General features: G+C 70.7%; 183 protein-coding genes and 2 riboswitches (1 of these 185 cut by a window edge). Of the genes, 83 read left to right on the plus strand and 100 right to left on the minus strand.

Translation table 11 applies throughout. The features are described 5' to 3' along the window. The first annotated feature begins 243 nt into the window (after window positions 1-243). Entirely contained in the window at window positions 244-987 is a 744-nt protein-coding gene (locus AC07PU_RS10550) for a tRNA-uridine aminocarboxypropyltransferase (protein WP_495317296.1), read from the plus strand. On the opposite strand, the gene AC07PU_RS10555 is transcribed toward AC07PU_RS10550, so the two are convergent. From AC07PU_RS10555 to AC07PU_RS10620, 14 genes are all read right to left on the minus strand, one after another. After that, entirely contained in the window at window positions 890-1,804 is a 915-nt protein-coding gene (locus tag AC07PU_RS10555) for an ABC transporter permease (protein ID WP_495317298.1), read from the minus strand. The two genes, AC07PU_RS10550 and AC07PU_RS10555, sit on opposite strands and share 98 nt — an antisense overlap. A gap of 3 nt (window positions 1,805-1,807) precedes the next feature. After that, on the minus strand, window positions 1,808-2,842 hold the full coding sequence (locus tag AC07PU_RS10560) for an extracellular solute-binding protein (RefSeq protein WP_495317300.1): 1,035 nt from the start codon (window positions 2,840-2,842) through the stop codon (window positions 1,808-1,810). A gap of 37 nt (window positions 2,843-2,879) precedes the next feature. Beyond that, the gene (locus tag AC07PU_RS10565; RefSeq protein WP_398496847.1) at window positions 2,880-3,944 is read right to left on the minus strand and encodes an ABC transporter ATP-binding protein; all 1,065 of its coding nucleotides are present in this window, start codon (window positions 3,942-3,944) and stop codon (window positions 2,880-2,882) included. Then, on the minus strand, window positions 3,941-4,744 hold the full coding sequence (locus tag AC07PU_RS10570; RefSeq protein ID WP_057593600.1) for an ABC transporter permease: 804 nt from the start codon (window positions 4,742-4,744) through the stop codon (window positions 3,941-3,943). The genes AC07PU_RS10565 and AC07PU_RS10570 overlap by 4 nt, the downstream gene beginning before the upstream one ends. Beyond that, window positions 4,741-5,775, minus strand: coding sequence for a CobW family GTP-binding protein (locus AC07PU_RS10575; RefSeq protein ID WP_495317303.1), 1,035 nt, complete (start codon window positions 5,773-5,775; stop codon window positions 4,741-4,743). Before AC07PU_RS10575 ends, AC07PU_RS10570 begins: the two co-directional genes overlap by 4 nt. Then, window positions 5,772-7,376, minus strand: coding sequence for an amidohydrolase family protein (locus AC07PU_RS10580; RefSeq protein ID WP_495317305.1), 1,605 nt, complete (start codon window positions 7,374-7,376; stop codon window positions 5,772-5,774). The genes AC07PU_RS10575 and AC07PU_RS10580 overlap by 4 nt, the downstream gene beginning before the upstream one ends. Window positions 7,377-7,522: 146 nt before the next feature. Further along, window positions 7,523-8,416 (minus strand): helix-turn-helix domain-containing protein, encoded by an 894-nt coding sequence (locus AC07PU_RS10585; RefSeq protein WP_177239591.1) that lies wholly within the window; start codon window positions 8,414-8,416, stop codon window positions 7,523-7,525. Window positions 8,417-8,562: 146 nt separating this feature from the next. After that, complete coding sequence (locus AC07PU_RS10590) at window positions 8,563-9,588, minus strand: Bug family tripartite tricarboxylate transporter substrate binding protein (protein WP_495317308.1); 1,026 nt, start codon at window positions 9,586-9,588, stop codon at window positions 8,563-8,565. Between the two features lie 70 nt (window positions 9,589-9,658). Further along, complete coding sequence (locus AC07PU_RS10595; RefSeq protein WP_495317310.1) at window positions 9,659-10,570, minus strand: HpcH/HpaI aldolase/citrate lyase family protein; 912 nt, start codon at window positions 10,568-10,570, stop codon at window positions 9,659-9,661. A gap of 27 nt (window positions 10,571-10,597) precedes the next feature. After that, window positions 10,598-11,848, minus strand: coding sequence for a CaiB/BaiF CoA transferase family protein (locus tag AC07PU_RS10600; protein ID WP_495317311.1), 1,251 nt, complete (start codon window positions 11,846-11,848; stop codon window positions 10,598-10,600). Continuing rightward, window positions 11,845-12,336 (minus strand): MaoC family dehydratase, encoded by a 492-nt coding sequence (locus tag AC07PU_RS10605; protein ID WP_495317313.1) that lies wholly within the window; start codon window positions 12,334-12,336, stop codon window positions 11,845-11,847. The genes AC07PU_RS10600 and AC07PU_RS10605 overlap by 4 nt, the downstream gene beginning before the upstream one ends. Further along, window positions 12,333-13,568 carry an acyl-CoA dehydrogenase family protein gene (locus AC07PU_RS10610; RefSeq protein WP_495317315.1) on the minus strand — a complete coding sequence of 412 codons (1,236 nt, stop codon included), beginning with the start codon at window positions 13,566-13,568 and terminating at the stop codon, window positions 12,333-12,335. The genes AC07PU_RS10605 and AC07PU_RS10610 overlap by 4 nt, the downstream gene beginning before the upstream one ends. Window positions 13,569-13,572: 4 nt before the next feature. Beyond that, window positions 13,573-14,073, minus strand: a complete 501-nt coding sequence (locus tag AC07PU_RS10615; RefSeq protein WP_495317317.1) for a MaoC family dehydratase — start codon at window positions 14,071-14,073, stop codon at window positions 13,573-13,575. Then, entirely contained in the window at window positions 14,070-15,440 is a 1,371-nt protein-coding gene (locus tag AC07PU_RS10620) for an MmgE/PrpD family protein (protein ID WP_495317319.1), read from the minus strand. The genes AC07PU_RS10615 and AC07PU_RS10620 overlap by 4 nt, the downstream gene beginning before the upstream one ends. A 148-nt stretch (window positions 15,441-15,588) precedes the next feature. On the opposite strand from AC07PU_RS10620, the gene AC07PU_RS10625 reads away from it, so the two are divergent. Further along, window positions 15,589-16,485 carry an HpcH/HpaI aldolase/citrate lyase family protein gene (locus AC07PU_RS10625; RefSeq protein WP_495317321.1) on the plus strand — a complete coding sequence of 299 codons (897 nt, stop codon included), beginning with the start codon at window positions 15,589-15,591 and terminating at the stop codon, window positions 16,483-16,485. 9 nt (window positions 16,486-16,494) lie between these two features. On the opposite strand, the gene AC07PU_RS10630 is transcribed toward AC07PU_RS10625, so the two are convergent. The 9 genes from AC07PU_RS10630 to AC07PU_RS10670 all read right to left on the minus strand — a co-directional run bounded on the left by AC07PU_RS10630 (window position 16,495) and on the right by AC07PU_RS10670 (window position 23,249). Further along, the gene (locus AC07PU_RS10630) at window positions 16,495-17,232 is read right to left on the minus strand and encodes an IclR family transcriptional regulator (RefSeq protein ID WP_398496869.1); all 738 of its coding nucleotides are present in this window, start codon (window positions 17,230-17,232) and stop codon (window positions 16,495-16,497) included. Window positions 17,233-17,240: 8 nt separating this feature from the next. Continuing rightward, window positions 17,241-17,702 carry a YiiD C-terminal domain-containing protein gene (locus AC07PU_RS10635; RefSeq protein ID WP_495317324.1) on the minus strand — a complete coding sequence of 154 codons (462 nt, stop codon included), beginning with the start codon at window positions 17,700-17,702 and terminating at the stop codon, window positions 17,241-17,243. A 32-nt stretch (window positions 17,703-17,734) separates the two neighbouring features. Beyond that, entirely contained in the window at window positions 17,735-17,920 is a 186-nt protein-coding gene (locus AC07PU_RS10640; RefSeq protein WP_495317325.1) for a hypothetical protein, read from the minus strand. A gap of 13 nt (window positions 17,921-17,933) precedes the next feature. Next, complete coding sequence (locus tag AC07PU_RS10645) at window positions 17,934-18,119, minus strand: hypothetical protein (RefSeq protein ID WP_057593617.1); 186 nt, start codon at window positions 18,117-18,119, stop codon at window positions 17,934-17,936. A 31-nt stretch (window positions 18,120-18,150) separates the two neighbouring features. Further along, a complete protein-coding gene (locus AC07PU_RS10650; protein WP_495317327.1) occupies window positions 18,151-19,185 on the minus strand; it encodes a tripartite tricarboxylate transporter substrate-binding protein in 1,035 nt (344 codons plus the stop codon). A gap of 38 nt (window positions 19,186-19,223) precedes the next feature. Beyond that, window positions 19,224-20,657 (minus strand): sensor histidine kinase, encoded by a 1,434-nt coding sequence (locus AC07PU_RS10655; RefSeq protein WP_495317330.1) that lies wholly within the window; start codon window positions 20,655-20,657, stop codon window positions 19,224-19,226. 7 nt (window positions 20,658-20,664) lie between these two features. Beyond that, complete coding sequence (locus AC07PU_RS10660) at window positions 20,665-21,330, minus strand: response regulator (protein WP_296739584.1); 666 nt, start codon at window positions 21,328-21,330, stop codon at window positions 20,665-20,667. Between the two features lie 59 nt (window positions 21,331-21,389). Then, a complete protein-coding gene (locus AC07PU_RS10665) occupies window positions 21,390-22,409 on the minus strand; it encodes a Bug family tripartite tricarboxylate transporter substrate binding protein (RefSeq protein WP_495317332.1) in 1,020 nt (339 codons plus the stop codon). Window positions 22,410-22,517: 108 nt separating this feature from the next. Further along, complete coding sequence (locus tag AC07PU_RS10670) at window positions 22,518-23,249, minus strand: GntR family transcriptional regulator (RefSeq protein ID WP_495317334.1); 732 nt, start codon at window positions 23,247-23,249, stop codon at window positions 22,518-22,520. 93 nt (window positions 23,250-23,342) lie between these two features. Between AC07PU_RS10670 and AC07PU_RS10675 the strand changes: the two genes are divergently transcribed. From AC07PU_RS10675 to AC07PU_RS10700, 6 genes are all read left to right on the plus strand, one after another. Beyond that, window positions 23,343-24,719 (plus strand): class-II fumarase/aspartase family protein, encoded by a 1,377-nt coding sequence (locus AC07PU_RS10675; protein ID WP_495317336.1) that lies wholly within the window; start codon window positions 23,343-23,345, stop codon window positions 24,717-24,719. Window positions 24,720-24,743: 24 nt separating this feature from the next. After that, window positions 24,744-26,099 (plus strand): cation:dicarboxylate symporter family transporter, encoded by a 1,356-nt coding sequence (locus AC07PU_RS10680; protein WP_296789374.1) that lies wholly within the window; start codon window positions 24,744-24,746, stop codon window positions 26,097-26,099. Window positions 26,100-26,112: 13 nt separating this feature from the next. Then, entirely contained in the window at window positions 26,113-27,519 is a 1,407-nt protein-coding gene (locus tag AC07PU_RS10685) for a class II fumarate hydratase (protein WP_495317340.1), read from the plus strand. Window positions 27,520-27,795: 276 nt separating this feature from the next. Then, on the plus strand, window positions 27,796-29,937 hold the full coding sequence (locus tag AC07PU_RS10690; protein ID WP_495317342.1) for a sensor histidine kinase: 2,142 nt from the start codon (window positions 27,796-27,798) through the stop codon (window positions 29,935-29,937). Beyond that, window positions 29,934-30,671, plus strand: coding sequence for a response regulator transcription factor (locus AC07PU_RS10695; RefSeq protein WP_208510620.1), 738 nt, complete (start codon window positions 29,934-29,936; stop codon window positions 30,669-30,671). The genes AC07PU_RS10690 and AC07PU_RS10695 overlap by 4 nt, the downstream gene beginning before the upstream one ends. A gap of 288 nt (window positions 30,672-30,959) precedes the next feature. Then, entirely contained in the window at window positions 30,960-45,809 is a 14,850-nt protein-coding gene (locus tag AC07PU_RS10700) for an autotransporter-associated beta strand repeat-containing protein (protein ID WP_495317344.1), read from the plus strand. 4 nt (window positions 45,810-45,813) lie between these two features. On the opposite strand, the gene AC07PU_RS10705 is transcribed toward AC07PU_RS10700, so the two are convergent. Further along, on the minus strand, window positions 45,814-46,665 hold the full coding sequence (locus AC07PU_RS10705; RefSeq protein ID WP_495317346.1) for a nucleotidyltransferase: 852 nt from the start codon (window positions 46,663-46,665) through the stop codon (window positions 45,814-45,816). Window positions 46,666-46,798: 133 nt separating this feature from the next. Between AC07PU_RS10705 and AC07PU_RS10710 the strand changes: the two genes are divergently transcribed. Next, window positions 46,799-47,575, plus strand: coding sequence for a metallophosphoesterase family protein (locus AC07PU_RS10710; protein ID WP_093344992.1), 777 nt, complete (start codon window positions 46,799-46,801; stop codon window positions 47,573-47,575). Between the two features lie 100 nt (window positions 47,576-47,675). On the opposite strand, the gene AC07PU_RS10715 is transcribed toward AC07PU_RS10710, so the two are convergent. Next, window positions 47,676-48,380: a glutathione binding-like protein gene (locus tag AC07PU_RS10715; protein WP_093344989.1), complete on the minus strand. Its 705-nt coding sequence runs from the start codon at window positions 48,378-48,380 to the stop codon at window positions 47,676-47,678. Window positions 48,381-48,594: 214 nt separating this feature from the next. On the opposite strand from AC07PU_RS10715, the gene AC07PU_RS10720 reads away from it, so the two are divergent. From AC07PU_RS10720 to AC07PU_RS10740, 5 genes are all read left to right on the plus strand, one after another. Continuing rightward, window positions 48,595-49,323, plus strand: a complete 729-nt coding sequence (locus AC07PU_RS10720; RefSeq protein WP_495317349.1) for a secretin and TonB N-terminal domain-containing protein — start codon at window positions 48,595-48,597, stop codon at window positions 49,321-49,323. Next, complete coding sequence (locus tag AC07PU_RS10725; protein ID WP_495317351.1) at window positions 49,320-49,832, plus strand: RNA polymerase sigma factor; 513 nt, start codon at window positions 49,320-49,322, stop codon at window positions 49,830-49,832. Before AC07PU_RS10720 ends, AC07PU_RS10725 begins: the two co-directional genes overlap by 4 nt. Before the next feature lie 90 nt (window positions 49,833-49,922). Next, window positions 49,923-50,918 carry a FecR family protein gene (locus AC07PU_RS10730; RefSeq protein ID WP_495317353.1) on the plus strand — a complete coding sequence of 332 codons (996 nt, stop codon included), beginning with the start codon at window positions 49,923-49,925 and terminating at the stop codon, window positions 50,916-50,918. 124 nt (window positions 50,919-51,042) lie between these two features. Beyond that, window positions 51,043-62,424: a filamentous hemagglutinin family protein gene (locus AC07PU_RS10735; protein WP_495317355.1), complete on the plus strand. Its 11,382-nt coding sequence runs from the start codon at window positions 51,043-51,045 to the stop codon at window positions 62,422-62,424. A gap of 103 nt (window positions 62,425-62,527) precedes the next feature. Further along, window positions 62,528-63,157, plus strand: a complete 630-nt coding sequence (locus tag AC07PU_RS10740; protein WP_495317357.1) for an RNA polymerase sigma factor — start codon at window positions 62,528-62,530, stop codon at window positions 63,155-63,157. Here the strand turns inward: AC07PU_RS10740 and AC07PU_RS10745 are convergent. Then, a complete protein-coding gene (locus AC07PU_RS10745) occupies window positions 63,154-63,939 on the minus strand; it encodes an IclR family transcriptional regulator domain-containing protein (RefSeq protein ID WP_495317359.1) in 786 nt (261 codons plus the stop codon). The two genes, AC07PU_RS10740 and AC07PU_RS10745, sit on opposite strands and share 4 nt — an antisense overlap. Before the next feature lie 200 nt (window positions 63,940-64,139). Between AC07PU_RS10745 and AC07PU_RS10750 the strand changes: the two genes are divergently transcribed. From AC07PU_RS10750 to AC07PU_RS10800, 11 genes are all read left to right on the plus strand, one after another. Next, window positions 64,140-65,054, plus strand: coding sequence for a shikimate dehydrogenase family protein (locus AC07PU_RS10750; protein WP_431509400.1), 915 nt, complete (start codon window positions 64,140-64,142; stop codon window positions 65,052-65,054). A 27-nt stretch (window positions 65,055-65,081) separates the two neighbouring features. Next, complete coding sequence (locus tag AC07PU_RS10755) at window positions 65,082-65,915, plus strand: shikimate dehydrogenase family protein (protein WP_495317362.1); 834 nt, start codon at window positions 65,082-65,084, stop codon at window positions 65,913-65,915. A gap of 21 nt (window positions 65,916-65,936) precedes the next feature. Then, window positions 65,937-67,139 (plus strand): 3-carboxy-cis,cis-muconate cycloisomerase, encoded by a 1,203-nt coding sequence (gene pcaB / locus AC07PU_RS10760; protein ID WP_495317364.1) that lies wholly within the window; start codon window positions 65,937-65,939, stop codon window positions 67,137-67,139. Window positions 67,140-67,300: 161 nt separating this feature from the next. Then, complete coding sequence (locus tag AC07PU_RS10765; protein WP_495317366.1) at window positions 67,301-67,729, plus strand: carboxymuconolactone decarboxylase family protein; 429 nt, start codon at window positions 67,301-67,303, stop codon at window positions 67,727-67,729. Beyond that, window positions 67,726-68,955 carry an MFS transporter gene (locus tag AC07PU_RS10770; RefSeq protein WP_495317369.1) on the plus strand — a complete coding sequence of 410 codons (1,230 nt, stop codon included), beginning with the start codon at window positions 67,726-67,728 and terminating at the stop codon, window positions 68,953-68,955. Before AC07PU_RS10765 ends, AC07PU_RS10770 begins: the two co-directional genes overlap by 4 nt. Continuing rightward, window positions 68,952-69,716, plus strand: a complete 765-nt coding sequence (locus AC07PU_RS10775; RefSeq protein WP_398500964.1) for an alpha/beta fold hydrolase — start codon at window positions 68,952-68,954, stop codon at window positions 69,714-69,716. The genes AC07PU_RS10770 and AC07PU_RS10775 overlap by 4 nt, the downstream gene beginning before the upstream one ends. A 140-nt stretch (window positions 69,717-69,856) precedes the next feature. After that, entirely contained in the window at window positions 69,857-71,779 is a 1,923-nt protein-coding gene (locus AC07PU_RS10780; protein WP_495317371.1) for a bifunctional sugar phosphate isomerase/epimerase/4-hydroxyphenylpyruvate dioxygenase family protein, read from the plus strand. A gap of 59 nt (window positions 71,780-71,838) precedes the next feature. Beyond that, window positions 71,839-73,251, plus strand: coding sequence for an MFS transporter (locus tag AC07PU_RS10785; RefSeq protein WP_093344958.1), 1,413 nt, complete (start codon window positions 71,839-71,841; stop codon window positions 73,249-73,251). Between the two features lie 70 nt (window positions 73,252-73,321). Then, on the plus strand, window positions 73,322-74,008 hold the full coding sequence (locus AC07PU_RS10790) for a DsbA family oxidoreductase (RefSeq protein ID WP_495317373.1): 687 nt from the start codon (window positions 73,322-73,324) through the stop codon (window positions 74,006-74,008). 121 nt (window positions 74,009-74,129) lie between these two features. Continuing rightward, on the plus strand, window positions 74,130-75,713 hold the full coding sequence (locus AC07PU_RS10795; protein WP_495317375.1) for a DUF1800 domain-containing protein: 1,584 nt from the start codon (window positions 74,130-74,132) through the stop codon (window positions 75,711-75,713). A gap of 25 nt (window positions 75,714-75,738) precedes the next feature. After that, on the plus strand, window positions 75,739-76,950 hold the full coding sequence (locus AC07PU_RS10800; protein ID WP_495317377.1) for a DUF1501 domain-containing protein: 1,212 nt from the start codon (window positions 75,739-75,741) through the stop codon (window positions 76,948-76,950). Between the two features lie 3 nt (window positions 76,951-76,953). Here the strand turns inward: AC07PU_RS10800 and AC07PU_RS10805 are convergent, their stop codons facing one another. Both AC07PU_RS10805 and AC07PU_RS10810 read right to left on the minus strand, forming a co-directional pair. Beyond that, window positions 76,954-77,580 (minus strand): hypothetical protein, encoded by a 627-nt coding sequence (locus AC07PU_RS10805; protein WP_093344946.1) that lies wholly within the window; start codon window positions 77,578-77,580, stop codon window positions 76,954-76,956. A gap of 15 nt (window positions 77,581-77,595) precedes the next feature. Beyond that, window positions 77,596-78,603 carry a hypothetical protein gene (locus tag AC07PU_RS10810; RefSeq protein ID WP_495317379.1) on the minus strand — a complete coding sequence of 336 codons (1,008 nt, stop codon included), beginning with the start codon at window positions 78,601-78,603 and terminating at the stop codon, window positions 77,596-77,598. A gap of 140 nt (window positions 78,604-78,743) precedes the next feature. Between AC07PU_RS10810 and AC07PU_RS10815 the strand changes: the two genes are divergently transcribed. From AC07PU_RS10815 to AC07PU_RS10825, 3 genes are all read left to right on the plus strand, one after another. Continuing rightward, window positions 78,744-79,805: an NAD(P)H-dependent flavin oxidoreductase gene (locus tag AC07PU_RS10815; RefSeq protein WP_495317381.1), complete on the plus strand. Its 1,062-nt coding sequence runs from the start codon at window positions 78,744-78,746 to the stop codon at window positions 79,803-79,805. A gap of 30 nt (window positions 79,806-79,835) precedes the next feature. Continuing rightward, on the plus strand, window positions 79,836-80,504 hold the full coding sequence (locus AC07PU_RS10820) for an alpha/beta hydrolase (RefSeq protein ID WP_495317383.1): 669 nt from the start codon (window positions 79,836-79,838) through the stop codon (window positions 80,502-80,504). Window positions 80,505-80,682: 178 nt separating this feature from the next. Next, on the plus strand, window positions 80,683-81,615 hold the full coding sequence (locus AC07PU_RS10825) for a DUF3014 domain-containing protein (RefSeq protein ID WP_490877653.1): 933 nt from the start codon (window positions 80,683-80,685) through the stop codon (window positions 81,613-81,615). Here the strand turns inward: AC07PU_RS10825 and AC07PU_RS10830 are convergent. From AC07PU_RS10830 to AC07PU_RS10850, 5 genes are all read right to left on the minus strand, one after another. Then, window positions 81,612-82,208, minus strand: coding sequence for a glycerol-3-phosphate responsive antiterminator (locus tag AC07PU_RS10830; RefSeq protein ID WP_057596439.1), 597 nt, complete (start codon window positions 82,206-82,208; stop codon window positions 81,612-81,614). The two genes, AC07PU_RS10825 and AC07PU_RS10830, sit on opposite strands and share 4 nt — an antisense overlap. Before the next feature lie 10 nt (window positions 82,209-82,218). After that, a complete protein-coding gene (locus AC07PU_RS10835; protein ID WP_208510385.1) occupies window positions 82,219-83,769 on the minus strand; it encodes an FAD-binding oxidoreductase in 1,551 nt (516 codons plus the stop codon). Beyond that, on the minus strand, window positions 83,766-85,445 hold the full coding sequence (locus AC07PU_RS10840) for a glycerol-3-phosphate dehydrogenase/oxidase (RefSeq protein WP_208510386.1): 1,680 nt from the start codon (window positions 85,443-85,445) through the stop codon (window positions 83,766-83,768). The genes AC07PU_RS10835 and AC07PU_RS10840 overlap by 4 nt, the downstream gene beginning before the upstream one ends. Further along, on the minus strand, window positions 85,442-87,001 hold the full coding sequence (locus AC07PU_RS10845; protein ID WP_495317387.1) for an FGGY family carbohydrate kinase: 1,560 nt from the start codon (window positions 86,999-87,001) through the stop codon (window positions 85,442-85,444). The genes AC07PU_RS10840 and AC07PU_RS10845 overlap by 4 nt, the downstream gene beginning before the upstream one ends. Window positions 87,002-87,279: 278 nt before the next feature. Further along, complete coding sequence (locus AC07PU_RS10850; RefSeq protein WP_495317389.1) at window positions 87,280-88,731, minus strand: MFS transporter; 1,452 nt, start codon at window positions 88,729-88,731, stop codon at window positions 87,280-87,282. A 270-nt stretch (window positions 88,732-89,001) separates the two neighbouring features. On the opposite strand from AC07PU_RS10850, the gene AC07PU_RS10855 reads away from it, so the two are divergent. After that, entirely contained in the window at window positions 89,002-90,567 is a 1,566-nt protein-coding gene (locus AC07PU_RS10855) for an alpha/beta fold hydrolase (RefSeq protein ID WP_495317391.1), read from the plus strand. Here AC07PU_RS10855 and AC07PU_RS10860 read toward each other — a convergent pair. The 9 genes from AC07PU_RS10860 to AC07PU_RS10900 form a co-directional block, all read right to left on the minus strand. Then, entirely contained in the window at window positions 90,510-91,241 is a 732-nt protein-coding gene (locus AC07PU_RS10860; RefSeq protein WP_296724845.1) for a Crp/Fnr family transcriptional regulator, read from the minus strand. The genes AC07PU_RS10855 and AC07PU_RS10860 overlap by 58 nt on opposite strands. A 25-nt stretch (window positions 91,242-91,266) precedes the next feature. Then, window positions 91,267-94,179, minus strand: a complete 2,913-nt coding sequence (gene gcvP / locus AC07PU_RS10865) for an aminomethyl-transferring glycine dehydrogenase (protein ID WP_495317394.1) — start codon at window positions 94,177-94,179, stop codon at window positions 91,267-91,269. Between the two features lie 75 nt (window positions 94,180-94,254). Further along, window positions 94,255-94,626, minus strand: coding sequence for a glycine cleavage system protein GcvH (gene gcvH, locus AC07PU_RS10870; protein WP_495317396.1), 372 nt, complete (start codon window positions 94,624-94,626; stop codon window positions 94,255-94,257). An 83-nt stretch (window positions 94,627-94,709) separates the two neighbouring features. Further along, entirely contained in the window at window positions 94,710-95,909 is a 1,200-nt protein-coding gene (gene gcvT / locus AC07PU_RS10875) for a glycine cleavage system aminomethyltransferase GcvT (protein WP_495317398.1), read from the minus strand. A 15-nt stretch (window positions 95,910-95,924) separates the two neighbouring features. After that, a riboswitch (glycine riboswitch) is annotated at window positions 95,925-96,031 on the minus strand. A 20-nt stretch (window positions 96,032-96,051) separates the two neighbouring features. Further along, a riboswitch (glycine riboswitch) is annotated at window positions 96,052-96,135 on the minus strand. Between the two features lie 22 nt (window positions 96,136-96,157). Continuing rightward, on the minus strand, window positions 96,158-97,117 hold the full coding sequence (locus tag AC07PU_RS10880) for an alpha/beta hydrolase (protein WP_495317400.1): 960 nt from the start codon (window positions 97,115-97,117) through the stop codon (window positions 96,158-96,160). Continuing rightward, window positions 97,114-98,457: an amidohydrolase family protein gene (locus tag AC07PU_RS10885; protein WP_495317402.1), complete on the minus strand. Its 1,344-nt coding sequence runs from the start codon at window positions 98,455-98,457 to the stop codon at window positions 97,114-97,116. The genes AC07PU_RS10880 and AC07PU_RS10885 overlap by 4 nt, the downstream gene beginning before the upstream one ends. Window positions 98,458-98,461: 4 nt before the next feature. Next, window positions 98,462-99,985, minus strand: a complete 1,524-nt coding sequence (locus AC07PU_RS10890) for an FAD-dependent monooxygenase (RefSeq protein WP_495317404.1) — start codon at window positions 99,983-99,985, stop codon at window positions 98,462-98,464. 24 nt (window positions 99,986-100,009) lie between these two features. Further along, window positions 100,010-101,083, minus strand: a complete 1,074-nt coding sequence (locus AC07PU_RS10895) for a porin (protein WP_495317406.1) — start codon at window positions 101,081-101,083, stop codon at window positions 100,010-100,012. 32 nt (window positions 101,084-101,115) lie between these two features. Continuing rightward, complete coding sequence (locus AC07PU_RS10900; protein ID WP_495317407.1) at window positions 101,116-102,438, minus strand: MFS transporter; 1,323 nt, start codon at window positions 102,436-102,438, stop codon at window positions 101,116-101,118. 158 nt (window positions 102,439-102,596) lie between these two features. On the opposite strand from AC07PU_RS10900, the gene AC07PU_RS10905 reads away from it, so the two are divergent. Continuing rightward, the gene (locus AC07PU_RS10905; RefSeq protein WP_093344912.1) at window positions 102,597-103,556 is read left to right on the plus strand and encodes a LysR family transcriptional regulator; all 960 of its coding nucleotides are present in this window, start codon (window positions 102,597-102,599) and stop codon (window positions 103,554-103,556) included. Window positions 103,557-103,558: 2 nt separating this feature from the next. Here AC07PU_RS10905 and AC07PU_RS10910 read toward each other — a convergent pair whose 3' ends face one another. Next, on the minus strand, window positions 103,559-104,107 hold the full coding sequence (locus AC07PU_RS10910; RefSeq protein ID WP_495317410.1) for a hypothetical protein: 549 nt from the start codon (window positions 104,105-104,107) through the stop codon (window positions 103,559-103,561). 183 nt (window positions 104,108-104,290) lie between these two features. On the opposite strand from AC07PU_RS10910, the gene AC07PU_RS10915 reads away from it, so the two are divergent. Then, window positions 104,291-105,280 (plus strand): LysR family transcriptional regulator, encoded by a 990-nt coding sequence (locus AC07PU_RS10915; protein WP_495317412.1) that lies wholly within the window; start codon window positions 104,291-104,293, stop codon window positions 105,278-105,280. 21 nt (window positions 105,281-105,301) lie between these two features. On the opposite strand, the gene AC07PU_RS10920 is transcribed toward AC07PU_RS10915, so the two are convergent. The 10 genes from AC07PU_RS10920 to AC07PU_RS10965 all read right to left on the minus strand — a co-directional run bounded on the left by AC07PU_RS10920 (window position 105,302) and on the right by AC07PU_RS10965 (window position 115,474). Further along, window positions 105,302-106,270, minus strand: coding sequence for a PDR/VanB family oxidoreductase (locus tag AC07PU_RS10920; protein WP_495317414.1), 969 nt, complete (start codon window positions 106,268-106,270; stop codon window positions 105,302-105,304). A 7-nt stretch (window positions 106,271-106,277) separates the two neighbouring features. Beyond that, the gene (locus AC07PU_RS10925; RefSeq protein WP_495317416.1) at window positions 106,278-107,336 is read right to left on the minus strand and encodes an amidohydrolase family protein; all 1,059 of its coding nucleotides are present in this window, start codon (window positions 107,334-107,336) and stop codon (window positions 106,278-106,280) included. Then, window positions 107,333-107,791: a VOC family protein gene (locus tag AC07PU_RS10930; RefSeq protein ID WP_093344899.1), complete on the minus strand. Its 459-nt coding sequence runs from the start codon at window positions 107,789-107,791 to the stop codon at window positions 107,333-107,335. Before AC07PU_RS10930 ends, AC07PU_RS10925 begins: the two co-directional genes overlap by 4 nt. Continuing rightward, a complete protein-coding gene (locus AC07PU_RS10935; protein WP_495317419.1) occupies window positions 107,788-108,738 on the minus strand; it encodes a fumarylacetoacetate hydrolase family protein in 951 nt (316 codons plus the stop codon). Before AC07PU_RS10935 ends, AC07PU_RS10930 begins: the two co-directional genes overlap by 4 nt. Before the next feature lie 35 nt (window positions 108,739-108,773). After that, window positions 108,774-109,985 carry an MFS transporter gene (locus AC07PU_RS10940; protein ID WP_495317421.1) on the minus strand — a complete coding sequence of 404 codons (1,212 nt, stop codon included), beginning with the start codon at window positions 109,983-109,985 and terminating at the stop codon, window positions 108,774-108,776. Beyond that, complete coding sequence (locus AC07PU_RS10945) at window positions 109,975-110,589, minus strand: cupin domain-containing protein (protein WP_093344892.1); 615 nt, start codon at window positions 110,587-110,589, stop codon at window positions 109,975-109,977. Before AC07PU_RS10945 ends, AC07PU_RS10940 begins: the two co-directional genes overlap by 11 nt. 29 nt (window positions 110,590-110,618) lie before the next feature. Continuing rightward, window positions 110,619-111,758 (minus strand): porin, encoded by a 1,140-nt coding sequence (locus AC07PU_RS10950; protein WP_093344889.1) that lies wholly within the window; start codon window positions 111,756-111,758, stop codon window positions 110,619-110,621. 96 nt (window positions 111,759-111,854) lie between these two features. Further along, window positions 111,855-113,354, minus strand: coding sequence for an FAD-dependent monooxygenase (locus tag AC07PU_RS10955; protein WP_495317424.1), 1,500 nt, complete (start codon window positions 113,352-113,354; stop codon window positions 111,855-111,857). A gap of 202 nt (window positions 113,355-113,556) precedes the next feature. Further along, entirely contained in the window at window positions 113,557-114,120 is a 564-nt protein-coding gene (locus tag AC07PU_RS10960; RefSeq protein ID WP_395351619.1) for a L,D-transpeptidase Cds6 family protein, read from the minus strand. A gap of 148 nt (window positions 114,121-114,268) precedes the next feature. After that, entirely contained in the window at window positions 114,269-115,474 is a 1,206-nt protein-coding gene (locus tag AC07PU_RS10965; protein WP_495317426.1) for an MFS transporter, read from the minus strand. 139 nt (window positions 115,475-115,613) lie between these two features. On the opposite strand from AC07PU_RS10965, the gene AC07PU_RS10970 reads away from it, so the two are divergent. Beyond that, window positions 115,614-116,429: an AraC family transcriptional regulator gene (locus tag AC07PU_RS10970; RefSeq protein WP_495317429.1), complete on the plus strand. Its 816-nt coding sequence runs from the start codon at window positions 115,614-115,616 to the stop codon at window positions 116,427-116,429. A gap of 10 nt (window positions 116,430-116,439) precedes the next feature. Here the strand turns inward: AC07PU_RS10970 and AC07PU_RS10975 are convergent, their stop codons facing one another. The 4 genes from AC07PU_RS10975 to denD all read right to left on the minus strand — a co-directional run bounded on the left by AC07PU_RS10975 (window position 116,440) and on the right by denD (window position 120,386). Continuing rightward, on the minus strand, window positions 116,440-117,717 hold the full coding sequence (locus AC07PU_RS10975) for a TRAP transporter large permease (protein WP_093344876.1): 1,278 nt from the start codon (window positions 117,715-117,717) through the stop codon (window positions 116,440-116,442). After that, complete coding sequence (locus AC07PU_RS10980) at window positions 117,714-118,208, minus strand: TRAP transporter small permease (RefSeq protein WP_093344873.1); 495 nt, start codon at window positions 118,206-118,208, stop codon at window positions 117,714-117,716. Before AC07PU_RS10980 ends, AC07PU_RS10975 begins: the two co-directional genes overlap by 4 nt. A 122-nt stretch (window positions 118,209-118,330) precedes the next feature. Next, complete coding sequence (locus AC07PU_RS10985; protein ID WP_495317432.1) at window positions 118,331-119,302, minus strand: TRAP transporter substrate-binding protein; 972 nt, start codon at window positions 119,300-119,302, stop codon at window positions 118,331-118,333. Between the two features lie 64 nt (window positions 119,303-119,366). Next, window positions 119,367-120,386, minus strand: coding sequence for a D-erythronate dehydrogenase (gene denD / locus AC07PU_RS10990; protein WP_495317434.1), 1,020 nt, complete (start codon window positions 120,384-120,386; stop codon window positions 119,367-119,369). Window positions 120,387-120,473: 87 nt separating this feature from the next. On the opposite strand from denD, the gene AC07PU_RS10995 reads away from it, so the two are divergent. The 6 genes from AC07PU_RS10995 (at window position 120,474) to AC07PU_RS11020 (ending at window position 129,692) form a co-directional block, all read left to right on the plus strand. Further along, a complete protein-coding gene (locus tag AC07PU_RS10995) occupies window positions 120,474-121,379 on the plus strand; it encodes a LysR family transcriptional regulator (RefSeq protein WP_495317436.1) in 906 nt (301 codons plus the stop codon). A gap of 88 nt (window positions 121,380-121,467) precedes the next feature. Further along, window positions 121,468-122,283, plus strand: a complete 816-nt coding sequence (locus AC07PU_RS11000; RefSeq protein WP_495317438.1) for a putative hydro-lyase — start codon at window positions 121,468-121,470, stop codon at window positions 122,281-122,283. A gap of 138 nt (window positions 122,284-122,421) precedes the next feature. Continuing rightward, window positions 122,422-123,681: an MFS transporter gene (locus tag AC07PU_RS11005; protein ID WP_495318278.1), complete on the plus strand. Its 1,260-nt coding sequence runs from the start codon at window positions 122,422-122,424 to the stop codon at window positions 123,679-123,681. A 44-nt stretch (window positions 123,682-123,725) separates the two neighbouring features. Further along, window positions 123,726-127,379 carry a hydantoinase B/oxoprolinase family protein gene (locus tag AC07PU_RS11010; RefSeq protein ID WP_495317440.1) on the plus strand — a complete coding sequence of 1,218 codons (3,654 nt, stop codon included), beginning with the start codon at window positions 123,726-123,728 and terminating at the stop codon, window positions 127,377-127,379. A gap of 349 nt (window positions 127,380-127,728) precedes the next feature. Further along, window positions 127,729-128,616 (plus strand): 6-bladed beta-propeller, encoded by an 888-nt coding sequence (locus AC07PU_RS11015; protein WP_495317442.1) that lies wholly within the window; start codon window positions 127,729-127,731, stop codon window positions 128,614-128,616. Then, window positions 128,613-129,692, plus strand: coding sequence for a hypothetical protein (locus AC07PU_RS11020; protein WP_296782083.1), 1,080 nt, complete (start codon window positions 128,613-128,615; stop codon window positions 129,690-129,692). Before AC07PU_RS11015 ends, AC07PU_RS11020 begins: the two co-directional genes overlap by 4 nt. A gap of 169 nt (window positions 129,693-129,861) precedes the next feature. Here the strand turns inward: AC07PU_RS11020 and AC07PU_RS11025 are convergent, their stop codons facing one another. After that, window positions 129,862-131,565: an electron transfer flavoprotein-ubiquinone oxidoreductase gene (locus tag AC07PU_RS11025; RefSeq protein ID WP_495317445.1), complete on the minus strand. Its 1,704-nt coding sequence runs from the start codon at window positions 131,563-131,565 to the stop codon at window positions 129,862-129,864. 139 nt (window positions 131,566-131,704) lie between these two features. On the opposite strand from AC07PU_RS11025, the gene AC07PU_RS11030 reads away from it, so the two are divergent. The 3 genes from AC07PU_RS11030 to AC07PU_RS11040 all read left to right on the plus strand — a co-directional run bounded on the left by AC07PU_RS11030 (window position 131,705) and on the right by AC07PU_RS11040 (window position 133,817). Further along, a complete protein-coding gene (locus AC07PU_RS11030) occupies window positions 131,705-132,487 on the plus strand; it encodes an SDR family oxidoreductase (RefSeq protein ID WP_490878697.1) in 783 nt (260 codons plus the stop codon). A 77-nt stretch (window positions 132,488-132,564) separates the two neighbouring features. Beyond that, complete coding sequence (locus AC07PU_RS11035) at window positions 132,565-133,395, plus strand: DMT family transporter (RefSeq protein ID WP_495318280.1); 831 nt, start codon at window positions 132,565-132,567, stop codon at window positions 133,393-133,395. Then, window positions 133,392-133,817, plus strand: coding sequence for an acyl-CoA thioesterase (locus AC07PU_RS11040; RefSeq protein WP_093344850.1), 426 nt, complete (start codon window positions 133,392-133,394; stop codon window positions 133,815-133,817). Before AC07PU_RS11035 ends, AC07PU_RS11040 begins: the two co-directional genes overlap by 4 nt. Before the next feature lie 16 nt (window positions 133,818-133,833). On the opposite strand, the gene AC07PU_RS11045 is transcribed toward AC07PU_RS11040, so the two are convergent. Both AC07PU_RS11045 and AC07PU_RS11050 read right to left on the minus strand, forming a co-directional pair. Continuing rightward, window positions 133,834-135,198 carry a sensor histidine kinase gene (locus AC07PU_RS11045; protein WP_495317448.1) on the minus strand — a complete coding sequence of 455 codons (1,365 nt, stop codon included), beginning with the start codon at window positions 135,196-135,198 and terminating at the stop codon, window positions 133,834-133,836. Between the two features lie 3 nt (window positions 135,199-135,201). Further along, a complete protein-coding gene (locus AC07PU_RS11050; protein ID WP_093344845.1) occupies window positions 135,202-135,870 on the minus strand; it encodes a winged helix-turn-helix domain-containing protein in 669 nt (222 codons plus the stop codon). Window positions 135,871-136,034: 164 nt separating this feature from the next. Between AC07PU_RS11050 and AC07PU_RS11055 the strand changes: the two genes are divergently transcribed. Together AC07PU_RS11055 and AC07PU_RS11060 are read left to right on the plus strand one after the other, a co-directional pair. Continuing rightward, the gene (locus AC07PU_RS11055) at window positions 136,035-136,733 is read left to right on the plus strand and encodes a phosphatase PAP2 family protein (RefSeq protein ID WP_495317450.1); all 699 of its coding nucleotides are present in this window, start codon (window positions 136,035-136,037) and stop codon (window positions 136,731-136,733) included. A 57-nt stretch (window positions 136,734-136,790) separates the two neighbouring features. Next, window positions 136,791-138,548: a phosphoethanolamine transferase gene (locus AC07PU_RS11060; RefSeq protein WP_495317452.1), complete on the plus strand. Its 1,758-nt coding sequence runs from the start codon at window positions 136,791-136,793 to the stop codon at window positions 138,546-138,548. Window positions 138,549-138,564: 16 nt separating this feature from the next. Here the strand turns inward: AC07PU_RS11060 and AC07PU_RS11065 are convergent, their stop codons facing one another. The 6 genes from AC07PU_RS11065 to eat form a co-directional block, all read right to left on the minus strand. Then, window positions 138,565-139,143 carry a peroxidase-related enzyme gene (locus AC07PU_RS11065; protein ID WP_495317454.1) on the minus strand — a complete coding sequence of 193 codons (579 nt, stop codon included), beginning with the start codon at window positions 139,141-139,143 and terminating at the stop codon, window positions 138,565-138,567. A gap of 62 nt (window positions 139,144-139,205) precedes the next feature. Then, complete coding sequence (locus AC07PU_RS11070) at window positions 139,206-140,462, minus strand: type II toxin-antitoxin system HipA family toxin (protein ID WP_495317456.1); 1,257 nt, start codon at window positions 140,460-140,462, stop codon at window positions 139,206-139,208. Then, entirely contained in the window at window positions 140,452-140,811 is a 360-nt protein-coding gene (locus AC07PU_RS11075; RefSeq protein ID WP_495317458.1) for a helix-turn-helix domain-containing protein, read from the minus strand. The genes AC07PU_RS11070 and AC07PU_RS11075 overlap by 11 nt, the downstream gene beginning before the upstream one ends. Window positions 140,812-140,843: 32 nt before the next feature. Continuing rightward, window positions 140,844-141,635, minus strand: coding sequence for an ethanolamine ammonia-lyase subunit EutC (gene eutC / locus AC07PU_RS11080; protein ID WP_495317460.1), 792 nt, complete (start codon window positions 141,633-141,635; stop codon window positions 140,844-140,846). Next, window positions 141,632-143,026, minus strand: coding sequence for an ethanolamine ammonia-lyase subunit EutB (locus AC07PU_RS11085; RefSeq protein WP_495317462.1), 1,395 nt, complete (start codon window positions 143,024-143,026; stop codon window positions 141,632-141,634). Before AC07PU_RS11085 ends, eutC begins: the two co-directional genes overlap by 4 nt. A 7-nt stretch (window positions 143,027-143,033) precedes the next feature. Then, complete coding sequence (gene eat / locus AC07PU_RS11090; RefSeq protein ID WP_296782076.1) at window positions 143,034-144,461, minus strand: ethanolamine permease; 1,428 nt, start codon at window positions 144,459-144,461, stop codon at window positions 143,034-143,036. 130 nt (window positions 144,462-144,591) lie between these two features. Here eat and AC07PU_RS11095 point away from each other — a divergent pair, with 130 nt between their 5' ends. Then, complete coding sequence (locus AC07PU_RS11095) at window positions 144,592-145,002, plus strand: FKBP-type peptidyl-prolyl cis-trans isomerase (protein WP_057597061.1); 411 nt, start codon at window positions 144,592-144,594, stop codon at window positions 145,000-145,002. A 3-nt stretch (window positions 145,003-145,005) separates the two neighbouring features. Here the strand turns inward: AC07PU_RS11095 and AC07PU_RS11100 are convergent, their stop codons facing one another. Further along, window positions 145,006-145,767 (minus strand): glucose 1-dehydrogenase, encoded by a 762-nt coding sequence (locus tag AC07PU_RS11100; protein WP_093344831.1) that lies wholly within the window; start codon window positions 145,765-145,767, stop codon window positions 145,006-145,008. A 125-nt stretch (window positions 145,768-145,892) separates the two neighbouring features. On the opposite strand from AC07PU_RS11100, the gene AC07PU_RS11105 reads away from it, so the two are divergent. Next, window positions 145,893-146,813, plus strand: coding sequence for a LysR family transcriptional regulator (locus AC07PU_RS11105; protein ID WP_490878478.1), 921 nt, complete (start codon window positions 145,893-145,895; stop codon window positions 146,811-146,813). 16 nt (window positions 146,814-146,829) lie between these two features. On the opposite strand, the gene AC07PU_RS11110 is transcribed toward AC07PU_RS11105, so the two are convergent. Together AC07PU_RS11110 and AC07PU_RS11115 are read right to left on the minus strand one after the other, a co-directional pair. Continuing rightward, window positions 146,830-148,428: an OpgD/OpgG family glucan biosynthesis protein gene (locus tag AC07PU_RS11110; protein WP_208512779.1), complete on the minus strand. Its 1,599-nt coding sequence runs from the start codon at window positions 148,426-148,428 to the stop codon at window positions 146,830-146,832. Between the two features lie 302 nt (window positions 148,429-148,730). After that, a complete protein-coding gene (locus AC07PU_RS11115) occupies window positions 148,731-149,564 on the minus strand; it encodes a class I SAM-dependent methyltransferase (RefSeq protein WP_495317465.1) in 834 nt (277 codons plus the stop codon). Window positions 149,565-149,772: 208 nt separating this feature from the next. On the opposite strand from AC07PU_RS11115, the gene AC07PU_RS11120 reads away from it, so the two are divergent. Next, window positions 149,773-150,807, plus strand: coding sequence for a molybdopterin-binding oxidoreductase (locus AC07PU_RS11120; protein WP_495317467.1), 1,035 nt, complete (start codon window positions 149,773-149,775; stop codon window positions 150,805-150,807). A 24-nt stretch (window positions 150,808-150,831) separates the two neighbouring features. On the opposite strand, the gene AC07PU_RS11125 is transcribed toward AC07PU_RS11120, so the two are convergent. The 3 genes from AC07PU_RS11125 to AC07PU_RS11135 all read right to left on the minus strand — a co-directional run bounded on the left by AC07PU_RS11125 (window position 150,832) and on the right by AC07PU_RS11135 (window position 154,099). Next, window positions 150,832-151,200 (minus strand): gamma-glutamylcyclotransferase family protein, encoded by a 369-nt coding sequence (locus tag AC07PU_RS11125; RefSeq protein WP_495317469.1) that lies wholly within the window; start codon window positions 151,198-151,200, stop codon window positions 150,832-150,834. After that, window positions 151,197-152,099, minus strand: coding sequence for a nitroreductase family protein (locus AC07PU_RS11130; protein WP_495317471.1), 903 nt, complete (start codon window positions 152,097-152,099; stop codon window positions 151,197-151,199). Before AC07PU_RS11130 ends, AC07PU_RS11125 begins: the two co-directional genes overlap by 4 nt. A 101-nt stretch (window positions 152,100-152,200) precedes the next feature. Then, a complete protein-coding gene (locus AC07PU_RS11135) occupies window positions 152,201-154,099 on the minus strand; it encodes a sigma-54-dependent Fis family transcriptional regulator (protein WP_495317473.1) in 1,899 nt (632 codons plus the stop codon). A gap of 234 nt (window positions 154,100-154,333) precedes the next feature. Between AC07PU_RS11135 and adh the strand changes: the two genes are divergently transcribed. From adh to AC07PU_RS11155, 4 genes are all read left to right on the plus strand, one after another. After that, window positions 154,334-155,854, plus strand: a complete 1,521-nt coding sequence (adh, locus tag AC07PU_RS11140) for an aldehyde dehydrogenase (protein WP_093344814.1) — start codon at window positions 154,334-154,336, stop codon at window positions 155,852-155,854. Window positions 155,855-155,935: 81 nt separating this feature from the next. Beyond that, a complete protein-coding gene (locus AC07PU_RS11145) occupies window positions 155,936-156,325 on the plus strand; it encodes a DUF779 domain-containing protein (protein WP_296782067.1) in 390 nt (129 codons plus the stop codon). Between the two features lie 117 nt (window positions 156,326-156,442). Further along, a complete protein-coding gene (locus AC07PU_RS11150; RefSeq protein WP_495317476.1) occupies window positions 156,443-157,789 on the plus strand; it encodes a DUF2325 domain-containing protein in 1,347 nt (448 codons plus the stop codon). A gap of 22 nt (window positions 157,790-157,811) precedes the next feature. Further along, window positions 157,812-158,741, plus strand: coding sequence for a LysR family transcriptional regulator (locus tag AC07PU_RS11155; protein ID WP_431509354.1), 930 nt, complete (start codon window positions 157,812-157,814; stop codon window positions 158,739-158,741). Here AC07PU_RS11155 and AC07PU_RS11160 read toward each other — a convergent pair. Beyond that, window positions 158,731-159,930: an NAD-dependent formate dehydrogenase gene (locus tag AC07PU_RS11160; RefSeq protein WP_495317478.1), complete on the minus strand. Its 1,200-nt coding sequence runs from the start codon at window positions 159,928-159,930 to the stop codon at window positions 158,731-158,733. The genes AC07PU_RS11155 and AC07PU_RS11160 overlap by 11 nt on opposite strands. 197 nt (window positions 159,931-160,127) lie before the next feature. Between AC07PU_RS11160 and AC07PU_RS11165 the strand changes: the two genes are divergently transcribed. Further along, window positions 160,128-160,337 (plus strand): TOBE domain-containing protein, encoded by a 210-nt coding sequence (locus AC07PU_RS11165; protein WP_093344803.1) that lies wholly within the window; start codon window positions 160,128-160,130, stop codon window positions 160,335-160,337. 11 nt (window positions 160,338-160,348) lie between these two features. On the opposite strand, the gene AC07PU_RS11170 is transcribed toward AC07PU_RS11165, so the two are convergent. Continuing rightward, window positions 160,349-161,560 carry a hypothetical protein gene (locus tag AC07PU_RS11170; RefSeq protein ID WP_495317480.1) on the minus strand — a complete coding sequence of 404 codons (1,212 nt, stop codon included), beginning with the start codon at window positions 161,558-161,560 and terminating at the stop codon, window positions 160,349-160,351. A gap of 139 nt (window positions 161,561-161,699) precedes the next feature. Here AC07PU_RS11170 and AC07PU_RS11175 point away from each other — a divergent pair, with 139 nt between their 5' ends. Genes AC07PU_RS11175 through AC07PU_RS11210 form a run of 8 tightly spaced genes read left to right on the plus strand, consistent with a single transcriptional unit; the run spans window position 161,700 to window position 173,003 of the window. Next, the gene (locus AC07PU_RS11175; protein ID WP_093344797.1) at window positions 161,700-162,116 is read left to right on the plus strand and encodes a YjfI family protein; all 417 of its coding nucleotides are present in this window, start codon (window positions 161,700-161,702) and stop codon (window positions 162,114-162,116) included. A gap of 11 nt (window positions 162,117-162,127) precedes the next feature. Continuing rightward, window positions 162,128-162,856: a PspA/IM30 family protein gene (locus tag AC07PU_RS11180; protein WP_093344793.1), complete on the plus strand. Its 729-nt coding sequence runs from the start codon at window positions 162,128-162,130 to the stop codon at window positions 162,854-162,856. Next, complete coding sequence (locus tag AC07PU_RS11185) at window positions 162,853-163,293, plus strand: hypothetical protein (protein WP_495317482.1); 441 nt, start codon at window positions 162,853-162,855, stop codon at window positions 163,291-163,293. The genes AC07PU_RS11180 and AC07PU_RS11185 overlap by 4 nt, the downstream gene beginning before the upstream one ends. A 52-nt stretch (window positions 163,294-163,345) precedes the next feature. Further along, a complete protein-coding gene (locus AC07PU_RS11190) occupies window positions 163,346-163,978 on the plus strand; it encodes a ubiquinone biosynthesis protein (protein ID WP_256222622.1) in 633 nt (210 codons plus the stop codon). 52 nt (window positions 163,979-164,030) lie between these two features. After that, complete coding sequence (locus AC07PU_RS11195) at window positions 164,031-166,199, plus strand: flotillin family protein (protein ID WP_296782059.1); 2,169 nt, start codon at window positions 164,031-164,033, stop codon at window positions 166,197-166,199. 29 nt (window positions 166,200-166,228) lie between these two features. Then, window positions 166,229-171,484: a DNA repair ATPase gene (locus tag AC07PU_RS11200; RefSeq protein ID WP_495317485.1), complete on the plus strand. Its 5,256-nt coding sequence runs from the start codon at window positions 166,229-166,231 to the stop codon at window positions 171,482-171,484. Next, window positions 171,481-172,215, plus strand: a complete 735-nt coding sequence (locus AC07PU_RS11205; RefSeq protein WP_208512793.1) for a phospholipase D-like domain-containing protein — start codon at window positions 171,481-171,483, stop codon at window positions 172,213-172,215. The genes AC07PU_RS11200 and AC07PU_RS11205 overlap by 4 nt, the downstream gene beginning before the upstream one ends. After that, the gene (locus AC07PU_RS11210) at window positions 172,212-173,003 is read left to right on the plus strand and encodes a hypothetical protein (protein WP_495317487.1); all 792 of its coding nucleotides are present in this window, start codon (window positions 172,212-172,214) and stop codon (window positions 173,001-173,003) included. Before AC07PU_RS11205 ends, AC07PU_RS11210 begins: the two co-directional genes overlap by 4 nt. A 12-nt stretch (window positions 173,004-173,015) precedes the next feature. Here AC07PU_RS11210 and AC07PU_RS11215 read toward each other — a convergent pair whose 3' ends face one another. The 3 genes from AC07PU_RS11215 to AC07PU_RS11225 form a co-directional block, all read right to left on the minus strand. Further along, window positions 173,016-173,483, minus strand: a complete 468-nt coding sequence (locus tag AC07PU_RS11215; protein ID WP_495317489.1) for an ASCH domain-containing protein — start codon at window positions 173,481-173,483, stop codon at window positions 173,016-173,018. A 124-nt stretch (window positions 173,484-173,607) separates the two neighbouring features. Next, window positions 173,608-173,748 carry a hypothetical protein gene (locus tag AC07PU_RS11220; protein ID WP_172705439.1) on the minus strand — a complete coding sequence of 47 codons (141 nt, stop codon included), beginning with the start codon at window positions 173,746-173,748 and terminating at the stop codon, window positions 173,608-173,610. Between the two features lie 164 nt (window positions 173,749-173,912). Continuing rightward, a complete protein-coding gene (locus AC07PU_RS11225; RefSeq protein ID WP_203201593.1) occupies window positions 173,913-174,515 on the minus strand; it encodes a LuxR C-terminal-related transcriptional regulator in 603 nt (200 codons plus the stop codon). Window positions 174,516-174,610: 95 nt separating this feature from the next. Here AC07PU_RS11225 and AC07PU_RS11230 point away from each other — a divergent pair, with 95 nt between their 5' ends. The 3 genes from AC07PU_RS11230 (at window position 174,611) to AC07PU_RS11240 (ending at window position 177,510) form a co-directional block, all read left to right on the plus strand. Then, window positions 174,611-175,411, plus strand: a complete 801-nt coding sequence (locus tag AC07PU_RS11230; protein WP_495317492.1) for a CoA transferase subunit A — start codon at window positions 174,611-174,613, stop codon at window positions 175,409-175,411. Between the two features lies 1 nt (window position 175,412). Then, on the plus strand, window positions 175,413-176,051 hold the full coding sequence (locus AC07PU_RS11235; protein WP_057595049.1) for a 3-oxoacid CoA-transferase subunit B: 639 nt from the start codon (window positions 175,413-175,415) through the stop codon (window positions 176,049-176,051). A gap of 79 nt (window positions 176,052-176,130) precedes the next feature. After that, window positions 176,131-177,510 (plus strand): CoA transferase, encoded by a 1,380-nt coding sequence (locus AC07PU_RS11240; protein WP_495317494.1) that lies wholly within the window; start codon window positions 176,131-176,133, stop codon window positions 177,508-177,510. On the opposite strand, the gene AC07PU_RS11245 is transcribed toward AC07PU_RS11240, so the two are convergent. The 5 genes from AC07PU_RS11245 to AC07PU_RS11265 are packed head-to-tail and all read right to left on the minus strand — an operon-like array spanning window position 177,507 to window position 183,122. After that, window positions 177,507-178,673, minus strand: coding sequence for a pyridoxal phosphate-dependent aminotransferase (locus AC07PU_RS11245; protein WP_495317497.1), 1,167 nt, complete (start codon window positions 178,671-178,673; stop codon window positions 177,507-177,509). The two genes, AC07PU_RS11240 and AC07PU_RS11245, sit on opposite strands and share 4 nt — an antisense overlap. A 55-nt stretch (window positions 178,674-178,728) precedes the next feature. Continuing rightward, the gene (locus AC07PU_RS11250) at window positions 178,729-179,910 is read right to left on the minus strand and encodes an enolase C-terminal domain-like protein (protein ID WP_495317499.1); all 1,182 of its coding nucleotides are present in this window, start codon (window positions 179,908-179,910) and stop codon (window positions 178,729-178,731) included. Window positions 179,911-179,923: 13 nt separating this feature from the next. After that, entirely contained in the window at window positions 179,924-180,913 is a 990-nt protein-coding gene (locus tag AC07PU_RS11255) for a Bug family tripartite tricarboxylate transporter substrate binding protein (RefSeq protein ID WP_495317501.1), read from the minus strand. A gap of 33 nt (window positions 180,914-180,946) precedes the next feature. Continuing rightward, on the minus strand, window positions 180,947-182,194 hold the full coding sequence (locus AC07PU_RS11260; protein ID WP_495317503.1) for an aminotransferase class V-fold PLP-dependent enzyme: 1,248 nt from the start codon (window positions 182,192-182,194) through the stop codon (window positions 180,947-180,949). After that, window positions 182,175-183,122, minus strand: a complete 948-nt coding sequence (locus AC07PU_RS11265; protein WP_495317505.1) for a dihydrodipicolinate synthase family protein — start codon at window positions 183,120-183,122, stop codon at window positions 182,175-182,177. Before AC07PU_RS11265 ends, AC07PU_RS11260 begins: the two co-directional genes overlap by 20 nt. A 176-nt stretch (window positions 183,123-183,298) precedes the next feature. Here AC07PU_RS11265 and AC07PU_RS11270 point away from each other — a divergent pair, with 176 nt between their 5' ends. Next, window positions 183,299-184,267 carry a LysR substrate-binding domain-containing protein gene (locus AC07PU_RS11270; protein ID WP_495317507.1) on the plus strand — a complete coding sequence of 323 codons (969 nt, stop codon included), beginning with the start codon at window positions 183,299-183,301 and terminating at the stop codon, window positions 184,265-184,267. On the opposite strand, the gene AC07PU_RS11275 is transcribed toward AC07PU_RS11270, so the two are convergent. Next, on the minus strand, window positions 184,264-185,163 hold the full coding sequence (locus AC07PU_RS11275; protein WP_208510961.1) for a LysR family transcriptional regulator: 900 nt from the start codon (window positions 185,161-185,163) through the stop codon (window positions 184,264-184,266). The two genes, AC07PU_RS11270 and AC07PU_RS11275, sit on opposite strands and share 4 nt — an antisense overlap. A 147-nt stretch (window positions 185,164-185,310) precedes the next feature. Here AC07PU_RS11275 and AC07PU_RS11280 point away from each other — a divergent pair, with 147 nt between their 5' ends. The 5 genes from AC07PU_RS11280 to mmsB are packed head-to-tail and all read left to right on the plus strand — an operon-like array spanning window position 185,311 to window position 190,467. Further along, the gene (locus AC07PU_RS11280; protein ID WP_208510962.1) at window positions 185,311-186,834 is read left to right on the plus strand and encodes a CoA-acylating methylmalonate-semialdehyde dehydrogenase; all 1,524 of its coding nucleotides are present in this window, start codon (window positions 185,311-185,313) and stop codon (window positions 186,832-186,834) included. A gap of 29 nt (window positions 186,835-186,863) precedes the next feature. Further along, the gene (locus AC07PU_RS11285) at window positions 186,864-187,229 is read left to right on the plus strand and encodes a lysozyme inhibitor LprI family protein (protein WP_495317510.1); all 366 of its coding nucleotides are present in this window, start codon (window positions 186,864-186,866) and stop codon (window positions 187,227-187,229) included. Next, entirely contained in the window at window positions 187,226-188,380 is a 1,155-nt protein-coding gene (locus AC07PU_RS11290; protein ID WP_495317512.1) for an acyl-CoA dehydrogenase family protein, read from the plus strand. The genes AC07PU_RS11285 and AC07PU_RS11290 overlap by 4 nt, the downstream gene beginning before the upstream one ends. A gap of 28 nt (window positions 188,381-188,408) precedes the next feature. Then, window positions 188,409-189,524, plus strand: coding sequence for an enoyl-CoA hydratase/isomerase family protein (locus AC07PU_RS11295; RefSeq protein ID WP_495317514.1), 1,116 nt, complete (start codon window positions 188,409-188,411; stop codon window positions 189,522-189,524). Window positions 189,525-189,573: 49 nt separating this feature from the next. Continuing rightward, window positions 189,574-190,467 carry a 3-hydroxyisobutyrate dehydrogenase gene (mmsB, locus tag AC07PU_RS11300; RefSeq protein WP_495317516.1) on the plus strand — a complete coding sequence of 298 codons (894 nt, stop codon included), beginning with the start codon at window positions 189,574-189,576 and terminating at the stop codon, window positions 190,465-190,467. Window positions 190,468-190,496: 29 nt separating this feature from the next. Here the strand turns inward: mmsB and AC07PU_RS11305 are convergent, their stop codons facing one another. Further along, window positions 190,497-190,667 carry a hypothetical protein gene (locus tag AC07PU_RS11305; RefSeq protein ID WP_208511154.1) on the minus strand — a complete coding sequence of 57 codons (171 nt, stop codon included), beginning with the start codon at window positions 190,665-190,667 and terminating at the stop codon, window positions 190,497-190,499. A gap of 151 nt (window positions 190,668-190,818) precedes the next feature. On the opposite strand from AC07PU_RS11305, the gene AC07PU_RS11310 reads away from it, so the two are divergent. Next, a complete protein-coding gene (locus tag AC07PU_RS11310; RefSeq protein WP_495317518.1) occupies window positions 190,819-192,138 on the plus strand; it encodes a lytic murein transglycosylase in 1,320 nt (439 codons plus the stop codon). Between the two features lie 13 nt (window positions 192,139-192,151). Here AC07PU_RS11310 and AC07PU_RS11315 read toward each other — a convergent pair whose 3' ends face one another. After that, complete coding sequence (locus tag AC07PU_RS11315) at window positions 192,152-193,234, minus strand: S1C family serine protease (protein ID WP_495317520.1); 1,083 nt, start codon at window positions 193,232-193,234, stop codon at window positions 192,152-192,154. 173 nt (window positions 193,235-193,407) lie between these two features. Here AC07PU_RS11315 and AC07PU_RS11320 point away from each other — a divergent pair, with 173 nt between their 5' ends. From AC07PU_RS11320 to AC07PU_RS11360, 9 genes are all read left to right on the plus strand, one after another. Then, entirely contained in the window at window positions 193,408-194,268 is an 861-nt protein-coding gene (locus tag AC07PU_RS11320) for a hypothetical protein (protein WP_495317522.1), read from the plus strand. A 199-nt stretch (window positions 194,269-194,467) separates the two neighbouring features. Next, window positions 194,468-194,809: a hypothetical protein gene (locus AC07PU_RS11325; protein WP_057595065.1), complete on the plus strand. Its 342-nt coding sequence runs from the start codon at window positions 194,468-194,470 to the stop codon at window positions 194,807-194,809. 181 nt (window positions 194,810-194,990) lie between these two features. Then, window positions 194,991-195,518, plus strand: coding sequence for a sigma-70 family RNA polymerase sigma factor (locus AC07PU_RS11330; RefSeq protein WP_093345067.1), 528 nt, complete (start codon window positions 194,991-194,993; stop codon window positions 195,516-195,518). Beyond that, on the plus strand, window positions 195,515-196,549 hold the full coding sequence (locus tag AC07PU_RS11335) for a FecR domain-containing protein (RefSeq protein ID WP_495317523.1): 1,035 nt from the start codon (window positions 195,515-195,517) through the stop codon (window positions 196,547-196,549). Before AC07PU_RS11330 ends, AC07PU_RS11335 begins: the two co-directional genes overlap by 4 nt. A gap of 109 nt (window positions 196,550-196,658) precedes the next feature. Further along, window positions 196,659-199,097 carry a TonB-dependent siderophore receptor gene (locus tag AC07PU_RS11340; RefSeq protein ID WP_495317525.1) on the plus strand — a complete coding sequence of 813 codons (2,439 nt, stop codon included), beginning with the start codon at window positions 196,659-196,661 and terminating at the stop codon, window positions 199,095-199,097. Window positions 199,098-199,151: 54 nt separating this feature from the next. Beyond that, entirely contained in the window at window positions 199,152-200,897 is a 1,746-nt protein-coding gene (locus tag AC07PU_RS11345; protein ID WP_495317527.1) for a dipeptidase, read from the plus strand. A gap of 248 nt (window positions 200,898-201,145) precedes the next feature. Continuing rightward, on the plus strand, window positions 201,146-202,324 hold the full coding sequence (locus AC07PU_RS11350; RefSeq protein WP_495317529.1) for a hypothetical protein: 1,179 nt from the start codon (window positions 201,146-201,148) through the stop codon (window positions 202,322-202,324). Continuing rightward, window positions 202,314-204,317 (plus strand): hypothetical protein, encoded by a 2,004-nt coding sequence (locus tag AC07PU_RS11355; protein ID WP_495317531.1) that lies wholly within the window; start codon window positions 202,314-202,316, stop codon window positions 204,315-204,317. The genes AC07PU_RS11350 and AC07PU_RS11355 overlap by 11 nt, the downstream gene beginning before the upstream one ends. Continuing rightward, on the plus strand, window positions 204,314-206,971 hold the full coding sequence (locus AC07PU_RS11360) for a helicase-related protein (protein WP_490877485.1): 2,658 nt from the start codon (window positions 204,314-204,316) through the stop codon (window positions 206,969-206,971). Before AC07PU_RS11355 ends, AC07PU_RS11360 begins: the two co-directional genes overlap by 4 nt. Here the strand turns inward: AC07PU_RS11360 and AC07PU_RS11365 are convergent. From AC07PU_RS11365 to AC07PU_RS11380, 4 genes are all read right to left on the minus strand, one after another. Continuing rightward, on the minus strand, window positions 206,919-207,434 hold the full coding sequence (locus AC07PU_RS11365) for a MerR family DNA-binding protein (protein WP_490877486.1): 516 nt from the start codon (window positions 207,432-207,434) through the stop codon (window positions 206,919-206,921). The genes AC07PU_RS11360 and AC07PU_RS11365 overlap by 53 nt on opposite strands. Window positions 207,435-207,524: 90 nt before the next feature. Then, complete coding sequence (locus AC07PU_RS11370; protein ID WP_057595067.1) at window positions 207,525-207,839, minus strand: chaperone modulator CbpM; 315 nt, start codon at window positions 207,837-207,839, stop codon at window positions 207,525-207,527. A 1-nt stretch (window position 207,840) separates the two neighbouring features. After that, window positions 207,841-208,803, minus strand: a complete 963-nt coding sequence (locus AC07PU_RS11375) for a DnaJ C-terminal domain-containing protein (RefSeq protein ID WP_495317534.1) — start codon at window positions 208,801-208,803, stop codon at window positions 207,841-207,843. A 50-nt stretch (window positions 208,804-208,853) separates the two neighbouring features. After that, complete coding sequence (locus AC07PU_RS11380; protein WP_495317536.1) at window positions 208,854-209,510, minus strand: histidine phosphatase family protein; 657 nt, start codon at window positions 209,508-209,510, stop codon at window positions 208,854-208,856. A gap of 120 nt (window positions 209,511-209,630) precedes the next feature. Here AC07PU_RS11380 and AC07PU_RS11385 point away from each other — a divergent pair, with 120 nt between their 5' ends. Further along, window positions 209,631-211,718 carry an ATP-dependent DNA helicase gene (locus tag AC07PU_RS11385; protein WP_495317538.1) on the plus strand — a complete coding sequence of 696 codons (2,088 nt, stop codon included), beginning with the start codon at window positions 209,631-209,633 and terminating at the stop codon, window positions 211,716-211,718. Next, window positions 211,715-213,112, plus strand: coding sequence for a DUF7017 domain-containing protein (locus AC07PU_RS11390; RefSeq protein WP_495317540.1), 1,398 nt, complete (start codon window positions 211,715-211,717; stop codon window positions 213,110-213,112). Before AC07PU_RS11385 ends, AC07PU_RS11390 begins: the two co-directional genes overlap by 4 nt. A 12-nt stretch (window positions 213,113-213,124) precedes the next feature. On the opposite strand, the gene AC07PU_RS11395 is transcribed toward AC07PU_RS11390, so the two are convergent. From AC07PU_RS11395 to AC07PU_RS11410, 4 genes are all read right to left on the minus strand, one after another. Further along, a complete protein-coding gene (locus AC07PU_RS11395; protein ID WP_495317542.1) occupies window positions 213,125-215,512 on the minus strand; it encodes a penicillin acylase family protein in 2,388 nt (795 codons plus the stop codon). A gap of 110 nt (window positions 215,513-215,622) precedes the next feature. Continuing rightward, a complete protein-coding gene (locus tag AC07PU_RS11400; RefSeq protein WP_208510429.1) occupies window positions 215,623-216,204 on the minus strand; it encodes a glutathione S-transferase family protein in 582 nt (193 codons plus the stop codon). A 29-nt stretch (window positions 216,205-216,233) separates the two neighbouring features. Beyond that, window positions 216,234-216,866, minus strand: a complete 633-nt coding sequence (locus tag AC07PU_RS11405; protein ID WP_093344709.1) for a CDP-alcohol phosphatidyltransferase family protein — start codon at window positions 216,864-216,866, stop codon at window positions 216,234-216,236. Window positions 216,867-216,959: 93 nt separating this feature from the next. Beyond that, window positions 216,960-217,949 carry a helix-turn-helix transcriptional regulator gene (locus AC07PU_RS11410; RefSeq protein WP_495317545.1) on the minus strand — a complete coding sequence of 330 codons (990 nt, stop codon included), beginning with the start codon at window positions 217,947-217,949 and terminating at the stop codon, window positions 216,960-216,962. 88 nt (window positions 217,950-218,037) lie between these two features. Between AC07PU_RS11410 and fauA the strand changes: the two genes are divergently transcribed. After that, window positions 218,038-220,230, plus strand: coding sequence for a TonB-dependent alcaligin siderophore receptor FauA (gene fauA, locus AC07PU_RS11415; RefSeq protein ID WP_495317547.1), 2,193 nt, complete (start codon window positions 218,038-218,040; stop codon window positions 220,228-220,230). 13 nt (window positions 220,231-220,243) lie between these two features. Here fauA and AC07PU_RS11420 read toward each other — a convergent pair whose 3' ends face one another. The 7 genes from AC07PU_RS11420 to AC07PU_RS11450 form a co-directional block, all read right to left on the minus strand. Continuing rightward, complete coding sequence (locus AC07PU_RS11420) at window positions 220,244-220,981, minus strand: glutamine amidotransferase (RefSeq protein WP_495317549.1); 738 nt, start codon at window positions 220,979-220,981, stop codon at window positions 220,244-220,246. Between the two features lie 20 nt (window positions 220,982-221,001). Beyond that, a complete protein-coding gene (locus AC07PU_RS11425) occupies window positions 221,002-221,778 on the minus strand; it encodes a DeoR/GlpR family DNA-binding transcription regulator (RefSeq protein WP_203201563.1) in 777 nt (258 codons plus the stop codon). Between the two features lie 83 nt (window positions 221,779-221,861). Then, on the minus strand, window positions 221,862-223,976 hold the full coding sequence (locus AC07PU_RS11430) for a phosphocholine-specific phospholipase C (protein ID WP_495317551.1): 2,115 nt from the start codon (window positions 223,974-223,976) through the stop codon (window positions 221,862-221,864). Between the two features lie 11 nt (window positions 223,977-223,987). Further along, entirely contained in the window at window positions 223,988-224,230 is a 243-nt protein-coding gene (locus tag AC07PU_RS11435) for a hypothetical protein (RefSeq protein WP_495317553.1), read from the minus strand. Between the two features lie 12 nt (window positions 224,231-224,242). Then, window positions 224,243-226,303: a LamG-like jellyroll fold domain-containing protein gene (locus tag AC07PU_RS11440; RefSeq protein ID WP_495317555.1), complete on the minus strand. Its 2,061-nt coding sequence runs from the start codon at window positions 226,301-226,303 to the stop codon at window positions 224,243-224,245. A gap of 257 nt (window positions 226,304-226,560) precedes the next feature. Next, window positions 226,561-227,097, minus strand: a complete 537-nt coding sequence (locus AC07PU_RS11445; RefSeq protein ID WP_495317557.1) for an SRPBCC family protein — start codon at window positions 227,095-227,097, stop codon at window positions 226,561-226,563. Window positions 227,098-227,131: 34 nt separating this feature from the next. Beyond that, window positions 227,132-227,482, minus strand: a complete 351-nt coding sequence (locus AC07PU_RS11450; protein WP_495317559.1) for an ArsR/SmtB family transcription factor — start codon at window positions 227,480-227,482, stop codon at window positions 227,132-227,134. A 179-nt stretch (window positions 227,483-227,661) separates the two neighbouring features. On the opposite strand from AC07PU_RS11450, the gene bla reads away from it, so the two are divergent. After that, window positions 227,662-228,549: a class A beta-lactamase gene (gene bla / locus AC07PU_RS11455; RefSeq protein WP_495317561.1), complete on the plus strand. Its 888-nt coding sequence runs from the start codon at window positions 227,662-227,664 to the stop codon at window positions 228,547-228,549. A gap of 146 nt (window positions 228,550-228,695) precedes the next feature. Then, window positions 228,696-229,492 carry the 5' portion of an MFS transporter gene (locus AC07PU_RS11460; protein ID WP_208510735.1) on the plus strand. It continues 433 nt past the right edge of the window, so the window shows 797 of its 1,230 coding nt (coding positions 1-797); its start codon is at window positions 228,696-228,698; its stop codon lies beyond the right edge, outside the window.

Raw genomic sequence — 229,492 nt, forward strand, 5'->3', positions numbered from 1 at the left:
ACTCGTCACCTCCTGCGTTGCAGCATTGCGTATGGGACGAGGATAACGTGTGATTGTTTATTTCAAATACACCCTCTGAGAAGGCGTGAATGAACCTGCTGCGCGCCCCGATCTCGCATCTGCGGTCCTCGCCGTACGTCAGTACGGCTCCGGTCCTCGACGCGACCTCGGGGCGCTCGCGACGGTTCCTTCACACCTTCTGAGGGCTCCGGCCGGCATGCGGGCATGCCCGAGAATCGGCGCATGCCCCACGCCGTCTCCCTGCTGCGCGCCGAACGCCTCGCGCGCAGCGTCAAACCCTTCCTGGCCCGTGGCGGCTTCAAGCGCGAGCGCTGCGCCGGTTGCCGGCTCGCGCCCAGCCATTGCCTGTGCGCGCTGCGGCCCTCGATGGCCACGCGCGCGGGCGTCTGCCTGATCATGGGCGACATCGAGGCGCTCAAGCCCAGCAACACCGGCTGGCTGATCGCCGACGTGGTCGAGGACACCTTCGCCTTCGGCTGGTCGCGCACCGAGGCCGATCCCGCGCTGCTGGCCCTGCTGGCCGATCCGCAATGGCAGCCGTACGTGGTGTTTCCGGGGCAGTACGCCGCGCCCGGGCGGGTGGTGGAGACCGTCGCGCCGCCCGAGGCTTCGCAGGGCCGCCCCGCGAAGCGCCCGCTGTTCGTGCTGCTCGACGGCACCTGGGCCGAGGGGCGCAAGATGTTCCGGCGCAGCGCCTACCTCGCGCAGCTGCCTGTGCTGAGCCCGGTGCTCGCGCGCAGCACGCAGTACCGGCTGCGCCAGTCGGGCCGCGACGACCACCTCTGCACCAGCGAGGTCGCGAGCCTGTGCATGGAACTGGCCGGCGACGCGCTGGCCGCGCAGATCCTCGACGCCTACCTCGCGGTCTTCACCCACCACTACCTGCAGGCGAAGAACCAGTCGCCGATCGATGCGCAGGGCGAGGCGCATCGGCGCCTGCGGGCGCTGTCGGACTTGCGGGCCTGAGGCCGGCCTGCAGCGCCATCCCGATCCCGAGCACCGCGACCAGCGTCACCGCCAGCAGCATGAAGGCCAGCGCCGCGCCGAAGGGCCAGTTGTTGAGCCCGACGAACTGCTGGTAGATCTCGGGCGTCATCATGCGAAAGCGCGGCCCGCCGATCAGCACCGGCGTGGCATAGGCGTTCATGCAGAGGATGAACACCAGCGACATGCCCGCGATCACGCCCGGCATGGCCTGCGGCAGCACCACGCGGCGAAAGGCGGTGAAGGGCCGCGCGCCGAGGTTGGCCGCGGCCTCCTCGACGTTGCGCGGAATGCCCTCGATCACGCTGGCCAGCGTCATCACCATCAGCGGCAGCACGATCGTGACCATCACGCCCACCACCGCGGGCTGGTGGAACATCAGCTGCAGCGGCTCGCGCGCCAGCCCGCTCCATTGCGCCAGCGCATTGAACAGCCCGCTGTTGCCCAGCAGCGCCATCCAGCCGGCCGAGCGCACCACGTTGCCCACCATCAGCGGCAGGATGGTGGCCAGCGTGAGCCACATCTTCCAGCGCCGCGGCATGCGCGCCAGCGTGTAGCCCGCGGGCAGGCCGAGTAGCAGGGCGATGCCCGTGGTCAGCGCGGCCACCTTCAGCGTCACCCCCAGCACCTCGCGAAAGTACGGGTCGGCGAACAGCTGCACGTAGTTGCGCGCCGTGAAGGCCTCGACCATCAGCTCGGTCGGCGTGTAGAGGTTGAGCGAGTAGCGCAGCAGCATCGCCATCGGCGCCACCATCAGCGCCAGCACGATCGCGATGGCGGGCAGGGTCAAAAGGCGCATCGCTCAGGCCGCCTTGAAGTCGCGCGACCAGTACTGCTGCAGCGCCGGCATCGCCTGCGCGAAGTAGCCGAAATCGGGCACCTTGAAGCGCGATTGCTCCTCGGGCGTGAAGGCGATCTGCGCGGCCAGCTCGGGCGGCAGCCTGGCATTGGTGACGGTGGGCACGTAGCCCATGCGCTCGGCGAAGGCCGACTGCGCGCCGGCATCGAGCATGGCGTTCAAGTAGGCGAAGGCGTTGTCCTTCTGCTGGCTGTTCTTGGGCACCGAGGCGGTGAAGGTGGTCGGCACGATGCCCTCGGCCGGCACGGCCGCCGCCACGCTCACGCCGGCGCGCCGCCACTGGTGGACGCGGGCGCGCCAGGCCAGGGTGATCCAGATGTCCTCGGCCTTGAGCGCCTGCGCCACCGCCTCGTTGGTGGCGAAGATCTTGGGCGCCAGCGCCTTCATCTCGCCGAGCTTGGCCATGCCGGGCGCGAGGTCGCCCAGCGTGCCGCCGGCCGCGAGCGAGGCCGCGGCGATGTTGTAGGGGAACAGGATGTCGGCGAAGCCGACGCGGCCCTTGTACTTCGGGTCCCAGAGGTCGGCGAGCGACTTCGGCGCCACCTTGATCTTCGCGGGGTTGTAGGCGATGACCAGGCCCGAGTAGATGTGCGGCAGCGCCTGCGGCTGGCGCAGCGCGGCGATGGCGTTCCTCGCGTTCGGCACGTTGGCCTCGGTCAGCGTCTCGAACAGGCCCAGTTGCGCGAGGCCGCTGGCCTCGAAGTCGACCATCGACACCACGTCGAGGCTGCCGCGGCGGCCGTTGCGCTCGGCCAGCAGCTTGGCCTTGCGCGGCGGGCCGTCGTCCACGCTCTGCACCGCCTCGATGCCCAGCGGCTTGAGCAGCGGCTGCTCGACATGCTTGCCGAGCAGGTCGCCGTAGTCGCCGCCCCAGGTGGCGACGACGACGCGGCCGCCGACGGCGGCCAGGGCGGGGCGGGCCGTGGCCAGCGGCAGCGAGGCTGCGGCCAGCAGCAGGGAACGGCGTGTGGAATGCATGGACAGGATCGGAGTGGAGAGAGAGGGAAAAGGAAGCTCAGGAAGCCGTGGCATCCGCGGGCAGGGGCAGCGCGTGTTCCGCCGACCACTGCAGGCTCACGCGCTCGCCGATCGCGGGAGCGCCCCGCGCCGGCACGCTGGGCTGCGCGACCGAGACCGGGCCGACCTCGGTCTCGAAGTGCCACTCAGTCGTGCCGCCCAGGTAGGTGCCGAGCTTCACGCGCGCGGGCAGGCCGGGCGCGCCGGCTTCGGCGATGCGGATGCGGTCGGGCCGCACCATCAGCGCGAGCTCGCCGGTCGCGCGCGGCGGCGTCGCCGACGGGGCGCAGGGCAGCAACTGCGCGCCCGCGCGGAAAGCACCGGGCGCCTCGAGCCGTCCCGGCACCAGGTTGCAGCGCCCGATGAAGTTGGCGACGAACTGGTCGACCGGCTGCTCGTACACCTGCTGCGGCGTGCCGACCTGCCGCACCCGGCCATGGTCCATCACGGCCAGCCGGTCGGCGGTGGTGAGCGCCTCTTCCTGGTCGTGCGTCACCAGCAGCGTGGTGAGGCCCAGGCGCTGCTGCAGCGCGCGGATCTCGAGCCGCACCTCGGTGCGCAGCCGCGCGTCGAGGTTCGACATCGGCTCGTCGAGCAGGAACACCGCGGGCCGCACCACCAGTGCGCGCGCCAGCGCCACGCGCTGCTGCTGGCCGCCCGAGAGCGCGGCGGGCCGGCGCTCGGCCAGGTGCTCGAGCTGCACCAGCCGCAGCGCTTCCTTCACGCGCGCGGCCTGCTCGGCGCGCGGCACCTTGCGCATCTGCAGCCCGAAGGCCACGTTCTCGGCCACGCTCATGTGCATGAACAGCGCATAGCCCTGGAACACCATGCCGGTGTCGCGCGCATGCGGCGGTGCATGCGTCACGTCGCGTTCGCCGAACAGGATGCGGCCCGCGCTCGGCGGCACGAAGCCGGCCACCATGCGCAGCGTGGTGCTCTTGCCGCAGCCCGAGGGGCCGAGCAGCGCGAGCAGTTCGCCCTGGGCCACGCGCAGGTCGAGATGGCGCACCGCGACCGTGCGGTCGTAGGTGCACTGGAGGTTGTCGAGATGGAGATGGCTCAAGAGGTCACCCGGGACAGACTGACGAAACGATCGGCGACCAGCAGCAGCACGGCGATCAGCACGGTCTGCACCGTGCCGACCGCGGCCAGCGTCGGGTCCATGTTGAAGTTGAGGTAGCTCAGCATTTCCACCGGCAGGGTGGCGTACCCGGGGCCCGTGAGCATCATCGTCATCTCGAGGTTCTCGAAGCTGGCGATGAAGCTGAACACCGCCGCGGCCACGATGCCGGCGCGCATCGAGGGCAGCGTGACGCGCAGGAACACCGTGAGCGGGCGCGCGCCCAGGTTGGCCGCGGCTTCCTCGGGCGCGCGGCCCAGGCCCTGCAGGCTGGCCGAGACCAGGCGCACCGTCCACGGAATCGCCAGCAGCGCATGCGCGGCGATCAGGCCCGGCAGCGTGGCGACGATCTGCAGGTCGATGGCGTTGTCCACGCGCACGAAGAACACGTAGATGCCGGTGCCCAGCACCACGCCCGGAAAGGCCAGCGGCGACAGCAGCAGCGCCGACAGCGCGCGCCGGCCGCGGAACCGGCCGCGCTCGATCGCATAGGCCGCCGCCGTGCCGGTGCCCACGCCGAGCAGCGCCGAGATCGCCGCCAGCTGCAGCGACAGCACGAAGCTGCTCGCGAACTGCGGCTTGCTCCAGGCATTGGCGTACCAGTGCAGCGAATAGCCCTCGGGCGGGAAGCTCATGATCGGCTGCGCGAACACGCTGAGCCAGGCCACGGTGACCAGCGGCAGCAGCATCGCGGCATAGGTGGCGCCCACCAGCAGCCGGCGCGCGACGGTGGTGGGCCTCATGCGCAGCTTTCCTCGAGCACGGCCGACAGCGGCCGGCCGATCGCATTCGGCCGCGTGGCCGCGTGCACGGCGATTGGCAGCGGCGGCTGCAGCTCGCGCAGTTCGTCGAGCCGCATGCCGCGCACGATCACGACCAGGAAGGAGCCGTTCGCCGTGCCCGCGAACGGCAGCAGCGGGGCGAACAGCGTGCCCACGCACTGCACCAGCAGCGGCAGCCGCTCGCCGCGCACCACGACCACGCCCTTGACGCGCAGCAGCCGCTCGCCGCACAGGCCCGCGAGGTTGTCGAGCCATTCGGCGAGGGCGTCGCGTTCCACCGGCGCGGCGAAGCGGCACAGCGCGGTGCGGATGTCGCTGTGCGCGGGCGCGTCGTCCGACACGGCCAGTTCGGGCATCGGCGAGCGCGCGGCCGGCGCTGCGAGCGCGGCCAGTGCGCGCGCTGCCGGCGTCGGCTCGGCCACCAGTTCGGCCAGCGGATTGACCCGCGCGAGCAGCGCGCGCGCCGCCTCGGTGGCACCCGCGGGCGCGAGGTCCTGCCGCGTCAGCACGATGCGCTGCGCGCCCGCGATCTGCGCGGCCGCCTCGGGCAGCGCCAGCAGGGACTCGCCGCGCACGCAGTCGAAGGTGGCGACCACCTGCGCGCGCAGGTGCGCGGCCACCGGACCGAGGCTGCGCAGCACGGGGCCGGGCCGCGCGAGGCCGGTGGTCTCGAGCACGATGCGCGCGAGCGGCGGCAGGCCGCGCGTCTCGCGTTCCTCGATCAGCGCCGCGATGGTGCCGGGCAGGTCGCCGCCCATCGCGCAGCACACGCAGCCGTTGCTCAGCAAGGCCATCGGCACCTTGGCGGCGGTGGCGGCGAGCACCGCGCCGTCGAGGTCGACCTCGCCGATCTCGTTGACGATCACGGCCGTGTCGGCCGCCTGCGGCAGCCGCAGGTAGCTCGACAGCAGCGTGGTCTTGCCGCTGCCGAGGAAGCCGGTGAGCACGGTCAGTTCGATCGGCACCGGATGGAAGTCGTTCGCCGGATTCATGCCGTGGCCGCCTCGGTGCGGTTGGCCGCGACCATCGCGCGCACGTCGGCCAGCAGCTCGGCCGTGTCGTAGCAGATGCCGCCCGCGATGGTGCGGCTCAGGCCGCGCTGCCACTCCACGCGCCGGCTGTCGTCGTTCAGGCGCATCGCGCCGGTGCCGTAGAGCAGCTTGAAGTCCTCGAGCGGATTCTGGTCGTGCACCAGCAGGTCGGCGCGCTTGCCGACCTCGAGGCTGCCGCAGTCGGCCTCGATGCCCAGCAGGTGCGCGCCCTCGAGCGAGGCGGCGCGGATCACCTCGAGCGGATGGAAGCCGGCCTCCTGCAGCATCTCGAGCTCGCGCACGAAGCCGAAGCCGAACAGCTGGAAGATGAAGCCCGAATCGCTGCCCGCGCAGACGCGGCCGCCGCGGTTCTTGTACTCGTTGATGAAGCGCATCCAGAGCCGGTAGTTCTCCTTCCACTCGATCTCGTTCTTGGTCGACCAGCGGTACCAGTACGAGCCGTGGCCGCCGCGGTAGGGCTGGAAGTTGTCCCAGTAGGCCTGCCAGGTGTAGTCGTCGTGCCAGTCGGCGCGGCGCGTGCGCATCAGGTCGCGGTTGGCGTCGTAGATGCCGAAGGTGGGCACGAAGGCGAAGCCGAGTTCGAGGAAGCGGTCCATCGCGTTGCGCCAGGTGGCGCTGCCGGGCTGCGCGGCCTGGCCGAAGGTCTGGCCCGCGACCGAGAAGCGGAAGTACTCGTCGCCGTAGTCGTAGTCGGCCGGGTAGTTCTGCACCACGCGCTCCTCGAACAGCGCCTCGGGCAGGCCGTAGTAGTGCTCGGCGCTGGTCAGGCCCCACTGCGCGGTGGTCAGCGCGTTCATGCGCGTCACGGCCATCTGCGCATGGTGGCAGCCGCTGCGCAGGCCCAGGCTCGCGCACTCGGCCAACGCGGCCTGCATGAGGGCCGGCGGCGCGCCGAAGAACTTCACGCCGTCGGCGCCGCGCGCCTTGAGCCGGCCCAGCCAGTCGCGCGCCTGCGCCGGCGTGTGCAGGGTCTTGAGGATGTCGTTGACGGCCGGGAAGTAGGCGTGCGCGAGGATGCGCGGCGCCGCGATGGTGCCGGCGGCCGCGCGCTCGCGCTGGTCCAGGGTCCAGCCCAGGCCGTTGAAGCAGCCCATCTCGCGCACCGTGGTCACGCCATGCGCCAGCCACAGCTTGTAGACGTAGTCGGCCGGCGGCGCATCGCGGCTGACGAAGGGCGAGCCGATGTGGGCATGGGCATCGACGAAGCCCGGCGTGACGAACTTGCCGTGGCAGTCGATCTCGTGTTGGCCCGCGGCCGGCCGCCCGGCCGGATCGATGGCGAGGCGCGGCGCGCCCACGCTGCGCATCTCGACGATGCGGTCGCGCTCGATCACGATGTCCACCGGCCCCCAGGGCGGCGCGCCGGTGCCGTCGATCACGGTGGCGCCGCGCAGCACCAGGCGCTCGAACGGCCCTTCGCCGCGGTCGCGCCGCGTGGCGCGCGCCTTCTCGGTGCCGCCGCGCAGCCGGAGTCTGGCCGCGATCTCGTCGCCGGCCTCGACGCCCGGCGTGCTGTCCTGCATCGCAGTTGCTGCTGTCACTCGAATCTCCTCGAACATCATCCGGAGAAGCCGGATGGCGAGGGCGATTCTTTCGAGCGAGGGGGCAGGCCGTCTCGGTCAATCCTGCGCGGCGGACAGCATGTTCTTGCTGCCGGGCCGGCGGAAGCGCGCGGTGGTGCGGTCCGCTACTGGCGCCGGGCCTGCCGGTAGACCTGCGGCGTCATGCCTTCGGTGCGGCGAAACAGCCGCGCGAGATGGCTGGAGTCGGAGAAGCCGCAGTCCATGGCGATCTGCAGGATGTTCTTGTCCGAGAAGGCCAGGTCGGCCTTGGCCAGCCGCAGCCGCGCCGCCACCAGGTGCGCGTGCGGCGTGAGCCCGTAGCGCTGCTTGAAGCGGCGCGCGAAATGGAATTCGCTCATCTCGGCCAGGCGCGCGAGCCGCGCCACGCTCAGCGGCTCGTGCGGATGGCGCTCCACGTGGTCGAAGGCCGCCTGCAGGCCTTCATGCGCCGGCGGCGCCTCGGCATGGACCACGCGCCCGTAGCTGCGCAGCAGGTGCGCCACCAGCGACTGCGCGATGCCGTCGGCATACATGCGCCCGGCCGCGCCGTCGGCGTCGAGCGCCGCCACGAGTTGCGCGCCGAGCAGGCGGCCCACGCGGTCGTCGCGGTACAGCGGGCCGTCGCGCGGCTCGAAGTCCTCGAAGTCGATGCCGAAGCGGCGCGCGGTCGCGCGCAGCTCGCCGAGCGAGAAATGGATGTGCAGCAGGTCGAAGGGGCTGGGCGATTCGAAGCCCGTGCGCTCGATGGTGCGCGAGTCGATCAGCCGCACGCTGCCGCCTTCGATCGGGCCGTCCCAGATCACCGTGTCGTCCACGCGCGAGCAGGCGTCCATCGGCAGCAGCACCATCGAGAACATCATGAAGTCCTGCGAGGTCTCGATGTCGAACTGGAAGGGCCCGGCCGTCTTGCGCGTCCAGCGCAGCACCGACACCCCGGTGGACGGCAGGTTCATCAGCGCACCGGCGCTGCGCAGGCCCCACAGGTCTTCCATGTCGTTGAGGTCGCGCAGGGGCAGCATGAGGTGCGTTCGGGAAGAGGCGGCGAGCGCCGAGGCAGTCGAAAGTGCGCGAATTCTCATGCATTTTCCGGGCCAGTCACCGGGGGGTAATCCCGGTCCGGCCGCCGCCCGCGGCGTTCCCTCCGCTTCCCGCGCGGCGCGCGCGGCTACTGCGCCTGCAGCCCGAGCTCCCTCGTCATCGCCTGGTAGGTGGGCCAGGTGCGCTGGATGAAGCGCTGCAGCTCGGCGCCCGTGAGCGGCGCTTCCTCCACGCCGAGCTGCGCCAGCACATTCTTGACGGCCTCCGACCTGGATGCCGATTCGCGGCAGGCATCGGCGACGCGGCGCACCACGTCGGCCGGAAGGCCCGTGGGGCCCAGGATCATGTTGCACTCGGTGAGGTTCTCGAACGCGGCCCCGGTGAAGCCCTCGTCGGCCCAGGTCGGAATGCCGGGCAGCAGCTTCTCCGAGCGCCCGCCCGAGATGACCAGCACCGGCCGGAAGCTGCCTTTCTGGATCCCGGGGCCCAGGCCCGCCAGCGAGCCCGCGCCGATGTCGATGTTGCCCGCCATCAGGTCGAACACCATCGGGCCCGTGCCCTTGTAGTTCACGATGTCGAACCTGGCGCCGGTCTGCTTGGCGAGCTGGGTCATCATGATCTGCCAGCCCGAGCCGATGCCGTAGTTTCCCACCGACACCGGCCGCTGGCGCGCGAGCGCGAGCAGTTCCTTGAAGTTCTTCACCGGCAGGTCCTTCTTCACCACCATCGGCGACACGCCGGTGCTGAAGGCCGCGATCGGCACCAGGTCCTTCGAGGTGTCGAGCGGCACCTTCTTGAGCATCACCGGTGCCTGCGCGAGCTGGCTGTGCAGCGTGATGAGCAGGGTGTAGCCGTCGGCGGGGGAGCGCGCCACGTTGTCCGCCGCGATCATGCCGATGCCGCCGGGCTTGTTCTCCACCACCACCGCCTGGCCCAGGCTCGAGGTCATGTACTCGGCCACCGCGCGCGCGGTGGCGTCGTTGGACGAGCCGGGCGCCTGCGCGGCCACCAGCCGCACCGGCTTGGTGGGCCAGTCCTGCGCGAAGGCCAGCCGCGGCAGTGCGCCTGTGCCCAGCGCCAGGCCGGCCGCGAGCAGCTGCCGCCGGCGGGCGGCGTCCAGGGGCAGGGACGGTTCGATCTTGTCTCGTTGCATTGCTTTGTCTCCTTCGGGTCGCTTCAGGTGACGCGGCTGCCGGCGGCAGCGCGTCCACGGGCACGCGCGCCTACATGCCGATGCGGTCGGCCCGCTCGACCAGGTTGCGCACGATGCGCACCGACGCGATGTCGATCATCTTTCCGTCGTACTGCACGGCGCCGAGGCCCTGCGCGAGGGCCTGGTCGTAGGCCTGGATCATGTCGCGCGCGCGCGCCACGTCGGCGGCCGGCGGCGAGAAGGCTTCCTGCGCGAGCGCGACCTGCGAGGGGTGGATGGCCCACTTGCCGACCATGCCGAGGATCATCGAGCGCCGGCATTCCTCGCGGAAGGCGTCGGGGTCCCTGAAGTCGGCGAAGGGACCGTCGACGGCATCGATGCGGTGCGCGCGCGCGGCAATGGTCAGCTTGTGGCGCTGGTAGTGCCAGATGTCGCCGGGGTAGCCGCTGGCGCCGCCGATGTCGCGCAGCGAGATGCCCTGGCTCGCCGAGTAGTCGCCCATGCCGAAGATCAGGCACTCGAGCCGCGGCGTGGAGGCCGCGATCTCCTCGACCCGCATCATGGCCTCGACCTCCTCGATCAGCACGTCGATGCCGATGCGCTTCTTCAAGCCGAGCTTCTTCTCCATCATCGACAGCAGCTTGTCGACGAACTGCACGTCGGCCGCGCTCATCGCCTTGGGCAGCATGATCAGGTCGAGGTTCTCGCGCGCGCCCTCGACCACCTCGATGATGTCCTCGTAGGCGTACTCGGTCGTCAGGTCGTTGATGCGCACGCAGCGCGTGGTGCGGCCCCAGTCGAGGCCGTTGAGCGCGTGCACGATCTTCGCGCGCGCGGGGCGTTTCTCCGACGGCGCGACCGCATCCTCGAGATCGAGGAAGACGAAGTCGACGTCCATTCCCGCGGCTTTCTGCATCATCTTCTCGCTCGAGCCGGGCACGGACAGCTGGCAGCGGCGCAGTCTCTGGGGTCGTTCTTGCATGGAACTCGTTTCCTTCAGGCAGTGGTTTCAGTGGATGACGTGGTCGGCGCGCAGCGCCGCGATCTCGGCCGGCGCGAAGCCGAAGCCCTGGAGCACCGCGTCGCTGTGCTCGCCGGTGAGCGGCGCGCGCCGGTGAACGCCGCCGGGCGTGTCGCTCATGTGGACCGGTGTGCCGGCCACGGTCAGCGCGCGCGCGGCGCCCGGCTGCTCGGTCTCCACCAGCATCCCGCGCGCGCGGAAATGCGCGTCCTCGAAGATGTCCTGCGCATCGAACACCGGGCCGAACGGAATCTCGGCGCCGAGCAGCGACGACAGCTCGGCCTTGGTGTGGCGCGCGGTCCATTCGCCGACCAGGGCCTCGACCTCGGCGCGGTGCGCCATGCGCGCCTCGTTGCTCGCGTAGCGCGGATCGCTCGCGAGCTCGGGCCGGCCCATGCGCTGCACCAGCGGCACCCAGAAGCGGTCGTTGGGAACGCCGAGGCTCACGTGGCCGTCCTTCGCGGGGAACAGTCCGAAGGGGCACAGCAGCGGGTGGCCGTTGCCCTCGGGACCCGGCGACTCGTGCGAGGCGCTGTACTGGTAGACCAGCCGCTCGCAGATCGCCAGCACCGCATCGACCATCGACACGTCGACGAACTGGCCGCGCCCGGTGCGCTGCGCGCGCCAGCAGGCCGAGGCGATGCCGAAGGCGAGGAAGGTCGCGGGCACCAGGTCGCCGACGCCCGGGCCGATCTTGGTCGGCGCACCCGCGGGCACCGGGCCGGTGATGCCCATGATGCCGCCCATCGCCTGCGCGACCGGGTCGTAGGCCGGCCAGTCGGCGTAGGGGCTGCGGCCGCTGCGCGGGTCGCCGAAGCCGCGCATCGCGGCATACACCAGCCGCGGGTTCTCGGCGATCAGCGCCTCGTAGCCCAGGCCCAGCCGTTCCATCACGCCGCAGCGGTAGTTCTCGACCAGCACGTCGGCACCGCGCACCATGCGCAGCAGCGCGGCCTTGCCGGCGGGCTGCTTGAGGTCGAGCGCGATCGACTGCTTGTTGCGGTTGATCGAGGCGAAGTAGCCGCCGAAGCCGCCTTCGGCGATGGTCAGCGCGCCGGGCAGGTGCGGGCCGGTCCGGCGCGTGGGGTCGCCGCCGGGCGGCTCGATCTTCACCACGCGCGCGCCCTGGTCGGCCAGCATCATGGTGGCGTAGGGACCGGCCAGCATGCGCGTGAGGTCGAGCACGACCAGGCCGTCGAGCGCGCCGGCGGCGGCGGCGGCGGGGGCAGCCTGCGTCACCGGCCGGCCCAATGGCTCTTGCGCTTGAGCAGCACGGTGCGCTCGGCCTCGACGCAGAGCTTGTCGTCCTGGTTCAGGCCGTAGTGCCGGAAACGCACGATGCCGGCGTCGGCGCGGTCGGCCGGGCGCGCTTCCAGCACCTCGCTGTAGGCATAGAGCGTGTCGCCATGGAACACCGGGTGCGACAGGCGGATCCTGTCGAGCGCCAGTTCCTGCAGGCATTGCTCGGCCGTGTCCTGGGCCGCGAGCCCGAGCACCATCGACAGGTTGATGCCGCCGAACACCACGCGCTGCGCGAAGATGCCGCGCGCATCCTGCTTCTTCATCGCGTCCTCGTTGAAATGGCCCTCGGCGGTGTTCATCACCAGGTTGGTGAGCAGCACGTTGTCCATCTCGGTCACGGTCTTGCCGCGGTGGTGGCGCAGCAGCAGGCCGACCTCGAAGTCCTCGAAGTAGTTGTCGGCGCTGGTGAGTTCGGCGCTTCTCATGCCGCGCCGCCTTTCTGCGCCACGGCCGCGAAGGCGCGCCCGGCGATCATGGCCTCGACCTCCGACTTGCCCAGCAGGCTGGTCGCGATGATGCGCTGCTGGATCTCCGAGGTGCCCTCGAAGATCTTCGTGAGCCGCGCGTCGCGCCAGTAGCGTTCGACCGGGAACAGCTTGGTGTAGCCCGCGCCGCCGAAGATCTGCATCGCCTCGGAGGTCACGCGCTCGGCCATCTCGGAGGCGAAGTACTTCGCCATCGAGGCTTCCTTGTCGCAGCGCCGGCCGCTGTCGATCTCGCTGCAGACGAAGTGCATGAGCTGGCGCGCCGCCTCGATCTCGGTCGCCATGGTGGCGATCTTGAAGCGGATCGCCTGGTACTCGGCGATCGGCATGCCGAACTGCTTGCGTTCGCCGGCATAGGCGATGGCGTCCTCGAGCGCACCCTGGGCCAGCCCGATGGCACGCGCGGCCGTGTGGGCGCGCGCGCCTTCCAGGCCCTTGGTCATCAGGTGGAAGGCCTTGCCCTCCTCGCCGATCAGGCAATCCGCCGGCACGCGCAGGCCGTCGAGCGCGAGCTCGAAGGTCTTCCAGCCGAAGTAGCCGATCTTGGGGATCGGCGCGCCGGTCATGCCCTTCGGAAAGCTGCCGCGCTCCTTCTCGATCAGGAAACAGGAGATGCCGAGCCAGCGCTTGTCGGCGTTGGGCGGCGGCGCGGTGCGCGCGAACAGCGTGATGTAGTCGGCGCCGTCCGCGAAGGTGCACCAGTACTTGTTGCCGGTGATCACCCACTCGTCGCCGTCGCGCACCGCGCGGCACGAGATCGAGGCCAGGTCGGAGCCGGTGTCGGGCTCGGACAGCGCGCTGGCGTTGAGGAACTCGCCGCGCACCACGCGCGGCAAGTACCTGGCGCGCATCTCCTCGGGCATGGCGGCCTTGATCCAGCCGCCCTGGGCGCGCGCGACGATCGAGGCGACCGACATCCAGCCGCGAGCGAGTTCCTCGCAGATCAGGCAGTACTCGAAATAGCCGAGACCGAGGCCGCCGTACTGCTCGGGAATCATGATCCCGAAGTAGCCCATGTCGGCGATCTTCTGGCGCAGTTCCATCGGGATCTCGCCCTCCGGGCCGTCGAGCCTGTTGGCGACCGGCAGCACCTCCTTCATCGTGAATTCGCGCGCCGCGTCGCGGATCATGCGACGCTCTTGCGTCATGTAGCCCAGACCATCTTCCGACATCGTTTCAGTTCCTCGTTTTGACCAGGTTCGTGCGCTTGAAGGCGATGACCTCCTCGCCGCGTTGGTTGCTGCCGCGCGTGTGCCAGGTGACGATGCCGTAGCCCGGGCGGTTGCTCGCCAGGCGCGCGGCCACCACTTCGGAGCGGGCCTGGAGCGTGTCGCCCGGATAGACGGGCCGCAGGTAGCTGAGCTCGTCCACGCCGAGGAAGGGGCCGCCGCCCTCGGACAGGTCTTCCACCGACAGGCCGAACACCGTGTTGAACACCAGCAGCGGATTGACCGGCGTGGTCGGGTGGCCATGGGCCTGGGCGAAGGCCTCGTTGGTGTAGTGCGGGTTGTAGTGCAGCGTCAGCGCGGAGAACAGCGTGTTGTCCGCGGCCGTGACCGTGCGGCCCCAGTGGTGCGCGAAGCGGCGGCCGATGTCGAAATCCTCGTACCGGTTGCCGCGTGTCCTGGGCCTGGCCTCGGCCTTCAGGCGTTGGACCGTGATGTCGTTGGGCGTCATTGAATCGCTTCGATCAGGGAGTGGAGGTGGGGGGAGGTGGGGAGTGCCGCGACCGCGTGCACCAACTGCTCGAAGCGCGCGGCGCCGATCACCGGCTCGGCGATCGCGCGCGCCTTGGCGTGCAGGCGTTGCCATTGCGCATCGAGGTCGGTGGCGGGAATGGCGACATTGGCCTGCGCGCTCAGCACGCGGCCATCGCGCGTGCGCAGGGTGGCGGTCGCGGTGTCGCGCTGCTGCGTGTCGGCGACCTCGAGCGCCACGCGTTCGCGCGCCCGGCGCCAGCGCGGATCGCTTGCCGTCTGGTCGGTGTAGAGACCGAGCGCGGCGGTGTCGGCGCCGTCCAAAGCCAGCGCGGCCAGGTGGCGGATCGAGAACTTGACTTCGAGCCCGGTCGCCGGGGCCTCGATGTCGCAGACGCCACGATGGTTGCCTTCGCCCGAGACCGTCAGCGTCAGCGTTTCCAGGTCGTCGAGACCGACGCCGTGGCGCGCGCGCAGTTCGCGGATAGCCTCGATCGACGAGTGCGTGAGGTAGCAGGCGGCGTGGTACTTGAACAGCGTGCGCTCGATCGCGAAGCCGGACATGGTGTCGATGGTGGCGGGGAAGGGGTTGAGCTCCGGTGCCAGCGTGCGCGCGAAACCCTGCGCGCCCTCGATCGCCTGCTCGTTCGCGGTGAAGCCGCGCGCCGCGAGCTGCGCGGCCATCAGCCCGTTCATCGCGGCCTTGCCCGCGTGCAGCGGCTTGGCCATGGTGCCGAACATCGACTTGAGCCCGGCAGCCTGGGTGGCCGCGAGGCCCAGTGCATGCGCGGTCCGCGACGGGTCGAGCCCTTGCAGGTGGGCACAGGCCGCCGCGGCGCCCAGCGTGCCGACGGTGCCGGTCGCATGGAAGCCGTGGCGGTAGTGGCTCGGACCCACCATCTCGCCGACGCGGCTCTCGATCTCGTGGCCGACCACCACGGCGCGCAGCAGCGCGAGGCCGGAAGCGCCGCGCGCCTGTGCCAGTGCCAGCGCCGCGGGCACCACCGGCACGCTGGGATGGCCGAACATGCGCGAGGCCACATCGTCGAAGTCGAGCGCATGGCCGGCGGCGCCGTTGATCAGTGCCGCATCGACCGGCCGCGCACGGCGGCCGCTCGCGATCAGCGAGGAGGCTTCGCCGCCGCTGCCGCCGTATTCCTCCGCGAGCATCCGCACCAGCGGTTCGCTGCTGCCGGCGATGGTCACGGCGAGCCAGTCGAGCATCACGTGCCGCGCCCATTCGAGCGCCAGCGGCGTGATCGCTTGCTGCGCGCCGCCGCCGATCCATTCGGCCAGCAGCCGGGTGGCCTCCACGTCCTTCGTCACGCCGGTGTGCGCTTCGCTCATCTTTTTTCCTGCCGTCTGGTTGTCTCGTTCGCTGAAGTATCCGGGCGTGCGTCGGCGAAAAGAATCATGGATGTGATGGTTGAAGACGCGCCAGAACCATCACATATGCGATGGAGCGCACGCAAGCGAAGCGGCAGACTGCACGCCCATGAATGCACTTCAGCACCCACCGCGCCGTTCGGCGCTCTACGTTCCGGCCTCCAATCCACGCGCCCTCGCCAAGGTCGGCGGCCTCGATGCCGATGCCGTCGTCTTCGACCTCGAAGATGCCGTCGCTCCCGAGATGAAGGAGGCGGCGCGCAGCCACCTGCTGCAGGTCTTCGAAGCCAGACGGCCCGGGCCGCACTACAGGGTGGTGCGCATCAACGCCATCGGCGGCGCGGACTTCGATGCCGACATGCGCACCGTGGCGCGCTGCCGGCCCGATGCGCTGCTGGTGCCCAAGATCGGCAGCGCGAACGACGTGCGCTTCCTGTCGGAGGCGGCGCTGCGCCATGGCCTGGGCGCTGAATTGCGGCTATGGCTGATGGTCGAGACGGCCGACGCGCTCGCGACGCTCGACGACATCGTGCGCGCCGGCCTTGGCGCGCGGCCGCGGCTCGAGGCCCTCGTGGTCGGCACCAACGACCTCGCGAAGGAAACCGGCGTGTTCGCGGGCGATGGGCGGTGCTACCTGGTGCCGTGGCTCATGGGTGTCGTGCTGAGCGCGAAGCGGCATGGCGTCTGCGTGCTCGACGGCGTCTGGAACGACTTCGCCGACACAGCGGGCTTCGATGCGGAAGCCCTGCAGTCGTCGCGCATGGCCTTCGACGGCAAGACGCTGATCCATCCGTCGCAGATCGCGCCGGCGAACGCGGCCTTCTCTCCCTCGGCGGCGGCGCTCGAGGAGGCGCGTGCGATCGTCGCGGCCTTCGAGCTGCCCCGGCATGCCGGCGCGGGCGTCATCAACCTCGAAGGCCGGATGGTCGAGCGGCTGCATTTCGCGCAGGCGCAGCGCCTGCTGGCGATGCAGGCGGCGATCGAGGCGCGCGACCAAGGCCGCTGAGCGCCGCGCTCAGCAATTGCCCGCGGCGGCCAGCAGCGCGGGCAGCAGTTGCTTGCGCCGCTGGTGCAGCCGATCGACCGGCGCACCGATCCCGATCGCCAGCCGCTGGCTGCGGATCTTGGTGGGAATCAGGGTGGCGATCACGCCCGCGCCCGAGGTCGCGAGATTGGCCGATTCGTACCAGCCCTGTTCGCGTGCCTGCTCGACCGCGCGCAGGGTCTGTGCGATCCGCGCGATCGGGCCGCTCTTGCCGCGCTCCGCGTTGTAGCGTCGCAGCAGCAGCTCGATCTGCTCGTCCTTCATCTCGCTCAGCAGCATGATGCCGATGGCGGCGTGGTGCATGGGCCGCTTCACGCCCGGCGAGGGCGAGAAGCGCAGCGCGTGCTGCGACTGGATCACCGAGATGTACTGCATCGAGAGGCCGCTCTTGCGCCCGAGCAGCACCGACTCGCCGGTCTCGCTGGCCAGGCGGCGCAGCGTGTCGTGGATGGTTTCGCGCTGGCCCGGCATGTGCGTGGCCCATTCGCAGAGGAACGCGACCCGCACCGACGGGCAGTAGCTGCGCGTCGCGCGCTCGTACTCCATGTAGCCCTGGCTGGCCAGGGTCTTGAGCAGCATCGAGACGCTCGATTGCGGCGCGCCCAGCTTCTGCACGATCTCCGCCACGCGCAGCGGCCGCTGCTCGGCCTCGAACAGCTCGAGCAGTTCGAAGACCCGCACCGCGGATTTCACGAGGGTGTTCTGCATGGCGGGTGCTACGCGGCTTGCTCCGGCGGCGGCCGAAGCGCCACGAATTCGCCCGTCAGCCGCCCCACGACCTGCCCGCCGTATTCGAGCTGCGACGACACCGAGATCCGCGCCTTGCCCTTGCGCGCCAGCATGCGCGCGAACTGCGGCCATTGCGCGGGTTCGTCGAAGGCCGAGCGCGCGATGAAGTCGCCCTCGATCGGCAGCTCGTAGGCCATGGTGTTGCGCTGGATCACGAGCCGGCTGGCCAGGCCCTCGGCCGTCAGCCGCGTGTTGAGCAGCGACCAGGCCGCGAGGATCGCGACCGCCGAGGCGCTGCCGCCGAACACGGTGTCGCGGTGGTTGATGTTGGGCGCGAGCGGTGCGCGCAGCACCACTTCATGCGGCGCCACCGAGGCGACGGACACGGCCATGGCCTTCGAGAGCGGGATGTGGTCGTGGAGGTAGTGCTCCAGGTCTGCGGGGTTCAATGCGGTGATCTCTTTGGGATGTGGGCGTCGTGCTACTTGGGCCGGTGCGTGTCCATGAGGTCCCACGCCAGGCCCGCGGCCCAGCCGATGCCCACGAGCCAGGCGCCGAGCTGCACGGTGTCGATGTCGGCCGGCGCGAACCAGTGGACCGCGAGGCCGACGAGCAGGCCTGCCGCTGCACCGACGCAGGAGGTGGGAGAGATCAGGGCTTCGAGCATATCGGCCGGCGGTCTACTTGCGCACCCGCCCCCGCTTGAATCGCAGGAACACCCCGATCGCCAGCGCCGCCAGGATCCCGCCGAGGATGAATTGCCCCAGGGCCGCGGCCACCGCGGCGCCGGACACCAGGCCGAAGCCGATGAGCGTTTCGAGCAGCTGCAAGGCCGCGTCGAGCTTCGAATGAAAGTAGCGCTTCATCTCGTGTTGCCGTTGCCGTTCGCGATCCGTCTCAAGGATTCCACCGCCGCAGCCCCAGTGCTTCCGCCTGCTGCCGATACGCCTGGATGCGTTCCCGCACATAGGCATCGAGCGCGGCCCCCGTGAGCGCGAAGGGATAGAGCCCATGCCGCTCGCGCAGCGCAGCATAGCCGGGCGCGGCCATGGCTTCCTCGAAGGCGGTGGTCCAGGCGCGCAGCGCGGTGTCGGGCACGTCGGCGCTGATGTAGAGGCCGCGTACGGTGGGCCAAACGAGGTCCACGCCCTGTTCGCGCGCGGTCGGCACGCCCGCGAGCGCGCCGTCGAGCCGCGCTTCCGACAGCACCGCGAGCAGGCGCACGGCGGTGCCGGCGGCCATGGCCTGCAGCGCCTCGGCGGCGTCGCCCGCGAACACGTCGACATGCCGGCCCTGCAGCGCGCCGAGCGCATCGCCGCCGCCTTCGAAGGAGACGAAGCGCATCGCGCGGTGGTCGCCGCCGGCGGCGCGCACCAGCAGCGCGGCCTTCACCCAGTCCTGGCTGCCGACGGTGCCGCCGGCGCCGAACACGATGCGCGACGGCGACTGGCGCAGCGCGGCCATCAGCTCGCGCAGGCTGCGGTAGGGCGAATCGCGGTGCACCACGACCACGCCGTAGTCGGTGCCGAGCGCGGCGACCCAGCGCACGGCGCTGGTCGGATGCGGGCCGAAGCGGCCCTGCGCGAGGTTGAGCAGCGAGCCGCTCGAGAACGCGACCAGCGTGCCCGGGCCGCCGAGCCGGCCGGTGGCGATGCGGTCGAAGGCGACGGCGCCGATGCCGCCCGGCAGGAAGCGCTGCGCGAGCGGCGCGCGCGCGGGACGCACGGCCTGCAGCGCGTCGCGCGCGAGCGCGCAGGTGAGGGCGAAGCCGCCGCCGGCCTTGGCGGGGATGATGCATTCAGCCGCGGCCTGCGATGGATCGGCCGGATCGAGCTGCGGCGCCGCGAAGGCGCGCATCGCGCCGCCGGGCAGCAGCAGCGCCGAGAGCGCGCGCAGCGCGTGGCGTCGAGAGTGATCGATGCGGATCGGCATGGCGGGGATTCTGGCCGCGAAACGAGGCGCGACGGCGCTCAGGCCGTGCCCGGCTTCGGCCACCAGATGATGGCATGCAGCCCGCTGCCGCCCTCGCGTGCCTCGAGCCGCAGCTCGCCGCCATGGCGCTGCGCGATCGAGCGCGCGATGGCCAGGCCGAGCCCGAAGCCGCCCTTGCCGGCGCGCGCGCCGCGCCGGAAGCGCTGGCCGAGCTGGGCGCGTTCCTCCTCGCCGAGGCCGGGGCCGTCGTCCTCGACATTGAGGCTCCAGCCGGCCGCATCGCCGGCCGCGAACACGGTGATGGTGCCCTCGGCCGGCGTGTAGGCGATGGCGTTGGCGACGAGGTTGGTGAGCGCCTCGCGCAGCAGCGCGCGGTCGGCCACCGCAACGAGTTCGACGTGCGCATGCCCCGCGGCATCGTCGGGTGCCTGGATGCCGAGGTCGATGCGCTTGGCGCGCGCCTGCGGCAGCAGGTCGACGGCCACCTCGCGCAGCAGGCCGGCGAGTTCGAACGCGGCCGGCGCCACGGCCACGGTGTCGCTGCGGCCCAGCGCCAGCAGCTGCTGCGCGCTGCGCGTGGCGCGGCCGATCTCGGTGCCGAGCGCGTCGAGCGCGGCGCGCACCTGCAGCGGATCGTGCTGGCGCTGCGCGTAGTCGGCCTGCATCTGCAAGGTGGTGAGGTGGGTGCGCAGCTGGTGCGAGGCATCGTCGAGGAACTGCCGCTGCTGCGCCACCAGGTCCTGCGTGCGCGACATCTGGCGATTGACCGCGGCCACCAGCGGCCGCACGTCGGCGGGCAGGTCGGTGTCGGCGATGCGCGTGAGGTCGTCGGGCTTGCGCGCCTCGACCTCGCGCGCGACGCGCGACAGCGGCCGCAGCGCCGCCGCCAGCGCGGCACCGGTGCCGAACACCAGCAGCGCGAGCACCAGCGCGTCGCGCAGGGCCGCGCTGCGCACGAAGCGGGTGCTGAATTCCTGGCGCGAGCGCGTGCTCTCGCCGACCTGGATCAGCACGCTGCGCCCGGCGCTGCCCGCGGGCGCGCGGTCGAGCTCGCGCCGGTAGGCCGCGAGCCGCACGGCCTCGCCGAAATACTCGGCGTCGTAGAAGGCCGGCACGCCGAGCGCGAGCGAAGCGGGCGGCGCGGGCAGGTCGGCGCTGCCGAGTTCCACCAGCCCGTCGGAGGTGGCGACGCGAAAGAACACCTGGCCGCTGGCCGTGAGCTCGAAGAACTCGAACATGGTGTAGGGCAGCTCGACCGAGAGCCCGCCCGAGGCGGTCGAGATGTTGGCGTCGATGGACTTGAGCGCGCCGAGCAGCGAGCGGTCGTAGGCCGCGTTGGCCGACGCGAGCGCATCGTGCCGCGTGCGCCACAGCTCGATGCCGGTGACCGCGATCAGCGCGGGCAGCAGCAGCAGCGCGAGCCGCTGCCAGAGGCTGGCGCGGCGCAGCCAGGCGACCGAGGCACGCACCATGCCGTCTTCAGTCCGCCTCGAGCACATAGCCCAGGCCGCGCAGCGTGACGATGCGCACGCCGCTGCCGTCCAGGCGCTTGCGCAGCCGGTAGACCAGCACCTCGACGGCCTCGGGATGCACCTCCTCGTCGTCGGAGAACACGCGCTCGAGGATCTGCTGCTTCGACAGCGGCTCGCCGCTGCGCTGCACCAGCACGCGCAGCACCGCGAGCTCGCGCGGCGACAGCGCGAGCGCCTCGCCGGCCAGCGTGAACTGGCGCCGCGCGCCGTCGTACACCAGCGGCCCGCAGGCCAGCCGCGGATGCTCGACGCCGCGCGCGCGGCGCACCAGCGCATGCAGCCGGGCCTCGAGCTCGGCCAGCGCGAAGGGCTTGGCGAGGAAGTCGTCGGCGCCGGCATTGAGCGCGCTCACGCGCTCGTCGAGCGAGTCGCGCGCCGTGAGGATCAGCGCGGGCAGCCGCTGGTCGCGTTCGCGCAGTCGTTGCAGCACCGCGTGGCCGTCGAGCCCGGGCAGGCCGAGGTCGAGCACCAGCGCATCGTGGTCGCGCTGCTGCAGCGCGCGGTCGGCCAGCCGGCCGTCGTCCACCCATTCGACCTGGATGCCCGCATGCTCGAGCGCCTTGCTGAGCCAGGTGCCCAGGGTGTGTTCGTCTTCGGCCAGCAGGATGCGCATGGGGCGACTGTAGGGCGCGGCGGTGCCGCCGCCCAGGCGGCTTTCCCGCAGGTCCGCGCTCAATCGGGCTTGATGCCCGCCCGCGCGATCACCTTCTGCCAGCGCGCCTGCTCGCTCGCGATGAACTGCGCGAACTGCTCGGGCGTGCCGCCCACGGCCTCGGCCGCGTCGCCGGTCAGGCGGCGCATCGACTCGGGCGACTTCACGGCGCTCATGGTCTCGGTCGAGAGCTTGGCGAGCTGGGCCGGCGTGATGTTGGCCGGCGCGAGCATGCCGTACCACTGCGTCATCTCGAAGCCCGGGAAGCCCTGCTCGGCCACGGTCGGCACGTCGGGCAGCTGGGCCAGGCGCTTGGCCGAGCCGGTGGCGATGCAGCGCACCTTGCCGGCCTTGATGAAGGGGATGACCGCCGCCGCGCCGATGGCCGAGGCATCGAGCCGGCCCGAGAGCAGGTCGGTCACCATCGGGCCGGTGCCGCGGTAGGGCACGTGCAGCATGAAGACCTCGGAGGTCATCTTCAGGTATTCGAAGGCGAGGTGGCCCGCGCTGCCGTTGCCGGCCGAGCCGTAGCTGAGCTTGCCGGGCTTGCTCTTGGCATAGGCGATGAACTCCTTGAGGTTCTTCGCGGGCACGTCGGGGTGCACCACGTAGAGGCTGGGCACCTTGGCCAGCAGGCTCACGGGCTTGAAGTCCTTGTTCGCGTCGTAGGGCAGCTTGGCGAAGATGTAGGGGTTGACCGCCAGCGTGCCGATGTGGCCGAGGATCAGCGTGTGCTGGTCGGTGCTGCGCGCCACCTCGCTCATCGCGATGTTGCCGGCCGCGCCGGGCTTGTTGTCGACGAACACGCTCTGGCCCAAGGTGCGCGACAGCTCGACCGCGGTCGAGCGCGCCACGATCTCCGAGCTGCCGCCCGGTGCGAAGGGCACGACGAAGCGCACCGACTTGTTGGGCCAGGTGTCGTCGGCGCGCGCGAGGCCGGCGAAGCCCGGCAGCAGGCCGCCGAGGGCGAGGGCGCCGCCCGATTGCAACCATTGGCGGCGGGTGGGCGAACCCAGGTCATGGGGAAGGTCGAGGCGCATCGGTCTTGTCTCCGTGGTTTTTCGGGAAGGCCGCATGGTGCCTGGGGTTGGCTGTCGGAATGCTGTCAGTGCCGCCGCCGGCCGCGCAGCAGGTTCATTCACACCTTCTCAACCCTTCGCGCGCTGCAGGTGCGTGGTGATGAAGAAGCGTTCGCCCGGGTGCGTGGCGACCGAACTCACGAGCACCTCGCCCTCGGCATCGAGATAGCGCCGCAGGATCTGCAGCGTCGCGCTGCCGGCTTCGATGCGCAGCTTGCGCGCCATGGCCGCCGAGGCGTCGACCGCGCGCACCTGCTGCACGATCTCGGCCACGCGCAGGCCGTAGTGCTGCTCGAGCAGCGCGCTGACCAGCGTGTCGGGCGCGGCGCGCACCAGCGCCTCGAGCGCCGCGTACTGGGTGTCGACGTAGATGTCGGTCCAGCCCAGCGGCAGGCCCTGCGGGCCTTCCTCCATGCGCAGGCTCGAGATGCGCAGCCAGCGCGTGCCTTCCTCGCAACCGAGCAGGCGCGACAGCGCGGCATTGCTCGCGATGGTGTCGATCTCGGGCGCCAGGCGCAGGTGGGCGGCGCCGTACTGCATCAGGTCCTCCACCGAGGCCAGCGACTGCTGGAAACCCATGCGCGCCACCGTCGATTCCACGCGCGTGCCCACGTTCTTGCGCCGCGACACCAGGCCCGCGTCCTGCAGCTCCTGCAGCGCCATGCGCACCGTGTGGCGGCTGATCCCGTAGTGGTCGCGCAGCTCGAGTTCGGTCGGCAGCAGCGAGCCCAGCGGGAAGCGGCCCGAGGCGATGCCTTCCTTCAGTTCCTGGGCGATGTCGGTGAAGCGCGGCTTGTTCATGGTGGTCCCGATTTTGACCTAAGGGTAAACCCCATTCATGCATATGTCCGAACATATTAAATTAAATATGTCCGAACATATCAAGGCCCGTCCATGTCCTCCGCCTCCCTCCCGATGGCCAGCACCGTCGTCGATTCGATCCTTTTCCGCGACGCCTTCGGCACCGCGCCGATGCGCGCGCTGTTCTCCGACGTGGCGCTGATCCAGCGCTACATCGATGCCGAGATCGCGCTGGCGCGCGCCGAATCCAAGGTGGGCGTGATCCCGGCCGACGCGGCCGAGGTCATCGCGCGCGAGTCGCGCATCGAGCGCATCGACTTCGACCACATGCGCCACGAGACCGACATCGTGGGCTACCCGATCCTGCCGCTGGTGCACCAGCTGGTCGCCATGTGCGGCGACGCGGGCCGCTACGTGCACTGGGGCGCGACCACGCAGGACATCATGGACACGGCCGTCGCGCTGCAGGTGCGCGACGCGCTCGACCTGGTCGACGCCGAGATCCGCGAGCTGCGCGGCATCCTGGCCGACCTCGCGCGCAAGCACCGCGACACGCCGATGGCCGGACGCACGCACCTGCAGCAGGCGCTGCCCGTGACCTTCGGCTACAAGGTCGCGATCTGGCTCGCCATGTTCGACCGCCACCAGCAGCGCCTGGCCGAGCTGCGCCCGCGCGTGGCCGTGGTCGAGTTCGCGGGCGCGGCCGGCACGCTGGCCTCGCTGGGCGACAAGGGCTTCGAGGTGCAGGCGGCGATGGCCGAGGAACTGAAGCTCGGCGTGCCCGCGACCACCTGGCACGTGGCGCGCGACGGCTTCGCCGAGGCGGTGAACCTGCTGGCGCTCATCACCGGTTCGCTCGGCAAGATCGCGCTCGACATCATGATCATGGCCTCGACCGAGTTCGCCGAGGTCTACGAGCCCTTCGTCAAGGGACGCGGCGCGAGCAGCACCATGCCGCAGAAGCGCAACCCGATCTCGAGCGAGCTGATGCTCGCGGCCTCGAAGGCGGTGCGCCAGCATGCGGGCCTGATGGTCGATGCGATGGTGCAGGACTTCGAGCGCGCCACCGGCCCCTGGCATGCCGAGTGGATCGCGATCCCCGAGAGCTTCATCCTCACGGCCGGTGCGTTGCACCAGGCCAAGTTCGCGCTCGGCGGGCTGATCGTCGACGAGGCGCGCATGAAGCACAACCTCGGCATCAGCCGCGGCCTGATCGTGGCCGAGGCCGTGATGATGGGCATGGCGCCGCACATCGGCCGCCAGCAGGCGCACGACGTGGTCTACGACGCCTGCCGCACCGTCAACGAGAAGGGCGGCACGCTGGCCGAGGCGCTGGCGGCCTTGCCCGAGGTCACGGCGCATTTCGACCGCGCGGCCATCGATCGGCTGACCGACCCCGCCAACTACCTGGGCCTCGCGCCCCGGATGGTGGACCGCGCGCTGGCGCTGTCCGCCCAGGCCCGGGGCTGAGCCCGGGCACCCAAGGAGACAACCATGCTCAACGATTCCACCCTGGTCGCGCCGCCGAAGAAGCTGCCCTGGTACCGCAAGCTCGGCATGCAGGTGCTGGTCGCGCTGCTGCTGGGCATCGCGGTCGGCTTCGTCTTTCCGAAGTTCGCGGGCCAGCTCAAGCTGCTCGGCGACATGTTCCTGTCGCTCATCAAGGCGGGCGTGGCGCCGCTGGTGTTCCTCACCATCGTGCACGGCATCGCCTCGGCCGGCGACGTGCGCAGCGCGGGGCGCGTGGGCTGGCGCTCGCTGGTGTACTTCGAGGTGATCTCGACCATCGCGCTGGTCATCGGCCTGCTCGCGGGCAACCTGCTGCAGACCGGCAAGGGCATGGCCTCGGTGGCCGGCGCGGCCGCGGCGCCGGCGGTGAAGGCCGCCGCGCCGCAGGGCTTCCTGGAGTTCATGGCGCACATCGTGCCCGACAACTTCGTCGGCGCCTTCGCCAAGGGCGAGCTGCTGCAGGTGGTGGTGCTGGCGGTGATGGTGGGCATCGGCATCCTCGCGATCCCCGAGAGCCGGCGCGAGAAGATCAACGGCGGCCTCGACATCATCTCGGAGGTGCTGTTCTCGTTCATCAACCTGGTGATGAAGCTCGCGCCCATCGGCACCTTCGGCGCGGTGGCCTATTCGGTGGGCAGCAACGGCTCCGCGGTGCTGGTGGCGCTGGCGCAGCTGGTGCTGAGCTTCTATGCGGTGATCGTGCTGTTCATCGCGGTGGTGCTGGGGCTGGTCGCGAAGTTCGCGGGCTTCAGCCTGTGGCGCTTCCTGCGCTACATCAAGGACGAGATCCTGATCGTGCTGGGCACCGCCTCCTCGGAGAGCGCGCTGCCGCGCCTGCTCGTGAAGCTCGAGCGCCTGGGCTGCGCCAAGCAGACCGTGGGCCTGGTGCTGCCCACGGGCTATGCCTTCAACCTCGACGGCACCTCGATCTTCATGGCCATGGGCGTGATGTTCATCGCGCATGCCTACGGCGTGCCGCTCACGCTTGACCACCAGATCGGCATCCTGCTGCTGATGCTGCTGACCTCGAAGGGCGCGGCCACGGTCTCGGGCGGCTCGTTCGTGGTGTTCGCGGCCACCGTCACCTCGACCGGGCTGCTGCCGGTCGAGGGCCTGGCGGTGATCTTCGGCGTCTACCGCTTCCTGTCGATGGCCATCTCGACCTGCAACGTGATCGGCAACAGCGTGGCCACGGTGGTGGTCGCCAAGTGGTCGGGCACCTTCGACGCACAGCAGGCCGAGCGCCACCTCTACCCCGAGCGCTACCCCGACACCGCACGGGCCGACCAGGACCTCGACGACGGCGTGGCGCCCGTCGACGCCCATGCCGCGCGGGCCTGACGCCATGACTGCCATGACCGCCATGCGCATCGAACACGACGCCTTCGGCCCCGTCGAGATTCCGGCCGACCGCTACTGGGGCGCGCAGACGCAGCGCGCGCTGGGGGTCTTCGAGATCGGCGAGGAGCGTTTTCCCGCGGGCCTGATCCACGCCTTCGGCCTGCAGAAGATGGCCGCGGCGCGCGCCAACCTGCGCTGCGGCGCGCTCGACGCGGCCAAGGCGGCGCCGATCCTCGAGGCCGCCGCCGAGCTGCGCGACGGCCGCTTCGACGACCACTTTCCGCTCACCGTGTGGCAGACGGGCTCGGGCACGCAGACCAACATGAACGCGAACGAGGTCATCGCCAACCGCGCGAACGAACTGCTGGGGCAGCCGCTGGGCACCAAGTCGCCGGTGCATCCCAACGACCACGTCAACGCCTCGCAGTCGTCGAACGACAGCTTTCCGACCGTGATGCACATCGCGACCGCGCTCGAGCTGCGCGAGCGCCTGCGGCCCGCGCTGCAGTTGCTGCAGCAGCGCCTGCACGAGCGCAGCGAAGCCTTCGCGGACGTGCTGAAGATCGCGCGCACCCACCTGATGGACGCGGTGCCGATGACGCTGGGCCAGAGCTTCGACGCCTTCGCGCGCCAGGTCGGCCATGGCATCGACCGCATCGACGCCACCTTCGCGCGGCTGCAACTGCTGGCCCAGGGCGGCACCGCGGCGGGCACCGGGCTCAACGCGCCGCCGGGCTTCGATGCCGCCTTCTGCGAGGAACTGGGCGCGCTCAGCGGCATCGCCTTCGCGCCGAACCCCAGCAAGTTCGAAGGCATGGCCTCGCACGACGCGCTGGTGGAGGTGTCGGGCGCGCTCAACGTGCTCGCGACCTCGCTCGTGAAGATGGCCAACGACCTGCGGCTGCTGGGCTCGGGCCCGCGCTGCGGCCTGGGCGAGCTGCGCATTCCGGACGACGGGCTCACGAGCTCGATCATGCCGGGCAAGCGCAACCCGACCATTGCCGAGGTGGTGGTGCAGGCCGGGCTGCAGGCCATGGGCAACCACCTCACCATCACCATGGCGGGCGCCTCGGGCAACTTCGAGCTCAACGTGGCCAAGCCGCTGATCATCCAGAACCTGCTGCAATCGATCCGCGTGCTGGCCGATGCCTCGCGCGTGTTCGCCGAGCGGCTGGTGAAGGACATCGAGCCCGAGCGCGCGCGGCTCGCGGCGAACGTCGACAACGCCTTGCTGGCGGTGACGGCGCTGAACCCGGTGCTGGGCTACGACCGCGTGGCGCGCATCACGCACGAGGCGCTCGCGCGCGGCATCACGCCGCGGGCGGCGGCCATCGCCTTGCAGCTCATCGACGGCGACGCGTACGACCGGCTCGTCGATCCGGCGGCGATGGCCAGGCCCGCGGGCACCGCTGCGGCCTGAGGGACCCGGACGCGGGCCGGGGGTCCGCGAAACAGCAGGGTGAAAGAAAAAGTAAGGTGCAAACTCCGCAGCCGCGCCCCAGAATCCGGGGCGAAACGGCGGCGGAGTCCGCGCGGCGATGGCGCCCGGCCTCCATCCATTCCGAGGGCGGCGAGCAGGCGCCACGGATGCCGGTAGTTCCAGAACCCCTGACGGACGAGCACACCCATTCCCGCGAAGCCCCGCATGAATTCGAGGACCCGGACGGCCACTTCATTCATGGCGCCATGCCGGACGATGTTCGGGTTGCGGTGCGCCGCGATCCGCGCGGCGCTGGGATTCGCCTGGTTGCTGCTCGCGTGCCTGGCGCTGCCGAGCCATGCGCAGCCGGGGCCGCTGCGGCTCGATGCCGGCCTGAGCATGTTCGAGCGCAACCTCGACGGGCGTTCGCAGGCCTACTACGACGCCACCGGCCAGCTGACGCGCGAGCAGGTGGCGGCGTCGCCCTACCAGGAGCGATTCGAGACGCTGCCGGGCGCCCTCAACGGCGGCTACGCCCGGGGCGCGTGGTGGGTGCGCTTCCAGGTCCAGGCTTCGCCCGCGGAGGTCGAGCGCCCGCTCGAGAGCGGCTGGTGGTTGCGGCTCAATGCACCGTATGTCGACTACCTCGACGTGTGGTGGCCCGATGCCGGCGCCGGCGCGAGCGGTGGCTTCGCGCACCGCGCGCTGGGCGGGATGCGTGCCAGCGCCCAGCGCGAGATGCCCTGGTCGATCTCGGCCGTGCGCCTGCCCGCGCTGCCCGATACCGAGCCACGCTGGGTCTGGGTGCGCCTGGCGGGCGACCGCACCCTGAGCCTCGCCGGCGGTGTCTCGCCGCTGCGGGAACTGGCCACGGTGCAGCAGCGGCTCAACTACGCCGACGCGGCGGTCGTCGGCATGGCCCTGTTGATGGCGGTGGTCAGCCTGATGATGGGCATCGCGCTGCCGGACCGCCGCTTCATTGCCTATGCGGGCTACCTCGTCACGCTCGGCCTGCTGTTCGGGAGTTCGGAGGGCATGCCGGCATTCCTGTGGCTGCAGAACAGCCCCGTGGCCGCCGTTCGGCTGCACAACTTCTCGGTCTGCCTGCACACGGCGGCGGCGTTCGGCTTCGCCCGCGTGCTGCTCGACATGGAGCGGCAGTTCCCGCGCATGAACCGCGTGTTCCAGGTCATGACGCTGGTCTGCCTCGCGGCGTGCGCGGTGGCCATCGCCGGCGGCTACGGGCATGTCGCGCGGCCGCTGAACCTGGCGTGGGTGGTCTTCGCGGCCTGCGTGGTGCCGATGTGCGTCATGGCGCTGCGCCGGAACATCCAGGCCTGGCCGGGGCTGATCGGCTATGCGATCTACTTCCTGATGGGCTCGGTGCACTTCGCCAAGAACCTGCAGTGGCTGCCCTACACGCAGCTCACGCAGTACAGCTACGTGTTCGGCAGCATCCTGCACATCATGGCCTTCTTCTTCGCGCTGGGCTGGCGCGTGCGCCATCGCGAGCGGCGGGCGCTGTCGCTGTCGCTGCGGCATCGCGCGCGGCTCGCGCGGCGCGTGAACGAGCGCACGCGCGACCTGCGCCAGGAGATCGCCGAGCACCATCGCACCCACGACCAGCTGGCGCTGGCGTTGCGCGAGCAGCGCGGCCTGCTGGCCATGGTGTCGCACGAGTTCCGCACGCCGCTCGGCACCATCGGCGGCTCGGCGCAGATCCTCTCGGACGACCGGCTCGGGCTGGCGCGCGAGGAGGTCAAGAAGGAGGCCGAGAAGATCAGCCGCACGGTCTTTCGCATGCGCGACCTGGTCGACACCCTGCTGGCCGACGAATGGCTCGATGCCTCGAGCAACAACCTGAGCCTGGCGCCGATCGAGCTCGCGGTCTTCCTGCGCGAGAAGATCGAGGAACACAACGAGGGCGTCGCCGGCGGGCGCATCTCGCTGCAGCTCGACGCGCGCGAGCTGCCGGTGCTGGCGGACGAGACGTTGATGCACATCGCGATGGACAACCTGCTGACCAACGCCATCAAGTACGCGCCGCCGCATTCGCCGGTGCGCGTGCGCGCCGGCATCCGGCGCTGCCGTTCCGATGATTTTCCCGAGGGCGACGCGATACCGGGCGTCTGCATCCAGGTGTGCGATGAAGGCCCGGGCTTCATGCCGCAGGACCTGACGCACGTGTTCGAGCGCTTCTATCGCGCGGCCGGCGTGCGGCGCATTCCGGGCATCGGGCTGGGCCTGCACATGGTGCACCGCATCGCCACGGTTCACGGTGGCAGCGTGGTCGCATCCAACGGGCCCGGCGAGGGCGCCGTGCTGACGCTGACGCTGCCGCTGCTGGGCAGCGCCGAGCCGCCGGAAACCCGCCGTGCGATCGCGATGTCGATGGCCGACCCCGGAGGCGGCCGATGACCGCCGCCACCCGTGTGCTGGTCATCGAGGACGACGAGGACCTGCGCGACACGGTGCTGCGCTACCTGCGCGGCGTGGGCATGCTGGCCCATGGCGTGGACAGCGCCGAGAAGCTCGACGCGGAACTGGAGCGGCAGGATTTCGATGCCGTGGTGTGCGACGTCAACCTGCCGGGCGAGGACGGATTCAGCGTGCTGGCGCGGCTGCGATCGCGCAGCGCCATGCGCATCGTGATGCTGACCGCGCGCGGCATGCTGAACGACCGCCTGCATGGACTGGGACTGGGCGCCGACTACTACCTGGTCAAGCCGGTGAACCTGCGCGAGCTCGAGATGGTGCTCAACAACCTGCTGCAGCGCAGCCAGGAAACGCCGGGGCAGGGGACGCGCGAGCCCGGTGTCGCGGAGGCCGGCGAACTCGCCGTGCACGCGCCCTGGCGCTATCACTACACCACCTGGCTACTGCTGTCGCCCACCGGCCAGCGCGTGCAGTTGTCGAACGCGGAAGCGCGGCTGCTGCAATGCCTGATCGAGCAGCCGCGCGAAGTGGTGGACCGCGGCACGCTACTCGCGGCGATGGGGCGGCCCGGCCTCGAAGCCTACGAGCGCAACCTCGATGTCACGGTCTCGCGCCTGCGGCGCAAGGCCGAGCAGGCCAGCGGCGAGAAGCTGCCGATCGTCGCGGTGCGCGGCGAGGGCTACAGCTTCCAGGGGGATGCGCGCATCGAGCCTTGAGCCAGGCGAGTACCAAGGCATTCCTTTGTCGGCGAGGCCACGGTTTTCCGGAGGGATTTGCGGGCGCATTGCAAGAAAAAGTAAGGTGCAAATCGAATAGCGGAACTTGAGAATTTCGCTCGAAGCGGCAGCGCAGTGATGCCGCACATGCCATGCGCCTCCTCGCGACTGCATGGCAGGAGGAGACCCCATGAACAGCCATTCGACAGCCATCGCCCACGCGGCATCGGCTGCATTCGCTTCTGTCCGAAGCGCCTTCCGCACGCCGACCACGGAAGCGAGCCGTTCATGAACAGCGCCTACAAGACGATCTGGAATGCCGCCATCGGCGCCTGGGTGGCCGTCTCGGAAACCACGCGCGCGCGCGGCAAGCGCAGCACCAGCCAGCGTGCGGGCCGCGCGACACGTCTCGTGGGGCTGACCAGGATCGGCATGCTTCCGGCACTCGGGGTGTTCGGTGCGCTGCAGCTCGCGGGCGGTGCGGCCTGGGCCGCCTGCACGCCGGCCGCGCCGGGAGACGGCGCCTTCGTCAGCTGCACCGGCGCGCCGATCCTGCTGCCGCCCAATCCCAACAGCTTCCTGAGCAACGCGAACGGTCTCAACGTCACGGTGCAGGCCGGCACGGTCATGAGCACGCTGCCCGGCGGCACGGCGTTGAACTTGGGCGGCACCGGCATCACGCTCACCAACCTGGGTGCGATCGATGCCAATGCGGCGGGCTCGCTGGTGCTGGCGCGCGCGCTGTCGATCGGCAACCTGATCGCGCCCGGCAGCGGCGCGCTGGCGGTGAACAACCAGGGCAGCATCGAAGGCACCTACAACGGTACCTTCGGGCTGTCGGGCATCGCCATGCTGATCGCCAACGCCGGCCAGAGCACGATCGCCAACGCGGGCACGATCGGACTCGCCGCGCAGGGAGCCTTCGACCCGATCAATGGCATCGCGGTCGGCATCTACGGCGGCGGCAACGTCAACTTCACGAACACCGGCACCATCACGGGCCGGGTCGCGTTCCAGAGCCCGACCGCCGGCGGCAACCGCTTCGTCAATGCGGGCACCATCAATGGCAGCGTCGCGCTCGGCAGCGGCGAACGCGACGACACCTTCATCGCGGTCACCGGTTCGAGCATCAACGGGGGGCTGGGGCCGCTGCCCGGCGTCACGGTCCCGACGGCGGCGAACAGCTTGCTGGCCTACGCGGCCGCCGGCACGGTCGATGCGGGCGTGGGCGGCACCGACACGCTGGTGCTGCAGAACACCGTCAGCGGCCCGGGCTCGGGCAGCGGGGGCAGCGGCACGATCTCGTCGACCCAGTACCTCAACTTCGAGAACCTCCTGGTCAACAGCGGAACCTGGACCCTGCAGGGCCCGGTCGTCAGCGGCAGCGCCGTGCTCAACGGCGGTATCGCGATCTTCGACAGCGCGCTGTCCTTCGGCACCGGCACGCTGACCGGCAGCGGCGGCGCGATGCAGGCCTCGGTGGATGGCCTCGCGTTGGCGCAGAACGTGAACCTCACCAGCGGCCTGATCGTGCAGGGCGCCAACAGCTTCACGCTGGGCGGCACCGTCAGCGGCGGCGCCGGCCTCATCAAGAACGGCACCGGCACGCTCACGCTGAACGGCGTCAACACCTTCAGCGGCGGTTTCGCACTCAACGGCGGCGGCCTGACGCTGGGCAACGCGAGTGCGCTCGGCTCGGGCCTGTTCCTGGTGGGCGGCAATGTCGCTCTCAACACCTTCTTCACCGGCACGCTCAACAACCAGGTGCAGCTCAGCGGCGCGCTGACGCTCGACGGGACGGGCACGCTGACCTTCGGCGCGCCCATCTCGGGGGCCGGCAGCCTGAGGTCGAACGGCAACCTTGCACTGGCCGCCAGCAACACCTATGGCGGCGGCACGACGATGGGCGGCGGCAGGCTGGACGTGGGCAGCAACACGGCGCTCGGCACCGGCGACCTCACCATCGACGGCGCCTCCGTGCTGACCGGCGCGGCCGGCGTGACGCTCGCCAACAACGTGGTGCTCAACAACACGCTGAACTTCGGCGCGGCCGGCAGCGGCGGCGCGCTCACGCTCAATGGCACGATCAGCGGCGCCGGCGGCATCAGCCTGGCCGGCGCGCCGGGCGTCACGCTCAACGGTGCCAACACCTTCACCGGTGGCTTCAACCTCGGCGCCGGCACGCTCACCGTGGGCAACGACACGGCGCTGGGCCAGGCCGGCGTCACGGTCAGCGGCCCGAGCTCGCTCGAGGCGAACCAGGCGGTGAGCCTCGCCAACGACTTCCGCCTCAATGCGGCGCTCACCGTCGGCGGCAGCAACGACCTCGCGCTCAACGGTGCGATCACCGGCCTGCGCGCATTGACGAAGAACGGCACGGGCCGCCTCACGCTGGGCGGCGCGAACAACTTCTCGGGCGGCGTGAACCTGGAATCCGGCGCGCTGCGCGTGGGCACCGACACCTCGCTCGGCGGGGGCGACCTGACGGTGAGCGGCACGGCCGCGCTCGACGCGAGCGCGGCCGTGAACCTCGCGAACGACGTGGTGCTCAATGCGAACCTGAACGTCGATGGCGCGAACGACATCGCGCTGGGCGGTCAGATCACGGGCACCGGCGGCATCATCTACAGCGGCACCGGCACCTTGACGCTCGGCAAGGCCAACGGCTTCACCGGCGGCACCACGCTCAACAGCGGCACGCTGAGCCTCGGCGACGGCCTCGCGCTGGGGGGCGGCAAGCTCTCGGTGGCCGGCAACGCGAACCTGCGCAGCGGCGTGGCGAACATCGGGGTGAACAACGGCGTGACGCTGGGTGCCGGCGCCACGCTCGGCGTGGACGGCAGCAACCCGCTGACGCTGACCGGCACCATCGACGGCGACGGCGCGCTCGCGTTGTCCGGCACGGGCGCGGTGGGGCTGACCGGTGCCAACACCTACGGCGGCGGCACGACCGTCACGGGCACCACGCTGATCGTCGCCAACACCAGCGGCAGCGCCACCGGCAGCGGCGCGGTGCAGGTGCAGGGCGGCGGCACGCTCGGCGGCAGCGGCAGCATCGCGGGCACGGTGAACGTCGGCGAAGGCATCCTGTCGCCCGGTGCCGGTGCCGGCGGCGCGGGCACGCTGACCGTCGGCGGGCTGAACCTCGCGGCCGGCTCGACGCTGAACTACGAGCTCGGCCAGGCCGGCGTGGCGGGCGGGGCGCTCAACGACCTGATCAGCGTCAACGGCAACCTGCAGCTCGACGGCACGCTCAACGTGACGCAGTCGCAGGGCGGCAAGTTCGGCGCCGGCCTCTACCGGCTCATCGACTACACCGGCACGCTGACCGACAACGGCCTGGAGATCGGCACCGCGCCGACCGACGCGAAGAACCTGCAGGTGCAGACCGCGGTGGCGAACCAGATCAACCTGGTCAACAGCGAAGGCGTGGCGCTCACCTTGTGGGACGGCGGCGATCCGGCGAACTTCAACGACGGCAAGATCGCGGGCGGCAGCGGCACCTGGCGGTCGGGCGGCTCGACCTCGAGCTGGACCGGCGTCGACGGCAAGCTCAACGCCGGCTGGCAGCAGGATGGCGTGGCCATCTTCAGCGGCCAGGCCGGCATCGTCACGGTCGACACCCAGGGCGGGGCGAAGCCGGTGGGCATCGGCGGCGCGCAGTTCGCGGTCGACGGCTACACAGTCAACGGCGATGCGCTCACGATCGGCGCGCCGGCCACGGTGGTGCGCGTGGGCGACGGCACCGCGGCGGGTGCGGGCATGACCGCGACCATCGCTTCCGAGATCGCCGGCGCGGGCGGCCTGGTCAAGGACGACCTGGGCACGCTGGTGCTGGACGGCAGCAACAGCTACAGCGGCGGCACCACCGTCAAGGGCGGCATCCTGCAGATCGCATCGGACGCCAACCTCGGCGCGGTCGGGGGCGGCCTCGCGCTCGAAGGCGCCACCTTGCACGTGACGGGCGACACGGCCAGCAAGCGCGCCGTGAGCCTGGGCACGGGGGTCAACAGCTTCGACATCGACCAGACCGTCGCGCTGGACGGCACGGTCAGCGGCGCGGGCAGCCTGCGCAAGATCGGCACGGGCACCTTGCAGCTCGGTGCAGCCAATGCATACGCGGGCGGCACCGACGTGGCCGCGGGCGCGGTCGAGGCACTGGTCACGGGCGCGCTCGGCAGCGGCCCGGTGTCCGTGGCGGACAACGCCTCGCTGGCCTTCACCAACACGGCCGAAGCGGGCGCGCTCGCGATCACCGTGGCCGCGCGCGGTGGCGCGCCGGGCGACAACGGCGGCTTCGTCGCGTTCCGCGACAGCAGCTCGGCCGGCAACGCGAGCATCACGGTGAACCAGGGCGCCTCGGTCGAGTTCCGCGACAGCTCGAGCGCGGGCAATGCGGTGATCGAGAACCGCGGCGGCTCGACCACGCTGTGGTTCAACGCGAATGGCGGCAAGGCGCAGATCACGAACTTCGCCGGCGGGCTGGTCAACCTGCTCGACGACGCGAGTGCCGGGCAGGCGCGCCTGGTCAATGGGAACGGCGGTGTGATCGACATCGCCGACCGTGCGAGCGCGGACCAGGCGACGGTGGTGAACGACGCGGGGGCGCTGCTGCGCATCAGCAAGCTCACTACGGCGGGTGTGGGCATCGGCTCGCTCGAGGGCGCGGGTGACGTGCAGCTGGGGGCCAAGGCGTTGACCACCGGCGGGTTGAACACGAGCACCACGCTGTCGGGCACGATCAGCGGCAACGGTGGGTCGGTCGTGAAGGTCGGCAGCGGCACGCTCGGCTTGAACGGTGCCAATACCTACACCGGTGGCACGACGGTGGCGGGCGGCACGCTGGCCGCGAACAACGCGAGCGGCAGCGCCACCGGCACCGGCGGCGTGCAGGTGCAGTCGGGCGCCACGCTCGCGGGCTCCGGCAGCATCGCGGGCACGGTCACGGTCGCCGACGGCGGCGTGCTGTCGGCCGGTAATGCGGGTGTGGCGGGCGGCGTCGGCACACTCACGCTCGGTGGCCTGAACCTCGCGGCCGGCTCCGTGCTGAACTACGAGCTCGGCCAGGCCGGCGTGGCGGGCGGCGCGCTCAACGACCTGATCAGCGTCAACGGCAACCTGCAGCTCGACGGCACGCTCAACATCGCGCAGTCCGCGGGCGGCAAGTTCGGCGCCGGCCTCTATCGCCTCATCGACTACACCGGCACGCTGATCGACAACGGGCTGGAGATCGGCACGGCGCCGACCGACGCGAAGAACCTGCAGGTGCAGACCGCGGTGGCGAACCAGGTCAACCTGGTTAACAGCGAAGGCGTGACGCTCACCTTGTGGGACGGCAGCACGCCCGCGAACTTCAACGACGGCAAGGTCGCGGGCGGCAGCGGCACCTGGCGCGCGGGTGGCTCCAGCTCGAGCTGGACCGGCATCGACGGCAAGCTCAACGGCGGCTGGCAGCAGGACGGCGTGGCCGTCTTCAGCGGCCAGGCCGGCACCGTCACGGTCGACACGCAGGTCGGTGCGAATCCGGTGCGCCTCGGCGGCGCGCAGTTCGCGGTGAGCGGCTACACGATCAACGGCGATGCGCTCACGATCACCGCACCCCAGACGGTGGTGCGCGTGGGCGACGGCACCAACGCGGGCGCGGGCATGACGGCGACCATCGCGTCCGCGCTGACCGGCACTGGCGGCCTGGTGAAGGAAGACCTCGGCACGCTGGTGCTCGACAGCGTCAACAGCTACAGCGGCGGCACCACCATCAAGGGCGGCGTGCTGCAGATCGCTTCCGACGGCAACCTCGGCGCGGAGACGGGCGGCCTCGCGCTCGAGGACGGCGCCACGCTGCACGTGACCGGCGGCGCTTCGGGCACGCGGGCCGTGAGCCTGGGCGCGGGTGTGGCCACCTTCGAGGTGGTCCCGGTCGAGACCCTGAGCCTCGGGGGCAAGGTCAGCGGCGCGGGCCGCCTGCGCAAGACCGGCGCGGGGCTGCTGCAGCTCATCGCGGCCAACGACTACACGGGTGGCACCGAGATCGCGCAGGGCAGGATCAATGCGACGGGGACGGGCGCGCTCGGCAGCGGGCCGGTGTCGGTGGCGGGCAATGCCATGCTGGTCTTCGCCAACACGGCCGAGGCGGGCAAGCTCGCGATCACCGCGGCCGCGAGTGGCGGCGCGCCGGCCGACAAGGGCGGCTTCGTGCAGTTCATCAACGGCAGCTCGGCCGGCGAAGCGACCCTGGTGGCGAACCAGGGCGCCTCGATCGAATTTCGCAACACCTCGAGCGCGGGCAAGGCCGTGATCGAGAACCGCGGTGGCTCGACCGACTTCCGGCTCAATGCCAGCGCGGGCCAGGCGCAGATCACCAACCTCGCGGGTGGCCGCATCCGCCTGTTCGACGACGCGAGCGCGGGGCAGGCACGGCTGGTCAACGAAAGCGGCGGGCTGATCGACTTCTTCGACCGCGCGAGCGCCGACCAGGCCACGGTGGTCAACAACGCGGGCGCGAAGCTCGATATCGGCAGCCTCGTCAATGCGGGCACCAGCGTCGGTGCGCTCGACGGCGCGGGCGACGTGCTGCTGGGCGCGAAGGCGCTGACCACGGGTGGGCTCAACACCAGCACCACCCTGTCGGGCACGATCAGCGGAACCGGTGGCTCGGTCGTCAAGGTGGGCAGCGGAACGCTGGCGCTCACCGGGGCCAGCAGCTACACCGGTGGCACCACGGTGGCGGCCGGCACGCTGGCCGCGAACAACGCGAGCGGCAGCGCGACCGGCACGGGCGCCGTGCAGGTGCAGGGCGGCGCCACGCTCGCGGGCACCGGCAGCATCGCGGGCGCGGTCACGGTGGCCAAGGGCGGCACCCTGTCGGCGGGCAATGGCGGCGTCGGCACCCTGAGCGTCGGCGCGCTGAGCCTGGATGCCGGCTCGACGCTCAACTACGAGCTGGGCCAGGCCGGCGTGGCCGGCGGCTCGCTCAACGACCTGATCAACGTCAACGGCAACCTGCAGCTCGACGGCACGCTCAACGTGGCCGAGAGCGCGGGCGGCAAGTTCGGCGCGGGGCTGTACCGCCTGATCAACTACACGGGCACGCTGACCGACAACGGGCTGGACATCGGCACGGCGCCGACGGGCAAGCTCTCGGTGCAGACCTCGGTGGCGAACCAGGTCAACCTGCTCAACAGCGACGGCCTGGTGCTGAACCTCTGGGACGGCGGCAACAGCGCCAACTTCAACGACGGCAAGATCGCGGGCGGCGCGGGCACCTGGCGCGCGGGCGCGCCCGGTGACAACTGGACCGATGCCAACGGGCTGGCCAACGGCACCTGGGTGCAGGACGGCTTCGCGATCTTCGGCGGCCAGGCCGGCACCGTCACGGTGGACAACAAGGGCGCGGGCGGTGCGGTGCGCCTGGGCGGCGCGCAGTTCGCGGTCGACGGCTACACGATCAACGGCGACCCGCTCACCATCAGCGCCCCGCAGACGGTGGTGCGCGTGGGCGACGGCTCCAGCGCGAGCGCGGGCATGACCGCGACCATCGCGGCGTCGATCGGCGGCGCGGGCGGCCTCGTGAAGGACGACGGCGGCACGCTGGTGCTGACCGGCAACAACAGCTATGCGGGCGGCACCACGGTCAAGGGCGGCATCCTGCAGATCTCGGCCGACAACAACCTCGGTGCGTTCGGCAAGGGCCTGGCGCTCGATGGCGGCACCTTGCGCATCGCGACCGGCTCCGCGCCGTTCTTCGCCTCGCGCGCGCTCGCGCTCGGCGCGGGCGGCGGCACCATCGACCTGGGCAACAGCGTCTTCGGCGTGGGCGGTCTCATCAGCGGCAACGGGCTGCTCACCGTGACCGGCAAGGGCGGCACCCTGGGCCTGGTGGCGGCCAACAGCTACAGCGGCGGCACGCTGCTGCAGGACGGCGCGAGCATCACCACCACCGCCAGCGGCGTGCTCGGCAGCGGCGCGGTGCGCCAGCAGGGCAATAGCACCACGCTGCTCTACACCGACAAGGCGAGCGCGGGCGGCAACGACTACACCGTGGGCCGCGCCGCGAGCGCGGACAGCGGCAACATGCTGGCCTTCGCGCAGAACGCCACGGCCGCGAGCTCGAAGATCACGCTCAACGGCGCGGGCTGGCAGACAGCGGGCGTGAACTCGGTGCAGTTCAGCGGCAACACCAGCGCGGGCACGTCGACCATCGCCAACGCGGGCGGGTCGGTCTACTTCTTCCAGGATGCCAGCGCCGGCAGCGCGACCATCGCCAACGGCGGCAAGAGCCAGCTGAGCTTCGGCGGCAACGCCACGGCCGGCGGCGCGCAGATCGGCAATGCATCGGGCGGCCTGGTGCGCTTCGCCGACAACAGCTCGGGCACGGGTGCCACGGTCGCCAATGCCGCGGGCGGCGTGGTCGATGTCTCGGGCTCGACCGCCAAGACCGGTGTCGAACTCGGTTCGCTCTCGGGCGCGGGCGCTGTCGTTCTCGGCGCCACGCGGCTCACCGTGGGCGGGCTGAACACCAGCGACACGCTGTCGGGAACCGTCGGCGACAAGGGCAGTGTCTTCGTGCAGCCGGGTTCGGGCACGGGCGGTTCGATCGTCAAGGTCGGCAGCGGCACGCTCACGCTGAGTGGCGCGAACAGCTATACCGGCGGCACGACGGTGGCGGGTGGCACGCTCGCCGTGAACAACGCCAGCGGCAGCGCCACGGGCACGGGCGCCGTGCTGGTGCAAGGCGGCGCGACGCTCGCGGGCAGCGGCGGCATCGCGGGCGCGGTGAGCATTGCCAAGGGCGGCGTGCTGTCGGCGGGCAATGGGGGCCCCGGCACCTTGACGCTCGGCAGCCTGAGCCTGGCCGATGGCGCGGCGCTGAACTACCAGCTCGGCCAGGCCAACACCGTCGGCGGTCCGCTCAACGACCTCGTCAACGTCAACGGCAACCTGCAGCTCGACGGCACGCTCAACGTGGCGCAGTCCGCGGGCGGCAGCTTCGGCGCGGGCCTGTACCGGCTCATCAGCTACACGGGCAGCCTGACCGACAACGGCCTGGACATCGGCACCGCACCCGGCGCCAAGACCGACCTGCAGGTACAGACCTCGGTGGCGCAGCAGGTCAACCTGATCAACCGCGCGGGGCTGTCGCTGAACTTCTGGGATGGCGGCGACGCGAGCAAGTACAACGACGGCCAGGTGGCCGGCGGCTCGGGCACCTGGCGTGTCGGGATTCCGGGCGACGGCTGGACCGGTGTCGACGGCAAGATCAATGCGGCCTGGGCGCAAGGCCAGTTCGCGGTGTTCGGCGGCACTGCCGGCACTGTCACGGTCAATGACGCGGGCGGCACGGTGCGCATTACCGGCGCGCAGTTCGCCACCGACGGCTACCGCGTGCAGGGCGATGCGATCGAGCTCGGCAATGCCGCGACCAGCGTGCGCGTGGGCGACGGCACCGCGGCCGGCGCGGGCATGACGGCGACCATCGCGTCCTCGCTGACCGGCACGGGCGGCCTGGTCAAGGAAGACCAGGGCACCCTGGTGCTCGATGGCAGCAACAGCTACAGCGGCGGCACCACCGTCAAGGGTGGCATTCTGCAGATCGCTTCGGACGCCAACCTCGGCGCGGCCACGGGTGGCCTCGCGCTCGAGGGCACCACCCTGCACGTGACCGGCGACAGCACCGGGACGCGCGCCGTGAGCCTGGGGGCGGGTGTCAACAGCTTCGACATCGACCGGACCGTCGCGCTCAACGGCACCGTGAGCGGCGCGGGCAGCCTGCGCAAGATCGGCGCGGGCATCTTGCAGCTCGGTGCGGCCAATGCATACGCCGGCGGCACCGACGTTGCCGCGGGCGCGGTCGAGGCACTGGTCACGGGCGCACTGGGCAGCGGCCCGGTGTCCGTGGCGGACAACGCCTCGCTGGCCTTCACCCACACGGCCGAAGCGGGCGCGCTCGCGATCACGGTGGCCGCACGCGGCAAGGCACAGACCGACAACGGCGGCTTCGTCGCGTTCCGCGACAGCAGCTCGGCCGGCAACGCGAGCATCACGGTGAACCAGGGCGCCTCGGTCGAGTTCCGCGACAGCTCGAGCGCGGGCAATGCGGTGATCGAGAACCGCGGCGGCTCGACCACGCTGTGGTTCAACGCGAATGGCGGCAAGGCACAGATCACGAACTTCGCCGGTGGACAGGTCAACCTGCTCGACGACGCGAGCGCCGGGCAGGCGCGCCTGGTCAACGAGAGCGGTGGGGTGATCGATTTCGCCGACCGCGCGAGTGCGGACCAGGCGACGGTGGTGAACAACGCGGGGGCGCTGCTGCGCATCAGCAAGCTCACTACGGCGGGTGTGAGCATCGGCTCGCTCGAGGGCGCGGGTGACGTGCAGCTGGGCGCGAAGGCGCTGACCACGGGTGGCCTGAACACGAGCACCACGCTGTCGGGCACGATCAGCGGCAACGGTGGGGCGGTCGTGAAGGTCGGCAGCGGCACGCTCGGCCTGAACGGTGCCAATACCTACACCGGTGGCACCACGGTGGCGGGCGGCACGCTGGCCGTGACCAACATGAGTGGCAGCGCGACCGGCACCGGCGCCGTGCAAGTGCAGGGCGGCGCAACGCTCGCAGGCAATGGCAGCGTGGGGGGGGCGGTGAGCATCGCCAAGGGCGGTGTGCTGTCGGCTGGCAATGCAGGCGTCGGCACGCTCACGCTCGGCAGCCTGAGCCTCGCCGATGGTGCGGTGCTCAACTACGACCTCGGTCAAGCGAACACCGTGGGCGGCGCGCTCAACGACCGCGTCCAGGTCAACGGCAATCTGCAGCTCGACGGCACGCTCAACGTGGCGCAATCGAAGGGCGGCGTGTTCGGCGCGGGCATCTACCGCTTGATCGACTACACCGGCAGCCTGACGGACAACGGCCTGGACATCGGCAGTGCGCCGATCGCGGCGAAGGATCTGCAGGTGCAGACCTCGGTGGCGCAGCAAGTCAATCTCGTGAATCGCACGGGCCTGTCGCTGAACTTCTGGGACGGCGGCGACAACACGAAGTACAACGACGGCAAGGTCGCGGGCGGCACGGGCACCTGGCGTGTGGGCGTGCCCGGAGACGGCTGGACTGGTGCCGACGGCAAGATCAACGCGGCCTGGGCGCAGGACCAGTTCGCGGTGTTCAGCGGCACGGGTGGCACGGTCACGGTCAGCAACGCGGGCGGCACGGTGCGCATCAACGGCGCGCAGTTCGCGGCCGATGGCTATGTGCTGCAAGGCGATGCGATCGAGCTCGGTGCTTCGGGGTCGGTGGTGCGCGTGGGCGATGGGTCGGGCAATGACGTCGATCGCACGGCCACGGTCAACGTCGCGCTGACCGGCGCGGGCGGTCTGGTGAAGGACGACGTGGGTCGCCTGATCCTCGGAGGCACCAACACCTACACGGGCGGCACGACCGTGAAGGCCGGCGTTCTGCAAGGCAACACGGCGAGCCTGCAAGGCGGCATCGTCAACGACGCCGAAGTCGTGTTCGATCAAGCCAAGACCGGCAGCTACGCGGGCACGATGAGCGGCAGCGGCAAGCTGCGCAAGATCGGCACGGGCACGTTGACCCTGACCAGCGCGAACAGCTACGCGGGCGGCACCTTCGTCGACGCGGGCACGCTGGCCACCGACGTGACCGGCGCCCTCGGCAGCGGAGCGGCGAGCGTGGCTTCGGGCGCCACCCTGCAGTTCGGCGGCAAGGCGGACCTGGGAAGCCTGTCGGTCGCCAACAGCGGCACGGTACGCCTGCAAGGCAACGCGAGCGCGGGCAGCGCCAGCCTCGTCAACGCCCCGGGCGCCGTGCTGGCCTTCGCGGACGGCGCGACGGCCGACAAGGCCACGGTGAGCAACGCGGCCGGTGCGCAGGTGCGCATCGACCAGGCCACGACGGGCGTGAGCATCGGCACCCTCGGTGGTGCGGGCGACATCGCGCTGGGCGCGAAGGCGCTCACGCTCGGTGGATTGAATGCCAACAGCACGCTGTCGGGCACGATCGGCGGTACGGGTGGCTCGCTCGTCAAGGTGGGGACTGGCACGCTGACGGTCACGGGCGCCAACACCTACACCGGCGGCACCACCGTCGGTGCGGGCACGCTGAGCGTGAACAACAAGAGCGGCAGTGCGACGGGTACGGGTGCCGTGCAGGTGCAAGCGGGCGCGACGCTCGCTGGCAGCGGCAGCATCGCGGGCGCGGTGACCATCGACAAGGGCGGCATCCTTGCGGCGGGTAACAGCCCCGGCACGTTGACCCTGGGAGCACTGACCCTGGCTGGCGGCTCCACGCTCAACTACGAACTTGGCCAGGCCGGCGTTCCCGGCGGCGCGCTCAACGACCTGATCAACGTGACGGGCAACCTGAACCTCGACGGCACGCTGAACATCGCGCAGTCCGCAGGCGGCAGCTTCGGGCCCGGCTTGTATCGCTTGATGAGCTACGGCGGCAGCTTCACCGACAACGGCCTGGACATCGGCACCGTGCCGGGCTCGGCCAAGACGGTCGACCTGCAGGTGCAGACCTCGGTGGCGAACCAGGTCAACCTGGTGAACCGCGCGGGCCTGTCGCTGAACTTCTGGGATGGCGGCGACAGCACCAAGTACAACGACGGCCAGGTGGCCGGCGGCAGCGGCACCTGGCGCGTGGGCAACCCGCAGCCCTCGATGGATGCCTGGACCGACATGGACGGCAAGCTCAACGCCAACTGGGCACAGAACCAGTTCGCGGTGTTCGGTGGCAAGGCCGGCACCGTGACGGTCGATGCAGCAGGCGGTGCTGTGCGCATCGCCGGTGCGCAGTTCGCCACCGATGGCTACGTGGTGCAGGGCGACGGCATCGTGGTGGACAACGCGAACTCGGTGATCCGTGTGGGCGACGGCACCGCTGCCGGTGCGACCATGACCGCGACCCTCAATGTGGCGCTCAGCGGCACGGGCGGCATCTCGAAGGAGGACGCCGGCCGGTTGATCCTGGGCGGTGCGAACACCTACACGGGTGGCACGACGGTGAAGGGTGGCGTGCTGCAGGGCAGTGCGACGAGTCTGCAGGGCAATATCGTCAACAACGCGGAGGTCGCGTTCGACCAAAGCAAGACTGCCGGGACCTATGCGGGCGTGATGAGCGGTACGGGCAAGCTGCGCAAGATCGGCACGGGCACGCTGACCTTGAGCAGCGCCAACAGCTACAGCGGCGGCACGCTGGTGGATGCGGGCACGCTGACGACCGACACTACGGGTGCGTTGGGAACTGGTCCTGCCAGCATTGCTTCGGGTGCCACGCTGCAGTTCGGTGGCAAGGCTGATGCGGGCAAGCTCGCGATCGCCAACGCGGGCACCTTGCGTCTGCAGGACACCGCGAGTGCCGCGGGCGCCACGGTGACCAATGCAGCGGGCGGCCAGGTGCGCATCGATCTGACGACCACTGGGACGAGCATCGGCTCGCTTGGCGGCGCAGGCGATGTGGTGCTCGGTACCAAGGCGCTGACCACGGGTGCCATCGGCGGCGACAGCACGATCTCGGGTGCCATCACAGGTACGACGGGCTCACTTGTGAAGGTCGGCGCGGGAACGCTCACGTTCGCAGGCACTGCCAACTATGCAGGCGAGACCCGCGTGACCGGCGGCACCTTGAAGGCCGGCGCCACCAACGCCTTCAGCGCAGCATCGAGCGCTGTAGTGGCCAGCGGCGCCACCCTCGACCTCGGCGGCTTCAGCCAGAAGATGGCCGGCCTGACCAATGCCGGCACGGTCTCCCTGCTCGGCACGGTCCCCGGCACCACGCTCACCTTGACCGGCCCCTACGTCGGCAACAACGGCGTGCTGCGCCTCGGTGCGAAGCTCGACAACCCAGGCATCGCCGACCGCCTCGTGCTCGACGGCGCATCGGCCAGCGCGAGCGGCAAGACCACGGTGCAGGTCACCAACCTCGGCGGCCTGGGCGCACGCACCAGCGGCGCGGGCATCGAGCTGATCAGCGCCAAGAACGGTGCGATCACCACCGCGCAAAGCAGCAAGGATGCCTTCGTGCTCTCGGGCGGCCGTGTCGACGCCGGTGCCTACGAGTACCGCCTGTACGCGGGCGATGCGGGCGGCGAGGGCGAGAACTGGTACCTGCGCACCGAAGCCGAACCGGGCGCCTCGCTGCCAACTTACCGCGCCGAAGCTTCTCTCTTCGCGGCACTTCCGAACCAGCTTCGCCAAAGCAACCTCGGCATGCTCGCCAGCCTGAGCCAGCGCATCGGCGACGACGACGTGCGCGGCAGCGGCGGCGCGAGCACGAGCGTGGATGGCAGCAACCGTCGCGCCTGGGGCCGGTTGATCTCCACCGACATGGACATCCGCCAGGGCGGCACCGTCTCGCCGCATGCCGAGGGCCGCGTGAGCGGGCTGCAGGCCGGCACCGACCTGTGGGCCAACCCGAACTGGCGCGCCGGCATCTACGTGGGCCAGCTCGAGGGCGATACGCGTGTCAGCGGCTTCAGCAGCGGCCTCCTGAACGGCGCAGCAGGCCGCAACGACCTGCGCAGCCAGTACCTGGGCCTGTACGGCACGTTCACGAGCGACGACGGCTTCTATGCAGACACGGTGCTGCAGGCCGGCCGTCATCGCTACACGGTGCAACCGCAACTGAGCGCGGGCGTCACGGGCAAGGGCAACAGCTTCCTGGCCTCGATCGAGGTCGGCAAGGCCTTCGCGCTCGGCACGGGTGGCTGGTCGGTGGAGCCGCAACTGCAGCTGATCCATCAGCGCCTGCGGCTGGACGACGTGGCGATCCCCGGTGCGCTGGTGCAGCAGGACGCGGACAGCAGCTGGACCGCGCGTGCGGGCGTGCGCATCAAGGGCAGCTTCGCAACGAGTGCCGGCACGCTGCAGCCCTATGCGCGCCTGAACGTCTACCGCAGCTCGAAGGGCAACGACGTCGCCCGCTTCGTGAACCCGGCGGCGATCACGCCGGTGGGTGCGCCGATCGGCGGCACGAGCACCGAGCTGGCCGCGGGCTTCACGCTGGCGCTGAGCCAGCGCACGAGCCTGTATGGCGAACTGGGCAAGCAGTGGGCCTCGGGCGGTGTGGCACGCGTGGGCAGTTCGGTCAATGCAGGGGTAGGCGTTCGCGTGAAGTGGTGAGATTTCAGTCCGTAGGCTTCCCGCCCTGGGCCTCGGCCCGTGCGGGAATCGCCTCGGTCCACACCGCGATGTCCTCGGGCGTCATCGTGCTCGCGGGCGTGAGGCGCCCGTCGACATAGCCGAGCCGCTCGATGTCGTGCAGGAACTGCTCGCGCGAGAGCAGGGTGCCGGCGCACACGTTGTCCCCCGGGGCCTCCGTCGCGCGCAGCTCGCCGGCCAGGCGGCCCATCAGCATCGTCATCACCCAGCCGGGCACGTGGTCGCGCTCGGCGGGATAGATGTAGCCGAACAGCGTCAGGTGCGCGAGCAGCACGCGCCAGTGCGCGCCGAAGCGCTCCAGCAGCCCGGGCCAGTCGAGCCGCTGCGCGTTGACCTGCAGCAGGTGCGCGATGTCGCCGCCGTCGTAACGCTCGCGCTCCATGATGAAGGCCTTCGACACCAGGCAGTCCTCCACGTTGGCGACGCAGACGGAAACGCCGAGCACGTCGGCGCGGCAGTTGCCATGGAACCAGCGCGCGTCCACCGGCATGAGGCCGTTGCCCGAATTGAAGATCAGGTCGATGAACTCCTGGCCGTCGTAGACCTTGCCGAGCCAGTGCGGAAAGGTCATTTCGGTGCGCCAGCCATGCGCGAGCGCGACCTGCGCGATGCGCTCGTAGTCCTCGCGGCGGATGAAGAGGTCGAGGTCCTTGGTCGAGCGGCGGATGCCGGTGTAGCAGGCCTGCGCGAACGCGCCGCCGACGAGGAACGGAATGCCGGCCTCGTCGAGCGCGCGCAGCGCGCGCCGGTAGAAATCGGCCACCCGCGGCTCGACTTCGTCTTCGAGCGAGGGCGCGAGCATGGTGGAGGGCGTCATGCACGCAGTGAATGCCGCCGCGCCGACGACGGGGCAGGGGCAAAGGGCCCCATCGAATGTCAGACGGGCGCCTACAAGCGCAGCGGGATGAGGCCGATGACGGCGCGCGGCGGCGGGGTGCACGGTGGGTTGCATGCCTACTCCCAAATCATCCACCCACGTCCGCTTCGCCGCCGTCGGCGACATCCATGTGCAGAAGGACTCCGCGGGTTCGCTGCGCGACTTCTTCGCCCAGGCCGCCGACGAGGCCGACGCGCTGCTGCTGTGCGGCGACCTGACCGACTACGGCACGGCGGAGGAGGCGCGGGTGCTGGCCGAGGAGCTCGGCGGCCTTTCGATCCCGATCGTTGCCGTGCTGGGCAACCACGACTTCGAGTCGGGCACGCCCGAGGTGGTGAACGAGGCGCTGACGCGGATCGGCGTGCGCATGCTCGACGGCTCGGCCTGCGAGATAGAGGGCGTGGGCATCGCGGGCGTCAAGGGCTTCGCGGGCGGTTTCGGCCGCGCCTCGCTCGGCGCGTGGGGCGAGCCCGCGATCAAGATGTTCGTGCAGGAGGCGCTCAACGAGGCGATGAAGCTCGAGTCGGCGCTGGCCAAGCTGCGCACCCGGCGCCGCATCGCGATGCTGCACTACGCGCCGATCGTGGGCACGGTGCAGGGCGAGCCGAGCGAGATCTTCGCCTTCCTCGGCAGCAGCAGGCTCGAGGAGCCGCTGCTGCGCTACCCGATCGATGCCGTGTTCCACGGCCATGCGCACCGCGGCACGCTCGAGGGCCGCACCATCAACGGCACGCCGGTCTACAACGTCGCCAAGCCGCTGCTGCAGCGCAGCCGGCCCGACGTGCCGCCGTTCCATCTCTACGAAGTGCCGCGCGAGTCCGCTTCGGAACCCGAGCTGGCCGCGCACTGAGCCGCGGAGGGCGGCCGCTCGACCCTTCAGGCGCGTCGTGATGAAGAAGCGCCGGCCCGGGTGCGTGGCGACCGAACGCGCGAGCACCTCGCCCTCGGCATCACGCCGCCTTCGGAATCGTCAGCCCCGCGATCACCGCGGGCCGCGCCACGAAGCGCTCGAGCACGCGCGCCACGTTCGGGAAGCTGTCGAAGCCGACCAGCTCGCGCGCCTCGTAGAAGCCGATCAGGTTGCGGATCCACGGGAAGCTCGCGATGTCGGCGATGCTGTAGTCGTCGCCCATGATCCATTCGCGGCCGGCCAGGTGCTTGTCGAGCACGCCGAGCAGGCGCTTCGATTCGGCCACGTAGCGGTCGCGCGGGCGCTTGTCCTCGAACTCCTTGCCGGCGAACTTGTGGAAGAAACCGAGCTGGCCGAACATCGGGCCGATGCCGCCCATCTGGAACATCACCCACTGCAGGGTCTCGTAGCGCTTCGCGGGGTCGGCGCTCAGCAGCTTGCCGGTCTTCTCGGCCAGGTAGAACAGGATCGCGCCCGACTCGAACAGCGGCAGCGGCTTTCCGCCCGGGCCGTCGGGATCGATGATCGCGGGGATCTTGTTGTTGGGGTTCAGCGAGAGGAAGGCCTCCGACATCTGGTCGTTGCTGCCGAAGCTCACGAGGTGCGGCTCGTAGGGCAGGCCGATCTCCTCCAGCATGATCGAGACCTTCACGCCGTTGGGCGTGGGCAGCGAGTAGAGCTGCAGCCGCTCGGGGTGCTGGGCGGGCCACTTCTGGGTGATCGGGAAGTCGGCGAGGGAGGTCATGGCGTGAGCCTTTCTTTCTTGGAATGACGGAAGAGGGCGCTTCGGCCCGGCGGCCGGCCCTCCGGGGCGAGCCGGCGATATTGCCCGATCCGCGCATCCGCTGCCGGGCACCAGGAATGCTTTGGTGTAGCACCGACGTCATATTCGGGCGCGAGGATGGCGGGCTTCCAGAATGGCGCACCCACCTTGCCGGCTCGATTCGTCTCCTCGCAGGGTGCGCCCGCTCGCCGCCCGTGGGCAGCGCCATGCCCTGGCGCTGTCGCTGCTGTGTGGGCTCTGGATGCCCGCGCCGGCCGCGGCCGGCGACAGCGACGCGGCGCGCGTGGATGACGCGCCCGCCCTGCCCGAGGCCGCCGCGCCCGGCGTCGATTTCGACATCGCGGCGCAGCCCCTGGCCGCGGCGCTGCAGCGCTATGCGCTGCAGTCGGGCCGCCCGGCGCTGTTCGACAGCGCGGCCGTGAGCGGCCGCACCTCGGCCGCCGTGCGCGGCCACCACGCACCCGAAACCGCGCTGCGCCTGCTGCTCGAGGGCACGGGCCTGGCCGCCGAAAGCATGCGCGACGGTCCGGCCGATGCCTTCGTGCTGAAGCCGGTCGACGCGCGCGCGCTGGCGGCGCGAACGGCCACGGATGGCGTGGACACCGACTACGGCGCCTGGGTGCAGGCGCGCGTCTGGCAGGCCCTGTGCGCCGATGCGCGCACCGCGCCTGGCGGCTACCGCACCCTGCTGCGCTTCGAGGTCGATGCCACCGGTGCGCTGCAGAAGCCGCGCCTGCTGACCTCGACCGGCAATGCGCGCCGCGACGCCGCGGTGCGCGAGGCCCTGCAGCGCGTGCGCGTGGACCGCGCGCCGCCGCCCGCGATGGCGCAGCCGCTGACCCTGGTGCTGCTGCCGCGCGACCCGGCCGACCCCGACGCGCCGCGCTGCGAGAACCGGCCATGACCGAGGACGCGCGCCCGATCCTGTCGGACTACCTGTCGCGGCACTACGCCAGCCTCAAGCGGCGCGTGACGCGGCTGCTGGGCAACAGCGACCTGGCCGGCGACGCGCTGCAGGACACCTGGCTGCGGCTGCAGAGCCGCGAGGAGGAGGACGCGATCCAGAGTCCGGGCAGCTACCTGGTGCGCGTGGCCGTCAACATCGCGATGGACATCCAGCGCCGCCAGAGCCGCTCGCTGTCGATCGACGAAGTGCAGTCGCTGACGGAGCTGTCGGACCCGGCGCCCGGGCCCGCGCGCACCGCCGAGCTGCGCTCCGAGGTGACGAGCCTGCTGAAGTTCATCGACCGCATGCCCGAGCGCCGCCGCACGATCCTGATGCTGGTGCGCTGGGAAGGGCTGCAGCAGAAGGACGTGGCGGCGCGGCTGGGCCTCTCCATACGCGTGGTCGAGCACGAACTCAAGCGCGCCCACGACTACCTCGACGCACAGATGAACCATGGCAAAAAATAGTTGGGGGTTTGGCGTGGCGCCGTTCGTCTGGGTGGGTGAAGCACTTTTCCATCGTTTCTTCGGCGCACCGGGGCTGTCCGGCATGAAGCCATGACGGCATCGGCCGACGACCGCGACGCACCGGGCGACGCGCTGCCGGCGCAGGCGCGCGTCTGGCTGCGCCTGCTCGCTTCGGGCGAGGTCAAGGCCTCGGACGCCGAGGCCTTCCAGCGCTGGCTCCACACCAGCGAGGCGCACCGCGCGGCCTTCCACGAGGTCAAGCAGCGCTGGGCGGCGCTGCGGCCCGTGAGCGGCGAGTACCTGCGCACCCGCCCGGCGGCGGCCGCGGCGCACGAGCGCGCGCTGCAGGGGCGGAACTTCGGGCGCCGCGCCTTCCTGGGCGCGGCCGTGAGCGCCGCCGCGGTGGCCGGCGTGGCGGTGGTGGCCTACCCACAGAGCGGACTCTGGCCCGCGGCAGGCGAGGGCACGGCCGACGAGCGCACGGCCGTCGGCGAGCAGCGCACGCTGGCGCTGGCCTCGCGCGTGCAGGTGACGCTCAACACCCAGACCCGGATCCGCCGCGAACGCGCGGCCGGCCAGCTCACGGGCATCGACCTGCTGTCGGGCGAGGCCGCGATCGACCTGCTGGCCGAGGGCGGCCCGTTCGGCGTGGTGGCCGGCGCCGGGCGCAGCCTCGCGCACGCGGGGCGCTTCGAGGTGCGGCACCTCGACGGCAAGGTCTGCGTGACCTGCATCGAGGGCGCGCTGCGCATCGAGCATCCGGCCGGCGTGCGCGCGCTGCAGGCCGGCCAGCAGGCGGTGTACGACGCGCAGTCGCTCAGCGGCATCGCGCGCGTCGCGCTCGAGAACGTGTCGGCCTGGCGGCGCGGCGAGCTGGTGTTCGACCAGACGCGGCTGGCCGAGGTGCTGGCCGAGATCAACCGCTACCGCGCGGGCCGCGTGCTGCTGGTGAACGGCGCTGCAGGCGAGAAGCGGGTCAGCGGCCGCTTCCGGCTGGCTTCGCTCGATTCGGCGCTGGCGCAGCTCGAGCACACCTTCGGGCTGCGTGCGCGATCGCTGCCCGGCGGGCTGCTGCTGCTGAGCTGAGACAGCGGCTCAAAAAAAGTTGGGGGTTTGCGCACGGCCCGTTCGTCTTAGCGCACCGGAAATTCAGCGCACCACCCACGGTGCGCGGAACTCCACGACCTTCACTTTCGGGCAAGCACTTCTCATGAGCACACGCGGATCCCTGGGCACTCCCCACCCATCGACCAACCAGCCGGCCCGGCGGCGCTTCCGCATGGCACCGATCGCGCGCGCCATCGCGGTGACGCTGGTCGCCAACGGCGCGCTCGTCGACGCGCAGGCGCAGCGTGCCTTCAGCGGCGCCTGGTTCGCCAACAAGACCACGGTGCAGGGCGCGGCCGCGGCCACGGGCCGGCTGCCCAACGGCATGCCCGCGTCGATGCTGACGAACCCCGCCGGGCAGCAGCGCGCCAGCGACGAACTGCGGCGCTCGATCGGCAACCTCGACATGGCGGCGCGCACCATCGCCGCCCAGCAGGCGGCGCAGGCGGCCGCGCGCCAGGCGGCGCAGAACGACGGCAGCGACATCCCCGACGGCCTCGCGCCCGGCGGGCTCGCGGTAGACACCAACAGCCTGACCGCGGGCTGGCTCAACGCCAATGCGCCGGTGCAGACGGCCGCGGGCGGACGCACGCAGGTCAATATCCAGCAGACCGCGGACAAGGCGATCCTCAACTGGGAGAGCTTCAACGTGGGCCGCAACACCACGGTGCAGTTCGACCAGAAGGGCGGAGCGAAGCCCGATGGCACCAATGCATGGATCGCTTTGAACCGCATCAACGATCCGAGCGGCCGGCCGAGCCAGATCGCGGGCCAGATCAAGGCCGACGGCTCGGTCTACCTGATCAACCGCAACGGCATCGTCTTCAACGGCACCAGCCAGGTCAACACGCGCTCGCTGATCGCCTCGAGCCTCGCGCTGTCGGACAAGCAGTTCAACCTCGGCATCAACAACCAGCAGAAGTTCGACGGCCAGGGCAACGACTTCGCGATTCCCCAGTTCGGCCTGTTCACGTCGATCAAGCCCGAGGTCTTCGGCCCGTCGGGCTTCGTGCCCGGCGAGGGCGGCGCGCCCGACCGCATGGGCGGCGTGGACCGCTTCGATCCCGGCGCGGCGCCGGGCGAGGTGCGCGTGGACGCCGGCGCGCGGCTGGCGGTCGAGTCGGGCGGCAAGGTCATGCTGTTCGCGCCCAAGGTGCGCAACGCGGGCCACATCACGGCGCCCGACGGCCAGGTGATCCTCGCGGCCGGCGAGAACGTCTACCTGAAGACGCCCTCGACCCAGGACCCGAACGCGCCACGCGGCCTCGACGTGGCCGTGTCGGCCGTGCCGGGCTGGGCCTTCACCGGCGGGCAGGTGCAGGGTGCGCTGAAGCTGGTGCCGGTGTATGGCGACGCGAACTTCGTCAACAGCCTGCGCGACGTGGTGATGCCCGAGATGGCGGCGCGCGCCAAGTCGGTGGGCTACGAGGTGGTGAACACCGGCACCGTGCAGTCCGACCGCGGCAACATCACGCTGCAGGCGCAGGACGTGCGGCAGTCGGGCGTGCTGGCCTCGACCACGGCACTCAACAATCGCAACGGTTCGATCCTGCTGCGCGCCTGGGGCCTGGGCACGCACATGTACTCGGACGGCGTCAACGACCTGATCAACTGGTCGGCCGGCACGCTCACGCTGGGCGAGGGCAGCATCACGCAGGTGCTGCCCGACGCGGGCGACCGCAGCGAGATCGAGGCCTCGGCGCTGGTCACGCGCTACCAGCCGGGCCGCGTGGCCCTGTACGGCCAGCTGATCGACGTGCGGCCGAAGGCGGGCGTGCTGGTGCCCGCGGGCAGCATCGTGGCCGAGTCGGCGGTCAACCCGCTGTTCACGCAGCTGCCGTACTTCAAGCCCGGCAGCCTCGGCGACACCAGCCGCATCTACATCGACAGCGAGGCCTTCCTGAGCGTGGCCGGGCTGCAGGGCATGCAGGTCGACATGTCGCGCAACTTCGTCGAGGCCGAGCTGCGCATCAACGAGCTGCGCGATTCGCCGCTGCTGCTCGACTCCTGGCTGCGCGGCAAGAAGGTGATCGTCGACCGGCGCGCCAACGGCCTGTTCGACGCCGGCCCGATGTCGGGCGTGCAGTGGGTGACCGGGCCGGACGGCAAGACGCTGGTGCCGGGCGCCTGGGTCGGCACGCCGCTGGCCGACGTGTCGGGCTGGGTCGGTGTCGGCAAGACCGACCTCGCCGAGCTGTCGGCCAGCGCGGGCAGCATCAACCTGCGCGCGGGCGGCGCGGTGATCACGCGCGCGGGCTCGGTGCTCGACGTGTCGGGCGGCTCGGTGCGCTATTCCGACGGCATGAACACCGCCACCAAGCTCATGGGCGCCGACGGCCGCGTGCACACCATGGACAAGGCGCTGCCCGACATCACCTACACCGGCATCGCCGGCGAGTTCGCGAGCGAGCATGCGCGCTGGGGCGTGAAGGAGAACTGGCGCTCGCCGCTGATCGGCGCCAACTACAAGGAAGCGGGCTACACCGAGGGCCGCAAGGCCGGCGACCTGCGCATCTACGCGGGCGACGCGATGGTGCTCGAGGGCGACATGCTCGGCGGCGTGGTGGCGGGCGACCGGCCGCAGGCCAAGGCCGCCGCCAGCCTCGGCGGCCGGGTCGAGCTCGGCGAGAACACGCCCGACGGCCGGCCCTGGTCGCCGGGCACGATCATCGTGAGCCACGATCCGAAGCGGCTGGCCAAGGACTTCGGCGCGCTCACCACGCTCGGCGACGATTTCTACGTGCAACTCAAGCCGGACGAACAGGGCTCGCGCAAGCTGAGCTTCCTGTCGGACGACATGCTCAGCAATTCGGGCATGGGCAGCATCGTGCTGAACACCATCAACGGTGACTTCGAGCTCGCGGCCGGCGCGAAGCTGCAGCTGACGCCGGGCGCCTCGCTGACGGTGGCGGGCACCGAGGGCTCGACCCGGGACATCCGCATCTTCGGCCAGATCCGCACGCCGGGCGGGCGCATCGGCCTGTCGTCGAGCAACGGCGCGCTCGAGATCGGCGCGCAGGGCCGGCTCGATGCCAGCGGCCAGTGGCTCAACACCTGGCGCGAAGGCCCGGGCAGCGGCGCCTGGGCCATCGATGGCGGCGCGATCTCGATCAGCGTGGGGAAGATCGCGGCCGACCCGGCGGCGGTCCTCGACGTCTCGGGCGGCGGCCGCGTCGATGTCGCGAAGAACGGCCTGCCCGCGTTGCGCGCGGGCAATGCGGGTTCGGTCACGCTGGTGGGCGTGACGCCCGAGCTGGACCTGGGTGCGCTGAACCTGCGCGCCTTCGCGGCCGGTTCCGCGGGCAGCCTGGTGCTCGACGTGTTCTCGCCGGTGCAGATCGGCGGCAGCGCGGCCACCGATCCCGAGACCGGCAAGCCGCTCGTGACGCTGCTGCCGCCCACGCTCTACGGCGAACGCGGCTTCGGCCGCGTCACGGTCTCGGTGCGCGGCGAGGGCGGCATCGTGGTGCCCGAGGGCGTGACGGTGTCGCAGCAGGCGTCGAGCCTCGATCTCGCGAACTTCGACTGGCGCCACCTGCCCGGCGGTGCCAGCCTGGCCGATGCCGCGCCGATCGGCGTGCTGCGGCCCGAGGAGCGCGCGGCGCGCAAGCCCACCGCGCTGTCGCTGGGCACCACCAACGGCCCGATCTCGATCGGGGCGGGCGCGGTGGTGCGCACCGACATCGGCGGCAACCTGTCGCTCGGTGCCGGCGGCGAGCTGGGCACCATCAACGTGGCCGGCCGGCTCGACGCGCCGGCCGGCAGCATCTCGCTGTCGGGCGGCAAGGTCACGTTGCAGGCCGGCGGCGAACTGCTGGCGCGCGGCGTGCCGCTGACCTACCTCGACAACCGCGGCCGCCAGGTGGGCGAGGTGCGCGACGGCGGCTCGGTCGACATCCAGGCCGGCGAGGTGCAGCTCGAGAAGGGCGCGCTGATCGACGTGTCGGGCGCCACCGGCGAGATCGACGGCGTGGCCGACACCGGCCGCACCGGCACGCAGCTGCCGAAGGCGACCCCGAAGATCCGGCTCGACAGCGACGGCGGCCTGATCCAGGTCAAGGGCCAGGGCCTGATCGAGAGCACGCTGGTGGGCAACGCGGGCGGCCCCGGCGGCATCGGCGGGCGCATCCGGATCAACATGGACGTGCCCGCCGCGCCCGGCGGCTCGCCGCTGGAGCGCCTGAGCCAGACGCTGCAGGACCCGGACTGCTTCGGCTTCTTCGTCGACGGCGCCTGCAACAACTGGCGCCAGGGCCTGGACTACGACTGGGCGCCGGGCCTGCGCAGCTTCGGCTACGAGGTCGACGGCACGATGATCATTCCGTCGAGCCTGCTGGCGCACCTGGCGGAGAGCAAGGAGCTGGTGCTGTCCGACCGCCTGCCGGCGCCCGGCCCGGTCGGGGCGCTCGATCCGGCGCAGTTCGGGCTGACGCCGGCCACGCTCGACCTGTTCCGCGACACCCTGTTCGGCGGCGAGCTGCTGCGCGAGATCCTGCAGAAGCCGGGCCAGGCCTTCGCGCTGACGCTGCGCCCGCAGTCCTTCGCGAACGGCGGCTTCGCCGACCTCGCGCTGGTGAACTCCTCGCAGGGGCCGATCCGCCTCGACGACGCGCACATCAGGATGGGCCGCGCCATCTCGCTGCAGGGCCGGATCCTCGGGCACGCCGACACCTCGTCGTCGCTGAGCGCGCCGCACCTCACGCTGCTGACCGTGCCGGGGCCGGCCTCGGCCTCGCTCGTGGCCGAGGTGCCCGATGCCAAGGGCGAACTGAAGCTCGCGGGCCAGTTGATCGAGATCGTTTCGGGCAACGAGGCGGGCGTGTCGCCCGAAGGCACCGTGCGCATCGGCGGTTTCGGCCGCACGCGGCTCGAGGCCGGCGAGATCCGCATCGGCGGCGCGCTGCCCGATCAGATCAACGACGACACCCGGTTGCAGTTGAACCTCGACGTCGACGGACAGCTGGTGCTCGCGGCCGGCCAGGCCTATCCGAGCACGGCCATGACCGGCGTGATCCGCGCCACCGGTTCGATCGCGGTCGAGCGGCTCGGCGAGCCGGGCGACGCGCCGCTGTCGGCCGGCGGCACCCTGCGGCTGGAGGCACCGACGATCGCGCAGAACGGCGTGCTGCGCGCGCCGCATGGCCAGATCGAACTGGCCGCGAGCGAGCGCCTCGCGCTGGGCGCCAACAGCCTCACTTCGGTGTCGGGCGCCGGCGTGGTCGTGCCCTACGGCACCTTGCTCAACGACGAGCACTGGCACGATCCCACCAAGGCGGTGGACGCGGCCAATCCCTCGGGCGGCTCGCTGAGCGCGCCGCCCGAGAAGCGGATCACGCTCAAGTCGCCCGACGTGGCGCTGGCGCGCGGCGCGACGGTGGACATCACGGGCGGCGGCGACCTCTATGCCTGGGAGTTCGTGCCCGGCCCCGGCGGCTCGCACGACGTGCTGAACCGGTCGGGCACCTACGCGATCCTGCCGGGGCAGACCGCCGCCGCGCCGGCGAGCGCAGCCGAAGCGGGCCAGCGGGTCTGGCTCGCGGGCGGGCCGGGCCTGGCGGCCGGCTGGTACACCCTGCTGCCGGCGCGCTATGCGCTCTTGCCCGGCGCCTTCGCGGTGCAGGCCACCGGCAAGGCCTGGGGCGGCGCGCTGGCACCGGCCACGCTGGCCTCGGACGGCAGCCTGGTGATGCAGGGCCGCGGCGGCAATGCCTACAGCGGCCAGCAGGACGCGCAGGCCTCGGCCTGGCGCGTGATGTCGGGCGACACGCTGCGCAAGTACACCGAATACAACGAGGCCACGGCCAACGACTTCTTCTCGTCCGAGGCCTTCAAGCTCACGCAGTACCGGCTGACCGGCCAGAACGTCGTCACGCCGCGGCTGCCGCGCGACGGCGGCGCCGTGGTGTTCGATGCCGGCAAGCGGCTCACGCTCGACGGCACGCTGCGCTCGGCGCCCGATGCGGGCGGCCGCGGCGGGCTGGTCGACATCGCGGGCGGCAAGATCGCGATCGTCGGCGCCGGCCTGGATGCGGCCAGCCTGCAGGCCGACGGCTACCTCGTGATCGATTCGACGAGCCTGTCGAACTTCGGCGCCGGCAGCCTGCTGGTGGGCGGCAAGCGCCAGGGCAATGCGCTCGGCCTCGAGATCGACGTGACGGCCACCGACATCGTGGTGCGCAACGGCGAGGGCTCCGAGTTCAGCGGGCCCGAGATCATCCTCGCGGCCAGCGAGCAGGTGGCGATCGAGGGCGGCAGCCGGGTGCGCGCCAAGGGCGCGGGCGGCCGCGGCTCGGGCAACCTGGTGATGAAGCCGAAGGCGCCGGCGGTCTACACCGACCCCGACGGCAACCTCGACGACAACGGCGACGGCGTGATCGACGCCAGGGATGCGGCCGACGACGTGCTCACCTCGCCGACGAAGGACTGGGGCGCGCTGGTGCGCCTGGCCACCGGCGACGCGGTGCAGGTGCTGCGCCAGAACGTGGACACCACGCGCGGCGGCCTGGTGACGATCGGCGCGGGCGCGCTGGTCGACGGCGGCGCCGCGCTGCTGATCGACGCGACGCGCACCACCGAGCTCGCGAGCTCGGCGCGGATCGCCGGCGCCGACCTGTCGGTGTCGGCCGGCCGCATCGGCTTCGGCGGCGGCACCGAGGGCATGGTGCTCGACAGCGGCGCGCTGGCGCAACTCGCCAACTCGCAGCGCCTGACCCTGCGCAGCTACTCGGACTTCGACTTCTACGGTTCGCTCGACCTCGGCGCGGCCGGCCTGCATTCGCTGACCTTCGACGGCGCCGCCTTCGTCGGCCGCGGCACGGGCGACGTGACGATCCGCGGCGATGCGGTCACGCTGATCAACAGCGGCGGCGGCACCGGCGGTAGCGGCACCGGCAACGGCGCCTTCACGCTCGATGCCGGCACGCTGGTGCTGGGCGCGGGCCGCAAGGACTTCGCCGGCTTCGGGTCGGTCACGCTGGCGGGGCGCGACCAGATCGTCGGCGAGGGTGCGGGCGCGGTGGACACCGGCGCCGCGGCGCTGACCCTGGCCACGCCGCTCTTGACCGGCCGCGGCGGCGCGGCCCAGACCATCGCCACCCAGGGTGCGCTGCGCGTGACGGGCGGCGGCGCGGGGACGGCCACGCCTTCGGACCTGCAGGACAGCCTGGGCGCGCGCCTGACGCTCAGCGGCAGGACCATCGACTTCGGCGGCCGCGCGGTCGCGCTCGGCGGCAGCATCGGCATGACGGCGACCGGCGGCCACCTGGTGGTGGGCGAGGGCGCGCTGATCGACGTGGGCGGTTTCGCCAAGCGCTTCTTCGACCTGGCCGAGTACGCCGATGCGGGCCGTATCGACCTGTCGGCCGTGGGCGGCGACGTCCGGCTCGAGGCCGGCAGCCGGCTCGGCCTCGCGGCGCACCCGGGCGGCGGCAGCGCCGGCACCCTGGGCCTGGCCGCATCGAACGGCGGCACCGTGGTGCTCGACGGCACCATCGCCGCGCAGGCCGGTGCCGGCGGCAAGGCCGGCAGCTTCTCGCTCGACATCGAGGCGCTGCCCGACTTCGCGGGCTTCAGCCAGCGGCTCAACGACGCCGGCTTCAACCGCTCGCGCCAGTTCCGCATCCGCCAGGGCGACGTGGTGCTCGGCGGGCTCACGACGGTCGAGGACTTCGGCCTCACCGCCGACCGCGGCAGCATCGACATCGCCGGCACCGTGGATGCGCGCTCGGCCTATGGCGGCACGATCCGCATCACCGGCGGCAACGGCGTGGCGATGCGCGACGGCGCGAAGCTGCTGGCCGGCGCGACCGGCGAACTCGGCAGCGGCCGCGTCACGCTCGAGGCGGCCGGCGGCCGGCTCGAGCTGCGCGGCGGCCAGATCGACGTGGCGGGCAACGAGGGCGGCAAGGTGCGCCTGCGCGCGCGGCAGAACGCGGGCCACGACGAGATCGAGGTCGGCGCGCTAAACGTCGCGGTCACGGGCGCGCGCTCCGCGGTGCTCGAGGGCACCAGCCGCTACGAGGCGCAGGACGGCACGGTCGATGCGGTCAAGGCCGAGGCGATCGCCGATGCGCGCCGCTTCAGCGCCGCCGCCGGCGCGATCGCCGGGCGCCTGGGCACCGGGCTCGCGGTCATGCCGGGCATCGAGATCCGCAGCGCCGGCGACCTGGCGCTCAACGGCGACTGGAACCTGTTCGCCGATCTGCCGGGCGCGCGCGACGGCACGCTGACCCTGCGCGCCGGTGGCAACCTGCTGATCAACGGCCACCTGAGCGACGGCTTCGACGCGGCGGACCGCAGCGGCGTGCTGCAGCCCGGCGCCTCGTGGAACCTGCGGCTGGTGGCCGGCGGCGACCTGGACTCGGCCAATGCGCTGGCATTGCGGCCGCTGGCCGCGCAGGCCGCGGGCAAGGGCTCGATCGTGATCGGCACCGCCAACACGGCGCAGCCGAGCGACAGCGACCCCACGCCCGACAACGGCGCCGGCAAGCTGGTGCGCACCGGCACCGGCGACCTCGAGGTGCGTGCCGGACGCGACCTCACGCTGGCGCACAAGGAGTCGGCGATCTACACCGCGGGCCGCAAGGACACGACGGTGTGGAGCGACTTCACCACCGCCAACCCGAAGGCCAGCTACGGCATCGACGGCGGCAACCTCGACATCGGCGTGCAGGGCAGCATCGACGCCGCACCCGCGGGGCAGCGCTTCACCGAGTGGCTCAACCGCCAGGGCACGCTGAACGCGCAGCGCTATTTCGGCGAGTACGAGAACGGCGAGCTGGGCATGCGGCCCGATGGCAGCTTCGGCCCCCTGATCCATCCGACCGAGCAGCCGAGCTGGTGGATCGACTACGGCCGCTTCCAGCAGGGCGTGGGCGCGCTCGGCGGCGGCAACGTGGCGGTCCATGCCGGCGGCGACCTGCGCAACCTGCTGGTCGCGCTGCCCACCAACATGCGCGTGCGCGGCGGACTCTCGGCGGGCGAGGCGATGACCGTCGAGATGCGCAACGGCGGCGCCATGCAGGTCGAGGCCGGCGGCGCGATCCGCGGCGGCCAGTACTACGTCGCGCGCGGCGCGGGCGAGATCCGCGCGGGCGAGACCGCGGTCGGCCGCACCGTGACCCTGAGCCGCGACGACAGCATGGGCGGCATCACGCGCACCAGCTACGGCGTGGCGCCGGTGCTCGCGCTCGGCGATGCCACGCTGAGCCTGCGCACCGCGGGCGACCTGGTGCTGCAGACGGTGGTCGATCCGCTGCTGGTCACCTACGGCGAGGGCCTGCGCCCCGACGGGCAGCAGCTCAACTACGGCGCCTACATGAGCGGCTACACCGACCGCAGCGCGCTGAAGCTGGTCTCCACCGGCGGCGACATCCACTTCGTCAACCGCGCGGAGTTCATCTTCCGCGACGTGCAACTGCGCAGCTTCGACCACGACACGCTGGTGGGCTTCGGCGGCAACCGCTATCCGGCGCGGCTGTCGGCGGTCGCGCTCAATGGCGGGCTGTCGATCGAGGGGCCGCTGTACGTGCTGCCGGGTACCACCAACGACGTCTCGCTGGCCGCGAAGAACGACATCCGCTTCGCCGCGCCGCTCGCGATGGCCTATGCCACGCCGGCGATGATGCCCTCGCCGACCATGCCCGCCGGTGCCGGCTCGCCCTTCAGCCAGATGAACATGGAGGACATGCTCGACAACTGGATCAACTGGTCGGGCGCTTCCTTCATCAAGGACCCGTACCTGCGCAGCGTGAGCAATCCCTCGGTGCTGCCGCTGGCCGGCGACTACGAGCCCAGCCGCATCTACGCCGCCGAGGGCTCGATCTTCGGGCTCGACCTCAAGGCCAACGAACAGACCTGGGTGCGCGCGGGCAAGGACATCCGCGGCGTGCGCGTGGCGGGGCGCAACCTGCGCGCCTCCGACACCACGCTGCTGGAGGCGGGCAACGACATCCTGGCCACGGTGCGGGTCGATCCGATCGAGCGCGAGAACGCCATCAGCAACAGCCTGACCGGCAACATCGAGATGCAGGGGCCGGGCACGCTGACGCTGGCCGCCGGTCGCGACGTGTACGCCGACAACCTGCAGGTGCGCACGGTGGGCAACCAGCGCTACGACCGGAACAACCGGCCGCAGCCCGATACGCAGATCAACGGCCTGCCGGCCAACAGCGCCGCGATCACCGTCATGGCCGGACTGAACGGCGCCGTGGGCTACGACGCCTTCGCCGCCGCCTACCTCGATCCGGCCCGCGTGGCCTCGATGCCCGACTACCTCAAGACCCGCGCGCCCGATGGCACGCAGGTGCCGATCTACCTGGTGGACCAGGTCGAGACGCGCCCCGGCGGGCAGGAGAAGACCGTGCGCCGCGGCCTCGTGTCGTACATGTTGGACATGACCGGCGAGACGCTTGCGCCGCTCGATGCCTGGACGCGCTTCCAGGCCCTGCCCGAGCCGGCACGCCAGCAGTTCCTGCGCCAGGCCTTCCTGCTCGAGCTGCGCGAGGCCGGCCGCGACCAGAACGAACCGGGCACGGGCGGCCTGCCGCGCAACGGCGGCTACAACCGCGGCTACGCGGCGATCGACACCTTGTTCCCGGGCAAGGACTGGAAGGGCGACGTGGCGGCCAACACCTTGATGCTGCGCACCATGGCCGGCGGCGACATCAACGTGCTCACGCCCGGCGGCGGATTGCAGGTGGCGGCGCTCGGTGCCACCGTGCCGGCCGGCTACGGCCTGGTCACGCTGGCCTCGGGCCACATCGACATCTTTGCCAAGGACGACGTCACGGTGAACCAGTCGCGCATCTTGTCCTTCGTGCCCGAGGTGACGAAGCAGGGCAGCGACCAGATCATCTGGTCCACGGTAGGCAACATCGACGCCGGCCGCGGCGCGAAGACCCTGCGCGTGCCCTCGGCGCCCGAGGTCGTCACCGACCTCGACGGCGTGACCGTGGTGCGCGAGAAGTCCGACATGAGCGGCAGCGGCATCGGCACCGTGGGCGACGGCGACGTCGACCTGGTTGCGCCCAACGGCACCGTGAATGCCGGCGATGCCGGTTTGCGCGTGGCGGGCAACCTCAACATCGCCGCGCTGCAGGTGCTCAACGCCGACAACATCCAGGTCAAGGGCGAGACCAAGGGCCTGCCGGTGGTCGCGGCCGTGAACGTCGGCGCGCTGACCAATGCCAGCGCGGCCGCGGCCCAGGCCGCGGTGGCCGCGCAGGAGAGCCTGCAGCGCGACCGCGCCGCGGCGCGCCAGGCATTGCCCTCGGTGTTCACCGTGCGCGTGCTCGGCTTCGGCAACGAGCCGGCCGAGGGCGGCAGCCGCAACCCGTCGCCGCCCGCGGCCGGACGCGCTGGGGACAGCGCGGTGCGCTACGACCCCGCGAACCCCGTGCAGCTCGTGGGCAACGGCCGGCAGTTCGATGCTCGGCAGGTGGCACGGCTGACCGACGAGGAACGCCGCGCCTTGCAGGGCCGCTAGGCCTCACGCCCTCCGGCGCCTGCGTCCCGCCTCCCGCGAACCGGGAGGCGGGGCGGCAGCGTGCCTCTTTTCGCCCGCCGATGCACACCGAGACGGATCCGCCATGAGCCTGAACATCCCGTGCCGCACTGCAGACCATTCCTTGGACGACGCTTCATGCGGCGAGCCGCCCGATCTGGCGCCGCGGTGCGCCGCCTTGCAGGCCATCCTGGTCGCGAACTACGAGCACCTGCGGCGCCGGCTGCTGCGCCACCTGGGCTGCCCCGACCTCGCGAGCGAATGCCTGCACGAGGCCTGGCTGCGGCTCGGCGACCTGGGTCTGGCGCACGACGTGCAGAACCCGCTGGCCTACATCCACCGCATGGCGAGCAACCTCGCCGTGGACCGGCTGCGCAGCCATCGGCCGTGGCAGTACGCGGGGGAGGAGCAGGTCGTGCTCGATGAATTGGTGGACCGGGCGCCGGGGCCCGAGTCGATTGCACAGGCGCGTTCCGATGTGGCGGCGGTGGAGCGTGCGATCGAGCGGTTGCCGCGTCGCCATCGGTCGGTGCTGATCGCGCTGCGTATCAATGAGATGACACGGCAGGAGGCGGCGGCGCGCTTCGATCTGTCGTTGCGCAGCGTGGATACGGCGTTGCGGCAGGCGCTGGATTACTGCGCGGAGAGTGTGGGGCAGGAGGTGTGGGTGGGGGTGAATGGGGGGAGGAGGGCGGTGCGGGTGGTCTCTGCCTAGATCAAATTCCGCATCGCCTGCGCCGTCTCCCGCAACACCGGCAACACCCGCGCCACCGCATCCTCCGAGCTTTCGTGCCCCATCGGCATCGTGATGTTGAGCGCGCCCACCAGCGTGCCGTGGCGGTCGCGCAGCGGCACCGCGATGCCGCGCGAGTTGAGGTCGAGCTGTTGCTCGGACAGCGCCCAGCCCTGGGCGCGGATGCGCGCGAGCTCGAGTTTCATGCGCTCCATGCTGGCGATGGTGTGCGAGGTGAAGACGGTGAGCTGGCGCGTGGCGAGCCATTCGTTGAGTTCGGTGTCGCCGCGCAGCGCGAGCATCAGCATGCCCGAGGCCGTGACCTGCGCGGGCACGCGCGCGCCGAGCACGTAGCCGGTGCTCATGCTGCGGTTGGGGCCGTTGCGCGCGATGTAGACCACCTCGTCGCCGTCCATCACGCTGAGGTAGGCGATCTCGTTGGTGCCGGCGGCCACGCGCTGCAGAAAGGGCTGCACCACGCGCGGTAGCCGCGCCGATTCGAGGTACGACTGGCCCAGCCGCAGCACGCGCGGCGTGAGCCAGAACAGCTTGCCGTCGCTCGCCACGTAGCCCATGTGCTGCAGGGTCAGCAGGTAGCGGCGCGCAGCCGTGCGCGTCATGTTCGTGCGCTGGCCGGCCTGGCTCGCCGTGAGGCGCGGGTTGGCGTCGTCGAAGGCCTCGATGATGCTCACGCCGCGCTCCAGGCCGGCGATCCAGTCGCGCTTGTCGAGGCCGGGCGGTGTGGGTGGGTCGTCGTTGCTCATGACCGGGGAGTGTGCCTGCGCCGCTGGCCGGTGGGATCGCCGCATCGATGGGCAAAAACCCTAGGTTTGAACGATTGACGATCTTGAAAGATCGATGATCGAACGAAATGGTGGTTTGGAGCCAGCAAACTCGGGACGAAAGGACTATAAAGCCGGGCATCCAGCCTCCAAACGAGCGATTGACGAACGGAAAGACGCCCATGAGCCTCCCCATCAGCGGCAGCACCCAGGCCTACCTGATTCCCGGCGACCCGGTGCGCAACGTGCGGCTGCCGCGCATGTTCAACGCCGCCTTCGAGCGCTTCGGCATCGACGCGGTGCTGCTGCCGATGCAGGTGCCGGTGCGCGACTTCGCGGTGTTCTTCAAGTCGGCCTTCCTCGCACGCAATGTGCGCGGCATGGTGATCGCGCCGCCGCACAAGCCACTGGTGGTCGACCTGCTCGAGGGCGCGGGCCTGTTCGGCCGCGTGGCCGGGTCGGTCAACGTGGTGCGCCGCACCGAGGCCGGCCAGCTCGAGGGTGACCTGTTCGATGGCGAGGGCCTGATCGGCGCGCTCGACCGCTTCGCGATTCCGTTTCGCGGCAAGCGCGTGCTGATCCTCGGCGCGGGCGTGAGCGCGGCTGCCATCGGCGTGGCGCTGGCCGAGGGCGGCACGGTCGATGGCGCCGAGTACATCGCCTTCTACGACAGCTCCGCGGGCAAGGCCGCGGGCGTGGCCGCCAAGCTCGATGCCTTCTTCGACGCCCGCGTGGTGGCGGTGGACAGCAACGCGCCCGAGGGCTACGACCTGGTCGTCAATGCCACGCCGCTGGGCCTGACCGACGACGATGCAGCGCCGGTCGACGTGGCGCGCATGGATGGCCACGCGGCGCTGTTCGACATCCTGCTGCGCAACCAGCCCACGGCGCTGGTGCGCGCGGCCCGTGCACGCGGCCTCAACGCGCAGGCCGGCTTCGAGATGCTGATCCAGCAGATGCCGCATTACTTCGACTACTTCGGCCATGCCGATGCGGCCGCGGCGCTGCGTGCTGACTCGGACTTCCTGCGCGAGATCGTCTATCCCGACGCGATGCGCGCCGAGATCGCCACGCCGTTGCGTTACGGCGCGGCCTAAACCTCTTTTTCCCCTTTGGCTACGCGCATGATTTCCGGCAAGACCACGCTCATCGCCCACCTGGGCTATCCCACCGAGGCCTTCAAGGCCCCGATGATCTACAACCCCTGGTTCGAGCAGCAGGGCATCGACGCGGTGGTGGTGCCGATGGGCGTGAAGCCCGAGGACTACGCGGCCTCGCTCGCGCAAATCTTCCGCTTCAGCAACCTGCGCGGCGCGCTGGTGACGATGCCGCACAAGGTCACGACGATGTCGCTGGTCGACGAGGTCACGCCCACCGCGCGCATCGCGGGCGCCTGCAACGCGATCCTCAAGCGGCCCGACGGCACGCTGCTGGGCGACCAGTTCGACGGCGCGGGCTTCGTGCGCGGCGTGGAGCGCAAGGGCCGGCCTTTCCGGGGCACACGCGTGCTGGTGTCGGGCGCGGGCGGCGTGGGCTCGGCCATCGCCGCGTCGATCGCGGCGGCCGGCGCGGCCGAGCTGATGCTGTTCGATGCGCATGCGGCTTCGGCCGAGGCGCTCGCAGGGCGGCTGCGTGAACACTATCCGCAATTGAAGGTGACCACCGGCTCGAAGGACCCGGCGGGCTTCGACGTGATCGTCAATGCCACGCCGCTGGGCATGAAGGCCGACGATCCGCTGCCCTTCGACATCGACCGCATCGATGCCGGCACCTTCGTCGGCGAGGTCGTGATGAAGACCGAGTACACGCCGCTGCTCGAGGCGGCGCGCGCCAAGGGCTGCGCGGTGCAGGTCGGCACCGACATGCTGTTCGAGATGATCCCGGCCTACCTCGAGTTCTTCGGCTTCGGCAGCGCCACGGCCGACGAGCTGCGCGCCAGCGCGAAGCTTCAGTACTGACATTCCCACGACAAGAACACCATGAGCATCTTCGAAGGCTTCCTCTCCACTTCCGAAACCCTGGGCGCCTTCAGCGACCGTGCCTTCGTCGACGCGATGCTGCGCTTCGAGGCCGCGCTCGCGCGCGCGCAGGCGGCCGAGGGGCTGATCCCCGAGAGCGCGGCGCACTCGATCGTCGGAAGCTGCAAGGTCGAGCTGTTCGACGTCGCCAAGATCGTGCGCGAAAGCGGCCGCGCGGGCAGCGTGGCGATCCCGCTGGTGAAGGCGCTGCGCGAGGCGGTCGGGCTCTTCAATGCCGAGGCCGCGCCCTTCGTGCATTTCGGCAGCACCAGCCAGGACGTGATCGACAGCGCGATGTCGCTGGTCACGCGCGAGGCAGTGGCGCTGATCGAGACCGACCTTGCCAAGGCGGCCGAGGCGCTGCTGCAGCTCGCGGTGCAGCACGCCGCCACGCCGATGCTCGCGCGCACGCTGATGCAGCCGGCCTCGGTCACCAGCTTCGGCTTCAAGTGCGCGGGCTGGGCCGCGCCGCTGGTACGCAGCCGCCTGCGGCTGCGCGAGGCCGCGCGCCATGCGCTGCAGTTGCAGCTCGGCGGCGCGGTCGGCACGCTGGCGCAGATGGGGCCGCAGGCGAGCGCGGTGCGCGCGCGCATGGCGAAGGAACTGGGGCTGGCCGATCCCGGCGCGACCTGGCACACGCAGCGCGACGAATGGGTGGCGCTGGGTTGCGAGCTCGGCCTGCTGACGGGGAGCCTCGGCAAGATCGCGGTCGACGTGTCGCTGCTGGGCCAGTACGAGGTGGCCGAGGTGGCCGAGCCCAGCGAGCCCGGGCGTGGCGGCTCATCGGCCATGCCGCACAAGCGCAACCCGGTGGCGTCGATGGTGGCGATCGCCGCCGCGCATCGCGCGCCGCAGCGCGTGGCGGCCTTGCTCGGCGCCATGCCGCAGCAGCACGAGCGTGCGCTCGGCGCCTGGCAGGCCGAGCTCGGCGAATGGCCGCAGCTGCTGATGTCGGCGCACGGCAGCGTGCGCGCCATGGCCGCGGCCTTGCCGGGCCTGCAGGTGGATGCCGCGCGCATGCGCGCCAACATCGACCGGCTGCGCGCCGAGCTGCCGCGCGACGCGGCCGACGAATGGTTCGATCCCGCGCTGGCCGCGCGTGCCGGCGAGATCGCGCTGGCCGAGGTGAAGGCGCTGCGCGCGCGGCTCGTATCGGCGCAATGACGCAAGCTTTTCATGCCTGCATATTCCGAACAACCAGAGTCCGTTCACGCTGAGCTTGTCGAAGCGCGGCACGAGGCTTCGACAAGCTCAGCCCGAACGGGTGGGAGATTTCATGTCGAACGAATCGCCACGGACGCCATCTCTCCAGAGGACTCCATCCAATGACTGACACCACCCACACTTCCCCCGCCGATGACTACGAATCGGGCCTGCTCAACCGCCGCCGCGTGCTCGGCGACGCCTGGGTCGACCGCTCGCTGGCCAACCGCAACAGCTTCAATGCCGAGTTCCAGGAACTGATCACGCGCCACGCGTGGAACGACATCTGGGGCCGCCCCGCGCTGGGCGACAAGACGCGCCGCTACATGGTGCTGTCGATGATGCTCGGCATCCACGCGTACGAGGAATTCGCGATGCACGTGCGCGCGGCGCTCGACGGTCCGCCCGAGTCGCGGCTCACGCCCGAGGACATCAAGGAAGTGATCATGATGGCCGCCATCTACTGCGGCGTGCCGGTCGCCAACCACGCCTTCGGCATCGCCACCGGCATCCTCCGCGAGAAGGGCCTGCTGCCTGCGGCGGCGCAGTGAGCGCGCAGCAAGGACCACCAGGAAACCTGAAGGGCCGCTGGCATGCCGGCTTCGCGCTGCTGCTGCCGTTGCTGCTCGCGGCCCAGCCGGTGGCCACCGACAGCTACCTGCCGGCACTGCCCGCGATCGCCAAGGAACTCGGTTCGGCCAGCACCAGCCTCACGCTGTTCGTGCTGGCCTTCGGCTTCGCGCAACTGCTGTGCGGACCGCTGGCCGATCGCTTCGGGCGCCGGCCGGTGCTGCTGGCGGGCCTGGGCTGCTATGCGTTGGCCGCGCTCGGCGGCGCCTTCGCGGGCAGCGTGTTCATGCTGGCCGGTTGGCGCACCTTGCAGGGCTTCTCGATGGCGGCGATCCTGGTCTGCGCGCGCGCCGCGGTGCGCGATCTCTATCCGGCCCATGAGGGCCCGCACGTGATGGCGCGCGGGCTCACGGGGCTGGGCGTGGTCGGGCTGGTGGCACCGCTGCTCGGCGCCTGGCTGGTGCAGGGCGCGGGCTGGCGCTGGGTGATGGGCGCGATGGCGCTCTATGCGCTGGTGCTGTTCGCGCTGTGCTGGCGCTCCTTCGGCGAGACCCGGCCGACCTTCGTCGACACGCCCTCGGCGCCGCGCGGCAGCACGCGCGTGGTGTTCGCGAGCCGCGCCTTCCGCGCCTGGGCCTCGGTGGCGGCCTCGACCTATGGCGGGCTGTTCTGCTTCCTGCTGCTGTCGCCGATGGTCTATATCGGCTACCTCGGCTGGTCGCCGGCCTGGTACGGCTGGATCCCGGCCGGCGGTTCGCTGGTCTACATCTTCAGCACCACCATGTGCCGACGGCTGCTGCGCCGCCATGGGCCGGTGCGCACGGTGCAACTGGGCGCCTCGCTGAGCATGGCGGGCGCCACGATCCAGGCGCTGGGCTGCTGGCTCGCGCCGCTGAGCGCCGTGCCGCTGCTCGCGGGCCACGCGGTCTATTGCCTGGGCCACGGCATCCACCAGCCCTGCGGCCAGGCCGGCGCGGTGGGCGACCTGCCGCAGCTCGCGGGCCGCGCCGTCTCGTGGTCGGGCTTCGGCATGATGATGGTCGCCTTCTGCGTCGGGCAGTTCGCCGCGCTGTTCGTCGATGCCGAGTATTCGAACGGCGCCTGGCCGATGGTGATCCCCATGGTCGCCGCCGCCTGCTCGCTGCTGGCCATCGCCTTCTTCTGGCTTCCCCGTCTTCATCCTCTTTCGAAGGAATCCGCACCATGACCCGTCTGAACCTCGTCCGCGAAGGCAATGGCCCGATCGTCGTGCTGAGCCATGCGCTCGGCTGCGACCTCCGCATGTGGGACGGCGTGGCCGCGCAGCTCGCGCGTGCCCACACCGTGCTGCGCTACGACCACCGCAACCATGGCGCCTCCGAGCGCGTGCCGGGCGCTTTGCGCATCGAGACGCTGGCGCAGGACGCGGCCGAGCTGATCCAGCGCGAGGCCGGCGGCGAGCCGGTGCATTTCGTCGGCCTGTCGATGGGCGGCATGACGGCGCAGGCGCTGGCCGTGCGCCATCCCGAGCTGCTGCGCACCGTGACCATCGCGAACTCCTCGGCCCACTATCCCGACCAGGCGCCCTGGCGCGCACGCGCCGAGACCGTGGCCGCGCGCGGCGTGGCCGCGATCGCGCCGGGCGCGGTGTCGCGCTGGCTCACGCCGGCCTTCGCCGCCACGCCAGAGGGCCAGGTGGCGGCCGAGCAGCTGCAGGCGGTGCTGCTGGCCAACGATCCGCAGGCCTACATCGAGAGCTGCAACGCGGTGGCGGCCATCGATTTCCGCGACAGCAACCGCCGCATCGCGGTGCCCACGCTGGTGATCGGCGGGCTGCAGGACGAGGCCACGCCGTTCGCGATGTCGGAAGCCATCGCCGCGGCGATCCCCCACGCGCGGCTTGCCAGCATCGATGCCGCGCATGTGAGCGCGGTCGAGCGGCCGGTCGAATTCGCGCAGCTGCTGATCGATTACTGGCGCAGTCTCTGATTCGGCGCGGTCATCGACGGTCCTTCGGACCTAGGTGTAACCCCTGATTCGTGCGAAATTCGCACGATAGCGTTCGATCATCGATCAAAGGCGACGCTAAATGGTTGTGGGCACGGGCCGGCGTTCCTAAAGTCGCTCCCGTGAACACGCTCCAGCCCTCCGCCGACCTTCCGCAACGCGCCGCACGGCGCACGCACCGCTCGATCGCCACCGTCTCGCTCAGCGGCACCTTGCGCCAGAAGCTCGAGGCGATCGCGGCCGCGGGCTTCGACGGCATCGAGCTGTTCGAGAGCGACTTCGTCAACTTCAAGGGCACGGCCGCCGAGCTGCGCGGCCTCGCGGCCGACCTGGGCCTCGCGATCGACCTCTACCAGCCGTTCCGCGATTTCGAAGGCATGCCCGAGCCGCAGTTCCGCCGCGGCCTGGAGCGCGCCGAGCGCAAGTTCGAGCTGATGGCCGCGCTGGGCGTGCCGCTGATGCTGTGCTGCTCGAACACCTCGCCGCTCGCGCTCGACGATCCCGCGCGCGCCGCCGCGCAACTGCATGCGCTGGCCGAACGCGCCGCGGCCCATGGCCTGCGCGTGGGCTTCGAGGCGCTGGCCTGGGGCCGCTTCACCTCGCGCTATGGCCAGGCCTGGGACATCGTGCGGCGCGCCGGCCATCCCGCGCTGGGCCTGATCCTCGACAGCTTCCACACGCTGTCGCTGCGCGACGACCCGGCCGGCATCGCTGACATCCCGGGCGAGAAGATCTTCTTCCTGCAGATGGCCGATGCGCCGCAGCTCTCGATGGACGTGCTGCAGTGGGCGCGCCACCACCGCGTGTTTCCGGGGCAGGGCGACTTCGACGTGGCGGGCTTCTATGCGCAGGTGCTGCGTGCCGGCTACACCGGACCGCTGTCGCTCGAGATCTTCAACGACCTGTTCCGCGAGACGCCGAACCGCCGCACCGCGGTCGATGCGATGCGCTCGCTGCTGTATCTCGAGAGCCAGGTGCGCGAGCACGTGGCCACTGCGCCGGCGCAGCCGCTGCTGTTCGCTCCGCCGCAGGCGCCGGCCTTTCGCGGGCTGTCCTTCATCGAATTCGCGGCCGACGAGTCTTCGGCCGGCGCGCTCGGCACGCTGCTGCAGCAACTGGGCTTTCGCCGCGCGGGCCGCCATCGCTCGAAGGCTGTCACGCTCTACCGCCAGGGCGACATCCACATGGTCGTGAATGCGCAGCCCGGCAGCTTCGCGCGCACGCGCTTCGAGGCGTACGGCACCTCGGTCTGCGCGCTGGGCGTGCGCACCGACGATCCGCAAGCGGCCGTGGCGCGCGCCACCGCGCTGTGCTCGCAGCGGCACGACAGCCCGGTCGGCCCCGGCGAGCAGGCCGTGCCCGCGATCGTGGTGCCGGGCGGCAACCTGCTGCATTTCATTCCGTCCTCGCTCGGCGCCACGGGACTCTACGAGGCTGACTTCATCCTCGAGCCCAGCGAAGTGCAGGGCGAGGATGCCGGCCTGCGCGCCATCGACCATGTCGCGCTCGGCCTCGCGCTCGACCAGCTCGACACCTGGGTGCTGTTCTCGCGCGCCGTGCTCGGGCTCGAGGTCGGAGAGAGCCTCGAGCTGGCCGATCCCTTCGGCCTGATCAAGAGCCGCGGCGTGGCCGATGCCGCGCGCAGCCTGCGCCTGGTGCTCAACGTGTCGCTGAGCCAGCGCACGCGCACCGCGCGCACCGTGCATGCGCAGGGCGGCGGCGCGGTGCACCACGTGGCGCTGCGCAGCGACGACATCTTCGCGTCGGTGGCGCGGCTGCGCGCCAACGGCGTGCGCTTCGTGCCGATCTCGGACAACTACTACGACGACCTCGCCACGCGCATCGCGCTCGATGCTGTGCTGCTCGAACGCATGCGCGCTGCGGGCGTGCTGTTCGACCGCTCGCCGGCCGGCGACTACCTGCACATCTACACCGAGAGCTTCGAAGACGGCCTGTTCTTCGAGGTGGCGCAGCGCATCGGCGGCTACGACGCCTATGGCGCGCTCAATGCGCCGGCGCGCATGGCATCGCAGGCCCAGGACTGATTTCCTTTTTTTCGTTCATTCATTCACCCGCTCATCCTCGTCCACACCGGAGACAACCCATGGCGAACACCACGGCTCACGAGCCCCAAGGCAAGCACCAGTCGAAGAAGGCCGCCGCCAGCGGCTGGATCGGCTCGGCGCTCGAGTACTACGACTTCTTCATCTACGCCACCGCCGCGGCGCTGATCTTTCCGCAGATCTTCTTTCCCAAGGGCGACCCGACCACGGCCATCATCGCCTCGCTCGCGACCTACGGCGTGGGCTATGTCGCGCGGCCCATCGGCGCCTTCGTGCTCGGCCACTGGGGCGACACGCACGGGCGCAAGCAGGTGCTGATCCTGTGCATGTTCCTCATGGGCTTCTCGACCGTGGCCGTGGGCCTGCTGCCCACCTACGACCAGATCGGCCTGGCCGCGCCCGTGCTGCTGGTGATCCTGCGGCTGATCCAGGGCTTCGCGGTGGCCGGCGAGATCTCGGGCGCGAGCTCGATGATCCTCGAGCACGCGCCCTTCGGCCGGCGCGGCTTCTTCGCGAGCTTTACTTTGCAGGGCGTGCAGGCCGGCCAGATCATGGCGGCCGCCGTGTTCCTGCCGCTCGCGCACTACATGCCGGAAGAGGCCTTCAATTCGTGGGGCTGGCGCATCCCGTTCCTGCTGAGCTTCGTTGTCATCATCGCGGGCTACATCATCCGCCGCGAGGTCGACGAGACCCCGGCCTTCGCCGAGGCCGACAAGAAGGGCGAGGTGCCGCGCTCGCCGATCGTGCAGGCCTTCACCGACAGCTGGGCCGACATGCTGCGCGTGGTCTGCATGGCGCTGATGAACGTGATCCCGGTGGTCGCCACCATCTTCGGCGCCGCCTACGCGGTGCAGTCGGCCTACGGCATCGGCTTCCAGAAGGACGTCTACCTGTGGATCCCGGTGCTCGGCAACATCCTCGCGGTGCTGGTGATCCCGTTCGTGGGCAACCTCTCGGACCGCATCGGCCGCAAGCCGCCGATCATCGTCGGCGCGCTGGCCTCGGGTCTGCTCTCGTTCGCCTACCTCTATGCCATCAGCGTGCGCAACGTGCCGCTCGCGATCTGCATGTCGCTGCTGATGTGGGGCATCGTCTACCAGGGCTACAACGCCACCTTCCCGAGCTTCTATCCCGAGCTGTTCCGCACCCGCAACCGGGTGTCGGCGATGGCCATCTCGCAGAATATCGGCACCACCTTCACGGCCCTGCTGCCCGCGCTGTTCGCGACCGTGGCGCCTCCCGGCTCGGCCAACATCTGGCTCACCGTGGGCAGCATCACCTTCGCCGTGACCGTGCTGGCCGCGCTGGCCGCGATCAGCGCGCGCGAGACCTACCGCGTGCACATGAACGACCTCGGCGACCCCGATGCCGTGCCGGTCGACAAGGCCGAGTACGACCGCCTGCGGGCCCAGACCCTGGGCGCGAGCCCGGTGGCGGCGCGCGCCACGGCCTGACGCCACGGAGGTGGGGCGGCGGAAGACCTTGCACCTGACAAGGCCGCCGCCGCGCGGAAGAATGGCGGCCATGACGACCCCATCCTCCTCCCACCTCAAGATCGATTTCGTCTCGGACGTCTCCTGCCCCTGGTGCGCCGTCGGCCTGGGTTCGCTCGAGGCCGCGATCGCCCGCGTGGCGCCCGGGGTGACGGCCGAGCTGCACTTCCAGCCCTTCGAGCTCAACCCGCAGATGCCGCCCGAGGGCCAGGACACCTTCGAGCACCTGAACCAGAAATACGGTTCCACGCGCGAACAGCAGGCCCAGATGCGCGAGGCCATCCGCCAGCGCGGCGAGGCCGTCGGCTTCGTGTTCAACCCCGAGGGCCGGCCGCGCATCTACAACACTTTCGACGCGCACCGGCTGCTGCACTGGGCCGAGCTCGAGGACGCGGCCAAGCAGGTCGCGCTGAAGAAGTCGCTGCTCAAGGCCTACTTCACCGATGCCGAGAATCCTTCCGACCCCGAGGTGCTGGTGCGGCTCGCGGCAGCGGCGGGCCTCGATACGGCACGGGCACGCGAGATCCTCTCGAGCGACGAATACGCGGCCGAGACCCGCGCGCGCGAACGCATGTACACCGACGCGGGCATCCACTCGGTGCCCGCGATCATCATCAACGACCAGCACCTGATCTCGGGCGGCCAGCCGGTGGAGGTGTTCGAGCGCGCGCTGCGGCAGATCGCTGGGGCGCAGCCCAGCGGGGTGGTGTCGGCCTGAGGCCGTCAAGCCGTCTTGGGCCGCGGGGGCGTTTCGCCTTGAAACGAAGCTGACTCGCGGCTTTACACGGCGCTGGCATGCTGGGGTCAACCGCGCATCGACGGCGCGGGTTGAACCCACCATGCACACGTTTCCGATCCGGTCGCGCCTCGCGAAGGGCGCATGGATGGCGGCCGCCACGCTGTGGCTTGCGGGCTGCGCGCTCGGCACACGGCCCGATGCGCCGCCGCTCGCATTGCGCGGCGCACCGCCAGATGCATTGACCCAGCTGCGCTGGCTCGACCGCGTGAGCTGGGGCGCGAATGCGAGCGGCCAGGCCGAGGTCGCGACGCAGGGCTTGGCGGTGTGGATGGGGCGGCAACTGGAGCCCGTACCGCAGCCGCTGCCGCCCGAGGCCCAGGCGCAGATCGACGCGATGGAGATCGCGCGCGCGCCCGTGGACACGCTCGCGGTCGCGCTCGATGCCGAGCGCAAGGCGGCCGACGCGCTGCCCGACGAAGACCAGAAGAAGGCCGCGCGCCAGGCCTACCAGCAGCACCTGAACCGGCTCGCGCGCGAGGCGCAGCAGCGCTTCGTGCTGCGCGCGCTCTATTCGCCGAACCAGCTGCAGGAGCAGATGACCTGGTTCTGGATGAACCACTTCAACATCAGCTCGCGCAAGGGCGGCAACATGCGCGCGCTGATCGGCGACTACGAAGAGAACGCGATCCGCCCGCATGCATTGGGCCGCTTCCGCGACCTGCTTGGCGCCACGCTGCGCCATCCCGCGATGCTGCGCTACCTCGACAACGCGCAGAACGCCGCCAACCGCGTCAACGAGAACTACGCGCGCGAGCTGATGGAGCTGCACACGCTGGGCGTGGGCAGCGGCTACTCGCAGGCCGACGTGCAGGAACTCGCGCGCGTGCTCACCGGCGTGGGCGTGAGCCTGCAGCCGGCCGATGCACCGCCGCCCAAGCTCAGGCCCGCGATCGCCGCCGACTATCGGCGCCAGGGCCTGTTCGAGTTCAATCCCAACCGCCACGACTACGGCCCCAAGACGCTGCTCGGCGAGCCGATCCGCGGCCGCGGCCTGGCCGAGGTCGACGAGGCGCTCGACCGCCTCGCGCGCGCGCCGGCCACCGCGCGCTTCGTCTCGCGCAAGCTCGCCGTCTACTTCGTGGCCGACGATCCATCGAACGCGCTGGTCGAGCGCATGGCCGCGAGCTTCACGCGCAGCGATGGCGACATCGCCGCCACCTTGCGCACGCTGTTCGAGTCGCCCGAATTCACGGCCTCGCTGGGCCGCAAGTTCCGCGACCCGGTGCACTACGCAGTGGCCGGCGTGCGGCTGGCCTACGACGGCCGCGTGGTGGCGAACGTGGGGCCGATGCTCAACTGGATCGACCGCATGGGCCAGCCGCTCTATGGCCACGAGACGCCCGACGGCTATCCGCTGCACGAGGCTGCGTGGGCCAGCGCGGGGCAGATGAACACGCGCTTCGAGATTGCGCGCACGCTGGGTGCGAACGGTGCCGTGCTGTTTCGCACCGATGCCAAGGCGCCGCTCGAGAGCCCGGCCTTCCCGCCGCTGGCCGAGTCGCCCGCGGTGCGCGAGATGCAGACCGGCTTCGGCGCCGGCACGCGCGAGGTGCTCGCGCAGGCGAAGAACCCGCCCGAATGGAACACGCTGCTGCTGGCCGCGCCCGAGCTGATGCGCCGCTAGCGCCCCCTCGAAAAAGGACAAGTCCATGCAACGCCGAGAACTGCTCCGTTTCGCCGCCGCCGTGCCACTGGCCGGCGCCGCCGCCCGCCTGATCGCCGCGCCGGCCGCCGAGGGCGCCAAGCTGCTGGTCGTGTTCCTGCGCGGTGCCTACGACAGCACCAGCCTGCTGGTGCCCACCTCGAGCGACTTCTACTACGCCTCGCGGCCCGGCATCGCGATCGGACGACCGGGCACCAGCGGCGGCGCCTTGCCGCTCGATGCTGACTGGGGCCTGCATCCATCGCTGGCGCAGAGCGTGATGCCCCTGTTCCAGCAGAAGCAGGCCGCGTTCATCGCCTTCGCCGGCACCGACGACCTCACGCGCAGCCACTTCGAGACGCAGGACGGCATCGAGCTGGGCCAGGCGCTCGATCGCCGGCGCGACTACCGCTCGGGCTTCCTCAACCGCCTCGCGGGGGTGCTCGGCGCGGGACCGCTCACTGATGTCTCGCCGATGGCCTTCACCGACCAGTTGCCGATCTCGCTGCGCGGCGATGCGAGGGCCGCCAACATGGCGCTCGCGGGCAATGCGCGGCCCACGCTCGATGCGCGCCAGAGCCAGCTCATCGCCTCGATGTACCGCGACACGCCGCTCGCGCAGACCGTGGCCGAAGGCTTCCAGGTGCGCGACGAGGTGCGGCGCGCCATGCAAGCCGAGATGGACGCCGCGAGCCGCAACGCCATGACCTCCAGGGGCTTCGAACTCGTGGCCCGCCGCATGGCCGCGCTGATGCGCGAGCGCTACGACCTCGGCTTCGTCGACGTCGGCGGCTGGGACACCCACGTGGGGCAGGGCGCGGCCACCGGCTACCTCGCGAACCGCTTCGAGGAACTGGGCCGCGGCCTCGCGGCCTTCGCGCAGGAGATGGAGCCCGAGAACTGGCGCCAGACCGTGGTGGTGGTCATCAGCGAGTTCGGCCGCACCTTCCGCGAGAACGGCAACAAGGGCACCGACCATGGCCATGGCACGGTCTACTGGGTGCTCGGCGGCGGCCTCTCGGCGCAGGCCGGTGGCCGCGTGGTCGGCGAGCAGCAGGCGCTGACGGCGGCCACGCTGTTCCAGAACCGCGACTATCCGGTGCTCAACGAGTACCGCGCGGTGCTCGGCGGTCTGTTCCAGCGTATGTACGGGCTCTCGCCCGCGCAGGTCGCGAAGGTGTTCGACGGCGTGACGCCGAAGGACCTGAAGCTGGTGTGAGGCTCACCAGAACTTCCACCAGGGCCGGCGCACCGGAGCGGGCGCGGCCGAGGTCGCGGGCCGCTTCGCGCGCCCGGGCGCGCCGCCCATCGCATTCGCGCTGAAGCGCACGCTCGGCGAGCCCTTCGCGGTGGCCGCGGCGCGCGCGCGGCCGTAGTTCATCGTCGGCGGCGCGAAGTTCGACGGCATGCCGTCGTCGTGCACGGCCAGGGTGCCGCCCGCGCGTTCCACCAGCAGCTGGTAGTAGTGCCAGACGTTGTCCTCGGGGCCGTTGACGATGCGGTTGTAGGCGCGGCGCCAGGGCCAGAACAGCTGCTCGCGGTGGGTGCTGCGCATGCCGGGGTAGCTGTCGTCGCCGAGCGCGACCACGCCCCATTCGGCGCCATGGTTGCGGCGGAACACCTCGCCCACGTAGCTGCCGAGGCCCTTGGCGTAGTCGAAGACCTGCGCGTCGCTGGGCTTGTCGTTGCGCGCGCGCAGGTGCAGCTGCTGTAGCAGCGCCTCGACCTTGCGGATGCTGGCATCGGTGAAGTCGAGCGCCACGTCGAAGTTGCGGCGCGCGCGCTCGATCATCTCGGTCGCGGCCTCGGTGGCCTCGGCTTCGATGCGGCGGTCGGGGATGAAGCCCATCGCTCGGCGCCCGTCTCAGAACGAGGGCACGGGATTGCGGCCCTGCACCAGCGTATAGGCGCCGTTGCGCAGGCTGTAGACCAGCTGTTCGTCGACGGTCTCGACGCGCAGGTTGTTCGCATCGCGCGTGCGCGCGCCCTTGAAGACGATCTGCAGCTCGCCCGGATCGTCCTGCGTGCCGAGCGCGAACTCGGGCTTGCCGTCGATGCGGTAGCAGGCGCCACGCGGCGCTTCCTCGGGGCGCGTGGCCTGCAGCACCGGCTCGCAGGCGCCATCGGCACCGCCGTTGTCGGCGCCCAGCGGCACGCCCTCGATCAGCTGGCGCACTTCGGCGGCGCCGATCTCGTAGACCGAGAGCCAGCTGCCGCAGTAGCCCTGCCAGCAGCTGCCGCTCGTGACGGTCAGCACGAAGCGCTGCGGCGCGATGCGCTCGACGCGCGTGAGGCCGATGTTGCCCGAGAAGCCGAGGTAGTCGACGCCGTCGTTGCGGCCCGCGAGCTTCCAGCCCGCGTCGCCATGCTCGAAGAAATAGGCGCCGAGCCATGCACCCGCCACGTGGGCGTCCATCGGCTGGCCGCGGTCGTCGACCGGCACGGTCTCGGTGAGCAGCACGGCATGCGTGTCGTCGAGCCGGACCACCTCGCGCGGCGAGACCTGGGCACGGGTCGGCGAGAAGCCCTCGGTCATCGGCTTGCCGTCGTTGCCGATCTCGGGCAGTTGCACGTCGTCGGTGCGGCTCGCGGTCTCGCCGGCGGGCGGCGGCTCGAACAGCAGCGCCATCAGCGCATCGCGCTGCAGCGTGGCCGAGAACTCGGGCCGGGGCGTGGCGGGCGGCGCCGGGTCCGCGGCGGCGGGCGTGGCCTCCACGGCGGCCGTGTCCTGCGCCGATGTCGCACTTTCGGATTCGTTCTTCGTGCAGGCCGTGAGCAGCATGAACATCACGGTACTAACGGCGAGCGATGCGAGCGATGCAAGGGGCCGGCGGTGCGGAGCAGGGCGGTTCGACGGGGTCGGTGTGCGCATGCGGGCATTGTTGCTCAAGCCGCGCCGATGACCCCGCACGGGCGGCCCGACCGCGCTTCCCTTCAGAATCGGGGCGTGCGGCGCGCGCATCGGCATGCCGCGCCTTCCGAAGAATCCCCGTTCGCACTGGAGCATCTTTCATGACCACCACCTCGACGCTGTTGCAACTGCTGGGCACCGAACTGCCGCTGATCCAGGCCCCCATGGCGGGCGTGCAGGGCAGTGCAATGGCGATCGCCGCGAGCAACGCTGGCGCGCTGGGCTCGCTGCCCTGCGCGATGCTCTCGAACGACGCGATCCGCAGCGAGGTTGCGGCGATCCGCGCGGGCACGACGAAGCCCTACAACCTCAACTTCTTCTGCCACCAGCCGCCGGTGCCGAGCGCCGAGCGCGAAGCCACCTGGCGCGCCGCGCTCGGTCCCTACTACGCCGAGTTCGGCATCGATCCCGCGGGCATCGCGGCCGGCCCGGGCCGCAACCCGTTCAGCGCCGAGATCGCCGAGCTGCTGGCCGAATTCCGCCCGCCGATGGTGAGCTTCCATTTCGGGTTGCCGTCGGCCGAGCTGCTCGCGCGCGTGAAGGGCTGGGGCGCGAAGGTGCTGGCCTCGGCCACCACGGTCGAGGAGGGCCGCTGGCTCGCGGCGAACGGCGCCGACGCGGTGATCGCGCAGGGCCTCGAGGCCGGCGGGCACCGCGGCCATTTCCTGTCGCACGACCTCACGGCGCAGCTGGGCACCTTCGCGCTGCTGCCACAACTGGCGCAGACCTTGCGCGTGCCGGTGATCGCCGCGGGCGGCATCGCCGATGCGCAGGGCGTGGCGGCCGCGATGGCGCTGGGCGCGGCAGGCGTGCAGGTGGGCACGGCCTACCTGCTGGCCAACGAGGCCACCACCAGCGCCATGCACCGCGGCGCGCTCAAGAGCGAGGCCGCGCGCCACACGGCCCTGACCAACCTGTTCACCGGCCGGCCCGCGCGCGGCATCGTCAACCGCGTGATCCGCGAGCTGGGCCCGATCGGCCCCGCGCCCGAGTTCCCGCTCGCCACCTCGGCGATCGCGCCGCTGCGCGCCAAGGCCGAGGCCCAGGGCAGCGGCGACTTCTCGCCGCTGTGGTCGGGCCAGAACGCGAGCGGCTGCCGCGAACAGCCCACCGCCGAGATCACGCGCTCGCTGGCCGAAGGCTTCAAGGCCTTGGTGCGCTGACAGGACCTTCCGCTTTCTTCTTCCATCGACATGACCACGCTCCAACTGCCGCTCCAATTCCTCGAACAACCGACCGCCGCCGGCACGCGCGATCCCTGGCTGCTGGTGCTGATGCATGGCGTGGGCAGCAACGAGCAGGACCTGTTCGGCCTCGCGCGCCTGATGCCGCCGCAGTTCCACGTGCTGAGCCTGCGCGCGCCCTACGTGCTCACGCCGGGCTCCTATGCCTGGTTCGAGTTCGAGGTGCTGGCCGATGGCCAGCGCCGCATCGACGAGGACCAGGAGCGCGAGAGCCGCTTCTTGGTCGGCGAGATGCTGGCCTCGGCCTCGGCGCAGCTTGGCATTCCGCCCGAGCGCGTGGTGGTCGGCGGCTTCAGCCAGGGCGGGATCATGGCGCTGTCGCTGCTGCTGACCAAGCCCGCGTCGATGCGCGCCGCGATGGTCTGGCACAGCCGGCTGCTGCCGCAGGTGCTGTCCCAGGTGGCCGCGCCCGAGGCCTTCGAGGGCAAGTCGCTGTGGGTGAGCCATGGCAGCGCCGACAACGTGATTCCGCCCGCGGCCGCGCAGGCCACGCGCGAACTGACGCGCGGCCTGCCGCTCGCGCTCGCGGGCAGCGATTTCCCCGGCGGCCACGAGATCCGGCCGGCCGAGCTGCAGGGCACGCTGGCCTGGCTGCAGTCGCTCACGGCCGCGCACTGAGCATCTCCCGCGCGCCCCGGAAACCGGTGGCGCCGCCTGCGTGTCGAGGGCGGGGCTGAACTTCCGTGTGGCGAGGGCGTCACACGGGGTTACGAGGCCCCGGGCTCCCGGGGCCCTTGTTGGTGCAACATGACGGTTCGTCATCACGCACCGCACGCCACAGGAAAGACACGCCGACATGCCCGAGAACGACAACAACGAACTCCGTGCCGAACGCGACATGAGCACCGCGGGCGAGACCCGCGACTACGCACCGCGCCGCGAGCGCTCCATGCTGCCGTGGGCGCTGCTCGTGCTGGTGCTGCTGGTGGCCGGCTACTTCGGCTGGCGCTGGTACCAGCAGCAGCAACAGCCCGTGGCGCCGCCGGTGGCCGCCACCACGCCCGAAGACGCACCGCCCGCGCCCGCGCCGGCCCCCGTGGCCTCGGGGCCGCAGAACCCGGTCGACGCGCTCGCGCCGCCCGACGCCGCGCTGCCCTCGCTGGCCGATTCCGACTCGCGCGTGCTGAAGGCGCTGGCCGAACTGCTCGGCGGCAAGAACGCCAACACCTTCCTGCGCCCCGACGGCGTGGTGCGGCGCTTCGTCGCCACGGTCGACAACCTCGCGCGCGAGCAGGCGCCCGCCAGCGCCTGGCCGGTGCAGCCCACGGGCCAGCGCTTCATCACCGAGGGGCAGGGCGCCAACCAGACCATCGCGGCCAACAATGCGGCGCGCTACAACGGCTTCGTGCTGCTTGCCGAATCGGTCGACCCGGCCAAGGCCGCGGGCGTGTACGCGCGGCTCTATCCGCTGTTCCAGCAAGCCTATGAAGAGCTCGGCTATCCGGGCCGCTATTTCAACGACCGGTTGATCGCGGTCATCGACCACCTGCTGGCCGCGCCCGAGCCCAAGGGCCCGGTGCAGGTGCGGCTGGTCGAGGTCAAGGGCGACTATCCCTCGCAGCGCCCGTGGACGCGTTACGAGTACGTCGATCCCCAGCTCGAGTCGCTCAGCGCGGGCCAGAAGATCATGGTGCGCATGGGCCCGGAGAACGAGCGGAAGCTCAAGGCCAGCCTGCGCGCGCTGCGCCAGCAGATCGCCACCGGCGAGGTCGCGAAGAAGAAGTCCTAGCCCGCCGCGCCGGTCTTCGGCGCCTGGATGTCGAGGCTCCACATCGCGGTGTCGCTGGTCGACACCGCCACCGCGCCGGCCGCGAGCGCGCTGCGCACGTCGTTGGTGGTGATCACGAAGCCCGAGGCGACGATCGGCGGCAGCGCGTTGCGCTCCTTGATCGAGATGTGCGGCAGCATCGGCGCGGGCATCAGCTGGACCAGGTTCGGGTCGCTCTGCTCGAGCGCCTTCACGCTGCGCGGCCAGGTCGAGCGGTCGGTCACGAACACCTTCTGCATGGTCAGCAGGCCGGCGCGGTTGGCGCGCTGGATGGTCGCCACGCGCGTGGACACCAGGCTGGTCGCGCCGATCTCGGCCAGGTACTCCACGCCGCCCTTGTCGGGCGAGATGCCCTCGCAGCTGTCGATGTTGACGATGGCGATCTTGTCCGCGCGCGTGATGGTCGCTACCACGGCCTGCAGCCGGCGCAGCTCCACGTTCGCGACGATGGCGATCTCGCTCGCGCTGTCGACGAAGCTGTCGATCTGCTCCGCGCCGTAGAGCGTCGCGATGATCGGGTGCCGCGCGAGGCGCGCGCCGAGGGAACGGTCCATTCGATGGGGCTCAGTCTGCGGAAGGGGGCAGCTCGTCGGTGAGGCCGAGCTTGCCCGGGTTCAGGATGTTCTTCGGGTCCAGCGTGCGCTTGATCGCCTGCAGCACCGGGAAGGCGCTGCCCAGCGAGTCGGCCATGTAGGGCGCACGCAGCAGCCCGACGCCATGGTGGTGGCTCAACGCGGCATTGTGGCGCACCAGCACCGCGTTGGCCGCGTCCCAGGCCGCGCGGTACCAGCGCGCGCGGTCCGCCACCTCGACCTCGCCGCGCAGCGAGAAGTAGAGGCAGGCACCGTCCACGTAGGCGTGCGACTGGTGGGCCGAGCCGGCCAGCGTGCCGGGGACGGCGTTGATCGCGGCCACCACCTCGTCGTAGATCGCGGGCAGGTCGCTCCAGCGGCCGCTCATCTCGAGCGTGTCGGCCACGAAGCCCGGGCTGCGCTTGAAGCCCTCGGCGCTCTTGCCCGTGAGGTAGCGGGTGTCGAGCCAGCGCTCGAAGATCACCGGCCCGTCGAGCTCGCGGCCCAGCTCGCGGCAGGCGCGCTCGCTGATCGCCATGACGGCATCGACCATCTCGGGCGCGCCCTCGTCGGCGATCAGCAGCACGTGCGTGTCGGCCAGCTCGAACTGCACCTTGCTCTCGAGCGCGTCGTACAGCCGCAGCGCGGCCGGGTTGGCGCCGCGCTGCATGATCTGGCGGCAGGCCTCGAGGCCGGTGGCGAAGCTGTCGAAGCCGAAGGCGATGGCGCGGCCGTAATCGGGCAGGCGGTGCAGCTTGAGCCGCACGCGCACGATCACGCCGAGCGTGCCCTCGGAGCCGATGAACAGCTGCTGCAGGTCGGCGCCGACCGCGGCGCGCGAGTAGCCGCCCACGGTGACGAGGCTGCCGTCGGCCAGCACCACGTCCATGCCGAACACCATGTCCTCGATCTTGCCGTAGCGCGTGGAGAGCTGGCCCGCGCCGCGGCAGGCGACCCAGCCGCCGACCGTGCTGATGCCGAAGGACGAGGGCCAGTGGCCCATGGTCATCCGGTGGTCGCGCTGGATGGTCTCCTCGAACACGTCGCCGAACATGCCGGCCTCGACCTCGACGATCTGGCTCTCGGCATCGAAGCCGATGAATTTGTTGAGCTCGCAGACGTCGAGCACGATGCCGCCGCGCACCGGCAGCGCCGCGCCGGTCACGTTGCTGCGGCCGGCCGACACGGTGACGGGAATCGATGCCGCGTGCGCGATGCGCATCACGGCCTGGATCTGCTCGACGCTCGACACGCGCACGATCGCGGCCTGCGGCGTGGCGGGCCGTCCGCCGGTCTCGCTGACCATGGAGCCGGCCCACCAGTCGCGCGTCCAGGCCACCACGTCGGCGGTGGCGGTGAGCACCTCGTCGGCGGCCTGGCGCAGCGCCTCGAGCTGCGCGGGCGGCACCGCGATCGGCGCGCGCTGCAGGCCCGCCGGGCCGTCGGTGGCCGCGATGGTCTTGGCATAGGCCGGTGGCGTGTGCGCACCGACGATGTAGTTGCGGCGGTTGTAGCCGCGCTGGATGGCGTCCTTGCTGATCATCTGCTTTCTCCCATGAGGATGGATTTTTCGTGTGCGAGGGCGGCGCGGTAGCTGGTGACCTGCTGCGCCGTCTCGGCGGGGGACAGGCCGAGTTCGGCCTGGAGGATTTCGCCCACGCGGTCCGCGGCGCGGCCCGAGGCGTCGCGCGCCATCAGGCGCGCGCGGATGCGCCGCGACAGCACGTCGTCGACGGTGCGGGCGAGTTCGTGGCGCACCGCGTAGACGATCTCGGCCTCGCTGTAGGGCAGGCCTTCGACGATCGGCTTCTGCAGGCCGGGGTCGTCCTGCAGGATGTCGCTGACGAAGCGCGCCTCGGTGCCGTAGCGCTCGCCCAGGTGGGCCGAGAGCCCGCCCGAGGCGGTGATCGCCTGAGCGTCGTAGCCGGCCGCGCCGAGCAGGAAGGCCGACTTGGTCTTGCAGCCGGCGCGCCGGCCCAGCACCTTCTGCGCGGCATCGATGGTCTGCTCGGCCATGTGGCGCGAGGTGGTGAGCTTGCCGCCGACGATGGTCAGCAGTCCGTCGGAGGCGGTGCGGATCTCGTGGTTGCGCTTGATCTCGAGCGTCTTGCCGCCGGGCGGCGCCACCAGCGGACGGCAGCCGGCGATGCTGCCGACCACGTCCTCGGCGCGCAGGTCGGTCTTGAGCGCCGAGCGCGCGCCCTCGAGCAGGAAGTCGAGCTCCTCGCGCGTGCAGCAGACGTCGTCGAGGTTGCCCTCGTAGTCCTCGTCGGTGGTGCCGAGGTATGAGACGTTGCCCCAGCGCGTGATGGTCGCGCGCCGGTTGCGGCCCGGCACCGGAATGGTCACGGTGCAGTCGTTGCGGATCTTGAGCCAGGGGATCGCCACGTGCACGCCCTTGGCCGGGCGCACGTTGAGCGTCTTCTCCTCGTTCTTGCGCCGGCCGTCCCAGTCGCGCAGCCAGACGCCGGTGGCCATCACCACGACGCGGGCGCGCGCGCGGATCTCGCGGCCGTCGGCCTGCACGATCGCGCCGTCGACCTTGCCGTGCGCGTCGCGCGTGATCTCGATCGCCTTCGCGTGATTGAGCACCGCGGCGCCGTGGAAGGCGGCGGTGCGCGCCACGTTGAGCGTGAGGCGCGCGTCGTCCACGCGCGCGTCGAAGTACATGAAGCCGCCGGTCAGGTGCTCCTCGCGGAAGGTGGGGCAGTGCGACAGCACCTCGGCCTTGCTGAGCTTCTGGTGCAGGATGCCCTCGCGCCAGCCGCCCGCGATGTCGTAGGTCCACAGCAGGCTCTCGAAGGCCTTGGCCAGGCGCTTGTCGAACACCCCCTCGCGCTCCATCACAGGGAACAGGAAGGGCAGGCGCTGCACCAGGTGGCGCGCGTTGCGGCGCAGGCGCTGGCGCTCGAGCAGCGAGTGCCGCACCAGGCCCAGGTTGCCCTGCTCGATATAGCGCAGGCCGCCGTGCACCATCTTCGAGGACTTCGACGAGGTGCCGAAGGCGAAGTCGTCCTTCTCGACCAGCGCGACGCGGTAGCCGCGCAGGCTGGCATCGAGCGCGGCATAGGCGCCGGTGATGCCGCCGCCGACGATCAGCATGTCGAAGTGCTCGTCGCCCAGGCGCGCGAGCAGGTCGGGGCGGTGCAGGCGCAGGGGCTCGGTGGCCGTCATCTCGGCGCGGTCCCTGGCCGGTCGAAGGGATGGCAGGACCCTCATCGTGGAAGTTCTCCTGGCGTGGTGGAAAGTGGTGGGTTCTTGAAGCGCTGCGCATGCGCGAGCTCGGAGTCGACCCGTGCCTGCCATTGCGCGCGCCGGGCCTCGCGCTCGTCGGCGCCGATCGCGGGTTCGAACACCGCGTCGGTGGCCAGCGTGACGCGGGCCTCCTGCAGCGAGGGCCACAGCAGGCCCGAGGCACCGGCGAGGAAGGCGGCACCGCGCAGGCTCGCGCGCTCGGTCTCGGCCATGCGGCGCACCGGCATGCCGCTGAGGTCGGCCTGGATCTGCAGCAGGGTCGAGCTGCCCGACAGGCCGCCGCCGACCACCAGCTCGGACACTTGCAGGCCCGAGACCTGCTCGTTGGCCGCGATGCACGCGGCCACCGAATGCGCGATGCCCTCGAGCACCGCGCGCGCCACCTCGGCGCGCGTGGTCGCCATCGAGATGCCGGTGAGCGAGGCGCGCGCGGCCGGCTCCATCGCGGGCACGCGCAGGCCCGTGAGGGCGGGAACGAAGCTGACGCCGTTCGCGCTCGCGGCCTCGGCCGCCAGCGCGCCGATCTGCGCCGCGTTCTCGAACCACTGCAGCTTCTCGCAGACCCAGTTGAGCGCGGAGCCGGTGGTGGCCACGTAGGTCTCGACCGCGAAGTGCGAGACGCCGCACGAGCGCCGCGCCGTCATGGCGAGCGTGCCCGGATGCAGGCCCGCGTCGAGGGGCGGCACGGTGCCGGTGATCACGTCGACGAAGCTGCCGGTGCCGTGCACGCACATGGCCTGCGCTCGGTCGAGGCAGCCCAGGCCGACGGCGCCCGCATGCTGGTCGCCCGCGCAGGCGAGGATCGGTACCGCGATGCCGAGCAGATCGGCGCGCGTGCGGCCCAGGTCTCCGGCATCCTCGCGCAGCGCGGGCAGCAGCGCGCGTGGAAAGCCCAGGGTGTCGATCCACTCGAGCTGGTAGCGGTGCTCGGCCAGCACGTAGGCATTGCCCGAGGTCACGTTGGTCGGCGTGGTCACGCATTCGCGCCGCTCCGACAGGTGCCACAGCAGCCAGCTGTCGATGGTGCCGAAGCCGAGCCGGCCCTGCTCGAAGGCACGCGCCACGGCCGGCGTGTCGCGCAGGTGGTGCGTGGCCCAGAGGTAGGGCGAGCGCACGCCGACCGGGCGGCCGAGCTGGCGCATCATCAGCGCGTCCCATTCGGGCGCGAGGCGTGCCAGTTCGTCGACATGGCGCGTGTCCTGCCAGACCATCACGGGCACCAGCGCGCGGCCGGTGCGGGTGTCCCACAGCACGGCCGAACAGCGCTGGGTGGCGATGGCGAGCGCGGCGATGCGCTTGCCCTCGGCCTGCGCGCGCGCCACGCTGGCGCGGCACACGGCCAGGGTCTTCGCGAGGATCGCGTCGGCGTCCTGCTCGACCACGCCGGGGCGCGGCGTGTCGACCGAAAGGGGCGCGTATTCGAGGCAGGAGACGTGGCCGTCGTGGCCGACGACCGCGGCGCGCGTGCCCGAGGTGCCTTCGTCGATGGAGAGGATCACGTCCTCGGTGGTGGAGCTCATCGGTTCATTTTTCCCACGGCGGGTGAGGGCCTGTTAACACTATGCAAGGGGTCGCGTTGCCCCGCAAAGGGGCTGGATGCAAGGCGCCCACGCGCAGCAAGGCTGGCGCCTTGCAAGCGCGGGCAACGCCGCAGACGGCCCCTTTGCGGGGCAACCCGGAGGGAAGCTCGCCAAAGCCCGCCCCTCGGCGTTGCGCTCCTAGCGTGTGCGGACGCACACGCGTCGTCGCGCGCCTTGATGGGCGGGCTTTGGCGAGCTTCGCGACCCCTTGCATAGTGTTAACAGGCCCTACGCGAATCGGAAGGGATGCCGGTGCGCGCGTCGCCCTTGAACTGCGGCGCGCCGGCTTCGTTGTCGGGATTGATTCCGGTACGGGTCGGGTCCCAGCGGATCGCGAAGCAGATCGCGCTCGCGATCAGCGGCACCACCGAGAGGATCAGGAAGGTGTGCTCGAGCCCGTACTTCTCGCGGAACAGCGGGAACACCAGCAGGCCCAGTGCCGCGCCGATGGAGCCGAGCGCTCCGATGATGCCGTTGGCGCCCGCGCGCAGTTCGCTGCGGAAGGACAGCGAGGACAGGCTCTTGCCGTTGGCGCCCGGTCCGCCCGAATGGAACAGGATGAACAGCGAGGGCACCGCCACCGCCAGCCACAAGGGCATGCGGCCATGGAACAGGCCCAGCGTCAGCAGCATGAGGAACACCATCGCGAAGCCGAAGGCCGAGGCGCGGCGCAGGCCGAGCTTGCGGCCGATCCACGGCGAAAGGAAGCCGCCGAAGATGCCGAACACGTTGAAGGCCAGCGCGCCGATGGTGGCCTGCGCGAAGTCCTTGCCGAACAGCGTGGCGCTGATCAGCGGCAGGTACCAGCCGACCGCGAAGTACTGGATCGACTGGCCGATCTGCACCGTGGCCGCGAGGATGGTGCGCGGCAGGTAGACGCCGCGGAAGATCAGCAGCACGTTGGCCGCGCCGCGGCGCGCCTGGTTCGTGACCGGCACGCGCTCGTGGCGCGGCGCGGCGGCGAAGCGCTCGGCATAGATGCGGCTCATGGCGGCGGCGGCCTCGTCGAGCCGCTCCTTGCGCGCGAGCCAGACCGGGCTCTCGACCAGCAGCGCGAACTGCAGCAGCAGGATCGCGAGGCCGAACACCGCGGTGGCGGCCACCGAGTAGCGCCAGATCGAGTCGCCCACGTTCCACGAATAGAACATCAGCGCCAGCAGCAGGTTGCTGCACACGGCCAGGTACCACATGCCCTGCCAGGTGTTGAGCCGGCTCTTGAAGCGCGCCGGCGTGAACTCCGCCAGCACCGCCATCGCGATCGCGAAGTCGATGCCGTAGGCGGCGCCCACGAAGAAGCGGCCGACCAGGATCGTCTCGAAGCCCGGCGCGAACACCACGATCACCGCGCCCGTCACGGCCAGCACCTTGGCGAGGATCAGCGGCCGGATGCGGCCCCAGCGGTCGGCCATCCAGCCGCCGATGGGATTGAAGGCGATCGCGACCCACGAGGCCATCGAGGTCATCAGCGCGACCTGCGCGGCGCTCAGCGAGAGGTTGCGCGTCATGGGCCCGAGGCCCGCGCTCAGTGCGGAATTGGAAAAGGCGTCGAGGAACAGTCCGCCGAGTGCGAGCCACCAGATGACGGCGGCCCGGCCCTTGATGCCCTGGCGTGAATCCAGGTAGGCGATGACATCGTCGATGCCGCGGATCTTGAGCGCGTTGGGTTGCACAGTTGTCTCCATTGGAATAATCCGCAAGAAGACGATGCAAACCATGCAGGCGCGACAAAGCCATCTCACAGATGGTCTTTAAATCTGAACCTGCGCCGAAATTCTAAGTGCGAAGTTTTCAATCCGTCAATGAATGTGATGCGAGGCGGTGTTAACCACTAGAACCGCCAGAAGCCACCGTGTTGCATCTGTTCCCGCGGGGACAAACAGCGGCGGCCCGCGTTCCTAGAGTCGCGTGCTTCGAAAGACACGACGAGGAGCGAACGAGACATGAAGACCCTGATCCACGCCATCGCGCTGTGCGCCGCCGCCTGCCTGGCCTTGCCGGCGGCGCACGCGGCCACGGTGCAGCAGCATGCGCTGCAATCGACGGTGCCCGATCCGCTCGCGGGCGCCGATGCGGCCAGGGGCACCAAGGTCGCGTTCACGCTGTTCCTGCCCGATGCGAAACCCGAGGGCGGCTATCCGCTGGTGCTGCATGCGAGCGGCTTCGGCCTCGGCCGGCTGCGCGAACTGCCGCCGCGCGACACCGATCCGGGCGCGAGCTACTGGTCGCGCGTCGACCGCCTCGTGCCCACGCTGGTCGAGCGCGGCTATGCGGTGATCAGCTTCGACCACCGCGGCCATGGCGACAGCGGCGGCGACAGCCGCATCATGGATCCGCAGGCCGAGATCGCCGACATTCGCAGCCTGATCGACTGGGCCGAGCGCGAGCTGCCGCTGCGCAAGGGCGCCGACGGCAGGCCGCGCATCGGCAGCATCGGCGGCTCGTACGGCGGCGGCTACCAGATGCAGCTCGCGCAACTCGAGCCGCGCATCGCGACCGCGATCCCGTCGATGACCTGGTACGACCTGCAGCATTCGCTCGCGCCCCAGGGCGTGCTCAAGCAGGGCTTCGTGCAGTTCGAATGCTTCATGGCGCAGCGCGGCAAGGTGCGCGACGGCGGCCTGCTGCGGCCGCTGTGCGAGACGGCGCCGAAGCCCGGAGCCTGGGCCTGGAACGACATGGGCGCCGATGCGCAGCGGCTGCGCGATGCCTACCAGGCGCACGGGCCCTCGGGCCTGAGCTGGGCCGGGCAGCCGTCGCGCCGCGTCGATGCGCTGGTGGTGCAGGCCAGCGAGGACGTGCTGTTCGACATGGACGAGGGCCTGCGCAACTGGCGCCAGCTGAAGGCCGGCGGCGGCGACGTGCGGCTCATGGTGCTGCGCTCGGGCCATGTGAATCCGCGCGCGGGGCAGCGCGACAAGCCCGCGCGCTGCGGCGGCGTCGATGCCATGGACGCGATGCTCGGCTGGCTCGATGCCAAGCTGCGCGACATCGAGCCGGCCGCGCCTTCGGTGCCCCAGCTGTGCATCGCGCTCGACGACGGCTCGGCCTTCGAGGGCACGGCGCCGATCGCGGCGCAGTTCGGCGCGGCCCTCGCGCTCACCGAGGTGCGCGCCGGTTCGCCGGCGCCGGTCTTCGTTCCCTTACTCACCGATGCGCCACGCGGCGCGGTGCTGGCCGGCGTGCCCGAGGCCGAGCTCGACGTGCGGGCGGCCGGCGGACCCGGCGTGGCCCTGGTGGGGCTCGCGCTGCGCCGCAACGGCGAGCTGATGCTGCTGTCGGACCAGGTGGTGCCCGCGCCGCCGGGGCGGCAGCGCATCGCGCTCGGCGGTGTGGCCGCGCGCCTGCGGCCCGGCGACGAGCTCGGCGTGGCGCTGTTCGCCACCCATGCGCAGTACGTCTGGGCGCCCGCGTCGGGCGCGCCGGTGGCCGGCATCGCCGGCGACAACGCCTATGCGGTCTCGGGCCGCGTGTGGCTGCCGCTCGCGGCCGAGGGCGCGGCGCGGTAGGCGCGCAGCGCATCGAGGTCGCGCAAGGTCACGACCTGGTAGCCCAACGTGAGCAGGCCCTCGGCCTCGAGCCGCCGCAGCGCCGCGTTGAGCCGCGGGCGCGACATATTGCAGTAGAGCGCGAGCTCGGCCTGCGACACCTGCAGCTCGAGCGAGCGCGGCGGAAAGCCCGCCGGGCTGAACAGCGAGGCCAGGCTCTGCGCGACCTTGGCGACCGGGTCGAGCGTGCGGTCCGACAGCGTGACGGCCATCGACTGCGTGAGCCGCTCGCTCAGCAGCTGCAGCACGAAGCGGTTGAAGGCGCGGTTGCCGTCGAGCAGGTGGAAGAAGGCCGCCTTCGGCATCTTGATGACCACCGCGTCGGACAGCGCCACCGCGTCGCAGAAGCGCGGCTCGTTGCGGATCAGCTCGACCTCGCCGACCCAGCTGAAGGCCTGGCCCATGAAGGTGACCGGCTTGCCCGAGGCCGAGGTGGTGCACAGCTTCATGCTGCCGCGCCCCATGCCGACCCAGTGCTCGGCCGGATCGCCGCGGTGCCAGATGGCCTGGCCAGCGGCGAGTTCGACGAAGCGCAGCTGCGGCAGCAGCACCTCGGCCTCGTCGTCGCTCAGCGTGTGGGCCCAGACGCAGCCGCGCCAGCGCGACTTGAGCGAGGCGATCTCGCCGGGGTCCATGCGGCGTCGGCCGGCCCGTCGCGGATCAGGCCGCTTCGGTTTCCTGGTACTCGCCCACGGGCACGCAGCTGCAGAACAGGTTGCGGTCGCCGTAGACGTTGTCGACGCGGCCGATCGGCGGCCAGTACTTGGCGTCCTTGAGCCCGGCCAGCGGGAAGGCGCCGAGTTCGCGCGCATAGGGGTGGCCCCATTCGCTGCCGAGCAGGCTCGCGGCCGTGTGCGGCGCGTGCTTGAGCGGGTTGTCGTCCTTCGGCCAGACGCCTTCCTCGATGCGGCGGATCTCGCCACGGATGGCGATCATCGCCTCGATGAAGCGGTCGAGCTCGGCCAGCGGCTCGCTCTCGGTCGGTTCCACCATCAGCGTTCCCGGCACCGGGAAGCTCAGCGTGGGCGCATGGAAGCCGTAGTCGATCAGGCGCTTGGCGACGTCCTCGGCGGTGACGCCGCTGGTGTCCTTGAGCGGACGCAGGTCGAGGATGCACTCGTGCGCGACGTGGCCGTTGGGGCTCGCGTACAGCGTGGGGTAGTGGTCCTTGAGCCGCGCGCTGATGTAGTTGGCACTGAGGATCGCGGTCTCGGTCGCGGCCTGCAGGCCCTTCGCGCCCATCATGCGGCAGTACATCCAGCTGATCGGCAGCACGGCCGCATTGCCCAGCGGCGCCGCCGACACGGCACCCACGCCATGGCCCGACACGCCCGCGGTCGCATGGCCCGGCAGGTAGGGCACGAGGTCCTCGACCACGCAGACCGGGCCCACGCCCGGGCCGCCGCCGCCATGCGGGATGCAGAAGGTCTTGTGCAGGTTCAGGTGGCTCACGTCGCCGCCGAACTCGCCCGGCGCGGCCACGCCCACCAGCGCGTTCATGTTGGCGCCGTCCACATACACGCGGCCGCCGTGCGCGTGGACCAGCTCGCACAGCTCCTTCACGCGGGTCTCGAACACGCCGTGCGTGCTCGGGTAGGTGATCATCACCGCGGCCAGGTTCTTGCCGTGCTTCTCGCAGGCGCGCTTGAGGTCGTCGAGGTCCACGTTGCCCTGCGCGTCGCAGGCCGTCACCACCACCTGCAGGCCCACCATCTGCGCGCTCGCGGGATTGGTGCCGTGCGCCGACGAGGGAATCAGGCAGATGTTGCGGTGACCCTCGCCCTTGGCCTCGTGGAAGGCGCGGATCGCCAGCAGGCCCGCGTACTCGCCCTGCGAGCCGGCATTGGGTTGCAGGCTGATGCCCGCGTAGCCGGTGGCCTCGCAGAGCCAGGCGCGCAGCTGGGCGTCGAGCTGGGCATAGCCCTGCAGCTGCTCGGCCGGCGCGAAGGGATGGATGTTCGCGAACTCGGGCCAGGTGATCGGGATCATCTCGCTGGTCGCGTTGAGCTTCATGGTGCAGCTGCCCAGCGGGATCATGCTGCGGTCGAGCGCGAGGTCCTTGTCCGACAGGCTGCGGATGTAGCGCAGCATCGCGGTCTCGCTCTTGTGGGTGTTGAACACCGGGTGCGAAAGGAAAGCGCTCGCGCGGCGCAGCGCCTGCGGAATGCGCGGCGCGGTGTTGGCGGCCAGCTCCTCGAAGCGCGGCATCGGCGTGCCGGCGGGCACGAACAGCGCCCACAGGGTCTCGACGTCGGCGCGCGTGCTGGTCTCGTCGAGCGAGATGCCCAGGTGCTGCTGCAGCCGCTGGCGCAGGTTCACGTTGGCGGCCTGCGCGCGCTCGAGGATCTTCGCGGTGTCGTCGCCGGTGCGGATGGTCAGCGAATCGAAGGCGGTCTCGTTGACCGGCTCGCGGCCCATCTGGGCCAGGCCGCGCGCGAGGATGGCGGTGAGCGCGGCCACGCGCTGCGCGATGCGCGTGAGGCCGTCGGGGCCGTGGTAGACCGCGTACATGCTCGCGACCACCGCGGGCAGCACCTGCGCGGTGCAGATGTTCGAGGTCGCCTTCTCGCGCCGGATGTGCTGCTCGCGCGTCTGCAGCGCGAGGCGGTAGGCGGGGCGGCCATGGGTGTCGACGCTCACGCCGACCAGGCGGCCCGGCAGCGAGCGCTTGAAGTCGTCGCGGCAGGCCAGGTAGGCCGCGTGCGGGCCGCCGTTGCACAGCGGCATGCCGAAGCGCTGGGTGGTGCCGCAGACGATGTCGGCATCCCATTCGCCGGGCGGCGTGAGCAGGGTCAGCGCCAGCAGGTCGGCCGCGACGCAGAAGGCCGCGCCGTACTGGTGGGCGTGGCCCGCGAGCGGGCGCAGGTCGTGCACGTGGCCGGTGGTGGCCGGGTACTGCGCCAGCACGCCGAAGAATTCGCCGCTGGCCATCAGGTGCGGCAGGGTTTCGGAAGCGGTGCTGACCTTGACCTCGATGCCCAGCGGCGCGGCGCGCGTCTTCACCACTTCGATGGTCTGCGGATGGCAGTCGCCCGAGACCAGGAACACGTTGCTCTTGCTCTTCACGCTGCGCTTGGCCAGCGTCATCGCCTCGGCGGCCGCTGTGGCCTCGTCGAGCATCGAGGCATTGGCGATCGCCATGCCCGTGAGGTCGCAGACCATGGTCTGGAAGTTGACCAGCGCCTCCATGCGGCCCTGCGAGATCTCGGCCTGGTAGGGCGTGTAGGCCGTGTACCAGGCCGGGTTCTCGAGGACGTTGCGCAGGATCACGCCCGGCGTGTGGGTGCCGTAGTAGCCCTGCCCGATGAAGTTGCGGAACACCTTGTTCTTCGACGCGATCGCCTTGAGCTCGGCCAGCGCGTCGGCCTCGGTGGCCGGTGCCGGCAGCCGCATCGGCTTGCTGCGCCGGATCGCCGCGGGCACGATGCCATCGATGAGTTCGGCGCGCGTGGCCGACCCGATCACGGGCAGCATGCGCGCCTCGTCGTCGGCATCGATGCCGATGTGGCGGGCGATGAATTCCTCGGCGTTCTCGAGTTCTTGCAGGGTGGGCAGGGCGGCGGGGGTGGGCATGGCGGGCGGGGGAAGAGAAGGGGGAGCGGACTTCCGGACGCGAGCCTTCGCGTCCGGCCATCCGGTTTCAGGAGCTCAGGATTCCTCGGCGAACTTGCCGTAGGCGGTTTCGTCCATCAGCGCGTCGAGCTGCGCCGGTTCGGACAGCTTGACCTTGAAGAACCAGCCTTCGGCCAGCGGCGCGCTGTTGGCGAGCGAGGGATCGGCGCGCAGGGCTTCGTTGACTTCGGTGATCTCGCCCGAGACGGGCATGAACACGTCGGCCGCGGCCTTCACCGATTCGACGACGCCGGCGACCTCGCCCTGGGCGAAGCTCTTGCCGACCTCGGGCAGGTCGACGAAGACCACGTCGCCCAGCGCGTCCTGCGCATGGACGGTGATGCCGACCGTGGCGTTGCCGCCCTCGGCCTGCACCCATTCGTGGTCCTTGGTGTACTTGATGCTCATGTTGAAAAACTCCTCGTGGATAAAAAGTGGCCGATGCCGGGGCGTAGGTTAGCCGCGACGGCGGTCCGCCGGATGTCCGGTCGTCAGCCGCGGTAGTAGCGCGTCTGCACGAAGGGCAGGGTCGAGACCTCCATCGGCACCGGCTTGCCGCGCACGATGGCCTGCACCCGGGTGCCGGGCTCGGCGAAGGCGGTGGCCACGTAGCCCATGGCGACCGGCCGGTCGGCCGTCGGGCCCAGCAGGCCGCTGGTGACCTGGCCGATGTCCTGGCCCTCGAAGGACTGCAGCGGCGTGCCGTCGCGCACCGGGATGCGCTCGAGCGCGACCAGGCCAACGCGGCGGCGCTTCAGCGTGTCGTGGTCGAGATGGCCGGCCGCGCCGGTGGCGGCCACGAGCTGCGCCAGAATCTTCTCGGCGCCGGGGAAGCCGCCCGCGCGCGCGCCGCCCGTGCGGCGCACCTTCTGGATCGCCCAGTTGAGCGAAGCCTCGACCGGCGTGGTGCCGGTGTCGATGTCGCTGCCGTAGAGGCACAGGCCGGCCTCGAGCCGCAGCGAGTTGCGCGCGCCCAGGCCGATGGGCTTGACCTCGGGCTGGGCCAGCAGCAGCCGCGCCAGCGCGTCGGCCTCCTTCGCGGCGACCGAGATCTCGAAGCCGTCCTCGCCGGTGTAGCCGCTGCGCGTGACGAAGGCTTCGATGCCGCCGATCTGCACGGCGCCGCCGGTCATGAACACGAAGCGCTCGATGCCGGGCGACAGCCGCGCCAGCGTGGCCGCGGCCTGCGGGCCCTGCAGCGCGAGCAGCGCCTGCTCGGGCAGCGGCTGCACCTGGCAGCGCTGGCCGATCTTCTGCTGGATGTGGGCGATGTCGGCCACCTTGCAGGCGCCGTTGACGATCACGAACAGCGAGCCGTTGCCTTCGTTGAAGAACATCAGGTCGTCGAGGATGCCGCCCTGGTCGTCGAGCAGCAGGCCGTAGCGCTGCTTGCCCGCGGGCAGGTCGATCACGTCGACCGGCATCAGGGTCTCGAAGGCGGCCGCGGCATCGGGGCCGGACAGGCGCAGCTGGCCCATGTGGGAGATGTCGAACAGGCCCGCGGCCTCGCGCGTGTGCCTGTGCTCGGCCATCAGGCCGGCCGGGTACTGGACCGGCATCGAGTAGCCGGCGAAGGGCACCATGCGGGCGCCGAGTTCCAGGTGCAGCGCGTACAGCGGGGTCTTGAGCAGTTCGGATTCGGGGGCGGAAGCAGCCACGGGGCACTCCTGGGGGCAGCAATCGAATGCCATGGCTCGCGCCATGGGGCCACCCCTGCTGTCCGCTTTACCTGAGAGATTCGCCCCACGATCGGGGTTTGCTCCTTCGGTGGACCGGGCGCCTGCGGCACCGGCCTCTCTCCAGCAAGGAAACGCCGTCCCGCGAAGGCCGGCGCTGTGTCAGTCCTTTTGCCTGAGCGTTCGGGGGTTCCCTGCGCCTTCGGCGGCCCCGTGCGGGGCTCTCTCCTGACCCCGGCGAGTGTAGTGGATTGCGGGCCGCTTCAGCCGCGGCCGCGCAGCCGGTCCGACAGCGCCCGGCAGATGGCGTCGTGGGCCCGGCCGGCGGCGGCCGAGTGGGCGAAGAAGCCGAAGAAGGGGTGGAACATGTCGTCGAAGGCCAGCAGCCGGGTCGGCACGCCGGCCGCCTCGAGCCGGTGCGCGTAGGCCAGGCCTTCCTCGCGCAGCGGGTCATGGCCGGCGACGGCGATCAGGGTCGGCGGCAGGCCCGCGAGCTCCGCCGCGCGCAGCGGCGAGGGCGGCACCTCGGTGGCGCGGTGGGCCGAGGCGCCCATGCAGAGCCGGGCGATCTCGCGCAAGTCGGCGGGCGCGAGCATCGGATAGTCGATGCCGCGGGCCTCGATCGCGGCCACGTCGCGCGCCATGTCCAGGCCCGGCACCACCAGCAGCTGGGCCGCCAGCGGCTGTGCATGGCCGCGCAGCGCCAGCGCGGCGCAGGCGGCGAGGTTGGCGCCCGCGCTTTCGCCGGCCAGGGCGACCCGGGACGGATCGCCGCCGAGCATTTCCGCATGGTCCAGCGCCCAGCGGGTCGCGGCCAGTGCATCGTCGTGCGCGGCCGGGAACGGGTGCTCGGGCGCCAGCCTGTAGTCCACCGAGACCACCACGGCCTCGACGTCGCGGCAGAGCTTGCGCGCGATGTCGTCCATCAGCTCGACGCTGCCGAGCACGAAGCCGCCGCCGTGCAGGAACACCACGGTCGGCAGCACGGCCTCGGCCGAGACGGGCCGGTAGACCCGCACCGGCACGCGCAGGCCCTGGTGTTCGGCGACGCGGTCCTCGGTGGAAGCCACGACCGGCAGCGTCGTGCGCTCGCGCGCCGCCATCACCGCGCGGCGCATGCGTTCGCGCGCCTCGGCGGGCGTGCCCGAGAACGGTGGTGGGGCCCCGTGGGCGCGCATGGCCGCGACGATCGTCGCGAGCTGGGGATCGAGCGCGGCGCTCATGCCAGCCCCAGCACATAAGCCTGCGAATCCGCCGCGCGCTGCCGCAGCCGATCGAGGTCCACATCGAGCAGCCGGCCGTCGCGCTTCACCGGCCGGCCCGCGACGAACACGCTGTCGACATTGCCCGGATGGGCCGCCAGCACCACCGCGCCGACCGCGTCCGAGACCGGCGCCAGGTTCAGGTCGTCGGCGCGGATCAGCACCACGTCGGCCTGCTTGCCCGGCGTGAGCGAGCCCACCTTGTGCGCGAGTCCGTTCGCCTGCGCGCCGGCCAGGGTGGCGAAACCGAGCACGTCGCGCAGGCCCAGCGTCGCCGGGGCGTTCTTCGTCTTCGAATGGCCCCCGCCCATCCACGAGCGGTAATAGGCCAGGGCATGGCGCATCTGCGTGAACATGTCGCCCGCGCACTTGGTCTCGGTGTCGCCGCTGAGGCTGGGCCGGATGCCCACGGCCAGCAGCCGGTCGAACGGGATGTCGCCCATGCCCTGCGCATTGAGTTCGCAGTGCACGCCGAGCGAGGCGCTGACCCCGGCGTCGGCCATCATCGAGAACTCGTCGTGGTGCGAGCAGCAGCAGTGCACGAAGGTCAGGTCGTCGCCGAGCACGCCGGCCTCGTGCATTTGCGCGATGCCGCGCACGGCGGCGTTGCGCGCGTAGGCGCCCATGTGGATGCTCGAGCGGATGCCGAGTTCGCGCGCCAGCCGCAGGTCGCCGAGCCAGGTCTCGCGCTGCGCCATCTCGGGGCCGCGCGCGGCCATCGCGAGCGTGAGCAGCTGGTTGTCGCTCGAGAAGTAGCGCTCGCGCAGCCGCCGGATGTCCTGCGGATGGCCGCGCTCGCTGCCGAACATCCACGAGGCGCCGTCGACCAGTGGCCAGCCGTGCGCGAACACGCCGCGGATACCGGCGTCGCGCAGCGCCGCGATCGCCGCGTCGGAATGCTCGGGGCTGTTCTGCACGTGCGACCAGTCGAGCATCGTGGTGATGCCGCTGTCGAGCGCCGCGACCGCGCCCAGCAAGGTGCCGGTGTAGACGTCCTCGGGCCGATAGGCCGCGCCCTTGGCGCCCAGCATCTCGGCGAAGTAGATCTGCGAATCGATGTCGGCATAGCGATGCCGCACGCAGCTCTGCCAGGTGTGGCGATGCGTGTCGACGAAGCCGGGCAGCACGATCATGCGGTCGGCCTCGATCCGTTCAGCATCGGGAGCATCGATGCTCGGCGCGATCGCGACGATGCGCTCGCCCTCGATCAGCACGTCGCCACGGCGCAGCTCGCCGATGGCCGGGTCCATGCTCAGCACCCAGCCGCCCGCGATCAGCAGTGGCCTGTGGTCGTTCTTCATCACATCACCTCTTCATCCAGCGCCAGAGTTCGGTCTCGACCTCGGCGGCGCGCGCCACGTCCGCGCTCGCCCAGGCCACATAGGCATCGGGCCGCACCAGCATCGCCTGCACGCCGCGCATGGCGGGCGGCACGCGCGCCACGCGGGCCGGCACCAGGGTCACGGGCAGGCCCTGCAAGTCCAGCGATTCGAACTGCCGCGAATTGCCCTCGAGATCGAGCAGCAGGAAGCGCCGCTCGCGCAGCAGCTCGGCGACGCGCACCGAGCGGCCGTCGCGCGTGACGAGGTCGAAGTCGGGCAGCCGCTGGCCGGCCAGCGGGTGGCGGTCGGCCTCCCGGGCGCGACCTGGATAGGGCTGCTCGAGCCCGCACAACTCGAGCACCAACTGGCGCTGCACTTCGGGCAGCGGAATGATGTGCCGCGCGAGCCGGCGCTTGAGCGCCACCGCGTCGGGTTCGAAATTGAACTGCAGCACGCACTGCGCCTTCACGCTCTCGAGCAGCGCATGCATCACCGGCAGGCGCTCGGCGTCGTAGCTGTCCAGCGTGGCCTCGCCGGCTACGCCCGTGACGACGTTCGCGAGCTTCCAGCCCAGGTTGAAGGCATCCTGCAGGCAGAAGTTCATGCCGACGCCGCTGGCCGGGTAGTGGATGCGCGCCGACTCGCCGACCAGGAACACGCGCCCCTGGCGCAGGCGTGGCACGGCGCGCATCTGGTCGTCGAAGCGAGAGGCCCAGCGGAAGCCCTCGATGCCGTAGTCGCTGCCGAGCACGTCGCGCAGGCACTGCTTCGCTTCCTCGAGCGTCACCGGCTCGTCCTTGGTCGCATGGCGGCGGTCGCGGTGCACGATGTTGAAGCGCGTGATGCCCTCGCCGAAGGCATAGCCGCGCACCCAGCCCATCTCGTTGTCGGCGCCGGTGCGCCCGCCGGGCCAGGGCGCGCTGAGCTCGGCGTCGATCACGATGCCGCGGAAGGTGCCCGAGTGGCCCTCGAAGGGCAGGCCGCACTGGGTTCGCACGGTGCTGCGGCCGCCGTCGGCGCCCACCAGGTACCTGGCGCGCAGCGTCGACACTGCGCCCGACGGGTCGGCCACCTCGATCTCCACGCTCTCCGTATCCTGCCGCACGGCGTGCACTTCGGCACCACGGCGAAGCTCGGCGCCGCTGTCGGCCGCCCAGTCCCAGAGGATCTCCTCGGTCATGTTCTGCGGCAGTCCGAGCGTGAAGCCGAAGCGGGTGTCGAGGTGCTCCCACTCGATCGACTGGAAGCCGGCCCAGATGTGGCTCGAACGGAAGGGGTAGTCGAGGATCCGCCTCGTGCGCTCGATGAAGCGGTCGGCGATGCCGCGCGCGTCGAACAGCTCGAGCACGCGCGGCAGCAGCGTGCCCGCGCGCGACTGCACGCCCTCGATGCGCCGCTCCAGCACCAGCGTGCGCGCGCCCGAACCCGCCAACTCGGCCGCCATGGTCAGGCCCGAGGGGCCGCCACCGACGACGATCACGTCCCACTGCATTGAATCTCCGGTCACTCGATCTCCTTGGAAGAAAACTTTTTAGAAGGCGTGCGTCATGCCGACTTCGAACGCCGACTGGCGGCGGCCGCCCGCGACGGCCTGGCTGCGCAGCACCGCCTTCTGCCCGGGCCCCGCCTTCTGCAGCACGCCGAGCAGGTACAGGCTGGTGCGCTTGGACAGCGCGTAGTCGACATGGCCATGGACCTGATCCCAGCGGTAGCTCGCGAGCTTCGTGAGCGAATAGCCGCCGCCGATGCGCAACTGGTTCGTGAGGTACTTGTAGGCACCGACGTCGAGGGTTCGCGCCGTCTCCGTCTGCTGCAGTCCGGCCGCCGACAGGCGCGTGTGGCTGTAGTTGCCCATCCAGCGCCAGCCGTCGCTGGTGTAGGCCAGCCCGACCGTGGCCGTGTCCTGCGTCTGCGACAGGGTCGTGCCCGGGGCCTTGGAGAAGTCGACGCCGTAGAGGCTGGGCACGCCGAGCCGGGTCGCGGGGGCGTACGGGATGCCCCGGACCGACTCCCAGATCGCGAGCGCCTGCAGCGGACCGCTGGCATAGCTGAGTTCCGCGCCGACGGCGCGCCCGACGTTGGTGGTCGAATCCGGCTCCGCGAAGCCGTACATGGCGCCGAACTGGAAGCCGCCGAACACCGGCGACTTGTACTTGACGAGGTTGCTCAGCGAGTTGCCGACCGTGCGGTCCAGGTTGCCGGGATGCGTGGCGAGCAGCGAGGTGTAGCGCTCCGAGGTGAAGGGCGTCGCGTCGGCGAGCAGGTCGTACATCGCGCCCAGCGTGAGCGTGCCCCAGGTGCCCGAGCTCAGGCCCATGTAGCTCTCGAGCGGCGCGAGCGTTCCGCTGTCGACGAAGACCGAGTTGCTCCAGCGGAAGATCGCGCGCAGGTCGCCGCCCAGCGATTCGCTGCCGGTCAGCGCCAGGAAGGGCGCGGCATGCGTCGAGGTCATCTGCAGTTGGCTGCGGCCGCCCGAGTCGCGGGTGTAGAGCACGCCGCTGCCGAGCAGGCCCGACAGCTTGAGTTCCGATTGCGCCTGCGCGCCCTGCGCCAGCGAGAGTCCCGACAGGGCGAGCAGCAGGGCCTGGGTGTTGCGTTGGATCATGAGGGTGTGGCTCCCGGAAGGCTGCTGCGGGATCACGACGACATCCGCCGCTCGAGGGCCGCGCCCGAGGTCTCGCGCCGCGCGAGCCGGCCGCCGAGCAGCAGCGCCGCGCCGATCGCGATGCAGCCCGACAGCGCGAACACCGTGGCCATCGCCGAGGGCAGGGCCAGGGCCTGGCCGTCGTAGAGATGGCGCGCCACCAGTGCGATCAGCGTGGGCGAGCCCGACTGGGCGATCAGCCCGTTGAGCACCAGTACGATCGCCATCACCATGCCGATGCCGCCGGCCGGCACGGTGCGCGCCACGAAGGTCGAGGCGACCGCCATGAAGCTCCACGAGCACAGCACCACCAGCGCATCGAGCAGCCAGAAGGCCGTGAGATCGCCGGTCAGGCACATCGACACGCTGAACAGCGTGGTGGCCGCGGCCACCACCGCGCCGATGCGCGCGACCGCCGCGAGCCCGGTGGCGCGGTCGAGCGCCACGCCGACCAGCCACAGCCCGAGCGGGCCCATCGTCAGCAGCAGGCCGCCCTGCATCAGGCCGATGTCGCGCAGCTCGAGACCGTAGCGGCGCGCGATCATGGTGGGTATCCAGGCCGCCATGCCGAAGCCGATCATCGAGCTGCCGACCGCGAAGGCGAACAGCGGCACGAACAGCCGCCGCTGGCCGGCCAGCCAGCGCAGCACGGTGCGCAGGCTCTCCTGCGGACGAGCGGCCGCATCGCGCTGCGAGCGCGGATCCTTGAAGCAGAAGATCAGCAGGCTCAGCGGCAGGCCGGCCACGCCGATCATGAACAGCGTCAGCTGCCAGGCCGAGACCTCGCCGACGAAGGGCAGCGCATGGATGCCCGAGGCCTGCACCAGGTGCAGCAGCGGCCCGCCGAGCACCAGCGACAGGCCGGTGCCCAGCATCATCGACATGGTGTAGACCGAGAGCGCGCGGGCGCGGCGCCGGTCGTCCACGCCGTCGCGGATCAGCGAATAGGAAGAGGGGGGCGTCAGCGCCTCGGCCGCACCGACGACGGCGCGCGCGATCACCAGCGCGATGAAGGCGGTGGCCGCCGCGTTGGCCGCCACCGCCGCCGACCAGACCAGCACGCCGGTGGCGATCACGAGGCGGCGGTCGAAGCGGTCGGCCAGCCAGCCGGCCGGCAGGCCGACCAGGATGTTGGCGACCGCGAAGGCGGTGCCGATCAGGAAGCTGATCTGGATGTCGCTGACGCCGAAGTCGCGCTGGATCGGACCGACCATCAGAACCAGGATGTTCTTGTCGATCTGGGCCAGCATGTTCAGCAGGGTCAGGCAGGCCACCAGGGCCCACTGCGCGCGTGCGCGCTTGCGTTGGTCTTGCATCTTGTCTTGTCTCCGGTTGCTTGTTCTGCGAGCTCGCGATGGCTCGTTGGAGGCGGATGATCCGGGCCGGCGATGCATATGCAAAATTCATTCTTTAAATTCGATGCATTTGCCGCGCAAATTCCTGGAAGATCCCGCGCGAATCAAGGAGACGACCCATGCGCTTCAACAAACTCGACCTCAACCTGCTGGTGGTGCTCGATGCGGTGCTGACCACGCGCAGCGTGAGCCGCGCCGCCGAGCGGCTGTACCTGAGCCAGCCGGCGACCAGCCTGTCGCTGAGCCGGCTGCGCGAGTACTTCGAAGACGAGCTGCTGGTGCCGGTCGGCAAGACGCAGGTGCCGACCGCGCTCGCCAACGAGCTGATGAAGCCGGTGCGCGACGTGCTGCTGCAGCTGCAGACCATCACGCGTGCGCGGCCCGGCTTCGACCCAGCCACCTCGACCCGGCGCTTCACCATCGAGTCCTCGGACTACGTGATCAGCGTGCTGCTGTCCGAGGTGGTGCGGCGTGCCGCGACGCTCGCGCCGCTGATGCAGTTCGACCTGCGCGCCATGAGCCCGCAGATGCGCGAGCACCTCGACAGCGGCGAGATCGAGCTGCTGATCTCGCCCGATTTCGCGATCGTGCCCGGGCATCCGTCCGAGCCGCTGTTCGAGGACACCTTCTCCTGCCTGCTGTGCCTCGACCAGGCCGTCAAGGGCAAGCGGCTCGGCGCCGAGCAGTACTTCGAGTCCGCCCATGTCGGCATCGAATGGGCCGGCGGCCGGCGCGTGACCTTCGACGCGCGGCTCATCTCCACGGGCCGGCGCACGCGCCGCCAGGACGTGATCGCGCCCAACTTCACGCTGGTGCCCGAGCTGCTGCTGGGCACCGCGCGCATCGCCACCCTGCCGACGCGGCTCGCGCACCAGATGGCGCGGCGCTTTCCGCTGCAGGTGCAGCCCTGTCCGGTCGAGATTCCGGGCTTCACCGAGAAGCTGCAGTGGCACAAGCACCAGGACCGCGACCCGGCGATCGTCTGGCTGCGCTCGCTGCTGCGCGAGACCGCGCAGGGGCTGCCCGAATTGAAGAGCTTGAAGGCCGCGCGTTCAGCGGCGCCGCGGCGACGCGCCTGAGCTCAGTGCACCACTTCGGCCGGCGGCAGCAGCCGGTCGATGCGCTCGCGCAATGACTCGGCGCGCTCGGTGCCGGCCGTCTTCTCGACCTCGGTCAGCATCAGCGCGGCGATGGTCAGCATGGCCTCGCGGTCGCGCGCCTCGCGCAGCGCGTCGCGCATCTGCAGCGCGAAGCGCGGATCGCGGCGCACGAACATGCGTTCGCAGATGTCGAACAGGAACATGCGCGTGGTGGCCAGCGAGCGCTTGCCGTCGAAGGTGTCGGCGGCAGTCGAGACGTGGATGGGTTCGACGGCCGGCGCAGGCTGCGGTGCCGTCGCTGCTTCGGCCACGGCCGCGGCTTGCGCCGCTTTCGGATCGTGCAGGTAGCCGCGCTCCACCAGCGTCATCAGCGCCTGCTCGGCTTCGCCGCGGCTCGCGAACAGCGGGCTGAAGTCGGTCAGCGAACGGCGGCCGTCGGCCATCAGCAGCAACGCCCGTTCGCGCTGGCTCAGGGTGCGCTGTCCGCCCTGGAGTTCGTCGCGCGCCTTGTCGGTCTTGGTGGGAAACATGCGGTGCCGCCGGGTCCGGGATGGAGCCCGAGCTTCAGGGATGCGCGTGACACCTTCATGAAGCGCCGAAAACCAAAGGCCTCAAGGAATGTCGATCCGCCAAAGGGTTGTACCGCTGCCATGGCTGCCGGGCTCCGTGCTTCAATTTCTGCGCCTCGCGAAAATCAACAAAGGGAGTCAGCCATGCGTTTCCACAAGCTCGATCTGAACCAGCTCGTGATCCTCGATGCCCTGCTGTCCGAACGCAGCGTCGGGCGTGCCGCCAGGCGGCTCTACCTGAGCCAGCCCGCCACCAGTTGCGCCTTGAGCCGCCTGAGAGAGTACTTCGAGGACGACCTGCTGGTCATGGTCGGAAAGGCCCAGGCGCTGACGCCGCTGGCCTGCGAACTGCAGCAGCCGATCCGCGACGTGCTGCTGCAGGTGCAGACCATCACGCGCATCCGGCCCTCGTTCGATCCGACGACTTCCGCGCGGCATTTCACGCTCGAATCGTCGGACAACGTCATCCTGGTGTTCCTGCAGGAAGCGGTGCGTCAGGCCGCGCTGCGCGCGCCGCTGATGGAGTTCGACCTGCGCCTGCTCGGCGCGCGTTCCAAGGAGCACCTGGACAGCGGCGAGATGGAGCTGCTGATCTGCCCCGATTTCGCGGCCGTGCCGGGCCATCCGATGGAGCCGCTGTACGAGGAGTCCTTCTCCTGCGCGGTATGGACCGGCCATCCGACGGTGCGCGACCGGCTGGACGTGGCGCAGTACTTCGACTGCGGGCACGTGGGCCTGGCCTGGCCCGACGGACGGCGCGTGACGGTGGACGCCCACGTGGTAGAGATCGGGCGGCACAAGCGGCGCCAGGAGGTCATCGCGCCGAACTTCGCGCTGATGGCGGAGATGGTGCTCGGCACTTCGCGCATCGCGACCCTGCCCACCCGGGTGGCGTTGAAGATGGCCGAACGCTTGCCGCTGCGCGTGCTGCCCTGCCCGATCGAGCTGCCGCACTTTCACCAGGTGCTGCAATGGCACAAGTTCCTCGAGCGGGACCCGGCGCTGGCGTGGCTGCGTGCGCTGCTGCTGGAGATCGGGCGGGCGATGCCGGCGCTGGCCGCGCTCGAGGGTGGGAGCGTTGCGGCGCCGGGCCGGCGCCGTGCCGCGAAGCCGGCCGCAACCGCGGCCGCCTGAACCTGCCGGCCGAAGAGCCGTTCAGAGATCGAGCACCAGCCGCGTGCCGGTGCAGCGCGAGACGCAGATCAACATCGTCTTGCCCGACTGCTGTTCCTCGCGCGAGAGGATGCCGTCGTTGTGCTCGAGCGCGCCATCGAAGTCCAGCACCGGGGTTTCGCAGGCACCGCACACGCCGCCCTTGCAGCTGTGCGCGGGGTCGAGACCGGCCTCGAGCAGCGCATCGAGCACCGACTGTCCCGCGGCGACCCGCACCGACCGGTTGCTCCTGCGGCACAGCACCTCGAAGCCATCGCCCGTTGCCGCGGCGGCGGGCTGGAGCGCGGTGAAGCGTTCGATGTGGGCGTGCGGATATCGATGCCGCTCGCAGGCTTGCAGGAAGGCTTCGAGCATCGGCGCCGGGCCGCAGCCGTAGTAGTGGCTGTCGCTGCCCCGGCCCGCGAGCAGGCGGGTCAGGTCGGGCGGTCCGCCTTGCTCGTCGTCGAAATGCCAGGCGACCCGCAGGTGCGGGCCGAAGGCCGCGATCGCTTCCCCGAAGGCCGCTTCCCTCGCGCTGCGCGCGCAGTAGATCAGCTCCACCGGCCGCCCCTGCGCGACCAGGTGCTGGAGCATGCAGAAGATCGGCGTGATGCCGATGCCGCCGGCGACCAGCACGCTGCGCGGCGCGTCGGCGTGCAGTGCGAAATGGTTGCGCGGGGGCGAGATCGCAAGGCGGTCTCCCACGCGCAGCTGCCGATGCACGCAGTGCGAGCCGCCGCGGCCGTTGCGCTCGTCGAGCACCGCCACCACATAGCGGTGGCGTTCGCCGGGCGCATTGCACAGCGAGTAGCTGCGCACCATGCCGTTGGGCAGGTGCAGGTCGATGTGCGCGCCCGCCTCGAAGGGCGGGAACGCGATGCCCGCGGCGGCGGGCCGCAACTCCACGCCGAGGATGCCCTCGGCTTCGTGGCGCAAGGTGTGCACCATGGCGTCGAGTGTCGAAGCGGTCATGGCGGGCTCACAGCTTGAACAGCGATCGGGCATTGGTCTCGAACAGCTGCGCCATCTGCTGCGCGCTGCAGGCCGTGGCCTCGGTTTCATGGACTTCGTCGGCCACGTACTCGAAGGGATAGTCCATGGCGTAGAGCACGCGCTCGGCGCCCAGCTGGGCTTGGCAGAACGCGATGACCGGCGCGGACGCCATGCCGCTGGTGGTGACGAAGATGTTCTGGCGCAGGTAGTCGCTGGGCTTGCGCTCCAGCTTGGCCCAGGAGCCATAGCGGCCGGTGGCGGCGCCGGCCCGGTACATGAAGTCGAGCCGGCTGAGCCAGAACGGCAGGCCCTCGCCGAGGTGTCCCAGCACCAGCTTGAGCCGCGGATAGCGGTCGAACACGCCCGAGACGATCAGCGCCAGCGCATGCATGCCGGTCTCGACCGCGAAGCCGAAGATCGCGCCGTCGAGGCCGCGCGCCAGCAGCGGCGCGATCAGGCCGCGCGAGGGCGAGGTCGGATGCAGGTAGATCGGCACGTCGAGCGCCTGCGCCGCCTCGAAGATCGGCCAGCAGCGCGGGTCGTCGAGGTAGCTGTCGTGCGTGTGGGAATTGACGATGGCGCCCTTCAGGCCGAGCGTGCGGACCGCGCGCTCCAGCTCCCGCGCGGCGCGTTCCGGGTCGTGCGGCGCGATCGCCGCCAGGCCGGCATAGCGGTCGGGATGGCGCGCGATGTTCTCGGCCAACGCGTCGTTGAACGAGACCGCGAGCGAGCTGGCCGTGGGCGCGTCGAACACCTGGATGCCCGGGGAGGCCAGCGACAGCAGCTGCATGTCGATGCCCGCGGCATCCATGTCGCGCAGGCGCCCCTCGCCCAGGTCCTGCAGCTTGGCAATGATGGACTGCGTGCGCGGCGAGGGATTGTTCAGGAAGTAGCGCCACGAACTGGTGAAGCCGGGGTCGTCGCTGTGGCCGCCGTCGATCAGCCGGCGGTAGGCCTGGATCAGTTCGGGCGGGGCATAGGCCTCCTCGGTGGCGATGCGGCGATAGGCGCGCGCGGGCGGCATGTCGAGTCGGTGGTCGTTCATGGCCGGGGACCTTCCGGCGCACGGACCTGGTCGCCCGCGCGGAAGATGTCGTCGTAGTCGCGCCCGCCCAGGCACTGGAATTCCCACCAGTTGCCGTCGCGGTCCTCGAGGTAGAAGCCGTAGTCGCCGTGCAGTTCGCGCGCCGGCAGCACGCGCCGTATGCCGTAGTCCTCCTGGTGCTGCAGCGCGAGCGCGCGCGCGATGTCGACCGCGGCGCGCGATTCGAGGTCGAGGCCCCAGTGGTTGTGCACGTCGAGTTTCTGTTCGCGCGGCGAGGGCAGGCAGACCACGGTCCAGTAGCCGCCGAGGCGGATCATCATGGCCCGTCCGGCGACATGCTCGACGCAGTCGAGACCGAGGAATTCCTCGTAGAAGCGGCGCGAGGCCGCGAGATCGCGGCAGCTCAGCGTGCCGTGGGACAGGCGCAGCGGGCGGTTCAACTTGAGGGTGCTCATGGCTGGGGGCTCCTGGGGGAATGAAGAGGGTGGGCGACGACCGGATTGACGAGCGGGCCGATGCCCAGGCCTTCGATCTCGACGCGCACCACGTCGCCGGGTTGGAGGAAGACGTTCCGGGGCATGCCGACGCCGGCCGGCGTGCCGGTGGCGATGAGGTCGCCGGGGCGCAGCGTCACGCGGCGGCTGAGGTAGGCGATCTGCTCGGCGATGCTGAAGATCATCTGGTCGGTCGACGCCTCTTGCTGCAGCACGTCGTTGACCCAGAGCCGTAGCGTCAGGTCGTAGGGATCGGCGACCTGGTGCGCGGGCACGATGGCCGGTCCCAGCGGTGCGGAGCCCTCGAAGCCCTTGCAGCTGAGCCAATCGAGCCAGCCTGGCCATTCCTCGCGGCGGAACAGGTCGCGCGCCGACAGGTCGTTGAGGATGGAGTAGCCGAACACATGGTCCATCGCGCGTTCCACCGGCACGTCGCGCGCGGGCCGGCCGATGACGACGGCGAGTTCGGCCTCCCAGTCGAGCTTGTGCGAGCCGGCGGGCAGCACGATCGGCGCGCCGGGACCGATGATGGAATGGGCCGCGGGTTTCGAGAAGAAGAAGGGGGCGGCGATCTTCTTGTCGATGTCGCTGCGCTGGCCGCCGGTCATCTCTCTCAGATGGCAGCGGTAGTTCGGGCCGCTGCAGAACAGGCCGCCGCCGACGACGGGCGGCGCCGGCCGCAGCTGCGCCAGGTCGCGCGGCGCGGCGAGCGATCCGTCCTCGACCGCGGCGAGCCGCGGTTCGAGTATCGGCCAGGCCGCGATGAGTTCGGGCATCGTGGCCTCGGCCAGCGGCAGACCGTGCGCGGTGGCGAGGTCGCTCCAGGCGACCATCGTGTCGCCGAGCGCGAGGCCCGGTCGGCTGCGATCGTTGGCGTCCAGGTAAGAGACCAGGGTGAAGGGGCGCATGGGGTGTTCCTTGTCGAGCCAGGGTTGGGGGCCGGTCACGAAGACGCGGGCGATGAAGGGAAACGGGGTGCCAGCAGGAACAGCGCGGCCGCGAGGGCCAGCATGGCCGCCGACAGGACGAGCGGTGCGTCGTAGCTGCCGGTGCGCGCATGCAGCTGGGCGATCAGCAGGGCGCTGCAGGCGCCGCCGGCCATGAGGGCACCGTAGAAGACGCCGTAGGTACGACCGAAGCGTGCGATCGGGAAGTAGCGCGAGACCAGGTAGGCCAGCACGTCGAGTTCGGCGCCCATCGCGAAGCCGATCGTGAACGCCGCGGGCAGCGCCAGCATCGGGTGGCCGGTCGTCAGCAGCAGCAGGCCGCCCGCGAACAGCAGCATGACGACGGCGATGACCCGCGGCGCGAACAGGTGGTCGATCAGCAGCCCGGTGACCAGGCGCCCCAGCAGCACCGCCACCCCGATCAGCGCCGCCATCGTGCCCGCCTCGGTGGCGCTCAGGCCGCGGTCGCGCATCATCGCGATGAAGTGGACGATGTAGCCCGAGCCGAACAGCATCGGCAGCACGAAGGCGGCGATCAGCAGCCAGAACAGCGGGCGCCGGTGCAGCGGCAGATCGTGCGTGGCCTGGGCCGGCGCGGCCGCAGCCCGCACGGGCGCGCGGTCCACCTCGGGCCCGAGCAGCCACATCGCGGGCGCGCCGAGCAGCACGACGAAGGCCGACAGCGAGAGGTAGCCGCCGCGCCAGCCCACCGCTTCCACGATCCGCGGCAGCACGAGCGGCGCGAGGATCGCCACCACGCCGAGGCCGCTCATGGCCAGCCCGAGCGCGAGGCCGCGCTTGGCATCGAAGCGCGCGCTGATGGCGCGCGAGTAGCCCACCGGCGTCGCGGCCACGCCGAGCAGCGACAGCAGGGCCTGCAGGCTCAGGAACAGCGGCAGCGTGGCCGGCAGCAGCGCGATCGCGGCATAGCAGGCCGCCTGCGCGCACAGCGAGAACACGATCGGTGCGCGGATGCCGTGCCGGTCCATGAACCGGCCCGCGAACGGGGACAGCAGCGCGATGGCCGCGGTGTGCACGACGTTGGCCAGCGCCAGTTCGCTGCGCGACCAGCCCAGCGCATGGTTCAGCTCGGCGAAGAAGACCGAGCTCGTGTAATAGAACAGGGCCGACGAGCTGACGCAGATGCCCAGCGTCGAGCCCAGCAGCAGGCGCCAGTGGCGCGCGAGTTCGGCGTTGTCAGCGCGCATCGCGGTCTCCGTCCGGCGCGGCCGTGGCCAAGGTCGCGGCGATGCCGGGATCGAGCGCGCCGTCGATGAGCACGAACAGCATGCGGCAGGGCCGCTGCGAGCGATTGGCCCACGCGTGGTTGGTGCCGCGCTGTACCACCACGCTGCCCGCGGCCAGCTTCACTTCGGAGTCGTCGAGCACCAGCGTGATCTCGCCCTCCATCACGATGCCGTAGTCGAGCGAGGCGGTGCGGTGCATCAGCGGATGGGGCGAGCCGGCCCGCGCGGTGGAGTGGGCGTCGTTGCCGGTGCGCGCGAACAGTTCCTTCATGCGTTGCGCGCCCTGCGCGAGGAACTCGGGCGTGTCGGGCGGCATGTCGACGAAGCGCAGGCGGGTGCCGCGCGGCGCGGGCGCCAGCGTCAACGGGCCCGGTGTCGGGTCGGGGCCGTTGTCGATGGCCGCGGGGCTGGCGCTGGTGTTCCAGAGCTCGTGGAACACGGTGCCCGGAATGGCCGCGAGCTCGACCACGGTGGGCAGCGCTCCGTCGATGGCGACGATGGCCTTGCCGGTGGCATCGTGGCCGGTGACCACGCGGTGGACCGGAGGGAGGGGAGTCAGTGTCATGGCTGTTGTCTCGGTGGGAGGAAGCAATGTCAGAACGCGTGCGTGATGCCCGCGTCGACGCCGGTGGAGCGGCCGCCGGCGAAGTTGCCCGCGGTGGTGGGCGGTCCGCCGGGCAGTGCCAGGAACGAGGCGCCGCGGTTCGACAGGCGCGCGACGTTGGCGTAGAGCGAGGTGCGCCGCGACAACGGGTACACGTAGCCGAGCGCGAGCTGCGTGCTGCCGTTGCCGTCGATGGGGCCGGCGCGGGTGCCGGGCGCGGGATGGGCATCGATGCGGCCCGCCTGGCGGCTGCGCGCATACGAGGCATTGAGGTAGCCGTGCGGCATCGGCAGGATGGCCGTGAACCGGACGACCGACTCCTTGCTGCCGGCCGCGCGGAACTGCCGCCACGACAGCGCGAGCCTGGCGCCGTCGAGGTCGTAGGACACCGAGGCCACGCTGTCGGTCAAGCGCCGCGCGGGCCCGCCGGCCACCACCTGCGCCTCCGAACGGGATTGCGAGAAGCCCGCGGCAAAGGGGCCGGCGTCGTAGCTCAGCCGGTACTGCCGCATGCCGGCCGCGCCGCTGGCCGAGACATCGCCCTCGCGCAAGGCGTAGGCCAGTTCGCCGGAGAAACCGCCGAAGCGGGGGCTCAGGTACTGCAGCATGTTGCGCGCGTAGTACATGGTGGTCTCGAAGCGCGAGACCGGGCCGAACACCTCGCGCCAGGGGCCGTTCTGCGGCGTGTCGAACAGGTTGCCCGAGCTGCCGATGCCGATCAGCCACGGCTCGCTGTCGAGCCAGAGGCGGTGGGTGGGCGTGTTGTCGTAGCCCAGGCGCAGCCTGCCATGCGTGCCGCTGCCGATCTCGAGATAGGAATGGCGGTTCCAGAAATGCTCGGCCAGCGTGGGCGAGCCGAGCTTGCCGGTGTCGGCATTGATCAGCGCCTCGAGGCGGAAGCCGGCCTGCCAGCCCGCGCCCAGTTCCTCGCTGCCGCGCAGGCCCAGGCGGCTGATGCGGTAGCCGCCGCTGGACAGCGTGGTCTTCGAGCCCAGGCCGCCGTTGTGCACGCTGCGAATGCCGAGGTCGATGGTGCCGTAGAGGGTGGCCGAGGACTGGGCGGCGCTGTCGGCGGCGAGCGCGGCCAGCAGCAGGGCCGCGAGCGCAGGAGGGCAGGCAAGGCTTGTCATGGATCGTGGGGTCTTTGCGGATGAGGAGGTCGCGAGCCCTTCGCGCAGCCCGTCGTGCGGCGCTGCGAAGACTCGTTGGGCGGAATACGGGAAGGCCTAGCGCTCGAACCAGCGGGCGAGCCGTGCCTCGAGTTGCGCGGTCCCCGCGAGCTCGTCGCTGGCCCAGTCCACGTAGGCGTCGGGGCGTATCAGCAGGGCCTTCACGCCAGTCATCGACGCGGGGGGACGGCCCAGGCGCGCCGGCACCAGGTCGACCGGCAGGCCGGCGAGATCGAGCTGCGCGAACTGGCCGCTGTAGCCCTCGAGGTCGAGCAGCACGAAGCGCCTGTTGCGCAGCATCTGCGCGACCCGTCGCGAACGGCCGTCGAGCGTGATCACGTCGAAGTCGGGCAGGCATCGGCCGGCCAGCGCATGGCTGCCCGGTCCGGTGTCATAGGGGTTCTCGAGCCCGCACAGCTCGCGCACCAGCTGGCGCTGTACCTCGGGCAGGGGCAGCAGGCGTTGCGCGAAGCGGCGCTTGAGGGCCACGCCTTCGGGCGAGAAGTTGAACTGCAGCGCGCATTGCGCCCTGACGCTGGCCAGCAGCGCCTGCATGACCGGATAGCGCTCGGCGTGGTAGCTGTCGAGCGTGGATTCGGGCGCGACGCCCTGGATCACGTTCGCCATCTTCCAGCCGAGGTTGAAGGCATCCTGCAGGCAGAAGTTCATGCCGACGCCGCTGGCCGGATAGTGCACGCGCGCCGACTCGCCGACCAGGAACACGCGGCCCCGGCGCAGGCACGGGACGGCACGCATCTGGTCGTCGAAGCGCGAGGCCCAGCGCAGCCGCTCGATGCCGTAGTCGGTGCCGTGCACGTCGCGGATGCACTGCCGCACTTCGTCCAAGGTCACGGGCTCGTCCCTGGGCGCATGGCGGCGGTCGCGGTGCACGATGTTGAAGCGCGTGATGCCCGCGCCGAACACGTAGCCGCGCACCCAGCCCATGTGGTTGTCGATGTCGATGCGCCCACTGGGCCAGGGCGCTTCGAGTTCGGCATCGACGGCCAGGCCCCGGAAGGTGCCCGCGTGGCCGTCGAACGCGAAGCCCCCGAGTTCGCGCACGGTGCTGCGGCCACCGTCGGCGCCGACCAGGTAGCGCGCCTGCAGCGTGTGGCTTTCGCCCGATGCGTCGAGCGCCTCCACCCGCACGCCGTCTCCGTCCTCGCGAAATGCCTGGAGCGCGGTGCCGTGCCGGATCTCGGCGCCGCTGTCGCCGGCCCATTGGCGCAGGATGTCCTCGGTGTGGTTCTGCGGCAGGCCCAGCGTGAAGCCGAAGCGCGTTTCGAGATGGCGCCACTCGATCGGCGTGAAGCCGGCCCAGATGTGCGTGGGACGGAAGGGGTAGGCCGCGATCTCGCGCGTTCGTTCGATGAAGCGCTCGGCGATGCCGCGTGCATCGAAGAGTTCGAGCAGGCGCGGCAGCACGGTGCCGGCCCGCGATTGAACGCCGCCCTGGCGCCGCTCCAACACCAGGGTCCGCGCGCCCGAACCCGCCAGTTCGGCCGCCAGTGTCAGGCCCGATGGCCCACCGCCCGCCACGATCACATCCCACTGCATGCTTGTCTCCCTGCGACGGCGCGGCAAGGGAATCGCCGCGCTCTTGTGGCAGCGATGATCGATTCGCGGTGGGCATCCGCAAAATCTATTCTTTGGATGCTCCGTATTTAGCGGATCAATTCGACCTGGGATGTGCGACCGACGCGGCGCAGCGCTGCGAGCGCGCGCCGTCTCGTCGAACGCCGGTGACCTGCGATGGCGTTCAGCCGCCCGCGCTTTCCTTGCGGATCAGCCAGCGGCCATCGACGCGCTGCAGCTCGAGCGTCTTGCGGCCGCTCTCCTTGATCTTGTCGGCGGCGTAGCTCTGCTTGAACTTCGCGGTGGCGGTGTTGCCGTTGATGCTGACCACCAGGTTGTCGACCTTCACGCTGATGCTCGACTTGTTGCCGATGCGCTTGCGGCGTTCCTCTTCCCAGGCCTTGTGGCTGCTGCCCTTGGCGGGCTGGAAGTCGCTCGCGTAGCTGGCGAGGTACTTGTCGACGTCCTTCGAGGCCCAGGCGGCGGCCCAGGCGCGCACGGCGGCCTCGACCTCGGCCGGCGCGGCGGCGGCCGCGGCGGGCGCAGGCGCGGGTGCCGCGGCGGGAGCCGGTGCGGCTGCGGCCGGTGCTGCTGCCGCAGGGGCCGCAGCAGGGGCCGGCGCCGCTGCCGGTGCGGGTGCCTTCGCGGGTGCATCGGCCGCCACGGCCGGTGCGACTGCACAGAGGCCGGCCAGGGCCGCCGCCGCGAGCACGGCACCTGCGGAGAGACGGGGAAGGAATCGATTCATGCGCATGTCCTGGTTGTGTTGATGTCGGAACCGGTCGCCGAGGGCGATTTTCGATTCTGGCAGTGAAACCCGGCCCGCATGTGTCGGATCGTCGCGGCTGTACGGCCGCCGCAACGCCGGGCCCCCGCGCACTCACCGGTTCCGGTGGTCAGGCCTTGCCCGAGGCCACGCTCGCGGGCCGCGGCGCGACCGTGCCCGCATCGAGCGTGCGGTTGCGCATGCGCAGCGACAGCACCGCCGCCACGCACAGCACGCACAGCACCGCGCTCAAGGTCACGCCCAATCCGCGCGCATCGGACAGCAGGCCGAACAGCGGCGACACCAGGCCGCCCACCGAGAGCGCGAGACCCAGCGTGATGCCGCTGGCCGTGGCCGGGTTGCGCGGCAGGTAGTCCTGCGCCAGCGTCACCTGCGCCGCGAAGGGCAGGAACATGCACAGGCCCAGCAGTGCCGTGCAGGCCAGCGCCCAGGCGGGCGAGGACGCGAGCACCAGCCCGGCCATGGCCGGCACCGCGAGCAGGTAGCCCGCGCGGATCGTGCCCATGCGCCCGATGCGGTCGCCGAGCCAGCCGCCCAGCAGGGTGCCCACGGCACCGGCGGCGGTGAAGCCGGTCAGCGCCACCGCGCCCTGGAAGGCCGAGCCGTGCAGGTCGCGCGTGATGCGCAGCGAGAGCATCGACAGCACCGTGACGTAGGGGATCGACCAGCCGACGATGGTGGCCACCAGCAGCGCGAAGGCGCGCCAGTCGTTCGGCGCCCGCTGCGCCGCGGCCTGTGCGCGCCGGGCCGCGCCGGCCCTTGCCGCGTTCTCCGCGCCCTGGCCGCGATTGGCCAGCAACCACACGGCGCCCATCGCCAGCGCGGGCAGCCCGAGCAGGTAGCTGCGCGACAGCGCGCCGCCGCCGACCACCGTGGTGGCGAGCACCGGCGCGAACGAGGCGCCGATGGTGCCGCCGACCGAGAACACGCTCATCGCCTTCTGCGAGGCGCCGCCGGCCGCGCGCGCGGCCACGGTGGCGCTCGGGTGGTAGGCCGCGATGCCGAGGCCGCACAGCACGGTCGCGAGCCAGGTCCAGAGGTAGTTCGAGCCCAGGCCCGCGAGCACCAGCCCCAGCGCCGCGACCAGGAAGCCCACCGGCACCAGCCAGGGCCGCGGATGGCGGTCGGCATAGAGGCCGAACAGCGGCTGCACCACGCTCGACAGCCCGGTGGCCGCGAGCATCAGCCCGCTCACGGCCGTGTAGCTGTAGCCGCGCTCCAGCACCATCAGCGGCAGCAGCGCGGGCACCAGGCCCTGGTAGAGATCGTTGACGGCGTGGGTGCCGGTGAGAAGTCCGAGGCGGCCCTTGTTCATCGGTGGCCTCCCGGCGTGGCCGGCGGCGGATTGCATTGCATGCGATAGCCCTTTCTGTGAAACCTCGTGTCGAGGCCGGGCCATGCTAGGAAGCCGTGCGAAGATGATCTCGCTACGAAAGAACAAGGATCGTCGAGAAATGGACAAGCTGCAGCCGCCCGCCGAATTCGACCTGCGCCCCGAGCATGGCGAATCGACGCCGCGTGCGGTCGCGGTGCTGGCGACCGATGCCGAGGGCCACGCGGTCATTCCGCTGCACAGCCATCGGCGCGGCCAGTTGATCCATGCGATCTCGGGCGTGATGATCGTGAGCGCCGAGGCCGGCAGCTGGGTGGTGCCGCCGGGGCGCGGCGCCTGGCTGCCGCCCGGCATGGTGCACGGCATCCGCATGGCGGGCGACGTGCGCATGCGCACCGTCTTCGTCGAGCCCGGCACCCGCGCCGGCCTCGGCGCCGACTGCCGCGTGATCCCGGTCGATGCGTTGCTGCGCGAGCTCATCGTGGCCGCGATCGCGCTGCCGCTGGACTATGCGCACGGCGGGCGCGACGAACGCGTGATGGAGCTGATCCTCGACGAGATCGAGCGTGCGCCCGGGCTCTCGCTGCATGTGCCGATGCCGCGCCATGCGCGCCTGGCGGCGCTGTGCGAGGAACTGGTGCGCGATCCCGCGCTGCCGGCCTCGCTCGAGGCTTGGGCGCAGCGGCTGCACATGAACGCGCGCACGCTGGCGCGCCTGTTCCAGCGCGAGACCGGCATGAACTTCGGCGCCTGGTGCCGGCAGGCGCGGCTGCTGCTGAGCCTGCCGCGGCTGGCGGCCGGCGCCTCGATCCTCGAGGTGGCGCTGGCGCACGGCTACGACAGCCCGAGCGCCTATGCCGCGATGTTCCGCCGCACGCTGGGCATGCCGCCGAGCCAGTACCTGCAGGCGCCCGGCCCCGCCGAGGGGGCCGGATGAGCGAGCCCGCTCAGCGCGCGTACACCAGGTCGCGCAGCGCGAGCGAGACCCACGGCACGTAGGTGATCACCATCAGGCAGGCCAGGATCACGAGCACGAAGGGCACCAGGTGCTTCACGATCCGGTCGAGCGAGATGCGCGCCACCGTGCAGGCCGCGAACAGGTTCACGCCGAAGGGCGGGGTGATCATGCCCAGCGCCAGGTTCACCACCATGATCAGGCCGAAGTGCACCGGGTCGATGCCGAAGTGCTGCGCCACCGGCGCGAGGATGGGCGCGAGCACGATGATCGCCGCGCTGGTCTCGATGAACATGCCGATCACGAACAGCGCCGCGTTCACGCCCAGCAGGAACATCGCGGGCGACTGCAGCACTTCCTGCAGCCAGTGGCCGATGGCGTCGGGCACGCCCGCGCGCGTGATCAGGAACGCGAACAGCCCCGCGTTGGCGATGATGAACATGATCACCGCCGAGGACAGCACCGACTTGCGCAGGATCGCGAACAGGTCGGTGATCTTGATCTCGCGGTAGATCACCATGCCCACGATCAGCGCGTAGAACACCGCCACCGCCGAGGCCTCGGTCGGCGTGAAGATGCCGCCGTAGATGCCGCCGAGGATGATGACCGGCATCAGCAGCGCCCAGCCGGCCTGCCACAGCGCGCGGCCGAAGGGCATGCGGCCCTCGCCGTCGGTCTTGCCCCAACCCTTCCACTTGCAGTAGACCCACACGAACAGCATCAGCGCGAGGCTGATCAGGATGCCGGGGCCGAAGCCCGCGATGAACAGCTCGCCGATCGACACCTCGGCGCTCACGCCGTACAGGATCATCGGGATCGAGGGTGGGATGATCACGCCGAGCTCGGCACTGGTGGCCTGCAGCGCGGCCGCGTAGGAGGTCGGGTAGCCGTGCTTGATGAGCGCCGGGATCAGGATGGCGCCGATCGCGAAGGTGGTGGCCACCGAGGAGCCCGAGACCGCCGCGAAGATCATGCAGGTCAGCACGCAGGTCATCGGCAGCCCGCCCTGGATGCCGCCCACGATGCTCTTGGCGAACTCCACCAGCCGGCGCGAGATGCCGCCGGTCTCCATCAGGTTGCCGGCCAGGATGAAGAAGGGGATCGCCGCGAGCGGAAACTTGTTGATCGAGTTGAACATCTCCTTGGCGGAGATCAGCATGTTGGCGTTCGTGACCTGGATGCCCAGGATCGAGGCCAGGCCGATCGAGACGGCCACCGATACCGACAGTGCGAAGCACAGCACCATCGTCGCGATCATGGTCGTGGTCATTGCGCGGTCTCCAGCTCGAGGCGCTTGGGATCGAGGTAGTTGCCCACGATGCCGAACAGCGAGAACACCGCGCCGACCGGCAGCGCCATGTAGGCCCAGATCATGGAGATGCTCTCGAGGCCGGCCATGCTCTGCACGCGGCCGCGGATCGCGTAGTCCCAGCCCCACCACAGCACGACCAGCATGAGCGCGAGCGCGGCCACGCTCACCACCGCGTCGAGGATGCGGCGCGTGCGCGGCGAACTCCAGCGGTACAGCACGTCGACGCTGACCATGGCGCCCTGGCGGAAGGCCATCGGGATGCCGAGGAAGACCATCCAGATCAGGCTCACGCGGATCAGGATCTCGCTCCACTCGGCGGGCTGCTCGAGCACGAAGCGGGTGACGATCTGGAACATGCCGAGCGAGGCGGCGACCAGCAGCATCGCGCAGGCCAGGACCATGGACACCATCGTGGTCCATCGTTCCAGGCCGAGGAACTTGTTTTTCATCAGGAAGGTCCCGGAAGGGAAGTCAAAAACAGGAACGCCCGCCGGGCGTCCTGCCTGGCGGGCGCGGCTTCGGCCGGGCGCGGGTCGAAGCTTCGACGCTCACGCGGCGCGGGCCATCGCTCTCACTTGAAGTCGCGGATCTTGTCGAGGTTGGCCTTGCCGAAGTCCTTCTCGAACTGGGCGTTGACCGGCGCGAGCGCCGCCACGAACTTGGCCTTGTCGACGTTGTCGATCACCGTCATGCCCTTGGCGCGCAGGTCGGCCACGCCCTTGGCGTCGTCCTCGTCCACGCGCGCGCGGTTGGCCTTGGTGCCTTCCTTGGCGGCGTCGATGAAGGCCTGCTTGTCGGCGGCGCTGAGCTTGTCGAACACCGCCTTGTTCATCACGAAGATGCACGGCGAGTAGACGTGGCCGGTCAGCGACAGGTGCTTCTGCACCTGGTCGAACTTGGCCGAGATGATCACCGGCAGCGGATTCTCCTGGCCGTCGACCGTGCCCTGCTGGAGCGCGGTGAACACCTCGGGGAAGGCCATGGGCGTGGTGATGATGCCGAAGCCCTTGTAGGCCGCGATGTGCACCGGGTTCTCCATGGTGCGCATCTTCAGGCCCTTGAGGTCCTCGGGCGCCTTCACGTCGCGCTTGCTGTTGGTCATGTGGCGGAAGCCGTTCTCGGCCCACGCGAGCGCCTTGAAGCCCTTGGCGTCGAACTTGGTCAGCAGGTCCTGGCCGATCGGGCCGTCGAGCACCGCGCGCGCATGCGCCTTGTCGCGGAACAGGAAGGGCACGTCGAGGATCTTGGTCTCGGGCACGAAGTTGGGGATCGGGCCGGTGGAGGAGAAGGCCAGCTCCTGCGTGCCCAGCTGCACCGCCTCGATCGACTCGCGCTCGCCGCCGAGCGAGCCGTTGTAGAAGGTCTGGACCTTGTAGCGGCCGCCGGTGCGCTTCTCGACTTCCTTCGCGAAGGTGTCGATGGCCACGCCCTGGTGAGAGTTCTGTGCCACGGAGATACTGATCTTCATGGTCGTCTGCGCGAAGGCCGCGCAGGCCATGCCCACGCCCAGCACCAGGCCAGCGGCCAGTCGGGTCAATTTCATTCGGAGTCTCCTGGGATTGGGGGGAAGCGAGTGGCGCGAGGCGCGCCGTACCGCAAAGGTATGACTATGCAACAGTTGGTAGCTTCACCGCGTCGGGATTTTCACGGACGTACTCGCGGATCACCGCGTCGAAGCTGTCGTCCGAACCCAGGCCGAGCGCGCGGGCGCGCGGCGTGTCGAAGCGGCCGGGCCAGGACTTCACGATGCGCCGGATCGTCGGCTCGGGCGTGCGATCGAGCAACGCGGTCGCGGCCGGGCCGGCCACGCGCTCGAGGGCCGCGGCCATCTCGCCGACGGTCGTGGACAGCGAGGGCAGGTTCACGGCGGTGCGCGGGCCCCATTCGGCCTCGCTCGCCTCGGCTGCGCGGATCAGCCCCTCGATGGTGCGCGCCGGCGAGGCGACGGCCACCGGCGTCTCGTCGGGCACCGGGCAGGCCGCGCGCAGCCCGGCCAGCGGCTCGCGGATCATGCCGCTGAAGAAGCCCGAGGCCGCGCCATTGGGCTTGCCGGGGCGCACGCTCACCGTCATCAGCCGCACGCTGCGCCCGCGCACGAAGCCCTTGCGCGTGAAGTCGGCCACCAGCTGTTCGCCGATGAACTTCTGGATCCCGTAGCTGGTCTGCGGCGTGGGCAGCGTGTGGTCGTCGATCACCGGCGGCAGCGGCTGCTCGGGCGAATCGCCGAACACCGCGAGCGAGCTCGAGAACACCAGCACCGGCCGGGTGCCGAGCGCGCGCAGGCGCTCGAGCAGGGCATGGGTGGCGGCGAAGTTGCTGCGCATGCCGAGGTCGAAGTCGGCCTCGCACTCGCCGCTGACCGCGGCCGCGAGGTGGAACACGGCCTCGGCCTCGCGCCAGGGCGTGGCGTCGGCATCGGCGCCGAGCTGGTCGTTGAGGTCGCCAGTCACGAAGGCGACACGCGGGTCGGCCGCGAGGTCGGCCGGCGGCGGCGCGCGGTCGACCAAGGTGATCCTGGCGATGGGGGCGGGGGCCGCGCCCGCGAGCGAAAGACTGCCCTGCGCGAGCAGCGTGCGGGCGAGGCGGGCGCCCAGAAAGCCGGCGCCGCCGGTGATGACGATCTGCATGTCGGTCCTTGTCTCCTGTCGAGGGCCCGAGGATAAGCGCGGCCGGCGCGCGACACTTGGGCCTTTGCCAGTCCGTCGAGCCGAACGATGAACCTCCGATTCGTGGAAGCCTTCCACTGGGCCGTGGCCCTCAAGAGCGTGACGCGCGCCGCCGAGAAGCTGCACCTCACGCAGTCCGCGCTGTCCAGCCGCATCGCCGCGCTCGAGCGCGAGCTCGGCACCTTGCTGCTCGACCGCCGCGACAAGCAGTTCCGCCTCACGGTGGCGGGCCAGCGCTTCCATGCCTTCGCGCAGAAGCTGCTCGAGATGCAGATGCACATCAAGGCCGAGATGGGCTCGGGCGCGGTGCGCGAGACGGTGCTGCGCGTGGGCGCGATCGAGTCGGTGGTGCACAGCTGGCTCACCGGCTGGCTCCAGCACATGCGGGCCACCTACCCGGACTTCGAGCTCGAGCTCACGGTCGAAACCACGCCGGTGCTGGTCGACCAGCTGCAGCGCGGCAAGCAGGACCTGGTGTTCGCCGCGCTGCCCGCGGTGGGCGACGGCGTGCGCACGCGCGCGGTGCCGCCGATGGCCATGTGCTTCGTCGGCCACCGCGAGCTGCACCTGCGGCGGCGCTACCGCATCGCCGACCTGCTGTCGCTCGACCTGCTGACCTTCCAGCGCGGCTCGCAGCCGCACGTGGCGCTGCTCGAGTTCTTCCGCGAGGCCGGTGGCGCGGCGCCGCGCGTGCATGCGATCTCCTCGATCTCGGCGATGGCGCAGCTGGTGGAGGCAGGCTTCGGCGTGGCCACTTTGCCACGCGCGGTGGTCGATGGCCTCGCGCGGCGGCTGCCGCTGCGCGTGCTGCCCAGCGAAGGCACGCTGGAGCCATTGCCGATCTATGCGAGCTATCGCGACGATCCTTCCTCCTTGCTGCTCGAAGCAGCGGTGAGCTCTGCCGTGGTGCACGGATCGCACCGCGCTGGGTCATCGAAAAAATCGATGAGCTGAGCAAGAAAATTTGCGTTGGCGTTCGGGCGCGCGGATTCCCACAATCCGCCCACCACAACGAAGAGACAAGCAGCCGCTCGCCAACGCCATGCCAGCCAACGACGAACCGATCTCCCTGCCCACCGGCGCGAGCAGCGCACGCGAGGTGCGGCAAGCCGCCCGTACCGGCCGCCTGAGCGGCCACACCAGCGGCCTCGCCAGCGCCCACGTGCAGGGCAACCTCGTGATCCTGCCGCAGGCTTACGCGGGCGACTTCCTGCGCTTCTGCCAGGCCAATCCCAAGCCCTGTCCGCTGCTCGGCGTGACCGAGGCCGGCGATCCCTCGCTCCCCGCGCTCGGCGAGGACATCGACCTGCGCAGCGACCTGCCGCGCTACCGCGTCTGGCGCGAGGGCGAACTTGTCGACGAGCCCACCGACGTGCGCGCGCTGTGGCGCGACGACATGGTCGGCTTCGTCATCGGCTGCTCGTTCACCTTCGAGCATGCGCTGCTGGCCGAGGGCATCGCGCTGCGGCATGTGGCGCAAGGCCGCAACGTCGCGATGTACCGCACGGGGCTGCAGACGGTGCCGGCCGGTCCGTTCAGCGGGCCCCTGGTGGTGTCGATGCGCCCGCTGCGCGCGGCCGACGCGATCCGCGCGGTGCAGATCACCTCGCGCTTTCCGGCCGTGCACGGCGCGCCGGTGCACCTCGGCGATCCCGCGCTGATCGGCATCCGCGACCTCGGCCGCCCCGACTACGGCGATGCCGTCGAGGCGATGCCCGACGAGCTGCCGGTGTTCTGGGCCTGCGGCGTGACGCCCCAGGCCGCGCTCGCGGCCGCGCGGCTGCCGCTGGCGATCACGCATGCGCCGGGCGCGATGCTGGTCACCGACCTGCCGCACCACCGGCTCGCCGCGCTCTAGCGCGCCGCCCCTGGTTCCGATCGCCGCCGGTTCCCTGGGCAGGGACCGCGCGGCGCCGTTCCCGCCCCGACCCACCCTGGAGAAGACACCATGAAAAACAGCACCCTCGAGGCCACCGCGCCGACGCCCGTCGACGGCATGGAGGACGCCGGCGACGCCAACTGGCTGCGCACCCTGAACCCGAACGAGAAGCGCACGCTCGCGGCTTCGTTCAGCGGCTACGCGGTCGATGCCTTCGACTACTACACGCTGCCGCTGGTCACGCCGATCCTGCTGTCGCTGTGGGGCATGAGCAAGACCGAGGTCGGCCTGATCGGCACCGCCACGCTGGTGGCCTCAGCGCTCGGCGGCTGGGCCGCGGGCATCCTGGCCGACCGCTATGGCCGGGTGCGCATCCTGCAGCTCACGATCCTGGTGTTCGCGATCTTCACCTTCGCCTGCGGCCTGGCCCAGACGCCCGGGCAGTTGCTGGTGGCGCGCACGCTGCAGGGCCTGGGCTTCGGCGGCGAATGGGCCGTGGGCTCGGTGCTGATCGCCGAGATGATCCGGCCGGCCTACCGCGGCAAGGCGGTCGGGCTGGTGCAGAGCAGCTGGGCCGTGGGCTGGGGCGCGGCGGTGCTGGTGTCGATGGCGCTGTTCTCGTTCCTGCCGCCCGAGGTCTCGTGGCGCGTGATGTTCCTGCTGGGCCTGCTGCCCGCGCTGCTGATCGTCTTCATCCGGCGCTCGATCAGCGACCCCGAGATCTACGTGCAGACCCGCGCCGCCGTGGCGCGCGGCGAGCGCAGCGGCAACTTCCTCGCGATCTTCAAGCCCGGCGTGCTCGGCACCACGGTGCTCGGGAGCCTGCTGTTCACCGGCATGCAGGGCGGCTACTATGCCATCGGCGTGTGGCTGCCGACCTTCCTGAAGAACGAGCGCCACCTGACGGTGCTGAGCTCGGGCGGCTACCAGTTCATGTTCATCGTCGGGGCCTTCGTCGGCTATCTGTGCGGCGCCTACCTGTCGGACCGGCTGGGCCGCCGCCGCGCCTTCATCCTGTTCGCCATCGGCGCCGGCCTGCTGGTCTATGCCTACACGCTGCTGCCGATCACCGACGGCCTGATGCTGCTGCTGGGCTTTCCGCTCGGCTTCTTCATGTCGGGCATCTTCAGCGGCGCGGGCGCCTTCCTGGCCGAACTGTTCCCCAACGAGCTGCGCGGCTCCGGGCAAGGCTTTTGCTACAACTTCGGGCGCGGCATCGGCGCCACCTTTCCGGCGCTGGTCGGCGTGCTGAGCGACCGCATGCACCTGCCGCTGGGCACGGCCATCGGCGTCTGCGCGGCGGTGGCCTATGCGATGGTCGTGGTGGTGGCGCTGTGCCTGCCCGAAACCCGTGGCCGCGACCTGCGCCAGAACTGATCCGATTCCGCTTTTTTCCTCGCGAACACCTATCCTTGTTCCCCATGACCACGCAAACCCTTCTCCCGTCCCGCTGGCAGTTCTGGATCGACCGCGGCGGCACCTTCACCGACCTCGTGGGCCGCGATCCCGAAGGCGGCCTGCACACGCTCAAGCTGCTGTCGGAGAACCCCGAGCAGTACCGCGACGCGGCCGTCGAGGGCATCCGCCGGCTGCTGAAGCTGGCACCGGGCGAGGCCGTGACGCCCGAGCGCGTGGAGTGCGTGAAGATGGGCACCACGGTGGCCACCAACGCTTTGCTCGAGCGCAAGGGCGAGCCCACGGTGCTGGTCACGACGAAGGGCTTCCGCGATGCGCTGCGCATCGCCACCCAGGCGCGGCCGCGCCTGTTCGACCGCCGCATCGTGCTGCCCGAGCTGCTGTACCGGCGCGTGATCGAGGCCGACGAGCGCATCGATGCGCAGGGCGGCACCGTGCAGGCGCTCGACGAGGCGCCGCTGCGCGCGCAGCTGCAGGCCGCCTTCGACGAGGGCCTGCGCGCCTGCGCCATCGTCTTCATGCACGGCTGGCGCCACACGGCGCACGAGCTCGCGGCCGAAGGCATCGCGCGCGCCATCGGCTTCACGCAGGTGTCGGTGTCGCACAAGACCAGCCCGCTGATGAAGCTGGTGCCGCGCGGCGACACGACGGTGGTCGACGCCTACCTGAGCCCGATCCTGCGCCGCTATGTCGAGCAGGTGTCGCAGCAGATGCCGGGCGTGCCGCTGTTCTTCATGCAGAGCTCGGGCGGGCTCACGCAGGCGAACCGCTTCCAGGGCAAGGACGCGATCCTCTCGGGCCCGGCCGGCGGCATCGTCGGCATGGTGCGCACCGCGCTCGATGCCGGCCATGCGCGCGTGATCGGCTTCGACATGGGCGGCACCTCGACCGACGTGTCGCACTACGCGGGCGAGTTCGAGCGCTCGTTCGAGACTCAGGTGGCCGGCGTGCGCATGCGCGCGCCGATGATGAGCATCCACACGGTGGCGGCCGGCGGCGGCTCGATCGTCTCCTTCGACGGCGCGCGGCTGCGCGTCGGACCCGAGTCGGCCGGCGCCAATCCCGGCCCCGCGAGCTACCGCCGCGGCGGCCCGCTGACCACCACCGACGCCAACGTGCTGCTCGGCAAGATCCAGCCCGCGCATTTCCCGCAGGTGTTCGGCCCGGGCGCCGACCAGCCGCTGGACCGCGACGCGGCCGAGCGCGGCTTCGCCGCGATGGCACGGCGCATGACCGAGGCCACGGGCCGCGCGGTTGGTGCCGAGGAAGTCGCGAGCGGCGCGCTGCGCATCGCGGTGGCGAGCATGGCCAATGCGATCAAGCGGATCTCGGTGGCGCGCGGCTACGACGTCACGCAATACACGCTGCAGTGCTTCGGCGGCGCGGGCGGCCAGCATGCCTGCCTGGTGGCCGATGCGCTGGGCATGCGCAGTGTCTACCTGCATCCGCTGGCGGGCGTGCTCTCGGCCTTCGGCATGGGCCTGGCCGACCAGCTGGCGCTGCGCGAGCGCGCGCTCGAGTGCCGGCTCGACGCGGCGGGCCTGGCCGAGGCGCGCGAGGCCGCCATCGGCCTGGCCGGGCAGGCCGTGGAGGAACTGCGCGGGCAGGGCGTGGCGGAGGCCGCGATCGAGGTGCTGCATCGCGTGCAGCTGCGCTACGAGGGCACCGACACCGCGCTGCCCTGCGCGCTGCCGATGGACACGCCGGCCGCCGAAGCCATCGCCGCGATGCGCGACGAATTCGAGCAGGCCTACCGTCGGCGCTTCGCGTTCCTGATGAGCGAGCGCGCGCTGGTGATCGAGGCAGTGGCGGTCGAGGCGGTGGGCGCGGGCGAGCGCACGCGCGCCGCGGCCGCGGCCGGCACGGCCGAGTCGCACGTGCCCGAGTCGCTCGCGGCCGTGCGCATGTACTGCGAGGCCGACGAAGCCGCCGCGGGCTGGCGCGACGCCGCGCTGTTCGACGAGGCCGCGCTGTGCCCCGGCGCGGTGGTCGACGGCCCGGCGATCCTGGCCGGCCGCAACGCCACCACGGTGGTCGAACCCGGCTGGCAGGCACGTGCCACGGCCGACGGCGTGGAGCTGCACCGCGTGCGCGAGCGCGCCACCAGCCACGCGATCGGCACGCGCGCCGACCCGGTGATGCTCGAGGTCTTCAACAACCTCTTCATGAACATCGCCGAGCAGATGGGGCTGCGGCTGCAGAACACGGCCTACTCGGTCAACATCAAGGAGCGGCTCGATTTCTCGTGCGCGCTGTTCGACGTCGAGGGCAACCTGATCGCCAACGCGCCGCATATGCCGGTGCACCTGGGCTCGATGAGCGAGTCGATCAAGACCGTGATCGCCTGCAACCCCGACATGAAGCCCGGCGACGTGTTCGTGCTCAACGACCCCTACCACGGCGGCACGCACCTGCCCGACATCACGGTGGTGACGCCCGTCTACCTCGACGCGGCCGATGCGCGGCCCTCGTTCTACGTGGCCTCGCGCGGCCACCATGCCGACGTGGGTGGCATCACGCCGGGCTCGATGCCACCGTTCTCGAAGACCATCGGCGAGGAGGGCGTGCTGATCGACAACTTCAAGCTGGTGGAGGGCGGCCGGCTGCGCGAGGTCGAACTCCGCGCATTGCTCGGCGGCGGCGCGCATCCCTCGCGCAACATCGAGCAGAACCTGGCCGACCTGCGTGCGCAGATCGCGGCCAACGAGAAGGGCGTGCAGGAACTGCAGGCCATGGTGGCGCAGTTCGGCCGCGAGACGGTGGCGGCCTACATGGGCCACGTGCAGGACAACGCCGAGGAGTCGGTGCGGCGCGTGATCACGGCGTTGAAGGACGGCGAGTTCGTGCTGCCGCTGGACAACGGCGCGCGCATCCAGGTGCGCGTGAAGGTCGATGCGGCGGCACGCTCGGCGACGGTGGATTTCAGCGGCACGAGCGCGCAGTTGCCGAACAACTTCAATGCGCCGCGCGCGATCACGATGGCGGCGGTACTGTATGTGTTTCGCACGCTGGTTGACGACGACATCCCGCTCAACGCGGGTTGCCTGAAGCCGATCGAGGTGATCGTGCCCAGCGGCTGCATGCTGAACCCGCTGCCGCCCGCGGCGGTGGTGGCCGGCAACGTCGAAACCTCGAGCTGCGTGACCAATGCGCTCTACGGTGCGCTCGGCGTGATGGCGGCGAGCCAATGCACGATGAACAACTTCACCTTCGGCGACGGCGCGCACCAGTACTACGAGACCATCTCGGGCGGTTCGGGCGCGGGCGAAGGCTTCGACGGCACGAGCGTGGTCCAGACCCACATGACCAATTCGCGGCTCACCGATCCGGAGGTGCTGGAGTTCCGTTACCCGGTGCGGCTCGACAGCTACAGCCTGCGTTCGGGGTCGGGTGGCGCGGGGCGCTGGCGTGGTGGCGATGGAGGGGTGCGGCGGGTTCGGTTCCTGGCACCGATGACGGCTTCGATCCTCAGCAATGGGCGGCACCATGGTGCGTTCGGTGGCTCTGGTGGCGAAGCAGGGGTGGTGGGGGTCAATCGCGTGGAGCGGGCTGATGGGAGTGTCGAAGCGCTTGATCACATCGGGCAGGTTCAGATGGAAGCGGGGGATGTGTTCGTGATCGAGACGCCCGGTGGGGGCGGTTGGGGCGCTTTGGGTTGAGGTTGGGGGCGGGCGCGCGCCGACGGGGTACTCCCCTCCGCGAATGTCCCCCGGCCTGCGGCCTCCTCCTTTATTTCGCTGCGGGGAGTACCCCATCGACGCGCGCTAGACGCGCAGCGCCTGATCGGCCGGCACAACCCGAGTGCCCCCGTGCACAGGGCAGTGGGTGCTTCCCGCAGCGAAATCAAGGAGGAGCCGAAGGCGGGGGACATTCGCGGAGGGAAGTACCCGCTGTCCTGTGCACGCGCCCCGAACCTCAACAAGAAAAACCACCCCCAAGCCAACAGAAAAACTGGTTGGACGCGATGGAGCAGCGCCCCTACGCTTGCAAGACCCAGCAAGGATCCCCATGCCAGCCAACGAAGCACCAGATTTCTTCATGACCGACGGCCAGTCGGACTACCAAATGGTGCGCCCCTGGCAGAAGCCTTCACCACGAGGCAATGTCGGTGTGATCAGCCAGTTGGCGCTCGACAGCCGCGGCCGCGTGTTCGTGCTGCAGCGCTCGGCACCGCAACTGCTGATCTACGGACCCGATGGCGAGCTCGACACGGTCTACGAAAACCCCAGGCTCACCAGCGGCCACGGTCTCTTCATCGATGGGGCCGACAACGTCTACCTCGTGTCGTACGACGCCCATCAGGTGCTGGCGCTCGATGCCGCGCTCGAAACGCGTTTCGAACTCGGCCACTTCAATGCGCCGCGCTGGGGTGCGCCGTTCAATCATCCGACCGACGTGGCGGTTGCGCCCGACGGCGAGATCTATGTGAGCGATGGCTATGGCAATGCCTGCGTCCATCGCTTCTCGGCCGAGGGGCGGCATCTGCAGACCTGGGGCGGCGTGGGGCAGGGGCCCGGAGAGTTCTCGACGCCGCATGGCGTGTGGGTGCTGTCCGATGACCGCGTGGCCGTGTGCGACCGCGACAACGACCGCATCCAGCTCTTCGACCGCGCGGGGCGCTATCTGACGCAGTGGACGGGACTCTTGCGGCCGATGGACATCTGGTCGAACCGCAGCGAGGTGTTCGTGACCGAGCAGGCGCCGCGCGTGAGCCGGCTCGATCTCTCGGGCGCGGTGCTGGGGCGCTTTCGCACTTTCGGCGTGTATGGCCATGGCCTGTGGGGCGCGGCCGATGGCAGCCTGTTCGTGGCCGAGCAGGGGCACGGCATGCATTGCGTGACCAAGTACGAACGCATCGGGCCGGCGGGGGCGGCTGCGCTACGCTCTCGTGCATGAAAGCGTTGCCTCAGGATTTTCTCGACGTTCTGCGCCTGCCCGTGCTGCACGAGGACGACCTCGATGCGCAGGCGAGCTTCTACGACCGCGATGCGGTGTCCGACTTCTACCGCGCCACGGTGAAGGAAGGCACGGGCGACGAGGTGCTGCAGGCCGCGGCCGCGCTACTGCCCGAACTGCATCCGCTGCGCGCCGCGCTGTTCGCGATCCTCTGCGGCGGGCTGGTGGAGAACGGTGCCGATCCGCGGCTGCTGTTTCCGGCGGCGCTGCGGCGCCTGGCCCAACTGCTCGCATCGCTCGCACCCTATTGCGCCGCGGAGCCGATGGAGGACGATGAAGAAGAGGAAGCGCCCGAGGAGGAACCGGCCGACGTCCTCGCCTGGCGCGCCGCCGAAGCCGCGCTCGAGGCGCTGCCGCCGGCCGAGCGCCTGCAGGTCGAGGCGAGCCGGCAGGCGGTCGATTTGCTGGTGCTGCCGCTGATGGCGATGCTGATGCGCGACGTCCGCAACCATCGCGAACTGCTGGCCGACGAGGCGCTGCGCGCGCGCATCGAGGCGTTGTCGGTCAACGACACCTTGCCCTTCGAGGAACTGCATTTCCTGCACCGCGCCGCCCAGATGGCCTACGAGGACGAACTGGTCGTGCTGCTGCCCGCTTCGAACGCCGGAATGATCGTGCGCGCCCACGGCATCAACAACAACTTCCACGCCTTCTCGCTGTTGCAGGACCTGTTCAGCGAGCATGCCGAGACCTTGGGCATCCGGCAGCCGCTGGCCGATCGTCTCGGCGCCGATGACGAGCCGCGCGACAGCGACTCGGCGCAGTACCTCTGGCTGCAGGCCAAGGCCTATGCCGGTGGTGAACTCGTCGACCGCATGGCCTGGGCCTGGGGTGAAGGCACTTTGCGCGAGAACGCACGCCGGCAGGGACGGCTGGTGCTCGTCGCGCTGGAGACCGAAGACAAGCCCGCGCGCGGCTGGAACGGTTTCAACCAAAACTTCCACTCAGAACAGAAGCCGCAAGTGAGCCTGGTGCGCTTCCTCACGGCCGAAGAGGTAGCCACGTACCTCGTGTGACCCCGACGGCGCTTCCTCGTGCACAGGGCAGTGGGTGCTTCCCGCAGCGAAATAAAGGAGGAGGCCGAAGGCCGGGGGACATTCGCGGAGGGAAGTACCCGCTGTCCTGTGCACGCGCCCCGGACAAGAAACATAAAGGCCCTCCGAAGAGGGCCCAAAGACGCAGACCTTACATCCCCACGTAGTTAGGCCCACCGCCCCCTTCAGGCGTGACCCACACGATGTTCTGCGTCGGATCCTTGATGTCGCAGGTCTTGCAGTGCACGCAGTTCTGCGCGTTGATCTGCAGCCGCTGCTTGCCCGCGCTGCCTTCGTCGGGCACGAACTCGTATACGCCCGCCGGGCAGTAGCGGCTCTCGGGGCCCGCGAACTTCGCGAGGTTGACGTTGACCGGCACCGACGCGTCCTTCAGCGTCAGGTGGGCCGGCTGCTGTTCCTCGTGGTTGGTGTTGCTGATGAACACGCTCGAGAGCCGGTCGAAGGTGAGCTTGCCGTCGGGCTTGGGGTAGGCGATCGGCTGGCATTCCGAGGCCGGCTTCAGATACTGGTGGTCGGGCTTGGTGCGGCGCAGCGTCCAGGGGATGTTGCCCTTGAGCAGCCACTGCTCGATGCCGTTCATCAGCGTTGCGACCAGCAGGCCCTTCTTGAACCAGGCCTTGAAGTTGCGCGCCTTCTTGAGTTCGGCATGCAGCCAGCTCTTCTCGAAGGCCGCCGGGTAGGCCGTGAGCTCGTCGTGCTGGCGGCCGGCCTGCAGCGCGTCGAAGGCGGCCTCGGCGGCCAGCATGCCGGTCTTGATCGCGGCGTGGCTGCCCTTGATGCGGCTCACGTTGAGGTAGCCGGCCTCGCAGCCGACCAGCGCGCCGCCCGGGAACACCGTCTTGGGCAGCGACTGCAGGCCGCCGGCCGTGATCGCGCGCGCGCCGTAGCCGATGCGCTTGGCGGGCTTGATGCCCTTGGCCTCGTCGCCTTCGAGATACCAGCGGATGTTGGGGTGCAGCTTCCAGCGCTGCATTTCCTCGAACGGGCTCAGGTACGGGTTGCTGTAGTCCAGGCCCGTGATGAAGCCCATCGTGACCTTGTTGTCCTCCATGTGATAGAGGAAGGCGCCGCCGTAGGTGTCGCTCTTCATCGGCCAGCCGGCCGTGTGCAGCACGAAGCCGGGCTCGTGGCGCTTGGGATCGATCTCCCAGACTTCCTTGACGCCCAGGCCGTAGGTCTGCGGATCCTTGCCCTCGTCGAGCTTGAACTTGGCGATCAGCTGGCGGCCCAGGTGGCCGCGCGCGCCCTCGGCGAACACCGTGTACTTGCCCAGCAGCTCCATGCCGAGCTGGAAGTTCTCGGTCGGCTCGCCGTCCTTGCCGACGCCCATGTTGCCGGTGGCGACGCCGCGCACGGCGCCCTTCTCGTCGTAGAGCACCTCGGCGGCCGGGAAGCCCGGGAAGATCTCGACGCCGAGGTTCTCGGCCTGCTGCGCCAGCCACTTGGTGAAGGCACCGAGGCTGATGATGTAGTTGCCGTGGTTCTGGAAGCAGTCGGGCAGGAAGGCGTTGGGCGTGCGCAGGCTGGCCTTCTCGCCGAGGAACACCATCGCGTCGTCGGTCACGGGCTGGTTCAGCGGTGCGCCGAGTTCCTTCCAGTCGGGCAGCAGCTCGTTGAGCGCGCGCGGGTCCATGATGGCGCCCGACAGGATGTGGGCGCCGGGCTCCGAGCCCTTCTCGAGCACCACGACCGAGACCTCCTTCTCGTGCTGGGCGGCGAGCTGCTTCAAGCGGATCGCGGTCGAGAGTCCGGCCGGCCCGCCACCGACGACGACGACGTCGTACTCCATGGCTTCGCGGGGACCGTACTGGGCAAGGATTTCGTCGTGGGTCATGGGGGTCTCGTCGATATGATGGGAGGCACTGGCGCTTCGTGGCTGCCGGGCATTTTATGCGGGCGCCACGGGCCGCCCCCGCGGGGCGTGTCGCCCGTGTTTTCACGTCGCCTTCGCGACTCCACAGGAACAGCACTCCATGGCGTACAGCATCGATCTCTCGGGCCGCGTGGCCTTCGTCACCGGCGCCTCGAGCGGCCTCGGCGCGCAGTTCGCGAAAACGCTGGCGCGCGCTGGTGCCGCCGTGGTGCTCGCGAGCCGGCGCGTCGACAAGCTCAAGGAGTTGCGCGCGCGCATCCAGGGCGAGGGCGGCGACGCCCACGTGGTCGAGCTCGACGTGACCGACATAGCCAGCATCAAGGCCGCGGTGGCCCGCGCCGAGACCGAGGTCGGCGCCATCGACGTGCTGGTCAACAACTCGGGCGTGAGCACCACCCAGCGGCTGCAGGACGTGACGCCCGAAGATTACGACTTCATCTTCGACGCCAACCTCAAGGGCTCCTTCTTCGTCGCGCAGGAGGTCGGCAAGCGCATGCTGGCGCGCGCCAAGGGCGCGGCGCCGGGCACCTACATCGGCGGGCGCATCATCAACATCGCCTCGGTGGCCGGGCTCAAGGTGCTGCCGCAGATCGGCGTCTACGCCATGAGCAAGGCCGCGCTGATCCAGATGACCAAGGCCATGGCGCTCGAATGGGGCCGCTTCGGCATCAACGTCAACGCGCTGTGCCCGGGCTACATCGAGACCGAGATCAACGAATCGCACTGGAGCACCGAGGGCGGCGCCAAGCTCGTGAGCATGCTGCCGCGCAAGCGCGTGGGCAAGCCCGAGGACCTCGACGGCCTGATCGTGCTGCTGGCCAGTGGCGAGAGCCATTTCGTGAACGGCGCCGTGATCGCCGCCGACGACGGGTTCGCACTCTGAGCCCGCGCGCCTGGTTCGGGGTCGCGGCCGGCCTGGGCGCGGGGGCGCTCTGGGGGCTGGTGTTCGTCGTGCCGCGCATGGTCGGGCACTTCGCCATGGTCGACATCGTCTCGGCGCGCTTCGCCGTCTTCGGCGCCGTGTCGGCGCTGGCCGTGTTCGCGCGGCCCGCGGCGCAGCGCTGGCCCACGGACCGTCAGGCGCTGGCCGCGCTCGGCCTCAGCGTGCTGGGCTTCAGCGGCTACTACCTGCTGCTGGCCTTCGGCATCGTGGCCGCCGGCACCGAGGTGCCCAGCCTCATCATCGGCACCATCCCGGTCTGGATGATGCTGCTGGGCCGCCCGCCGGGTCTGCGCATGGCAGCGCTGCTGCCCGGCCTGCTGCTCACCGGCGCCGGCATCGCGCTGATGATCTGGGGCGCATGGTCGGCGCAGCAGGGCGGCGCGCACGGCGGCGGGCGTTTCGCCTGGGGCATCGTGCTCTCGCTCGGCGCGATGGCGAGCTGGACCGTCTACGGCCTGCTCAACGCGGCCTGGCTGCAGCGCCACACCGAGATCCACGCGGCCGACTGGGCCAACTGGCTCGGCATCGCCACCGGCCTGGGCGCCATCGGCCTGTGGCTCGCGGCCGGCAGCGACCTCGCGGCGCTGCAGGCCCAGCCCGACGGCCTGCTGTTCGTCGTGCTGGCGCTCGCGGGCGGCTTCGGCTCCTCGTGGCTCGCCACCATCCTCTGGAACATCGCGAGCCAGCGGCTGTCGGCCAGCCTCTGCGGCCAGCTCATCGTGAGCGAGACGCTGTTCGCGCTGGTCTATTCCTTCGTCTGGGACGGCCGCTGGCCGCAGGCCACCGAGCTGGTGGCGGCGCTGCTGTTCGTCCTCGGCATCCTCGCCTCGATCAAGGCCCACCGATGAGAATCGAAATCCCCGAGAAGAAGAAACTGGTCTACGAAATGTCGATCCCGATCCGCTGGGGCGACATGGACGCGATGGGCCATCTCAACAACGGCACCTACTTCCGCTACCTCGAGACCGCGCGCATCGACTGGATGCATTCGATCGGCTTCGAGCCCGAGCCCGGCGGCGAGGGCATGGTGATCGTGAACGCCTTCTGCAACTTCTACCGCCAGATCGAGTACCCGGGCAACGTGCTGCTCAAGATGTACGTGAGCGATCCGGGCCGCACCACCTTCGAGAGCTGGGCCACGATGGCGCGTGCCGACCAGCCCGATGTGATCTGCGCCGCGGGCGGCGCGACCACGATCTGGGTCGACTTCCCGAAGCAGAAGGCGCTGGCGCTGCCCGACTGGCTGCGCGCGCTGGTCAGCGGCGACTGAGCGCGGGCGCCGGCCTTCAGGCCGGCCGCAGCACGATCCGCGCCTCGAAGCCCTGGGCCGCACCGGGCGGCGGCGAGGCCAGCTCGAGCTTCGCGCCATGCTTCTCGACGATGGTGCTCACGATCGAGATGCCGAGCCCGTAGCCGGCGCGGTCGGAGCTGTGGCGCACATGGCGCTCGCGCAGGGTCGCGAGCTGCTCGGCGCTGACGCCCGGACCGGCATCGCGCACCGCGAGCACGCAGGGCGCCATCACCTCGATCACCACGCGGCCGTCGCCGCCGTAGCGCAGCGCGTTCTCCGCCAGGTTGCGCAGCGCGATCGCGAGCGCGTCGACGTCGCCCAGGGCCACCGGCGCCACGCTGTCGGGCACCTTGAGCGCGAGGCGCTCGGCATGCTGCGGGTCCTGCCAGAACTCCTGCGCCACCGTGCCGGCCAGCTGTACCAGGTCGACCCGCGCGCGCGCGAGCGAGGCGCCCGATTCGGCGCGCGAGAGCTGCAGCAGCTTCTCGGCGCGGTGGCTCAGGGTGCGCAGCGCATCGAGCGCGGCCTGCACGTCGTTGCGCTGCAGGTCGTGCTCGAGCGCGGTCTGCAGCCGCAGCCGCGCGGCCGCCAGCGGCGTGCGCAGCTCGTGCGCGGCATTGGCCGCGAGCGCGCGCTCCACGTCGAGCGAATGCGACAGGCGCTCCAGCAGCAGGTTGACGTGGTCGCCCACGGTGCGCAGCTCGCGCGGCAGGTTGGGCAGGGCGATCGGGCGCAGGTCGGCGCCGCTGCGCTTCTCGATCTCGCCGGTGAGCTGCTGCAGCACGCGCAGCTCGGTGCGCGCCACGTTGCGCAGCACCAGCGCCAGCAGCGGCAGCACCGCGCCGAGCGGGATGATCAGGCCGAACAGCGTGCGGTTGAGCGCGCGGCGGCGCTCGTCGAGCGGATCGGCCACCTGGAAGAACAGGCCCAGCGTGGGATGGCGCACGGTGTAGATGCGCCAGTTCGGGTTGTTCGCGAAGCCGGCGGCCAGCGGCACGTCGAAGGTGTCCTCGGGCGCCTCGGCCGAGCGCAGCAGCACGTGCTCGTGCAGGTCGACGATCTGGTAGATCACCGCGTCCTCCGAGAACAGCTGCTTGGGCGCGATCAGCGGCGCGCGCGGCGGCTCCTGGCCCGGGTGCTGCAGCTTCTCGAGCTCCTGCACCGCCATCGCGAACATGCGGTGCGAGACCTCGACCAGTTCGTTGTCGAAGTTGTGGTTGATCTCGCGGTCCACGTACCAGACCACCGCGAACACGCACAGCAGCCAGACGCCGCCGACCCACAGGATCAGCGTGCGCGTGAGCCGGCCGGCCAGGGTGTCGCGCTCGCTGCGCACGCGAGGTGCCGCCGCTTCGGTCATCGGCTATTCCTCCTCGTCGGCCGAGAGCCGGTAGCCGAGCCCGCGCAGGGTCTGGATGTGGCTGCGACCGAGCTTGCGCCGCAGCCGGCTGATGAAGACCTCGAGCGTGTTGCTGTCGGCCTCGTCGCCGAAGCCGTAGAGCGCATCGGCCAGGTTCTCGCGCGTGTGGATGCGCTCGGGCCGCGTGGCCATCACGCGCAGCAGCGCCCATTCCTTCTGCGTCAACGTCACCGGCTGGCCGTCGCGGCGCACGCGGTCGTGCGCGATGTCGATCTCGAGCGTGCCCAGCTGCAGCACCGGCGAGTTGCCCGCGCTGCGCCGGCGTTCCACCGCGCGCAGCCGCGCCAGCAGCTCGGCCGGGTCGTAGGGTTTGATCAGGTAGTCGTCGGCGCCGGCATCGAGGCCGCGGATGCGGTCGGTGACCTGGTCGCGCGCGGTCAGCACGATGACGATCGGCGGTTCGCGCAGCGCGCGCACCTGGGGCAGCAGCGAGAGGCCGTCGCCGTCGCCCAGATGCAGGTCGAGCAGCACCGCCGCGTACTGCACCGAGAGCAGCGCGCCGCGCGCATCGGCGAGGCTGGGCGCCACGTCGACCACGAAGGCCTTGGCCAGCAGGTAGCCGCAGACGGCATCCGCCAGCGCCACATCGTCTTCGACCAGCAGTATGCGCACGCGGTGGCACTCCTCGGATTCGGTGGGAAAGCCGCAGTCTAGCGTCCGGGCCGCGGTCAGCTTCCGCTCAGCCGGCTTCAGCTTCGGTTCAGGTGGCTTCAGCCCCGGTTCATTCGCACGGCCTAGGCTGGCCCCTATTTTTGCCGATGGCCGCTTTTGCTTCGATGACCCGCCGTATCCCGAACCTTCGCCTGGGCGCCTGGACCCTGATCTCGTTTGCGCTGCTGTTGCTCTGGGATGCCGCCGGGGCCGACCTGCCGCTGGCGCGCTGGATGGGCACGCCGATGGGTTTTCCGCTGCGCGAGAACCCGTTCCTGGTCCACGTGATGCACACCGGCGCCAAGAACCTGAGCTGGGCGCTGCTGATCGCGCTGTTCCTCGCGATCCGCTGGCCCGTGGGCTTCCTGCGGCGGCTCGACCGCGCGAGCCGCGCGCAGCTGGCGCTGACGGTGCTGGCCTCGGTGTTCGCCGTCAGCCTGCTCAAGCACGCGAGCCACACCAGCTGCCCCTGGGACCTGCAGGAGTTCGGCGGCATGGCGCACTACGTCTCGCACTGGTCCTGGGGCGTGCGCGACGGCGGCCCGGGCGGCTGCTTCCCGGCCGGCCATGCGTCCACCGCCTTCGCCTACCTCGGCGGCTATTTCGTGCTGCGGCGCGTCGCCCCCCGCATCGCGCTGGCCTGGCTGGCTGCGGCCCTGGTCGGCGGCCTGCTGCTCGGCGTGACGCAGCAACTGCGCGGCGCCCACTACATGAGCCACACGCTCTGGAGCGGCTGGGTCTGCTGGACGGTGGGCCTCGCCATCGACACGGTGATCCGTCGCGCTCGCCGCTCGACGGATGTTGTTGCGTTGCAGCAAGCCTGAACGCTGCCTGAACTGCAAGTTCAGGCTCCTTTCAGGCCCGCTTCCTACATTTGTCGCATGTCTGTCACGCGCATAGAGCCCGCGCCGCTCCGGTCCGGCCTCCCCTCGATCTCCGAATCCTCGTCGGGCCCCGCGTCCGAAACCCCTTGGGAGGCGGTGCGTCAATGGCTGGAGCGGCCGCGATCGGCCCGCCAGATGGTGCTGTGGCTGGCCCTGTACCTGGGCCTGGCCGCCAACTGGCCGCTATGGAACGAACTGGCCCGCATCGGCGGCGCGCCCAGCACCTACCTGCCGACCATCGCCGCGATGAGCCTGCTGAGCTTCTGTGGCACGGTGGCGATGCTCTCGTTCACCGCCTGGACCCGCTGGATGAAGCCGCTGTGGCTGGCGGTGGCCGTGCTGGCGGCGCTGGTGCAGCACTACATGCTCGAGTACCGCGTGGTCATGGACCCGACCATGATCGCCAACGTGCTGCAGACCGATCCCAACGAGGCGCGCGACCTGCTGAGCTGGCGCATGGGCTTCAACCTGCTGGTGGTGATCGCGCCGGTCACCGTCGTGCTGTGGTTCGCGCGCATCGCGCCGATGCGCTGGATCTCGCAGCTGTGGCGCAACGCCGTGCTGCTGGTGCTCGCGGTGGCCGTCGCGCTGGTCGCGGCCGTGGCCATGAACCGGCAGCTGGCGCCGCTGATGCGCAACAACGTGCACCTGCGCTACATGATGAACCCGATCGCGAGCCTCTACTCGACCGGCGCGGTGTTCATCAAGCCGCTGTTCAAGCGCAGCGGCAAGCTGATCCCGATCACCGCGGGCACTTCACTGGGGGCCAGCTACGCGGCCCAGCAGAAGCCGCCGCTGTTCGTGGTGGTGGTGGGCGAAACCGCGCGCGCCGACCACTTCGGCCTCAACGGCTATGCGCGCGACACCACGCCCGAACTCGCGAAGCGCGACGTGCTGAGCTACCGCACGGTGTATTCCTGCGGCACCAACACGCTGGCCTCGGTGCCCTGCATGTTCTCGCCGCTGGGCAAGCAGGGCTACGAATCGCGCAAGGACGACTACGAGAACCTGGTCGACGTGCTGCAGGCCGCCGGGCTGGCCGTGTTCTGGCTCGACAACCAGGCCGGCTGCAAGGACGTCTGTACCCGCATTCCCAATGCCTCGGCCCTGGACAACCTGCCGCCGGCCACCAAGAGCGCGCTGTGCGACGGCGAGGAGTGCCTCGACGACGTGATGCTCGAGGGCCTCGATGCGCGCATCGCCGCGCTGCCGGCGGAGCGCCGCGCCAAGGGCGTGGTGCTGGTGATGCACCAGATGGGCAGCCACGGGCCCGCCTACTACAAGCGCTCGGGCGCCGACATGAAGCGCTTCCAGCCCGAGTGCAAGACCAATGCGCTCGCCGAGTGCGGCCATACCGAGCTGATGAACGTCTACGACAACTCGATCGCGCAGACCGACCGCTTCCTCGGCCGCACCATCGACTGGCTCAAGGGCCAGTCGAAGCAGTACGACCCGGGCCTGCTCTACGTGAGCGACCATGGCGAGTCGCTGGGCGAGTTCGGCCTGTTCCTGCACGGCGTGCCCTACAGCTTCGCGCCCGAGGCGCAGAAGCACGTGCCCATGGTCACCTGGTTCAGCGCCGGCCTGAGCGAGCGCCGCAAGCTGTCGCGCCCGTGCATGGAGGCCGGCCTCGATGCGCCGCTCACGCACGACAACCTCTATCACACGGTGCTGGGCCTGATGGACGTGAACACGCCGACCTACAAGCCCGCGCTCGATGCGCTGGCCACCTGCCGCAAGGGCGGCGCGGCCTGAGCGTCGGCCGCGCCGCTTATTTCTTTTCGCGCGGCAGCCGTCCCATCAGGAAGAACTCGGGATTCGGCTGCATGCCGCTGAAGCTCGCGAGCCGGTTGCTGAGCCCGAAGAAGGCGGTGATGGCCGCGATGTCCCAGATGTCCTCGTCGTCGAAGCCGTGCGCGTGCAGCGGCGCGAAGTCGCTGTCGTCGATCTCGTGCGAGCGTTCGCAGACCTTCATCGCGAAGTCGAGCATCGCGCGCTGGCGCGGCGTGATGTCGGCCTTGCGGTAGTTCACGGCCACCTGGTCTGCCACCAGCGGCTTCTTCTCGTAGATGCGCAGCAGCGCGCCGTGCGCCACCACGCAGTAGAGGCACTGGTTGGCCGCGCTGGTCGTGGTCACGATCATCTCGCGGTCGCCCTTGGTCAGCGAGCCTTCCTCCTTGAGCATCAGCGCGTCGTGGTAAGCGAAGAAGGCGCGCCATTCGGCGGGCCGGCGCGCGAGCGCGAGGAACACGTTGGGCACGAAGCCGGCCTTCTCCTGCACCGCGAGGATGGCGGTGCGGATGTCTTCGGGCAGGTCGGTGAGTTCGGCGAGGGGGTAGCGGGTGGTCATGGTGTCTCCGGTGGGCTTGCGGATCTGGTGGTCGCAATGCGCTCCATCATAGGCAGGCGCGCTCAGGCGGCGATACGGGTGGCCTGCTGCGCGATGAAGTCCTTCACCCGCTCCGTCAGCGCGCGGTTGCCGCCCGCCGATTCCACGCCGGCGGCTGCCTGCAGCGCAACGGTATCGCCGATGCGTTCGATCACGGCTTCGGCCTCGATCGCATCGAGGCCGAACTGCGGTGCCGCCTGCCGGGCGAGTTCGAGGCTCGACGCATGCCGGCCGGGGAGGATCGCCAGCTCCTGGTAGCCGGTGTGGACGCCGAGCTGCATCACGAGGTCGAAAGCCGGCGCCAGCCGCCAGCCTCCTTCGGGGTCGCGCAGCGCGCCGTGGTTCTTCACGTGATCGTCGCTGTTGCCCACGGCCAGGTTGAAGACCATGCGGCGGAACAGCTCCAGCAGGTCCTCCCGCGGGCTGGCGGAGTTGCGCCGCAGCCATTGCGCGAACTCCACATAGCTGCCCGCGCTCGATTCGTACGGCACGTCGAGCAATGCCGAGGCGGAGAGATAGTGGAAGCGGCGTTCGTCGTGCAGCGGCCCCGCGCGGTCGAATCGCTCGACCAGCAGGGCATGGCCCACCGTGAGCGGCTGCAACAGGAACGACGGCACGTCGATGCCGCAGGTGGCGGCCAGCCACAGCGTCGCGGCCTCGATCACCTCGACATCGTGGTCGTCGCCGCGGGACGCGAACTTGGCGATGAAGCGCCTGCCGTCATGCGCGAAGGGGGCCTTCGGCCGGGCGCCGCCCAGGCTGCCGCCGCGCAGCAAGCGCAGCATGTCGTCGCCGATGTCCAGGCCCGCTTCGATGCGGCGCGACGCTTCGGCGAGTTCTTCGAGCGACCCCAGCGTGGAGGGCGGCTCGTCGCTGCGGATGGGCAGGGATTCCGAGAACACCATCGCGCCGATGCGGTCCTCGTTGGTCAGCAGCAAGGCATCGACGTCGGACAGCGGCCGGCCCTGGCGGATCTCCAGCACCTTGCGGCCCCAACTGTCGGGCAGCGCATCGCGCAGCGTGAGCGGCATCGCACCGCCGTCGCGGACCCGGCGCTCGGGCAGGACGAAAGGCGCCGCGCGCAGCGCCAGGTGCTCGGGATTCAGCGGCGCGGCGTCGGGCTCCTGCAGGTAGCGCCGTCCGTAGGCGAATTCACCGCCTTCGACCACGCCGCGGCGGGCGAGCTTCATCAGGCCGGCCGGCTGCACCGCGTCGCCGGTGCGCCGGGCCAGGCCGACATAGATGCCGCGCTCGGCAGGAGCCTCGGATTCAGAAGTCACGTTCGTCCTCGGCGATGGTGCCGGCCACGGGTCGCGAAGCCGGCCTGCGGACCCGGCGCTGGGCGGTCAGCCCGGAGGGCGCCGGCGCCAGCGCGTCGAGCGTATCGATCTCACCGAAGAGCCACAGTGCGTGAGCGAGCAGGCCGATGCTCGTGCCCGGCTTGCCGGCTTCGAGCGCGCGCAGGGTCGTGGGCGAACACAGCAGGCGCTCCGAGGCCTCGGCCACCGTCCATTCGCGCTGGAACCGATGGGCGCGCAATCGTTCGCCGAGGCGTGCCAGCGGCGCCAGCGTCCGGGACGGCAGTGCGGAGAGGCTCTTGCTTTGCCTTGGCATCAATAAAATGGCCATTAAGTGATTTAACAGCCATTATATTGATGATTCTAGGGGCGCTTGTCCAGGCGTCCGGCTGGTTCGACACCCGCCTCCAGCACCGCCAGATCGCTCTCGTCCTTGAGCTCCACGCCGCTGAGCCCGCGCCGCAGCGCCTCGCGCATCAGCCAGGCCAGCTTGAAGGCCGCGAGTTCGTACGACAGACCTTCGGGCCGCACGTTCGAGATGCAGTTGCGCTCGGCATCGTGGCGGCCCTTGCGGGGCGCGTGGGTCAGGTAGATGCCGAGGCTGTCGGGCGAGCTGAGGCCGGGCCGTTCGCCGATCAGCATCACCGAGAGCGTGGCGCCGAACAGCTCGGCCGCCTCGTCGGCGAGCGCGACGCGCGCCTGGGTCGCGATGACGACCGGGGCGAAGCGGGTATCGGGCGGCAGGTGGGGGCGCAGCGCAGCGAGCAGCGGCGCCGCATGGCGCGCGACCGCGAGCGAGGACAGGCCGTCGCCGATCACGATGCAGACATCGGCCGATCCGTCGACGTCGGCGCGCAACCGGTCCGCATCGCCGGCATCGAGTTGCCGCCCCAGGTCCGGCCGCCGCAGGTAGGTGGCGCGGTCCTCGGCGCGGCTGCGTGCGCGCGTGGCCTGCCAGCCGTCGTGCCGCAGCACGGCTTCGAGCGCATCGACGTCGAGCGCCGCATGGATCGCATCGCGCGCCATCGCATGGGCCCAGCCGAAGCGCAGCGTCTCGTCGGTCGGCATGCCGGCGCCGGCGCGGCCCAGCGCGAGCCGCGCGGGCGTGGCCGAGCGCCACTGGCCCCAAGGGTTGGGCGTGACGGCGTCGCTCATGAAGACAGCGCCGACAGGGCGCCCATGCCGGCCAGCAGCCGGTTGGAGGAGGGCGGCGCGATCCGCCCCGCCGCATCGGTGATCTGCATGCGCTGCAGCCAGGCCTCGAACTCGGGCGCGCGCTTCAGGCCCAGGGTCTGGCGCAGGAACAGCGCGTCGTGGAACGAGGTGCTCTGGTAGTTGAGCATCACGTCGTCGGCGCCCGGGATGCCCATGATGAAGTTGATGCCCGCGGTGCCCAGCAGCACCAGCAGGTTGTCCATGTCGTCCTGGTCGGCCTCGGCATGGTTGGTGTAGCAGATGTCGCAGCCGATCGGCAGGCCCATGAGCTTGCCGCAGAAGTGGTCCTCGAGGCCGGCGCGGATGATCTGCTTGCCGTCGTACAGGTACTCGGGGCCGATGAAGCCGACCACGGTGTTGATGAGCAGCGGCTTGTAGCGGCGCGCCAGCGCATAGGCGCGCACTTCGCAGGTCTGCTGGTCGACGCCGAAGTTGGCATTGGCCGACAGCGCGCTGCCCTGGCCGGTCTCGAAGTACATGAGGTTGTCGCCGACGGTGCCGCGCTGCAGGGACTGCGCGGCGTCGTGGGCCTCGGCCAGCAGCTCGGGCGTGACGCCGAACGAGAGGTTGGCCTTCTCGGTGCCCGCGATCGACTGGAACACCAGGTCGACCGGCGCGCCGACCTCGGCCAGCCGCAGCGTGTTGGTGACGTGCGTGAGCACGCAGCTCTGGGTGGGAATCTCGAAGCGCTGGATCAGTTCGTCGAGCATGTGCAGGAGGCGACCGAGCACCGGCAGGCTGTCGGACACCGGGTTCAGGCCGATCACCGCGTCGCCCGCGCCGTAGAGCAGGCCGTCGAGCGTGGAGGCGGCCACGCCGCGCAGGTCGTCGGTGGGGTGGTTGGGCTGCAGCCGCACCGCGAGGTGGCCGGGCAGGCCGATGGTGTCGCGAAAGCGCGTGACCACGTTGCACTTCTTCGCGACCGAGACCAGGTCCTGGTTGCGCATGAGCTTCGACACCGCCGCCACCATCTCGGGCGTGAGGCCCGGCGCGAGGGCCGTGAGCGCCGCGGTGTCCGCCTGCTCCGACAGCAGCCAGTTGCGGAAGTCGCCGACCGTGAGGTGCGAGACCGGCGCGAAGGCCCGGGCATCGTGGCCGTCGATGATCAGCCGCGTGATGTTGTCGCTCTCGTAGGGGATCAGCGCCTCGTTGAGGAACTGCGCGAGCGGCGTGTCGGCCAGCACGTGGCGCGCGGCCATGCGCTGCTGCGCGGTGGCCGCGCCGATGCCCGCGAGGTAGTCGCCCGAGCGCGCGGGACTGGCCGCGGCCATGACCTGGCGCAGGTCGTCGAAGGAAAAGCCCTGGCCGGCGATGGTGGTGCGGTAGCGCATCGTTCGATCAGGCGGCGGGCGTGGAGGTGGGCGCCGACAGCATCTCGTCGGGCGCGGCCGCGTTGCGCTGCGCCGAGGTCGCGAGGAAGTAGCCGTAGGCCAGCGCCATCAGCACCAGGAACAGCAAAGTGAGCATCGGGTTGAACCACACCATCGCGCCCAGGCACACCAGGCCCAGGCCCAGCGCGATGGCGGGAAACACCGGGTAGAAGGGCGCGCGGTAGCTGCGCGGCAGCGCGGGCTCGGTGCGGCGCAGCCTGAACAGCGCGGCCATCGAGACCAGGTACATCACGATCGCGCCGAGCACGGCCATGGTCACGATGTTGGCCGTGAGCGTCTGGCCGCCGAACTGCACCCACTCGTCGCTGAAGATCGCCACCACGCCGACGACGCCGCCGGCCAGCAGCGCGCGGTGCGGCGTGTCGAAGCGCGGGCTCAGGCCCGCGAAGTAGCGCGGCAGATAGCCCGCGCGCGCCAGCGCGAAGATCTGGCGCGAGTAGCCCATGATGATCCCGTGGAAGGAGGCGATCAGCCCGAACAGGCCGATCCACACCAGCATGTGCAGCCAGCCGCTGTTGTCGCCCACCACGGCCTTCATGGCCTGCGGCAGCGGGTCGTTGATGTTGGCGAGCTTGCGCCAGTCGCCCACGCCGCCCGCGAAGATCATCACGCCGAAGGCGAGCACCACCAGCGTGACGATGCCGGTGGTGTAGGCGATCGGGATCGTGCGGTGCGGATCGCGCGCTTCCTCGGCCGCCATGGCCGCGCCCTCGATCGCGAGGAAGAACCAGATCGCGAACGGGATCGAGGCGAAGATGCCCGCGATGGCCGCGCCGTTCAGCACGCTGCCGCCGGCCCAGCCGTTGGCCACGAAATTGGCCATCGACCAGCCCGGCGTGACCACGCCCATGAACACCAGCAGCTCGAAGATCGCGAGCACGGTGACGAACAGTTCGAAGGCCGCGGCGATGCCGATGCCGATCCAGTTGAGGCCGATGAAGATCACGTAGGCGCCGAGCGCGAACCACTTCGGGTTGATGCCCGGGAACTGCACGTTGAGGTAGGCGCCGATCGCCAGCGCGATGGCCGGCGGCGCGAACACGAACTCGATCAGCGTGGCGAAGCCGGCCACGAAGCCGCCGTGCGGGCCGAAGGCGCGGCGCGCGTAGGCGAAGGGACCGCCGGCGTGCGGGATGGCGGTCGAGAGTTCGGTGAAGCTGAAGATGAAGGTGGTGTACATCGTCGCCACCAGCACCGTGGCGACCAGGAAGCCGAGCGTGCCGGCGGTGTTCCAGCCGTAGCTCCAACCAAAGTACTCGCCCGAGATCACGAGGCCGACCGCGATGCCCCAGAGCTGCAGCGGACCGAGCACTTTCTTCAGATGGCCGCTGCCGCCGGGGGAGGGCGCCGCGGGCGTGGCTTCGGTGGAAGGCATGGGAGTTCCTCTCTCGGGCGATGTTGACAGTACCCCCGCCGCGAAGCAAGGGCCGTTCCATCGCCGGCTTCGGCGCTTCATGCGCGCTGGCCATAATCGGCCCTTTCCCACCATTCCCTCGAGGTATCCCGTGAAGTCCCTGTTCTGTGCCGCTCTCGTGTCCTTCTGCGCCGTGTCCGCCGCGTGGGCCCAGTCCGCGCCCGTCACCACGGCCAGCGGCCTGATCTACCAGTCGCTCAAGGAAGGCACGGGCGCCTCGCCGGCCGCGACCGACGTGGTCAAGGTGCACTACCGCGGCACCTTCCCCGATTCGGGCAAGGAGTTCGACAGCTCCTACAAGCGCAACGAGCCCACCGAGTTCCCGCTCAACGGCGTGATCCCGTGCTGGACCGAGGGCGTGCAGAAGATGAAGCCGGGCGGCAAGGCCAAGCTGACCTGCCCGCCGTCGATCGCCTACGGTTCGCGCGGCGCGGGCGGCGTGATTCCGCCCAACGCCACGCTGAACTTCGAGATCGAACTGATCTCGGTCACCAAGCGCTGAGCTTCAGATCTGCGCCATGCCGCCATCGACGAACAACTCGGTGGCGTTCACGAAGCTGCTGTCGTCCGAGGCCAGGAACACCACGGCCTTGGCGATCTCGTCGGGCGTGCCGACACGGCCCAGCGGAATGGCCTGGGCCTGCGATTCGATGAAGCCCTCGACCTGCTCGGGCGTGAGGCCCAGTAGCTCGTAGGCCGGGGTCGGCACCACGCCCGGGCTCACCGCGTTGACGCGGATGCCGGCGTCCTTCAGGTCCACGGCCCAGCTGCGCGCGAAGCTGCGCACCGCGGCCTTGGTCGCACTGTAGACGCTGAAGGCCGGCGTGCCCTTGATGCTGGTGATCGAGGCGTTCAGCACGATCGACGAGCCCTTGCCCATCAGCGGCAGCGCCTTCTGCACGGTGAACAGCAGGCCGCGCACGTTGATGCCGAAGGTCTTGTCGAAATGCTCCTCGGTGATCTGGCCCAGCGGCACCAGGCTGCCGCCGCCCGCGTTGGCGAACAGCACGTCGAGCCGGCCCTTCTGCGCGCGGATGGTGTCGTAGAGGCGGTCGAGGTCGTCGAGCTTCGAGACGTCGCCGAGCACGCCCGTGACGTTGCGGCCGATGGCTTTCACGGCCGCGTCGAGTTCGGCCTGGCGGCGGCCGGTGACGAAGACGTGGGCGCCTTCGGCCACGAAGCGTTGCGCGGTGGCCAGGCCGATGCCGCTGGTGCCGCCGGTGACGAGGGCGATCTTTCCATCGAGCTTGAGCGAAGAGGTGGACATGACTTCTTTCCTTGTGTGATGCCGCGAGGCGGCGTTGACGATGGAAGGAAGTTTGGGCGCGACCCCCGCGCCAACCAAGACGCCGCGCGCCACTTGTTTATTCACGAATCGCTAATAATCGGCCGATGGACCAGATCGCCGCCATGCGCGTCTTCGCCCGCGTGGTCGAGGCCGGCACCTTCACGCGCGCCGCCGATTCGCTGCAGATGCCCAAGCCGACCGTGACGAAGATGGTGCAGCAGCTCGAGACCCACCTGCGCGTGAAGCTGCTGCAGCGCACGACCCGGCGCGTGACGGTCACGCCCGAGGGCGCGGCCTACTACGAGCGCACCGCGCGCGTGCTGGCCGAGCTCGAGGACATCGAATCGGACCTCACGAACGCGCAGGCCAATCCGCGCGGGCGGCTGCGCGTGGACGTCGGCTCCTCGCTGGCCAACATGATCCTGATCCCGCAACTGCCTGCCTTCCATGCGCGCTATCCCGAGATCGAGCTCGAGATCGGCGTGGGCGACCGACCGGTGAACCTGGTCGGCGATGCGGTGGACTGCGTGATCCGCGCCGGTCCGCTCGACGACCAGACGCTGGTGGCGCGTCGCATCGCGACCATGCCCTTCGTGACCTGCGCCACGCCAGGCTACCTCGAACGCCATGGCGTGCCGAAGACCCCGGCCGACATCGGCGACGGCCGGCACCGCGTGGTGGGCTACTTCTCGTCGCTGAGCAACCGGCCGGTGCCGCTGCGCTATGGCCGTGGCGAGGACCGCATCGAGATCCACGGCCACACGGTGGTGGGCGTGAACGAGAGCACCGCGCACCTGAGCGCGATGCTCACCGGCATGGGCCTGGCGCAGACCTTCGACCTGATGGCCGCGCCGTATCTCGCGAGCGGTGCATTGGTCGAGGTGCTGCAGGGCTTTGCGCCCGAGCCCTATCCGCTGCACGTGGTGTACCCGACCAACCGGCACCTGAGCGCCAAGCTGCGCGTGTTCGTCGACTGGGCGGTGGAGCTGTTCGCGCCCTACGACAAGCAGCGCAAGCCGCGCTGAAAGAAGCCCGTCGGCCTCAGCCGGGCTGGTACTGGTACAGCCAGGTCTCGGTCAGTGTCTGGTCGCCGTTCTTCAGGAACAGGCGCATGTCGACCGGCTCGTTGCCCTCGGCCGTGAAGTCGAACTGCGCGCGCCAGTGGCCGGTGACGCCGTTGGGCACGGCCTCCGCGAAGATGTAGGAGAACTTGCCGCGCGAGGCCGTGAGCACCAGCTCGGGCTTGACGCCGAACGGGATGTTGGCGAGCGGCGCGCCGATGAACTCGACCATGAACTTGCGCACGCCCGGCGGCCGCGGCTGGCCCGGCTGGCCGCCGCGCCCGATGCGCGTGGCCACGCAGCGCGCCAGCGGCGAGGGGTAGGGCTCCTGGTCGGTCCAGTGCAGCCGGTACTTGAGGTTGTAGCTGGCGCCGGCCTTGGCATCGGCCTTGGGCACCCAGAAGGCGACGATGTTGTCGTGGATCTCGTCGTCGGTCGGAATCTCGATCAATTGCACCGAGCCCTCGCCCCAGTCGCCCAGCGGCTCGACCCACAGGCTCGGGCGCTTCTCGTAGTACACGCCGTCCTGGAAGTGGTCGAAGGCGCGGTCGCGCTGCAGCAGGCCGAAGCCCTTGGGACCCGTGTCGGCGAAGGCCGAGGCGCGGGTCTGCGTCGGGTTGTTGAGCGGGCGCCAGATGCGCTCGCCGGCGCCGTTCCAGATCGCGAGGCCGTCGGAGTCGTGCACCTCGGGGCGCCAGTCGATCGCGGTGGGCTTGGCGGTCTCGGAGTACCAGTACATCGAGGTCAGCGGCACCAGGCCCAGGCGCGCCACGTCGCGGCGCAGGAACAGGCGCGAGTCGATGTCCATGATCACGGCCTTGCCGCGCTGCATCACGAACTTGAACACGCCGGTGATGCTCGGTCCCTCGAGCAGCGCATAGACCGTCATCGAGTTCGTGTTGCCGGCCGCAGGCGTCTCGAAATAGAAGCGCGTGAAGGCCGGGAATTCCTCGGGCCGGTCGGGCACGGCCACCTCGAGCGCGATGCCGCGCGCCGACAGGCCGTACTGGAACAGCTCGCCGATGGCGCGGAAGTACGAGGCGCCGAGGAAGGCGACCCAGTCGTTCTTCTGCCAGTCGAGCTTGGCCTGGTCGCCCAGGCGGCTTTCCTGCAGGCGGAAGCCCGCGAAGCCGGCGCCCTCGGGCAGCGCGCGCGCGGGGCTGTCGGCGGGCATCGAGAAGTAGGAGGGGCTGTAGAGCACCTCGCGCGCGAAACCGTCGCCGTCGGAGCTCTCGAGCACGTGCATGCGCACCGGCGTCTGGAAGAAGCGGCCGAGGTGGAAGAAGGTGACCGGGAAAGCGCCGGGCCCGTCGCGGAACAGGGCGTTGGCGGGGTCGAACTTGAGCTTGCCGTGCGCGTCGTAGTCGATCTTCTCCAGCACCTGCGGCGCGAGCGGCGCCGGTGCCGCGTAGGGCCGGCCGGCGAGCGACTTGGCTTCGGCGACGAGGTTGTCGAACGAGAAGGGCCTCGGCTGGCTCAGCTGCAGCCCGTTGGCGGCCAGCGCTTCGGCGGGCAGCCCGAGGGCGGCGAGGGTGGCGGCGGCGCTGCCGGCGGCAAGGAAGGATCGGCGATCAAGCATGTTTTCTTGAGGGTTGCGATTTCTCTGGCGAGTTCGGGTGAACTCCGGGAGACGGACGAAGGAGGGAATGCACTGGCGCGGTGGCCGGCGCGGCGCCTGTCGGGCGAGCGGGACGATCCTAATGCAGCGCGGAACTCCTTCGTCGCAGGCGCCGGCCTGTGCGGAGGGCACGGGTTCGGCGGGCGGGACGAGTCTGGAGCTTGCCGCGGCGACGGCCCGCGGCGCGTCAGCCATTCCGCGCAAACGCCATCGGACAAGGCCGGCGATGCGGCGAAATTGTGCGTTTGTGTATCGAGCCGGGCTCAGCCCTCGGCGTGCAGCGCATACACCGCGTACATCGGCACGCCGAAGAAGGCACCGATCGCGCGCGACAGCATGCCGTGCGGAAAGCCATAGCCCGCCATCACCTCGTGGGTGCCCGCGAGCCGCAGCCGCGGATGCGCGCGCGCCAGCTCGGCCGGCCGGCGCAGGCCCCAGCGGAACTGCGCGCCGGTAGGCCGCACCGAGGGATGCCGGTGCGCGCGGCCGGTGGCGAGCCAGCACATTGCATCGAAGGCCAGCACCGAACCCGCGGGCGCGCGCTCGCCGAAGGTGGCGAACACGGCCTCGACCTGCGCGGGCTCGAGGTACATCAGCACGCCCTCGGAGAACAGGAACACCGGCGGCCCGTCGCGCGCGGGCAGGCCGAGGCCGTCCCACCAGTCGGGGGCCGTGAGGTCGAGCGGCCGCACCTCGTGGCGCGGCTCGTCGTCGGCCAGCAGCGCGCGGCGCACCGCGAGCACTTCGGGCAGGTCGGCATCGGTCATGCGCGCCTTGCCGTCGTCGAGCCATTGGAAGTAGTGGCTCAGGCCGCAGCCGAGGTTGACCACGTGGCCGCCGGCATGCGCCTGGAGGAAGTCGCGCGCGAGCGCGCGGAAGCAGCGCGTGCGCGCCAGTACGCCATAGACCGTGGCGCGGTCGCGCGGCAGCGGCGGGGCCTGGTCCTCCAGCGTGGCCAGCAGGCGCGCCGCGCTCGCGTCGTCGATCGCCATGCGCGGAAACATCGCGTCGCCGAAGGCGCGCGCGGCCAGCGGGATGCGCAGCGTCGAGGGCACGGCCGAAAGGCCGGAAGCGGACAGGGCGGCGTCGGAGGGCATGCGGGGACTGGAAGTGAGGGCGGGGGCGAAGTCTCTCGCCTGCTGAAGAGACGGGCAAGGGCGCGCGCTGTTCGGTCGCGGCGGAAATTGGTCGTTCGCCGTATCCATACATGCACAGTGATGGATCGCATACGAATAGAGCTATTGGATTCGAATGAATTCGCTATGTAAGAATAAACATATCGAAAAACATGGAGACGAGGTGGATATGAAACATTGGTCCGCGGGCGTGGTGTCCGGTCTGGTGGCGGTCGTGGTCGCCGGTTGCGGCGGTGGTGGCGATGGCGGGGTGTTCCTGCCGGTGGTGCCGCCGCCCGCGCCCGCGCCGCCTTCTCCTCCACCGCCGCCGCCCCCCGCGCCGCCGGCGCCCACGGTCAAGCTCGAAGGCGCCATCGACCGTCCCGCCGACTACGCCGAGGCCGACCTGGCCGCGCGCGCCGCCCTCACGCAGACGGTGAACTTCAACAGCGGCAGCACGCCGCAGACCCGCACCTACACCGGCACCAGCCTCTGGTCGCTGCTGTCCGACGCGGGCCTGCAGGCCGACGCCACGCGCAAGAACGACTTGCTGAGCCGCCACGTGCTGGCCACCGGCGCCGACGGCTACCGGGTGGTGTTCGCGCTCGGCGAGCTGAGCCCCGACTTCGGCAACAAGTCCGCGATCGTGGCCTATGCCGAAACCACCGGCGGCAGCTCGGGCCCGCTGGCCGCGGCCGACGGGTCGTTCCGCGTTACCGCGCCGGGCGACATCAAGGGCGGGCGCTATGTCTCGCAGCTCGTGCGGCTGCGGGTGCAGCCCTCGGCCGCCACCGCCGCCGGCACGGGCGGCGGCGTGTCGACGAGCTTCGCGGTGTCGGGCGCGGTCGGCACGCCGCTGAGCTTCGACCTCAAGGCGCTGCAGGCGATGGTGCCGGTCACGCAGACCGTGGGCGCCAACGTCTACACCGGCGTCAGCCTCTGGACGCTGCTCAACGGCCTGGGCCTGCGCTTGCCCGCGGGCAAGAACCCCAGCCTGTCGATGTACGCCGTGGCCACCGGCAGCGACGGCTACCGCGCCGCGGTCTCGCTCGGCGAGATCGATCCGGGCTTCGGCAACAAGGGTGCGATCGTCGCCTACGACATGAACGGCGCGGGGCTCGGTGCCAACGGCGTCGCGCGCCTGGTGGTGCCGGGCGAGGTCAAGCAGGGCCGCTCGGTATCGAACCTGGTCGCGATCGAGGTGTTCGCGGCGGACACGCCCTGAACTGCGGATCGACGCGCGGCCGTCTCAGCCGGGCCGGCCGCGCGCGTCCACGTAGGCCCAGGCCTCGAGGCCCGACACCAGCCGCACCCGTTCGCGCCGGTAGTCCTCGACCTCGCAGGCATCGGACTGCGCGAGCTCGGCCGGCGTGATCGCGAACACCGCGCCGTCCACGCAATCCTCGGGGCAGCCCGTGGGCGCGACGATCGGATGGTGGCTCTTGCCGCTGGTCGCTAGCACGGCGGGGTCGCGGACCGCGAGCCGCTCCAGGCGGTAGCCGGGCAACTGGTCGAGCTGGCCCGCGAGCAGCCGGCCGAAGGTCGCCAGTTGCACCGATTGGAGCTGCAGCGTGCCGTAGGAGAACAGGCGCTCGGTGGCGCCGTGGTCCGTGCTCATGGCGACGAGCGTCCCGCATCGCCGGCATGCGGCAACAGGTGCTCGCGCGGCGGTGCCCAGGCCGACCAGACTTCGCCGGGCAGCGCGTGGTCGCGCGACGGCGGCGCCTCGGCCACGCTGCCGAGGCTCACGAAGCCCGCGAGGAATTCCTCGGGACGCGCGCCGAGCTCGCTGGCCAGCACCGGATCGAAGCAGCGCTCGCCGCTCAGCACGATCGCGCCGAAGCCCAGTTGATGCGCGGCATTCAGCAGGTTGCCGAGCGCGGCGCCGGCGGCCAGCCATTGCTCGCGCGCGGGCACCTTGCTGCGCGCGCGCGGCACGACCACGAAGGCCAGCAGCGCGGGCGGGCGCGTCGCATGCTCGCGCGCGCGGCGGCGGTCGGAGGCCGAGGCCAGCGGATCGCGGCGCAGCTTCTCGGCCTCGAAGCGTTCGGCCAGCGCGGCGCGCTGCGCCTCGCGGAACTCGATCACGCGCCACGGATGCAGCCCGCCATGGTCGGGCGCGCGCAGTGCCGCCTGCAGCATCGCCTCGATGTGCTCGGCCGTGGGCGCGGGCGGGCGCAGTCGCTTGGGCGAGACCGAGCGGCGCTCGAGCAGCGGCGCCAATGCGGCCTCGGTGCGCGAGGCCTGGAGCTCGTAGCGCAGCGCCTCGCTCTGCGCGAGAAAGCCGCGTGCCCAGGCCAGCACCCGTTCGCCCTGCGGCGTGAAGCCCTCGAAGAGCTGGCCGCGTTCGGCCGGCGGCGCCGAGGTGCGCAGCAGCGCATGGCCGTACTCGGCCTCGAGCGCCTGGAGGGCCTGCGCGAGCTCGGCCGGCGACATGCGGCTGGCCTGCGCCGCGCGGCCCAGGTGGCGCTCGTCGGCGAGCGCGAGCAGGCCGTGGAGAGGGGTGGTGCTGATCATGGGGAACACGGGACGTGAAAAAGGCGGCGGATTCGCGAGCGCATTCGCTATATTTTAAAAAGCATAGCGAAAGCCATGGCGGGAGCGGGACATCGCCAGGCTCAGCCGCCCGGCCGCCGGCCGCGCTCGCGTGCCAGGTGCCGGTAGACGGTGCTGCGATGGATGCCGAGCCGGTGCGCGGCCTCGGCCACGTCGTGCCCGCAGTCCTGCAGCGCCTGCGCGATCGCCTGCCGCGTGATCGCCACGAGCGGCGGCGGGCCGCCGAAGCCGGGGCTCGTGGCGTCCGGGACGGGGGCGGCCGGCATGCCGGGCATCGCGCGCAGGTTCGCCGGCAGTGCGTCGATGCCGATCGCATCGCCGGGCTCGGCCAGCGCAACGAGCGAGCGCAGCACGCTGCGCAGCTCGCGCACGTTGCCGGGCCAGGGGCAGGCCGCGAGCGCCTCGAGCGCCTCGTCCTCGAGCCGCAGCCCGCGAGCGGCCGCGCCCGATTCGAGGAACAGCCGCGCGATCAGCGCATGCCGGTCGGTGCGCTCGCGCAACGGCGGCAGCGCCACGGTGAAGCCGGCCACGCGGTACATCAGGTCGGCGCGGAAACGCCCGGCCGCCACCAGCGCCGGCAGGTCGCCGTGCGTGGCGCAGGCCAGGTCGAAGTCCACCGCCACGCCCTGGCCGCCGCCCAGTGGGCGCACCGTGCGCTCCTCGAGCACGCGCAACAGCCGCGTCTGCAGCGCCAGCGGCATCTCGGCGATCTCGTCGAGGAACAGCATGCCGCCATGCGCCTCGCGGATGCGGCCCGGCGCGCCGCGGCGGCGGGCACCGGTGAAGGCGCCGTCCTCGTAGCCGAACAGCTCGGCCTCGATCAGGGTCTCGGGCAGCGAGGCGCAGTCGACCGCGACGAAGGGCCCGGCGCTGCGCCGGCTCGCCGCATGCAGCCGGCGCGCGAACACCTCTTTGCCGCTGCCGGTCTCGCCGTTGACCAGCACCGGCACGCCCTGGTTCAGCACCCGCACCGCGCGCTCGAGCAGCGGCTGCACGTCGTCGGGCGGCGGCGCGGCGGCCGAGTCCTCGGGCGTCCATTGGCGCCGCGCGCCGCGCGACGGCGTTTCGCCGGGCCGGGCCGAGCGTTCGAGCACGGTCGCGATCTGGCGCCCGCCCGGCAGCGTGAGCAGGCTGCGGCGGCGCTCCATGCGCGCCCAGTCGCGGCCGAGGAAGGTGGCGGCGTCGAGGTCGAGCAGCTCCTGCCACGAGTGCCCGAACAGCTCGAGCGCCACGTGGTTGGCCGCGGCGATGCGGCCGTCGGCGATCACCATCAGGCCTTCGCGCGCGGTGCCGATCAGCGACGGCCGCGGGTGGAAGCGCAGCAGGTGGCCGCTGGCCTCGCTGAGCATCATGCGGTGGCCGACCTGCTGCGCCGCCATGCGCACCAGCCCGAGCGCATGGCTGTTGACGCGCACCGTCTCGCCCGAGATGTCGAGCGCGCCCGCCACCTCGCCGCGGCCGGTGAAGATCGGCGCCGCCGCGCAGCCCAGCGTGCCGTTGCGCGCCAGGTAGTGCTCGCCGCCGAGCACCATCAGCGCCTCGCGCTCGGCCAGCGCGGTGCCGATGGCATTGGTGCCGCGCTGGTGTTCCGACCAGCCGGCGCCGGGCCGCAGCGCGAGGCGCTCGGCCTTGGGCAGGAAGTCGGGGCTGCCGATCTCGTCGAGGATCAGGCCGCTGGCATCCGACAGCACCACCACGCAGCCGTTGCCGGTGGCGTGCTCGGCCAGGCCGTCGAGCTCGGGCTGGGCGCAGTCGAGCAGCCGCATCGCCTGTTCGCGCCGCTCGCGCAGCAGCGCCAGCGCCATCGGCTCGCACTCGCCGCCGCGCGGATCGACCGGCAGGCTGCGGCGCCACGAGCGCGAGATGTGCGGCGCGATCCAGGGCTCGGGGTCGCGGCCCTGCACGAAGAAGAGCTCCCGGGCCTGTTCCACCTGCGACGAGGGCGATTGCGAGTCGGTCATCCACGGCTCCAGTCGGTTCGGGGTGCGAGCCGGTTCGCCCGGTTCGCCTTTCGCGACATGCTAGCCGTCATGTTCGCGCGGATATGTCGCAGATTGCGAAAGAAAACCCTTGCGACAGCTCCGCGCCCAGGGGCGGGGCCTTCGGGATTTCACCGAGGCCGGCGGGTACGGGCCTTGCAGACCTTCGTGCGGGACGCCGCATGTCGCGGCGCCTGCAACACAATGGAGACACGCATGGACATGCTCGAACCGGGCAAATTCGGTACCGCGGTGCCGTTCAAGAAGCGCTATGGCAACTACATCGGCGGCGAGTGGGTGGCGCCCGTGGACAACCAGTACTTCGAGAACATCACGCCGGTGACCGGCCAGGTCTTCTGCGAGGTGCCGCGCTCCAGCGCCGCCGACATCGACCGCGCCCTCGACGCCGCGCACAAGGCCAAGGCCGCCTGGGGCCGGACCTCGACCACCGAGCGCGCGAACATCCTCAACCGCATCGCCGACCGCATGCAGGAGAACCTGGCCGTGCTCGCGGCCGCCGAGACCTGGGACAACGGCAAGCCGATCCGCGAGACCACCGCGGCCGACCTGCCGCTGGCGATCGACCATTTCCGCTACTTCGCCGCGTGCATCCGCGCGCAGGAAGGCGGCATCAGCGAGATCGACCACGAGACCTTCGCCTACCACTTCCACGAGCCGATCGGCGTGGTCGGCCAGATCATCCCGTGGAACTTCCCGCTGCTGATGGCGGTGTGGAAGCTGGCGCCCGCGCTCGCGGCCGGCAACTGCGTGGTGATCAAGCCGGCCGAGCAGACGCCGGTGTCGATCCTGGTGCTGATGGAGATCGTCGGCGACCTGCTGCCGCCGGGCGTGCTCAACGTGGTCAACGGCTTCGGCGTGGAAGCCGGCAAGCCGCTGGCCTCGAGCAACCGTATCGGCAAGATCGCCTTCACGGGCGAGACCACCACCGGCCGGTTGATCTCGCAGTACGCGAGCCAGAACCTGATTCCGGTCACGCTCGAGCTCGGCGGCAAGTCGCCCAACATCTTCTTCGCCGACGTGCTCGACAAGGACGATGCCTTCTTCGACAAGGCGCTCGAGGGCTTCGCGATGTTCGCGCTCAACCAGGGCGAGGTCTGCACCTGCCCCTCGCGCGCGCTGATCCAGGAATCGATCTACGACCGCTTCATGGAGCGCGCGCTGAAGCGCGTGGCCGCGATCCGCCAGGGCAGTCCGCTCGAGATGGAGACCATGATCGGCGCGCAGGCCTCGAGCGAGCAGCTCGAGAAGATCCTGTCGTACCTCGACATCGGCCGGCAGGAGGGCGCGCAGGTGCTGATCGGCGGCGAGCGCAACACGCTCGCGGGCGACCTCAAGGACGGCTACTACGTGAAGCCGACCGTGTTCAAGGGCCACAACAAGATGCGCATCTTCCAGGAGGAGATCTTCGGCCCGGTGGTCTCGGTCACCACCTTCAAGGACGAGGAGGAGGCGCTCGCGATCGCCAACGACACGCTCTACGGCCTGGGCGCCGGCGTCTGGAGCCGCGACATGAACCGTGCCTTCCGCATGGGCCGGGGCATCCAGGCCGGGCGCGTGTGGACCAACTGCTACCACCAGTACCCGGCGCACGCGGCCTTCGGCGGCTACAAGCAGTCGGGCATAGGCCGCGAGAACCACCGCATGATGCTCGACCACTACCAGCAGACCAAGAACCTGCTGGTGAGCTACAGCGAGAACAAGCTCGGCTTCTTCTGATCCCCTTGCCGCAAGGCACGCCCCGCGCGGCCCGTGACGGGACGCGCGGGGCGTTCGTGCATCCCCGAAGGAAGGCTTTCCATGACACAAGAAGTCCTGCGCGTGACCGCGACCGACGCGGCGCTGGCGCTGATCGACAGGCTCGCCGCGAAGCACGGCGCGCTGATGTTCCACCAGTCGGGCGGCTGCTGCGACGGCAGCGCGCCCATGTGCTATGCCCAGGGCGAGTTCATCGTCGGCGACTACGACCGGCTGCTGGGCCACATCGGCGGCATGCCGTTCTACATCAGCGGCCCGCAGTTCGAGTACTGGCAGCACACGCAGCTGATCATCGACGTGGTGCCGGGGCGTGGCGGCATGTTCTCGCTCGAAGGGCCCGAGGGCGTGCGCTTCCTGACCCGCTCGCGGCTGTTCACCGACGAGGAATGGGCCGTGCTCGAGGCGCGCGAGCGCGACGGCGCCAAGGCCTGAGCCTTCCCCGCCCCCGGACGGAATCCGGGTCGAAAGCCCTCGCGCTTGGCTTTCGCTATGTTGCGTCGTATATTGCGGTGTCGTTTCCGCCAGACCGCGCCGTCGCGCGCCCCGCCGATGCAGCAGCCGCCTTTCCGCCTTCTCGCCGCCGCCGATGCCGCGCTCACGCGCGCCGATCGCGCGGATTCGCCGCTGCGCTATGCCGCGGTCGACTGCTGCGCCACGCCCGAGCCCGAGGCGCACGAGGCCGTCGCGGCCGGCCGTGCACGGCTGGCGGACCTCGACCACCACCTCCATTGCTCGGTGATCGGCACCTGCCTGAGCACGGCCGAGCTGCGCAAGCTGATGGCGCGCTTCGCCGACGTGAAGGGCGCCAGCGACCTCGACATCCACCACGACGCGGTGCGGCAGACCTCGCACGACCCGCAGGTCGCGAAGGCGCTGCAGAAGGCGCTCGACCACCGGCATGCGCCGGCGCTGCAGCGCGCCTCGAAGCTCGCCGACGCCGAGGCGCTGACCGCCTACTGGGACGAATCGCTGCACCAGGGCGAGGTGCCCGGCGCCTACTGGGCCGTGCTGACGCACCGCAAGACCACGCCTGCCCTGCGACAGCGCGTGTTCGGCGACGTCCACATGCTTTCGCACCTGGTCGGCGCGGCCAACCGTGCGGACATCCGCCGTCTCGTGGCGCTGGAACGCGACAACGCGGAGCTGCGCGAGAAGCTCGACCGCCAGCAGCTGCGCTCGCAGGAACTGATGGAAGAGCGCGACCGGCAGATCGCGGCGCTGCGGCGCGAACTGATCGAGGCCACGGCCGCCGCGGCGCCCGAACGGCAGGACCGCGTGGAGGAGACCGACAGGGCAGAGAAGGCGGCCGCGCTGATCGCCCTGCAGACCGCGCGCCGCGAACGTGCCGAGCAGACCGCTGCCGCCGCGCAGGCCGAGGCCGCGCAGCTCGCCGAGACGCTGGAACACCTGCGCCGCCACACCCAGGCACTGGGCCGCGAGCTCGGCGCCGCCGAGCTGCAGTTGCGGCTCAACGCGGACGACGGCGGGCGCAACGACCAGTCGGCGCAGCTCGATGCGCAGCTGCAGGGCCGCCGCATCCTTTACGTGGGCGGGCGGCCCAGCACCTATCCGGCGATCCGCGACCTGGTGCTGCGCCATGGCGGGGAGTTCCGGCGCCATGGCGGCGGCCTCGAGGACCGTGCGGGCCTGCTGGCCGCGGCCGTGTCCTGGGCCCATGTGGTGGTGTTCCCGGTCGACTGCATCGACCACGAATCGGTGGACAACCTCAAGCGGCTGTGCACGCGCCAGCAGGTGCGCTATATGCCGCTGCGCAGCGCGGGCATCGGTTGCTTCGCCGCGGCCTTCTCGGGGCCGGCGGAAGGCACGCAGGCGCAGGGCGAGGGCAGGGAAGACGGGCCGTCCGGCACGTCGCCGCTCTGCCCGCGGCACGGCTGAGCCGGGCGCGCGCCTCGCCCCGATGTTCATCCGCCAGCTGAACTACGTCGTCGCGCTCGCGCGCGAACAGCACTTCGGCCGCGCCGCCGCGGCCTGCAACGTCTCGCAGCCCGCGCTCTCGGGGGCCATCCGCAGCATCGAGGAAGAACTCGGCGTGGTCATCGTGCAGCGCGGCCGGCGCTTCGAGGGCTTCACGGCCGACGGCGAGCGCGTGCTGGCCTGGGCGCGCCGCGTGCTGGCCGACTGCGAGGGCCTGCGGCAGGACGCGCGCGCGGGCGGCAACGACCCGGTGGGCGTGCTGCGCATGGGTGCGATCCCAGCCGCGCTGCCGCTGGTGCCGCGGCTCACGCAGGACTGCCTGCGCCGGCATCCGCGCCTCAAGCACGAGGTCTACACGCTGTCGGCCGCCGAGATCCTGCGCAAGATCGCCGACTTCGAGCTCGACATCGGCCTGAGCTACCTCGACGACGACCGGCTCGGCGCCTTCCAGACCCTGCCGGTGTTTCGTGAGCGCTATGTGCTGGTGGCGGCCGACGAGGCGATGTTCGAGGGCGCGGCCTCGATGTCGTGGTCGGAGGCCGCGAGCCTGCCGCTGTGCCTGTTCACCACCAACATGCAGTGCCGCCGCGGCATGGACGCGGCTTTCGCCGCCGCCGGCGTGAAGGCCGTGCCGCAGGTCGAGACCGACTCGATGACGGTGCTCTACGCGCATGTGCGCCAGGCCGGCCTCTACGGCATCCTGCCGCACAGCGTGCTGTGCCTGGCCGAGGGCGCCGAGCAGTTGCGCTGGCGGCCGATGTCGCCGCAGCTGCAGCGCGACATCGGCCTGGTGGTGCTGGCGCAGCAGCCGCATGCGCCGGTGCTCGATGCCGCGCTGCGCAGCTTCCGCGACCTCGACCTGCAAGGTTGGGTCGACGGACTGCTCGGCGCGGCGCCGCAGCCTACTTCCTGAAGCGCGCGGCCTCTTCCGAGCCGCCGGTGGCATTGCCCGCGCTGTACGAGTGCGCGCCCACGCCGGCGAGCTGGCCGCCCTGCACGATCAGGTACTCGTTGCGGATCGGCCGGTTCTCGAAGTAGCACTCGAGGATCTCGCGCGTGCCGGCCGCATAGCGCGTCTGCGCCGACAGGCTGGTGCCCGAGATGTGCGGCGTCATGCCGTGGTGCGGCATCGTGCGCCACGGATGGTCGGCCGGCGCCGGCTGCGGGAACCACACGTCGCCCGCATAGCCCGCGAGCTGGCCGCTCTCGAGCGCCGAGGCGATCGCGTCGCGGTCGCACAGCTTGCCGCGCGCCGTGTTGATCAGGTAGGCGCCGCGCTTGAACTTCTTCAGGCTGTCGGCATTGATCATGTGCTCGGTCTCGGGATGCAGCGGGCAGTTCAGCGTGACCACGTCGCAGACCTGGGTCAGGCTCTCGAGGCTGGTGTGGTGCGTGAGGTTGAGCTCCTTCTCGACCGACTCGGGCAGGCGGTGGCGGTCGAGGTAGTGCAGCTTCACGTCGAAGGGCTTGAGCAGCCGCAGCACGCGCAGCCCGATGCGTCCGGCGGCCACCGTGCCCACCTGCATGCCCTCGAGGTCGTAGGAGCGCGCCACGCAGTCGGCGATGTTCCAGCCGCCCTTGACCACCCAGTTGTACGAGGGGATGTAGTTGCGCACCAGGCCCAGCGTCATCATCACCACGTGTTCCGCCACGCTGTTGCTGTTGCAGTAGGTGACTTCGGCGACCGTGATGCCGCGGTCGATGGCGGCCTGCAGGTCGGTGTGGTCCGAGCCGATGCCGGCGGTCACGATCATCTTGAGCTTGGGCGCCTTGGCGATGCGCTCGGCCGTCATGTAGGCGGGCCAGAAGGGCTGCGAGATCACGATCTCGGCGTCGTGCAGCTCGCGGTCGAGCACGCTGTCCTCGCCGTCCTTGCTCGAGGTCACCACCAGCTGGTGGCCGTTGGCCTCGAGGTACTTGCGCAGGCCCAGCTCGCCCGAGACGCTGCCCAGCAGGGTGCCGGGCTGGAAGTCGATGCGCCGCGGCGTGGGCAGGGTCTGTCCGTCGGGATAGCGTTCCAGGTGCGGCAGGTCGTCGCGGGCATAGGTGGTGGGATAGCCCGTCACGGGGTCGTCGTAGAGCACGCAAACAATCTTGGCCAAAGTCATCTCCTGGTTGATGCGGCAGCACATCGCTGCACGGGAGAGATGGTTTCGCGAACGGCATGGCGGCGCCAATCGTTTGATCCGATGCGGCGATAGGCGAGGCTTATCGAAAGAACTGCGCGCTACCATGCCCCCGCGCCTCGGCGGCGCGCATCTCAACCGTCGAGGGCTTTCACATCCAACCAGGAGCACCCATGAAGATCAGCGCACGCAACGTCCTTTCGGGCAAGGTCATTTCCATCGTCCGCGGCCCCGTCAGCACCGAGGTCACGCTCGAGATCGCGCCCGGCGTCCAGGTCGTCTCGACCATCACCAGCAACTCGGCCGACTCGCTCAAGCTGGTGGAAGGCCAGACGGCCTATGCCGTGATCAAGGCCTCGAGCGTGATGGTGGGCACCGACTGAGGCGCGGCGCGTTAGGCGGGCGCGGCTGCCTGCGCCGCGGCGAACCAGGTCGCGGGCGCCGGTGACCATTGGCGATCGGGTTGCCGCTCGAGCAGGGCGCACGCCAGTGCCCCGAGGTCCGCATCGAAGACCTCGAGCGCCGCCTCGGCACCGCCGTCCTCGCGACGCGCGCTCGAGGCGAAGCGCGCGAAGGCGTTCCAGTCCCGGGCCAGCTGCTCGACCAGGATGCGGGCGAGTTCGTACGACAGCAGGTTGCCGTCGTCGGTCCGGAAGAAGGATTCGCCCGACCAGAACTGCTGGATCTCCGCCTCGCCCCAGAACGCGAGATGCTTGTGCCGCAATTCCTGCGGCGTGTGCATCGCGGGGCCGGCGCCCGCGAGCCGCCGCTCGGTGTTGACCGCGAGGCCTTCGTCGAGCCATCGGGGCAGGTCCAGGTGCGACAGGGCGTTGTGGGTCATCTCGTGCGCGATCACGGGCTCGATGGCCGAGAGATCGGCCCGCTTCGCGAGAAAGTGCGGGCAGCCCGCGTCGATGAACATGCCGCCGCTGAAGGCGAATTCGCCTTGCTCCGGGTAGTAGCCCGAAACGTAGCCGTAGTAGCTCTCCTCGTCGTCCACGACCAGCAGGATGCTCCTGTCGCCGGCTTCGAACAGGGCGATGCCGGCCAGGACCTGCTGGATCCGCTTGCGCGTGGCGACCACATAGGCCGCCGTGGCCGCCGCGACCACGGGCTCGAGCGAGGACAGCACCCAGGCCTGTTCCGATTCGTACAGATGGAAGTGGGGGCCCAGGGCATCCCGCAGATGCAGCAGCCATGCGCGCCGTCCCCGCGCGAGCGCTTCGCGTCGAAGGCCGGGATCGTCCTGCGACGAGGCCCAGGCTTCGAGCGCTTGCCAATCCAGCAGCGGAAGACCTTGCGTCGCGTCCATGTTCGCGGACAGGGAGAACGCCGGCGCAGCGCCGACGGCTAGCTCGGCCGGTGCCGCTTCGGCGACGAAGCCGTGGGGCAACGCGGCATCGTCCGCGTCCTTTCCGGCGCCTCGCGACGATCTGGGCAAGTGGGTCCATGCGATCAACGCACCCATGAAGGGAACGAGCCAGGCCATCGCGATCAGCAGATTCCGGCGCAGCGCGGTCTCGTCGATGGCCCGGATGCGCCGCGTGATCCACGCGTTGAGCGCGAGCAGCGAGGCGAGGGTCGCGACGAGGAGGAGGGTGTCCATCGTCGAATTCTAGGGAGCGCGCCAGTGCCCAAAGTCATGGTCGTAGGCCAAAAGATTTTTTGACATGTTATGTCGGCGGCCCTATAGTGAACCCACCGAGGCAAGAGCGCCTTCACGTCACTCAATCACCAGGAGGGGTATGCAAACGCTGCTGAATCAACTCGAGGGTCTGGACGTTCTGGCGGGGGCCGCGATGGGCGGCGTGACGGTGCAGCTGCAGCCGATCCCGGGCCAGACGCCCGTGATCCAGGTGAGCATCGAGGGCCGCGACGAGCTCCCGATCTTCGTGACGAGTTCCGACATGCAGATCATCTGCATCTGCTACCTGTGGACCGAGGCCGACGTCAAAGCCGAGCGGCGCACCGAGCTGCTGGAGTCGCTGCTCGATCTCAATCCCTCCGTGCCGCTGTCGTCCTTCGGGCGCGTCGACGGCCGCTACGTGCTCACCGGTGCGCTCGGTCGCGATGCGCGCGTCGAGGACATCGCGCGCGAAGTCGCGGTGCTCAGCGACAACGCGCTCGATGCACTCGATGCGTTGTCCGAATTCCTGAACTAAGCGAGGTCATCATGACGGTCATCAAGAAACTGGTCACCCTGCTGCGCGGCAGCGCACGCGAGATCGGCGAGAGCGTGGTCGACAGCAACGCGACCCGCATCTACGAACAGGAAATCATCGACGCCAAGCACAGCATCGAGAAGGCCAAGGGCGACCTCACGGGCGTCATGGCCAAGGAGATGCAGTCGGCCCGCGAGATCGAGCGCCTCAAGAACGAGGTGGCGCGCTACGAGGGCCTCGCGCTCGAGGCGCTCAACAAGACGCAGGAGGGGCTGGCGCTCGACGTGGCCGCGCGCATCGGCACCATCGAGCAGGAGCTCGAGGAGCAGGCCAAGGCCCATGCCTCGTATGCGCTGCAGGTCGGCAAGCTCAAGGAGCTGATCCGCTCGGCCGAGGCGCGCATCCGCGAGCACGAGCGCGAAATCGGCATCGCCAAGACCACCGAGAGCGTCTACCGCGCCACGCAGTCGATCTCCGAGAACATCGGCAGCGGCGGCTCGCGGCTGGCCAATGCGCGCGAATCGCTCGAGCGCATCCGCAAGCGCCACGAGGACCTGTCCGACCGCATGGCGGCCAGCGAGTCGCTCGAGAACGAACTGGGCCATGCCGCGCTCGAGAAGAAGCTCGCGGCGGCCGGCATCGGCAGCGATGCCAACCGCACCGGCAAGGTCATGGACCGCATCCGCGCGCGCCAGGCCGGCGCGGCCGGCGGCGGCACGCCGGAGTCCGGCGCGCAATGACCGTGCGGGCCAAGCCGGCACGCTGGCAGGGCTCGGACGACGCCATCCGCGCGGTGCAGGTGGCCTTCGACGTCGAGGAGGCGGTGCTCGAGGCGGTGCGCAAGGCGGCGTTCGACCGGCACGTGTCGACCTCCGACCAGATCCGGCAGGTGCTGGGCCTCACGACCACCGCGGGCCCCAAGCGCCCGCGGCTCACGGTGTCGCTCGGTGCGGCAGACTACGAGTTCCTGGCGGCGCGCTACGGACTGGCGGCCGACGACCGGCTCGCCATCAAGGAACGGGCGACGCGCGACCTGATCGCATTCGCGGGCGGTGGGAAGGCCGCTGCGAACAGCGCGACGAAAAACGCAACAAAGAGCACTGCGAAGAGCGCCGCCAAGAGCGCTCCCGAAGGCGTGAAGCAGAGCGCCCGCACCGGCAAGCCGGCGCGGCGATAACAACAACGCAGAGACCACCGGCTGGCCCGGGGGAGGATCGATGGGCAATTTCATGGAAGCGGTGACGGGCTACCCGACCGCGATCTACACGGTGCTGCTGGGCGTCGTGCTGATCTACTGGGTGCTGGCGATGCTGGGCCTGGTCGACATCGAGCACCACGGCATCGACGTCGACCTCGCGCACGCCGACGGCGATGCCGAGGACGTCGGCGACCTCGCGAGCTACGTGGTGGCCATGGGCCTCAACGGCGTGCCGTTCTCGGTCGCTGTGAGCCTGCTGGTGCTGGTGGCCTGGGTGGTGTCGTGCCTCGGCGGCGAGTGGCTGCTGCCGCTGGTGCCGACCACGCTGCTCAAGCTGGTCGCGGGCACCGCGCTGCTGGTGGCGAGCGCCGTGGTGGCGATCCCCGTCACGGCGGTGGCGATCCGTCCGCTGCGCGGCCTGTTCGTGAGCCACACGGCCGTGAGCAACGCGGCGCTGGTCGGCCAGACCTGCAAGGTCGTCACCGGCGTGGTCAACGAGAAGGACGGCCGCGCCGAGGTGGCGCGCCGCGGCGCGAGCCTCAACATCCGCGTCTGGGCGCCCGTGCCCAACACCCTGAAGCGCGGCTCGATCGCGCTGATCCTCGAATACGACGAGGTCGCCGCGCGCTACCTCATCGCCGCGCACGACGACCTGGCGTCCTGAGCGCGGCCCCGCCCGATCCCCTGTTTTCCGCTTCAAGTACTGGAGAAAAAAGATGGAGCCCATCCTCATTGCCGTCGCCGTGCTGGCCATTGTCATCCTCGGCCTGTTCGCGATGTTCGCCAAGTTCTATCGCAAGATCGAACAGGGCCACGCGCTGATCGTGAACACGCTGCGCGCGGAACCCGAGGTCACCTTCACCGGCCGCATGGTCTACCCGATCATCCACAAGGCCGAGCTGATGGACATCTCGGTCAAGACGATCGAGATCGACCGTTCGGCCAACGAGGGCCTGATCTGCCGCGACAACATCCGCGCCGACATCAAGGTGAAGTTCTTCGTGCGCGTCAACAAGACGGCCGACGACGTGCTCAAGGTGGCGCAGGGCATCGGCTGCGCGCGCGCCTCGAACCACGAGACGCTCGAGGAGCTGTTCTCGGCCAAGTTCTCCGAGGCGCTCAAGACCGTGGGCAAGTCGATGGACTTCGTCGACCTCTACCAGGCGCGCGACAACTTCCGCGACCAGATCGTGAGCCAGATCGGCAACGACCTCTCGGGCTACGTGCTCGAAGACGCGGCGATCGACTTCCTCGAGCAGACGCCGCTGTCGGAGCTCGATGCCAACAACATCCTCGATGCGCAGGGCATCAAGAAGATCACCGAGCTGACGGCGGTCGAGCATGTGCGCACCAACGAGCTGCGCCGCAACGAGGAAATGCAGATCAAGAAGAAGAACGTCGAGACGCAGGAGGCGCTGCTCGAGCTCGAGCGCCAGCAGGCCGACGCCACCTCGCGCCAGCACCGCGAGATTGCCAGCGTGCGAGCCCGCGAGGAAGCCGAGACGCTGAAGATCCAGGCCGAGGAGCGCACCAAGTCCGAGAGCGCGCGCCTGCTCTCGGAGCAGACCGTGGCCGTGCAGCAGGAGAACGTGCAGCGCGAGAAGGAAGTGGCCGAGAACAACCGCAAGCGCGCGGTGGCAATCGAGGAGGAAAAGGTCACGCGTGCCCGCGACCTCGAGATCGTCGACCGCGAGAAGGAAGTGACGCTGCAGCGCATCGAGAAGGACAAGGCCGTCGAAGTGCAGAAGAAGGCGATCGCCGACGTGATCCGCGAGCGCATCGTGGTCGAGCGCACGGTGGCCGAGCAGGAAGAGGCGATCAAGGAGCTGCGCGTGGTGGCCGAGGCCGAGCGCACCAAGAAGTCGGTGGTGATCATGGCCGAGGGCCAGGCCGACGAGAAGATGGTGCTCGACGTGAAGGCGGCCGAGACGCAGGAGAAGCGCGCGCGCCACAAGGCGGCCGAGGAACTGACGCTGGCCGATGCCAAGCTCAAGGTGGCCGAGCGCGACGCCGAATCGAAGAAGCGCGAGGCCGAGGGCGTGGAAGCGATCTCCGCCGCGCCGGGCCTCGCCGCCGCCAAGGTGCAGATCGCCACCGCCCAGGCCAAGCTCGCGAGCTTCGAGGCCGAGGCCACGGGCAAGGAGAAGATCGGCCTGGCCGACGTGCATGTGCGCGCCGCCGATGCCGATGCGATCCTCAAGGCCGGCCAGGCCGACGCGCAGGTGATCGAGGCGCGCTCGCAGGCCGAGGCCGCGGGCATGCGCGCCAAGTTCGAGGCCGAGGCCACGGGCAAGGAAAAGCTCGGCCTGGCCGAGGTCAACGTGCGCACGGCCGATGCCGAGGCCACGCTCAAGTCGGGCCAGGCCGATGCGCAGGTCATCGAGGCGCGCTTCGGTGCTGAGGCCAAGGGCCTGCACGAGAAGTTTGAGGCCATGAAGTCCATGAGCCCCGAGACCCGCGACCACGAGGAATTCCGCATGCGCCTCGAGAAGTCGCACATCGAGACCCTCAAGGGCATCGAGGCCCAGACGGCCATCGCCAAGGAGCAGGCCGAGGTGCTGGGCACCGCGCTGTCGAACGCCAAGATCGACATCGTGGGCGGGCAGGGCGACTACTTCGACAGCTTCGTGCGCTCGCTCTCGGTGGGCAAGGGCATCGACGGCGTGATCTCCAAGAGCAATGCGATCCAGGTCGCGTTCAAGGACCAGCTCTCGGGCAACCGCGACGTGGTGCAGGACCTGCGCGACATCGTGGGCGCGCTCGGCTCGTCCTCGGGCGAGATCCAGAACCTCAGCGTGGCGGCGCTCGTCAACAAGATCGCCACCGAGGGCAGCGAGACCCAGAAATCGGCGCTGCACAACCTGATCTCCACCTTCCGCAACTGAGCGCGGGCTGACCCGCACGGCACCCACCCATGGACACCAACGAACCGGGCCATCCGCCCGGTGCCGCGGCCGATGCGACCGAGGCCCTGGTCTCGGGCAGCGGCAGCTACGACCTGCTGAAGAAGCGCCTCGAGACCCAGGGCGAGGGCCTGCTGAAGAAGGCGCGCGCGCTCAACGAGAAGCGACTGGCCGAGTTCGGCCGCTCCGAGCAGTCGCTGGTGCTGCGCACCCGCGCGCGCACCGAGAACAACGCCGTGGCGCGCGACATCGTGCGCATCGGCGACCTGCTGCTGTTCGGCTACAACGTCTTCATCGGCCTGCGCAAGGAAACCGCCGTCGGCGACGTGTTCGGCCTCTACCGCATGGCGCAGCTCGGCGCGCCCGATGCCGACGAGCTGCAGCCGGTGCCGATCGCCGGCACCTTCCTCGAGGACGCGCGCTTCGCCTCCGACTTCCGCGAGCTCTACGCCTACTACAAGCAGGCCACGCTGCTGCAGCTGCGCGTCACGCAGGACAAGCTGCTGGCCGCGTTCCAGATCGGCCAGCAGCTGCACGACGTGCGCGTGTTCCGCTGGGCCATCGAGCGCGACGGCTCCATCCACTACATCGACAACCGCGGCGAGCGCGACATCGCGCTGCCGGCCAGCCACGACTTCGAATGGACCGTCGCCACGCGCGAGGACCACGTGGGCGGCAAGCATCCGCACGTGAACGTGCTCGACACCGTGTTCGTCGAAACGCTGGGCGGCGACCTCACGATCAAGGTCGAGAACAACACCGAGACCGGGCTGGGCATCTACAACGAGCCGGTGGAGGACCGCAGCCAGTCGCTGACCGATGCCGAGATCGCCTGGGCCAAGCTCGGCATGCTGATCCTGCTGCGCGTGAAGCCCTACCGCGAGCAGGTCACGCGCTACCTGGTGTTCAACATCCGCACGCAGCAGGTCGAGCGCATCGACGCCATCGGCGGCTCGTGCGTGCAGCTGCCCGAGGACCACGGCATCATCTTCCCGGGCGGCTACTACCTGCAGTCGGGCGAGCACAAGCGCTTCGACCTGCCGGCCGACATGGTCGGCAGCCTGCGCTTCAAGCGCATGCTGCGCTCGCCCAACGGCGAGGACGTGGCCTATGTCTTCTACGACCCCAAGCCCGGGCGCTACGCGCTGTTCAACTACAACCTGATCGACAAGACGCTGGCCACGCCGATCGTCGCCAACGGCTATGCGCGCTTCGCCGACGGGCGCATCCTGGTGTTCAACGGCGACGAGAACGAGCCGACCCGCGTGCACCCGATGCAGCTGTGGCAGACGCCGTTCGCGAGCGAGGAGCATGCCGGTGCCCAGCCGCCGGCCACCGGCTTCTTCGGCAAGATCGGCAATGCCGAGCTGGTGCGCGGCGTGTCCGACCTGATGGGCATCGCGCGCGCGGTGCGCGAGCAGGCGCCCACGCGCGCCGCCTACGAGGACCTGATCCGCCAGTGCACGCGCGTGAGCGATGCCTACTTCTGGCTCGACTCGCCCGAGACGGACAACCTCTCGGGCGAGCTGCGCAGCATCGCCGAGGTGGCGCGCGGCACGCTGGCCGAGTTCGAGAAGGTCGACACCATCCGGCGCGAAACGGCGCGCGCGCTGGCGCAGGCCGAGGCCGAGCAGCATGCGCTGCTGGTCGACATCGCCAGCACGCTGTGGCGCGCTCCCGACGACTTCGTCAAGGCGCTGGCGCGGCTGCGCGAGCGCCGCGGCCAGCTGCAGATGCTCAAGGAGCTGCGCTACGCCGACCTGCCGCGCATCGCCGCGATGGACGCCGCGCTCGAGACCGAGCAGCAGCGCATCGGCGAGCGCGCGATGCAGTTCCTGGCGGCCGACACCGCCTTCGACGGCCAGCGCCAGGCGCTCGACAAGCTCGCGCTCGAGCTGCCGCAGCTCGGCACCTCGCCGGCGCTCGGCAAGCTGCTCGCCACGCTCGACGAGCAGGCCGCGGGCCTCGACCTGCTGACCGAGCAGCTCGGCAGCCTGCCGGGCGGCGACGCGGTGGTGCGCACCTCGATCCTCGACCGCATCTCGCTGATCTACGCCGACATCAACCGCATGCGCGCCGATGCGCGCGCGCGCCGCAAGTCGCTGGGCGCGAACGAGGCGCGCGCCGAGTTCGGCGCCCAGTTCAAGCTGTTCGGCCAGGCGGTGGAGAACGCGCTCGAGTTCGCCGACACGCCCGAGAAGTGCGACGACGCGCTCACGCGCCTCCTGGCCCAGCTCGAGGAGATCGAGGGCCGCTTCGCCGAGCAGGAGGATTTCCTGGCCGACATCGCCGAGAAGCGCGAGTCGGTCTACGAGGCGCTGTCGGCCCGGCGCCAGACATTGGTCGAGGGACGTCAGCGGCGCGCCAAGGGCGTGATCGACGCGGCCGGCCGCATCCTCGACGGCATCGCGCGCCGCGTGGCGCAGTTCGGCGAGCTGGGCCAGGTCCACAGCTACTTCGCGGCCGATCCGATGATCGCCAAGCTGCATGCGCTGATCGCCGACCTGCGCGCGCTCGGTTCGGCGGTGCCGGCCGACGAGCTCGACACGCGGCTGAAGACCGCGCGCGACCAGGCGCTGCGCGCGGTGCGCGACAAGCGCGAGCTGGCGAGCGATGGCGGCGACACGCTGCGGCTGGGCCGCCATGCCTTCACCGTGCACCGGCAGCCGATCGACCTCACGCTGGTGGCGCATGGCGAGGGCCTGGCCTACCAGGTCACGGGCACCGACTACCTGAGCCCGGTCAACGACGAGCGCCTGCTGCCGCTGCGGCGCTACTGGAACCAGGCGCTGGTGTCCGAGACGCCCGCGCTGTCGCGCGCCGAGTACCTGGCCGGCTGCCTGCTCGAGGCGCTGCTCCAGGGCCGGGCCGAGCGCGGCTGGGCCGAGCTGCTGGCGCTGCTGGCCGAGAACCCGCTGCATCCCGAGCTGCTGGAACTGGTGCGCCGCTTCGCCGCGCCGCGCTACCAGGAGGGCTACCAGAAGGGCGTGCACGACGAGGACGCGCTGCGCCTCCTGGCCGCGCTGGTGCCGATGCAGGACGAGGCCGGCCTGCTGGCCTGGGGCCCGACCGAGCGCGCGCTGGCCTTGCTCTACTGGCAGCACGGCCATCTGGTGGCGATGCGCGAATCGATGCAGCGGCGCGCGCGCGCCGCGTTGCAGATGCAGGAGCTGTTCGGCCGGCGCGATGCGCTGGCGCAGCTCGAGGCCGACATGGCGCGCGTGCTGCGCCACTTCGCGCAGGAGTTCCTGCCCGACCTGCTGCCGCTGCCCGAGCCCGCCGCCGACGACGCGGCGCTCGAGGCGCACCAGGACGAGGTCACCACGCTCTGCGGCCGCGCCGGCGCCTACCTGGTGCGCGAGCTCGCGAGCGCGCAGGGCGGCGGGCACTGGGTGGTGTCGGGCGCGGGTGAAGACCTCGCCACCGCGCTGCTGCGCGAACTCGAGCGCGGCGGCCGGCGCGAGGCCTGGCAGCACGACCTCGACAGCGCGCCGCCGCCCGAGCGCTGGCGGCTCGCGCGCGACTGGGTGCGCGCCTATGCGCTGCACCAGTCGCCGCAGTCGCTGGCCTGGGTCGACGACGCGGCCAGCGTGCTCGCCATCCCGGTGCAGCGGGTGCGCGTCAACGCGGCGCTCGACCGCACGGTCGAGGGCCTGCGCGGCGAGCATCCGCGCGTGACCGAGGGTCGCGTCACGCTCAACCTCAACGACTTCTGGCGCCGCTTCCAGTTCCATGCCGCGCACGCGGTGCCCGACTTCCAGGCGCTGCACGTGCTGCGCCACGAGCTGCTCGCGCACGAGAAGACGCGGCTCAAGCTCGGCCAGTTCCAGGCCAAGCCGCTGTCGACCTTCGTTCGCAACCGCCTGATCGACGAGCTCTACCTGCCGATCGTCGGCGACAACCTCGCCAAGCAGATCGGCGCGGCCGGCGAAGGCAACCGCACCGACCGCATGGGCCTGCTGCTGCTGATGTCGCCGCCGGGCTACGGCAAGACCACGCTGATGGAGTACGTGGCCGACCGGCTCGGGCTGATCTTCGTGCGCATCAACTGCCCGGCGCTGGGCCATGGCGTCACGGCCGTCGATCCGGCAAGCGCGCCCAACAGCGCGGCGCGCCAGGAGCTCGAGAAGCTCAACCTGGGCCTGGCGATGGGCAGCAACGTGATGCTCTACCTCGACGACATCCAGCACACCAGCCCCGAGTTCCTGCAGAAGTTCATCGCGCTGGCCGACGGCACGCGCCGCATCGAGGGCGTGTGGAACGGCGAGCCGCGCAGCTACGACATGCGCGGCAAGCGCTTCGCGATCGTGATGGCGGGCAACCCCTACACCGAGTCCGGCGACGTGTTCAAGATCCCCGACATGCTCGCCAACCGGGCCGACATCTACAACCTCGGCGACGTGCTCTCGGGCCGCGAGGCCGCGTTCGCGCTGTCCTACATCGAGAACAGCCTCACGGCCAATGCCACCCTGATGCCGCTGGCCTCGCGCGATCCGAAGGACGTGCAGCTGCTGGTGCAGATGGCGCAGGGCCAGGAGGTGCCGAGCAGCGCGCTGTCGCATCCCTACAGCGCGGTCGAGCTCGAGGAGATCAAGGGCCTGCTGCAGCGCCTGTTCCGCGTGCGCGACCTGCTGCTCAAGGTCAACCTCGCGTACATCGAGTCGGCCGCGCAGCAGGAGCACTACCGCGCCGCGCCGCCGTTCAAGCTGCAGGGCAGCTACCGCAACATGACCAAGCTCGCGGGCAAGGTCACGGCGCTGATGCGCGACGACGAGCTCGATGCGCTGCTGCGCGACCACTACCGCGGCGAGGCTCAGACGCTGACCACCGGCGCCGAGGAAAACCTGCTGCGGCTCGCGCAACTGCTCGGCAGTCCCACGGCCGAGGAGGCCGCGCGCTGGAGCGCGATCTGCGAGGAGTTCGTGCGGCGCCGCAAGCTCGGCGGCGACGATGCCGACGCCAGCCAGCGCATCACCAGCGGCCTGCTCGACGTGGCGCGCGCGGTCGATGCGCTCAAGCCGCCGCCGCCCGAGGCGCCGGCCGAGCCGCAGCCGGAGACGCCGAGCGAGAGCCAGCGCCTGGCCGAGGCCATGCTGCAGATCGCCGTGACCTATCGCGAGCTGATCCTGCCGCTGGTCACGGCCACCGAGCGCCGGCTCGAGCTCGACCGCACCATCCGCCATGACATGGAGCGCCTCGCGGCCGAGATGCAGGGCGCGAAGGCCGCGGCGAAGCGGCCTCCGGCCAAGCCGGAGAAGGACCAATGAGCACCTCGCCTTCCGAGCGGCACGACGCGCTGCCGGTGCTGCTCGCGCAGCTCGATGCCGCCATGGCCGACCACCGCCTGAGCGACGACGAGCGGCGCGTGCTGGTGCACACGCTGCGCGAGGCCTCGCCGCCCGAGGACGGCCTGCGCCAGCTGCGCAACCGGGCCTTCGACCTGGTGCGCGCGCGCACCGCCGATCCGCAGCAGCTCGGCCTGCTCAAGTGGCTCGAGGGTGTGGTGCGCGCCATCGACGTCGGCCGTTCGCCCGGCACCGCCGACGGTGCGGCGCCGCGCTCGCAGGTGTTCTTCAGCCCGGGCACGGCCTGCCTGCAGGCCATCGTCCAGCAGCTGCGCGGCGCGCGCCGCAGCGCCGACCTCTGCGTCTTCACGCTGTCGGACGACCGCATCAGCGACGAGGTGCTCGCGGCCCATCGGCGCGGCCTGCGCGTGCGGCTGGTGACCGACAACGACAAGGAATACGACCTCGGCAGCGACGTGGGCCGGCTGCGCAACGCGGGCATCCCGGTGGCGGTCGACCGCACCGACGCCCACATGCACCACAAGTTCGCGATCTTCGACGGCGCCTGGCTGCTCAACGGCAGCTACAACTGGACCCGCAGCGCCAGCGAGTTCAACGAGGAGAACCTGGTGCTGAGCAACGACGCCACCTTGCTGCGGCGCTTCGCCGACGAATTCGACACGCTGTGGCGCGAACTGCAGGAAGACCGATGAGCCGACGCATCGACTACGACTGGGAGCTGCCGCCCGCCATGCTGCAGCGGCTGGGCCGCGACAGCTATGGCGCGCAGCGCATCGTGCACGAGGACGGCCACCTGCTCGTGATCCTGCACGAGCCGCCCGCGGGCAGCGGCAGCGAGCGCCGTCATTCGGTGTTCCTGCGCAAGCCCGACGGCGGCTGGTTCCACAAGGGCAGCACGCCGGGCGAGCGCGCCTTCGCGAAGCTGCTCGAGAGCTACCGCGCAGCGCTCGCCACCTTCGAGCAGCGCCACGAGGCGGCCGCCGATGCCGAGGCCCTGTTCCAGATCCTCGGGCCGCTGATCCCGCTGTCGCGCGCGGCCGCCAACCTGCAGGCCACCTTGCAGGCGGCGCGCGAGGCGGTGAAGGACGATCCGCTGCTGGTCGACCTGCGCGACCGCGCGGTCGAGATCGCGCGCGGGCTCGAACTGCTGCTGGCCGACACCCGCATGTCGCTCGACTTCCGCCTCGCCCATGCGGCCGAGGCGCAGGCGCGCGCGGCCCTGGAGGCCACGCGCGCGCAGCACAAGCTCAACACCATCGCCGCGCTGACCTTCCCGCTGATGGCGATCGGCGCGGTCTTCGGCATGAACCTGCACAGCGGCGCCGAGAACCTGCCGGCCTGGGTCTACTGGGTGATCTTCCTGGCCGGCCTGCTGATGGGGCTGATGCTGCGCGGCTGGGTCAAGGCGCCTGAAGCGCCCAAGGCGGCCGCGTCGGCCGACGGCAAGGCGAAGGCCTCGATCGCGCCGAAGAAGAAGTAGGGCCGCCGGCGCTCAGTCGCGCCAGACCATCTCGAAGGTCTCGCACAGCACCGGCATGCGCAGGTCGGGCGTGCGGCCGATGCGCTCGCACTCGCCGCTGAAGTACTGCCAGTGGCCCTCGCGCCAGTAGCGCAGCGAACCGTCGCCCTCGGCCTCGACCGCCGCGAAGTCCGCGCCGACCTCCTCGAAGGGCATCACCACCACCGCGCGCGTCTCGATCACGCACAGCGGCCGGCCGTGCCAGTCGGTCACCACGCTGAGGTCGCCGGGGCGCGGCCGCGGGCGGCCCGTGGCGGCAAAGGACCATTCGAGGCTGGCCGTGCCGCGCTTGCGGCCTTCGAGCACGAGCTGCGCGAGCTCGGTGGCGCCGGCTTCGTTGTCGTCGAAGTGGAAGGCTTCGCAGAAGCGCGAAGCGGCCTTGCTGCCGAGGGCGGCCTCGAAGCGTTGCCAGAAGGGAAGGATCTCGTCGGGGATCGCCATGCGCGTGCCTGCCAAAGGGGGCAGAGCATAGCGAAGAATGAGCGCTGAATGAGGGACACCGTGGGCGCATCCTTCGATGCGTGGGGCGCGGCGCCTCTCGTTCAGCCCTGGCGCGCTGCCAGGATCAGGCGCGCACGCCGAGCACCGACAGGATGACGGCGGCCAGCGTCAGCGCGACCGGTGCCTTGTGCACGGCGAGCACGTGGGCATGCGCGGCCAGGCGCGATTGCAGAAGGGCCTTTTCGGAATGAAGGGCTGTGGTCATGAGACGACTCCTTGAACAGTGACGCGGACACCGTGTCCGCATGACTGCAACGATAGTCCTGCGAAAGCGCCATGGTTCGTGCCTTTCATCGACACGGCGTTTCCGTTTCGGCAACGATCGAAGGGAACCCGGGGGCCCGCGGCGCGATCCCCTCGACGGGCTGGTCAGCCAGCGATCAGCTTCTGCACCAGCTCCGCCGTGGTGGCGGCCGCGTACTTGCGCATCAGCCGCGCGCGGTGCAGCTCCACCGTGCGGTGGCTGATGCCCAGCGCCTTGCCGATCTCCTTCGAGGTCAGGCCGCGCATCACCTGCGCCGCCACCTCGCGCTCGCGCGGCGTGAGCTGGGCCTTGGTCGCGCGGCGCGAGCCCAGGTCCTCGAAGGTCCAGATGCCCGACTCGTGCGGGATGGCGCGGTTCATCGCATGGCCGGTGACGTGGCACCAGAAGGTCTCGCCCGCGATCGCGCCGTGCAGGTTGCCGAGCCGGCGCATCATGCGGTTGTCGGCGTAATGCCCGCTGGCATTCATGATCGGTTCCATGCGCTTGCCGATGCGCTCGAACTCGGCGAGGCTGGGGTAGAGGATGCTGAACGAATGCCCCACCAGCGCGGAGGGCGTTGCGCCGAAGATCTCGCACACGCGCTGGTTGCAGGCCACGATGGCGCGGTGGCGCGACACCACCATCCCGACCGGGGCATGCTCGAAGGCCAGCCGGTAGTCGATGTCGGGCGTTGCCGCCTCAGCCTTGCGATCGGTCGTCTCCTGCATCGGGGGTCACCATTACGAAATACTACGTATGCGGGTACGTAGTATCGTTCAGGGCTTTCCCACCCACTCTCGACACAGCCAATCAAGGAGCACGAGTGAACAAGATCTATTCCTCCGCCGAGGCGGCGCTCAAGGGGGTCGTGGCCGACGGGCAGATGCTCGCGGTCGGCGGCTTCGGCCTGTGCGGCATTCCCGAGGCGCTCATCGACGCGCTCAAGGATTCCGGCGCGCAGAACCTCACCGTGATCTCGAACAACGCGGGCGTCGACGGCTTCGGCCTCGGCAAGCTGCTCGAGACGCGCCAGATCAAGAAGATGATCGCCTCCTACGTGGGCGAGAACAAGGAATTCGAACGCCAGTACCTGGCGGGCGAACTCGCGCTGGAATTCACGCCCCAGGGCACGCTGGCCGAGAAGCTGCGCGCCGGCGGCGCCGGCATCCCGGCCTTCTTCACCAAGACCGGCGTGGGCACGCAGGTCGCCGAAGGCAAGGAACTGCGCGAGTTCGACGGCGAGACCTACGTGATGGAGCATTCGCTGGTGCCCGACGTGGCGCTGGTCAAGGCCGACGTGGCCGACAAGTCGGGCAACCTGCGCTTCCGCCTGACGGCGCGCAACTTCAATCCCGCGGCCGCGATGGCCGGCAAGATCTGCATCGTCGAGGTCGAGAAGATCGTCGAGGTGGGCGAGCTGGCCCCCGACGACATCCACCTGCCGGGCATCTACGTGCACCGCCTGGTGCTCAACGCCACGCCCGAGAAGCGCATCGAGAAGCGCACCGTGAGCGCCGGCGTCGATGCCGCGGCCGCCAAGGTCGAGGCCCAGACGGCCATCGCCCAGGCCGCCGCCGGCAGCGAAGTGCCCGCGAAGGTCGTCAACAAGAAAGAAGGAGCCTGAGATGCCCTGGACCCAAGACCAGATGGCGGCGCGCGCCGCGCAAGAGCTGGAAGACGGCTTCTACGTCAACCTCGGCATCGGCATCCCGACGCTGGTGGCCAACCACACGGGCACCAAGGAAGTCTGGCTGCAGAGCGAGAACGGCATGCTGGGCATCGGCCCGTTCCCGACCGAGGACCAGGTCGACGCCGACCTGATCAACGCCGGCAAGCAGACCGTCACCACGCTGCCGGGCTCGGCCATCTTCGGCAGCCACGACAGCTTCGCGATGATCCGCGGCGGCAAGATCAACCTCTCGATCCTCGGCGCGATGCAGGTGAGCACCCAGGGCGACCTCGCCAACTGGATGATCCCCGGCAAGATGGTCAAGGGCATGGGCGGCGCGATGGACCTGGTGGCCGGCGTCAAGCGCGTGATCGTGCTGATGGAACACGTGGCCAAGAAGAAGGACGGCACCGAGGACTTCAAGATCCTCGAGAAGTGCACCCTGCCGCTGACCGGCGTGGGCGTCGTCGACCGCATCATCACCGACCTCGCCGTGATGGACGTGGTGCCCGAGGGCCTCAAGGTGATCGAGCTCGCGCCCGGCGTGAGCTTCGATGCGCTGCAGGCCAAGACCGGCGCCAAGCTGATCCAGTAAGGCGAAGGCCGCAACGACGAACGAAGGGCAGGGCCGCGCGAGCGGGCCCTGCCTTTTTTCCTTGGAGAGAACGAACAAGATGAGCGCGAGCGACATCCTCCACGACCTCTGGCGCCAGGCCGGCCTGCCGGCCGACGCACTGCCGCTGGCGCGGCTCACGGGCGCCGACCCGGTGCTGCCGTCGTCCTTCGCGGTCGGCGCGGCGGCGCAGGGCAGCATCGCCGCGGCCGCGCTGGCGGCCTGCGAACTCGGCCATGCGCGCGGCGTGCCGCGCCAGGCAGTCGCGGTCGACATGCGCCATGCCGCGCTCGAATGCACCGGCTGGTTCAGCCTCGACGGCCGCGTGCCCGAACTCTGGGACGCGTTCTCGGGCCTCTACCGCACGGCGGACGGCTGGGTGCGCATCCACGCCAACTTCGCGCACCACCGCGAAGGCGCGCTGCGCCTGCTGGGCCTCGCTCCCGCGACGGCCGTGCGCGCCGATGCCGAAGCCGCGATGGCCGGCTGGCGCGCGCTCGACTTCGAGGAAGCCGCCGCCGCGCGCGGGCTGGTGGCGACCGCGCTGCGCCGCTTCGACGAGTGGGATGCCACGCCGCAGGGCCGCGCGATCGCCGCGCAGCCGCTGTTCACCATCGAGCGCATCGGCGACGCGGCACCGCTTGCATTGCCGCCGCTGCGCGAGGACCAGCGGCCGCTCGCGGGCCTGCGCGTGCTCGACCTCACGCGAATCCTGGCCGGCCCGGTCGGCGGGCGCGCGCTCGCGGCCTACGGGGCCGACGTGCTGCTGGTCAACTCGCCGCGGCTGCCCAACATCGAGGCCATCGCCGACACCAGCCGCGGCAAGCTGTCGACGCATGTGGACCTGCGCACCGACGACGGACAGGCGGCGCTGCGCCGGCTGGCCGGCCAGGCGCATGTGTTCGTGCAGGGCTACCGGCCCGGCGGCCTCGAGGCGTTGAGCTTCGGGCCGGCGCAGCTCGCGGCGCTGCGGCCCGGCATCGTCTGCGTCTCGCTCACGGCCTATGGCACGCAGGGCCCGTGGGCCGGCCGCCGCGGCTTCGATTCGCTGGTGCAGACCGCCATGGGCTTCAACCAGGCCGAGGGCGAGGCGGCCGGCGATGGCAAGCCGAAGCCGCTGCCGATGCAGATCCTCGACGAGGCCACGGGCTACCTGATCGCCTTCGGCGCGGCCGCCGCGCTGCATCGCCAGCAGCGCGAGGGCGGCAGCTGGCTGGTGCGGGTGTCGCTCGCGCAGACCGGCCACTGGCTGCGCGGACTCGGCCGCGTGCCCGGCGGGCTCGCCACGCCCAGGCCCGACATCGCGCCCTATGTGGAAACCGAGCCCTCGGGCTTCGGCGAGCTCGCGGGCCTGAGACACAGCGCGCTGCTCGCGCGCACGCCGGCTGCCTGGCCGCGGCCCTCGATGCCGCCGGGCAGCCACCCCGCGGAGTGGCCCTAGGCCCCGAGCGCCGCGCGCACCTTGTCGCCGAGGCCGCGCAGCCGTTCCACCGGCTCGTTCGAGAACACGAAGCGCAGGTACTGCGCGCCATGCGTCTCGCCCCAGCCCTGCATGGCGGTGGCGCAGACGCGCGCCTTGAGCAGCCGCTCGGACAGCGCCTGGCCGTCGATGCCGAAATCGCTGGCGCGCAGCAGCATCGACCAGCCGCCGGCCGGCACGCCCACGGGCAGGCCGCGCAGTTCGTCGAGCAGCGTGTCGCGTCGCCGTTCCAGCTCGGCCACATAGGGCGCCAGCGTGCGCGGCGACTGCGCGAGCGCGGTGGCGACCGCGTCCTGCGCGATGCCCACCGGCACCACCACGTTGGCGAGCGACACCGCCACCAGGTCGGGCATGTAGCTCTCGGGCGCCACGGTCCAGCCCACGCGCCAGCCGATCATGCGCAGTTCCTTGGCCGACGAGCCCACGGTGATGGTGCGCTCGGCCATGCCGGGCAGCCCGGCCGGATGGATGAGCTCGCGGCCGTCGAACAGCAGCCGCTCCATCGCGGCATCGAGGATCAGCGTCAGGTCGTGCTGCACGCACAGCGCGGCGATCGCGCGCCAGTCGTCGGCATCGAAGAAGCCGCCCGAGGGCATCGAGGGCGACATCAGCAGCATCGTGCGCACGCGCGGGCCCACGGCGGCGCGCAGCGCCTCGCGGTCGAGCTTCCATTCGCCGCCGGGCGTGAAGCGAAACGGCACGTACTTCGGCGTGCCGCCCGCGAGCCGGATGCGGTTGAGCAGGCCGGCATAGGTCGGGTCGGTCACCAGCACCTCGTCGCCGACCTCCACCGTGGCCAGCAGGGCATTGAGGATGCCCGAGAGCCCGCCGGCCGAGATCACGCAATGGCGCGCCTCGTAGGCCACGCCCGAGAGTTCCGACACATGGCGCGCCGCAATTTCGCGCAGCCGCGCCTGGCCGACGAAGGGCAGGTAGCTGTTGTCCGCGTCCTCGGTGGCGGCGCGCACGGTGCGCGCCACGGCCTCGGCATCGGGCGGGATGTCGACGTCGAGGTTCTCGAGCCGCAGGAAGGGCGGGCCCTCGGCGTCGTCGGCGATGGCGCCCATGCGGTCGACGCCGATGCCGGCGATGTGGGTCAAACGGGCGGGGCGGTGGCGTGGCATGCGGGCGTCTCCTGGCAGGCGTTGTCCGCGCATTCTGCGGCCGGCGCGCGCGCGTTCACACCCCCAGGCTGGCCGCGAGTTCGTGGAAGATGCGGTAGAGCGCGGGCTGCTCCTCGAAGCCGATGCCCGGCGCCTCGGGCAGGGTGGCGCGCCCGTTCTCGATGCGGACCTCGCGGCTGAAGCCGCCGAAGGGGCCGAACAGGCCCGGATAGGACTCCGCGCTGCCAAGGCCCAGCCCCGCGGTCGCATGCAGCGACATCAGGTTGCCGCCGTGCGGCACGATGTTCTCGCGCGCCACGCCATGCGCCCGTGCCAGCGCCACGATGCGCTGCAGCTCGAGCAGGCCGTAGGCCAGCGGCGGATCGGGCTGCAGCACGACGCGGCCTTCGAAGTCGCCGTAGCGCAGGAAGTTGGCGACCTCCTCGCGCGAGAACAGGTTCTCGCCGCCGGCGACGGTGCCCGCGTAGGCCTCGCTGACCGCGCGGTAGGTCTCGAAGTCGGCCGGGTCGCAGGGCTCCTCGAGCCAGCGCAGGCCGTAGGGCGCGATGGCGCGCGCGAAGGCCAATGCCTCGTCGCGCCCGAAGGCGCAGCTCGCGTCGAGCGCCAGCCGCGCGCCCGAGCCCACCAGCGCCAGCACCGACTCGATGCGCCGCAGCTCGGCGGCCAGCGGCAGGCCGCCGGCCTTGATCTTGAGCTCGGTGTAGCCGGCATCGAGATGGCCGCGCACCTCGTCGCCGAGCTGGGCCAGGTCGTCGTGGTCGCGGTAGAAGCCGCCGCCCACGTAGCAGCGCACCGAGCGCGCGGGTTCGATGCCGGGCTCGCCCATGCGCTCGGCCAGCACCCGGTACAGCGGCAGGCCGCGCATCTTGCCGACGATGTCCCAGAGCGCGAGTTCCAGCGTGCCGACCGCCATCGAGCGCTCGGCGTGGGCGCCGGCCTTCTCGCGCCGCAGCATCAGGTCGAGCGCGCGTTGCGGGTCGACGATGCCGCTGGCGGGGTCGTTGAGTTCCGCGGGCGTGGCACGCAGCAGGCGCGGGATGAAGCGCTCGCGCAGCGTTCCGCCGCAGCCGTAGCGGCCGAAGGAGTTGAAGGCATGGCCGACGACGCGGCGGCCGTCGCGGAACTGGTCGGTGACGACGGCCACCACGCTGGCGGTGATCTCGCTGAAATCGATGCGCGCGTTGCGCAGCGAGGAGGCGATGGGAACGGTGCGTTCCGCGATGCTGAGGATCTTCATGGGCGGTGCGGCCTCAATCGACCACGGCGCCGGTGCTCTTCACGATCGGCCCCCACTTGTCGTACTCGGCCTGGATGAAGGTGCCGAAGCGCTCGGGCGTGGCATGCACGGGCGCGCTGCCGAGCCGCGCGATCTGCTCGCGCACGGCGGGCGTGTCGAGCGCCTGGCGCGCGGCCTCGTTGAGCCGCTCGACGATGGCGCGCGGCGTGCCCGCCGGCGCCATCAGGCCGTACCAGGCGAGCGCCTCGTAGCCGGGCACGCCGGCCTCTTCCATCGTCGGCACCCCGGGCAGCAGCGGCGAGCGCTGGCGGCCGGTGACGGCCAGTGCGCGCAGCCGTCCGGTCGCGAGGTTGGGCATGGCCGAGACCATGCTGTCGATCGCGAAGTCGATCTGCCCGCCCATCAGGTCGGTGGCCATCGGCGCCTGGCCCTTGTAGGGCACGTGCGTGAGCGCCACGCCGGTCATCGAACCGAGCAGCACCGCCGACAGGTGCTGCGGCGTGCCGTTGCCGGACGAGCCGAAGCTGTACTTGCCGGGGTTGGCCTTCAGCAGCCGCAGGAACTCCGCCGCGCTGCGCGCCGGGTTCGCGTCGTTGACCTCGAGCACCAGCGGCACCGCCGCGAGCTGCACCACCGGCACCAGGTCTTTCAGCGGGCGATAGGGCAGCTTCGGATAGAGCCAGGGGCTGATCGCCAGCGGCCCGCTCGAGGACAGCAGCAGCGTGTAGCCATCGGGCTTGGCCTTGGCCACGAAGTCGGTGCCGATGTTGCCGCCGGCGCCGACCCGGGCCTCGATCACCAGCGGCTGCCCGAGCGCGGCCTGCAGGCGCGGCGCGAGCAGGCGCGCGAGGGCGTCGGAGGGACCGCCGACCGGGTACTGGATGACGACGGTGATGGGCTTCGAGGGATAGACCTGCGCGGCGGCCGGCGGGCTCGCGGCGACGGTGGCGAACAGCGCGAGCGCGGTGGCCAGGCGGGCGAGAGGGCGGGGATGGATCTTCATGCTTGTCTCCTTTTGGGTGTCGATGGAAAAGCGTCAGCGGTGGACGCGGGGATTCGTGGTCTCGATGGCCTCCACGAGGCGCGCGATCTCGTCGTCGTCCGTGAGGTAGTGCGGCGTGAGCCGCAGCACGCCCGGCAGGCCCGCGGCCTCGAGCGCCCAGCGCGCGTGCTGCGGGCCGATGAAGGAGGCGCGGACGCCCGCGTCGGCGAGGCGGCGGACGAAGGCCGCGCCATCGCCGAAGGCCTCGGGCAGGCGGTAGGTCAGCAGCGCGCTGCGATCGGGCTGGCCGGCCTCGAGCGGCTGCCAGCCGAAGCGCTCCTGCAGCGCATGCGCGAGGCGCTGGCGAATCAGCGCGTTCTGTCGCGCGATGCGCGCCGGGTCGACCGCGAGCGCGTAGTCGCAGGCCGCGCCCACTGCCAGCCGCAGGCCCGGATGGAACTCGTGGCCCTCGAAGCGCCGCGCATCGGACCAGGGCTGCAGGCGCTCGGCCTCCAGCCACTGCGCGCCGGCCACGTCGATGGCATCGGGTGTGCCGAGCGCTTCGAGCGCGCGCTGCGACAGGCACAGCACGCCCGCGCCGCGCGGGCCGCGCAGCCATTTGCGCGTGGGGAACACGAGCACGTCGCAACCGAGGGCCTGCATGTCGACCGGCCCCTGGCCCACCGCATGGCTGGCGTCGAGGAACAGCAGGCCGCCGTGCGCGTGCACGCAGCGCGCCACGCCGTCCATGGGCGTGGCCGCGCCCCAGGCGGTCGGCACGGCGGCGAGCGAGACCACGGGGCTGCTGCCGGCGGGTGCGTGGCGCAGCGCATGGTCCAGGCGCTGCGTCAGCGGCGTCGCGCCGGCCCGCGTGCCGATCACCGAGAAGCCGAGCCGCTGCTGGCGCGCCGCATTCAGCAGGTAGAGCGCGTTCGCGCCGTATTCGTCGTGGGTCGTGATCACGTGGGGCGCATGGGCCGCGCTCATCGCGGCAGCCCAGGCCTGGCTCGCGGAGCCCAGCAGCGCGACCTGGTGCGGCTGCGCGTTGACGAGCCGCGCCACGCTGGCGCGCACCGCATGCAGCGCGTCCGCATGCCGTTCGGCGGCGCGGTGCGTGCCCAGCGTGCGCTCGGCCTCGAGCCAGGCCTGCCATTGCGCGTAGACGGGTTCGGGCGGCAGGCTCGCCGAGCCATGCGCGAAGTGCGCGCCGGCGCCCCAAGCGGGCGTGTCGCGGCGCAGGCGCGCGAGCTCGGCCTCGGTGAAGGGCGCGGCCGCGCCCGGCTCAGTGGCGATCGCTGGCATCGACGTCGAGTGCGGCGAGATCGAAGGCCTGGTCGCGCAGCGCCAGCCGCAGGGCCTCCTGCCGCTGCGCATCGAGCGCCTCGAGCGGCGGCCGCACGCGCGCCCACTGCGCATCGCCCGTGGCCATCGCGATGGCCGACTTCATGGCGGGAATCAGCGGATGGGCCGCGAACTTCGCGCGCACCGCATTGAGCGCCGCCTGCCGCGCATCGGCATCCGCGTCCTGCCACGTGTCGAACAGGCGCACGATGGCGCGGGGATTGACGTTCGCGGTGGCCGAGATGCAGCCCGCGCCGCCGTGGCGCAGGGTGTCGAGCAGGATGGTCTCGGTGCCCGCGAAGACGTCGAAGCCCGCGGGGCCGAACTGCGCGATGGTGCGCGCGGTGTAGTCCCAGTCGCCGCCGGTGTCCTTCATGCCGGCGACCGTGCCGGGGTAGCGCTTCAGCAGGCGCTCGACCAGCGCGTGGGAGAAGCCCACCTGCGCCACCGGCGGAATGTGATAGAGGTACAGCCGCAGGCCGCTGTCGCCGACCCGCTCGATCACCTCGCTGAAGAAGGCGAACAGGCCGTCGTCGGTGACGCTCTTGTAATAGAAGGGCGGCAGCGCCAGCACGCCGGCGCAGCCGTGGTCGACCGCGCAGCGCGTGAGCCGCACCGCGTCGGCCAGCGAGCAGCTGCCGGTGCCCGGCAGCATGCGCGCGGCAGGCACGCCCGCGGCCACGGCCTGCCGCAGCAGTTCGATGCGCTCGTCGACCGAGAGCGAGTTGCCCTCGGAGTTGGTGCCGAACATCGCGAGCCCGCAGTCCTGCGCCACGAGCCAGCGGCACAGCCGCAGGAAGCGCGCGGCGTCGGGCTTCAGCGCGGCGTCGAAGGGGGTGAGGACCGGGGCGAGCACGCCGCGAAGGCGTTGGGGGGTGGAGGGCGGCATCTGGATTCCAGCAAGGGTTCGGGGTGCCGGAATTCTTGGGGCGCGGGGCCTTCAGCGGATTGCCGATCGGGCGTCGGGTTTTGCGAAAGCCGCAAAGGATCGGGATGCCGGAGTGTCCAGGCTACAGCCGAGCGAAAGTAGACTCGGGTGGCCGCCAACTTTTGAGGAAACCGCAAATGATCGACCTGGTCAGCCTGAAGGATTTCCTGGTCCTGTGCCAGACGCGCAGCTTCAGCCGCGCCGCCGAGCGCTGCCATGTGTCGGTGTCGGGGCTGAGCCGGCGCATCCAGGGCCTTGAGCAGTGGATCGGCGCGCCGCTGTTCGACCGGCGCACCGCGGCGCTCGAGCTCACGCAGCCCGGCGAGCGGCTGCAGGCGATCTCCTCCGAGGTGGTCTATGCGCTGGAGGGGCTGCGCAAGTCGATCAAGGCCGATGGCGAGGACCGCCAGCAGCGCATCCGCTTCGCGGCGCCGCACATCATGTCGGCCGTGTTCTTCCCCGACTGGGTGCCGCGGCTGCACAACGACTTCCGAAGCGCCAAGTTCAGCGTCAGCTCCGACAACCTGCCCGAGTGCTTCGAGATGCTGGCCGAGGGCTCGGTCGACTACGTGGTCGCGCTGTTCGACGAGGCCGGCGCGGTGGCCGCGCGCGCGGGCTCGGTCTGCGAGGCGGGCGACTGCCTGGTGCTGGAACTGGGGCGCGAACGGCTGGTGCCGGTGAGTGCGCCCAATGCCGCGGGCGGGCCGCTGTTCGACCTGCGCGATCCCGCCGGCGCGCCCGTTTCCTTCCTCGGCTATGCCGAGGAATGCCACCTGGGCTGGTCGCTGGCGCCGCTGCTCGAGCGCCATGGCGAACTGCGGCTGCAGCGCCACCACGAGGCCAGCCTGACCGACGGGCTGCGCTTCATGGCGCTGTCGCGGCTCGGCGTGGCCTGGCTGCCGCAGGCGCTGGTGCGCGAGGACCTCGATGCCGGGCGGCTCGTGCGGGCCGGCGGTACTTCGCTCGAGGTGCCGCTGCGCTTCATGCTGATGCGCCGGAGCGCGCCGCTGGCCGAGCAGGCCGAGCGGTTGTGGCGCCATCTGGGCGAGCTGGTGCGGGCCGAAGCGCCCGCACGGGGCGAGCCGGTCCTCGAGGGCGTGGCTTAGGCGCCCGCATCGGGCAGCAGCAGATCGCGCTGTGCCTGCGCGGTCTGCTGCAGGAACTCCCAGGTCGCCTTCATGCGCGCGAGGTGCTTGGTCTCGGCCGGCATCGACATCCAGAAGGTGCGCGTGAAGTTCGCCTGGCCCGCGAGCACCGGCTGCAGGCTGCCGTCGCCCTCGGCCAGGAAGGCCGGCAGCACCGCGATGCCCGCGCCCGCGGCCACCGCGCGGTGCTGCGCCAGCACGCTGGTGCTGCGCAGCGCGAAGCTGTCGGGGCGGTGCAGCTCGTCGAGGTACTGCAGCTCCTTGCTGAACAGCAGGTCGTCGACATAGCTGATGAAGGTGTGGCCGCGCAGGTCCTCGCGCGTGGCGATCGGCTTGTGCGCCGCGAGGTAGGGCTTCGAGGCGTAGAGGCGCAGCGTGTAGTCGCTGAGCTTGGTGACCAGCACCGGCCCGCGCGCCGGCCGCTCGAGCGAGATCACGATGTCGGCCTCGCGCCGCGACAGGTGCACCAGCCGCGGCATCGCCAGCAGGTCGATGGTCAGCCGCGGATGCTGGCGCGCGAACAGCGCGAGCTGCGGCGCCAGCACCGCGGTGCCGAAGCCCTCGGTGGCGCCGATGCGCACCAGCCCCGACAGCCCTTCCTGCGAGGCCGGTGCCGTGCTCTCCACCGCGAGGAAGGCGCCTTCCATCGCCTCCACCTGCGGCTGCAACCGCCGGCCGGCCTCGGTGAGCCGGTGCCCGCCGGCCTCGCGCGCGAACAGCGGTGCGCCCACCTCCTTCTCGAGTGCCTGGATGCGGCGCGCCACCGTCGTGTGGTCGACCTCGAGCCGGCGCGCCGCGCTCATCAGCGTGCCCGAGCGCGCGAGTTCGAGAAAGAAGCGAAGGTTGTCCCAGTCCATGTGTTCCTCCGGGCGGCGCCGTGCTGCGGGCGATCTGCATTTATGCAAAACCCCAGCGCAATTTTGTCTATTGTCATAGCAAAACTGCAAAGCTACGATGCCCGCTGTTCCGCCGCCTTCGGCACCGCATTCACAGGAGACAAGCACATGGACGCCAGCACCCAGCCCTCGACCCAGATCGCCACCGTCAAGCTCTTGATCGGCGGCAAGTTCGTCGAGTCGAAGACCACCGAGTGGCGCGACATCGTCAACCCGGCCACGCAGCAGGTGCTGGCCCGCGTGCCCTTCGCCACGCAGGATGAACTCGACGCCGCCGTCGCTTCGGCCAAGGACGCCTTCAAGACCTGGCGCAAGACCCCGCTCGGCGCGCGCGCGCGCATCTTCCTCAAGTACCAGCAGCTGATCCGCGAGAACATGGCCGAGCTGGCCGCGATCCTCACGGCCGAGCAGGGCAAGACCCTGCCCGATGCCGAGGGCGACGTGTTCCGCGGCCTCGAGGTGGTCGAGCACGCCTCGAACATCGGCAACCTGCAGCTCGGCGAACTGGCCAACAACGTGGCCAACGGCGTCGACACCTACACCCTGCTGCAGCCGCTGGGCGTGTGCGCGGGCATCACGCCCTTCAACTTCCCGGCCATGATCCCGCTGTGGATGTTCCCGATGGCCATCGTCACCGGCAACACCTTCGTGCTCAAGCCCTCCGAGCAGGACCCGATGGTCACGATGCGCCTGTGCGAGCTCGCGCTCGAGGCCGGCATCCCGGCCGGCGTGCTCAACGTGGTCCATGGCGGCGAGGCCGTGGTCAACGGCATCTGCGACCACAAGGACATCAAGGCGATCAGCTTCGTCGGCTCGACCAAGGTCGGCACCCACGTCTACAACCGCGCCACCCTGGCCGGCAAGCGCGTGCAATGCATGATGGGCGCGAAGAACCACGCCATCGTGATGCCCGACGCCAACAAGGAACAGACGCTCAACGCGCTGGCCGGCGCGAGCTTCGGTGCCGCGGGCCAACGCTGCATGGCGGTGTCGGTGGCGGTGCTGGTGGGCGACGCGCGCAAGTGGGTGCCCGAGCTGATCGAGAAGGCCAAGACCCTGAAGATCGGTGCCGGCACCGAGAAGGGCGTGGACGTGGGCCCGCTGGTCTCGTGCGCGGCGCACGACCGCGTCAGCAGCCTGATCGAACGCGGCCTGGCCGATGGCGCCGAGCTCGTGCTCGACGGCCGCAAGCCCAGCGTGCCCGGCTACGAGAAGGGCAACTTCGTCGGCCCGACGATCTTCACCGGCGTGAAGCCCGGCATGACCATCTATGACCAGGAGATCTTCGGACCGGTGCTGTGCGTGGCCGACGCCGAGACCATCGACGAGGCCATCGAGCTGATCAACAGCAACCCGAACGGCAACGGCACCGCGATCTTCACGCAGTCGGGCGCCGCGGCGCGCCGCTTCCAGGAAGACATCGACGTGGGCCAGGTCGGCATCAACGTGCCGATCCCGGTGCCGGTCCCGATGTTCTCGTTCACCGGTTCGCGCGCCTCCAAGCTCGGCGACCTGGGCCCGTACGGCAAGCAGGTCATCATGTTCTACACGCAGACCAAGACCGTGACGGCACGCTGGTTCGACGACAGCACCGTCTCGCACGGCGTCAACACCACCATCAGCCTCAAGTGAGGAAGCGCCTTCGCGTCGCGGCCTGGGGCGTGGTGGCGACGCTCGCGCTGCTCGCCGGCGGCGCGCGGGCGGCCGCCGACGCCGGCGCGGACGACTGCGATCCCAACGGGAACCAGCAGCAGATGAACGCCTGCGCGGCGCGCGATTTCCGCGCCGCCGACGCGGCGCTCAACATCCGCTATGGCGAGGTGATGAAGACGCTGTCGCCGCAGATGCGCACCGCGCTGCGCAACGAGCAGCGCGCCTGGCTCAAGGGCCGTGACCCGGCCTGCAAGCGCGCCTCGAAGGCCAACGAGGGCGGCTCCATGTGGCCGCTGGTATTCAATTCATGCCTGGAGAAATCGACCCGGAAACGGACCGCCGAACTGGATCGCTGGAAGGGTCGCGAACAATGAACTTCGAACTGTCCGAAGAGCAGAACGCCTTTGCGCAGACCGCGCGCGATTTCGCGCAGGCCGAATTCGCGCCGCATGCGGCGCAGTGGGACGCCGAGGCCTTCTTTCCGAAGGAGGCCATCGCCAAGGCCGGCGAGCTGGGCTTCTGCGGCCTCTACGCGCCCGAGCGCATCGGCGGCCTCGGCCTGCCGCGGCTCGATGCGGCGCTGGTGTTCGAGGAGATGGCCGCGGTCGACCCGTCGACCACGGCCTTCATCACCATCCACAACATGGCGACCTGGATGCTCGGCACCTGGGCCACCGATGCGGTGGCGCAGCAGTGGGGCGAGGAGCTCACGAGCGGGCGCAAGCTGGCCTCGTACTGCCTCACCGAGCCGGGCGCCGGCTCGGACGCGGGCTCGCTCAAGACGCGCGCCGAGCTGCAGGGCGCCGAGTACGTGATCAACGGCGGCAAGGCCTTCATCTCGGGCGCCGGTTCCACCGACGTGCTGGTGCTGATGGCGCGCACCGGCGGCGCGGGCGCCAGCGGCATCTCGGCCTTCGCGGTGCCGGCCGATGCGCCCGGCGTGAGCTACGGCAAGAAGGAGCACAAGATGGGCTGGAACAGCCAGCCCACGCGCACCATCAATTTCGACAACGTGCGCATCCCGGCCGAGAACCTGCTGGGCAAGGAAGGCGAGGGCTTCCGCATCGCGATGAAGGGGCTCGACGGCGGGCGCATCAACATCGCGACCTGCTCGGTGGGCGCGGCGCAGGGCGCGCTCGACGCGGCGCGCCGCTACCTGCACGAGCGCCAGCAGTTCGGCAAGCCGATCGCGAGCTTCCAGGCGCTGCAGTTCAAGCTGGCCGACATGGCGACCGAGCTGGTGGCCGCGCGCCAGATGGTGCGGCTGGCCGCGAGCAAGCTCGACGCCGGCCATGCCGACGCCAGCACCTATTGCGCGATGGCCAAGCGCTTCGCGACCGATGCGGGCTTCAATGTCTGCAACGACGCGCTGCAGCTGCACGGCGGCTACGGCTACCTCAGCGAGTTTCCGCTCGAGCGGCTGGTGCGCGACACCCGCGTGCACCAGATCCTCGAGGGCACCAACGAGATCATGCGCGTGATCGTTGCGCGAAAATTGCTGGAAGGGGACAGCGATATCCGCTGACGCCCCGTATCCGGAACCCCTCAAGACAATGACCGACTCCGTAGTTCTCTTCGACGAAATCAAGACCGCCGGCGGCCAGCGCTTCGGCGTCGCCACGCTCAACGCACCCGCCTCGCTCAACGCGCTGTCGGTGGACATGGTGCGCCTGCTCACGCCCCAGCTGCGCAAATGGGCGAAGGACGACGGCATCGTCGGCGTGCTGCTGCAGGCCGCGGGCGAGAAGGCCTTCTGCGCGGGCGGCGACCTGCGTCAGCTCTACCAGACGCTGCTCGAATGCGGCCCCGAGCGCAACACCTACGCCGAGGACTTCTTCCGCGAGGAGTACGAGCTCGACCACCTGATCCACACCTTCCCGAAGCCCTTCCTCTGCTGGGGCCACGGCATCGTGATGGGCGGCGGCGTGGGCCTGATGTCGGGCTGCTCGCACCGCGTGGTGACGGCGCAGAGCCGCATCGCCATGCCCGAGATCAGCATCGGCCTGTACCCCGACGTGGGCGGCAGCTGGTTCCTGCGCCGCACGCCGGGCCGCACCGGCCTGTTCCTCGCGCTCACGGCCGCGAACCTCAACGCCGCCGACGCAATCTTCTGCGGCCTGGCCGACGTGCTGGTGCCGCAGGAGCACAAGGGCCAGGTGCTCGAGGCCATCGCCGCTGCGACCTGGGCCGGCGAGGGCAAGGCCGACCGTGCCACGCTGTCGCGCATCCTCGCCAAGGCCGGCGAGGGCGCCGAGCTGCCGGCCTCGAAGGTGCGCGAGCACTACGACACCATCAATGCGCTGATGGCCGGCGACGACCTGCTCGACATCGCGCAGCGCCTGCGCGCGTTGCAGAGCGACGACGCCTGGCTGCAGAGCGCCGCCAAGACCTTCATGAAGGGCGCGCCGAGCTCGGCCGCATTGAGCTTCGAGCTCTGGCAGCGCGTGCACCGCATGTCGCTGGCCGAGGTGTTCCGCCTCGAGTACTGGGCCTCGCTGGGCTTCTGCGCGCACAAGGACTTCGCCGAGGGCATCCGCGCGGTGCTGATCGACAAGGACCGCAACCCCAAGTGGTCGCCCGCGAGCATCGAGGAGATCACCCAGGCTTTCATCGACGACCACCTGCGCCCGCGCGGCGAGATGCCGGCGGAGCTGGCATCGCTGGTCTGATTCCATCCAGACGACAGACAGACACACACACAGACAACGGAGACGACACATGAAGATCGCATTCATCGGCCTCGGCAACATGGGCGGCCCGATGGCCCTCAACCTGCTCAAGGCCGGCCACACGCTCAGCGCCTTCGACCTCTCGGCCGACGCCTGCAAGAAGTTCGCGGGCGAGGGCCTGCCGATCGCGAAGTCGGCGGCCGAGAGCGTGGCCGCTGCCGAGGTCGTGATCAGCATGCTGCCGGCCAGCGCGCACGTCGAGGGCCTGTTCCTCGGCGGCGCGGGCAAGCCCGGGCTGCTCGATAGCATTCAGCCGGGCGCGCTCGTGATCGACAGCAGCACCATCGCCGCCGCCACCTCGCGCAAGGTGGCCGAGGCCGCCGCCGCCAAGGGCATCGCGATGATCGATGCGCCGGTGTCGGGCGGCACGGGCGGTGCGATCGCGGGCACGCTGACCTTCATGGTCGGCGGCGAGACGAAGGACCTCGAGCGCGCGCGGCCGGTGCTCGAGAAGATGGGCGCCAACATCTTCCACGCGGGCGCCGCGGGCGCTGGCCAGACCGCCAAGATCTGCAACAACATGCTGCTCGGCATCCTGATGATCGGCACCTCGGAGGCGCTCGCGCTCGGCGTGGCCAACGGGCTCGATCCCAAGGTGTTGTCGGAGATCATGCGCCGCAGCTCGGGCGGCAACTGGGCGCTCGAGAAGTACAACCCGATGCCCGGCGTGATGGAGACCGCGCCGGCCTCGAAGAACTACGCGGGCGGCTTCGGCACCGATCTGATGCTCAAGGACCTGGGCCTGGCGCAGGAGAACGCGACCGCCGTGCGCGCCTCGACGCCGCTCGGCGGCATCGCGCGCAACCTCTATGCGGCGCACAGTCTCGCGGGGCATGGCGCGCTCGATTTCTCGAGCGTGCTGAAGCTGTTCCAGAAGCCCTGAGCGGGCTTGGCTCGACGAGAACAGCGGCCTTAGTGCCGCTGTTTCGGCTTGTGGGCGGTCTTCTCGGCCTTCTCGAAGGCCTCGTCGCTGGGCGCGCCCTCGCTGCCAGGCTTGCGCATGTGCTCGCCGCTGCCGTGCTTGATGCGCTCCTGCTTGGCGTGGATGTTGGCGTAGAGGCCCTTGGTCTTTCGGGTCGGCATCGCTGGCTCCTTGATTCGGTGCTGGCAGCGTGGCCACCGTGCATGGCTCGCCTGGCACGCGCAGGCCGCGTCGCAGCGTAGGACATGTCGCGCGGCACGTCGTTGCCGCAGCCGGGCGCGGGGCCTTTGCGCGCATCGTCAGAATGGGGGCATGCCCCATGCCACTTCACGTCTACCGCATCGCCTGTCGTACCGCGCATCGGCGAGCCTGCTGCTCGCCGCCTTCGTCGCGGGCTGCGCCGCGCCGCCCGCGCGCACGCAGACCCAGCCCGCACCCGTCTCGCCACGCACCGCCGCGCCTGCGCCCACCACACCGGTCGCACCCGCCGTCGACGACGCCCGCATCCAGCAGGACTTCGAACGCTGGGTCGCGCAGTTCCGCACCCAGGCGCGCGCCGCCGGCATCGACGAGGCCACCTTGCACAGCGCCTTCGACGGCGCGAGCTACCTGCCGCAGGTGGTGGAGCGCGACCGCAGCCAGGCCGAGTTCGTGCGCGCGGTCTGGGACTACCTCGACACGGCGGTGTCGGCCCAGCGCGTGACGCGCGGCCAGGAGCGGCTGCAGGCGCTGCGACCCCAGCTCGATGCCGTGGCCGCGCGCTACGGCGTGCCGGGCGAGATCGTGGTCGCGATCTGGGGCATGGAGAGCAACTACGGCGCCAACTACGGCGACATCTCGACCATCGACGCGCTCGCCACGCTGGGCTTCGAGGGCCGGCGCGCCGGCTGGGCACGCGAGCAGCTGATGGCGGCGCTCAAGATCCTGCAGCGCGGCGACATCCCGCGCGACCGCATGATCGGCTCCTGGGCCGGTGCGATGGGCCAGACGCAGTTCCTGCCGACCGTGTTCCTCGCGCATGCGGTCGATGCCGACGGCGACGGCCGGCGCGACATCTGGGACAGCATGGCCGACGTCACGGCCTCGACCGCGAACTTCCTCCAGCATTCGGGCTGGCAGGCCGGCCAGCCCTGGGGCGTGGAGGTGCGGCTGCCGCCGGGCTTCGACCTCGCGCGCGCCGACGGGCAGCAGCGCCAGTCCGCGAGCCAATGGGCCGCCGAGGGCGTGCGCGCCATGGACGAGGGCACGCCGCTGCCCGCGCTGGCCGATGCCTCGATCCTGCTGCCGGCCGGCGCGCGCGGGCCGGCCTTCCTGGTTGGGCCGAACTTCCGCACCATCCTGCGCTACAACAATGCGACCAGCTATGCGCTGGGCGTGGGCCTGCTGGCGCAGCGCCTCGCGGGCGGGTCCGGCGTGCGCGCCGACTGGCCGCGCGACCTGCAGCCGCTGTCGCGCGCCGAGACGATCGCGCTGCAGCAGGCGCTCAATGCGCGCGGCTTCGGCGCGGGCACGGCCGACGGGCTGCTGGGCCCGGCCACGCGCGATGCGATCCGGCGCTGGCAGCGCAGCGTGGGCGAGCCGGCCGACGGCTATCCGACCGTGCAGCTGCTGCAGCGCATCGCCACGCCGTAGCACTCGTTCGCGCTCATTCCTCCGAGGTCGCGAGCGTGGCCTTCTGGCGCCGCGTCGCGCCCGCGCGCCACAGCGTGAGCTCGACCGCGTCGCCGGGCTGCAGGCGCTCGAGCACGGTCAGCACGTCGTCGGCGCTGCTGACGGCCGCGCCGTCGATCGCGGTGATCACGTCGCCCGGCACGATGCCGCGCTCGCCGCGGGCGAAGGCACGCAGCCCCGCGCGCGCGGCCGGGCTGTCGGGCTGCACGCGCAGGATCGCCACGCCGCGCGGCAGGTCGAGCGCGCTGTTGAGTTCCTTGGGCGCGTAGGTCAGGCCCAGCGCGGGCCGCACGAAGCGGCCGTCGCGGATCAGCCGCGGCACGATGCGGTTGACCTCGTCCACGGGGATCGAGAAGCCGATGCCCGCGCTCGCGCCCGAGGGGCTGAAGATGGCGGTGTTGACCCCGATCAGCCGGCCCGCCGAATCGAGCAGCGGGCCGCCCGAGTTGCCGGGGTTGATCGCGGCGTCGGTCTGGATCGCGCCGCGGATGGTGCGCCGGTTGACCGAATCGATCTCGCGGTTGAGCGCGCTCACGATGCCGGTGGTCAGCGTCTGGTCGAGCCCGAAGGGATTGCCGATGGCGTAGACCTTCTGGCCCACCTGCAGGTCGGCGCTGGTGCCCAGCGGCAGCGGCCGCAGCTTGGCCGCGGGCGCATCGATGCGCAGCACCGCGAGGTCGCGGTCGGGGAACACGCCCACCAGCTGCGCGCGGTAGCTGCTCTGGTCGGCCAGCGTCACGCGCGCGGCGGCCGCGCTCTGGATCACGTGGTAGTTGGTGACGATGTGGCCCTGCGTGTCCCAGACGAAGCCGGTGCCCGTGCCTTGCGGCACCTGCTGCACGTTGAGCGAGAACAGGCCGCGCTCCAGCCCGATCGAGGTGATGTTGACCACCGCGGGCGAGGCGGCCTTGAACACGGCGATGTTGTTCTGCTCGTCGGCCCCGAGCGCGCCGCGCGCGGCGATCGGGCGCGGCGCGGCCTCGGCGCGCGGCTGGGCATGGCCGGGGAGGGCGAGCAGGGTGGTCAGCAGGAGCGGGAGGAGGAAGAGGGTTCGCATGGCGCGGTGGGCATTGAGCGGGAGCGGGGCGGACTTTAGCGGGCCGCGGTGACCGGCGATGGATTGCGATCCTCGCGGCCGCGTTCGGTTCTGCGCGCGGCGCGATTTTTCCGGCGCGCCCGGCTGGCGCTCGTCCGACGCGGCTCGACCGGGTGGGCGCCAATAATCGCGCCATGCTGTCGTTCCTTCGCTCCCGTCGCCTGTACGCCCTGGCCCTCGGCCTCTCGCTCTCGCTGCTGCTGGCCGCCGCGCCCGCCGCGGCCCAGGACCGCGCGCAGGCGCTGCTGCAATTCGAGGGCGTGCCGGCGCGCTACCAGGCCGCCTACGCACCCGGCGCCGTGGCACGCGGCGCGAAGCAGCAGCTCGATCCGGCCGACGAGGCCATCGCGGGCGGCGCGCTCAAGGCGCTCGATGCCGCCTCGGCCCATGCCTTCGACGCCCATGCCGCGCTGGCCGCGGTGCAGGCGGCCGTGGCGGCGGCCGGGCAGGGCGGCGCGGCGCCGTCGCCCGCGGTGCTGGGCGCGGTCGCGCACCTCGCGAAGGTCCGCGCCGACTATGGCGCGATGGACGACGCGGCGCGCGCCGACTTCATCAAGCGCCAGCAGGCCAACCCGCCGGGGCCGGCACGCACCGGGCTGCTCGATCGCATGGCGGTGGCCGAGCTGCGCGAGGTCGACTTCTCGAGCGAGCTGCTGATGAGCGCCGTGGTCAAGCAGCTGGCGCGCGGCAACGCGGCCCAGTTCACTTCGCTGCCCGAGGCCACGCTCGAGGGCGCCATCGACTCGCTGTGGTCGCGCGGCGTGACCTCGACGCGCCAGCGCAACCTGCTGATCGTCGCGCGCGAGCTCGAGCGGCAGCTCACGCTGGTCTGGCTGTCGGCGCTCGGCGACGAGGAGATCGCCGCGCTGGCCGCCTGGCGCGGCGATGCGCAGGCCGATGGCGAGCGCGAGGCGCTGGTCGGCAGCTACCGCGCCGAGGTCAAGGCCGGCGATATGCGCGCGATCCGCGCGGTGCTGCGCGCCTGGCCGCGCTAGGCGGAAGGTATTCGGCGCGCGGGCGGAAAGCCCGGCGATTCGGCGCCGAATGTAGCTATTTGGGCGTCGTCGTCCGAAAGTTCCCGGCCATTGTTTCAATTTCGTGAACACCGTGATTCATTGGAGCAAGGGTTTTCCCTGGTTTGATGAGGCAAACTCCGCCTCACCCAAAAGAAGACCATCCAAAGGAAAGACACTCATGAAGACCTCGAACATCCTCGCTGCCGCCGCCCTGTCGCTGATCGCCGTTGCCGGCGCCCACGCGGAAACCTATGAAGGCGTGCATTCGGTGACCTCCGGCTACAGCCGCGCCGACGTGGCGCCCCAGGCCGCCGCCGCTGCCCGTGAAGGCAACATCTACGCCGACGGCGCGACCGCCAACCTGGCACCCGTCGTGGCCGGCAACACCGACCGCGCCGTGGTCCGTGGCGAAGCCGTGGCAGCCGCCCACGCTCCCGGCCAGAACCTGCGCCGCGAATCGTTCCCGGGCAGCGTGATCCCCGCGCAAGCCCGCACGCTGACGCGTCAAGCCGGCCTGTGATGCCAGGCGGCGCAAGCCGCTTCCCGCTGAAGAGAATTGGTTAGAAAAACCGGGCCACGCGACGAGCGTGGCCCGGTTTTTCGTTGGGGCGGACGTAAAGCAGGGGGAAAACGCGGCGCAGCTTGTAAGATAAGAATCATTCCCATCTTCAAGCCGCGCGGGCCCGCGCCCGTCAGTGACCGTGTCCCTCCCGCTCGCCGACCTTCCGCTGCAGACGCAGGTTGAAGCCCTGTACAGCCACCACCACGGCTGGCTGTGGCGCTGGCTGCAGCGCCGGCTCGGCGACGGCCACCGCGCCGCCGACCTCGCGCACGACGTGTTCGTGCGGCTGCTCGCGCGCGAGGAACTGCTGGCGATCCAGGAGCCGCGCGCCTTCCTCACGACCGTGGCGCAGCGCGTGCTGGCCAACCACTGGCGGCGCCAGCAGCTCGAGCAGGCCTACCTCGAGGCGCTGACCCTCGTGCCGGCCGAACTGGCGCCTTCGCCCGAGGAGCGCGCGCTGCTGCTCGAGGCGCTCGCCGAGATCGACCGCCTGCTCGACGGCCTGCCGCTGGCCGTGAAGCGCGCCTTCCTGATGACACGGCTCGATGGCCTGAACCATGACGAGGTCGCGCAGGCGCTGGGCCTGTCGGTCACCACGGTGAAGCGCTACGTGCTCAAGGCCGCCCTGCAGTGCTACTTCCCGGACGCGCTGCCGGCGGGCCGGTGAGCAGCTTTCCCCCTCCCGGCATTGCCGAGCCGCCCGTCTCGGCCGAGGTCGCGCGCCGTGCGGTCGAGTGGATGCTCGAACTCCAAGGGGACTCCGTGCCCGCGCGCGTGCGCGACGAGTGGCGGCGCTGGCGCGCGGCGCACCCCGAGCACGAGCGCGCCTGGCGCCGCATCGAGTCGGTCGACGCCGCCCTGGGCCCGCTGGCCGCGCCCGGCCATGCCGCGCTCGCGCGTGCCACGCTGGAAGCGGCCGCGCCGCTGCGCCGCCGCCAGGCGGTGCGCGCGCTGACCGCGCTGCTGTTCGCCGGGGGCGGCGCCTGGCTCGCCGCCGAGCAGACCCCCTGGCGCGAATGGACCGCCGACCACCGCACCGGCACCGGCGAGCGCCGGCGCATCGTGCTCGACGACGGCACGGCGCTGGTGCTCAACAGCGGCAGCGCGGTCGACATCCGCTATGGCGCGGCCGAGCGGCGCATCCGCCTGATCGCGGGCGAGGTGCTGGTGACCAGCGCCAAGGACGCGGCCGCCCGCCCGCTGCTGGTCGAGACCGCGCATGGCGAGGCGCGCGCGCTGGGCACGATCTTCTCGGTGCGCCGGCTGCCCGAGGCCAGCCTGCTCGCGGTGTTCGAGGGCGCGGTCGCGCTGCGGCCGCGGCAGTCCGCCGGCGACACGCGCGTGCTGCAGGCCGGCGAGGCCACGCGCTTCACGGCCACCGGGGTCGATGCGCCGCATGCGCTCGAGACCGGCAGCGCGGCCTGGACCGAGGGCCTGATCGTGGCGCGCGGGATGCGGCTGGCCGACTTCCTGGCCGAGCTGAGCCGCCATGCCGCGCAGCCGATCCGCTGCGACCCGGCGATCGCGGGCCTGCGCATCTCCGGCACCTATCCGCTGGCCGACGTCGACAAGGTGCTCGACACGCTGAGCGCCACCCTGTCGCTCGAGATCCAGACCGTCACGCGCTTCTGGGGCCTGCGCGCCACCGAGGTGCTGCTGGTGCCCCGGAGCAGCACGGCGCGCGCGCCGCAGCGTTGAAAAAACGCGCGGGCGAAAAAAAAGTTGCCGCGACCTGGTCCGTTTCGCTTTCTCGCGGGACATGGAAGGTGAACAGCCATCTTCCATGGCCGCGAAAGGTCGAATTTCCATGAGTCAGACACAACAACGGGCGCCGCTGCGGCTCGCCCTCGGCCCGGTGGCGCTCGCCGCCGCGCTCGCTCTCGGCGCCGTCGCGCCCCTGCCGGTCCGCGCCCAGGCCGCGGCGCCGGCCCACGGCTACGACATTCCCGCCGACACGCTGGAGAACGCGCTCAACCGCTTTGGCCGCGAGGCGGGCATCCTGCTGTCCTTTCCGACCGAGCTGACCGCCGGGCTGCGCAGCAACGGCCTGCGCGGCAGCTACACGGTGCAGGGCGGGCTCGACAGCCTGCTGGCGGGCAGCGGTCTGCAGGCGGCGCGCCAGCCCAATGGCAGCTTCATCCTGCAGCGGCGCGCCGCGGCGCCGCAGGCCGGCAGCGGCAGCCTGCCGCCGGTGACCGTGACCGCCGGCACGCAGCCCGAGACCGCGAGCAGCCATGTCGAAGGCTACGTGGCCAGGCGCAGCGCCACCGGCACCAAGACCGACACGCCGCTGATCGAGACGCCGCAGTCGATCTCGGTCGTCACGGCCGATCGCGTCGCGGCCATGGGCGCCGCGCGCCTGCCCGACGCGCTGGCCTACACGCCCGGCGTGAAGGCCTTCGACGGCTACGACAGCCGCTACGACTGGCTCTCGCTGCGCGGCTTCGACGCCTACTCGCCGGGCTTCTACCTCGACGGCATGCAGATGCGCAACAACGCGGGCTACGCGGTCTGGCGCATGGAGAGCTACGGCGCCGAGCGCATCGAGGTGCTGCGCGGTCCCTCGTCGGTGCTCTATGGCCAGACCGGCCCGGGCGGCATGGTCAATGTCGTCAGCAAGCGGCCGACCGAGGAGCCGTTGCGCGAAGTGCAGGTGCAGGCCGGCAACCGCTCGCTCAAGCGCGTGGCGGCCGACTTCTCGGGGCCGCTCGATGCGCAGGGCCAGTGGCTCTACCGCCTCACGGCGATGTCGCAGGACAGCCAGACCCAGGTCGACCGCGTGGGCGACCGGCGCCAGTTCCTCGCGCCCTCGCTGACCTGGCGGCCCTCGGGCGACACCTCGCTGACGGTGCTGGCCCATTACGCGAGCATCCGCGCCGGCAATGCCTACGGCTTCCTGCCCGTGACCGGCACGCTGCTGAGCACGCCCTACGGCCGCATCCCGAGCTCGACCTTCGTCGGCGAGCCCGGCTTCGACCGCTACAACCAGAACCAGTGGGACCTCGGCTACCTGTTCGAGCACCGCTTCGACGACACCTGGACCGTGCGGCAGAACGCGCGCTACGGCCGCATCAAGACCGACTACCGCCAGATCTACGCCAACGGCTTCGTCACCAACGATCCCGACAACGTCTTCGATCCGTCGAACTTCCACACCATCAACCGCTCGCTGTTCGCCAGCAGCCCCGAGCGCGGCAAGACCTTCACGCTCGACAACCAGGTGCAGGCCAAGCTTCGTTCGGGCGACTGGCAGCACACCGTGCTGCTGGGCCTGGACTACCAGCGCAGCGTGTTCGACCAGGTGATGTACTTCGGCGAGGCGCCGCAGCTCGAGGTCTTCGCGCCCGTCTACGGGCAGCCGTTCTCGCTGCCCGCGCCCAACACCGACTCGCGGGTGCGGCTGTCCCAGACCGGCATCTACCTGCAGGACCAGATCAAATGGAACGAGCGCTGGGTCGCCACGCTCGGCGGCCGCTACGACCGTGCGCGCGTCGACACCGACAACCACCTCGACGAGAGCACGACGCGCCAGTCCGACCACAAGTTCACCGGCCGCGCGGGACTGGTCTACCTGGCGCCCGGCGGCCTCGCGCCCTATGTCAGCTACTCGGAGTCGTTCTCGCCCTCGACCACCATCGATCCCGACACGCGCCAGCCCTTCAAGCCCGAGACCGGCAAGCAGTACGAGCTCGGCCTGCGCTACCAGCCCGTGGGCACGCGCGACAGCTACAGCGCGGCCGTGTTCGACCTGCGGCGGCAGAACATCGTGACCTTCGACCGCGACTTCGTGCCGCGCCAGACCGGCGAGGCGCGCGTGCGCGGGCTCGAACTCGAGGCGGCCTTCGAGCCGATGCCGCGCTTCAACGTCGTGCTGGCCTACAGCTGGACGCCGTCCGCCAAGGTCGTCAGCGACAGCAACCCCGACCGCATCGGCAAGCAGCTCGTGGGCACGCCGCGCAACCAGGTCTCGGCCTGGGCCGACTACCGCTTCGGCAACGGCGTGAAGGCCGGCCTGGGCGTGCGCTTCATGGGCTCGACGCACGGCGCGAACGGCACGGCGCCCGCGAAGATCCCGTCGTACACCGTGTTCGACGCGATGCTGGGCTACGACTTCGAGCACTGGGCGCTGGCGCTCAATGCGCGCAACCTCACCGACCGGATCTACCTCGGGCGCAACTGCGACGCCTACAGCTGCGGCTACGGCGAGCGGCGTTCGCTCGTGGCCACCGCCACCTACCGCTGGTAGCGCCGCGGGCTCGGCTATCGTCGGAGGATGTTCGCTCTTCGAGGGAGATCCTCCATGCCCCACCGTCTTTCGCTGCCCGTGCTTTCCATCGGCTGCGCCGTGCTCGCCCTCGGCGGCACGGCCTTTGCCGACACGCTCAAGAAGCCCGCCCTCGACCAGCTCGCCGCGCGCTGGCAGGCCGGCCAGACCGCGAAGGACTTCAATGCCTTCCTGGCCCAGGCCGTGGCCGCGAACCCGGCCAACAAGGAACTGGCCACTGCCGTGTCCGCGTATGGCCAGCGCCAGCCGCTCGCGGGCGATGCACTGGTCGACATCGCGCGCCTGCTCGGCCTGTACAACCGGCTGCGGAACCAGCAGGCGGCGATTGCGAGCATCGGCGCCATGGTCGCGATCCCGACCGTGCGCAACGTGCAGGTGCCGCCGCACGAGAGCCCCGCGATCCTCGACTTCGGCCGGCTGGTCGAGACAATGGCGAAGGACTTCGGCCTGGCCTGGCGCAACGTCGACAACCGCATCTTCGAGGTCAGCCTCGAGGGCCGCGGCAGCGAGGAGTTCGGCATCCTCACGCATGCCGACGTGGTGCCCGCGGTGCTGTCCGAATGGGTGCTCGACGACGGCACCCGGCTCGATCCCTTCACCATGACCCGCGTGGGCGACTTCCTCTACGGCCGCGGCACCATCGGCGACAAGGGCTCGATCGCCGCCGTGCTCTATGCGATGAAGGCGGTCAAGGACAGCGGCCTGCCGATCGAGCGCAGCATCCGCCTGATGATCGAGACCACCGAGGAGACCGGTGGCGACGCGATGCTCTACTACCGCAACAAGACTGCGCTGCCGGCCTACAACATCGTGCTCGACAGCAAGTACCCGGCGGTGGTGGCCGAGAAGGGCTCGGGCGCGCTCAAGGTGTTCTTCCCCGCGCAGCCCGCCGACCCCGCGGTCACCGCCATCGTCGCGATGGCCGGTGCCGCCTCGGCCAATGCGATCGCGCAGACCGCCACCGCCATGCTCAAGGGCGGCGACCTCGGCGCCGCGGCCGAAACGCTCGAGGCCGCGAAGGCCGGCTTCCTGCGCAAGTACGAAGCCCAGGGCGGCAAGTTCGCGATCGACATCGTGCGCGGCGCCGACAGCATCGAGCTCAAGCTGACCGGCGTCTCGGCCCACGGCTCGCGGCCCGAGGAGGGCGTGAACCCGGTGCCGCGCCTCGCGTTGTTCCTCAAGGAATCGGGCCTGGCGCTCGCGCCCAACGGCTTTCGCCAGGCCGTCGACTACCTCGATGCGCTCTATGGCACCGGCTACCTCGGCGAGAAGCTGGGCCTGGGCTATGCCGACGACTTCATGGGCCCGCTGACCTTCTCGCCGAACCTGGTGCGCGCGGGCGCCGACGGCCGCGTCGAGGTCACGGTCAACGTGCGCATGCCGCGCGGCCGCACGCCCGACGAACTCAAGGCCCAGGTCACCGCGAAGGTGCAGGCCTGGGCCGATGCGGCCAAGGTCAAGCCCGAGATCCAGTACGACCAGGGCAACTGGATGGCGCGCGACCCCAAGGGCGCCTGGCTCTCGACGCTGCTGAACATCTACGGCGACACCACGGGGCTGGAGGCCAAGCCCGTGCCCACGGCCGGCAGCACCACTGCCAAGCTGATGCCCAACGCGATCAACTTCGGCCCCGCGATGCCCGGCAAGAAGTACACCGCGCACAACGCCAAGGAATACAAGGAAGTGCCCGACCTCGACGCGGACATGCAGATGTTCACAGAGATGCTGGTGCGGATCGGGAATCTGCAGCAGATGCAGTGATTCCGGCGAGCATCGAGTTCGCCACGGGCTGCGCCATGCGTAACGCCCGACGGATAGACTGAAGCTCGTTCCCGCGCGAATGACCGGTGGAATGGAACGCGGGGAGCGCTCAACCAAAAAAAAGCGAGGTATGAATGGGAGGAGTCTGGGGACTATTGGGGCCTGAGCAGCTTCCGATTTCTCGTCGCACCCGAAGCCTGGGGCTCGCTGCGACCATCCGACGGTTCAATGAGCTTGCCGTTCCCGGCATGGGCGGTGTCTGGTACGGCAAGCGCTTCCTGCTGGCGACCCTGGGCATCGTGGTGGCCGAGCGCGTGCGACTGCGCGGGGGCAAGGTGCAGAACATCGAGGTCGCGAATGCCGTCGAGGCATTGGCATGCTGCCTGGCTTTCAAGGGCCAGGGGTGGCAGCCCGATGCCCGCCTGCGAGGCCGCACCAAGCTGCAGGGACAGACCGCCGATCTTTCTTTCAGGAAGGTCGGGCGGCGCGGCTTCTACGTGAGCCAGCCGATGCGCATGGCGGCGGTACGGGCATTGCCCGCACTGGGATTCGCCGAGAACGGCGCCACACGCTTCAATGCCTTTCGTGCCTCGGACGAAGGAGAGGCATTCGTCGAAGATGCATGCCGGCCTTACTCGCCCTACAACCGGTCCGTGGTCGACCATCTCGTGAAGTGGGTGCGCGGAGAGGAAAACCGCACCGACACGGCCTCCTTGAGCGACGCGTTGTCTCCGTTGCTGGCGTTGCCGGGTTCCGCCTGCACGCAGATCCGGGCACGGCTCGAACTCGGTGGAAAGAACGAGGAGCCCGACAGTCGCCTGCGTCGACGCAGCGCATTGAACTGGGTCGCCAGTCTCGACGCCGACCCGACGACGGACTGGCGCAGGCCCGCCGAGATTTCGGACAACAGGCATTGGCACGACCTGCAGGCAGGCGCCGCGTTCTTTGCCGTTCGAGATGCGGCCATCTCGACGCTCGATGCCGTGGAGGGCGCCATGGGCCCCGAAGGACGGCCGACCGCCATCGATGACGCAGCGCGACGCACCGAGCATTCCATCGATGCGCTGCGGCGGGCCGCGAACGAATTCCTCGCGCTCGGGCATCGAGACGCGGAAGCCCTCGATTTCTCCCGCCTGTGCGCGGCCGACAGTCCGGCGCAGGTTCTCCGGGGCCTGGTCGAGCGCGACGGCAGGGTGCTTCGGCTGGCCGGCAGCGAGGTACGGCCGGCCGGCGCGGCATTTCGTGGCACGGCCGTCGAGGAATCCTCGCAGGCGGACGAAGACGACGATGGTCCGACGGGCGACGTTCGCGTTCCCGCCGGAATTTCCTATCGCGTGCGCAACCTGTACCTGCTGAACCTCGACATGCAAGGCCGTCTCGGCGAATGGCTTCAAAGGAATCGATCGGAGGCGGCGCATGAGCAGTGATCGTGGTCGTCTGAGCCTGCCTTCGCTGGCTCAGCATTTCGATGCGCCCGAAGGCTACGTTGGCCATTTCGGCTGGATCTGCGGGTATTCGGCCGATGCCCCGTTCCTGAACGACGCGGCCGAGCGGTTCACGGCGCTCACCAAGGACCAGCGCGCCAGCCAGGGTCAGGTCGCGCTGGCCCTGATCGTCGACCCTGGCCATCCGCCGATCGGCTTCATCGACGCGCCAGGCATCGCTCACCTGGCGATCCTGGAGGCGCGGAACAAGCCCTTTCGGCTGCTGCACGCCAAGGTCGCGCTGCTGGGCTATCGCCATCTGGAGCAGCGCGATCGCTGGCGTCTGCGATTGGTCGTCGCGACGGGAAACTGGACACGCCAGACGCTCGAGGACAGCCTCGATCTGGCGTGGCGCGTCGAGGTCGACAGCGATTCGTTGGCACAGCCCGCGGCCGACGATCGCCGGGCGTGCGCGGACATCGGTGCCGCCCAGGGGCTGCTGGGTGCCATCCGGGCGTGGTTCGACACCCGGCTGCTGGACGCATCGCCGTCGGGCTCCGAGCATGTCCAACTGCTCGATGCCTGGATGGCACGGTGCGCGGCGGCGGCAGCGGGCGAACCGCGGTTCTTCGACAACAGGAATGCCTCCTTGCTGAGCCAGCTGCCGACCAAGGTGAAGGCCGAAAGCGAATCCGGCGCCCGGAACTATCTGGCCATGGGCTCCGGTTTCTACGAATCGGGGACCCGCCCGTCGGAAGCGCCTTCGGTGCCCGTCGCGGCGATCCGCGCACTGAAGGAGGCCTCGTTGCTGACCCGGGCCGCGGAGGTGGATCTCTTCGTCAACCGGCTGGCGTGCCAGGCGGTGGCGTCCTCGGTGCAGGCCCTGGAAAAACAGGGCATGAAAGTGAGACCGGCTGCGGCCCCGTCATCGCTTTTCGGCGACAACAGCGCGCGTACGCTGCACGCCAAGTTCCTGTTCAGTGCGAAGTACGCCAACAACTCCCCCCGATGCAATGGCGCCTGGATCTATCTGGGCTCGGGCAATCTCACGGGGCCGGGGTTCGCGAACGCGATGAGCCCTTCATCGGGAAATCTCGAGGCCGGGGTCGTCTTCGCGCCCGGTCCTCTGTACTGGCATGCGGACCGGGGAATCGAGGCCCATCATGTCGTCGGCAATCTGCTGCCGATCCAGTGGACCGAGGCCTTCGATGGTTCCACGGTCCTGTCGGCCGGCGATCCCTTCGAACGGCCCGAGACCTTGCATACGGCGCCGCCGGTGGCCTGGCTCGCGTGGTGCGAGACAGGCGATGGCGGATCCCTTTCGCTGCCCGCCGAAGTGCTGGACCACGAACTCGCCTTCCAGGTGCTGACACCCGAAGGCATCCCGGGCGTCGTGAGCGGGGGCACCATCCCGTGGACGGGGCGCCGCCCTCGGGTCGTGCGCTGCAGGTGGAATGCCGATGGCACGCAGAAGGAAGCGGACATCCCCGTGATCGACGAGTTCGGACGCATTGCGGCAGCCAAGCTGATGCCTCTGGGGATCGACGAGGGCTGGTGGCAGTTGGCGGACTTTCCGCTGGTGCCGATCGAGGAGACCTCCAATGATGATCCCGATTCACAGGACGACCACCCGGCCGAACCGGGCGGGGAAGGCGGTCGCACGCTGGTGTCGAGCTATTCGATCCGCCAGATGATGGAGCTGGTCGAGAACATCGCCGAAAAGCAGACGGCCATTGACAGGCGCGATTGGGAGCCCTGGTGCCGACGGCTCGAACAGACGCTGGTTCGCATGAAGGACAGCGGACCGGTGGCCTATTTCCAGATGCAGCAGGCGCCGAAGTTGAATCCCTTGAGTCCTCTGCGGTGCGCTCCCTTTCGCCCGACCTTCGCCGAAACCGCGGAAACCTCCGAGGGGCGGCTCTACGAGGAGGCGCTCCGGCGCATCGAGCTCAGCTGGGGCGTGGACGAGATGGTGTCGATGGGGGAACTGCGATGAGCCGGTCATTTGCAGGCTGGGAGGCCGTCGGGCGGAATCTGCAGGAGATCGCCGCTGGTCACGCCATCGAACTCAACGCGGGGCAGCGTGCCAGCCTCGTTGCCATCGCCGAACGCCTGCCGGGCAACGGCGTGCTCATCGCGGACGAGGTCGGACTGGGCAAGACGCGCATCGCCGCGGCCGTCGCGCGTGGCGTGATCGACGCCGGAGGACGCGTCGCCATCATCGTTCCGCCGGTGCTGGGCTACCAGTGGCGCGAAGAACTGCAGCGCAAAGCGCACATCGAGAACACGCCCCTGATCATTCGAAGCCTGGACGCGTACCTGGATGCGTGGAAGCAAGGGGCCGGCGCAGAGGAACCCTGGGGAGATCACCCGGCGTTGCTGATCTCGCATGCCTTTTGCAACTGGTCGATCAAGGGCAATACCAAGACCAACTGGAAGTGGACGCTGCTGCCGGCCACCCTGATCTTGGCCCGGAAGCGGAGTTCGGTGAGGGGGCAGCGTCCGCGTGGCTACAAGGGCGATGGAAAGATGAACGACGCCCGCGTCGCAGCTGCGGCGGAGTGGATTCTCCAGAATTCGGACGAGGCCTTGCTCGATGCACTGGCCTTTCACCCTGAACTGAATCGCTGGGGTGCGGAGTCGCCGTTGTTTAAGCCCGGCAACTACCTCAAGCGCACGGTATTCAGGAGCGCGCTCGAACAGGTGGTGGGCCTCGGGCTCGGGCGCTTCGATCTCGTGATCGTCGACGAGGCGCACAAGAGCCGGGGCGAGGAAAGCAATCTCAACCGCCTGCTGGATTTCGTCGTGCAGCCCGGCGCCGATGCGAGGCGGCTTGCGATGACGGCAACGCCGATCGAACTGGACGCGAAGCAATGGACCTCGACGCTTCGGCGCCTGGGAACGGACCTGCCCCGCGCCCAGCGGTTGATCGATGCCTATGCGGCCGCGGTCAAGCAGGTGCGCGCCAGCCCCACCGATGCGGAAACGCGAGCCGCGTTCGGCGAGGCGGCCCAGAGCTTCAAGAGCACCTTCGGTTCGGTCCTGGTGCGTCGAGACAAGCGGGACGACCCCTGGGTCAGGCGCTTCGCCGAGCTGTCGGGCGAGAGCCACCATGCCTACAGGCGCGAGCGAGCCATCGCGATCGACGCGGCAAGCCTGCCGCCAGCGTGGCGGCAGGCGGTCTGTGCCGCCGAAGCCCTGTCGTTCGCGACGCGGGGCAGCGACGACGCGGTCGCCAAGCGCTTGCGATTGACGCTGGGCAATGGACATGGAATCGCCGCACTGATGGATCAACTGCTGCAGGATGCCGAGGAAGACAAGACGCAGGCCGAGGCGGATGGTGCGGGCCCGGTCGAAGCCGAAGACCCCGTGATTGCAGCACCCAGGAACAAGCGGGAGCAGCGTGCCGACTGGTGGAAGCAAAGGATGGCCGACGCGTTCCGCGAGGGGGCGACGCCGTCGAGCGATGCGGCCCTCTACGAGCATCCGGCCATCGCGGCGGCCGTCGAGGCGATCGAAGCCACCTGCGGACCTGCTGCCAACGAAAAGGTGCTGGTCTTCGGTCGATTCACGCGGCCGATGCGTTCGCTGGTCCGGCTGCTCAATGCCCGCGCGTTGCTGCGCAGCCTCGACAGCGGCGTGCTCTGGCCGCAGGAGAAGCTGGCCGATACCGAGCGGGCCGCCGTGCTCGCCGCGCTGCGCCAATCGGGCCGGCGCGATTCGCTGGATGACATCGACAGTCGACTGAAAACCCAATACGCGGCGCTGGAACAGCAGCGGGAAACGTTCAGGACCCATCTGGTGGCGTCGATCGCGCAGGGGTTCGGATCGATCGAGGTCGGACATCGGATCCGGTCGATCTACGAGGCGTTTGCAGAACGCGTGGAACACGAGGCCGGACGCGAGACCCCCCGTCATGCGGGTGTGCTGGCGCTGGTGGCGCGCGCGATCCAGGACCTCATGGGGCACGGCGATGCCGCCGTGGACGCGGGGCGTATCGCGGCAGCCTTCGTCGAGCTGGTCGACGCGGCCAGCGACCAGGAAGACCGCTCCGATGCGGAGGGCCAGGGCGGGCAGGCACAGGCAGTGCAACGATGGGAAGCGCTCGAAGAGCGGCTCAGGGGTGAGTTCAATCTGGCGGAGGGTGCTTTCGCGCGCCTGATGCACGGAGACACCCGGCCCCACACGCGCCGGATGCTCCAGCTCGCATTCAATCGCGAGCACAGCCACCCGAAGGTGCTCGTGGTCCAGTCGGTCGTGGGCCGCGAGGGGCTGAACCTTCACACCGCGTGCCGGACGGTCGTCCTGCTTCATCCGGAGTGGAATCCGGGTGTCGTGGAGCAGCAGATCGGCCGCGTGGACCGCATCGGGAGCCTGTGGCAATCGAAGTTCCAGGCATGGGAGAAGGCCGCCCCCGACCTGGCCGGCGACGGCCCGCCTCGCATCGAGATCCGGCCCGTGGTTTTCAAGGGAAGCTACGACGAGGAGAACTGGCGGGTGTTGCGCGAGCGCTGGGAGGAGCTGAGGGCACAGCTTCACGGCGTCGTGATCAACGAGCACGCGAGCGACGAGCTCATGCGACAGCTGGCGCGGGAGATCAATGCCCTGGCGCCGGATTTCTCTCCTGCGCCGGTCCGGCCCGCTCGTTGATCGAAGGGGCCGAGTCGCCCTGCCACTGCGCGGCAAAGCCCCGGAGCTCGATCAGCTCGTCGAGGATCGGACACGCCGGCCGGTGGTCGCCCAGGCACAGGTCCGCGAGCCGTTCGAGCACGCGCTTCGTCGCCTGCAGTTCCTCGATGCGCGAATCGAGCGCTTCGGCGCGGCACAGCGTGAGGCGCTTGACCTCGGCGCTCGTGCGTTCCTCGTCGCGCCACAGCGCCACCAGCCGTTCGATCTCGTCCATGGCGAAGCCCAGCGCCAGCGCACGGCGCGCGAAGCGCAGCACGGCGACGTGGGCGTGCGTGTAGCGGGGCTCGGCCGCGGCGATCAGGCCGCGCGCCTCGCACTGGCGCAGCAGCCGTTGCGAAACGCCGGCGCGCGCGAGCGCGGCCTCGAGGTCGAACCGCGGCGCGGTGTCGGCGTGGACGGGCGATGGAAGGGTGCGAGGGGTCATGCGGCCTCCTGTGGAAGAGGCCCGAAGTCTTCGGTCTCGCACGGTGTCAAGGTCAAGCCGCGGCGCGGCTTTTCCTTGCGGCGCGTGGGCCTATCGCAGGCCGTGCGCCTGCAGCACCGTCTTGAGCCTGCGCACCTCGTGCTGCAGGTCGAGGATCAGCGCCGCGGCATCGAGGCCGACACCGAAGTCGCGCTCGAGCCGCCGTGCCTCCAGCGCATGCTGCAGGTCGGCGCTCGAGAAGCGCCAGCGCTCGGGCTGCGCCTCCTCGGTCTCGATGCGCACGATGCCGACCTCGACCAGTTGCACGACCCAGGCGGTGTCGGCACCGCAGGCATGCGCGAGTTCGCTCGCGGCCAGCGGATGCAGCTGGCCGACGGCGGTGGTGGTGATGGAAACGGTCGCCATCTCAGACTCCCAGGTGCTGGCGTGGGTTGAACGAGGCCGAGGCCTTCGCGAGCGCCTCGTAGGCGTTGCGCGCGGCCTCGCTGTCGGCGGGCGGCAGCGCGATGTCGAGCAGCAGGTAGAGGTCGCCGGGCGTCTTGCCCGCGAGGCCGCGGCCCTTGAGGCGCAGCTTGAGGCCGCTCTTGGCCTGCTTCGGCACCGTGACCTCGACCGCGCCGCCGCCGGGCAGCGGCACCTCGACCTGCGCGCCGAGCGCGGCCTCGGTGGGCGTGACCGGCAGGGTCATGTAGAGGTCGCGCGCCTCGACGCGGTAGAGCTTGTGCGGCGCGATGCGCACCTCGAGGTAGAGATCGCCGGCCGGCTCGCCGCCATGGCCCGGCAGGCCCTGGCCCGCGAGGCGGATGAACTGGCCCGGATGCACGCCGGGCGGGATCTTCACGCTCAGGGTGCGCGTTTCCCAGCGCGGCTGGCCCTGCGCGTCGAGCACCTGCGAGCGCAAGCTGATCTCGCGCTCGGCGCCGCCGATGGCGTCTTCCAGCGTGATCTCGATCGCCGCATGGTGGTCCTCGCCGCGGGCGCGGAAGTTCTGCCGCGCGGCGCCGCGGCGCTCGGCCTCGCCGAACATCGAGGAGAAGAACTCGCTGAAGTCGGCATGGTCGGCCGGGCCCTGGCGCGGTCCGCGGTGGAACTCGAAGCCGGCGTCCCAGCCCGGCGGCGGCTGGAAGTCGCCGTCGGGGCGGCCGCCGCGCGCCACGCGGTCGGCCAGGGCGTCGTAGGCGGCGCGCTTCTCCTTGTCGCCGAGCACGTCCTTGGCTTCGTTGATGTCGCGCATGCGCTGCTCGGCGTCGGGCTCCTTGCTGACGTCGGGGTGGTACTTGCGCGCGAGCTTGCGGTAGGCCTTGCGCACCTCGTCGTCCGACGCGGTGCGCTCGATGCCCAGGGCGCTGTAGTAGTCCTTGAATTCCATGGTCTTGGTGTGGGGTGTGGGGACGGCTCGCGCGCGGCGCTCGGAGAACCCTAGGCCAGCGCGGCGTCGCCGTCGGCATGCCGCAGCAGCGGCGTCACGGCCCATGTGGGGCCGCTGCGGTCGAAACGCAATGGCTGCGCGTTGCCCAGCAGCCCCAGGTCGACCGGCACGCCCAGCAGCGCGGCCAGCGCATAGAGCGTGCCGCCGTGCGCCACCACCAGCACCGGCGCGGGCTGGGCCAGGGCCTCGGCCAGCGCGGCGCGCTTGCGCGCGACGAACTGGGCCAGGGTCTCGCCGCCCTCGGGCTCGCAGGCCCAGTCGATGTTGGCCGAGGAGGTGCCGATCAGCGCGCCGAAGTTGCGCTCGCGCAGCACGGCCTGCGCCGTGGGCACCAGCTTGAGCGCGCTGCCCACGGCGTGCGCGGTGTCGAAGGCGCGCCGCGCATCGGAGCAGACGATGGTGCGGATCGGCTCGCCCGCCAGCAGTTCGGCCGCGCGCGCGGCCTGCTGCAGGCCGAGCTCGCTCAGCGGCTCGTCGGTGGCCTGGAAGATGCGCTGCGCGTTGCGGCCGGTCTGGCCGTGGCGCAGGAAGTAGAAGTGGTCGCAGGCCGGCGCCAGCGGCTGGGCGGCGGCGAGGGCGATCAGCTGGTCGAGGCCCGAGGGCCGGTGGGCCGTGGCGGTGGGAGAGGCGGTGCTGGAGAGGGACATGGGTCGATTCTGTGGATGAAAGGTGCCGCACTGGAAGAGTCGGGCTCTCGCCCCGAACGGGCCGTGGCGGTGGATTCAATAACATACGCGGTTTTTCTTACTTTTCCTGGCGATCCCCGCATGCATGAGATCTCGTTGACGCCGTCGCAGGCGACGGCGCTGCAGCGCCTGAAGGACTTCCTGCGCGGCGATTCGTCGTGCTTCCTGCTCCGAGGCAGCGCCGGCACCGGCAAGACGACGATGGTGAGCGCGCTGCTGGCCCACCTCGATGCCTCCCAGCGTCCCCACGCTTCGCTGGCACCCACGGGCCGCGCGGCGCGCATCCTCGGCGCCCGGACCGGCTCGGCGGCCGGCACGCTGCATCGCGGCATCTATCGCCTCGAGACGGTGGAGGTCTTCGAGGACGCGCAGACGCGCAATGACCCGGGCATCCGCTTCCTCTATCCGCTGCGCACCGACGATCCCGCCGACACGGTGTTCATCGTGGACGAATCCTCCATGGTCGGCGACAAGGCCGCGGAGGGCGACGTGCTGCGCTTCGGCTCGGGCCGGCTGCTGGCCGACCTGGTCGAGTTCGCGCGGCTGAGCCGCCCGGGACGCGACCCGGCGCGCGGCGCGCGGATCGTGTTCGTGGGCGACCCGGCGCAGCTCGCCCCCGTGGGCGACAACCGTTCGCCAGCGCTGTCGTCGGACTACCTGCGCGAGACCTTCGGCCTGCGCTGCGAGTCGCACGAGCTGACCGAGGTCATGCGCCAGTCCTCGGGCAGCGCCATCCTCGAGCGCGCGACGGCGCTGCGCGATGCGATCGCCCGCCAGGATTTCAACGCCTTCGATCTCGCCGAAGCCGGTGACGGTGCGGCGCGCGAGATCCGGCACCTGCCGCTCGCCGAGGCCCTGGACCACGTGGCGCAGGCGTTCCGCAGCCGCGCGAACTCGGTGCTGGTCACCGGCACCAACGCGATGGCGCTCGAGCTGAACCGCGCGGTCCGCGCGCGGCTGTGGGGCGACGAGCATGCCGCGCCGCGGGCCGGCGACCTGCTGATGGTCAACCGCAACGCGCCGATGGCGCAGTTGATGAATGGCGACCTCGTCAAGCTGCTGGCCACCGACGCCGAACCGGAAGTGCGCCAGGTGCCGATCCGCGGCGAGACGCAACCGGTGGCGCTGCGGTTCCGGCGCATGACGATGGCCTATCGCAACGCCGACGGCGCGGTGGTGCAGGTCGAGGAGGTCGTGCTGGAGAACCTGCTCGAGTCGCGCGACCGGGAGTTGTCGCCGCTCGAACTGCGTGCGCTGCTGGTGGACTTCCGCCAGCGCCATCCGCAACTGCAGCCGAAGAGCGCGGAGTTCCGCGCGACGATCCGCCAGGATCCGTACTTCAATGCGGTGCAGATTAAGTACGGCTATGCGGTCACCTGCCACAAGGCGCAGGGCGGCGAGTGGGACACGGTGGTCGTGCACTTCCCGGACGCCAATGCGGGGCGCAACGAGGCCTTCTTCCGCTGGGCCTACACGGCGATCACGCGCGCGCGCGGCAGCTTGCTGCTGGTCGATCCGCCGCGCTTCAGCCGCCTTGGCATCGACTTCGGCGAAGCCGTCGCGGCGCCGCCACCCGTCACGGGCGCGCAGGCCGAAGCGCCGGACCCGCAGGACGATCCCGACTGGGACCGCTACTCCTTCAACCCGGGGCAGGAGCTGCTGTTCGCCCACCATCTGCGGCTGCGCGCCGCGCTGTCGGCCGCGGGCGTGGGCATCGTCCGCCAGCAGCATGCGCAGTACTGCCAGAAGTACTGGCTCGAGCGCGGCGGTGCGCGTGCCGCCCTTCAGTATTTCTACAAGGGCGACCAGCGCGTGGGCAGCATCGTCGCGATGCCCGGCGCGCCCTGCGATGCCGCACTGCTGAGCGAGTGCCTGGAGGCCGTGCAGGGCGCGCTGTCGATGGCACCGCAGGCCGCGCCCGATGCTTTCCTCGACGACTTCAGGCGCGAACTCGAGCGCGCCGTGGCGGCCGACGGGCTGCGCATCCTGAGCGCGGAGCCTGGCAGCTATCGCCTGCGCATCACCTTCGAGGGCGACGGGCGGCGCGGCCAGGTCGACTTCCACTACGACGGCAAGAAGCGCTGGACGCGTGCCACCGAGGTCGGCGGACCCGGCGGCAGCCGGGGCATCTTCCAGCAGGTGAGCGGCGCCGTGGACGCGGCGCGGTGAGCAGCGGCCCCGAGATCACCCGGCTGCGCAAGGAAGGCCGGCTGAACGAGGCGCTGGCGCAGGCGCGCGCCGGCCACGCCGCCGCGCCCGGCGACATCCACGTCCAGCGCGCCTATGGCTGGGTGCTGCACGCCTTCCTCAAGCAGGAGATCGAGGATTTCGAGCGCCAGCGCGTGCCCGCGCCGCAGTTCGCGCGGCGCTTCGAAGGCTGGCTCGACGAATACCGCGTCTTCGGTGCGAACGAGCGGCCGAACCTGCTGTATTCGCAGGTGCTGAACCAGGCGGTCAAGGCGAGCCGGGCCTGCCCGGGCTTCCTCGCTTTCGCGCGCTGGTGGGAGCCGCGCCATCTCACGGCCGACGACGAGAAGCCCTTCACGCTGCCCGACGGCAGGCAGGCACCGAGCCTCGAAATGCGGCTGCATTACGCGATCGGGCGGGCGCTGTCGAGCCCGTCGACGGACGGCGACCGCGAGCTGCTGGACTGGGCAGAGACGCAGCAGCGCGCAGCGCTCGAACGCCATCCCGACGACCCCTGGCTCCACTACTACCGCAGCAAGCGGCTGCTCGACGAAGGACTCGTCGAGGAGGCGCGGCGCTGCCTCGCGCCGGTGGTCCGGCGCCAGCGCAAGGCCGCATGGGCCTGGACGCTGCTGGGCCAGACCTTCGAGACGCAGTCGCCGAACGAGGCGATCGCCTGCCATGCCGAGGCGGTGCGGCTGGCCGTGAAGCCGATGGAGGTGGCCAACACCCGCGTGTCGCTGGCCGACCTGCTGGCGCAGCAGGGGCGTTTCGACGCCGCTGCGATCCAGGTGCATCACGCGCTCGCCTACCGCGTCGACCACGGCTTCCGGATCCCGCCCGCGCTGCAGCAGCTTGCGGGTTCGCGCTGGTTTGCCCGGCGCGGCGACCTCGCGGCGCTGGCCGACGAGGCCGTGGCGCCGGGCCAGGCGGCCGCGATCCTGCAGGCGCTCGACGAGCGGCCGCTGTCCTGGCGCGCGGGCGTGGTCGACAACCGGAACGCGCCCAAGGCACTGGTGCATGTCGCGTTCTCGATGGCGGAGGGTACGGTGCTGCACTTCGATGCCTTCGAGGGCGTCGAGCAGCTGCAGCCCGGGGCGATCGTCGAGCTCGGCTATCTCGGCAGCGAGCGGCGGCCCAGCCGTTTCCGGCTATCGGCGCAGCCGGCGATCGCGGGCTTCTGCCGCGCGCTGTCGGGCAGCATCGAGCAGCGCGAGGGACAGGCTTTCGGCTTCCTGCTCACCGAGCGCGGCGAACGGGCGTTCGTGCCGCCGGCCCTGCTCGCACAGACGAGCACGCCACAGGCCACTGGCATCGCCTGCCTCGCGAAGGACCGCAAGGGCACGCCGGGCTGGCGCGTGCTCGCCTGGCGCTGAGCGCCGCCGGACTCAGTACGCGAACTGCAGCGGCCGTCCCTCGCGCTGCGCCTCGACGTCGGCGCGGTGGAAGGGCAGCGCGTGCCACTGCTTGGCCGCGAACAGCGGCAGCTGGTCGTAGGCGCGCGGCGAAGCGAGGTCGCTGCTCTGGCCGTAGGTCAGCAAGCCCTGCGCCACCGGCCCGCGCTCGTCGAAGCCCACCACCTGGATGTAGCTGCTGCCGTAGTTGACCTGGTAGCCCTTCGGGTCGATCAGCGACTGACCTTGCGACTCGAGCTTGTTGAGCACGCCCTCGAACTCGTCGCCGCCATGCAGCGCGATGCGCTGGCCGCGCACCTCGCGCGACTGCGGCACGCCCAGCGGCACGTCGGCCGCGAAGCCCGCGGTGCGCAGGATGCCGACCGCGTCGCCCAGGGCCTTGAAGACTGCGGCGCGGGTGGCGGGCGCGGCCATGTCGAGGCCGGCCGGCGTGGTCACGGGCTGCGCCGGGTCGAAGGGCAGGCGCCAGACCTTCGGGATGTCCTTGGCCTTGCGCCAGAACTCGCGGAACAGCGCCGCGCCCTTCGCGTCGGCGTTGCTGGTGCGGTCCCAGGCCGCGAGCACGCGGCAGCCCAGCGCCTGGTCGACGTCGAGCGCGCCGCCGGCGGCCGCGCAGGCGGCCTGCAGGTCGTCCATCACCAAGAGGCCCGCGAGGTTGCGGTCGCGGAAGATCACGCTGCGCAGCTCGGCCGCGCCCATGCGGTTGCCGGGCAGGCCGTCGGCGCCCGCGAGCCGGCCCTCGATCTCGAGGATGCCGCTGCGCGTGCGCAGCCGCTGCGGCACGCCCACCGGCCCGACCAGCGGCGACACGCCCGCCATCGGCGCGATGCGCGGATTGCTGAGCCAGTAGCTGTCGTTGCTGTTCTGCACCCAGTCGGGCGTGACCACGACGGGCATGCGCACGGGCGCGATGAGGCCCGGCGACGCGGCCGTGGCATCGCGCTGCCAGGCGCAGGCGGCGCGCGAGCCGTCGAGCACGGCGAGGCCGGCCGCGTTGAGCAGCGCCGCGGCGCCCGGCGAGGGCGCGCAGGCGCGCAGCTGCTCGGCCGAGACGTCGGGCACCACCGACAGGTCGGCGTACATCGCGTTGCCGTCGCGGTCGGCCGCGATGGTGTTGATCCACGGCATGCCCTGGTTGCCCATCGCGGCGCGCAGCTCGGCCACGTTGCGCGCTTGCGCCATGCCCATCCAGGCCTCGGCCGAGCGCACGTTGAGCGTGTTGGCATCGCGGATCGCATAGGCGCGCTGCGCGGTCCAGCCCAGGCCGGCCTTGGGCAGCGCGATCAGCGGGCCCCATTCGCTCTCGTAGAAGGTGTGCTGCAGCGCCGGCGCGCCATCGCTCGCCGGCAGGCTCACGGTGCGCGCTGTCATGCGGCGGCGCTGGCCGTCGACGATGTAGACGGTCGGGTCGGCCGGATCGAGCTGCAGCTCGTAGAGCGTGAAGCGCTTGCCGGTCGACACGGTGTGGGTCCAGGCCACGTCCTTGTTGAAGCCGATCGCCACCACCGGGCTCAGGCCGCCGGTGGCGCCCATCACGTCGACGCGGCCGGGGATCGTCAGGTGCAGCTGCCAGAAGCGGTTGGTGCCGGTCCATGGGAAGTGCGGGTTGCCCAGCAGCAGGCCGCGGCCGTCGGGCGTGGCGTTGCGCCCGAAGGCCCAGCCGTTGGAGCCGAGCTCGCCGCCCTCGGGGTTGGCGTTGAAGCTGTGGCGGCCGATCTCGGCCACGGCCTGGTCGAGCGGCACCGGCGCCGCGCCCGTGCGCGCGCCCGGCGCGGGCGGCACCGCCTCCAGCACCGCGCCCGCGAGCGCGCCCAGGCCGCCCTGGATCATCGATTGCTCGGTGGCGCGCGCCAGGTCGGCCGCGGTCATCGGCCGCACCCAGGGCTTGCCGCGGCAGGCCGCGGGCAGGCCGTTGGGGCCGGCGTCCTGCAGGTAGCGGTTGTAGCCGGCCACGTAGCCGCGCATCATGGTCTGCACCTCGGTGCCGGTGGTGGCACCGGCGCGCGCGAGCGCGGCGTCGTCCATGTGGTAGCGCACGAACAGGTCGATCTGCGCGTTGGGCATCAGGCCCAGGCCGAAGGCGCCGCGCTCCTGCGCGCCGAAGAAGCGCGAACGCTCGCCGCGCATCGTCACCAGGTGCTCGGCGGTCTGGCAGACGTTGTCCTGCGCATGCGCGTAGGCGGCGCCGAAGGCCAGGCCCTCGTAGTCGGGCGCGGTGACGTGGGCGATGCCGTAGGTGGTGCGCTCGATCGTGACCGCGCGCCCCGAGGGTGGCGGGGCGCTGGCGCAGCCCGCGAGCAGCAGGGCGGCGGCGAGCAGGGAAAGGGGAAGGGTGGCTGCCTGTCTCTTGGTGTTGTGCATGGTGGTGCGGCGCGAAGCCTTCGTTGGAAAACAGCGGGGGACCGAGCGTAGGCCCGCCTCTGCCGCGCCACCTGTCGCCGGCGCGGCAGCCGGCGCCGGAACGTCTCGCTTCAGCCGAAGCGCATGCCCTTCGGGCGTGCCTGCAGCCGCTCGACGTAGGCGTCGATCCGGGGCCGGTTGGAACGGCCGCCGAAGGCGCGCAGGTAGATGAACATCGAGCCGATCATCACGTCGGCCGCGGTGAACTGCGCGCCGAACAGGTAGGGGCCGTCGCCGAGCTCGCGCTCGACCGCGTCCTTGGCCTCCTCGAAGTCGGTCCAGCCGCGCGCGCTGTTGTTGCTGCGCAGCTTGAGCATGCTGTCGCCCATCGCGGGCTCGAGCTGCGCGGTCGAATAGACCATCAGCGACAGGAAGCGGCCGCGCTCGGGCGTGCCCACGGGCGGGGCCAGCTTCTTCGCGGGGTACTTCTCGGCGATGTAGAGGCAGATGGCCGCGTTCTCGAACAGCCGCGTGGGGCCGTCGACCAGCGCGGGCAGCTTGCCGGCGGGGTTGATCTTGCGGAACTCGGGCGTCTTGTGCGCCTTCTCGCGCAGCAGCGTGGGCACGATCTCGTAGTCCACGCCGGCCTCGTCGAGCATCCACTTGGCGACCTGCGCGCGGCTGTGCGGGTCGAAATACAGCTTCATGGTCATGAGGGTGTTTTCCTTGGGTTGGTGCTGGCTCAGAACTTCGGGATGCGCAGCGTCTTGCTGATCATCAGCGTGCCCGAGAGCGCGAACAGCAGCGCCATCGGATGCAGCTGCCACGGGCCCACGCTCCAGGCGCCGCCCCACAGCGCGTCGCCCAGGCGGCCCTGCGAGGCGGCCCACGCGAGCACGCCGACCAGCACCACGCTGGTCGGGATCGGCGTGCCCTCGAAGTACTTGACCTTGTCGCCGCCGGCCGAGAGCGATTCGGCCGTGACGTTGAAGCGCGCGAGCCGGCTCACGCCGCAGCAGACGAAATAGACCAGCGCCACGCAGTCCCAGCCGCCGTCGAGCCCGGCCGCGAAGCCCAGCGCGGCCGGCGCCACGCCGAAGGAGATGATGTCGGCCAGCGAATCGAGCTCGCGTCCGAGCGCCGAATGGGTCTGGCGCCAGCGCGCGATGCGGCCGTCGAACACGTCGAACACGAAGGCCGCGGGCGCGAGCGCGGCGGCCCAGTAGAAGTGGGTGAGCGACTGGCTCGCCATGTAGGCCATCGCGAGGAACACGCCGCCCACGCCGCAGGCCGCGTTGCCGAGCGTGAACACGTCGGCGAGGTGGAAGCCGCGGATCATCGAGAAGTGCTTGCGCACGGGAGCGGGGCGGTTCATGGAGCCTTCTGGAACTGCGGAAATGCGCCGAACCTTAACCGAAGCGCCGGGGCCCCGATGTAGTCGCGCTCCGACGCGCGGGCGCGGACGGCGTCAGCGGCGTTCGCGGCCGCTCGGCGCCACGCCGAAGCGCTTGCGGAAGGCGGTCGCGAAGTTCGTCGCGTGGCGGTAGCCCACGAGCTGCGCGGCCTCCTGCACGCTCAGGCCCTGCGCCAGCCGTTCGCGCGCGAGCGCCATGCGCCGCTCGTGCAGCCATTCGAAGACCGAGCACTGGTAGGCGGCGCGGAACTTCAGGCGCAGCGTGCTCTGGCTCATGCAGGCGAGGCGGGCCAGCGCCTCGAGCGTGTGGTGTTCCTCGGGCGCGTCGTGCAGCCGTTGGCGCACGCGCTCGAGCAGCTGACGCTCGCGCGACGACGGCAGCGGTGGCGCCATCGGCGATGCATCGGCCAGCGCATGCGCGAGCAGCTGCAGGCCCACGCCCTGGCACAGCAGCGCCTGCAGCGGGCCCTGCCACTGGCCGCCGAGCACCTGCTCGATGGCCTGCACGAGGTGCGGCGGCACCGCCCAGTGGCGCGGTCGCCCGGCCGGCGAGCGCAGCGCGGCGGCGATCAGCTCGTCGAGCTGCGCGTCGCCCGTGCCGAGCGGCGCGGCGGCCGACACGTTGATGCTGCGCAGCCGCTGGCGTGCCGGGTGGATGCCGGTCATCGACAGCCCGTCGCCATAGGCGGCGCTGAGGCCGCCGTGCGTGCGCATCGGCACGCTGTCGCCGCGGCCCAGCGCGGCCTGCGCCTGGCCCTGCAGCACCACGATGGCCGAGAACCGCGGGCTCGCCTGCGAGGTGGCTTCGTAGTGGTGGTGCACCACGATGTCGGAGGCGGCCAGCGTCAGGCCCGGGCCCAGCGCATGCGTCTCGACGCGGCCCTCGGCGATGCACAGCGCCTCGGGGTCGCGCGGTGCGCCCGACAGATAGGGCAGGCGGTAGCGGAAGCCCGCGTCGCGGCCGAGCCGGTCGAAGTCGGCGGCGCTGAAGCGGCGCGGCGAAACGCCGGGCGCGAGGGCCGCTTCGCTTTCGGCGCCCGGCATACGTTTGCCGCGCTTCGGCATAGGTCGGTGCATCGCCAGATAGTAACAATTCTCATTTGTCGCTAAACCCTTTGTCCTCACCGCCGCCATGCCGACTGCCTTCCGTTCTACCGCGCCGTTCCGGCGCCATTCCCTGCACCTGCTGTTCGGCGCGGCGCTGCCCTCGATGTCCGCGCTGGCGCAGGCACCCGATGCCGGATCGAGCGCCGCGCTGCCCGCCATCGAGGTGACCGGCACGGCCGTCAGGCCCACCACCGAGGGCACGCAGTCGTACACCACGAAGGCCGCGCGCACCGCGACCGGCCTGCAGCTCTCGCCGCGCGAGACGCCGCAATCGGTCAGCGTGGTCACGCGCCAGATCGTCGAGGACCAGGGCCTGCAGACCACGGGCGACATGCTGAACAGCGTCACCGGCATCTCGATCACGCGCAGCGACGCCAACCGGCTCTCGGTGTCGGCGCGCGGCTTCGCGATCGACAGCTACCAGTTCGACGGCCTCGTGAGCCCGGTGCTGTCGCCCTGGTCCTTCGGCGAGAGCAACCTCGACACCGCCATCTACGACCGGCTCGAGGTGGTGCGCGGCGCCACCGGCCTGATGACCGGCGCGGGCAATCCGTCGGCCGCGATCAACTTCGTGCGCAAGCGGCCGCTGCGCGAGTTCGCGGCCTCGGCCGGCGTGTCGGTGGGCAGCTGGAATTTCCGGCGCGCCGAGGTCGACATCTCGGCGCCGCTCACGCAGGACGGGCGCATCCGCTCGCGCCTGGTGGCGGCCCATTCGGACGGCGACAGCTACACCACCTTTCTAGGCAACCGCTCGAACACCTTCTACGGCGTGCTCAGCGCCGACCTGACGCCGGCCACAGAGCTCACGCTGGGCTTGAGCAAGCAGGACACCGTGACGCGCGGCTTCGGTGCCGGCTTCCCGCTGTTCTATACCGACGGCCGGCGCACCGACTTCGACCGCTCCGTGGCCAGCAACACGACATGGACCCGGGCCGAGACCGACACCACCACCGCCTTCCTCGACCTCACGCACCGCTTCGCCAACCGCTGGACCGCGCGCCTGGCCTACAGCCACGCCAGCACCGACATGATGATGAAGCACCTCTACCGCGGCGGCGCCGTCAATGCCTTCACCGGCGCGATGAGCGTGGCGCCGTCGTACATCTACTACGACGGCGAACTGAAGCGCCGCGCCGTCCACGCCACGCTCGGCGGCCCGTTCCGCCTGCTGGGCCGCGACCACGAGTTCTCTCTCGGCTGGATGCGCTTCGACGACCGGCTCGACCTGCCGCAGTACCGCGCGCTGAACCAGCCGCCGATCGGCAGCTTCTTCGACTGGCGCGTCGACCGCATCGCCGAGCCGCTGTGGTCGAGCGTGCCCTCGCAGGCCGACACCATGCGCGCGCGCCAGGACGGCGCCTATGCGTTGGGGCGCTTCTCGCTGGCCGATCCGCTGCACCTGATCGTGGGCGCGCGCGTGAGCAACTGGAAGACCGATCAGAACTACTTCGGCGCCATCCGCAGGTACGAGCACCGCGACCGCATCACGCCCTATGCGGGCCTGCTCTACGACATCGACGACACCTACACGGCCTACGCCAGCTACACCAGCATCTTCAAGCCGCAGAACAACCGCGACGCGGCCGGCGAGATCCTCGACCCGGTGACCGGCAAGAGCTTCGAGCTGGGCCTCAAGGCGGCCTACGCGGACGGCAGGCTCAACGGCGCGTTCGCGCTGTTCCAGACGCGCCAGGACAACCTGGCCGAGGCCATCGCCGGCCAGACCGCGGGCGGCGTGCCCAACACCCAGGCCTACCGCGCGGTGGCCGGCGCGAAGGTGGAGGGCGTGGACCTCGAACTCAGCGGCGAGATCGCGCGCGGCTGGAACCTCGCGGCCGGCTACACCCACTTCCGCGCCCGCGCCGCGAACGGCACGCCGATCAACACCGGGCATCCGCGCAGCCAGCTCAAGATCTTCAGCAGCTACCGGCTGCCGGGCGACTGGAGCGCGCTGACCGTGGGCGCGGGCGTGAACTGGCAGGGCCGCGCCTACGAGACCGTCATGGCGCCGCCGGCCAACCGCTCCACCGTGGTCGCGCAGTCGGGCTATGCGCTGGTGAGCCTGATGGCGCGCTACGAGATCCGCAAGAACGTCTCGGCCACCCTGAACATCAACAACCTGACCGACCGCAAGTACTACTCGCAGGTGGCCTTCTTCAACCAGGGCTGGTACGGGTCGCCGCGCAACGCGACGCTGTCGCTGCGCGTGCAGTACTGAAGCGGCAGGAGGCTCAGAGCCCCTGGCGCGCCTCGGCGATGCGTGCGAAGCGGCCGAGCAGTTGCGCGGAATCGCCGGTGGCCTGCACGCGCTCGCGCAGCGCCTCGGGGTCGAGCCCGGCCGTCTTCAGCGGGCCGGCCAGGCGATCGATGTAGTCGCGCATCGCGTGGGCATCGAACTCGGGATGGAACTGCACGCCCCAGGCGCTGTCGCCGACGCGGAAGGCATGCACCGGGTCGTGCGCGCTGCCGGCCAGTCGCACCGCGCCTTCGGGCAGGCGCAGCGCGCTCTGCCAGTGCACCGCGTGGGCCGCGAAGTGTGCCGGCAGGCCGCCCAGCAGCGGGTCGGTGGCGGCGGCCTCCTCGAGCACCACGCTGACCGTGCCGATCTCCGGGCCGCGCGGATGGTCGCCGGCCTCGCCGCCGAGCGCATGCGCGAGCAACTGGTGGCCATAGCAGATGCCAAGCACCGGCGTGCCCTGCGCCACGGCGCGCGCGAGCCAGCCGGCGGTGTGTTCGCTCCAGTCCTCGCGGTGCGACACCATCGCATGCGAGCCGGTCAGCACCGCGCCCGCGATGGCGGCGGGATCGGGCAGCGTGTCGCCGCGGCGCGGATCGATCACGGCAATCGGCAGCGTGTCGCTGGCCAGGCCGTCGGCGATCCAGTGCTCGAAGTCGCCGTGCGTCTCGCGCAGGGCGTCGAAGGTGTCGCCGAGCTTGACGATGACCAGGGGACGGGGATGGATTTCCATCCCGCGATGATGCCAAAGCCTCAGGCCAGCACCACGCGCTCGCAGGCGCGGCGCAGCGCCGGCAGCGCCGGCATGTCGCGCGATGCCGCATCGGTGACGACCACGTCGATGTCGGCGCTGCGCGCATAGGTGACGCGGCTGGCCTGGCCGATCTTGGCGTGGTCGGCCAGGATCACGAGCTGCTGCGCCTGCTCGGCCATGGCGCGCGCGATCGCCGCCTCGTGGTGCTCGAAGCTCATCGCGCCGTGCTTGGGATGCATCGCCACCGGCGACAGCAGCGCCACGTCGGCGCGGTAGCGGCGGATCTCCTCGACCGTGCCGGCGCCGCAGGTGGCCTGGGTCTTGACGTCGATCTCGCCGCCGAGCAGCACGGTGCGCCCGCCGGTGTCGCGGCCCTCGGCCGCGCCCGCGAGCTTGAGCGCGATGCTCAGCGAGTTGGTGATGACCGTCATGCCGCTGAGCGTGGCCAGCGCCTCGGCCAGCAGCGCGGTGGTGCTGCCGGTGTCGAGGAACACGGTCTGGCCCGGTTCGAGCAGCGCGATCGCGGCCCGGGCGATGGCGCGCTTCTCGCGCTGCCGCGCCACCAGCCGCACCGCCAGCGGCGGCTCGGGTTCCGCGCCCGTGGCCACGGCGCCGCCATGCACCCGCCGCAGCTCGCCCAGGCCCTCGAGCTCGAGCAGGTCGCGGCGCACGGTTTCGCGCGAGACCGCGAGGTCCTGCATGATCCGCTCGACGCTCAGGCGCGAGAAGGTGGCCAGCAGGCTGCGGATGCGCAGGAATCGTTCTTCTTGGAGCATGGGATGCCGATGGGAGAGGGAGCGATGGCGCCGGTGGCGGACCGGCGCCATTGTGCGGGAGGCGTGCGGGCGGCGCGTGACGCTCAGCCCGCTTGGCCCATCGCCGGATCGCTGATGCCGTGGCTGCCGTTCTCCACGCGGCCCGCGAAGCGGCGCAGGTAGCTGGTGCCGTCGTCCACGTTGGCCGTCACGCTGAAGTCGTACCAGTGCTTCGCGGGTGCCAGGTCCCACTTCTGCACCACCACCTGGCCCGGCGCGAGCGCGAAGGTCCACGGACCGTCGGTGCGGTAGGCATTCGGCGCCACCGTGACGGTGCAGCTGATGTTGCCGAGGTTGTGCATTTCCAGGTGCACGTCGCCGTTGGCGGCGTCGTAGCAGACGCGCACCTCGGGCAGCGCCGTGCCGCCCGCGAGCGCGGCCGGCAGCTTGCCGCCGAAGCGCCGGAAGTAGCCGTTGGGGCCGAACACCGAGAGGTCGTAGCGCCCGCCGGCCGCCACCGCCCAGGCGTCGTTGAGCAGCTTGCCGGGCTCCACCGTGTAGCGGCGCGGCACCTTGTCGAGCGCGAGATGGTCGTAGACATGGAACACCGCGCCCGCGCCGCCGGTGTTGCCGAACACCAGCCAGAACTTCTGCTGCGCCACGTCGGGCCGGCCGCTGGTGTGCAGCTCGTAGGGCAGGGCGCGCGAGTAGCGCACGCCGGTAGCCTGCTGCGGCAGGGTGCCGGTGCCCGGCGCGGGCGCGACCGGGGTGGGCAGCAGCAGCTGCTTCGCGATGGCATCGTCGGCCGCCTTGCCGTCGATGTGCGGCAGCGCGGGCAGCGCCGCATTGGGCGTGGCGAAGTCGAAGCAGGTGCTGAGGTCGCCCGCGACCGCGCGCCGCCAGGGGCTGATGTTGGGTTCCATCACGCCGAAGCGGGTCTCGAGGAAGCGCACCACCGAGGTGTGGTCGGCCACCTGCGAGTTGACCCAGCCGCCGCGACTCCAGGGCGACACCACGTACATCGGCACGCGCCAGCCCATGCCGAAGGGCGAGCCGCGGTAGGGCGCCTTGAGGTCGTTGCGCTCGCCCAGCGTCGACACCGTGCTCATGCCGGCCTCGCTGCCGTCGGCGTTCAGCGAGGGGATCGAGGGCGGCGGCATGTGGTCGAAGTAGCCGTCGTTCTCGTCGAACATGATGAACAGCACGGTCTGGCTCCAGACCGCGGGATCGGCCGTGAGGGCGTTCAGCACGCGCTCGGTGTACTCGGCGCCCCACAGCGGCGATGAGGGGCCGGGATGCTCCGAGTACTTCTCGGGCGCCACGATCCAGCTCACCTGCGGCAGGCGGCCGGCCTTCACGTCATCGGCCAGGGCGTCGAGCGAGCGCGTGGACAGGCCGCGCGCCTTGAGCGAGCGCTGCGCCTCGGTCGGCTCGGCCGCGTAGTAGGCCTTGCGGAAGCTGGTGAAGCCTTCGAGCGGGTTGTCGGTGTAGTTGTCGGCCATGTCCTGGTAGATCTGCCAGCTCACGCCGGCCTGTTCCAGGCGCTCGGGGTAGGTGGTCCAGTCGTAGCCGGGCGCGTTCGCGAGGTCGTCGTTCGAGTTGTCGATCGCGGGACCGCCGCCCTGTCCCAGCGGGTCGTTGGTGCCGCTCCAGAGGAACAGGCGGTTCGAGTTGGTGCCGGTGAGTTCGCTGCAGTGGTAGGCATCGCACAGCGTGAAGGCATCGGCCAGCGCGAACTGGTAGGCGATGTCGCTCTGCGTGTAGTAGCCGAGCGCGCGCGCCGTCTTGGCCGCCACCCACTGGTTCATGCGCCCGCCGTTCCAGGCCTGCTGGCCGTCGGACCAGCTGTGGGCCATGCCGGTGGTGCGCTGCGCGCTGGTGGCGGTGGTGTCGTAGCGGAAGGGCACGCAGGTGCCGCTGCCCGAGGTCGGCGGCTGCTGCCACACCGGCTTGCCGTTGGCCAGCGGCACCGGGAAGCGGTCGCCGAAGCCGCGCACGCCGCGCAGGGTGCCGAAGTAGTGGTCGAAGGAGCGGTTCTCCTGCATGAAGATCACGACGTGCTTGACGTCGCTGATGGTGCCGGTCTCCTGCGTGGCGGGAATCGCCAGCGCGCGGCGGATGCCGGGCGGCAGCAGGCCGAGCGCGGCGGCCGCGCCCGCGGTGGTGGCGGCGCCGCGCAGGAAGCCGCGGCGGGAAGGGGATGCTTGCTTGTCGCTCATGGTGTTCGGGCTCAGGGCGCGCAGCGCACCGACTCGGGACGGCGCGGCGGCAGTTGAGAATCGGGCGTGCCGCCCGGCGGGGTCAGCGCCTCGATCGGCGGACCGGCGGTGGCCGGGTCGTTGGGCACGAGGCTGGTGGCCGGCGGCAGGGCGATGGCGCCGCCACCCCCTCCGCCGCCGCCGCAGGCCGTGAGCACGGTGGCGGCGAGCAGCGCCAGGGCGCAGGCCGCGCGTTGCATCGTTGGGTTGCGCATGCGTGTCTCTCCTCAGGGCACCAGCGTGGTCAGCGAACCGCGCGAGCGCGCGATCGACTCGATCTCGGCCGCGCTCAGCACGCGGTTCCAGGTCGCGAACTCGGCGAAGTCGAAGCGCCCGGCGATGGTGTTGCTCGCATTGCCGTTGCGATAGTTCGGGCCGTAGCCGCCGTCGCCGTCCTCGTTGAGCGAGAAGCCCTTGTTGAGGCCGTTGAGCGCGGCCGCGAAGGCGCTGGTCAGCGTGGCCGAGCTGCTCTGCAGGCCCAGCGCCGGATCGAAGACGTAGTAGCTCACCTTCAGCGCCGGCACGTCGACCGTCATCGCGACATAGGCCCAGGTGTTGGCGCTGAAGCCCAGGTCCTTGTCGCCCAGGCGCGCGCCGCCGCGGCCGATGTTGAAGCGCAGGGCGCTGCCGTACTGGCCGATCGCGAGGCCCGGGTTGTTGCCGCTGCCCCAGTCCTTGTTCGAGATCACCGGCATGCCCGAGCGCGTGGCGTCGGAGCGGAACCAGAAGCCGAAGCTGAAGGGCGCGCTGGTGCTCGTCACGCTGGCGGTCGGGATCGAGTAGCCGCCGTCGCAGGCTGCGCAGACCGTGGCGCCCGTGTAGTCGGTCGACAGCAGTGCGCGCGTGCCGCTGCCCAGCGGTCCGTCGCCGGCCGTCGCGTAGACCGCGGTGGCGCCCTTGACCCAGGGCGCGAAGACCTGGCCGCCGGCGATGCGATCGCCGAGCGCGCCGTTCAGCGGGAACAGGTGCGTGAGGCCGTTGGCCACGCTGGGCAGCAGCACGATCGGCTTCACGTAGTCGAGCGAGGCGCGCAGCGAGACCGGCGTCTTGTCGGCCACCACCGTGTAGTCGTAGGCATAGGTGCCGCTGGCGTCGAAGGGCATGGTGGTGTCCTCGAAGCCCAGGGCCGTGCCGGGCAGCGTGGCCACGGCCGCGCCGTCACGCAGCACCGTGATCGAGGCCACGGCGGCCGGCAGTGTCCAGCTCAGGCGGATGCCGTTGCGCTTGTCGTTGGCCACCGCGGCGAGCCGGCGCACGCCGGGCGCGCCCAACAGCGGCGCGCCGTCGATCGCGTACTTGTCGGCCGTGGGCAGGGCCGACAGGTGGGTCAGCAAGGTGGGCGCGATGTCGGCCGTGGAGGCGTAGCCGTACCAGTCGGCGATGTCCGCGGGCAGCCCGGCGGGCGCTGCTGCGTCGAGGTTGGCGCGACGGTCGAGCACCAGCGCGGTCGCGAGGTTCGACGGCACCGGGATGCCGTCGGCCACGCCGGTGGCGCCCAGGCCGTGGGTGGTGGCGACGACCACCAGCCAGTCCTCCTGCGGCTGGGCCGCGCGGCGCCGCGCCAGCGCGGAGCGCAGCGTGGCGATCTGCTTGTCGACCTGCGCGAGCGCGTTCTGGTAGTCGGTGCCGTAGCCCGCCACGTCGGCGACCTGCGCCGGGCCCTGGTAGTCGGCCACCACGAGGTCGTAGCCGCCGCTCTCGAGCGCGCCCGCGGCCTCGGTCGAGACGCAGTCGTCGCTGCCGTCGCAGTCCTTCGCGAGCTCGAGGTAGCCCGCGGCCTTGTCGGTGCGCAGCAGTTGCGGCAGGCCGCTCCAGCTCGCGACCACCGCGCTGCGGGTGTCGGCGCGGCGTTGCTTGAGCAGCTTGAAGACGGTGTCGGCGCCGAAGGCCTGGCCTTCGTAGTTGGAGCGGATCTCGTGCCGGTCGGCCCAGCCGCCGGTCAGCAGCGTGGCCCACGACGGCCCGTCGGTGGCCTGCTGCTGCGTGCGCTGGCCGAGCACGCCGCCGGTGTAGGAAGGCAGCAAGGTGCCCAGGCCTTGCAGCGCGGGCATGCGCGCATCGCCGAGCGCCTGCTGCAGGGCCGCGTATTGCACGCCGTCGACGCCGATGACCAGCGCCTTGGGGCGGGGTGCCGGCGCGGGGGAGGGCGCGGGTGCGGGGGCCGGCGCGGGCGGTGGAACGGGAAGGAAGGGGGTCGAACCACCGCCACCGCCGCCGCAGGCGGCCAGCAGTAGCACGGGGGTCAGGCACAGGGCGGCGCGCGCGAGGCGGCCTCTCGGCGTTGTCATCGGGGAACTCCGGCAGGTCAAGAACGCCGGGGCGGGCACTCAACCCGCCCCGGCACGAAGGCATTCCTGGTCATGCGTGGCTTGCCGGCGATCGATGCATTCATGTGCACTTGGGCAGATGAATGTGATTTACAACAAAATCCACAAATACAACCAATGCCTCGAATGCTGCGCGAGCTGCATGACAGCGCCGCGACAGCGCCGGCCGAAAAAGAAAAGGGGCCCGAAGGCCCCCGTGGTGGTCGAGCGCGTGCGCTTCAGCGGATCTGCGCCTCGTAGTGCTGCTCGATCGCCGCCAGCGAGGTCCAGAAGCCCGCGGGCGCGCGGCCTTCGAGCAGCGCCTCGAGCACCTCGAGGTGCGCATGCCAGCCGCTGGCCACGCTGACGGTTTCCTTGCGATCGGGCAGGCGCCGATGCGTGAGCACGAGACGGGTCGCATCGCCCTGCGGCGCGAGTTCGAAAGTGACCTCGGAGGCGTCGTCCGCCTCGCTGCCCCAGCTGATGACCAGCAGCCTCGGCGCCTCGATGCGCAGCAGCCGCGACTTCTGCAGGTGCGGCGCGCGGTAGGCCGCGTAGCGCTCGGGCGCGGCCTCGCCCGAGAGGGTGGTGTGCTCGAAGCGCAGCTCGAACACCGCGCCGGGCTGCGGCGCCATGGTGCCGCCCGCGAGCCAGCGCGCGCGCTTCTCGGGATCGACCAGGTGGGACCAGACGCGCTCCACGGGCGCGGCCAGCAGGCGCTCGATGCGCAGGGTGCCGGGCTCGACGAGCCGGCCGAATCGTTCGGTGGTGGTCATGGGTGTTGCTCCTTGTATCGGGTGGGGAAAGAAATCAGCCGGCGTCCTCGCGCAGCGCCTGCTCGAGCGCATCGAGGCGGCCGCCCCAGAAGCCCTCGTAGTAGCGCAGCCAGGCGTCGGCCGTGGCCAGCGCCGTGGGTTCGAGCCGGCACACGTGGGCGCGGCCCTGCACCGTGCGCGACACCAGGCCCGCGCGCTCCAGCGTCTTCACGTGCTTGGAAGCGCCGGCGAAGCTCATGCGGAACGGCGCGCCGAGCTCGCCCACGCTGCAGTCGCCCTGGGCCAGCAGCTGCAGCATGGTGCGCCGCGTGCTGTCGGCCAGCGCGTGGAAGATGGCGTCGAGCCGCTGGTCCTGGCGCTCGGTGGGTAGTTCAAGTTCAACCATGAGGTTGAATATAGGCCGGTTCCGGATTTCGTTCAACCCTTTGGTTGAATTTGAAAGGGGCAAGCGCCGTTACACCCGATACAGCCGGGACGCCCCGCGCCCCCTTCGCGCTGGTGGCGCGGGGCCCCCGTTCCTACGATGCGGTCTCATCCAACCACTCTCTTCGCACCAAGACACCCATGAACACACCCATCCGACGCCGTACGCTCCTCGCCGCCGCCAGCGCGGTGCCGCTCGCGAGCGCCTGCGCCGCCTGGTCCGCCGCCGGCCCGGACGCCGAGGCCCGGCTCGCGGCGCTCGAACGCGACTGCGGCGGCCGCCTGGGCGTGCACGCGCTCGATACCGGCAGCGGCGCGCGCATCGCGCACCGCGGCAACGAGCTGTTTCCAATGTGCAGCACCTTCAAGCTGATGCTCGCGGCCGCGATCCTGCAGCGCGGCGCCGCGCAGGAACCGGCGCTGCTCGAGCGCCGCCTGAGCTACACCCGCGCCCACCTGCTGCCGAACTCGCCGATCACCGAGAAGCACCTGGCCGACGGCATGACCGTGGCCGAGCTGTGCGCCGCCACGCTGCAGTACAGCGACAACGCCGCCGCCAACCTGCTGATGCACCAGCTCGGCGGGCCGGCCGGCGTCACGGCCTATGCGCGCTCCATCGGCGACACGGTGTTCCGCCTCGACCGCTGGGAGACCGAGCTCAACAGCGCCATCCCCGGCGATCCGCGCGACACCACCAGCCCGGCCGCGATGGCCGCCAGCGTGCAGCGGCTGGTGCTCGGCGATGCGCTGGCCGCGCCGCAGCGCGCGCGGCTCGAGGCCTGGCTGCGCGGCAACACCACCAGCAAGGAGCGCTTCCTGGCCGGCGTACCGGCCGGCTGGGCCGTGGGCGACAAGACCGGCGCGGGCGACTACGGCACCAACAACGACGTCGGCGTGCTGTGGCCGGCTTCGGGCGCGCCGCTGGTGCTCGCGGTGTACCTGACCTTCCCCGGCGACAAGGGCGCCAAGACGCGCAACGACGTGGTGGCCTCGGCGGTGCGCATCGTGGCGAACGCGATGCGGGGCTGAGCGCCCGCGCTGCCCCGGGGCCGCAATGCCGTACCCGCCCCATCGGGCACTGCGCGGCGCGCCTGCGGCCTGGGGCCATCGGCGGGACAATGGCCGCGCCTTGCGCGCCCCGCGCGGCCAGGGCATCCAGCCAGAGCCCTCGCCGCATGTCGTCCCCGCCCGCCGTCTCCACCTCCTCGTCCACCCCCCAGGCCTCGTTCTCGCTGTGGCGCATCGCGGTGCCGGCCTTCGGGCCCTCGCTGCTGTTCGGCATCGGGGAGGGTGCGATCCTGCCGATCGTGCCGCTCACGGCGCGCGAGCTCGGCGCCTCGGTGCCGATGGCGGCGCTGGTGATGGCGCTGATCGGCATCGGCTCGCTGCTCAACAACATCCCGGCCTCGATGATCACCATGCGCTGGGGCGAGCGCTGGGCCATCGTCGCGGCCGGCGCCTGGAGCGCACTCGGCATGGCACTGTGCGTGTGGACCTCGCACCTGGGCCTGTTCGCGCTCGGCTGCTTCATGGTCGGCATGTCGCAGGCGGTCTACAACCTCGCGCGCCAGAGCTACATGAGCGAGGCGGTGCCGGTCGAGTACCGCGCGCGGGCGCTGTCCACGCTGGGCGGCGTGATGCGCATCGGCATGTTCATCGGCCCCTTCCTGGCGGCCGGCGCGGTGCATTTCTTCGGCCTGATGGCGGCCTATGTGCTCGGCATCGTGGCGGTGGCCGGCGCGGCCATCCTGGGCGCGCGCATTCCCGACCTCGAGCTGCCGCCCGCGCCGCCGGGCCAGGCCGCGCCCGCGAAGCCCACCATCGTCTCGACCCTGCGCGACCATCGCCGCGTGTTCCTCACGCTGGGCATCGCCGTGACCCTGGTCAGCGCGGTGCGCGCCTCGCGCCAGGCCGTGATCCCGCTGTGGGCCGACCACCTCGCGCTGGCGCCCTCGGTGGCCTCGCTGATCTA

The organism is Variovorax sp. GW821-FHT10D07, from assembly GCF_059415325.1.

Excerpts from the sequence above, each read along its gene's own strand:
- AC07PU_RS10550 (WP_495317296.1), top strand. The coding sequence starts at position 244 with ATGCCCCACGCCGTCTCCCTGCTGCGCGCCGAACGCCTCGCGCGCAGC.
- AC07PU_RS10555 (WP_495317298.1), bottom strand. The coding sequence starts at position 1,804 with ATGCGCCTTTTGACCCTGCCCGCCATCGCGATCGTGCTGGCGCTGATG.
- AC07PU_RS10560 (WP_495317300.1), bottom strand. The coding sequence starts at position 2,842 with ATGCATTCCACACGCCGTTCCCTGCTGCTGGCCGCAGCCTCGCTGCCG.
- AC07PU_RS10570 (WP_057593600.1), bottom strand. The coding sequence starts at position 4,744 with ATGAGGCCCACCACCGTCGCGCGCCGGCTGCTGGTGGGCGCCACCTAT.
- AC07PU_RS10575 (WP_495317303.1), bottom strand. The coding sequence starts at position 5,775 with ATGAATCCGGCGAACGACTTCCATCCGGTGCCGATCGAACTGACCGTG.
- AC07PU_RS10585 (WP_177239591.1), bottom strand. The coding sequence starts at position 8,416 with ATGCTGCCCCTGCGCGACCTCAACGACATGGAAGACCTGTGGGGCCTG.
- AC07PU_RS10590 (WP_495317308.1), bottom strand. The coding sequence starts at position 9,588 with ATGCAACGAGACAAGATCGAACCGTCCCTGCCCCTGGACGCCGCCCGC.
- AC07PU_RS10595 (WP_495317310.1), bottom strand. The coding sequence starts at position 10,570 with ATGCAAGAACGACCCCAGAGACTGCGCCGCTGCCAGCTGTCCGTGCCC.
- AC07PU_RS10605 (WP_495317313.1), bottom strand. The coding sequence starts at position 12,336 with ATGAGAAGCGCCGAACTCACCAGCGCCGACAACTACTTCGAGGACTTC.
- AC07PU_RS10610 (WP_495317315.1), bottom strand. The coding sequence starts at position 13,568 with ATGTCGGAAGATGGTCTGGGCTACATGACGCAAGAGCGTCGCATGATC.
- AC07PU_RS10615 (WP_495317317.1), bottom strand. The coding sequence starts at position 14,073 with ATGACGCCCAACGACATCACGGTCCAACGCCTGAAGGCCGAGGCCAGG.
- AC07PU_RS10620 (WP_495317319.1), bottom strand. The coding sequence starts at position 15,440 with ATGAGCGAAGCGCACACCGGCGTGACGAAGGACGTGGAGGCCACCCGG.
- AC07PU_RS10625 (WP_495317321.1), top strand. The coding sequence starts at position 15,589 with ATGAATGCACTTCAGCACCCACCGCGCCGTTCGGCGCTCTACGTTCCG.
- AC07PU_RS10630 (WP_398496869.1), bottom strand. The coding sequence starts at position 17,232 with ATGCAGAACACCCTCGTGAAATCCGCGGTGCGGGTCTTCGAACTGCTC.
- AC07PU_RS10640 (WP_495317325.1), bottom strand. The coding sequence starts at position 17,920 with ATGCTCGAAGCCCTGATCTCTCCCACCTCCTGCGTCGGTGCAGCGGCA.
- AC07PU_RS10645 (WP_057593617.1), bottom strand. The coding sequence starts at position 18,119 with ATGAAGCGCTACTTTCATTCGAAGCTCGACGCGGCCTTGCAGCTGCTC.
- AC07PU_RS10650 (WP_495317327.1), bottom strand. The coding sequence starts at position 19,185 with ATGCCGATCCGCATCGATCACTCTCGACGCCACGCGCTGCGCGCGCTC.
- AC07PU_RS10655 (WP_495317330.1), bottom strand. The coding sequence starts at position 20,657 with ATGGTGCGTGCCTCGGTCGCCTGGCTGCGCCGCGCCAGCCTCTGGCAG.
- AC07PU_RS10660 (WP_296739584.1), bottom strand. The coding sequence starts at position 21,330 with ATGCGCATCCTGCTGGCCGAAGACGAACACACCCTGGGCACCTGGCTC.
- AC07PU_RS10665 (WP_495317332.1), bottom strand. The coding sequence starts at position 22,409 with ATGCGCCTCGACCTTCCCCATGACCTGGGTTCGCCCACCCGCCGCCAA.
- AC07PU_RS10670 (WP_495317334.1), bottom strand. The coding sequence starts at position 23,249 with ATGAACAAGCCGCGCTTCACCGACATCGCCCAGGAACTGAAGGAAGGC.
- AC07PU_RS10675 (WP_495317336.1), top strand. The coding sequence starts at position 23,343 with ATGTCCTCCGCCTCCCTCCCGATGGCCAGCACCGTCGTCGATTCGATC.
- AC07PU_RS10680 (WP_296789374.1), top strand. The coding sequence starts at position 24,744 with ATGCTCAACGATTCCACCCTGGTCGCGCCGCCGAAGAAGCTGCCCTGG.
- AC07PU_RS10685 (WP_495317340.1), top strand. The coding sequence starts at position 26,113 with ATGACCGCCATGCGCATCGAACACGACGCCTTCGGCCCCGTCGAGATT.
- AC07PU_RS10690 (WP_495317342.1), top strand. The coding sequence starts at position 27,796 with ATGTTCGGGTTGCGGTGCGCCGCGATCCGCGCGGCGCTGGGATTCGCC.
- AC07PU_RS10695 (WP_208510620.1), top strand. The coding sequence starts at position 29,934 with ATGACCGCCGCCACCCGTGTGCTGGTCATCGAGGACGACGAGGACCTG.
- AC07PU_RS10700 (WP_495317344.1), top strand. The coding sequence starts at position 30,960 with ATGAACAGCGCCTACAAGACGATCTGGAATGCCGCCATCGGCGCCTGG.
- AC07PU_RS10705 (WP_495317346.1), bottom strand. The coding sequence starts at position 46,665 with ATGACGCCCTCCACCATGCTCGCGCCCTCGCTCGAAGACGAAGTCGAG.
- AC07PU_RS10710 (WP_093344992.1), top strand. The coding sequence starts at position 46,799 with ATGCCTACTCCCAAATCATCCACCCACGTCCGCTTCGCCGCCGTCGGC.
- AC07PU_RS10715 (WP_093344989.1), bottom strand. The coding sequence starts at position 48,380 with ATGACCTCCCTCGCCGACTTCCCGATCACCCAGAAGTGGCCCGCCCAG.
- AC07PU_RS10725 (WP_495317351.1), top strand. The coding sequence starts at position 49,320 with ATGACCGAGGACGCGCGCCCGATCCTGTCGGACTACCTGTCGCGGCAC.
- AC07PU_RS10730 (WP_495317353.1), top strand. The coding sequence starts at position 49,923 with ATGACGGCATCGGCCGACGACCGCGACGCACCGGGCGACGCGCTGCCG.
- AC07PU_RS10735 (WP_495317355.1), top strand. The coding sequence starts at position 51,043 with ATGAGCACACGCGGATCCCTGGGCACTCCCCACCCATCGACCAACCAG.
- AC07PU_RS10740 (WP_495317357.1), top strand. The coding sequence starts at position 62,528 with ATGAGCCTGAACATCCCGTGCCGCACTGCAGACCATTCCTTGGACGAC.
- AC07PU_RS10745 (WP_495317359.1), bottom strand. The coding sequence starts at position 63,939 with ATGAGCAACGACGACCCACCCACACCGCCCGGCCTCGACAAGCGCGAC.
- AC07PU_RS10750 (WP_431509400.1), top strand. The coding sequence starts at position 64,140 with ATGAGCCTCCCCATCAGCGGCAGCACCCAGGCCTACCTGATTCCCGGC.
- AC07PU_RS10755 (WP_495317362.1), top strand. The coding sequence starts at position 65,082 with ATGATTTCCGGCAAGACCACGCTCATCGCCCACCTGGGCTATCCCACC.
- pcaB (WP_495317364.1), top strand. The coding sequence starts at position 65,937 with ATGAGCATCTTCGAAGGCTTCCTCTCCACTTCCGAAACCCTGGGCGCC.
- AC07PU_RS10765 (WP_495317366.1), top strand. The coding sequence starts at position 67,301 with ATGACTGACACCACCCACACTTCCCCCGCCGATGACTACGAATCGGGC.
- AC07PU_RS10775 (WP_398500964.1), top strand. The coding sequence starts at position 68,952 with ATGACCCGTCTGAACCTCGTCCGCGAAGGCAATGGCCCGATCGTCGTG.
- AC07PU_RS10785 (WP_093344958.1), top strand. The coding sequence starts at position 71,839 with ATGGCGAACACCACGGCTCACGAGCCCCAAGGCAAGCACCAGTCGAAG.
- AC07PU_RS10790 (WP_495317373.1), top strand. The coding sequence starts at position 73,322 with ATGACGACCCCATCCTCCTCCCACCTCAAGATCGATTTCGTCTCGGAC.
- AC07PU_RS10795 (WP_495317375.1), top strand. The coding sequence starts at position 74,130 with ATGCACACGTTTCCGATCCGGTCGCGCCTCGCGAAGGGCGCATGGATG.
- AC07PU_RS10800 (WP_495317377.1), top strand. The coding sequence starts at position 75,739 with ATGCAACGCCGAGAACTGCTCCGTTTCGCCGCCGCCGTGCCACTGGCC.
- AC07PU_RS10805 (WP_093344946.1), bottom strand. The coding sequence starts at position 77,580 with ATGGGCTTCATCCCCGACCGCCGCATCGAAGCCGAGGCCACCGAGGCC.
- AC07PU_RS10810 (WP_495317379.1), bottom strand. The coding sequence starts at position 78,603 with ATGCGCACACCGACCCCGTCGAACCGCCCTGCTCCGCACCGCCGGCCC.
- AC07PU_RS10815 (WP_495317381.1), top strand. The coding sequence starts at position 78,744 with ATGACCACCACCTCGACGCTGTTGCAACTGCTGGGCACCGAACTGCCG.
- AC07PU_RS10820 (WP_495317383.1), top strand. The coding sequence starts at position 79,836 with ATGACCACGCTCCAACTGCCGCTCCAATTCCTCGAACAACCGACCGCC.
- AC07PU_RS10825 (WP_490877653.1), top strand. The coding sequence starts at position 80,683 with ATGCCCGAGAACGACAACAACGAACTCCGTGCCGAACGCGACATGAGC.
- AC07PU_RS10830 (WP_057596439.1), bottom strand. The coding sequence starts at position 82,208 with ATGGACCGTTCCCTCGGCGCGCGCCTCGCGCGGCACCCGATCATCGCG.
- AC07PU_RS10835 (WP_208510385.1), bottom strand. The coding sequence starts at position 83,769 with ATGATCAGCAAGGACGCCATCCAGCGCGGCTACAACCGCCGCAACTAC.
- AC07PU_RS10840 (WP_208510386.1), bottom strand. The coding sequence starts at position 85,445 with ATGAGGGTCCTGCCATCCCTTCGACCGGCCAGGGACCGCGCCGAGATG.
- AC07PU_RS10845 (WP_495317387.1), bottom strand. The coding sequence starts at position 87,001 with ATGAGCTCCACCACCGAGGACGTGATCCTCTCCATCGACGAAGGCACC.
- AC07PU_RS10855 (WP_495317391.1), top strand. The coding sequence starts at position 89,002 with ATGAAGACCCTGATCCACGCCATCGCGCTGTGCGCCGCCGCCTGCCTG.
- AC07PU_RS10860 (WP_296724845.1), bottom strand. The coding sequence starts at position 91,241 with ATGGACCCCGGCGAGATCGCCTCGCTCAAGTCGCGCTGGCGCGGCTGC.
- gcvP (WP_495317394.1), bottom strand. The coding sequence starts at position 94,179 with ATGCCCACCCCCGCCGCCCTGCCCACCCTGCAAGAACTCGAGAACGCC.
- gcvH (WP_495317396.1), bottom strand. The coding sequence starts at position 94,626 with ATGAGCATCAAGTACACCAAGGACCACGAATGGGTGCAGGCCGAGGGC.
- gcvT (WP_495317398.1), bottom strand. The coding sequence starts at position 95,909 with ATGGCATTCGATTGCTGCCCCCAGGAGTGCCCCGTGGCTGCTTCCGCC.
- AC07PU_RS10880 (WP_495317400.1), bottom strand. The coding sequence starts at position 97,117 with ATGAGCGCCGCGCTCGATCCCCAGCTCGCGACGATCGTCGCGGCCATG.
- AC07PU_RS10885 (WP_495317402.1), bottom strand. The coding sequence starts at position 98,457 with ATGAAGAACGACCACAGGCCACTGCTGATCGCGGGCGGCTGGGTGCTG.
- AC07PU_RS10895 (WP_495317406.1), bottom strand. The coding sequence starts at position 101,083 with ATGATCCAACGCAACACCCAGGCCCTGCTGCTCGCCCTGTCGGGACTC.
- AC07PU_RS10900 (WP_495317407.1), bottom strand. The coding sequence starts at position 102,438 with ATGCAAGACCAACGCAAGCGCGCACGCGCGCAGTGGGCCCTGGTGGCC.
- AC07PU_RS10905 (WP_093344912.1), top strand. The coding sequence starts at position 102,597 with ATGCGCTTCAACAAACTCGACCTCAACCTGCTGGTGGTGCTCGATGCG.
- AC07PU_RS10910 (WP_495317410.1), bottom strand. The coding sequence starts at position 104,107 with ATGTTTCCCACCAAGACCGACAAGGCGCGCGACGAACTCCAGGGCGGA.
- AC07PU_RS10915 (WP_495317412.1), top strand. The coding sequence starts at position 104,291 with ATGCGTTTCCACAAGCTCGATCTGAACCAGCTCGTGATCCTCGATGCC.
- AC07PU_RS10920 (WP_495317414.1), bottom strand. The coding sequence starts at position 106,270 with ATGACCGCTTCGACACTCGACGCCATGGTGCACACCTTGCGCCACGAA.
- AC07PU_RS10925 (WP_495317416.1), bottom strand. The coding sequence starts at position 107,336 with ATGAACGACCACCGACTCGACATGCCGCCCGCGCGCGCCTATCGCCGC.
- AC07PU_RS10930 (WP_093344899.1), bottom strand. The coding sequence starts at position 107,791 with ATGAGCACCCTCAAGTTGAACCGCCCGCTGCGCCTGTCCCACGGCACG.
- AC07PU_RS10935 (WP_495317419.1), bottom strand. The coding sequence starts at position 108,738 with ATGCGCCCCTTCACCCTGGTCTCTTACCTGGACGCCAACGATCGCAGC.
- AC07PU_RS10940 (WP_495317421.1), bottom strand. The coding sequence starts at position 109,985 with ATGCGCGCTGACAACGCCGAACTCGCGCGCCACTGGCGCCTGCTGCTG.
- AC07PU_RS10945 (WP_093344892.1), bottom strand. The coding sequence starts at position 110,589 with ATGACACTGACTCCCCTCCCTCCGGTCCACCGCGTGGTCACCGGCCAC.
- AC07PU_RS10950 (WP_093344889.1), bottom strand. The coding sequence starts at position 111,758 with ATGACAAGCCTTGCCTGCCCTCCTGCGCTCGCGGCCCTGCTGCTGGCC.
- AC07PU_RS10955 (WP_495317424.1), bottom strand. The coding sequence starts at position 113,354 with ATGCAGTGGGATGTGATCGTGGCGGGCGGTGGGCCATCGGGCCTGACA.
- AC07PU_RS10960 (WP_395351619.1), bottom strand. The coding sequence starts at position 114,120 with ATGAATCGATTCCTTCCCCGTCTCTCCGCAGGTGCCGTGCTCGCGGCG.
- AC07PU_RS10965 (WP_495317426.1), bottom strand. The coding sequence starts at position 115,474 with ATGAACAAGGGCCGCCTCGGACTTCTCACCGGCACCCACGCCGTCAAC.
- AC07PU_RS10970 (WP_495317429.1), top strand. The coding sequence starts at position 115,614 with ATGGACAAGCTGCAGCCGCCCGCCGAATTCGACCTGCGCCCCGAGCAT.
- AC07PU_RS10975 (WP_093344876.1), bottom strand. The coding sequence starts at position 117,717 with ATGACCACGACCATGATCGCGACGATGGTGCTGTGCTTCGCACTGTCG.
- AC07PU_RS10980 (WP_093344873.1), bottom strand. The coding sequence starts at position 118,208 with ATGAAAAACAAGTTCCTCGGCCTGGAACGATGGACCACGATGGTGTCC.
- AC07PU_RS10985 (WP_495317432.1), bottom strand. The coding sequence starts at position 119,302 with ATGAAATTGACCCGACTGGCCGCTGGCCTGGTGCTGGGCGTGGGCATG.
- denD (WP_495317434.1), bottom strand. The coding sequence starts at position 120,386 with ATGCAGATCGTCATCACCGGCGGCGCCGGCTTTCTGGGCGCCCGCCTC.
- AC07PU_RS10995 (WP_495317436.1), top strand. The coding sequence starts at position 120,474 with ATGAACCTCCGATTCGTGGAAGCCTTCCACTGGGCCGTGGCCCTCAAG.
- AC07PU_RS11000 (WP_495317438.1), top strand. The coding sequence starts at position 121,468 with ATGCCAGCCAACGACGAACCGATCTCCCTGCCCACCGGCGCGAGCAGC.
- AC07PU_RS11005 (WP_495318278.1), top strand. The coding sequence starts at position 122,422 with ATGGAGGACGCCGGCGACGCCAACTGGCTGCGCACCCTGAACCCGAAC.
- AC07PU_RS11010 (WP_495317440.1), top strand. The coding sequence starts at position 123,726 with ATGACCACGCAAACCCTTCTCCCGTCCCGCTGGCAGTTCTGGATCGAC.
- AC07PU_RS11015 (WP_495317442.1), top strand. The coding sequence starts at position 127,729 with ATGCCAGCCAACGAAGCACCAGATTTCTTCATGACCGACGGCCAGTCG.
- AC07PU_RS11020 (WP_296782083.1), top strand. The coding sequence starts at position 128,613 with ATGAAAGCGTTGCCTCAGGATTTTCTCGACGTTCTGCGCCTGCCCGTG.
- AC07PU_RS11025 (WP_495317445.1), bottom strand. The coding sequence starts at position 131,565 with ATGACCCACGACGAAATCCTTGCCCAGTACGGTCCCCGCGAAGCCATG.
- AC07PU_RS11030 (WP_490878697.1), top strand. The coding sequence starts at position 131,705 with ATGGCGTACAGCATCGATCTCTCGGGCCGCGTGGCCTTCGTCACCGGC.
- AC07PU_RS11035 (WP_495318280.1), top strand. The coding sequence starts at position 132,565 with ATGGTCGGGCACTTCGCCATGGTCGACATCGTCTCGGCGCGCTTCGCC.
- AC07PU_RS11040 (WP_093344850.1), top strand. The coding sequence starts at position 133,392 with ATGAGAATCGAAATCCCCGAGAAGAAGAAACTGGTCTACGAAATGTCG.
- AC07PU_RS11045 (WP_495317448.1), bottom strand. The coding sequence starts at position 135,198 with ATGACCGAAGCGGCGGCACCTCGCGTGCGCAGCGAGCGCGACACCCTG.
- AC07PU_RS11055 (WP_495317450.1), top strand. The coding sequence starts at position 136,035 with ATGACCCGCCGTATCCCGAACCTTCGCCTGGGCGCCTGGACCCTGATC.
- AC07PU_RS11060 (WP_495317452.1), top strand. The coding sequence starts at position 136,791 with ATGTCTGTCACGCGCATAGAGCCCGCGCCGCTCCGGTCCGGCCTCCCC.
- AC07PU_RS11065 (WP_495317454.1), bottom strand. The coding sequence starts at position 139,143 with ATGACCACCCGCTACCCCCTCGCCGAACTCACCGACCTGCCCGAAGAC.
- AC07PU_RS11075 (WP_495317458.1), bottom strand. The coding sequence starts at position 140,811 with ATGGCCATTTTATTGATGCCAAGGCAAAGCAAGAGCCTCTCCGCACTG.
- eutC (WP_495317460.1), bottom strand. The coding sequence starts at position 141,635 with ATGAGCGACGCCGTCACGCCCAACCCTTGGGGCCAGTGGCGCTCGGCC.
- AC07PU_RS11085 (WP_495317462.1), bottom strand. The coding sequence starts at position 143,026 with ATGCGCTACCGCACCACCATCGCCGGCCAGGGCTTTTCCTTCGACGAC.
- eat (WP_296782076.1), bottom strand. The coding sequence starts at position 144,461 with ATGCCTTCCACCGAAGCCACGCCCGCGGCGCCCTCCCCCGGCGGCAGC.
- AC07PU_RS11100 (WP_093344831.1), bottom strand. The coding sequence starts at position 145,767 with ATGTCCACCTCTTCGCTCAAGCTCGATGGAAAGATCGCCCTCGTCACC.
- AC07PU_RS11105 (WP_490878478.1), top strand. The coding sequence starts at position 145,893 with ATGGACCAGATCGCCGCCATGCGCGTCTTCGCCCGCGTGGTCGAGGCC.
- AC07PU_RS11110 (WP_208512779.1), bottom strand. The coding sequence starts at position 148,428 with ATGCTTGATCGCCGATCCTTCCTTGCCGCCGGCAGCGCCGCCGCCACC.
- AC07PU_RS11115 (WP_495317465.1), bottom strand. The coding sequence starts at position 149,564 with ATGCCCTCCGACGCCGCCCTGTCCGCTTCCGGCCTTTCGGCCGTGCCC.
- AC07PU_RS11120 (WP_495317467.1), top strand. The coding sequence starts at position 149,773 with ATGAAACATTGGTCCGCGGGCGTGGTGTCCGGTCTGGTGGCGGTCGTG.
- AC07PU_RS11125 (WP_495317469.1), bottom strand. The coding sequence starts at position 151,200 with ATGAGCACGGACCACGGCGCCACCGAGCGCCTGTTCTCCTACGGCACG.
- AC07PU_RS11130 (WP_495317471.1), bottom strand. The coding sequence starts at position 152,099 with ATGATCAGCACCACCCCTCTCCACGGCCTGCTCGCGCTCGCCGACGAG.
- AC07PU_RS11135 (WP_495317473.1), bottom strand. The coding sequence starts at position 154,099 with ATGACCGACTCGCAATCGCCCTCGTCGCAGGTGGAACAGGCCCGGGAG.
- adh (WP_093344814.1), top strand. The coding sequence starts at position 154,334 with ATGGACATGCTCGAACCGGGCAAATTCGGTACCGCGGTGCCGTTCAAG.
- AC07PU_RS11145 (WP_296782067.1), top strand. The coding sequence starts at position 155,936 with ATGACACAAGAAGTCCTGCGCGTGACCGCGACCGACGCGGCGCTGGCG.
- AC07PU_RS11150 (WP_495317476.1), top strand. The coding sequence starts at position 156,443 with ATGCAGCAGCCGCCTTTCCGCCTTCTCGCCGCCGCCGATGCCGCGCTC.
- AC07PU_RS11155 (WP_431509354.1), top strand. The coding sequence starts at position 157,812 with ATGTTCATCCGCCAGCTGAACTACGTCGTCGCGCTCGCGCGCGAACAG.
- AC07PU_RS11165 (WP_093344803.1), top strand. The coding sequence starts at position 160,128 with ATGAAGATCAGCGCACGCAACGTCCTTTCGGGCAAGGTCATTTCCATC.
- AC07PU_RS11170 (WP_495317480.1), bottom strand. The coding sequence starts at position 161,560 with ATGGACACCCTCCTCCTCGTCGCGACCCTCGCCTCGCTGCTCGCGCTC.
- AC07PU_RS11175 (WP_093344797.1), top strand. The coding sequence starts at position 161,700 with ATGCAAACGCTGCTGAATCAACTCGAGGGTCTGGACGTTCTGGCGGGG.
- AC07PU_RS11180 (WP_093344793.1), top strand. The coding sequence starts at position 162,128 with ATGACGGTCATCAAGAAACTGGTCACCCTGCTGCGCGGCAGCGCACGC.
- AC07PU_RS11185 (WP_495317482.1), top strand. The coding sequence starts at position 162,853 with ATGACCGTGCGGGCCAAGCCGGCACGCTGGCAGGGCTCGGACGACGCC.
- AC07PU_RS11190 (WP_256222622.1), top strand. The coding sequence starts at position 163,346 with ATGGAAGCGGTGACGGGCTACCCGACCGCGATCTACACGGTGCTGCTG.
- AC07PU_RS11195 (WP_296782059.1), top strand. The coding sequence starts at position 164,031 with ATGGAGCCCATCCTCATTGCCGTCGCCGTGCTGGCCATTGTCATCCTC.
- AC07PU_RS11200 (WP_495317485.1), top strand. The coding sequence starts at position 166,229 with ATGGACACCAACGAACCGGGCCATCCGCCCGGTGCCGCGGCCGATGCG.
- AC07PU_RS11205 (WP_208512793.1), top strand. The coding sequence starts at position 171,481 with ATGAGCACCTCGCCTTCCGAGCGGCACGACGCGCTGCCGGTGCTGCTC.
- AC07PU_RS11210 (WP_495317487.1), top strand. The coding sequence starts at position 172,212 with ATGAGCCGACGCATCGACTACGACTGGGAGCTGCCGCCCGCCATGCTG.
- AC07PU_RS11215 (WP_495317489.1), bottom strand. The coding sequence starts at position 173,483 with ATGGCGATCCCCGACGAGATCCTTCCCTTCTGGCAACGCTTCGAGGCC.
- AC07PU_RS11220 (WP_172705439.1), bottom strand. The coding sequence starts at position 173,748 with ATGACCACAGCCCTTCATTCCGAAAAGGCCCTTCTGCAATCGCGCCTG.
- AC07PU_RS11225 (WP_203201593.1), bottom strand. The coding sequence starts at position 174,515 with ATGCAGGAGACGACCGATCGCAAGGCTGAGGCGGCAACGCCCGACATC.
- AC07PU_RS11235 (WP_057595049.1), top strand. The coding sequence starts at position 175,413 with ATGCCCTGGACCCAAGACCAGATGGCGGCGCGCGCCGCGCAAGAGCTG.
- AC07PU_RS11240 (WP_495317494.1), top strand. The coding sequence starts at position 176,131 with ATGAGCGCGAGCGACATCCTCCACGACCTCTGGCGCCAGGCCGGCCTG.
- AC07PU_RS11245 (WP_495317497.1), bottom strand. The coding sequence starts at position 178,673 with ATGCCACGCCACCGCCCCGCCCGTTTGACCCACATCGCCGGCATCGGC.
- AC07PU_RS11250 (WP_495317499.1), bottom strand. The coding sequence starts at position 179,910 with ATGAAGATCCTCAGCATCGCGGAACGCACCGTTCCCATCGCCTCCTCG.
- AC07PU_RS11255 (WP_495317501.1), bottom strand. The coding sequence starts at position 180,913 with ATGAAGATCCATCCCCGCCCTCTCGCCCGCCTGGCCACCGCGCTCGCG.
- AC07PU_RS11260 (WP_495317503.1), bottom strand. The coding sequence starts at position 182,194 with ATGCCAGCGATCGCCACTGAGCCGGGCGCGGCCGCGCCCTTCACCGAG.
- AC07PU_RS11265 (WP_495317505.1), bottom strand. The coding sequence starts at position 183,122 with ATGCCGCCCTCCACCCCCCAACGCCTTCGCGGCGTGCTCGCCCCGGTC.
- AC07PU_RS11270 (WP_495317507.1), top strand. The coding sequence starts at position 183,299 with ATGATCGACCTGGTCAGCCTGAAGGATTTCCTGGTCCTGTGCCAGACG.
- AC07PU_RS11275 (WP_208510961.1), bottom strand. The coding sequence starts at position 185,163 with ATGGACTGGGACAACCTTCGCTTCTTTCTCGAACTCGCGCGCTCGGGC.
- AC07PU_RS11280 (WP_208510962.1), top strand. The coding sequence starts at position 185,311 with ATGGACGCCAGCACCCAGCCCTCGACCCAGATCGCCACCGTCAAGCTC.
- AC07PU_RS11290 (WP_495317512.1), top strand. The coding sequence starts at position 187,226 with ATGAACTTCGAACTGTCCGAAGAGCAGAACGCCTTTGCGCAGACCGCG.
- AC07PU_RS11295 (WP_495317514.1), top strand. The coding sequence starts at position 188,409 with ATGACCGACTCCGTAGTTCTCTTCGACGAAATCAAGACCGCCGGCGGC.
- mmsB (WP_495317516.1), top strand. The coding sequence starts at position 189,574 with ATGAAGATCGCATTCATCGGCCTCGGCAACATGGGCGGCCCGATGGCC.
- AC07PU_RS11305 (WP_208511154.1), bottom strand. The coding sequence starts at position 190,667 with ATGCCGACCCGAAAGACCAAGGGCCTCTACGCCAACATCCACGCCAAG.
- AC07PU_RS11310 (WP_495317518.1), top strand. The coding sequence starts at position 190,819 with ATGCCCCATGCCACTTCACGTCTACCGCATCGCCTGTCGTACCGCGCA.
- AC07PU_RS11315 (WP_495317520.1), bottom strand. The coding sequence starts at position 193,234 with ATGCGAACCCTCTTCCTCCTCCCGCTCCTGCTGACCACCCTGCTCGCC.
- AC07PU_RS11320 (WP_495317522.1), top strand. The coding sequence starts at position 193,408 with ATGCTGTCGTTCCTTCGCTCCCGTCGCCTGTACGCCCTGGCCCTCGGC.
- AC07PU_RS11325 (WP_057595065.1), top strand. The coding sequence starts at position 194,468 with ATGAAGACCTCGAACATCCTCGCTGCCGCCGCCCTGTCGCTGATCGCC.
- AC07PU_RS11340 (WP_495317525.1), top strand. The coding sequence starts at position 196,659 with ATGAGTCAGACACAACAACGGGCGCCGCTGCGGCTCGCCCTCGGCCCG.
- AC07PU_RS11345 (WP_495317527.1), top strand. The coding sequence starts at position 199,152 with ATGCCCCACCGTCTTTCGCTGCCCGTGCTTTCCATCGGCTGCGCCGTG.
- AC07PU_RS11350 (WP_495317529.1), top strand. The coding sequence starts at position 201,146 with ATGGGCGGTGTCTGGTACGGCAAGCGCTTCCTGCTGGCGACCCTGGGC.
- AC07PU_RS11355 (WP_495317531.1), top strand. The coding sequence starts at position 202,314 with ATGAGCAGTGATCGTGGTCGTCTGAGCCTGCCTTCGCTGGCTCAGCAT.
- AC07PU_RS11360 (WP_490877485.1), top strand. The coding sequence starts at position 204,314 with ATGAGCCGGTCATTTGCAGGCTGGGAGGCCGTCGGGCGGAATCTGCAG.
- AC07PU_RS11365 (WP_490877486.1), bottom strand. The coding sequence starts at position 207,434 with ATGACCCCTCGCACCCTTCCATCGCCCGTCCACGCCGACACCGCGCCG.
- AC07PU_RS11370 (WP_057595067.1), bottom strand. The coding sequence starts at position 207,839 with ATGGCGACCGTTTCCATCACCACCACCGCCGTCGGCCAGCTGCATCCG.
- AC07PU_RS11375 (WP_495317534.1), bottom strand. The coding sequence starts at position 208,803 with ATGGAATTCAAGGACTACTACAGCGCCCTGGGCATCGAGCGCACCGCG.
- AC07PU_RS11380 (WP_495317536.1), bottom strand. The coding sequence starts at position 209,510 with ATGTCCCTCTCCAGCACCGCCTCTCCCACCGCCACGGCCCACCGGCCC.
- AC07PU_RS11385 (WP_495317538.1), top strand. The coding sequence starts at position 209,631 with ATGCATGAGATCTCGTTGACGCCGTCGCAGGCGACGGCGCTGCAGCGC.
- AC07PU_RS11395 (WP_495317542.1), bottom strand. The coding sequence starts at position 215,512 with ATGCACAACACCAAGAGACAGGCAGCCACCCTTCCCCTTTCCCTGCTC.
- AC07PU_RS11400 (WP_208510429.1), bottom strand. The coding sequence starts at position 216,204 with ATGACCATGAAGCTGTATTTCGACCCGCACAGCCGCGCGCAGGTCGCC.
- AC07PU_RS11405 (WP_093344709.1), bottom strand. The coding sequence starts at position 216,866 with ATGAACCGCCCCGCTCCCGTGCGCAAGCACTTCTCGATGATCCGCGGC.
- AC07PU_RS11410 (WP_495317545.1), bottom strand. The coding sequence starts at position 217,949 with ATGCCGGGCGCCGAAAGCGAAGCGGCCCTCGCGCCCGGCGTTTCGCCG.
- fauA (WP_495317547.1), top strand. The coding sequence starts at position 218,038 with ATGCCGACTGCCTTCCGTTCTACCGCGCCGTTCCGGCGCCATTCCCTG.
- AC07PU_RS11420 (WP_495317549.1), bottom strand. The coding sequence starts at position 220,981 with ATGGAAATCCATCCCCGTCCCCTGGTCATCGTCAAGCTCGGCGACACC.
- AC07PU_RS11425 (WP_203201563.1), bottom strand. The coding sequence starts at position 221,778 with ATGCTCCAAGAAGAACGATTCCTGCGCATCCGCAGCCTGCTGGCCACC.
- AC07PU_RS11430 (WP_495317551.1), bottom strand. The coding sequence starts at position 223,976 with ATGAGCGACAAGCAAGCATCCCCTTCCCGCCGCGGCTTCCTGCGCGGC.
- AC07PU_RS11435 (WP_495317553.1), bottom strand. The coding sequence starts at position 224,230 with ATGCGCAACCCAACGATGCAACGCGCGGCCTGCGCCCTGGCGCTGCTC.
- AC07PU_RS11440 (WP_495317555.1), bottom strand. The coding sequence starts at position 226,303 with ATGACAACGCCGAGAGGCCGCCTCGCGCGCGCCGCCCTGTGCCTGACC.
- AC07PU_RS11445 (WP_495317557.1), bottom strand. The coding sequence starts at position 227,097 with ATGACCACCACCGAACGATTCGGCCGGCTCGTCGAGCCCGGCACCCTG.
- AC07PU_RS11450 (WP_495317559.1), bottom strand. The coding sequence starts at position 227,482 with ATGGTTGAACTTGAACTACCCACCGAGCGCCAGGACCAGCGGCTCGAC.
- bla (WP_495317561.1), top strand. The coding sequence starts at position 227,662 with ATGAACACACCCATCCGACGCCGTACGCTCCTCGCCGCCGCCAGCGCG.